Origin of the sequence: Pseudovibrio exalbescens (assembly GCF_028737195.1) — a bacterium.
Lineage (GTDB): Bacteria > Pseudomonadota > Alphaproteobacteria > Rhizobiales > Stappiaceae > Pseudovibrio > Pseudovibrio zosterae.
Window position 1 is genome coordinate 915,507 of record NZ_JAQZAJ010000001.1, and the last position, 188,543, is coordinate 1,104,049.

At 56.0% G+C, this 188,543-nt stretch carries 165 protein-coding genes, 1 tRNA gene and 2 pseudogenes (1 of these 168 only partly in view); 68 read left to right on the forward strand and 100 right to left on the reverse strand.

Features of this window, described 5'->3' with window-relative positions:
* The 31 genes and pseudogenes from PUV47_RS04290 to PUV47_RS04440 all read right to left on the reverse strand — a co-directional run.
* Positions 1-1,190: the 5' portion of a bifunctional alpha/beta hydrolase/OsmC family protein gene (locus PUV47_RS04290; protein WP_274217228.1), read on the reverse strand. Its footprint begins 55 nt before the window's first position; 1,190 of the gene's 1,245 nt are visible here — the first part of the coding sequence; the start codon lies at positions 1,188-1,190; its stop codon lies off the left edge, out of view.
* Positions 1,191-1,286: 96 nt separating this feature from the next.
* Complete coding sequence (locus PUV47_RS04295) at positions 1,287-1,757, reverse strand: cytochrome c-type biogenesis protein (protein WP_274217229.1); 471 nt, start codon at positions 1,755-1,757, stop codon at positions 1,287-1,289.
* Positions 1,758-1,772: 15 nt separating this feature from the next.
* Positions 1,773-3,767, reverse strand: a complete 1,995-nt coding sequence (locus PUV47_RS04300) for a heme lyase CcmF/NrfE family subunit (protein WP_274217230.1) — start codon at positions 3,765-3,767, stop codon at positions 1,773-1,775.
* Between the two features lie 60 nt (positions 3,768-3,827).
* The gene (ccmE, locus tag PUV47_RS04305; RefSeq protein ID WP_274217231.1) at positions 3,828-4,301 is read right to left on the reverse strand and encodes a cytochrome c maturation protein CcmE; all 474 of its coding nucleotides are present in this window, start codon (positions 4,299-4,301) and stop codon (positions 3,828-3,830) included.
* A gap of 94 nt (positions 4,302-4,395) precedes the next feature.
* A complete protein-coding gene (gene ccmI, locus PUV47_RS04310) occupies positions 4,396-5,562 on the reverse strand; it encodes a c-type cytochrome biogenesis protein CcmI (RefSeq protein WP_337994495.1) in 1,167 nt (388 codons plus the stop codon).
* A 139-nt stretch (positions 5,563-5,701) separates the two neighbouring features.
* A complete protein-coding gene (locus PUV47_RS04315) occupies positions 5,702-7,105 on the reverse strand; it encodes a hypothetical protein (protein ID WP_274217233.1) in 1,404 nt (467 codons plus the stop codon).
* Positions 7,106-7,202: 97 nt separating this feature from the next.
* On the reverse strand, positions 7,203-7,541 hold the full coding sequence (locus PUV47_RS04320; protein ID WP_274217235.1) for a hypothetical protein: 339 nt from the start codon (positions 7,539-7,541) through the stop codon (positions 7,203-7,205).
* Between the two features lie 271 nt (positions 7,542-7,812).
* Positions 7,813-9,207 carry an ATP-binding protein gene (locus PUV47_RS04325; protein ID WP_274217236.1) on the reverse strand — a complete coding sequence of 465 codons (1,395 nt, stop codon included), beginning with the start codon at positions 9,205-9,207 and terminating at the stop codon, positions 7,813-7,815.
* Positions 9,200-9,865, reverse strand: coding sequence for a response regulator transcription factor (locus PUV47_RS04330; protein ID WP_274217237.1), 666 nt, complete (start codon positions 9,863-9,865; stop codon positions 9,200-9,202). The genes PUV47_RS04325 and PUV47_RS04330 overlap by 8 nt, the downstream gene beginning before the upstream one ends.
* Before the next feature lie 26 nt (positions 9,866-9,891).
* On the reverse strand, positions 9,892-10,179 hold the full coding sequence (locus PUV47_RS04335) for a PepSY domain-containing protein (protein WP_274217238.1): 288 nt from the start codon (positions 10,177-10,179) through the stop codon (positions 9,892-9,894).
* A 62-nt stretch (positions 10,180-10,241) separates the two neighbouring features.
* Positions 10,242-14,147 (reverse strand): baseplate multidomain protein megatron, encoded by a 3,906-nt coding sequence (locus tag PUV47_RS04340; protein WP_274217239.1) that lies wholly within the window; start codon positions 14,145-14,147, stop codon positions 10,242-10,244.
* Entirely contained in the window at positions 14,135-14,614 is a 480-nt protein-coding gene (locus PUV47_RS04345) for an NlpC/P60 family protein (RefSeq protein WP_274217240.1), read from the reverse strand. Before PUV47_RS04345 ends, PUV47_RS04340 begins: the two co-directional genes overlap by 13 nt.
* Positions 14,611-15,498, reverse strand: coding sequence for a DUF2163 domain-containing protein (locus tag PUV47_RS04350; RefSeq protein ID WP_274217241.1), 888 nt, complete (start codon positions 15,496-15,498; stop codon positions 14,611-14,613). Before PUV47_RS04350 ends, PUV47_RS04345 begins: the two co-directional genes overlap by 4 nt.
* Positions 15,499-15,522: 24 nt before the next feature.
* Positions 15,523-16,179 carry a DUF2460 domain-containing protein gene (locus PUV47_RS04355; protein WP_274217242.1) on the reverse strand — a complete coding sequence of 219 codons (657 nt, stop codon included), beginning with the start codon at positions 16,177-16,179 and terminating at the stop codon, positions 15,523-15,525.
* A 210-nt stretch (positions 16,180-16,389) separates the two neighbouring features.
* Positions 16,390-16,962, reverse strand: coding sequence for a phage tail tape measure protein (locus PUV47_RS04360; protein ID WP_274217243.1), 573 nt, complete (start codon positions 16,960-16,962; stop codon positions 16,390-16,392).
* 1 nt (position 16,963) lies between these two features.
* Positions 16,964-17,131, reverse strand: a pseudogene (locus PUV47_RS04365) (phage tail assembly chaperone); the annotation flags it as partial.
* Positions 17,132-17,169: 38 nt separating this feature from the next.
* Entirely contained in the window at positions 17,170-17,514 is a 345-nt protein-coding gene (locus PUV47_RS04370; protein WP_274217244.1) for a gene transfer agent family protein, read from the reverse strand.
* Between the two features lie 10 nt (positions 17,515-17,524).
* Positions 17,525-17,941 carry a phage major tail protein, TP901-1 family gene (locus PUV47_RS04375; RefSeq protein ID WP_274217245.1) on the reverse strand — a complete coding sequence of 139 codons (417 nt, stop codon included), beginning with the start codon at positions 17,939-17,941 and terminating at the stop codon, positions 17,525-17,527.
* Between the two features lie 25 nt (positions 17,942-17,966).
* Positions 17,967-18,386, reverse strand: a complete 420-nt coding sequence (locus PUV47_RS04380) for a DUF3168 domain-containing protein (RefSeq protein WP_274217246.1) — start codon at positions 18,384-18,386, stop codon at positions 17,967-17,969.
* Positions 18,383-18,706: a head-tail adaptor protein gene (locus PUV47_RS04385; protein ID WP_274217247.1), complete on the reverse strand. Its 324-nt coding sequence runs from the start codon at positions 18,704-18,706 to the stop codon at positions 18,383-18,385. The genes PUV47_RS04380 and PUV47_RS04385 overlap by 4 nt, the downstream gene beginning before the upstream one ends.
* Positions 18,703-19,275 (reverse strand): head-tail connector protein, encoded by a 573-nt coding sequence (locus tag PUV47_RS04390; protein WP_274217248.1) that lies wholly within the window; start codon positions 19,273-19,275, stop codon positions 18,703-18,705. The genes PUV47_RS04385 and PUV47_RS04390 overlap by 4 nt, the downstream gene beginning before the upstream one ends.
* A 54-nt stretch (positions 19,276-19,329) precedes the next feature.
* A complete protein-coding gene (locus tag PUV47_RS04395) occupies positions 19,330-20,655 on the reverse strand; it encodes a phage major capsid protein (RefSeq protein WP_274217249.1) in 1,326 nt (441 codons plus the stop codon).
* A gap of 105 nt (positions 20,656-20,760) precedes the next feature.
* On the reverse strand, positions 20,761-21,168 hold the full coding sequence (locus tag PUV47_RS04400; RefSeq protein ID WP_274217250.1) for an HK97 family phage prohead protease: 408 nt from the start codon (positions 21,166-21,168) through the stop codon (positions 20,761-20,763).
* Between the two features lie 27 nt (positions 21,169-21,195).
* On the reverse strand, positions 21,196-21,498 hold the full coding sequence (locus PUV47_RS04405) for a hypothetical protein (RefSeq protein ID WP_274217251.1): 303 nt from the start codon (positions 21,496-21,498) through the stop codon (positions 21,196-21,198).
* Positions 21,499-21,581: 83 nt separating this feature from the next.
* Positions 21,582-21,773, reverse strand: coding sequence for a hypothetical protein (locus tag PUV47_RS04410; protein WP_274217252.1), 192 nt, complete (start codon positions 21,771-21,773; stop codon positions 21,582-21,584).
* On the reverse strand, positions 21,773-22,951 hold the full coding sequence (locus PUV47_RS04415) for a phage portal protein (RefSeq protein ID WP_274217253.1): 1,179 nt from the start codon (positions 22,949-22,951) through the stop codon (positions 21,773-21,775). Before PUV47_RS04415 ends, PUV47_RS04410 begins: the two co-directional genes overlap by 1 nt.
* Positions 22,952-23,112: 161 nt before the next feature.
* Positions 23,113-24,459: a DNA-packaging protein gene (locus PUV47_RS04420; protein ID WP_274217254.1), complete on the reverse strand. Its 1,347-nt coding sequence runs from the start codon at positions 24,457-24,459 to the stop codon at positions 23,113-23,115.
* Positions 24,395-24,919: a hypothetical protein gene (locus PUV47_RS04425; RefSeq protein ID WP_274217255.1), complete on the reverse strand. Its 525-nt coding sequence runs from the start codon at positions 24,917-24,919 to the stop codon at positions 24,395-24,397. Before PUV47_RS04425 ends, PUV47_RS04420 begins: the two co-directional genes overlap by 65 nt.
* A 755-nt stretch (positions 24,920-25,674) precedes the next feature.
* A complete protein-coding gene (locus PUV47_RS04430) occupies positions 25,675-25,914 on the reverse strand; it encodes a hypothetical protein (RefSeq protein ID WP_274217256.1) in 240 nt (79 codons plus the stop codon).
* A 188-nt stretch (positions 25,915-26,102) separates the two neighbouring features.
* Entirely contained in the window at positions 26,103-26,543 is a 441-nt protein-coding gene (locus tag PUV47_RS04435) for a DUF2867 domain-containing protein (RefSeq protein WP_274217257.1), read from the reverse strand.
* A 58-nt stretch (positions 26,544-26,601) separates the two neighbouring features.
* A complete protein-coding gene (locus tag PUV47_RS04440) occupies positions 26,602-27,096 on the reverse strand; it encodes a YcgN family cysteine cluster protein (RefSeq protein ID WP_274217258.1) in 495 nt (164 codons plus the stop codon).
* Between the two features lie 338 nt (positions 27,097-27,434).
* Here PUV47_RS04440 and PUV47_RS04445 point away from each other — a divergent pair, with 338 nt between their 5' ends.
* From PUV47_RS04445 to PUV47_RS04455, 3 genes are read left to right on the forward strand one after another with little or no spacing between them, the layout of a single operon-like run.
* Complete coding sequence (locus tag PUV47_RS04445) at positions 27,435-29,468, forward strand: transglycosylase domain-containing protein (protein WP_425313729.1); 2,034 nt, start codon at positions 27,435-27,437, stop codon at positions 29,466-29,468.
* Positions 29,465-30,166 carry a DUF1214 domain-containing protein gene (locus tag PUV47_RS04450; RefSeq protein ID WP_274217260.1) on the forward strand — a complete coding sequence of 234 codons (702 nt, stop codon included), beginning with the start codon at positions 29,465-29,467 and terminating at the stop codon, positions 30,164-30,166. Before PUV47_RS04445 ends, PUV47_RS04450 begins: the two co-directional genes overlap by 4 nt.
* Positions 30,163-30,753, forward strand: coding sequence for a DUF1254 domain-containing protein (locus PUV47_RS04455; protein WP_274217261.1), 591 nt, complete (start codon positions 30,163-30,165; stop codon positions 30,751-30,753). The genes PUV47_RS04450 and PUV47_RS04455 overlap by 4 nt, the downstream gene beginning before the upstream one ends.
* A 62-nt stretch (positions 30,754-30,815) precedes the next feature.
* On the opposite strand, the gene PUV47_RS04460 is transcribed toward PUV47_RS04455, so the two are convergent.
* The gene (locus PUV47_RS04460; protein ID WP_274217262.1) at positions 30,816-31,577 is read right to left on the reverse strand and encodes a hypothetical protein; all 762 of its coding nucleotides are present in this window, start codon (positions 31,575-31,577) and stop codon (positions 30,816-30,818) included.
* A gap of 545 nt (positions 31,578-32,122) precedes the next feature.
* Here PUV47_RS04460 and PUV47_RS04465 point away from each other — a divergent pair.
* Complete coding sequence (locus PUV47_RS04465; protein WP_274217263.1) at positions 32,123-33,196, forward strand: hypothetical protein; 1,074 nt, start codon at positions 32,123-32,125, stop codon at positions 33,194-33,196.
* A gap of 82 nt (positions 33,197-33,278) precedes the next feature.
* On the opposite strand, the gene PUV47_RS04470 is transcribed toward PUV47_RS04465, so the two are convergent.
* From PUV47_RS04470 to PUV47_RS04480, 3 genes are read right to left on the reverse strand one after another with little or no spacing between them, the layout of a single operon-like run.
* Positions 33,279-33,629 (reverse strand): DUF1491 family protein, encoded by a 351-nt coding sequence (locus PUV47_RS04470; protein ID WP_274217264.1) that lies wholly within the window; start codon positions 33,627-33,629, stop codon positions 33,279-33,281.
* A 33-nt stretch (positions 33,630-33,662) separates the two neighbouring features.
* Positions 33,663-34,418, reverse strand: a complete 756-nt coding sequence (locus PUV47_RS04475) for a peptidoglycan-binding domain-containing protein (RefSeq protein WP_274217265.1) — start codon at positions 34,416-34,418, stop codon at positions 33,663-33,665.
* Between the two features lie 16 nt (positions 34,419-34,434).
* Complete coding sequence (locus PUV47_RS04480) at positions 34,435-35,898, reverse strand: sensor histidine kinase (protein ID WP_274217266.1); 1,464 nt, start codon at positions 35,896-35,898, stop codon at positions 34,435-34,437.
* Positions 35,899-36,507: 609 nt separating this feature from the next.
* On the opposite strand from PUV47_RS04480, the gene PUV47_RS04485 reads away from it, so the two are divergent.
* Together PUV47_RS04485 and PUV47_RS04490 are read left to right on the forward strand one after the other, a co-directional pair.
* Positions 36,508-37,104 carry a DUF5330 domain-containing protein gene (locus tag PUV47_RS04485; protein ID WP_274217267.1) on the forward strand — a complete coding sequence of 199 codons (597 nt, stop codon included), beginning with the start codon at positions 36,508-36,510 and terminating at the stop codon, positions 37,102-37,104.
* Positions 37,105-37,257: 153 nt separating this feature from the next.
* Positions 37,258-37,689 (forward strand): SufE family protein, encoded by a 432-nt coding sequence (locus PUV47_RS04490; RefSeq protein WP_274217268.1) that lies wholly within the window; start codon positions 37,258-37,260, stop codon positions 37,687-37,689.
* Here the strand turns inward: PUV47_RS04490 and PUV47_RS04495 are convergent, their stop codons facing one another.
* The 11 genes from PUV47_RS04495 to PUV47_RS04545 all read right to left on the reverse strand — a co-directional run bounded on the left by PUV47_RS04495 (position 37,690) and on the right by PUV47_RS04545 (position 46,898).
* Entirely contained in the window at positions 37,690-38,415 is a 726-nt protein-coding gene (locus PUV47_RS04495; protein ID WP_274217269.1) for a DUF6456 domain-containing protein, read from the reverse strand.
* A 5-nt stretch (positions 38,416-38,420) separates the two neighbouring features.
* Positions 38,421-38,867: a helix-turn-helix domain-containing protein gene (locus PUV47_RS04500; protein WP_274217270.1), complete on the reverse strand. Its 447-nt coding sequence runs from the start codon at positions 38,865-38,867 to the stop codon at positions 38,421-38,423.
* 464 nt (positions 38,868-39,331) lie between these two features.
* A complete protein-coding gene (locus PUV47_RS04505; protein ID WP_274217271.1) occupies positions 39,332-39,748 on the reverse strand; it encodes a MucR family transcriptional regulator in 417 nt (138 codons plus the stop codon).
* 437 nt (positions 39,749-40,185) lie between these two features.
* Positions 40,186-40,539, reverse strand: a complete 354-nt coding sequence (gene mnhG, locus PUV47_RS04510) for a monovalent cation/H(+) antiporter subunit G (protein ID WP_274217272.1) — start codon at positions 40,537-40,539, stop codon at positions 40,186-40,188.
* A complete protein-coding gene (locus tag PUV47_RS04515) occupies positions 40,536-40,889 on the reverse strand; it encodes a cation:proton antiporter (RefSeq protein WP_274217274.1) in 354 nt (117 codons plus the stop codon). The genes mnhG and PUV47_RS04515 overlap by 4 nt, the downstream gene beginning before the upstream one ends.
* Positions 40,886-41,365, reverse strand: coding sequence for a Na+/H+ antiporter subunit E (locus tag PUV47_RS04520; RefSeq protein ID WP_274217275.1), 480 nt, complete (start codon positions 41,363-41,365; stop codon positions 40,886-40,888). Before PUV47_RS04520 ends, PUV47_RS04515 begins: the two co-directional genes overlap by 4 nt.
* Entirely contained in the window at positions 41,362-42,954 is a 1,593-nt protein-coding gene (locus tag PUV47_RS04525; protein ID WP_274217276.1) for a Na+/H+ antiporter subunit D, read from the reverse strand. Before PUV47_RS04525 ends, PUV47_RS04520 begins: the two co-directional genes overlap by 4 nt.
* A gap of 2 nt (positions 42,955-42,956) precedes the next feature.
* A complete protein-coding gene (locus PUV47_RS04530) occupies positions 42,957-43,334 on the reverse strand; it encodes a Na+/H+ antiporter subunit C (RefSeq protein ID WP_274217277.1) in 378 nt (125 codons plus the stop codon).
* Positions 43,334-43,753 (reverse strand): Na+/H+ antiporter subunit B, encoded by a 420-nt coding sequence (locus PUV47_RS04535; protein ID WP_274217278.1) that lies wholly within the window; start codon positions 43,751-43,753, stop codon positions 43,334-43,336. The genes PUV47_RS04530 and PUV47_RS04535 overlap by 1 nt, the downstream gene beginning before the upstream one ends.
* Positions 43,750-46,116, reverse strand: a complete 2,367-nt coding sequence (locus PUV47_RS04540; protein ID WP_274217279.1) for a putative monovalent cation/H+ antiporter subunit A — start codon at positions 46,114-46,116, stop codon at positions 43,750-43,752. The genes PUV47_RS04535 and PUV47_RS04540 overlap by 4 nt, the downstream gene beginning before the upstream one ends.
* A 410-nt stretch (positions 46,117-46,526) precedes the next feature.
* Positions 46,527-46,898 (reverse strand): hypothetical protein, encoded by a 372-nt coding sequence (locus tag PUV47_RS04545; protein WP_274217280.1) that lies wholly within the window; start codon positions 46,896-46,898, stop codon positions 46,527-46,529.
* Positions 46,899-47,006: 108 nt separating this feature from the next.
* Between PUV47_RS04545 and PUV47_RS04550 the strand changes: the two genes are divergently transcribed.
* The 3 genes from PUV47_RS04550 (at position 47,007) to PUV47_RS04560 (ending at position 50,345) form a co-directional block, all read left to right on the forward strand.
* Complete coding sequence (locus tag PUV47_RS04550) at positions 47,007-49,100, forward strand: S9 family peptidase (RefSeq protein ID WP_274217281.1); 2,094 nt, start codon at positions 47,007-47,009, stop codon at positions 49,098-49,100.
* A 413-nt stretch (positions 49,101-49,513) separates the two neighbouring features.
* Positions 49,514-49,924 (forward strand): hypothetical protein, encoded by a 411-nt coding sequence (locus PUV47_RS04555; protein WP_274217282.1) that lies wholly within the window; start codon positions 49,514-49,516, stop codon positions 49,922-49,924.
* Between the two features lie 55 nt (positions 49,925-49,979).
* On the forward strand, positions 49,980-50,345 hold the full coding sequence (locus PUV47_RS04560; protein ID WP_274217283.1) for a hypothetical protein: 366 nt from the start codon (positions 49,980-49,982) through the stop codon (positions 50,343-50,345).
* A 67-nt stretch (positions 50,346-50,412) separates the two neighbouring features.
* On the opposite strand, the gene PUV47_RS04565 is transcribed toward PUV47_RS04560, so the two are convergent.
* On the reverse strand, positions 50,413-51,009 hold the full coding sequence (locus PUV47_RS04565) for a superoxide dismutase (RefSeq protein WP_274217284.1): 597 nt from the start codon (positions 51,007-51,009) through the stop codon (positions 50,413-50,415).
* A gap of 290 nt (positions 51,010-51,299) precedes the next feature.
* On the opposite strand from PUV47_RS04565, the gene PUV47_RS04570 reads away from it, so the two are divergent.
* On the forward strand, positions 51,300-52,499 hold the full coding sequence (locus PUV47_RS04570) for a YbfB/YjiJ family MFS transporter (RefSeq protein ID WP_274217285.1): 1,200 nt from the start codon (positions 51,300-51,302) through the stop codon (positions 52,497-52,499).
* A gap of 54 nt (positions 52,500-52,553) precedes the next feature.
* Here PUV47_RS04570 and PUV47_RS04575 read toward each other — a convergent pair whose 3' ends face one another.
* The gene (locus PUV47_RS04575) at positions 52,554-53,426 is read right to left on the reverse strand and encodes a branched-chain amino acid aminotransferase (protein ID WP_274217286.1); all 873 of its coding nucleotides are present in this window, start codon (positions 53,424-53,426) and stop codon (positions 52,554-52,556) included.
* Positions 53,427-54,083: 657 nt separating this feature from the next.
* On the opposite strand from PUV47_RS04575, the gene PUV47_RS04580 reads away from it, so the two are divergent.
* Both PUV47_RS04580 and PUV47_RS04585 read left to right on the forward strand, forming a co-directional pair.
* Positions 54,084-54,746: a haloacid dehalogenase type II gene (locus PUV47_RS04580; protein WP_274217287.1), complete on the forward strand. Its 663-nt coding sequence runs from the start codon at positions 54,084-54,086 to the stop codon at positions 54,744-54,746.
* Positions 54,747-54,941: 195 nt separating this feature from the next.
* Positions 54,942-55,796, forward strand: coding sequence for a DMT family transporter (locus PUV47_RS04585; RefSeq protein WP_274217288.1), 855 nt, complete (start codon positions 54,942-54,944; stop codon positions 55,794-55,796).
* 37 nt (positions 55,797-55,833) lie between these two features.
* Here PUV47_RS04585 and PUV47_RS04590 read toward each other — a convergent pair whose 3' ends face one another.
* A complete protein-coding gene (locus tag PUV47_RS04590; protein WP_274217289.1) occupies positions 55,834-56,415 on the reverse strand; it encodes a TIGR00730 family Rossman fold protein in 582 nt (193 codons plus the stop codon).
* Positions 56,416-56,485: 70 nt separating this feature from the next.
* Positions 56,486-57,877 (reverse strand): dipeptidase, encoded by a 1,392-nt coding sequence (locus PUV47_RS04595; RefSeq protein WP_274217290.1) that lies wholly within the window; start codon positions 57,875-57,877, stop codon positions 56,486-56,488.
* A 359-nt stretch (positions 57,878-58,236) separates the two neighbouring features.
* Between PUV47_RS04595 and PUV47_RS04600 the strand changes: the two genes are divergently transcribed.
* Complete coding sequence (locus PUV47_RS04600; RefSeq protein WP_274217291.1) at positions 58,237-58,626, forward strand: DUF2780 domain-containing protein; 390 nt, start codon at positions 58,237-58,239, stop codon at positions 58,624-58,626.
* 508 nt (positions 58,627-59,134) lie between these two features.
* Here the strand turns inward: PUV47_RS04600 and PUV47_RS04605 are convergent.
* Positions 59,135-59,836, reverse strand: coding sequence for a helix-turn-helix transcriptional regulator (locus PUV47_RS04605; protein ID WP_274217293.1), 702 nt, complete (start codon positions 59,834-59,836; stop codon positions 59,135-59,137).
* Between the two features lie 631 nt (positions 59,837-60,467).
* Here PUV47_RS04605 and PUV47_RS04610 point away from each other — a divergent pair.
* Together PUV47_RS04610 and scpA are read left to right on the forward strand one after the other, a co-directional pair.
* On the forward strand, positions 60,468-62,468 hold the full coding sequence (locus PUV47_RS04610; protein WP_274217294.1) for a methylmalonyl-CoA mutase family protein: 2,001 nt from the start codon (positions 60,468-60,470) through the stop codon (positions 62,466-62,468).
* On the forward strand, positions 62,468-64,633 hold the full coding sequence (scpA, locus tag PUV47_RS04615; RefSeq protein ID WP_274217295.1) for a methylmalonyl-CoA mutase: 2,166 nt from the start codon (positions 62,468-62,470) through the stop codon (positions 64,631-64,633). The genes PUV47_RS04610 and scpA overlap by 1 nt, the downstream gene beginning before the upstream one ends.
* Before the next feature lie 1,486 nt (positions 64,634-66,119).
* On the opposite strand, the gene PUV47_RS04620 is transcribed toward scpA, so the two are convergent.
* Complete coding sequence (locus tag PUV47_RS04620) at positions 66,120-66,848, reverse strand: DUF1194 domain-containing protein (RefSeq protein WP_274217296.1); 729 nt, start codon at positions 66,846-66,848, stop codon at positions 66,120-66,122.
* 167 nt (positions 66,849-67,015) lie between these two features.
* Positions 67,016-67,927: a class A beta-lactamase gene (bla, locus tag PUV47_RS04625; protein WP_274217297.1), complete on the reverse strand. Its 912-nt coding sequence runs from the start codon at positions 67,925-67,927 to the stop codon at positions 67,016-67,018.
* Positions 67,928-68,487: 560 nt separating this feature from the next.
* Between bla and PUV47_RS04630 the strand changes: the two genes are divergently transcribed.
* Complete coding sequence (locus PUV47_RS04630; RefSeq protein WP_274217429.1) at positions 68,488-70,428, forward strand: bifunctional 2',3'-cyclic-nucleotide 2'-phosphodiesterase/3'-nucleotidase; 1,941 nt, start codon at positions 68,488-68,490, stop codon at positions 70,426-70,428.
* A gap of 82 nt (positions 70,429-70,510) precedes the next feature.
* On the opposite strand, the gene PUV47_RS04635 is transcribed toward PUV47_RS04630, so the two are convergent.
* Positions 70,511-70,726 (reverse strand): hypothetical protein, encoded by a 216-nt coding sequence (locus tag PUV47_RS04635; RefSeq protein ID WP_274217298.1) that lies wholly within the window; start codon positions 70,724-70,726, stop codon positions 70,511-70,513.
* Between the two features lie 87 nt (positions 70,727-70,813).
* On the opposite strand from PUV47_RS04635, the gene PUV47_RS04640 reads away from it, so the two are divergent.
* The 3 genes from PUV47_RS04640 (at position 70,814) to PUV47_RS04650 (ending at position 73,151) form a co-directional block, all read left to right on the forward strand.
* Positions 70,814-71,671, forward strand: coding sequence for a LysR family transcriptional regulator (locus PUV47_RS04640; protein ID WP_274217300.1), 858 nt, complete (start codon positions 70,814-70,816; stop codon positions 71,669-71,671).
* A 124-nt stretch (positions 71,672-71,795) separates the two neighbouring features.
* The gene (locus PUV47_RS04645; protein ID WP_274217301.1) at positions 71,796-72,662 is read left to right on the forward strand and encodes an AraC family transcriptional regulator; all 867 of its coding nucleotides are present in this window, start codon (positions 71,796-71,798) and stop codon (positions 72,660-72,662) included.
* 132 nt (positions 72,663-72,794) lie between these two features.
* Entirely contained in the window at positions 72,795-73,151 is a 357-nt protein-coding gene (locus PUV47_RS04650) for a DUF6665 family protein (protein WP_274217302.1), read from the forward strand.
* A 78-nt stretch (positions 73,152-73,229) separates the two neighbouring features.
* Here PUV47_RS04650 and PUV47_RS04655 read toward each other — a convergent pair whose 3' ends face one another.
* Complete coding sequence (locus tag PUV47_RS04655) at positions 73,230-74,006, reverse strand: phytanoyl-CoA dioxygenase family protein (protein ID WP_274217303.1); 777 nt, start codon at positions 74,004-74,006, stop codon at positions 73,230-73,232.
* 799 nt (positions 74,007-74,805) lie between these two features.
* Positions 74,806-75,978: a type III PLP-dependent enzyme gene (locus PUV47_RS04660; RefSeq protein ID WP_425313730.1), complete on the reverse strand. Its 1,173-nt coding sequence runs from the start codon at positions 75,976-75,978 to the stop codon at positions 74,806-74,808.
* Positions 75,979-76,290: 312 nt separating this feature from the next.
* Here PUV47_RS04660 and PUV47_RS04665 point away from each other — a divergent pair, with 312 nt between their 5' ends.
* From PUV47_RS04665 to PUV47_RS19880, 3 genes are all read left to right on the forward strand, one after another.
* Positions 76,291-76,611, forward strand: a complete 321-nt coding sequence (locus tag PUV47_RS04665; protein ID WP_274217305.1) for a heavy metal-binding domain-containing protein — start codon at positions 76,291-76,293, stop codon at positions 76,609-76,611.
* 104 nt (positions 76,612-76,715) lie between these two features.
* Positions 76,716-77,720, forward strand: coding sequence for a methylmalonyl Co-A mutase-associated GTPase MeaB (gene meaB / locus PUV47_RS04670; protein ID WP_274217306.1), 1,005 nt, complete (start codon positions 76,716-76,718; stop codon positions 77,718-77,720).
* 181 nt (positions 77,721-77,901) lie between these two features.
* Positions 77,902-77,970 carry a 4Fe-4S binding protein gene (locus tag PUV47_RS19880; protein ID WP_425313734.1) on the forward strand — a complete coding sequence of 23 codons (69 nt, stop codon included), beginning with the start codon at positions 77,902-77,904 and terminating at the stop codon, positions 77,968-77,970.
* Between the two features lie 541 nt (positions 77,971-78,511).
* Here PUV47_RS19880 and PUV47_RS04675 read toward each other — a convergent pair.
* A complete protein-coding gene (locus PUV47_RS04675; RefSeq protein ID WP_274217307.1) occupies positions 78,512-79,525 on the reverse strand; it encodes an EamA family transporter in 1,014 nt (337 codons plus the stop codon).
* 180 nt (positions 79,526-79,705) lie between these two features.
* Between PUV47_RS04675 and PUV47_RS04680 the strand changes: the two genes are divergently transcribed.
* Positions 79,706-81,127 carry a TIGR03808 family TAT-translocated repetitive protein gene (locus tag PUV47_RS04680; RefSeq protein WP_274217308.1) on the forward strand — a complete coding sequence of 474 codons (1,422 nt, stop codon included), beginning with the start codon at positions 79,706-79,708 and terminating at the stop codon, positions 81,125-81,127.
* On the opposite strand, the gene PUV47_RS04685 is transcribed toward PUV47_RS04680, so the two are convergent.
* Both PUV47_RS04685 and PUV47_RS04690 read right to left on the reverse strand, forming a co-directional pair.
* Positions 81,124-82,146 carry an asparaginase gene (locus PUV47_RS04685; RefSeq protein ID WP_274217309.1) on the reverse strand — a complete coding sequence of 341 codons (1,023 nt, stop codon included), beginning with the start codon at positions 82,144-82,146 and terminating at the stop codon, positions 81,124-81,126. The two genes, PUV47_RS04680 and PUV47_RS04685, sit on opposite strands and share 4 nt — an antisense overlap.
* A 66-nt stretch (positions 82,147-82,212) precedes the next feature.
* Positions 82,213-83,388 carry an aminotransferase gene (locus PUV47_RS04690; protein ID WP_274217310.1) on the reverse strand — a complete coding sequence of 392 codons (1,176 nt, stop codon included), beginning with the start codon at positions 83,386-83,388 and terminating at the stop codon, positions 82,213-82,215.
* A gap of 604 nt (positions 83,389-83,992) precedes the next feature.
* On the opposite strand from PUV47_RS04690, the gene PUV47_RS04695 reads away from it, so the two are divergent.
* Entirely contained in the window at positions 83,993-85,540 is a 1,548-nt protein-coding gene (locus PUV47_RS04695; protein WP_274217430.1) for a SulP family inorganic anion transporter, read from the forward strand.
* 135 nt (positions 85,541-85,675) lie between these two features.
* Here PUV47_RS04695 and PUV47_RS04700 read toward each other — a convergent pair whose 3' ends face one another.
* Positions 85,676-86,614 carry an EF-hand domain-containing protein gene (locus PUV47_RS04700; RefSeq protein WP_274217311.1) on the reverse strand — a complete coding sequence of 313 codons (939 nt, stop codon included), beginning with the start codon at positions 86,612-86,614 and terminating at the stop codon, positions 85,676-85,678.
* 269 nt (positions 86,615-86,883) lie between these two features.
* Here PUV47_RS04700 and PUV47_RS04705 point away from each other — a divergent pair, with 269 nt between their 5' ends.
* The 3 genes from PUV47_RS04705 to PUV47_RS04715 all read left to right on the forward strand — a co-directional run bounded on the left by PUV47_RS04705 (position 86,884) and on the right by PUV47_RS04715 (position 89,842).
* On the forward strand, positions 86,884-87,612 hold the full coding sequence (locus tag PUV47_RS04705) for a response regulator (protein ID WP_274217312.1): 729 nt from the start codon (positions 86,884-86,886) through the stop codon (positions 87,610-87,612).
* Positions 87,609-89,063, forward strand: a complete 1,455-nt coding sequence (locus PUV47_RS04710; RefSeq protein WP_274217313.1) for an ATP-binding protein — start codon at positions 87,609-87,611, stop codon at positions 89,061-89,063. The genes PUV47_RS04705 and PUV47_RS04710 overlap by 4 nt, the downstream gene beginning before the upstream one ends.
* A gap of 143 nt (positions 89,064-89,206) precedes the next feature.
* A complete protein-coding gene (locus PUV47_RS04715; protein WP_274217314.1) occupies positions 89,207-89,842 on the forward strand; it encodes a DUF1906 domain-containing protein in 636 nt (211 codons plus the stop codon).
* Between the two features lie 133 nt (positions 89,843-89,975).
* Here PUV47_RS04715 and PUV47_RS04720 read toward each other — a convergent pair whose 3' ends face one another.
* Entirely contained in the window at positions 89,976-92,156 is a 2,181-nt protein-coding gene (locus PUV47_RS04720; protein ID WP_274217315.1) for a malate synthase G, read from the reverse strand.
* A gap of 270 nt (positions 92,157-92,426) precedes the next feature.
* On the opposite strand from PUV47_RS04720, the gene PUV47_RS04725 reads away from it, so the two are divergent.
* Both PUV47_RS04725 and PUV47_RS04730 read left to right on the forward strand, forming a co-directional pair.
* Positions 92,427-93,341 (forward strand): DMT family transporter, encoded by a 915-nt coding sequence (locus PUV47_RS04725; RefSeq protein ID WP_274217316.1) that lies wholly within the window; start codon positions 92,427-92,429, stop codon positions 93,339-93,341.
* A gap of 55 nt (positions 93,342-93,396) precedes the next feature.
* Complete coding sequence (locus PUV47_RS04730; protein WP_274217318.1) at positions 93,397-94,497, forward strand: glycosyltransferase family 4 protein; 1,101 nt, start codon at positions 93,397-93,399, stop codon at positions 94,495-94,497.
* Here PUV47_RS04730 and PUV47_RS04735 read toward each other — a convergent pair.
* Together PUV47_RS04735 and PUV47_RS04740 are read right to left on the reverse strand one after the other, a co-directional pair.
* On the reverse strand, positions 94,418-95,959 hold the full coding sequence (locus PUV47_RS04735) for a SpoIIE family protein phosphatase (RefSeq protein ID WP_274217319.1): 1,542 nt from the start codon (positions 95,957-95,959) through the stop codon (positions 94,418-94,420). The genes PUV47_RS04730 and PUV47_RS04735 overlap by 80 nt on opposite strands.
* Before the next feature lie 12 nt (positions 95,960-95,971).
* On the reverse strand, positions 95,972-96,901 hold the full coding sequence (locus PUV47_RS04740) for a glycosyltransferase family 2 protein (RefSeq protein ID WP_274217321.1): 930 nt from the start codon (positions 96,899-96,901) through the stop codon (positions 95,972-95,974).
* Between the two features lie 163 nt (positions 96,902-97,064).
* Between PUV47_RS04740 and PUV47_RS04745 the strand changes: the two genes are divergently transcribed.
* From PUV47_RS04745 to PUV47_RS04780, 8 genes are all read left to right on the forward strand, one after another.
* Positions 97,065-98,249 (forward strand): glycosyltransferase family 4 protein, encoded by a 1,185-nt coding sequence (locus PUV47_RS04745; protein ID WP_274217322.1) that lies wholly within the window; start codon positions 97,065-97,067, stop codon positions 98,247-98,249.
* Positions 98,250-98,252: 3 nt separating this feature from the next.
* Positions 98,253-99,668, forward strand: a complete 1,416-nt coding sequence (locus PUV47_RS04750; protein ID WP_274217323.1) for a lipopolysaccharide biosynthesis protein — start codon at positions 98,253-98,255, stop codon at positions 99,666-99,668.
* Positions 99,669-99,671: 3 nt separating this feature from the next.
* The gene (locus tag PUV47_RS04755; protein WP_274217324.1) at positions 99,672-101,183 is read left to right on the forward strand and encodes an O-antigen ligase family protein; all 1,512 of its coding nucleotides are present in this window, start codon (positions 99,672-99,674) and stop codon (positions 101,181-101,183) included.
* Complete coding sequence (locus PUV47_RS04760) at positions 101,180-101,920, forward strand: acyltransferase (RefSeq protein WP_274217325.1); 741 nt, start codon at positions 101,180-101,182, stop codon at positions 101,918-101,920. Before PUV47_RS04755 ends, PUV47_RS04760 begins: the two co-directional genes overlap by 4 nt.
* Positions 101,910-103,043 (forward strand): glycosyltransferase, encoded by a 1,134-nt coding sequence (locus PUV47_RS04765; protein WP_274217326.1) that lies wholly within the window; start codon positions 101,910-101,912, stop codon positions 103,041-103,043. The genes PUV47_RS04760 and PUV47_RS04765 overlap by 11 nt, the downstream gene beginning before the upstream one ends.
* 13 nt (positions 103,044-103,056) lie before the next feature.
* Entirely contained in the window at positions 103,057-105,453 is a 2,397-nt protein-coding gene (locus PUV47_RS04770; RefSeq protein WP_274217327.1) for a hypothetical protein, read from the forward strand.
* A 38-nt stretch (positions 105,454-105,491) separates the two neighbouring features.
* The gene (locus PUV47_RS04775) at positions 105,492-106,355 is read left to right on the forward strand and encodes a hypothetical protein (RefSeq protein ID WP_274217329.1); all 864 of its coding nucleotides are present in this window, start codon (positions 105,492-105,494) and stop codon (positions 106,353-106,355) included.
* Between the two features lie 117 nt (positions 106,356-106,472).
* Complete coding sequence (locus tag PUV47_RS04780; RefSeq protein ID WP_274217330.1) at positions 106,473-107,987, forward strand: GumC family protein; 1,515 nt, start codon at positions 106,473-106,475, stop codon at positions 107,985-107,987.
* 35 nt (positions 107,988-108,022) lie between these two features.
* Here PUV47_RS04780 and PUV47_RS04785 read toward each other — a convergent pair whose 3' ends face one another.
* The 5 genes from PUV47_RS04785 to PUV47_RS04805 form a co-directional block, all read right to left on the reverse strand.
* Positions 108,023-109,630, reverse strand: a complete 1,608-nt coding sequence (locus PUV47_RS04785; RefSeq protein ID WP_274217331.1) for a sigma-54-dependent transcriptional regulator — start codon at positions 109,628-109,630, stop codon at positions 108,023-108,025.
* A 61-nt stretch (positions 109,631-109,691) separates the two neighbouring features.
* Complete coding sequence (locus PUV47_RS04790; protein WP_274217332.1) at positions 109,692-113,072, reverse strand: PAS-domain containing protein; 3,381 nt, start codon at positions 113,070-113,072, stop codon at positions 109,692-109,694.
* Positions 113,069-113,581, reverse strand: a complete 513-nt coding sequence (locus PUV47_RS04795) for a molybdopterin-dependent oxidoreductase (protein ID WP_274217333.1) — start codon at positions 113,579-113,581, stop codon at positions 113,069-113,071. Before PUV47_RS04795 ends, PUV47_RS04790 begins: the two co-directional genes overlap by 4 nt.
* 15 nt (positions 113,582-113,596) lie before the next feature.
* Complete coding sequence (locus PUV47_RS04800; RefSeq protein ID WP_274217334.1) at positions 113,597-115,411, reverse strand: sugar transferase; 1,815 nt, start codon at positions 115,409-115,411, stop codon at positions 113,597-113,599.
* Positions 115,408-116,484, reverse strand: a complete 1,077-nt coding sequence (locus PUV47_RS04805) for a glycosyltransferase (protein ID WP_274217335.1) — start codon at positions 116,482-116,484, stop codon at positions 115,408-115,410. The genes PUV47_RS04800 and PUV47_RS04805 overlap by 4 nt, the downstream gene beginning before the upstream one ends.
* A 267-nt stretch (positions 116,485-116,751) precedes the next feature.
* Here PUV47_RS04805 and PUV47_RS04810 point away from each other — a divergent pair, with 267 nt between their 5' ends.
* From PUV47_RS04810 to PUV47_RS04830, 5 genes are all read left to right on the forward strand, one after another.
* Complete coding sequence (locus PUV47_RS04810; RefSeq protein WP_274217336.1) at positions 116,752-117,039, forward strand: STAS domain-containing protein; 288 nt, start codon at positions 116,752-116,754, stop codon at positions 117,037-117,039.
* Positions 117,036-117,413, forward strand: coding sequence for a hypothetical protein (locus PUV47_RS04815; protein ID WP_274217337.1), 378 nt, complete (start codon positions 117,036-117,038; stop codon positions 117,411-117,413). The genes PUV47_RS04810 and PUV47_RS04815 overlap by 4 nt, the downstream gene beginning before the upstream one ends.
* A complete protein-coding gene (locus tag PUV47_RS04820; RefSeq protein WP_274217338.1) occupies positions 117,410-120,682 on the forward strand; it encodes a polysaccharide biosynthesis/export family protein in 3,273 nt (1,090 codons plus the stop codon). Before PUV47_RS04815 ends, PUV47_RS04820 begins: the two co-directional genes overlap by 4 nt.
* A gap of 23 nt (positions 120,683-120,705) precedes the next feature.
* Positions 120,706-121,407, forward strand: a complete 702-nt coding sequence (locus tag PUV47_RS04825) for a hypothetical protein (RefSeq protein ID WP_274217339.1) — start codon at positions 120,706-120,708, stop codon at positions 121,405-121,407.
* A 105-nt stretch (positions 121,408-121,512) separates the two neighbouring features.
* On the forward strand, positions 121,513-122,391 hold the full coding sequence (locus PUV47_RS04830) for a hypothetical protein (protein WP_274217340.1): 879 nt from the start codon (positions 121,513-121,515) through the stop codon (positions 122,389-122,391).
* A 10-nt stretch (positions 122,392-122,401) separates the two neighbouring features.
* On the opposite strand, the gene PUV47_RS04835 is transcribed toward PUV47_RS04830, so the two are convergent.
* Entirely contained in the window at positions 122,402-123,874 is a 1,473-nt protein-coding gene (locus tag PUV47_RS04835) for an ATP-binding protein (RefSeq protein WP_274217341.1), read from the reverse strand.
* Between the two features lie 431 nt (positions 123,875-124,305).
* Between PUV47_RS04835 and trhA the strand changes: the two genes are divergently transcribed.
* Both trhA and PUV47_RS04845 read left to right on the forward strand, forming a co-directional pair.
* Entirely contained in the window at positions 124,306-124,992 is a 687-nt protein-coding gene (gene trhA, locus PUV47_RS04840) for a PAQR family membrane homeostasis protein TrhA (RefSeq protein ID WP_274217342.1), read from the forward strand.
* A gap of 153 nt (positions 124,993-125,145) precedes the next feature.
* The gene (locus tag PUV47_RS04845; RefSeq protein ID WP_274217343.1) at positions 125,146-126,201 is read left to right on the forward strand and encodes a dipeptidase; all 1,056 of its coding nucleotides are present in this window, start codon (positions 125,146-125,148) and stop codon (positions 126,199-126,201) included.
* A gap of 77 nt (positions 126,202-126,278) precedes the next feature.
* Here PUV47_RS04845 and PUV47_RS04850 read toward each other — a convergent pair whose 3' ends face one another.
* The 4 genes from PUV47_RS04850 to PUV47_RS04865 form a co-directional block, all read right to left on the reverse strand.
* Positions 126,279-127,901 (reverse strand): ABC transporter ATP-binding protein, encoded by a 1,623-nt coding sequence (locus PUV47_RS04850; protein WP_274217344.1) that lies wholly within the window; start codon positions 127,899-127,901, stop codon positions 126,279-126,281.
* Positions 127,902-127,910: 9 nt separating this feature from the next.
* The gene (locus PUV47_RS04855; RefSeq protein ID WP_274217345.1) at positions 127,911-129,038 is read right to left on the reverse strand and encodes an ABC transporter permease subunit; all 1,128 of its coding nucleotides are present in this window, start codon (positions 129,036-129,038) and stop codon (positions 127,911-127,913) included.
* Positions 129,039-129,049: 11 nt separating this feature from the next.
* Positions 129,050-129,973 carry an oligopeptide ABC transporter permease OppB gene (gene oppB / locus PUV47_RS04860; RefSeq protein ID WP_274217346.1) on the reverse strand — a complete coding sequence of 308 codons (924 nt, stop codon included), beginning with the start codon at positions 129,971-129,973 and terminating at the stop codon, positions 129,050-129,052.
* Positions 129,974-130,077: 104 nt separating this feature from the next.
* Entirely contained in the window at positions 130,078-131,664 is a 1,587-nt protein-coding gene (locus tag PUV47_RS04865) for a peptide ABC transporter substrate-binding protein (RefSeq protein ID WP_274217347.1), read from the reverse strand.
* A 407-nt stretch (positions 131,665-132,071) separates the two neighbouring features.
* On the opposite strand from PUV47_RS04865, the gene PUV47_RS04870 reads away from it, so the two are divergent.
* Together PUV47_RS04870 and PUV47_RS04875 are read left to right on the forward strand one after the other, a co-directional pair.
* Entirely contained in the window at positions 132,072-133,877 is a 1,806-nt protein-coding gene (locus PUV47_RS04870; protein WP_274217348.1) for an ABC-F family ATP-binding cassette domain-containing protein, read from the forward strand.
* Between the two features lie 135 nt (positions 133,878-134,012).
* Positions 134,013-134,579 carry a hypothetical protein gene (locus tag PUV47_RS04875; protein ID WP_274217349.1) on the forward strand — a complete coding sequence of 189 codons (567 nt, stop codon included), beginning with the start codon at positions 134,013-134,015 and terminating at the stop codon, positions 134,577-134,579.
* Here the strand turns inward: PUV47_RS04875 and PUV47_RS04880 are convergent.
* The 5 genes from PUV47_RS04880 to PUV47_RS04900 all read right to left on the reverse strand — a co-directional run bounded on the left by PUV47_RS04880 (position 134,576) and on the right by PUV47_RS04900 (position 139,525).
* Positions 134,576-135,604, reverse strand: coding sequence for a helix-turn-helix domain-containing protein (locus tag PUV47_RS04880; RefSeq protein WP_274217350.1), 1,029 nt, complete (start codon positions 135,602-135,604; stop codon positions 134,576-134,578). The two genes, PUV47_RS04875 and PUV47_RS04880, sit on opposite strands and share 4 nt — an antisense overlap.
* Before the next feature lie 88 nt (positions 135,605-135,692).
* Positions 135,693-136,391, reverse strand: coding sequence for a pseudouridine synthase (locus PUV47_RS04885; protein ID WP_274217351.1), 699 nt, complete (start codon positions 136,389-136,391; stop codon positions 135,693-135,695).
* A complete protein-coding gene (locus PUV47_RS04890) occupies positions 136,388-137,419 on the reverse strand; it encodes a class I SAM-dependent methyltransferase (RefSeq protein WP_274217352.1) in 1,032 nt (343 codons plus the stop codon). Before PUV47_RS04890 ends, PUV47_RS04885 begins: the two co-directional genes overlap by 4 nt.
* A 60-nt stretch (positions 137,420-137,479) precedes the next feature.
* A complete protein-coding gene (locus PUV47_RS04895) occupies positions 137,480-139,099 on the reverse strand; it encodes a peptide chain release factor 3 (RefSeq protein WP_274217353.1) in 1,620 nt (539 codons plus the stop codon).
* Between the two features lie 246 nt (positions 139,100-139,345).
* Positions 139,346-139,525, reverse strand: a complete 180-nt coding sequence (locus PUV47_RS04900) for a hypothetical protein (RefSeq protein ID WP_274217354.1) — start codon at positions 139,523-139,525, stop codon at positions 139,346-139,348.
* Between the two features lie 76 nt (positions 139,526-139,601).
* On the opposite strand from PUV47_RS04900, the gene gcvA reads away from it, so the two are divergent.
* Positions 139,602-140,519, forward strand: a complete 918-nt coding sequence (gcvA, locus tag PUV47_RS04905; protein ID WP_274217355.1) for a transcriptional regulator GcvA — start codon at positions 139,602-139,604, stop codon at positions 140,517-140,519.
* 112 nt (positions 140,520-140,631) lie between these two features.
* Positions 140,632-140,808, forward strand: coding sequence for a hypothetical protein (locus PUV47_RS04910; protein ID WP_274217356.1), 177 nt, complete (start codon positions 140,632-140,634; stop codon positions 140,806-140,808).
* Here PUV47_RS04910 and PUV47_RS04915 read toward each other — a convergent pair.
* The 3 genes from PUV47_RS04915 to PUV47_RS04925 form a co-directional block, all read right to left on the reverse strand.
* Positions 140,773-141,465 (reverse strand): trypsin-like serine peptidase, encoded by a 693-nt coding sequence (locus PUV47_RS04915; protein WP_274217357.1) that lies wholly within the window; start codon positions 141,463-141,465, stop codon positions 140,773-140,775. The two genes, PUV47_RS04910 and PUV47_RS04915, sit on opposite strands and share 36 nt — an antisense overlap.
* Positions 141,466-141,646: 181 nt before the next feature.
* Complete coding sequence (locus PUV47_RS04920) at positions 141,647-142,075, reverse strand: nuclear transport factor 2 family protein (protein ID WP_274217358.1); 429 nt, start codon at positions 142,073-142,075, stop codon at positions 141,647-141,649.
* A gap of 119 nt (positions 142,076-142,194) precedes the next feature.
* Positions 142,195-143,058, reverse strand: a complete 864-nt coding sequence (locus PUV47_RS04925) for a transporter substrate-binding domain-containing protein (protein ID WP_337994496.1) — start codon at positions 143,056-143,058, stop codon at positions 142,195-142,197.
* 487 nt (positions 143,059-143,545) lie between these two features.
* Here PUV47_RS04925 and pcaQ point away from each other — a divergent pair, with 487 nt between their 5' ends.
* The 4 genes from pcaQ to PUV47_RS04945 all read left to right on the forward strand — a co-directional run bounded on the left by pcaQ (position 143,546) and on the right by PUV47_RS04945 (position 147,690).
* Entirely contained in the window at positions 143,546-144,493 is a 948-nt protein-coding gene (pcaQ, locus tag PUV47_RS04930) for a pca operon transcription factor PcaQ (protein ID WP_274217359.1), read from the forward strand.
* A gap of 275 nt (positions 144,494-144,768) precedes the next feature.
* Positions 144,769-145,812, forward strand: a complete 1,044-nt coding sequence (locus PUV47_RS04935) for a TRAP transporter substrate-binding protein (RefSeq protein WP_425313731.1) — start codon at positions 144,769-144,771, stop codon at positions 145,810-145,812.
* A gap of 2 nt (positions 145,813-145,814) precedes the next feature.
* Entirely contained in the window at positions 145,815-146,339 is a 525-nt protein-coding gene (locus PUV47_RS04940; protein ID WP_274217361.1) for a TRAP transporter small permease, read from the forward strand.
* Entirely contained in the window at positions 146,332-147,690 is a 1,359-nt protein-coding gene (locus PUV47_RS04945; protein WP_274217362.1) for a TRAP transporter large permease, read from the forward strand. The genes PUV47_RS04940 and PUV47_RS04945 overlap by 8 nt, the downstream gene beginning before the upstream one ends.
* A gap of 132 nt (positions 147,691-147,822) precedes the next feature.
* Here the strand turns inward: PUV47_RS04945 and PUV47_RS04950 are convergent, their stop codons facing one another.
* The 6 genes from PUV47_RS04950 to pcaD all read right to left on the reverse strand — a co-directional run bounded on the left by PUV47_RS04950 (position 147,823) and on the right by pcaD (position 152,097).
* The gene (locus PUV47_RS04950) at positions 147,823-148,296 is read right to left on the reverse strand and encodes a YbjN domain-containing protein (RefSeq protein ID WP_274217363.1); all 474 of its coding nucleotides are present in this window, start codon (positions 148,294-148,296) and stop codon (positions 147,823-147,825) included.
* Between the two features lie 153 nt (positions 148,297-148,449).
* Positions 148,450-149,502 carry a 3-carboxy-cis,cis-muconate cycloisomerase gene (locus PUV47_RS04955; protein ID WP_274217364.1) on the reverse strand — a complete coding sequence of 351 codons (1,053 nt, stop codon included), beginning with the start codon at positions 149,500-149,502 and terminating at the stop codon, positions 148,450-148,452.
* 48 nt (positions 149,503-149,550) lie between these two features.
* Positions 149,551-150,162, reverse strand: coding sequence for a protocatechuate 3,4-dioxygenase subunit alpha (pcaG, locus tag PUV47_RS04960; RefSeq protein WP_274217365.1), 612 nt, complete (start codon positions 150,160-150,162; stop codon positions 149,551-149,553).
* 1 nt (position 150,163) lies between these two features.
* Positions 150,164-150,895: a protocatechuate 3,4-dioxygenase subunit beta gene (gene pcaH / locus PUV47_RS04965; protein ID WP_274217366.1), complete on the reverse strand. Its 732-nt coding sequence runs from the start codon at positions 150,893-150,895 to the stop codon at positions 150,164-150,166.
* A complete protein-coding gene (pcaC, locus tag PUV47_RS04970; protein ID WP_274217367.1) occupies positions 150,892-151,290 on the reverse strand; it encodes a 4-carboxymuconolactone decarboxylase in 399 nt (132 codons plus the stop codon). Before pcaC ends, pcaH begins: the two co-directional genes overlap by 4 nt.
* A complete protein-coding gene (pcaD, locus tag PUV47_RS04975; protein WP_274217368.1) occupies positions 151,291-152,097 on the reverse strand; it encodes a 3-oxoadipate enol-lactonase in 807 nt (268 codons plus the stop codon).
* 270 nt (positions 152,098-152,367) lie between these two features.
* On the opposite strand from pcaD, the gene pobA reads away from it, so the two are divergent.
* A complete protein-coding gene (gene pobA, locus PUV47_RS04980; protein ID WP_274217369.1) occupies positions 152,368-153,552 on the forward strand; it encodes a 4-hydroxybenzoate 3-monooxygenase in 1,185 nt (394 codons plus the stop codon).
* 51 nt (positions 153,553-153,603) lie between these two features.
* Here pobA and PUV47_RS04985 read toward each other — a convergent pair whose 3' ends face one another.
* The gene (locus PUV47_RS04985; protein ID WP_274217370.1) at positions 153,604-154,107 is read right to left on the reverse strand and encodes an HPP family protein; all 504 of its coding nucleotides are present in this window, start codon (positions 154,105-154,107) and stop codon (positions 153,604-153,606) included.
* Between the two features lie 100 nt (positions 154,108-154,207).
* Between PUV47_RS04985 and PUV47_RS04990 the strand changes: the two genes are divergently transcribed.
* Positions 154,208-154,798: a TetR/AcrR family transcriptional regulator gene (locus PUV47_RS04990; RefSeq protein WP_274217371.1), complete on the forward strand. Its 591-nt coding sequence runs from the start codon at positions 154,208-154,210 to the stop codon at positions 154,796-154,798.
* Here PUV47_RS04990 and PUV47_RS04995 read toward each other — a convergent pair.
* The 4 genes from PUV47_RS04995 to PUV47_RS05010 all read right to left on the reverse strand — a co-directional run bounded on the left by PUV47_RS04995 (position 154,795) and on the right by PUV47_RS05010 (position 161,284).
* On the reverse strand, positions 154,795-156,426 hold the full coding sequence (locus PUV47_RS04995) for a GMC family oxidoreductase (protein ID WP_274217373.1): 1,632 nt from the start codon (positions 156,424-156,426) through the stop codon (positions 154,795-154,797). The two genes, PUV47_RS04990 and PUV47_RS04995, sit on opposite strands and share 4 nt — an antisense overlap.
* A 185-nt stretch (positions 156,427-156,611) precedes the next feature.
* A complete protein-coding gene (locus PUV47_RS05000) occupies positions 156,612-157,004 on the reverse strand; it encodes a transposase (RefSeq protein WP_274217374.1) in 393 nt (130 codons plus the stop codon).
* 178 nt (positions 157,005-157,182) lie between these two features.
* The gene (locus PUV47_RS05005) at positions 157,183-159,702 is read right to left on the reverse strand and encodes a YbcC family protein (protein WP_274217375.1); all 2,520 of its coding nucleotides are present in this window, start codon (positions 159,700-159,702) and stop codon (positions 157,183-157,185) included.
* 10 nt (positions 159,703-159,712) lie between these two features.
* A complete protein-coding gene (locus PUV47_RS05010) occupies positions 159,713-161,284 on the reverse strand; it encodes an NADH-quinone oxidoreductase subunit L (protein ID WP_274217376.1) in 1,572 nt (523 codons plus the stop codon).
* Positions 161,285-161,387: 103 nt separating this feature from the next.
* Here PUV47_RS05010 and PUV47_RS05015 point away from each other — a divergent pair, with 103 nt between their 5' ends.
* A complete protein-coding gene (locus tag PUV47_RS05015; protein WP_274217377.1) occupies positions 161,388-162,266 on the forward strand; it encodes a LysR family transcriptional regulator in 879 nt (292 codons plus the stop codon).
* A 3-nt stretch (positions 162,267-162,269) separates the two neighbouring features.
* On the opposite strand, the gene PUV47_RS05020 is transcribed toward PUV47_RS05015, so the two are convergent.
* On the reverse strand, positions 162,270-162,878 hold the full coding sequence (locus PUV47_RS05020) for a TetR/AcrR family transcriptional regulator (protein ID WP_274217378.1): 609 nt from the start codon (positions 162,876-162,878) through the stop codon (positions 162,270-162,272).
* Between the two features lie 165 nt (positions 162,879-163,043).
* On the opposite strand from PUV47_RS05020, the gene PUV47_RS05025 reads away from it, so the two are divergent.
* Entirely contained in the window at positions 163,044-163,505 is a 462-nt protein-coding gene (locus tag PUV47_RS05025; protein WP_274217379.1) for a (2Fe-2S)-binding protein, read from the forward strand.
* Positions 163,506-163,507: 2 nt separating this feature from the next.
* Positions 163,508-165,703 carry a xanthine dehydrogenase family protein molybdopterin-binding subunit gene (locus tag PUV47_RS05030; protein WP_274217380.1) on the forward strand — a complete coding sequence of 732 codons (2,196 nt, stop codon included), beginning with the start codon at positions 163,508-163,510 and terminating at the stop codon, positions 165,701-165,703.
* Between the two features lie 69 nt (positions 165,704-165,772).
* On the opposite strand, the gene PUV47_RS05035 is transcribed toward PUV47_RS05030, so the two are convergent.
* From PUV47_RS05035 to PUV47_RS05050, 4 genes are all read right to left on the reverse strand, one after another.
* Positions 165,773-166,663 (reverse strand): sugar kinase, encoded by an 891-nt coding sequence (locus PUV47_RS05035; protein ID WP_274217381.1) that lies wholly within the window; start codon positions 166,661-166,663, stop codon positions 165,773-165,775.
* 164 nt (positions 166,664-166,827) lie between these two features.
* A complete protein-coding gene (gene fbaA / locus PUV47_RS05040; protein ID WP_274217382.1) occupies positions 166,828-167,898 on the reverse strand; it encodes a class II fructose-bisphosphate aldolase in 1,071 nt (356 codons plus the stop codon).
* A gap of 457 nt (positions 167,899-168,355) precedes the next feature.
* Positions 168,356-169,588: an ROK family transcriptional regulator gene (locus tag PUV47_RS05045; protein WP_274217383.1), complete on the reverse strand. Its 1,233-nt coding sequence runs from the start codon at positions 169,586-169,588 to the stop codon at positions 168,356-168,358.
* Positions 169,589-169,797: 209 nt separating this feature from the next.
* Entirely contained in the window at positions 169,798-171,228 is a 1,431-nt protein-coding gene (locus tag PUV47_RS05050) for a glycoside hydrolase family 1 protein (protein WP_274217384.1), read from the reverse strand.
* A gap of 595 nt (positions 171,229-171,823) precedes the next feature.
* Between PUV47_RS05050 and PUV47_RS05055 the strand changes: the two genes are divergently transcribed.
* The 7 genes from PUV47_RS05055 to PUV47_RS05085 all read left to right on the forward strand — a co-directional run bounded on the left by PUV47_RS05055 (position 171,824) and on the right by PUV47_RS05085 (position 179,033).
* The gene (locus PUV47_RS05055) at positions 171,824-172,837 is read left to right on the forward strand and encodes a LacI family DNA-binding transcriptional regulator (protein WP_274217385.1); all 1,014 of its coding nucleotides are present in this window, start codon (positions 171,824-171,826) and stop codon (positions 172,835-172,837) included.
* 24 nt (positions 172,838-172,861) lie between these two features.
* Positions 172,862-174,097, forward strand: coding sequence for an extracellular solute-binding protein (locus tag PUV47_RS05060; RefSeq protein ID WP_274217386.1), 1,236 nt, complete (start codon positions 172,862-172,864; stop codon positions 174,095-174,097).
* A 79-nt stretch (positions 174,098-174,176) separates the two neighbouring features.
* The gene (locus tag PUV47_RS05065; protein WP_274217387.1) at positions 174,177-175,193 is read left to right on the forward strand and encodes a carbohydrate ABC transporter permease; all 1,017 of its coding nucleotides are present in this window, start codon (positions 174,177-174,179) and stop codon (positions 175,191-175,193) included.
* A 1-nt stretch (position 175,194) separates the two neighbouring features.
* Entirely contained in the window at positions 175,195-176,028 is an 834-nt protein-coding gene (locus PUV47_RS05070; RefSeq protein WP_274217388.1) for a carbohydrate ABC transporter permease, read from the forward strand.
* Positions 176,029-176,033: 5 nt separating this feature from the next.
* Positions 176,034-177,419 (forward strand): GH1 family beta-glucosidase, encoded by a 1,386-nt coding sequence (locus tag PUV47_RS05075; RefSeq protein ID WP_274217389.1) that lies wholly within the window; start codon positions 176,034-176,036, stop codon positions 177,417-177,419.
* A 2-nt stretch (positions 177,420-177,421) separates the two neighbouring features.
* A complete protein-coding gene (locus PUV47_RS05080; protein WP_274217390.1) occupies positions 177,422-178,480 on the forward strand; it encodes an ABC transporter ATP-binding protein in 1,059 nt (352 codons plus the stop codon).
* A 130-nt stretch (positions 178,481-178,610) separates the two neighbouring features.
* Positions 178,611-179,033, forward strand: coding sequence for a GNAT family N-acetyltransferase (locus PUV47_RS05085; protein ID WP_274217391.1), 423 nt, complete (start codon positions 178,611-178,613; stop codon positions 179,031-179,033).
* 485 nt (positions 179,034-179,518) lie between these two features.
* Here the strand turns inward: PUV47_RS05085 and PUV47_RS19885 are convergent.
* Together PUV47_RS19885 and PUV47_RS05095 are read right to left on the reverse strand one after the other, a co-directional pair.
* Positions 179,519-180,022 (reverse strand): annotated as a pseudogene (locus PUV47_RS19885) (SMP-30/gluconolactonase/LRE family protein); the annotation flags it as partial.
* Positions 180,023-180,237: 215 nt separating this feature from the next.
* Entirely contained in the window at positions 180,238-181,065 is an 828-nt protein-coding gene (locus tag PUV47_RS05095; protein WP_274217395.1) for a 3-keto-5-aminohexanoate cleavage protein, read from the reverse strand.
* A 534-nt stretch (positions 181,066-181,599) separates the two neighbouring features.
* On the opposite strand from PUV47_RS05095, the gene katG reads away from it, so the two are divergent.
* The 4 genes from katG to PUV47_RS05115 all read left to right on the forward strand — a co-directional run bounded on the left by katG (position 181,600) and on the right by PUV47_RS05115 (position 188,103).
* The gene (gene katG, locus PUV47_RS05100; protein ID WP_274217396.1) at positions 181,600-183,771 is read left to right on the forward strand and encodes a catalase/peroxidase HPI; all 2,172 of its coding nucleotides are present in this window, start codon (positions 181,600-181,602) and stop codon (positions 183,769-183,771) included.
* A 462-nt stretch (positions 183,772-184,233) separates the two neighbouring features.
* Positions 184,234-185,493, forward strand: coding sequence for an AAA family ATPase (locus PUV47_RS05105; RefSeq protein WP_274217397.1), 1,260 nt, complete (start codon positions 184,234-184,236; stop codon positions 185,491-185,493).
* Between the two features lie 88 nt (positions 185,494-185,581).
* On the forward strand, positions 185,582-186,472 hold the full coding sequence (locus PUV47_RS05110; RefSeq protein WP_274217398.1) for a hypothetical protein: 891 nt from the start codon (positions 185,582-185,584) through the stop codon (positions 186,470-186,472).
* Entirely contained in the window at positions 186,469-188,103 is a 1,635-nt protein-coding gene (locus PUV47_RS05115; protein WP_274217399.1) for a DUF262 domain-containing protein, read from the forward strand. The genes PUV47_RS05110 and PUV47_RS05115 overlap by 4 nt, the downstream gene beginning before the upstream one ends.
* 108 nt (positions 188,104-188,211) lie before the next feature.
* On the opposite strand, the gene PUV47_RS05120 is transcribed toward PUV47_RS05115, so the two are convergent.
* Positions 188,212-188,288: transfer RNA gene (locus PUV47_RS05120), tRNA-Met, on the reverse strand.
* Between the last annotated feature and the right edge of the window lie 255 nt (positions 188,289-188,543).

Genomic DNA, 188,543 nt, shown 5'->3' on the forward strand with positions numbered 1-188,543 from the left:
GTTCTGTGAACTGGGCATTTATCAGCGATTTCGAGCAGCTTTGTCTTTGTTTCTTCATCCAGCTCACCTTCCACATGAATGGTGCGCTCAAACCGGTCAATCTTGCCTGTTTTGCCTTCTGCGACCGCACCGCAGTCCCCGCAGTGGTCAGCAGGCAGCTTTTGATGAGCGACTTCAACGCGAACGCGACCCAGATCAATTTTCTTGAAACCGGCATAAATTCGAAGGGTCATGGACGTGCAGCTTGCCAACGCCACGCTGACAAAGTCATAGGGAGATGGGCCACTGTCCAACCCGCCAACGGATTCAGGTTCATCTGCAATCATGCGATGCGGCCCAACCTTCACCATGTTCTGGAACTTGCCGAGCCCCGTTTCCTCAACAACCGCATTCACGGGTGCATCCGTCACAACCTTTTCGGTCGTGTCATCAATGTAACGGCAGGCCCAACCCGCAATCACCCGTGCCGCATAATCGGCATCTTCTGACTTGGTGAGCAAGTGGTCTGCATTATCAAGAGAGACGAAACTTTTCGGATGTTTGGCCGCCACGAAGATCTCACTGGCGTTATCGATGCCGACCGTTTCATCCAGAGGCGAATGGAGCACAAGAACGGCCTTCTTCAGCTCGCCAATGCGGCCGCGCACATCTTGTTGTTCCAGATCGTCTACAAACTGTTTTTTGATCTTGAATGGTCGTCCGGCCAGATCGACAGTCGCCTCGCCGTGCTCTCGGATGGTATCGAGCGCCACGTGGAAGTTATGCAGCACATGATCTGCCGTTGAGGGCGCCCCAATGGTCGCAACCGCTGTAACCTCCGGGATTTCCTTTGCAACGGCAAGAACTGCCGCGCCGCCAAGGGAATGACCGACAAGAAGCTTTGGAGCTTCGAAGTTCTGGCGCATGTAGTCTGCAGCCAGAAGAAGATCCTGAAGATTGCTGGAGAAGTTGGATGAGGCAAAATCACCGCCACTGCCGCCAAGCCCGGTAAAGTCAAAGCGCAGGACTGCGATGCCGTCATTGGTGAGCGCTTGCGCGATCCGGCGCGCAGCAGAGATATCCTTTGAGCAAGTAAAGCAGTGCGCAAACAGGGCATAGGCGCGCACGGCACCCGCAGGCAAATCCAACCGAGCGGACAGCTCAGCGCCAGAGGATCCTTTAAAACTCAGCTTGATTGGCTTCACACCCATTGTTCTCTCCAGTTCTGATCCGAGCCTGCGGCTTAACAGTTAAGAGAGATACTCCAGATTGAAAGGGTGTAATCAACACGAAATCGCAGAAGCGGTTCACTCTTCCTTGAAAAGCGCTTCAAGCTCTTCCTTTTCCTTTTTGCTCAAGGGTGGCGGAACAATCTCTTTTTCCAGCAGCTTGCGCCGTTTGCGCAAGCTGAAAAAGATCACAGCACCGCCGACCAGAAGGATCAACGGGCCACCTGCCCACAAGAGCCATGTATGCGGGGCAAAGCGCGGCTTCATGAGTACAAACTCGCCGTAGCGGTCCACCAGATAGTTCAGAACTTCCTCGTCGCTATCGCCTTCTTGAAGGCGCTCTCGAACCAACAAACGCAAGTCTTTCGCAAGCTGTGCGTTTGAATCGTCGATGGACTGGTTCTGGCAGACCACACAACGGATCTCCGCGGAAAGGTCCCTCGCCCGCTGCTCCAATGCGGGGTCGTCCAGAACCTCATCCGGATTGACGGCCCAGCTTGGTGTTGCCAGTACCGCCAAAACAGCCAGAGTGCGCAGAAGTATCTTCATGGTCACTGGCTTCCTCTATTCGGCCGGGGTTGCTGCGACAGGGCGCTTGACCGCTTTGCGGGCTGGCTGGGGCGCGCCCACATGGAGCTTGCGGTCAATTAGCGCGATAAAGCCACCCAGCGACATCACCAGTGTCCCGATCCAGATCAAGGTAATCAGCGGCTTGTAGTAGACACGGGTTACGAGTGAGCCGTCATCCATGTTGTCGCCAATGGAAATGTAGACCTGTGAGAAGCCAGAGGTGTAGAGCGCGGCTTCTGTCATGGGCTGCCCACTGACATTGTAAACACGCTTTGAGGGCATCATGGTTGCTGCCACATTGCCATCCTGGCGGAGCGTGAATTGTGCCACGCGCTCCACAAAGTTCGGCCCCCGCTGATCCCATGTTCGATCATAGGTCATGGAGTAGCCCGAGACTTGCTGGGTCTGGCCGGTTTGCATGGTGAGTACGGTCTCGGTCTCAAAGGCCGAAACAGTCACGATGCCAAGCGCCGTCAAACCGATGCCCAAGTGGCCAAGCGACGTTGCATAGACGGTCTTGGGAAGGCCAACGAAACGGCTCCAAGCCTTCTTGAGGCCCACCTTGCGCGGTTTTACGCGGTCCACGATCTCCCAAACAGAACCAAAGATCACCCAGAACGACACACCGAAGCCAAGGGCAGCCAGAATGCCTGTGCCACCCATGAACCAAGCCAGAAGACAGGTCGCAACAAGTGTTACGAAGAACGCCCCGGTCAGGCGCTGGGTTACCCCCCACGCGTCCCCGCGCTTCCAAGCCAAAAGCTGACCAAATGGCATCATGAGCAACACCGGGATCATCAAAGGCCCGAAGGTCAGGTTGAAGAACGGAGGTCCAACAGAAATTTTCTCGCCTGTGAAGGCTTCAAGTGCTAGCGGGTAGAGCGTGCCGAAGAACACGGCAGCCGTTGCCGTTGTCAGGAACAGGTTGTTGAGCACCAACGCCCCTTCACGGCTTACCGGTGCGAACAAGCCACCCGTCTTCAGGAGCGGGGCACGCCATGCAAACAACGTCAAAGATCCACCGACGAACACCATCAGGATGCCAAGGATGAAGAGCCCGCGGGCGGGGTCTACGGCGAACGCGTGAACGGATGTGAGAACACCGGAGCGTACGAGGAAGGTGCCCAGAAGGGACAGCGAGAAGGTCAGCAGTGCCAGGAAAATGGTCCAGACCTTCAACGCATCACGCTTTTCCATGACGATGGCAGAGTGCAGCAGCGCCGTACCTGTGAGCCACGGCATGAAGGAGGCGTTCTCGACCGGGTCCCAGAACCACCAGCCGCCCCAGCCTAGCTCATAGTAGGCCCAGTAGGAGCCCATGGCGATGCCGAGGGTCAGAAAAATCCATGAGACGAGCACCCACGGGCGCACCCAACGGGCCCAAGCAGCATCGATACGGCCAATAAGCAGCGCAGCAATGGCGAAGGAAAAGACAATGGAAAAGCCCACATAGCCGACGTAAAGCAGCGGCGGGTGGATGGCGAGGCCAATGTCCTGCAACATTGGGTTGAGGTCGCGGCCTTCCATGGGGGCCGGAGCCACGCGCAAGAACGGGTTTGAGGTGAAAACCACGAAGATCAGGAAGGCAAAGCTGACCCAGCCTTGCGCCCCGAGTGTCGCTGCGCGCAGCTGTGTCGGCAGGTTTCGGCTGAATGCCGCCACCAGTGCACCAAACAGCACAAGGATCAGCACCCAGAGCAGGATCGAGCCTTCATGGTTGCCCCAAACCCCTGAGAACTTATAGATCAGCGGCTTGTCTGAGTGAGAGTTCTCGATCACGTTGAGCACCGAGAAATCCGAGGTCAGGTAAGCATGGGTAAGTGCTGCGAAGGAAATGAGAACCAAAACAAACTGGGCATTTGCCAGTGGCGGTGCCACTGCCATCATGCGCTGATCGTTCTTCAGTGCCCCCCAAACCGGAAACACACTTTGAACCACTGAGGCGATGAGCGCCAAGATCAGAGCAAAGTGCCCAATTTCAATAATCATCTCAATTCCTTGTCTTCACTCAGAACGGTCACGGCGGCCTTGTTGGGGCCAGAAAATGGCTTAGTAGGACTTGCTGCTGCCATAACTGGCTGCGCCTTGTTCCTCTTCCATCCAGTGTCCGCTATCTTCAAGGGCCTGCTTTACTTCTTTTGGAATGTAGTTCTCATCGTGCTTGGCAAGAACCTGATCGGCCTGAAACACGCCGTTCGGGTCAATGTACCCTTCAGCCACGATACCCTGCCCTTCGCGGAACAGATCCGGCAACAGGCCGGTATAGGACACGGCAACGGTCTCGACTTCATCTGTCACGATGAAAGACACTTGCGCGTTGTCGCCTTGCACGACGGAGCCGTCCTTGACGAGACCACCCAAGCGAATGCGCTCGCCTGCCGGGATCTGGTTCTCTGCAATATCAGAGGGGCTCTGGAAGAACACAATCTGATCGTTCAGCGCATAAAGCACCAACCCAGCCGCTGTGGCCAACACAACGCCCGCCAGACCAATCAGCGTTAACCGTCTTTGTTTTCTCGTCATCGCTCTCAATAAGTTAGGCTGCCTTTACACCCGCAGCCATGCCTCTCATGCCCGGTGCCCACACGGGGCCACACCAATCTATTTAGAACTATTCTTAGTTCAAGCCCAGTGTCTGAGCCAATGCGTCCAATTGCTCCAGCCCGCCCTGATCTGCTTTCAGGTCCTCACGTGCTGCCAGCAGCATTTCCTGAGCCTTGCCCTCTTCGCCAATAACGATGAGAGACCGCACCAGACGGCCCCACTCAGCGGCGGACCCTCCATCTTCAGTCAGGCGCAGTTCAAGCCCTTCTACCATGCCACGGATCATGGCCTGACGGTCTTCAGCGGTCATTTCCTGAGCTGCGGCGATTTCTTCCGCGCTCGGTCCGGAAAGTGCTTCAGCGCCTTCCTGAGGTGCTGGCGCGGTTGCCAGTGCGGATGACTGCGGCTCGTTGGTTTGGCCGCGCAACTCGTTCAGCTGCGCCTGTGCTACAGGCACCCACGGCTCGTTTTCATCCGCTTCTTCAAGCAACGCGGTCCAAGCGGCAATGGCCGCCTCGTTTTCCTGACGCTGGCCAAGCGCAAGCGCAAGGTAGAATTTCGGTTTGATCTGGTCTGGGGCGGCGGCGCTTGCACGCTGCATCATGGCTTCCGCTTCCGCGCTGATCTGGCCTTGCGCGGCAAAAATCATGTTTTCCGCCCGCGCCAATTCCAGTTCAGGATTAGGTCCAATGATGCGAATGGCCTCGCCATAAGCCGCCTGTGCCTTATCATAGGCGCCAATGCGGGAATAAACCGGTGCAAGTACAAGCCAGCCCTGCGCATCATCCGGGTTGGCGACCAGATGCTCTTCGGTTCGGGTAATCAACTGTTCCAGATTGGGTTCACGCTGGATCTGAGCAAGACGCTCCGCCAGCGGTTGGTCCGGCACGCCCGGAGCCCCCACGTAAAAGTAAAGTGCCAGTGCCGACAGCGGCAGAAAGACGATAATCGCAAGCCGCACCCAAATGGCACTTGCCGGGCTGATGCTTTTCTTTGCGCGCTGTTCTGCCTGTCGGCTTGCAGCAAGCAAGCGGCGGGAGATCTCAGTGCGCGCCGCTTCGGCCATCTCCGGAGAGATCGCACCAGTTCGCGCATCGTCTTCGACTTCAGTCAGCTGCTGCCGGAAAACCAGAACATCATTGTCTTCGCGTTCCGGCTTGTTGCGAGAACGAGAAACGGCGACAAGCACGGACAGTGAGACTGCCGCAGTCATAAGGGCTAGTACGATCCAAAACATCATAGCGGTGCAATAGACAGACTCGTGAGCGTTTAGGCAACATGCCCAACACTGCGACCAGCGGTCGCAGGCTCAATATGGTACCTTAAGCAGAAGCACGCAATCCTTGCCGCACAGGTATTTTTACAGATTTTTCATTAGGTTATGCAGCAGCCTTTTGGGCTGCACGGCGCCGCTTCATCATCAGGCTACCGTATTCATTTCCAAAACAATTTTCTCCAAGGGCGACCAGACAGTCGAACGCGCGCACCTCTTTGTGATCATCTTGCAAGTTCTGAGACTGAATCTGTGACAGCAGCTTGTTGCTTCGGCCTTCAAAGTATTGCTCGATCTTGCGGCTCAGCGGCAATGAAGCCTCTGATAAGCCAAGAGTTTGTGCATAACCCGGCATAAGATCGCCCACCTTTAGAACACGGATCGCGTTGCGCAGAGATTTGCGCTCCCCGCTCCCTTTGGCGCGCGCCTCATCAAGTGCGGCATCCATGCTCCCAATGGTGTTTTCTATGTCCTCACGCACCATCTTGGTGATGAATGCTCTTGTCTGCTCAAACACGCGGGACCAGTGCTTGCTTTTTTGGAAATCCGTCAGAAGCAAGATGTCTTCCAGAGACTTCAGTGCTTCTCGGAGGGCTTCCGGATAGCCCAACTCGCAGAACGGAGCTGCCTTCCAGTTCTCAACACCTTGTATCTGGCGGGCAAACTCGCAAAGGGCGTGGGAGACAAGCGGCTTGAAAGTGCTTTCCTCAACCACCCGAATATCTCGGGAGCTGCACATGTCCATGGCCAGCTCGATCAATGCGGCAGCCTGCTGCCCCCGTCGGTTGATCAAGAGGCTGGCCACATAATTGATGTCGCCGGGGTGTTTTTGCAAATACTCCCTCAGGTAACGGATGGCCTTCATGCTGAAAAGGTCGTTCTCGTCCTTTTCGAGCGGCGGCAACTCGTCCATCAGAACCCGCAGGCGCTCTGAAGCCTCAAAGATCTTGAGTGCGTCCTCCAGCTCCTCCAGATACCGCTCCCCGCCCAGTCGGCGCCGCAGCTTGCGGTGCTCGCTCATGGACGCATCGGCAGCCTTGATCTGTTCTTTTGCCGCTTTGACCACTTGCTTGCGCAGCTCAGCCGCCAACGACTGGAGGAATGCATCTTCCTCCATGTCCAGCTCGTCATGCCAACCTTTCATGGCGTGCCGACATTGCTCGATTTCGCTTTTCAGAAGCTCATCTTCCAGATAGCGCCAAAACCCATCCAGAAAGCCGCGCTCAATCAGACCTTGAGTCTTGACCGGCATGTGCTCATTGATGAAAAACGGCTGCAACGGAGAGAAGACGGCGCGCTGTAGGGGCGAAGACCTGTAGCCCATGCGACGTGCGGAGGATGTTTTTCGGATCAACCCTTGGGCCATAGGCAGAACAAGGGCGCTATTGGTCAGCTGCGTGCCCTTGGCTTCGGAGGCCTCGATTGAGCGCACAAGCATGCGAAGGGCCTTGGGCGACAGTCCCCCAAGAAACTCCGAGAGCTTTTCCGACTTCAATTGTGCATTAGGCATATACACTCATCCTGAAACTTGGATTGAGTATAATCTGATCGAATTACTTAAGGATTAAGAAAGGAAGATATCCCCGGGACGCACATGGCGCGCCCTCTTAATTCAACAGGGTCCAATTCTTACCCGTTTTACATGCAGCGCCATTAAACACCATCTTCTGCTGCTCGATGGTGATGGCGTGAGAGTAATCACGGCATTGGGTTTCATTCACGAAATAAATCGGACCTGAACGCACCGAACCCTCCGCTTCCGAACGACGGCTGGTCCATTCAACAAGACCGCCAATATCGTTAGAATTCAGAGCAGCTGTCTGCGCCCTCTCCGCCATCGTCAAATCGCGTGAAGCAAGCAAGCTCTGCAGCTCTTCAGAGATGATACCGTTGATGGCCTCTTGTCCTTGCGTTTCAGCAGACTGTGACGCCCAGAAACCGACCATGCTGGTTTCCCCAGCATCATCCGATCCCGTGGTGCCACAACTTGCAAGAGCAAGACACATTGAAAGGCACAGGCCGATCCGAACCATGGTGCGCAGCCGAAGGCTCCCCTGTTACGCTCTACCAACCCTGAAAACGGTTTGGTTTGTTTTTCCGTTCAAGTCCCGAATTCATATTGAGGGGCATATGCCTATAAGTGCAACTAGGACGCAACCCAACAAAATCACTAGACGAATTTATCTTTATCGCTCCAGATTAATCGCGCAAGCCCCCTCAGGATTTAAGGCCCGGCAGTGTAACGATCGCCTTAAGACCGCCCAATTTACTCTTCTCAAGCTCGAAGCTGCCGCCGTAAACGCCTACAAGATCAACAATAATCGATAATCCGAGTCCCGATCCAGGAACGCTTTCATCCAGTCGCTTGCCCCTTCGCAGTGCTTCCTTACGTTGAATCTCAGTCAATCCGGGCCCATTGTCCTCCACAGTTAGGCGGATCATGTCCCGTGTTGAGCCCTGCATTTCAACAAATTCACAGCGAACTGCGACTTTCCCGTCACACCATTTGCAGGCGTTGTCGATCAGATTCCCGGCAACTTCTTCCAGATCTGGTTGCTCCCCTCGGAATCTCAGCTCCTCAGGCAGGTGACTGTCGATCTCCAGATCCTTGTCCCGATAGATCTTCTCCATGGCCCGAGTGAGGCGTGAGAGCACCGGTGCCACTTCGCAGGACACACCAATCACCCGGCGTTGCGCAGCCATGCGCGCCCGCTCCAGATAGTGTGTCACCTGATCCTTCATAAGGTTGGCTTGCTCTTCCACCTTGTGAGCAAAGCGGCTGTCTTCGCTGCGCGCCTCATTCAAGATCACAGAGAGCGGTGTTTTAAGCCCATGAGCCAGATTACCCACGTGGGTTCTGGAGCGTTCCACGATCTCCTGATTGGACTTGATAAGCGCATTGAGTTCCTCTGCCAGCGGCTTGAGTTCCCGCGGCAGGTCTTCGTCGATGGCCTCTGCATCGCCGCGCCGCACTGCTGCCAGAGAGGCCTGCAGGTTCGTAACCGGCCACAAGCCATAGCGCACCTGAAGCACAATTGCAGCGACCAGTCCCAGCCCCAAAATGCCCAGAGTCGCAGCAGCAAGCTGCGCGAAAGATGTGGTGCGTTGATCCACTTCACTGGTGCTGCCTGCCACTGCGATCAGATAGCTTGACCCATCTGAAAACCCGATGGTGTCCCACTGCACCCTCAGCTGCTGCCCTGCGGGGCCCGTGGTGTAAAACTGCTTTTCAACCTGCTTTTCCGGCTCTTCGAACTCTAGCCTGTCACCAAACAGGGACACACTGTCGTAAATCACCACACTGGGGTCAGCGGCATCGCGAATGGTCCAATACCAGCCGCTCAGAGGCAGGTCGAACCGGGCTTCGCCCAGCGCGGCTGGTCGTTCTGGCTTGTCCGGCATGTTTCTGGCAATGGAACCAATGATGGACGTCATATGCACGTCCAGCCGATCATCCAAAGCTTCAATGCTCGACTTTTGAAAGAGCGCGACCAGCACACCGCCTGCAATGATGAGCGTGAAGAAAGACCACAGGGCCGCAACGAGAATAAGGCGTATGGACAGCGCCATACGCCTTTTCTTTTTCACCTCAGGGGCATGTGTCTCAGCCATTTTCATCCTGAATGCGATAGCCGAGCCCCCGGACAGTCTCGATGAAATCCGAGCCGAACTTCTTGCGCAGACGCCCCACAAACACCTCGATGGTGTTGGAGTCCCTGTCGAAATCCTGATCGTAGAGATGTTCCACAAGCTCCGTTCGCGATATCACCCGCCCCTTGTGCATCATCAGATAGGCGATGAGGCGCAGCTCGTGGGAGGTCAGCTTGACGGCAGAGCCGCCTTTGGTCACCCGCCCCGCTTTCACATCAAGAACAACATCGCCAATGGACACCTCGTTGGAGGCATGGCCTGCGGCGCGGCGTACCAGAGCGCGTACACGGGCCAGAACTTCTTCCATGTGGAATGGCTTTGCCACGTAATCGTCGGCGCCGGCATCAATGCCAGCCACCTTGTCACTCCAGCGGTCACGAGCGGTCAGGATGATCACCGGCATGGCTCTGCCATCCCGGCGCCAGCGTTCCAGAACACTCAGGCCATCCATTTGCGGCAGGCCAATGTCCAGCACCACCGCGTCATAGGGTTCGGTATCTCCGAGGAAATGGCCTTCTTCGCCATCGAACGCCTTGTCGACCACATAACCAGCATCTTCAAATGCTTCAGAAAGCTGACGGTTCAGGTCCTGATCGTCTTCAACCACGAGCAATCGCATGAAATAACTCCAGCCACGCCGGTGGCTTATCTTCCGGTTTTTGCATCAACGGTGATCTGCCGCACTTGCCCGTTCTGAAGAACGGAAAGCACGTAGACCAGACGCCCGCCTTGTTGGCACAGCTTGGCATCCACGATCTTGCCACTTATGCCGAGGGATCCCAGCGCGCGCGCCTGCCCGCTGTTGACCGCAGACCGCGCCTCACCCGCAGACAGGCACTGCGCAGCCACTGCTGAGGGCGCAAGTGGCACTGCCAGCATAACGCCCAGCGCGACCACCGCCAATTTGTGTTGTAAAAACCAGAGCTTCATCATGAGCCCTGTTTTAATGCAGGTTGGCTGAACATGAAATGAACACACCTTTCATGAAGGGCTGATTACGGCATAATTTCGACAGCTTTGCTGGTTGCTTTTCCACTTCCCACAGTATTTGAGAGCTGAGCAACTGTAATCACCAGCCACTCCCCCGCCGCAATCGAATCGTCTGCTTGCATGGCGGTTGTATAAGTCCATCGCGGCGCGGTCACCTCAACTTCTCGGCGAAGATCCCCGGATTGCGTCTCAACGCGCACCCGGTAGGCTTCTTGTACCTCGCCGACCGGCACTTGTGCCAAGGCCCAGTTGTCTCCGTTCAACCGCGTCCGGCGCACCCATGACACCTCGATATCACCAAGGCCGGATTGCTGGGCCTTCAAATGAACCGGTGAGAGCGGGCGCAATGCAATGCCTGTGCCTTCGTAGGATTTGTCCACTTTAAGGGCGCTGTTGAACGCTTCTCCCGCAGGCAGAATGCGATAGTAAAAAGCGCGTTGAAGGGCTTCCTCAGAAAATGGCAGGCGCTCCACCGCTTCATTGAGGAGCAAAAAACCTGAGCCTTCTGGAGCACCCAGCTGAGCAAGGTGCTCCGTGCCTTGCTGGCCGCGCAGCAGGCCCGTCAGCTGGTAGGTATTGACTGCGATGAGCTCCGCCTCTTGAAACTGAAGAAGCTCCCACTCCCCGTGTTGAACCTCGACCGCGCACAGGTTTGCCCCGCTCAGCACGTCCATTGGGTCTGCGGATTGCAGTGCCCCTGTCAGCTCGGTGACAATAAGGCGTGATTGGGTGTCCCACCGCCAAACCGGACCGGCAGGCAAAGGCGCAGAAAGCCGCCCCATGGTGGCCGGTGTGGCGACCTCGGTTATAAAGTCGTAGGAGGCCCCGGAGCTGCTGCGATAAACCTGCGCAGGCCCGGGCCACGGATCCCCGTGGACCGCGATCACCGGATGGCCATCATCTGCCCCGTCCCGGAAGCGGGGCAAATCGGCAATCACAACGGTTGGGGGCCCCACCCGCGCACCGTTAAACGCAGTTCTCTTTTCGAGACCGGGCACACCGTTGGAAGTCGCTTTCGGCTCTTGGCTTACCTGCCGCGCATCCACTTCCAGCGCGTCGCCCCAGGTAAGCCGCTCCACCCGGTATCTCACCTGATCATGCGCGCCATCAACCAGATCAGCGCCAAGGCGCACCACGTCACCGGGTGTCACATGGGCGTGACGAGGAGACAGAATGAAACGCGCGGTTTCCTTTTCCTGCCACAGGCTCTGCATCTGCTTTTCGCAGAGCATTTGCAAGGTCTCGGCCCCCGCCGAGATTTGAAGCGATTGGGTCAGCACACGTGCACCTGACGCTTCTCCATATCGGGTGGCGACAGAAACACGGGCATAGTCCTGATAGGGATCATAGCCACTGAGCCGAAGTTCTGCGGGCAAGTCGGCGCTGTTGGATCGTTGCAAGGTAAGAGGCGCTTCCCCTTCCCGCGTGACCACCAGGTCGCCAAGCCCCAGTGTCTCGGTGTCGGCCCCAGTCCCTGTCCCTGTCCCCGTCCCCGGCCCAGACCCGGACCATTTGCTGCGCAGCGCAAGCTGAACCCCCTCATCGGCCATCACCAGCCCCAGCACGCTCATCAACGGTTCAAGCACACTCCGGACAGAGGTAATGCCGGGCACAACCAGCCCGTCCAGTGTGGCGGCGGCCTCTTCCAGGCGCACTGCGTCCTCGGGTATCCCGAAGTCTTTCACCAGTTGCCGCAGCAGCCCTTTCGCAGAGACCCCGCCAAGGCGGCCATTCAGCCAGTGTCCGCGATACCAGTTGATGCCATCGGACCATTCGCCGGTGTATTTTGGAAAGGCCGGGAATGGGCGCGCATCCCATGTCCAAAGAAAGATCCCGTCAGGATCCACCATTGGTCCGCCATACACGGCGGATGTGGGGTTCTCTCCCATCTCCAAGTCGGGATGGCCTGCACTGAACGTGCTCAGCACCGCCTCAAGCGCCCGGCGCTGTACCAGATCATCACGGGCACCGCTGGAAAAGTGAGGCAGCGCGCTTTCCGAGGATTTCTCATCATAGAATACGTTGGGCTGGTTTGCGCTCAAGTCCACGGCCGGAAAGCCCAGCTCCGTCAGCCAAATTGGCTTGGATTGCGGCACCCACGGGGTTGGCGCGCTCAGCTCCACGCCATTTGCGCGCTCCACATGCGCCTCACTCCACCAGCTTTTCAGGTCCTTGGAGCGGTAGACCCACGGCTTGCCATAGGCACCGTCGGTGATGGTCGTTCTTTGCCTCGCAACGCGGTCCGCCGCGCTTTCATAGTACCAATCGTGGTACTCCCCGCTTGAAAGGCCCTCACGCAGCAGCGCCGGGTTATAGCGGGCTTCAGCACTCTCGCTCCCTCTCTGGTCAGTCAGGGGCACATACCAGTCGATCCCCACCACATCGATTTCTGCATGGGCCCAAAGCGGGTCCAGAGGAAAGCGCAGCTCTCCATTTCGTGGAACGAAGCTGCCATATTCCGACCAATCGGCAGCGTAGGATAGAGTGGTATCGTCCCCGAGTTTCGCCCGCACTTCGCCCGCCAACGCCATCAGCGCCTCGACAAACGGAAACACGCCTGAGCTGGAATAGATACGCGTCAGGTTCTTCAGCTCCGTTCCGATGAGAAATGCATCCACGCCGCCAGCAGAGACGGCAAGGTCGGCGTGATGATGGATGAACCGGCGGTAACCTGCCTCATCAACCGTGCCGACAAACCGGTCCACTTCCGTTCGGGCGGCTTCACTTCCCTGCGGCGTTCCGGCCATATCGGCGGCAAGCGAAGTGGTCAGCCGTCCGCGCCATGGGTGCGCCGCCTGTTCACTACCACCATATGGGTCGGGCAAGCCGTTTCCCTCAGGGATATCCATCAGGATAAACGGATAGAGCATCACCTTCAGGCCGCGCCTTTTCAGTTCTGCAATGGCCTCTCTTACCGAGGCATCCGAGGGTGTGCCGCCATAGGCCGGGCGGCCCTCCACATCAGAAACTACTGGCGCTGTTGCACGCGTATATCCAGCCACTTGCCAGTCTTGCGGCCACGTATTTCGGTTCTTGTAGGTCACTTTCGGTTCCAGCTGGCATTCCCCGCAGCGCAGGTCATTTCCAAACCAGCTCACCACCAGAGCTACCGTTTCAAGGTTCGGGCAAAGCGCCTGCAGTTCGTCCAGAGACGCAGCAAGATCGCTCCCTGCACTCTTGCAGTGACGGTTCAAGGTGCGTGTCGCCCCCGGCCCGGTTTCGCTCAGCACTTCCGTTGTGGCGTAGATGAACTCGTCGGCTCCGGGGATCAGCGTGATGCCGCGCACCATGGGCTCCAACGGCTCTACCGCCCGGATCACTTCAAAGGAGATCTGCGGCAAACGGTTGCCATAGGCTTCCAGCGGCAAGCGTTCAAAAACCACATAGGCCAGTCCGCGATAGGCGGGCGCGGTTCCCTGTTTGGCTTCGACCAGCGGATCCGGCAGCTGGTCGGACGTGCCCTTGTAAATGCGCATATTCACGCTTTGCCGGTCCAGCAACTTGCCATCCACCCAGATGCGACGGACATCCGCTATCGGCCCTTCACACAGACCAATGGCAAAATTGGCGAAGTAGCTGTGGGTCGTCACTGTGGTAGAACTGCCGCCGCCGCCCTTTCCGCCGCCGTGCTTTTCCCGCGATACCACTTCTTCAAATCGGGTTGCCCAGATGACCTCGCCCGACACCCGTGCGCGGCCATAGACCCTTGGAATGCTCTGGCCTTGCGAGGAGGTTTGCAAATGCACATCGCCAATCCGGCCGCGCTCCACTTCCCGGCTTTCGCCAAACACAGCGTTGTCGATCACCGCGCCGCCCAGCGCGCCAATGGCTTGCCCGATGAGAGCGCCAAAAGGACCAGCCACAGCGCCGCCAATAGCAGAGCCAACGCCGGAAAGGATCATGGTTGCCATTCGCCAACCTCTCCTTGGTGTTTTTGTGTTTCGGGAAAAGCAAACCGCGCTGCGATGCGGTTCTTCCATGTGGGCACCAGCGCACTTTCCACTGTGCCCACCGCTTCATAGGCGTGAATGAACCGGTCTGGTCCAGACATGATGCCAATGTGCTTGCAGGGGCATTCTGCCCGCCAGCGAAACAACAGGATATCGCCGTATTCCGGCTCGTTTCCGTAGCGTTCCACCAGGTAGTGGCGCGCTGCCGCAAGCAACGTGTCCCGGTCGCTCACCTCAGCCCATTCCGGCGCATAGAACGGCAGGCGCATGGGTTCGGCGCCATAAAAGATGCGATAGAGCCCGCGCAGCAGTCCCAGGCAATCACAGCCCACTCCTTTAAGTGAGCCGCGATGAATGTAGGGTGTGCCCAGCCACTCCCGTGCCTCGTTGGCAACCAGAACCGGCGGTACGATACGTTCAGTGATCACAGCGCCCCTCCGGTGTTTTCACCCGTGTCGCGCTTTGGTCCCCACAGCACGAAGTCATTGCCGGGCATGTGAGGAAAGCCGCGAAAGTTCAGCGTGTTCTGAAACTTCTTCTGGCAGGTCTCGAAGGTCTTGTCGCAGCCTGCCTTAAGGGTCAGGCTTTCGCCCTGTTTCAAGTAGGTTTCCACGGGCCGGGTCAGCACCAACAGGTCTTTAGAGCCCTGCTTTTCATGGCGCAGAACCGTAAAACTCACCCCACCACCGACCGTTTCCTTGGTCAGCGCGCCGCCAGCGGCCCAACCTTCCTCAAAATCTTCGGCCCCGGAGACAAGCACCTCCATGCCGTCTGTCACCTCAAGCACCGAAACGGACCGTTTGTAGCGCGCCTCATCAAGGTTCACCGTGCAGGCATCATCCCCAACCTGTGCCGCGCAGCGCTCGGAATAGACCCGCCCTTTGTCCTCGGCAAAAAGATCCAGCAGGGTGCGCAGTTCGGCGCGAAACAGCAGCCCATCGCGGGTCACTTCCCCAATCCGGGCTTTCATCAGGACCGCGTGCTGGTCCTCTGGCGCTTGCCAGTTCACCAGATACACCGTCACGGCGGCCCCGTCCCAAAGCCCTGCGGCAAGCTCTGCTTCATCCAGCGTGTCCGCTGAAAGCGCGCCTGTCACCTCCTGCGACCCCACGGCAAAGCCATCGGAAAGCTCCGTTGCACTTTCCAACAGACCAAGCCCGGGGTCATAAGTTTGCCCCCCAAACTGCAGCGGGCGGTCGTGACTGGTAAACCCCAGCCGCACACCATCCTTGCGCTCAAACAGCCAACTGGTGGCCAGTGTCCACTCATCCCCGGCAAGGTGCGCTTTCAGGGCCTCAGGTAGAACTCTCATGGTCGTTTCCTTGGAAGGGTCGGTTCATAGAAGCAGCTCAACAAGTGGAATGCTCGGTACCTGCCCGGCTTGAAAATGGGTCAAGCTCGCTTCCAGCTGGTCACTGTCAAAACGCACCGGCGTATCAAAAACAAAGCCTGCGGTGATTGTGCTGCCCCCTTGCGGGATGGCCTCCGCCGAAAAGGTGATCAGCCCCGTAGTGGCATCAAGGCTCACGGCGCTGCCCGGCGCGTCCCCGACCACAAGAGGCACCCCATCCACGGCCACGGCCAGTGTCTGCGCCACAGGCTTGGTGATCTTTCGGGAATAGGCCGCCGCCCCGCTGCCATAAGTCTTGGCCAATTGAAACGTCGCTGTCGCGCCATCTCCCTGTCCCAGCACAACATCAAGAGCCGAGGGCGACCCAGTGCTCATGGCCGTTGAATGGTCAAACGGGTCCTTGAACCTGAAACCATGAAGCCGCCCCCGAGCCTCTTCAAACAGCTCCAGCACGAGGAAAAGGTCACCAAGCGAGCGAATGCCGGTTCCTGCATCGTACCTGCGGCGAGAACCGGCCCAGTTCGAAGCCCGCACTTCGCCGCCATTCCCGAATGTCAGCACCCGTGTGCGTCGTTCTGGCCCGCCACTCGCCCCAAAGGAAATCCCAGGCGGAAAGGACTTTTCCAAAAATGTCATGGGCATTCAGCCTTTCTTTTGACCTGTCTCAAGGCAACCGCAGCGCAAATTGGGGAATGTCATCTCACCTGTTGGGATGGGATCGGAAGGCCGTGCGCTCTTGATATCAAAGAGAGTTGCGGCCGTTTTCATCCCCTCGGCAGAGCAGATTTTTCGGGCCCGTTGCCCCGAACCCAGATGCGTCGGTCCTTGAGTCCCTCCTCTTCAATGCCGACGTCATAGCCCGCGCTGTCCCCGTCCGACGGCGCGGGCAACAGCTGCTGCCACCTGGCCTTGCGAGCGCGTAAACCGTTCCACGTCCGGCGTTGAAATGTTGATGGTTACAGCGGAGCCTTGCGCACCGCCCGCTTCCACACCCAGTCGCCCGCCGGGGCCTCGCTTCAGCGGCAAGATCGCCTCTGGCCCTGCTTCGCCCATCACGCCAAGGCTTGCGCCGGTGCCGCTGCCGCCAATGGGAAAATAGGTGGGCGCTGACACCACACCGCCTTGCGCAAACGGCAGGACGGCACCCGAAGAACCGCCGGAAATGGCTCCGGAAACTGCGCCCGTTATCCCGGAAGCGATGGCCCCTTGAAGCGGTTGCAGCGCTGCTTGCAACGCGGAGCGAGAAAGCGAGAGCGCCGCCTCCGAGAGGATCGACCGTAAATCCTTGCCGGATACCACCGCAGCGGCGAGCCCGCCTGTCAACTCGCGCGAAAAGTCGGAGGCCAGACCTTTAAGCTCTGTGAAGGTGGTGCGCAGCTCTTCTGCATTTGCCACGCCCATATCATCGTCTTCAAACGCATCCATGTTAGCCCTCCCGATCTGGATACAGGTTCATCAAATGACGCAGCTCGTTCCCGCCAAGCGGCGCGTCCCGCCGCATAGCCCCCAGCGCAATCGCCAGTTCCCTTGGGGTTGCCTGCCAGAAATCGCGCGGACACCAGCCAAGGCGCGAGAAAGCCAAATGCATGGCCTCTTCCCACGGAAATGACCGAGCCTGTGGTGCCGCGCCTCCTACGGGGGGCTTTGGGAGCCCTCGCTTGTGGTGCCTTGATCTTTGAAGGTTACCGCCAGCAGGGCCTTCACGGCCCGCGCCATCCCCACCACTCCTTCAGGGCAGGTCATGGCTTGCAGCTGCGCGTTGCTCACTTCGTTGCCGCCCCCACGCAGGCCCGCTCCGATAATGCGTGTCAGGTCTTGGGTGCCCAGTTTGTGCTCGGCAAACCGTGTCACCAGCGCTTCCAGGCTTTCAGCGGCATAGGCATCTTCCAGTTCTGCCAGTGCGCCAAGGGTAAGCGCCATGGACCAACGCCTGCCATCAAGCTCAATGTCCACTTCACCGCGATGTCTGTTCGCCATGTCCCGACCCCTATGCGCTTGGAGAGAAGGTGAGTTGCCCAGCGGATTCCAGTGAAATCTCATAGGTAATCTCGCCGTTAAATTGCCCAGAATATTCAAGGCCTGAGATTTGAAAGGGGCCTTCCAGCACGCCGAAATCGGGCAGCACCACCTGCCATGTGGCAAAGGTGCCGGAGAAGAACACCTCGCGCACTGTGCTGTCGGCCGCCGCATCGCGAAAGACGCCTGCCCCCGAAAGGCTTGCACTTCGGGTGCCGCTTTGCGCCAGCAGCTCCCGCCACCTGCCAGCGCTGTCTGCATTGGTAATGTCCGCCGCAACCGCGTTGAGCGCGAACCGCCGCGAGCGCAGGCCAGCCACGGTTTCAAACGTGCCGGAGCCGGTCTGGTCCAGTTTCAACAGCATGTCCTTGCCAGCTTGTGCTGCCATGCTCACCTCCATTCCTGTTGCAAGTTCAGTTTTGCGGATCTTCAGGTTCCACTATGGCTCTGCCGGTCAACTCGGCGCGCCACGTTCGCCGATCGCGCAGAACCGAAATTGCCTCGCTGATCCCGAAGATCAAACAGCGCGCGCCGCTGTCCGTTGTCAGCGGGCCGGTGGTCAAAAGTGCTTTGATCCGGTCTGCAATCGAAGCCGCCTCAGTGCGGGTCAGCTCGCGCGAGTAGATGTTGATGGTAAACCGCAGCCGCTCTCCCTCTTGCGCGTGCCCTGTCAGGCTTTCGGTTTCGATGCGGGAGAGCGCCGCGTATGGCATGCGAATATGGGCTGGGGCCCCGTCCACGATCCGCCCGGCGCTGCCGCCCAGCAGGCTCACAAGTTGCGCATCGCTTCTCAGCGCGGTCACCACCGCCTCACGGAAACTGAGTTGGCTCATGGCGTTTCCTCCCGGCACATCAGCATGAGAAAACGCCCGCGCTGGTCCACGTTCACCACGGACAGAATGGTGAGGTCGAGCCCCACCCCCGAGAGCTTCCAGCCCGCTTCCACGCTCACGCCAGCGCGGATGGTGACACGAAATCGGTTCTGTTCCTCAAGCCTTCCCGCGCTTTCCCCCGCACTCTGCTGGGCCGCCTCCACCTTGGCCCAGACCTGTGCCTGAGCCAGATAGACCGCCTCATCATCACCATCACCTTTCAAGGTTGTGGTCGGCGCTGAGAGGGTCAGCGGCGTGTTGAGGGCACCAACCGCGCTCATATCTTCAACACCTTGTAGGGGGAAAGCGCGGCGGCAAACCCATGAGGGATCAGCCCCGTGAGCAAGCCATCTTCCACCATGTTGCGGCGTTCGTACCAGAACCCCATCAGCATCAGGATTGCCGTGCGCAGGCCCGCGGGCACATCCTCCGGCGCATCGCCATAGCCCGCTGTCACCTCCACTTCGATGCCGTTGAGTTCTCGAAGCGATGTGCCACATCCGGCACAGAGGCGAATCCGCGCCGGATTGCTGATGAGATCGGCCACATACTGCTCCGCAGTCAGCACGATTTGGGTGCCATCGGCATCATAAAGGTTCACCGCATCGACGCGGCTCACCGGAGCCATTGGCAGACGGATGATCCGATCCTTCGGTGGCTCATCCAGGTATAGACGCCACCCTTGGGTGATGAGAGCCCGCCCGCTGATGCGTTCCACCTCCTGCCTTGCGGCGGTAATCAGCCGGGTCAGCAGGCCATCTTCCAATGTGTGAGACAGGCGCAAATGGGCATGGGCGTCCTGCAGCCCCACCGGTTCTGATACCGGCGGCGCAACCAAAACCGCAGTCATGGCGGGCTCTCCTTTTGTGGGGTGCTCTGTGGCGAGAAACGGAAGGTCCGCCGGTTACGCGGCGAACTTCAGCAGCTTGATGGCGTCAAAGTCCTGCACGCCGCCGCCCACGCGCTTGGTGGTGTAAAACAGCACGTAGGGCTTGTTGGAGTAAGGATCGCGCAGGATGCGCACCCCAAGGCGATCGACCACCAGATAGCCGCGCGCGAAATCGCCAAAGGCAATGGGCGTGGTGCCGCTGCCGATGTCCGGCATGTCTTCCGCCTCTGTCACCGGAAAGCTCATGAGGCTTGCGGGCGCACCCGGTGTCACAGGTGGCTGCCACAGGTAGTTGCCCTGCCCGTCCTTCAGTTTGCGCAGGGCAGCCTGGGAGGAGCGGTTGAACACGAAGCGCCCGTTCTGGCGAAAGCCTGCTTTCAGCGCATAAACCAGGTCAATCAGTGCATCCCCGGGGCTGGAGGCGGCAAATGCGCCATTTGCGCCCGTGTTCAGCGTGCCGATGTTGCCCCAGGCCCAACTGTCTTCATCGACCTGCGTGTAGCTCAAGAACCCTTTTGGCTCATTCACCCCATCCCCGGAGATGAAGGCCGCGCCCTCTTTTTCCGCAAAAGCTGCTTCCACTTCCTGCGCAATCCACTCATCCACGTTGATGGCCGCATCATCAAGCAGCGTCTGCGTGGCCGCAGGCATGGCGTACAGCTCCATGGTGGGAAACGCCAGCTCAGCCAGATCCGGGCTCGCGGTCTGCGTGCGCGTTGCCGTTTCGCCGACCCAGCCACTGGCAAGGCCAGACCTGGAGAACGGCTTCTTGAAGGTGTTTGCGGTGATCTGCCGGTTGCCTGCAATGGCACGGATGGGCGAGACATTGGCCAGCCGCATGAGAATGGCAGCTTCCGTTTCTTCCGGCACCAGGTAGCCGCCATCTGCATCCGAGCCCACGGAGAGCGCTTTGACTTCCAATTGGCGCAGGTCATGTTCCTGCCCCTGACGGACGTAGCGCTCAAACGCCGCCTTGTGCTCGGTGGACGCAAAACCACCATCGGCGCTCTGGCGCTTGAGGCCCTCAGCTGCGGCCCCTGCCTTTTCCGGACGCCGGGCTTTGAGCGCAAGCTCGTTGACCCGCGCCATTTGCTTGTCCAGCGCCTCGTCCATTCGGCGCAGCTTGTCTTCTACAACCGTATCTGCCTGGGACTTTTTCTCCAGCTCCGCAAGGCGCTCATCATTGGCATGACGGTAATCTTCAAAAGCCCCCAGCAACTGGTCAAGGGCTTCGCTTGCCGTTGCTCCTGTTTGCCTCGGCGCGGCATCCGCCTTCACCACCGCTCCCTTGGGGTGAGCCAGATCCTTGGTTTCAAGTTGGGTTAATCGCTTGGTATTCATAGGATTATATTCCTCTATTTAAGCACTGGGAAATTGCAGAGCGGCACAACCTGTGGCCGATCCACGTCGCAATCATCTTGTGTGTCAGGAGTTGGGTTTAGCGCTTCACAGCACCGGTTGAAGCCGCGCTGATCGCAACAGCGGGAACGTCACCAGAGACACTTCCCAGAGATCCACCGCCAGCACCTCGCGGCAACCGGTGCGCGGATCACGACGGGCCTTTCGGGCCTTGAAACCGATGGAGAGACCGTTCAGCACACCGGCGCGGATCAACTCATTGGCTTCGCGCCCTTGCGCCACTCCATCGAGTACCTCACCAACCACGAACAAGCCCTCACCATCTTCGCGCATGTAGGTCCACTTTCCGATCGGCCGAGACGGGTCGTGCTGCCACAGCATTTTCACGTCCCCCGACGGGCGCATCACCAGTGAGCGCAAAAACGCACCTCGCTGAATGATGTCGCCGCCATCATCTGCTTCGGCAAACCGGCTGGCATACCCCTCAATCTGCATCAGCTCTCCTCCTTCTGATTGACAGGCTCACGCAGTCTGAGGGCCATTCGCTCTGGCACCCTTATCTCGCCTGCAGCAGATCTCGCGTCTCGTATCGCCGTCCTTTGCTCCGCATGCCGTGCGCAGCGCCGCCCCGTTGGGCAACACACCTTTTGCGCCCGGCATATCCGATGCCTGACCGGCCCCGCGCTTTAAAGACTTCCTGTAGCGCCGCCACGCAAGCTGCGCCTTCAGGCGCGGGGCCGCACACCCAAGTTGCTTGAGCGCCACCCCAACATCCTGCCACTTGCTGGAGGGCAACTCTCCGTAAAAAACCGCTAGTGTTCGCATTCAAACTCCCGAGCAAAACTCAAACATGAAGAAGTTATCTTCTGCACTCATTCTCAATCTTTGCAGATGACATGATTGGCCACTCACGACCACTCGTCGTCCCGCAACACCTTGTTCAGATGGGCCACTTCCTCCAGAAACGCGTCGAGCTTTCTTGCGCCGGAAACCAGTTCCTTCAACGCCCAAAGCAACAAGCTGGTGGAACTGCTTGCCCAAAGAAACAAGGTCAGGTGGGCCAGGTCGCCACGCTCACTCAACAGCTGCAAAATCTCCATCAGCGCTCCTCTTTCACCCCATACCCAACCGCCAGCCGCTTCTCGTCCTCCGTCAGAAAGTCCGCGCTGCTGACCCTGTCCCAAAGTGCGGACCGCTCCGCACTCAACGCATCCACCCCGTCCAGATCTGCCTCCAGTATAAAGGGCTGCTCATAGGCCGGGGATAACCACGCCGACAGCGCACCGTGCACCTTCTTTGCAAGGGGAATAACTGTCTGACGCCAAAACGCCCGGTTCGCTTCCTGATAGTTGGCATAGGTGTTGTCGCCCGGCAGTCCAAGCAGCAGAGGCGGCACCCCAAGGGCCAGAGCGATCTCACGCGCGGCCTGATTTTTGGCAGCAATGAAATCCATGTCCTTTGGCGAATGAGCCATGGGCTTCCAGTCGAGCCCGCCTTCCAGAAGCAGTGGCCGACCCGCATTCCTTGCCCCCTGATAATTGTCGGAGAGCTCGTCCTTGAGCCGGGTAAACTGTTCGTCTGTCAGATGCATGGCTTCGCCGCTGCTGCCATAGACCAACGCGCCAGACGGGCAGGCCGCATTGTCCAGCAGCCCCTTGCTCCAACTCGCCGCCGCGTTGTGAATGTCGAGCGGACCTTGCGCCGCTTCAAGCGCTGCAAAACCGTAGTAGTCATTGAGCGGATGAAATTGTTTCAGGTGTAATAATATTGCAACCTGCACACCCGAACCCTGAGTGATGCGGATGGTCTTGCCGCCCACAGTGTAGTCATAGGCCTCAACCCAGCCCTTAGGGCCGGGCACCACTTTCACCCGGTCAGGCCGGAGTGTATGCAGCTCGCGCAGGGAGCCTTCCAGCTCCACCGCCTCGATGTAGGCATTGCCAGACACCAGCAGGTGACCGAAGACCGTCTCCAAAAAACCGGAGGCATCTTCTCCCGGCGCGGGCTTGGCAAGAAGGTCCAGCACCGGGTGGGCATGGACTTCATGCGCGCCTTCCTTGACCACCAGCGGCAGGCTGGCCGCCGCCTCACTGATCATCCGTATGGCGCGATAGGCGATCGGGTTCTTCAGGTAACCTTCGCGCACCAGCGCGCCATAATCCCGCGGTGTCCATACAGGACGGCCCTGGGTCTGCATGGCGACGAACCGAGCTGCCCGCGATGCCTTCACCTCTTCAACTGGCGTGAAAATTCTATCAAGAACCTCTCGTAAGCCCATGTTTAAACTCCATTTTCAAACGCCACTTAAAGTGATGGTTAAAGTGGTTAAAGCGTTGATTCAAAACTTTAAGTTTCCGATTCAAGCACGGCGGATTCATGAGTCCGCTGAATCGGTTAGCCGGAATATTCCAGAAGCATTTGAGCGTGCTCCGGGCAACCTCATAGCGCGCGCATGCGCGGCTCCTTGCGGGCCGTCAACATCAGCTCGCTCAAAGCCCAGACCAGTGCATCCATTCGGTCAGGTGACTTGCCTGAGGAAAGCCCACTTGGCGCAAAGTCGGCCATCTCATCTTCCAGCTCTGGAAACAGTCCCACGTGGTAGACGCGGCCCTGCTCGTATAACAGCGCCACTGGTTCAGCCCGCCTGCGCTTTGATCTGGTCGCATGCACCAACTTAACCGGAATGGTTGGATCCACCCCCGCAAGCACCTCTCGGACCATCTCACCGCCCTGATTGGCTTCTGCAACGATGCAATCTGCACGCAACTCATGATAGAGATCGGTGGCCTGTTTTGCCCATCCGTTGGGACGCTGGCCGCGACTGGTCCGATCCCTCAGGATGTATGCTGTGCCCGCTGGATCTGTTCCCGCCGCCACGATCCCGCAGGCGTCTGATCGCTTGGTCGCGCTGGCCGGCGGATCAATGGCGACCACGATCCGCTCCATCTCAGGCCCCTCTTGCACACGCCCCAACTCAAACCATTTCCTGAGAAACAATCCGTCCTCACGGTCGGAAATCAGTTCTCCGTCAAGCTCTTGACGGCCAAGCCGGGTGCCGCCGTACTTGGCAATCATGGCCTCCAGAAAGCTGGGCGCCAGAAAGCCCGCATTGGCCATGGTACTCGCGCGCGTCACGACACTCTCTTTGTCACAGAGCAGTTTCCTCAGCAGCGGCACGACACGGGGTGTTGTGGTTATGAGCTGGCGCGGATGCTCACCAAGACGCAACCCAAACTGCAACATGTCATAGGTCTCTTGGGCGTAGCGCCACTTCGCCAGCTCATCACACCATGCTGCCGCAAACTGCGGACCGCGCAAGGCCTCGGGATCTTCGGAGGAGAAACACCGCGCCACCACCCCATTTGGCCATTCGAGGCGTCGCCGCGAGGCGCTCCAACTGGGGCGCTCGTGCCGTGGGTGCACCTGCATCACCCCCGAAATTCCTTCCACCATCACCTCGCGCACATCATGGTAGGTCTGCCCGACCAGTGCGATCTGCCCGCTCCCTCTTGTCAGGCCAGACTGCCCGGCCCACGGCTTTCCGGTAGCCAGCGCCCGTACCCACTCAGCCCCCGCCCGCGTCTTGCCCGCACCACGTCCGCCCATGATGAGCCAGGTCCGCCAATGCCCCTCGGGAGGCAGCTGATGGGGGTGCGCGAACGCATCCCATGCATGTTGCAGATACCTCAACTGTTGGCTGGACAAGCTGTCCAAGAAAATCTCAGCTTTGCCCTGCTTCACACAAGTGCGCAAGGCGCTTTGCAAGCTGGTCTCGCAAGTGGTCATCTGGCTCCTCCGCCTCCTGTGCATCAGGGCTGTGCGCATCCTGAAGACTGATCAATGTGTCCAGTGTTTTGGCAAGGCTCGTGAGCGTTCTGGAAAGGTGATCCGTCTCTGCCAGCGACACGCTTTCTTCTGCTGAAAGCTCCTTCAGCCGCGCTTCGATACGCCCCACCTGTTTTTCAAAGGCATTATAAAGACGGGCGATCAAACGCCCCCGCTCCTCCGGTTCAGCCTGCGCCAACTCTGCTGAAAGCTGTGCCTTGCGCAGCCACCCCTCCCGCCTGATGCGAGAGGTAATCGAGGATGCAGGCACCCCGGTCTCCCGTGAGATTTGAGCAATGGGCACCCCACTGGTTTCGACCCGGCGACGCACCCAGTCCCAGGTCTCTTTCGGGATCCGGCGTCCATGCACGCGGTCAATAGGGGGAGCCTTGCCAGATTGGTCAGACGTTTTTGTTGTCACCCGCACCTCCTGAACCCAGCTGCACACAGGCACAAAAAAACCGCTGTCCTGATTTCTCAGGTGCAGCGGTCATGCACATATCCGATCATTTTTTCGGAGCGCTACACGTCAGTGCCCGCTCACCTCTCTTGATGCCTTCCCTTTGCTCAGGCCAACTCAAAAGCACTAAGGGGGCGCTCAACCCCCTCGCCTGGCAGCATAGAAACACACCACCTGACAGCATCAAACCACGCCAACAGATCACCCCGAAGACGCGTCATTGCCTTCATGACAACCCCATCAGCATAGCCTTCTCAACTTGCCAACAAAGCCCTCAAACCACAACTCAAGGTGCAACTCACAGTTTTTCTAGTATGCCATAACACTATCAAACCAGCGTCATGCTGTCAAGAATTTATTCCTCATTTTTATAGATTATTTACGCTGGATAAGATATCCCCGTTTGCATAAATGGCAGGACGCCAAAGCCAGCGCCAAACTTCGCCATTGGCGGCGCAAGCCACCAGTTCGCGAAAATGACTTATCCCCCTCATCGGGCAGAACGGTCCATCCAAGCCTCAGGTAAATGAGTGGTGCTGAGGTACGATCCCGGTTCACGTGAGAAGAGGAAAGATCCGGGCACGGCGGCGCCTGCGCCTCGGGTTGCGCATCTGCGATATGTTGAGGGCCTCAGGAGGCCTCATCCAACGAAAAAGGGGAACAGCGGTCCCGCTGCTCCCCTTTTTGGTCGAAGTATCAGTTCGATGTCTTGGCTGTCAGCTGGCAGCAGCGCGGCGCTCAAGCACCTTGTAGATGATCAGGGCGATCACAATACCCGTCACGGAAAAGATGGCAGCAGCTGGGACCGCGCCAAACCGTTCAACAAGGAAGTTCACTGCATCAGCCACAGCCTTGCGACGGCTTCCGGTAGAAGCCACCATTTCACCCTGCAGAGCCAGATAGGCCAACACCTGGAACACGACCAAAACCACGCCGCCAGAAACAAACTTATTCATAAAAAGGCTCTTCATGACCTCTCCTTGGATCTCATGTTTTCTTGTTAAGCGAGAGATGCACCAACACATGCAACCTCCAGCTCGAAGTATGGCCGTGTAAATTATGCAAATGTCATGAGTCAAGAAGCCCCGCCGTTCCGGCACCCGTTTGTTTACGGATAAGCGGGAGAGCGCTTAGTGAGAATGGGTCAGGCGCGCGCAACCGAGCGGCGCACAATCAGAATATGGAACGGCATGATGGCGCGCAGGTAAAAGCGACCAAACAGGTTTTTGGTGCGCACCCAAGTGGCGGCGTAAGCCATACCATCCCGCACCATGATGGAGATGCGGAAGTCCAGATGCTTGTCATCGGTGCCGAGAATGATCTCGTTCTCACTGCGGCTTATTACTGGAAAAATGCCAATGGTTTCCGAAGCGGCAAAATGGGTGGAGATGCCAAAAGGCTTCACCAAGGCGTTCCGCAGACGCATCAGCTGGCTGACCCAAGCCGGAAATGTCATCATCCGCTGCGCCACCTCTTCTAGGGAACATGCGGTAGGCTTGGCGTAGCAGTCCATAAAATCCCCGGGCTTCTTGTGGCCATAGAGCAGACTGTCGCCGGGAAGCATCGCTGATTTTACTGCTGTCATTGTGTTTTACCCACCTTCAGGACCAACCGAAGCCTGCTACCGCACTGCGCCATCAGGCTTATTCCTCTTCAGATCCTTCTACCTGAGGATCTTCATTGGGCCAATACACCAAATGATCCTCATAGTCCTCCGGTTCCATGCCGTCTTCGGAGACGGTCTTTCCGCGAACCGAGATACCTGCGGCGTGGACTGTTTCCGGGTCCTTCGAGACCAGCGGATGCCACCAGTATAAATCATGGCCATCGCGCACCAGACGATAGGCGCAGGTAGGCGGCAACCACTTCAAATTGCGAACAGTTTCCGGATCGAGCTGCACACAATCCGGAACTGTTTCAAACCGGCGTTCATACTTTATGCACCGGCATGTGTGACCATCCAGAAGAGTACAGGCAACATTGGTCCAGTAGATGTCACCGGTGTCCCAGTCTTCCAGCTTGTTGAGGCAGCAGCGGCCGCACCCATCGCACAGGCTCTCCCATTCTTCAGGGGTCATCTGTTCAAGGGTTTTTGATCGCCAAAATGGCTCATCACTGCTAGAGTTGGGGGGTACCATCGTGATTTATCTCTATGCCTATATTCTAGTGTGCGTAGGAGCGGGATAAAGATACAGTGTAATGGGATCAACCCCGCTCGTCGTTTTAGTTTTGCGTATTTAGGCCAGAACGGATCAGGCTGTTGAAAGACGATCGTGATACCAGCGTAGAGCACAGCGCCACCCCGGACGCTGCTCATGGTGAAAATTCACAGCGGAACCCCCAGTCTCCGCGGAATGACGCTTCCTTTTTGCGAGGTCTGTCGCGACGTATGCTTGCGACCGACGCATGGCTTGACACGGCCCTCTGGCGCACCGGTGAGTTTTTAAGCTCAACCTGGCGCAGCTATTCCTCATTCATGAGGCGCTTCAGAGCGCGGGGTGCATACCGCGTACTGGCCGAAGTAGGTTCAGAAGGCACCACCTATCTTCTGGTAGGCCTTGTGGTCATGGTCGCTTTCGCCCAGCCGGCGTTCAAAGAGACTGAGGCCTCGGACTGGCGTACCACCGCAGACTTCTCTGTCACGTTTCTCGATCGGTATGGAAACGAGATTGGCAAGCGCGGCATCTTGCTCAACGACAAGATCCCACTGGAAGAGATTCCTGATCACCTCATCAAGGCGACCCTCGCCACCGAGGATAGACGCTTTTTCTCTCACTTCGGCATTGACGTGGTTGGCACCGCTCGTGCCATGGCCGAGAACGTTCGCGCCCGCCGCGTGGTGCAAGGTGGCTCCTCCATCACCCAGCAGCTCGCAAAAAACCTGTTTCTTTCAAACGAACGCACGCTTCAACGCAAAATCAAGGAAGCCTACCTGGCGTTATGGCTTGAGGCACGGCTGACCAAGCAGGAAATCTTGAAGCTGTACCTCGACCGCGCTTACATGGGCGGTGGCACATTCGGTGTCGCGGCGGCCTCTGAGTTCTATTTCGGTAAGGATGTCAGGGAGATATCCCTTGCTGAGTCTGCCATTCTGGCCGGCCTTTACAAGGCACCTTCCGCTTATGCCCCTCACAAGAACCTGCCAGCTGCCCGCGCCCGCGCCAATGAAGTTCTGACCAACATCGTTCAGGCAGGTTTCATGACCGAGGGGCAAGTTATTGCCGCACGTCGCAACCCAGCCGTTGCTGTTGACCGGAGCAAGGAAGATGCGCCAGACCATTATCTTGATTGGGCTTTTCAGGATGTAAAGAACCTTGCCGCGCAGTATCCGAAGCTGGGCGAAGACAGAATTGTTACCGTTCGCACCACCCTTGATCCCGGCTTTCAGAAGCAGGCAAAGACCTCGGTTGAAAGTACGTTGCGCCAGTATGGTGACCGCTATGGAGTTGAAGAAGCTGCCATGGCTGTTGTCACAACGACCGGTGCTGTCCGCGCAATGGTGGGGGGAAGAGATTACGACGCAAGCCAGTTTAATCGTGCGGCAGACGCCCTGCGCCAGCCCGGTTCAGCGTTCAAACCGTTCGTCTACATGACCGCTTTCATGAACGGTTATTCCCCTGAGAGCGTTGTGGCGGATGCCCCCATCAGCATTGGTGGCTGGAGCCCACGCAACTACAGCCGCGGCTATTCCGGACCTGTAACACTGAAAACGGCTTTGACCAGATCTATCAATACCATACCGGTACGTCTGGCGCAGGCTATCGGGCGCGACAAGATTGCCAATACCGCCTACATGATGGGCCTCCAGCATGAGCTGAAAATCACCCGCACCATGCCACTGGGCGTATCAGAAGTTACCGTCATGGACATGGCCAGCTCTTATGCCACCTTGGCGACCGGTGGCATCAAGGTGCAGCCTTATGCGGTAGAAGAGATTCGCAACTCAAGCGGGGAAATCATTTACAACCACGACAAGGATGCCCCTCGCCCACTGCGCGTTCTGCCGTTTGATAAGGTTGCCGAACTTAACGATGTGCTGGTCAATGTCGTGGAACGTGGCACGGGCCGCCGGGCGCGGATCGAGGGTGTGACAGCGGCAGGCAAGACGGGAACAACTCAGGCCTACCGGGATGCCTGGTTCGTTGGCTACACTGGCAATATGTCCGCCGCTGTGTGGTTCGGGAATGATGACTTTTCCTCTACCCGCCGTATGACAGGTGGCAGTTTGCCAGCCATGACCTGGGGCAACTTCATGCGATACGCCCATCAGGAAGTTACCCTCAAGCCCATGCCCGGCGTCGATGCGCCTGACTATCAGGCGACCAACCAGCTGCTTGCAGCCGAGGACGAGGAGATCGGCAAGGCACCAGAGGTTCTCAACGCTCAATCGCAACGGGTTTTGAAGGCAATTGGCGAACGGCTCGCGACACTGCATGAACCCTCCCGCCTGTCCGAACTCCAAGTCCAAGCTGCCCGCACCGTCGGTCAACAGAGCGTTCTGACCAGATGACGAAGATGCCAAAGATGCCCTCACTTGCGTTGCTCAAGCAGCCGCAAGAGCCTTTCTTTGATCCAGAGACCAGTTGGCAGAAGCCTTGGCCTCGCGTATCCCGCTTGCTGTACCGGACCTCCCTGTTCTCCTTTGGGCCGTTTGTCTTTTTTCTCCTTGTCACCATCGTGTTCGGGGTCGGCTCTGCATATATGGCATTGACCAAATCCTCGCCGTTTGAGGCCCTTCAAAGCGGCGTCTGGGTGGCTCACCCCAAGGCGGGCACGGATGCTGCGGACCCTTATAGTGCCGCCATTTTTGCACGCACCCTGCGCATCCCTCTTGGCAGCGGAGAGGGCCTTGCGTTCTATGCTGTGGTGGATGATCGCGGCAGGCTTCTCAACCCTTCCTGCACCTATACGATTGCAGGCAAAACTCCGCCTGCCCGTGTTTGGACGCTTACTGCGGTTAATCAGCAGCTGGAGTTGCTCGCAACCGATGCAGGCCGCAGCTACCTCAACAGCGAGAACCTGCTGCGCGACAAGGACGGCAGTTTTGAGATCACGGCCTCTCAAGACGCCCGGCCGGGCAACTGGCTGCCAACGGGAAGCGCGGGCGGCCTTGTGTTTGCGCTTCGGCTATACGATACGCCCCTCACCACAGGTGCGGGCATTGCAGGGCCGCAAATGCCTTCTATCCGACGGGGGGATTGCCAATGAGATTTCCCCATAGGCTCCGCCGTGAACTCATGAGCCCCAGATGGTATCTTTGGGGCCTTGCCGGGCTCCTTGTCGGGGGGATAATTCATATCCTCATCGTGCTGTCCGTCCCCACTCAAGTGCCGTTCAACATCTTCGACAAGGTGGCACGGTTCGGTCCTGACCGTCAGTTCCACATGCTTCCTCCCGTACTGCCGCGTACGGAACCTCTGGTGGATCTGGATCCAGCTATGCGTCATGCAATTTGCCGCTACCAGCTGGATGAAGGACCGATCCTGGTGCGGGCCGAAGTTTCCTCTCCGTTTTGGTCCGTCGCGTTGTTCAACCGCGAAGGCCAGACCATCTACAGCCTGAATGATCGTACCGCCGACAAAGGGGAAATCTCCATGCTGGTGATCACACAGCAGCAGCTTGCGATCTTGCGTGAGAACCCACCCGCAGATCTGGAAGAGATGATCATCATCGAGACGGAAGAGGTGGACGGGTTCGCTCTTCTGCGCGCATTTGTGCCAAGCGCAGCCTATGAGCCTCAGGTGCTTGATGGGTTGGAGCGGGCCGAGTGCACCTCCCGGATCAATCAGATTTGAGGATGCCGCTCAGGTCCAACCTTCTCAAAAGGATGGCCTTCGTTTCCGATAAAAGGGAATAATTATTTTTGCGGCGGTGGCGATTCCTGCCCCCAGCCCTGAAGCACGCGAGATCGCAGCGGCTCTTTGGACCGGCGGTCTTGAACCTCTTGCAAGCCGCAGCTGTTGAAGAGCAGCAGATATTCTTCGGTCAGGCGGTCATAGGCTTGATTGGCGTCCCACACCTTGTCTTGAGATGGGGTTTCCAGTTCCAAGGTGTTTTTCGCAATCCGATAGGCCTTCAGGCGAACGGTTGCCATGCCCAGCACCCAGCGCGTTACATCGTCATTCTCTTCAATTCGGGCGTAAACGCCTGCAATTTCGGCGGAAGTCGGCCCTGTACGGCGCTCCAGTGCTTGACGACGCTCGCGATCTGCCAGCGCTACACGGCGTGCCACTTCGCAGTAAGGGGCAATCAACGAACGGTCGCTGTTCATATCACTTATGATACGGGAATACCTTGTTTCGCTGGAGCGATACGTCTCCGAGCGCAGAACATCATAATATTTCTGCGGATCAATCCAGAGATACTTTTCAGGAAGGATACCGGTTCGGCGCAACTCAGTTGCTGTAATGCCGATCCAGTCCTGACTGCTGGGAGGCGCGATGAGCGCCCACGCGCGGTTGCGCATTTCTTCTTCGTCATCAGTCAGGTTGAAGATGGAGACATTCTGCTTGGTGGTGTAGCGAAGGGCTTGCCCAGCCTCGGGCAGGAGCGTGTCGTTCACGACCGATGGCGTGGCTCGGCCAAAGTCCCCGGTTGGACGTGTGCATGAGGCAACCATAACTCCGCAAAGCAGAACAGTGCTTACACACAAAACACTTCTTGGCATGAAATGCCGAAAGTTCATTCCAGTAGTTTGAGCCGTCAATGCTCGCTTTGAAACCATAGGTTCAGGCCTGCCCGCTCGGGGTACAGGCCCTCAAAGATCTTCATGATCCTGCTTATGAACCGCTGCACCCTCTGTAATTTGAGGGATGGTCCCGATTCTTGATCTCAAATCAAGCCCCCACCGTTCCTGACGCACACCAGTGAACAGGTGAATCTGTGCCGGCCCACTTGGTTTGGCTTTCGCCTGCCGTTCACAGTACCGACGGTTTTTCGCCCTTGCGGCGTAAAAGTCATACACAGTGCCCATGTGAGTTCCCTTCCCTACTCGCAAAACACGTGACGCTTCTCCAACGACATTTCTGTTTCAGGTCGATTAAAAGCTCATCAGAGTTAATCGCCTATAAATTATTTACCCCTACTTTTATCAGGGTGTTTTGTGCCGAGGCTATACGCGTTGCCTCTGATATTTTTGATACTGAGTACTGCGTAGATCAGATCATGAAAGCGAAAAGCTCTCGTCGCTCGACGGAAACTCTAAAGCCGCGAAACCTCTCTGGGGTCCTGCTTGATGCTACTGAGGCTTTTGTCTCCAGCCAGCGCAGTGATCCCTCCGAAAAGAGAATGTTCCGCGAGCTCGCCCGCGAATACCTGCCGTACGCGGATATTTCATCCCGGTATCAGGTCGCTCAACTACTGGCCAACTCTACCAAGGCGCCAGCAGAGCTTCTTGAATCTCTTGGCCGAGATGCAGACCCGGATGTCAGCGGACTGACGCTCCAACATGCCGATGGGCTATCAGAAGCGTATCTTCTTGCCGCTGTCGAGAACGGGCCACAGCACCGGCGCGATGCCATATCCAAACGGGTTGATCTACCAAAATCCGTTCTTGCTGCATTGCTATCACGAGAGGCTGACGCGACGCTGACCAGCTTCAAAGAACAGTCACCAAGCCTTTCAGCAAATACGCGCTGCACACATACTGCACAGCAGATACACACTTCCGGAATTAAGTCGTTTCTCTCTCTGCCCCCTGTACATCGCCTGTCCATCTTACAGAAATATGAAGCTCAGGCGCGAGAAGCAGAGATTTTCAACCCACACGGTGCCATTACCACTGGCAGATTGGCCAATTGCAATCAGCATGAGCTGGCCATGACTGTAATCACCGGCAAAGAGGGTGGTATTGAAGCGCTCCTGCGAGAGTACACCTCTCTGCCCTCTTCCGACATAACCGAGATGCTGGAGGACAAATCCGGCCATTGTCTCCTGATTGTTCTCAAGTCACTTGGGTTTGAGAAAAAGTACTGTGGCTGGATATTGCTGCACCATCTGGGCACAGAGCTGAAGCTGGAAACGCTTCGGGAGCTGCTTGCGCACTACAATGGGTTTTGCGAGCACGCTGCCCACCTGATCTTGGAAAGCTGGGCAAATGGTGCCGAACAAAAGTCCATTCGGCACTTTGCCATGTACATGGACACCCCAGGGGTACGCGAGCGGGCTCTCAATCGCTTGCGCAAAGCACGTCAACAGTCGGGTACGACCTCAGCACCGAAGATGAGTGCGCTAAACTAAGTTACTGACATTCCTGAGATAACAGGGAGGCCACGCGGCGGAAGAGTTCACCTTGCAAGGTGTCTCCCGCCGCGTGAGCTGATCAGATGCCCCCATCCTTGGCGATCTCAAGAAAATGGCGACCTTCTTTGTCTTCCACTTCAACCTGCCAGAAGTCATCATCCATGCGTGCTTCCTTTTCGAGGCGCGTGATGATCTCGAAACGGTCCACGCCGCTCAGGAGCTGTTCAAACTCTCGATCGAGCGGCTTTTCTTCGGCGAAAAAGCTCTGTGGTGCAGGGCCAAACAGATCGTAGGTGCCATCAAGGCGGTCAATGGAGACGAAGATCGCGCCAGCCTCCGTTGCACCGCGCTTCAAGATGCCAGCGAAGGCACCAGCAGCAAAGCACTTCCGGATGTAAGCAGTGACCCAGAACTCAGAGGTTACGCGCATGAGGATACCCAGGTCTGCTGACCGCCATCCAGACTAAAGGATCTGGATGCCACTGATCTTTTCCAACTCTCGGACAAGTGACTCGCGGAGCTGGCCCGTCACCTCAAGCCCACGGTCCTTTTCAAACTGCTTTACAGCTGCAGTGGTTTGGCCGCCCACAACACCATCAACCGTCAGCGGACCATAGCCCAGATCGGCAAGAACCTGCTGTACGGCCTGCACCTTGTTCGTGCTTGCGGAAATCTGATCGGCAGTCAATCTGCCAGATTGGGAAATGCCTGGCGCAGTGCGTGGCTTGGGAATGCTTGCGGTCTGCACACCCAACGGTCCGCTGTCCATCGTCAAGCGTGCAAGCAGCCGAGAATTAACAGTGCCGGTCTCTGGGAGGCCTCTTGCTCTTTCATAGGCAAGCACCGCGCGCTTGGTCGCAGGTCCCTCAAGGCCGTCTACAGTGCCGGGATAGACCTTCAAACGGCGCAGTTCCCGCTGTACATCCTTCACCAGAGCCAGTTGCTCCAGCACCTGCGGATCTACCGCGGTCGCAACCGAACTTTCAGAGAGAACAGCCCGGGTAGCAAAAAGGGGCGCAGGATGCTGCCCTTCCTGAAAGATGAGCGCATTTCCTACGATCAAACAACCGGTTATACCCATCAAGATCGCCGTGGTCGTGACAAACGACCGGCTCGCCGGTTGGCGCCCTACGTCCTGTTCCGTTCCCAAGGAGTATTCGTAGTGTGCGTCCAACTCCTCGTGATCATCATGGGTGCGTGCTGGCCTTCTACGCGCCATTTACTCAATACTCCACTCACGCGACACATTTCTCCGGCAATTCTACTGTCTCGTGGGAGGGATCACACTCCATAGCCTCATGGGTGACAGGAAGACGGACCACTACACAGGTACCCTGCCCCTTGCGACTATTGATTTGGAACTGCCCCCCTTGGCGCTCCGTCAACTGTTTGGCCAGCGCCAAGCCGAGTCCATTGCCTTTATTTGGAACGAGCCTAGCGGACTTAGCCTGAACAAATGGTTCACAGACGTGTGGAAGGTCTTCTTCGTCGATGCCAATACCCGTATCCGACACCTGAATACTAACCAGATCGGGCGAGCGTGTGGCAGAAACCGTTACGGCACCACCCTTTCTGGTAAATTTGACGGCATTTGAAAGCAAGTTTGTGAGAATCTGTTGAACAGCTGTGGGATCAGCCAACACAGCCCCAAGGTCAGCTGCGAGATCGAGGTTCAGATCGATTCCCCCCTCCTGCGCAGTCGGACGCAGCAGCGAGACACACTGATCGAGGCAAGCTTCCAGCTCGAACTCCGAGAGTTCAATGGCAAGCTCCCCTGCTTCCAAATGGGCCAGATCAAGTATGTGATCGGTGACAGTGGCCATGTGGCGACCTGTCGACCCGATCAGTTCCAGATACTCACGCTGAGTGTTCTCCGGAATGCGGTAGTTGTTGGCGTTCAATAGAAGCTCGGAGAAGCCCACAATGGCGTTGAGCGGCGTCTTGATTTCATGACAGGCGAGCGCCACTCCATTGTTGCGCAAGGCAAGCTGATCTTTGAGGGTGTCAATCTGCCTGTCGAGCTCCACCCGGTGGCGGTGCTCAAAGGTGACATCAACGAAATACGCTTTCTGGCTGGCATGGTAGGCTGCGGGCCAAACGCCTTCAGCGCGGCTGAACTCCACCAGATAGTAGCGCGTTTCGCCGTGATCACTTTCGGTTCTTACGCGCACTTGTTGAGGGGTGCCGGTTGCGCAGTTTTCTGTTTGCGCCTTCAAAAAGAGATGCCGGTCATCGGAATGCAGGCGCTGAAACAGACCACGTGCGGTGACCATTCCCCCGCCCCAATGAAGCACCCTTGAAAAGGCATTGGACGTGTACCGAATTTCACCCTCTGCAGAGAAAAGGCAGAATGCCTCTCTGGTTTTTTGCAGGTGAAGGTTCTCTGTCGCAGCCTGTGTTTCCAGCTCTGTGCGGAAATGGCGATGTGCCCACGCCATGCGCAGACCGATGAGAAGCCCTTGCGCAAAAACCAAGAGCTGCCACCCGCCCTGATCCAGGCTGGTCGCAGGTGCGCCGAGGAGTTTGGAGGCAACGACGCCGGAAAAGGCAATTGCAGACACACAACCAACAGCAACAGACCCGGTGCGATCGCGGCGCAGGACCGGCTCCATGAAGCCCGCAGCAGCGATCAGCGCAGCACTGAGAAGAGAGATACCCGCAACCCAAGCTCCTATAAGAATCGCTAGGGCCGATATCACGGCAACAGAAATCTGCGCTAGTCTCTCAGCTCCGCTCCGAGAGACGACAACCAATATACCCAGATGGCATAATAACCAGCCGACACAAATCCAAAGCGCAGGCGTTATCTGCGTTGCCATCAACACAAGTAATGGGAAAGAAGCAAGGGCCACGAAGCCAGCAGCAAGACATGACCCCACCCAAGCACGATGACGAACGAGGCGCCACTGACTGGTTAAGGCGCTTGGGTGCAAAAGACCATCTAAGCAACTGATAATCAACGAAGAACCCTGCGGTTTACTCAATACACTAACCTGCCGCAGATACACCACGACTCCCCCGGCCCTTAAGCCTTCATCAGTTAAACCGTTGCCCTTTAAGGAAGGCTAAAACCCCATTCGCAAAGCAAGACGTTCACATTAACGCTTGTTTATCCAACAGGCATAACTGGAGCTTGGCAGGCTTAAGTAAAAGTTTAGTCAATTTTGTTTAGGTTTTATCGTGGATTTAATTCAAATCCATCAGGCCTCCTAAACGCGATTTTGGGAGCCTATCGATAACAATTTGATCCAAAAGGCGTTGCGCGTATTAAGCGCATGTTTAAGCCTGTCACGTGCTCGGGTTTGGTTATGTTCTCATTGCTGCGAAAGGTGTTCTGGCTGTCGCTGCTGCTTCTGTTGCTTCCCATTGGCTTGGGCAGCAACGAAGATGCGCCGTCTATTGGCTTCGTACAGGCCATTAACGCTGCGCAAACCACGTTCAGTGACCTTTCCGGTTTTTGCGACCGCAACCCCGACACCTGCGAAACAGGCAGCTCCGTGGTCACCCTCGTAGGGCTCAAAGCAAAACAAGCCGCCCGCCTTGCCTATCAGTACCTGAATGAGGATGATGTTGAAGCGCTTGATGGCGCGCTTTCTGGTGACGAGAACACCATACTCTCCGAGAACGCACCGAGTTTGGACAGCGAGCTTGTGGTCAACACTCCTGATAGCGGTCAACCTGACACAGCACAGAGCGGCACACTAACCTCTGAAGACCTTGAGATACCTTGGAGGCTTGCCAAGGCAGCCGTTGAAGCAGGCGCACTTGACGAACTCAAGCAAAACGCTCAAGAGCGCGCTGGCGCGCTTTTGGCTGACCCCATCGACATCGAGGGCTCAGGCGTAACCACGACAGGTTCGGTTGAAACCGCCATCCCGCTTCCTCGATCAAAGCCAACCAATTAAACTTGCGAGGCCATTCATGAGCCTCCAACGGCGCCCGTGCGGTTGACACGACATTATTCATTGCTATCTGCGTGGATGAGGGCCTGTGTGGTTGCCCCGCATCAGGGAAGCTACTAGAAAGGCCACACAGTTTTGCAAATTGAGTGGATGGTCATGGCAAGTTCAATCGAAGAAATTCTGGATGGGTTCGAGTTCCTGGACGATTGGGAAGACCGCTACAGATACGTGATCGAGCTTGGCCGTGAACTTGAACCCCTCTCTGATGAAGAGCGCAACGAAGCCAATAAGGTGCAAGGGTGCGTGTCGCAGGTTTGGCTGGCAAAGAGCCTTGATACGGGAGCCGATGGCAAACCGCTTTTGAAGTACAAAGGCGATAGCGACGCGCACATCGTCCGAGGTCTCGTCGCCATCGTTCTTGCTCAATATTCAGGCCGCCCCGCTGAGTTCATCGCCAAAGATGACATTGATCAGGTGTTCGACAGGATTGGCCTTCAGGAGCATCTCACACCACAGCGCTCCAATGGGCTGCGGTCCATGGTTCAACGCATCAAGGAAGATGCAAGACTTGCGCTTTCTGCTGCTTGATCACAAGCATACCTCTGCCTTGTCCCCGTCCTGCCAGCTTCGTGAGGTTCGTTGAGCCTTGCTCGCGGTTGCAAGCTGGTAGTGGCGCGCCAAACTGGACAGCCCCAAACCAAGCACAATACGCGCAGTTCTCGCGGGCCATTGGCGTTCAAATTCAACCTGCCGAAGCCCCTTCATAAAGCAGCAGACATCAACTACGACACTTGAAAGCTCCGGCCCCATGGCCTCAATGGCAGCATGGGTACGGCGGCGCGCATTCAACGCTCCCTCTGTCATTTCCTTCTGCCCTCCCTTGGCTCCATCGATGTGCACAGTACGCCAGTTGCTTTTCAGCGATGAGGTCACCTGCCCAAATGCGTAATCTGCGCTGAACTTTTCTGCGGCAACCAACTGCACTTTGGAGATGAACGCCTTGCCATCCTTTGCCTTTCGGCTTGCGAGCCAAGCCAATGGGCTTTCATCAAGCGCGCTGTCCTTGCTGATGGCCATGCCGCTTTTGGCGGCTGTAACAGATGCTTCTAGCCCTCCCTCACAGAGCCCCCGCTTCAGAAAGCGCCGACCGTCCGGTGTGGTGAAAAGGCGTTGTTCCAATTGAACAACGAACTTCTCTGCCAGAGCTTTCTCAAGTGCCTTCGCGAAGCATTTCTGCGCCTCTCCATGGCACAACCCGTTTTTCCCTGAGGCCACTCGAAGAAGCCGAAGCAGATCATTGCGTAGGTTTGACATGGCCTTTACCCTAGCGCTCTCAAATTCTCGGGCTCTGCATACAAAACATCTCGAAGCGCGCACTGCCCTGCGACCGCCCGCTGAATGAAGCGTTCCAACTCGCAGATTTGGCGATCAAAGTTCACGTTGTCCCGCAGATCTTCCACCACACGGCAGGCATGAGCTGCGGTGGTACGGTCCCTTCCAAACACACCTCCCGCTTTCGCCAGAGTAAAACCGAGAGCAACATGAAGTAGATACATGGAGACTTGGCGCGCCAAGGCGACCCGTGCTACGCCCCGCGTCGCGCTTTGTATCGTGTCGGGCGGAAGCCCGAAAGCCAGCGCAACCCGCGCCGTGACAAGTCGCTCCATGGCCTCAATGGCATGATGTTCCTCTACCGCAATTGAAGAGATTGGAACCTGAGAATCTTTGGTGTTGTAGTTATGCTCCCGCGACTGCGTTTTGAACATGGTTACACCTCGCCTGCAAAAGGATGAAATACTTCATGTATTTTTCGATGATTTGCTGGTTCGGCAGGCAGGGGGATAAGTATCTGCGCCCGATATCTCTATAAGGAAGCGCCACTCATTACATGAGTAATTATTCCCCAGAACTCAAATGGACCTAGCATTAAGCAAGAACCACTCATCTAAACAGCCAGATCTTCTAGAATCAAAGTGGCATTCTTCAACCCTAAACAATCGGCAGAGAGGATAAGTATTTTTGATGGAAAATCTGCGCCTGAAGGTTCACCAGTTAATGCAGGACCTTGAGGGGGAGCGCCTTCGGGGCAACAACGGGCATTGGACATTCGATGCCAATCGGCTTGTTGCCGTTCAACTGGAACTGCGACGCAAATTGTTCCAGCATCTAATAAAAAACCGCCGCCCTCGCTGAGAGGACGGCGGTTTCGCGTTCCCAGATTGGAAACAGATTATTTGCCGCGCTTACGCTGCTGACCCAGGCCCATCTTCTTGGCCAGTTCAGAACGAGCTGCTGCATAGTGTGGTGCCACCATTGGGTAGTCAGATGGCAAGCCCCACTTTTCGCGGTATTCTTCCGGTGTCATGTCGTAGTGCGTACGCAGGTGACGCTTCAAAGACTTGAACTTCTTACCGTCTTCAAGGCAGATGATGTAGTCGTTCGTCACAGACTTTTTGATTGGCACTGCTGGCTTGAGCGGCTCTGGCTCTGGCTCAGTGACCGCACCGCTTGTCTTCTGCAGTGCAACGTACACATCGGTGATCAACACAGGCAGATCCGCGGATGCAACAGTGTTATTGCTGACATAGGCTGACACGATGTCTGCTGTCAGTTCAATCAAGTTATTGTCTGCTGGGATCTCGCTCATTTCTCACCCGTTATCTTCAGAAAATCGATTTTAATCTCTTTACACCGTCCGACTGTATTTAAGCAAATACGCATGCAAGGCATGCATACTTTCATGTACCTAGAAAATACAGATGATTCATATGGGCGTAAAACCTGTTGGCCATTTATAGAGATGGCGATACTCTTTCACAAGAAAAAAAAACGCCTCTTTTCTTTAAACCTAAGCTTTTTTTCTGGAAAGCCGTTCGGGCAACTTGTTGAACCGCACTAAACGTTGTGTTGTTGGGAAGTAATTATGGCAGCCTGCCATATTCCGCCCTCCGCTAAGGTCAGGTAGGCGTGCAGTATGGTGAGCCCTATAGGGGAAAACCGCAGATACATTACACGCCGCAACCTGAATCAACAGATGACGGCGTGTAATTCATAGCAGAACTCGCCTTGCGGCAAGCTTGATCCTTATCGGTGCAGATCAGTCTGTGGCTGGGCTGGTACCTTCGGATCAATCACTGTGTCCGTGGTTGGACGATAGCCCACCGAATAAGCCGCACGCGCAATAAGATGCGCTGCAACAGGTGCTGTCAAAATGAAGAAACAGAACCCTGCAAATGCACGGGCAAAGACGCCCAGATCCAGTGCATAGATACCAAGACCAATCAGCATCAAGCCAGAGCCCAATGTGCCCGCTTTGGAGGCGGCATGCATACGCTGGTAGACGTCTTTCAGGCGCAACAGGCCCATGCTCGCGGCAAACGCGAAAATGGCGCCCACCATCAGCAGCAGCCCCACAAGGATGTCGTGCAGTGCCATCATGATTTCTGGTCCTCCTTCACGCAGTAGACGCCGACTTCATCTTCAATGGCCCTGTCATGCACACGCCCTCTGTTGAGAACGAAGCGGGCAAAGGCCACAGTCGCCAGAAAGCCAACCAGACCAAGTGCCAAGGCAATATCGACGTAGAGCACATACTGAGAGCGCACGCCGATTGCTGCCATCAATCCAATGGCAACCGCCACGAGCAGGTCGAGACCCACAATACGGTCTGGCAAGCCTGGCCCCTTGATGATGCGGTACACGATTATGAGGAATGTGACCGACAACAATGCCAACGAGAAGTCTACGGAGAACGCCAGAAAACCGGCAGCGATTTGCTCGAAAGTCATCTGAAGCACTCCATGATCTGACGCTCAAAGCCCTCCTTGATGCCGCGGATCGTTTCTTCCGGATGCGGCACATCAAGACAGTGAATGAACAAGGTTTTGCGATCATCTGACACATCCATGGACAGTGTGCCGGGGGTCAACGTGATCATGTTGGCAAGCAACGTGATCTCGTGGTCCTTGGTCACTGTCAAAGGCAGCGCGATGATTCCAGGGCGCAACTTCATGTTCGGTGAAAGCACGATCACCAACACACGCCATGAAGAAGCTACAACTTCGTAAAGGAAGCTGAAGGCCAGCCCCACCACGCGCCCGGTCCGACCTGCGTACTGCTGGAATGGCACCTGCTCGCGGATCATGTAGAGCGCAACCGAGGAGAGGATGAAACCGAACACCAGGTTCAACGCATCGAAAGAGCCGGAAACCGCGCCCCAAGCGATGGTCATGATCAGGTTGATGAGGAACAGTTTGCTATTCATGGCCACACTCCGAATACAGACTGAACGTAGGCGGTGGGGTCAACCAGTGACGCTGCGCCTTGCGTAGAGATCGCCATGACACCTTCTGGAAACAGTCCCAGATAGATGACAAGACCTGTCAGGATGGCCATTGGCACGGTTACGGTCATCGGCAAGGAGACAGAAGCAACCGTCGCCGTACCATCAGACTGCGGCACCAAGGTCCCATCAACGGTACCTTCCGGGCCACCACGCCAGAACGCGTAGATCCAGTAACGCCCAATGGCGATGGTCAGCAGAATGCCTGAAATCAGGATTGATGCTGCCAGCAGGCTGCGTCCAGATTCAAGAGCACCTTCCACCAGCATGACCTTTGGCCACAAACCTGAGAAAGGCGGCAGACCAGCGACAGCCAACAGCAAGATCAAGGAGACCGCGGCCACCAGAGGACTCTTGTTGTAAAGCCCTCCCAACTCCCGCAGGGAGAATGAGCCCCCGATGCGGTTGATGACACCTGCCAGCAGATAAAGGGCTGTGATGCAAAAGAACGAATGCACCGCATAGAAGATCGCCCCGGCAACCGCCACTTGATTGGCAATCGCCAAACCTGCAATCATGCTGCCTACACCGGAAATCACAATGTAGCCGGTCATGCGGCGAATATCCGTCTGCGCCAGCGCCCCCAGTGCCCCTGCAATCATGGTTGCAATCGCAACAAGACTGATGATGTCACCCAACCACTCGCGCGGTTCAGGCATCAACATGAGCACCACGCGCAGGAGGGCGTAAACACCGACCTTTGTGAGCAAGCCGCCAAAGACCGCCGACACCACCATACGCGGGGTATGGTAGGACGCGGGCAGCCAGAAGTTTACCGGGAATGCAGCCGCCTTCATGGCAAATGCCAGGAAGTAGATGGCTGCGATGCCATAGATTGGCCCCTGCCCTTCAAGCTGACTGACCTTCACGATGATGTCGGCCATGTTCAGCGTCCCAACCAGACCGTAAAGCAGGCCCGTCGCCATCAGGAACAAGGTGGTGGCGACAAAGTTCAGGATCGCATATTTCACACCGCCGTCGATCTGAGCCTTGTCGTTGCCCAGAACAATCATGCCAACGGCAGAGATCAACAGCACCTCAAACCACACATAGAGGTTGAAGATGTCGCCGGTCAAAAATGCGCCGGTACAACCGCACAGCAAGAGGATCAGGAACGGATAGAAGCCATATCGGCGCTCTGATGCTTCAATGGAACCGGCCGCATAGATCGCAGCACACAAGGCCACGATGGAAGCAGACAATGCGAAGAACGCGCCCATGGCGTCAGCGGTAAACGCGATACCGAAGGGTGGCAACCAGCCCCCCATTACCATGGTGACCACGCCGTGATCCAGCACATGGGCCAACAGCCCAATGTTCGAAAGCACCACAAGCGAAATCACGCCGATTGCAATCCACGGCTGGATCGCTGTCTTTTTGCGCAGCATGATCGCCACAGCACCGCCTGCCATGGTCAGAAGCAGTGGCGTGACAAGCAGCCAGTCTGCACCCTGAACAGGCTGGGTTACCATGGCTGCTGCGATATCAACTGTATTAGATGAAACTGCCATGATTAGTACCCCAGCGGTGGCTTTTCGTCGCCTTTCGGCTCGGCCACACGCATTTCAAGAACATCATCGGTCCCCAATTCCTGATAGGCGCGATAGCCCAGTACCAGAAAGTAGGCGAGGAACGAGAATGAGATCACGATCGCTGTCAGAACGAGCGCCTGTGGCAGCGGGTTCGCCGTCTGCTCCAGAGGAAGATAGCTTCCTTCCGGAATGAACGGAGGCACGCTGCGGGTTATGCGCCCGCCCGTAAAGATCAACAGGTTCACGGAGTTACCCAGAATGGCGATGCCCATGAGGACACGCACCAGTTTCTTGGAGAGCATCAGGTAAATCGACGCACTCATCAGAAGGCCAACGAGACTGGCAATGACGAATTCCATCAGTCCACATCCCTTTCTTCCAATGAGAGCGCAATTGACGTGATCGCGCCAACAACAACCAGGTAAACACCGATGTCGAACACCAGCGGAGTACTCAGTTTCAGCTCGGAGCCAAGAAAGTCGAAGATCAACCACTGGCTTGTCATTGGGGGCTGACCAAAGAGATAGCTGGGCAGCACGGACAAGACAGCAATGAACAGACCAATCCCGGCCAGAGACATTGGGTGAACCACCATGGAGCGGCGGACAGCCGCCACCCCGCAGGCGATGCCGTAGATGGCGAACGCGGAAACCGCAATCAGACCACCGATGAAACCGCCGCCTGGCTCATTGTGCCCACGCAGCAGAACAAAGATGGAGAACACCATCATCAGTGCTGACAGATAAGGGGCAATAGTACGGAAGATTACCGTGTTCATTCTGCCACCTCCTTCATCACTTCCACCTCAGGTTTTGGCTGTGCCTTCTTGGCGCGCACGCGAATGAGCGCCAGCACGGCCAGACCTGCGACCATCACCACGGCGATTTCGCCGATGGTATCAAAGCCACGGAAGTCAACGAGGATAACATTCACAAGGTTTCGGCCATGGGCGATGCTGTAGCTGAACTGAGTAAAGAACTCAGGCAGTGTTGCATCGAATGGCAGGCTCACAACGCTCATCAGCAGCATCGCAAACCCAAGCCCCACGCTGCCGGCAATAACACCGTCGATGACGCGGTCTTCCTTTGAGCGTACGTCCTTTGGCTTCAGGTCCAGACGGGTCATCACAAGCGCGAGGATCACGACGGACAGGGTCTCAACCATGAACTGGGTCAAGGACAAGTCCGGCGCCCCAAACAGGGTGTAGATGACCGCCACAGAGAAGCCGGTGATACCGAGTGACACGATACCGGTCACGCGGTTCTTTGCTGTGATTACGGCGTAAAGACCAATCACGGCGAGGATCACAAACGCCCATTCATAGAACGTCAGGTTTTGAAAGCCTTCAAAGGTCGGCCAATTGCCGGTTGTCATCATGGGTACGAACAGCATCAGTGCAACGGCAATGAAGCAAGCCCGCATATAGGTAACCATGGAGCCGGTCTGAACAGTGCGAATGAACTTGTCAGAAGTGATGACAAGCCCGTCCATAAGCTGATCGAAGCCCCTGTCGGGTCCCCAACCGATGGCAGTCAGCGCTCTTCCTACCAGTTCGCGCAGGGTATCGATGCGCAAATAGGCGAAGATACCAAGAGCGATGGTCAGGACAGACATCAACAGAGCCATATTCAGGTGTTTCGGGATAAGATAGAGCTCTTTCCCATAGGTCCCCCCATCAACCGCCGATACCATCGGGTTGATGAAGAAGTAACCGGCGTGAGCTGCAAAAAGACCGAGCAACAAACCTGATACGGCAAGGGTAATTGGCCCGGCCCACAACAGAATTGGCCCTTCATGCGCATGCTTGGGTGTCTCCACTTTTTCACCCATGAATGGCTTGAGGGCAACCGCTGCGGCGAGCGCAAACATCAAGATGTTTCCGCAAAGGGCGGCCAATGAAATCAGGTAGCCTGAGCCAACAGTGCCATAGGCACCATCGTAAAGGATTTCCTTTGCGATAAAGCCGAGGAACGGCGGTAGACCTGCCATCGACAGCGCTGCCAGAACCGCGGCAGCAAACGTGATTGGCATGGCATTGCGCAACCCGCCCAGCTTTGTGATGTCGCGCGTCCCGGCCTCATGGTCAATTGTGCCAGCCATCATGAACAGCGAGCCCTTGAACAGGGAGTGCGCCACCAGATAGAGCACGGCCCCCTTGATGGCGACGGTATTGGAAGCACCGGTCAACATCACCAAAAGGCCCAGAGAAGCCACGGTGGTGTAAGCCAACATGAGTTTGAGGTCGGTCTGACGAATGCCGATGATGACGCCTGCCAGAAGGGTCAGGCCGCCGAAAATCGGCAGAACGGTTGTCCAAAGCGCGGTATCACCCAAGACCGGGTTCAAACGCATCAACAGATAAACGCCAGCCTTCACCATGGTTGCTGAGTGAAGGTAAGCGGATACTGGGGTTGGGGCTTCCATGGCGTTCGGCAGCCAGAAATGGAAGGGAAACTGCGCCGACTTGGTGAAAGCGCCCAAACAAACCAGAATAAAGATGGCCCCGTACAGGCCGCTGTCTCGCAGCACGTCGCCGGAGGCCAGGATTTCGCTCATCTCCATTGAGCCGCCGGCCATCCCGATCAACAGGAAACCGGCCAACAAGGCCATGCCGCCGCTGCCGGTGACAACAAGCGCCTGAACCGCAGAACGACGGGATGCAGTGCGCAGGTTATCGAACCCGATCAGCAGGAACGAGGTGATGGAAGTCAGCTCCCAGAAGATGAACAGGGTGATCAGGTTGTCTGCCAGTACAACACCGAGCATCGAGCCCATAAACAGGAAGAGGAAGGAAAAGAAACGCCCTTGCTGCGGATGTCCTTTCAGGTATCCGCCTGCATAGAGCACAACAAAGGCTCCGATGCCGGAAATCAAAAGCGCGAAAAGAGTTGATAGCCCATCAAGATAGATGGAGAAGGTGACGCCGTAGGTGGGCACCCACTCAAGTCCAAGCGTATGCGTCTGCCCAGCCGCAACACTAGAAACAAGCGAGAGAAAGTGCACGAAGATCAGCGCTGGAACCGCGGCCAATACCCAAGCAGCGTTGTGTTTCAACTTCTGCGTCAGCATTGGTGCGAGCACTGCAGCAACAAAGGGCGCGAGCATCGCCCAAAATGTCGCCTCAACACCAGAAAATGGCATTTAGCACTCCGTTAAAAGGCTAGTCATATGGTTCATTTTGGTCAGCCGAATCGATACCAAAGCATACAATTCAACATCCGAAGACATGACATAATGTGCCCATCGCAAAACGGCAAGTCGATTACGTTGGGTATATTCGATATGTCGCTATGCAAATACACTTATTTGGCTTAGTTCTCCGCCGATAGACATACATCTCTATTTTGTCGCACCCCATTTCTACATAGAGTATTGTGCCTGCGACAATTCTGAGCACCTTACATCCGCTGCGAATACAAAAATGCACTTCATTTTTTCAAGAGCAGAGCCCGAAAAGTCTCGATAAGCGATTTTGCTATACTGCTTACCAGAATGATCTCGTGGTCAATCTTGCTGATTTTTGTCGTTTTATGACAACTTCTCGCCTTTGATTACTCAAAGGGACCAAGCCCCAGTTCCACAAATTCTGCCTCGGCACGCAAGAAAAGGAAATATCGACAGGTTTCGAGCACTTTCTGCCAATTTTCTACGGAGTGAAGCGCATTTTCGTCCAATGTTGATCGACGCTTCACCTTCAGCCGGATGCAGCGCCCCTTGAATCGCGGAAAATCTACATGAAACGCGAGCCCCTGTTGCGCCGTCGCTATGCCTTCGGCATCACTTGCTCTGAAACGGACCGACGCCAGCACATGGACGGACCCGACAGATTGCCACACCAATTTATCGCCAAAACCTAGAATTGGGCCACCAATAAACCACAACTCCTGTGACTTGTCGCGGATGAGAAACGGGCATGGCGACATGTCCAGTTTTAGGCGCTAGTGTGCTGGCAAATCGACTCGGGCCACCTATCTCAAGGCCTTGAAGCTCCGATACAGAACCAATTTTGTGCTTAAGGACACCCCTTCCAAATGAACACACCGCGTCCTGAGAAAAAAGAATTTGTCTCTACCCACCACGGCATTACCAAAACCGAGTCCTATCATTGGCTTCGTGCTGAGAACTGGCAGGAGGTCATGCACGATCCTTCTGTTCTGGATGCTGAGATCCGCAGCTACCTTGAAGCGGAAAACGCCTACACACAGCATATGATGGCGGATACGGAGGCTCTTCAGGAAACGCTCTTTGAGGAAATGAAGGGGCGCATCAAGCAGGATGACAGCTCTGTCCCCTCGCCTGACGGTCCTTTTGCCTATGCACTGAAGTATGTGCAGGGCGGCCAGCATCCAATCTTCTACCGCGTTGCTCGAGAAGGCCAGCAAGCCCAGGAGGAGATCCTTCTTGATGGCGACAAGGAAGCGGAAGGCCAAGCCTACTTCAAGATTGCAGGCGCGTCTCACTGTGATGATCACAGCAAGCTGGCATGGGCCTATGATGACAAAGGCTCTGAGTACTTCACGCTGAAGATCCGCGACTTGGCCTCTGGCACTGATCTGGATGAGATTATCTCCAACACGGCAGGTGGCGGCGTGTGGTCCGCCGACAGCAAGTTCGTCTTCTATGTGGAGATGGATGCCAACCACCGCCCCTCCAAGCTGTTCCGCCACCAAGTGGGAACGCCCCAGTCTGAGGACACCCTTGTCTATGAGGAGAAGGATGCCGGTTTCTTCATGAGCGTGGGCCGCACACAGTCTGGGCGGTTTATCACCATCGACATTCATGATCACGAAACCGCCGAGGTCTGGCTTATTCCCGCAGATGATCCGAGCGCGGCGCCAAAACTGGTTGCGCCCCGTGAAACGGGCATCGAGTACAGCGTTGAAGACCACGGCGACAAGCTGATCATTCTTACCAATGCAGGGGATGCAGAAGACTTCAAGATCGTCACAACAGATCTGGAGACGCAGCTGGCCAATCCGGGCCAATCCACATGGACTGACCTTGTTGCCCATGAGGCCGGTCGCCTCATCCTCTCCTTCAACGTTCTGAAGGAGCACATGATCCGTCTGGAACGTTTTGAAGGCCTGCCGCGTATCATGGTCCACCGGCTCGAAGATGGCGAGGAACACAGCATTTCCTTTGACGAGGAAGCCTACAGCCTTGGCTTTTCCGCAGGCTATGAGTTCGACACCACACTGATCCGCTTCACCTACTCGTCCATGACCACCCCATCCCGCGTGTTTGACTATGACGTTGCCTCTCGGGAGCGGGTCATGCGCAAGGAGCAGGAAGTACCGTCCGGCCACACCCCTTCTGACTATGTGACCCGTCGTCTGCAAGCCGTTGCCCCGGATGGCGTCAAAGTGCCAGTAACCGTGCTTTACCGCGCCGATACGCCTCTCGATGGGAGTGCCCCGTGCCTGCTTTATGGCTACGGCTCCTATGGCATTTCCATTCCTGCGAGCTTCAACACCAATGCGCTGTCCCTGGTGGATCGCGGATTTGTTTATGCCATCGCTCACATTCGTGGGGGCAAGGACAAGGGTTTTGGCTGGTACAAGGCTGGACGCCGTGAGTTCAAGAAGAACACCTTCACGGACTTCATCGCTGCAAGCAGCCATCTGGTTCAGGAGAACTTTACCGCGCACGATCGGATCGTGGCTCAGGGCGGTTCTGCTGGCGGGATGCTCATGGGGGCGGTTGCCAACATGGCACCACAGAACTTCAAGGGCATCATTGCCGAGGTACCCTTTGTTGATGTTCTGGCCACCATGCTGGACGACACCCTGCCCCTGACCCCGCCAGAATGGCCGGAGTGGGGCAACCCGATCACCGATGAGACGGCGTACAACTACATCGCTTCTTACTCGCCAATCGACAACGTGGAAGCCAAGGCCTATCCGGCGATCTTTGCTCTTGGCGGGCTCACCGACCCCCGAGTCACCTATTGGGAACCTGCCAAATGGGTTGCCACGCTGCGTGAGAAGAAGACGGATGACAACCTGCTCATGCTGCGCACCAACATGGATGCGGGCCATGGTGGAGCATCCGGGCGTTTTGATCGCTTGAAGGAAGTGGCGCTGGTCTATTCCTTTGCGCTCAAGACAACGGGCAAAATCGCCTAAGCCTCGTCCAAAGCAGAGATGCCAACAAAAAGGGTCGCGCAAGCGGCCCTTTTTTCATGACAGCTGGCCAAACTTGCCTTTTCCCACCTCACCACCCTCAGATGCGTGACGTAGCGTTATGTAAAACTGCGAGGCGTCTGACTAGCATCATGAAAAACACGTGATATCGGCAGCATTCGCCCGCTAAGGCACCGGCTGCGCTCAAGTTACACTCCGGCTGATTACGGTGAACTTTTAACAGCGAATCTAAGTATTCAGGCAAGGAAATTTCACGAAAACACAATTATACCAAAACGCCATACATACGTTTCAAACAATACAACAGATAATCTGTAAACCTATACAGGTAAGAGAATTATAATTATTTTGTAAGATGTTAAACCACAAAGAAGAGCCCGCTAAGGGAGATAAAAATGACAAAGTCCCCCATCCTACTTGCTGCGCTTGCAGCATTTTGTTTTGCACCAAGCGTTCAGGCTTCTGACCTTTATCGCAACCCGGCAAGCCCCCATGTGGCTTATTTCTTCAAACCAGCCGAGTATCCCTTCAACTTCCTATTGCCGAATGACATGCAATCTCGCCCGCGCGTTTATGGCACCGAGTTCGACTGCCGCATTCGTGTACAGCAAGATGGCCCGGAAAACGTCTACCAAGCGTTTGTAACGGGGCGGTTCACCGACCATCCAAGCCGCTTCATTTCCAGTGTGGCCTGTTTTCAGACAGCGCAGAAATGTGATGCCTATCTGAACTTCATGCGAGGTTACCTGCAACTGGTCAACAGCGCGGCCTGCCAGCGCGGCTACTACCAAGGCCTGTTTAACTAACCACTCCCAACAGACGACAGCAGCGTGGCCCCCTACCCTAGCTGCGAGGACAAAAATGATAAAGAAAATCAGTATCGCAGCTTCCGCTGTCGTTCTGGTGCTTGGCGGGTGCGCCAGCCCGCCAAGCACCAACTATCTTGAAGCGCGTCTTGTCCCCACGACCGGGCGCACCATTCCCGTTGTGGAAAGCACGCAGTACGATTGCAGCATCGCCAGCAGGAGCACGCCGCCTTCCCAGCTGTTCCAGGCCAACGTGGGGGGCCGGGTCTTGAGCGACAACCGTCCTTACAACGTGACCACAACAGCCTGTTTCACAACGCAGTCTGAATGTGAGGCCTACCTCTACATGATGAACGGCCTGTTGGAACAAGTGATCACGTCCAGATGCACGCTCGGCGTTCAGAAACAATTGTTCAGCTGAGCCCAAACGCAAAAAGAGCGGCCCAACGGACCGCTCTTCTTCAAACCTTCATGGCTCTGATCAGGGCTTAAACAGCCTTGTTGAAGAGCTCTTCGACGTATTCCCAGTTTACCAGGTTGTCTACGAAAGCTTCGAGGTACTTCGGACGCGCATTGCGGTAGTCGATGTAGTAGGAGTGCTCCCAAACATCACAACCGAGAATTGGCGTTGCACCGTGAACCAGTGGGTTTTCGCCGTTTGGTGTTTTCATGACAACCAGCTTGCCGTCTTTCACTGCGAGCCATGCCCAACCGGAACCGAACTGGGTTACACCAGCGTTGATGAAGTCGGCGCGGAACTTGTCGAAGCCACCGAGGTCTTCGTCGATCTTCTTTGCCAGCGCGCCTGGCAGAGCGCCGCCGCCGTTTGGCTTCATCCACTTCCAGAAGTGAAGGTGGTTGTAGTGCTGACCAGCATTGTTGAAGAGGCCTGCATTGGTGCCGTAGCTTTCCTTGACGATCTCTTCCAGAGACTTGCCTTCCAGGCCAGAACCTTCGAGCAGCTTGTTGCCGTTGGTTACATAAGCCAGGTGGTGCTTGTCGTGGTGATACTCGAGAGTTTCAGCAGACATGTATGGGCCAAGAGCGTCGTATGCATATGGCAGATCTTCAAGTGCGAAAGACATGCGTTTGCCTCCAATTGAGCGTTGGTTGAAAATTCCTGCTGCTCATTCCGGGGGAGCCGAACTGGCAACTCGGAGGGAAACATAGTGTCCTTTCAGGGCAACAGCAACGGTTTCTACGTATAATTTGCAAATATTTTTGTTATTTTTTTCTACGGGTTCCACCTAACGTAGCGGGGACAAGCGGTTTCAAACTGGATATCAATCAAACTGATTAGAGTTAAGGCATTCGATTTGGGGCTTTTGGGAGACGCCGACCCCAGAACCACGCGCTAAGTACCTTTGAGGATTATATGTTTCACAACCGCACGCCCTTTCAGCTCGCCCTAGGGGGATGCCTTGCCCTTGCAACTGTCATGGGAATCGGCCGGTTTGTTTACACCCCTATTCTGCCATGGATGCTGCTGGAAGGCCGTATCACCGAGGTCAGCGCAGGGCTTATCGCTTCCTCCAACTTCATCGGCTACCTCTTGGGCGCCATTCTTGCCTCACGCTCTCCCTTGCCGGGCGGCGCTTACCGTGTCTTTACCGTTGGCTTGTTTTTGACGGCGTTTACCACGCTCATCATGGCGGTTGATGGCTCGACTTCCTATTACAGCCTCGTTCGCTTTCTTTCAGGCCTGATCAGCGCCTACGTGTTCGTTCTGGCGTCTACTCTCATCATCCCTCGCCTGCATCAATTGGGCCGCGTGAACCTAACACCCGTTATTTTTGCAGGTGTTGGCTTGGGGATCTCTCTTTCCTCGCTGTTCATTGAACTGGCAGATGGCTGGGTACAAAGCTCGCTCACCTTGTGGCTCATCAGCGGCATCATCAGCTTCGTCCTGATTGGCGGTGTGCTCTGGCTGTTTCCTGCCCGAGAAGCCCCGGTGGTGCGGACAAATGGCGCAGCTGCCAGCCGTGAGCCCGCTTTGCCCCGCGTCGCCTATCGTCTTATCATCGCCTACGGCTTTTTCGGCTTTGGTTACGTGATCACAGCGACATTCCTTGGCGCACTGGCTGCCACCACACCGGGCCTTGAGAACTTCGCAACACGTGGCTGGTTGCTGGTGGGACTTGCCATCATGCCCTCCGTATTTCTCTGGAACAGTGTCGCCCTTCGGATTGGCTATGGCCGTGCCATCGCCGTGGCGTGCCTTCTTGAGGCGGTTGGGGTCGCGCTCAGTGTCCTGATGCCAAACCTGATTGGCTTGTCTTTAGCGGCGATTCTGCTTGGCGGAACCTTTGTCGGCATCACTGCAATCGGACTGGTGGAGGCGCGCAGACTGGCCCCGGACAGCCCGCGCTCCATCATTGGCTTGATGACTGCTGCGTTTGGCCTTGGCCAGGTGATTGGCCCCACCTTTTCAGGCTACCTTTTCGAATGGACCGGAAGCTTTACTGAAGCCTCGTTGGTCGCAGCGGCCACCTTGATCATTGCGGCTCTTCTGACGATCAAGCCATTTAATACAGAGGCACTGCCAGCGCCATCTGAGCGCCGTGAGCACGCATAGAAAAGGCCAGAAAACCGGCCTTTGTCGTCGTGTCTCAAAAGGGCTCACTCGCGCCTAGTAAGTGTGCGGTGATTTTGCAGCATACTCGAAGTACAGTTCCCGAGCGCGCTCAGCAATTGGCGTCGCCTTGAACTCCTTGTCATCAAGGCGATTTACTGGAACAACCTTGGAATAGTTGCCAGTCGAGAAGATCTCATCAGCCTCCTGGAAATCCTTGAAGCTCAACGTACGCTCGTGAACCTCGTAGCCAGCTTCTCTCAGAAGCTGGATGGTGCGCTGGCGTGTGATGCCATTAAGGAACGTGCCGTTCCAGAATGGGGTATGGACATCGCCGTCCTTGACGAGGAACACGTTTGCCGACGTCAGCTCCGCCACATTGCCAAGAGTGTCCAGCATGATGGCATTGTCAAAGCCCCGGTTCTTGGCTTCAACAGAGGCGCGAGCGTTGTTTGGGTAAAGACAACCGGCCTTGGCATTCACCGGCATGGTCTCCATGGTAGGACGACGGAACGGCGACAGGGTCAGGCTGATTGACTTGTCTTTCGGCGGCATGGGCGCTTCGAACAAGCACAGGCAGAAGCGCGTTGAGTCCGCCGCTCCATCAATAACGGTTGGGCCATCGGCTTCGGCCCAGTACATTGGCTTTACGTAGACCGCCTCGTGGCGCTCGAACTTCTTCATGCCTTCGATTGAGAGTTCAACGATCTCTTCCCACCGCTTGGTCGCAGACAAACCAAGGGCACCGGCAGAGTTGTTGACACGCTGCGCGTGCAGGTCGAGATCCGGCATCACACCATCAAACCCGCGGGCGCCGTCAAACACGCTGGATGCAAGCCATGCTGCGTGGGTACGCGGCCCCATCAGCGGCGGATTACCCTCCAACCATTCGCCATCAACCCAAGTCCATGTCTTCGACCATTCGGCCATTTTTATCTCTCCATTTTTTCAGCGCACGTTGCCAGAGCGCTCGTCCCACCTGTTTTTGTTTAGGAGGGATCGAAACTAGAAAATTGATTGAGGTCAACTGTTTCTAGCCTAAACAACAAAACACGCATAAGATATCCGCCCGCCCAGATAGTTTCATGATATGTTCTCACGATAGCTGGCGAAAAAGGAAATATTTAAGCGTGCTATCTCGCAAATGCAGCATCACATGTTGCAACCGGGACGATTCTCGACAGGTCGTTTCCTTTCTCCTTTGTTTTAAAGGAAACATGCTGTGTTTCCGGTTCATGCGTCCTCCACGCGGAAAAGCAACAGAAATTTCAACAATCCCGATACACCGGTGCGAACAGCCGGTGCGCATCGGGCTCGGTTTCCTGTTTGGCATGGTTTTGCTGGCAGCACGTTCGTAAGGGCTTGTTTCTGATATGGTTTTGACCGAGCGCACCGTTTGCGCATGTTCACCTTCAAAGCTCAAACTAGCTTCAGGATGTGTGGCGCACACATTTTTATGCTTATCCCTTGCGGAAGATACATCACACTAACAAAAGACCTAGTAAATTGAATAGCTTGACCGACTTGACGAATAAGCGAGATCGCGGTTTCCTAGAGAGAAAATGCAGCGAACCCCGAGAGTTTATCATGAGCCATTCAGCCTATATCTTTGATGCATACGGCACGCTTTTCGATGTGCATGCGGCGGTTCGCAAATATGCTGCGGCCGTTGGACCTGACAGCTCTCGCCTGTCCGCCGTGTGGCGTGAAAAGCAGCTGGAATACTCATGGACCCGCTCCTTGATGGGCCAGTACGCGGATTTCTGGGAGCTCACCAAGGAAGCGCTGGATACGGCTTATCAAATCGTTCCGGGATGCGATCCGAGCGTAAAGAAAGATCTGCTGGATGCGTACTGGCACATGGACACCTACCCGGAAGTGCCGGAGGTTTTGAAATCCCTGAAGGAACAAGGGGCGCGCCTTGCGATCCTTTCCAACGGCTCCCCTGCGATGCTCGAGGCGGCTGTGAATGCAGCTGGCATGACCTACGTTTTCGACGAGGTGTTCTCTGTCGATACGCTGCGCAAGTTCAAGCCAGACCCTGATGTCTACGACATGGTGACCACGCATTTCCGGCTTTACCCGCAGGCTTGCTCCTTCCAGTCGTCAAACCGCTGGGATATTGCAGGTGCCTCAAAGTTTGGCATGCGAACCGTCTGGATCAACCGATTTAACGTTCCTGATGAGTATCAGGATCTGTCCCCGGCAGCTGTACTCACCTCACTAGATGGCTTGATCGCGCTGGGTTAACTTCGCCTTTGAACGCTTGCGAACCGGCCACACCTGATGTGCACGCCACACACCTGTGACGGTTTTAGGGCATGCTTCAGGTGTATCCACCGGAAAGATCAGGGCTTCGGTTGAACGGCATTTGTTGCTTCTGGTAGCACTGTCGTCATGATACCGGAGCCCTCGCTTCCCCATGCTCAAAGATCGGAAACTGGCGTGCTTGCAGTGCTTGCGAGCGCGGTGGGTTATGGCAGCATTCCCTATTTTGCGCTTGCCGGATACGCAGGAAACCTGACGCCGGAAATCGCCGTTGTGGCACGCTACGGGTTTCCCGCGTTGCTTCTTGGATGGCTGCTGCCTCGTGCACTGAAAACGGGAACAGGCGGCAAGCAATTCCTGCTGACCGGGGCACTTATGGGGCTTGGCGCGTGGTCCTTCTTCAAAGCCCTGTCGCTATTGCCCGTTACGCTGGCGGTACTGCTGTTCTTCTCCTATCCGCTGTTCTCGCTGGTTGCCCGCAAGCTCTTCGACAAGAAGCACATCGGAAAGTCCGGCGCCATGAGTGCTGCCCTTGTGCTCTTGGGAATTGGCCTCGTTTGGTCTGGAACTTCCGCAACGCAGCCGCTCAGTTTGCAAGGACTTGCCTACGGTTTTCTTGGACCCGCGTCCTACGCCCTCGTGCTCCACAAGATGAACCAAGGCGCGGACTACCTAGCGCCACTTCAGGTCGCAGCCTGCCTGTTCACGGGCACTATGCTGGTGGTGCTGCCTCTGTTGCTTTTGTCATCTGCTACTCAAGTGATGCCGGAGGGGCTCAACGGTTGGGGCGCGCTTTTGGGCCTTATGCTGCTTACAGGCATTATTCCGCAGATGCTTATGGCCTATGGTGCGCCGATCGCTGGACGAGTGATGAGTGCGAGTGCTGGCGGCCTTGAATGCGTTACCGCATTGATCTTGGGCAGCCTTGCGGCTGCGCGCTGGCCCTCTCTGCTCGAATGGGGCGCAATGGCAGCCATTGTGGCTGCGCTTCTATTGGTCAGTCGCCTCGACAAGAGTTACCTCGACCACTGACCAAAATCACTTTTTTAACTGCTAAACCAGACTGGCATCAGGTTTCTGCGCGAGTAATCCACTTGGGCACGCGAGGTGGCTGATAGGCATCAAAGGCGTCCAGCATCGCCGCTGCCGTGTCCTTTACGAGCACCATTTCGCGCATGTCGGGCTTCAAGAACTCTTCCTCGACCATCAAATCAAGAAAGGCGAGCAAGCGCCCATAAAAGCCATTCACATTCAGAAGGCCGCATGGCTTTTTATGGTAGCCAAGTTGAGCCCAAGTCCAGACCTCAAACATCTCTTCCATTGTGCCAGCACCGCCAGGCAGGCACACAAAGCCATCGGACAGGTCTGACATCATGGCCTTGCGGTCATGCATGGACCCTACAATGTGCAATTCACTCAGGCCCGGATGCGCCAGTTCTTTCGCTGATAGCGCTTCTGGCAAAACGCCCACAACCTTGCCGCCTGCTTCCAAGGCTCCATCGGCAACCATGCCCATGAGGCCTACCTTGGCACCGCCGTAAACCAGCGTCTGTCCGCGCTCGGCGATTCTACGCCCAAGCTGGGTCGCTGCCACCTTGTATTCCTCACGCTTTCCCGGGCTTGAGCCGCAGAACACACAAATCGATTTCATAGTCGCTCCCATTTCACTTGATTGGAGCCGGGTATTCGCACCCGGTCTCCAACCTGCAAATCATCTTTGCTCAGTCCTTGGAAAGCGCATCCAGAACGCGCGCCCAGCTGCGAATACCCTTGTGGAAGCTGTTGAACTCATACTTCTCGTTGGGTGAATGGATCTGATCGTCGTCAAGACCGAAGCCGATCAGAAGAGAATCCATTTCAAGAACGTTCTTGAACAGCCCCACAATTGGAATGGAGCCGCCCGAGCAAATCAGCGCTGCTGGCTTGTCCCACTCCTCTGTCAGCGCCTGACGGCCCTTGTCCAGTGCAGGTGCATCAAACGCCATGCGCAAGGCAGGGTCGCCGCCGTGCGGGTGCAGCTCCAGTTCAAAGTCTTCCGGGGTCTTGGACTTGAGGTAGGAACGGAACGCCTCCCGGATCTTCAGGGGGTCTTGATCGCCCACGAGACGGAAGGAAATCTTGGCGTAGGCCTCGGATGGGATGACTGTCTTGAAGCCTTGGCCATTGTAGCCACCCCACAAGCCGTTGACTTCGCAGGTCGGTCGGGTCCAGATCTGCTCTAGAACGGTGCGATCTTGCTCTCCGCCCGGATTTTTCAGCCCGACGCCGCCCAGAAACTCCTGTTCGGAGAAACCAAGGTTGCCCCACGTTGTCATGACGTCTTCCGGCATTTCGATTACGCCGTCATAGAAGTTTGGCAGCGTGATGCGTCCGGTTTCATCGCGAAGACCGGCAACCATGTCGGACAGGACGTGAAGCGGGTTACGCGCCGCACCACCATACATTCCGGAGTGCAGATCCTTGTCTGGACCACGCAGCGTGATTTCTTCTCCTACGAGGCCGCGCAGCATCACCGTGATCGCAGGGGTCTCGCGGTCCCACATGTTGGTGTCGCAGACCAGCGCCAGATCAACAGAGAGCTCGTCCTTGTTGGCATCTAGAAACGGTTTCAAAGAGGGAGAGCCACTTTCCTCTTCCCCTTCCAGCATCACGGTGACCGAAATCGGCAGATCACCAGTCTCAGCAATCCAGGCGCGCGCTGCTTCCACGAAGGTCATCAACTGGCCCTTGTCGTCGTTTGCACCGCGGGCAACAATGATCTTGGAGCCATCATCACGCGTCACTATCCGTGGCTCGAACGGATCGTTGTCCCAAAGCTCAATTGGATCAACGGGTTGCACGTCGTAATGGCCGTAGAACAAAACGTGCGGACCGGGTTTATCATCGGCCACGCGGTGACCCACCACCATTGGGTGACCCGTTGTGTCGCGCACTTGAGAAGGAATACCAATGGCGGTCAGTTCATCCGCCAGCCACTGTGCTGCAGAACGACAGTCCTGCTTGTACTCAGGGTCAGTGGAAATGCTCTTGATCCGCAGCAGATCAAAAAGCCGCTCCACGCTGGCGTCGATATCCTGATCAATGCGGTTCAGGACCTGATTCACAGCGCTCATTTTGGCCATCCTTTTTGAATTTCATCGCACTTGAAGACATCTGATCCGACACCGATGCGGGGACCATCGGCGAAAAACGGTCAGATAAGCGTTTCTGGCCTAACACAACTCACCGTCAAATTCTCTGATTTTGTGAATGAAACAACGCTTATGCAGAGCTTGAACCGCAATTTGAAACATTAGCTTTTGAAAATCAGGCGCTTACTACCTTTGGGCGGATTGACTACCAATTATGATGCCTTGCTAATTAGCGCAGAGAAACTTAATCTTAAGGTAGTCATCCTGAACGGGAAATCCCGCACTCGCTTCTTTCCGATCCACACGATCGGTTTGGTCAGGGGGCGGATAGGGAGAGAGATATGCACGTACTTATTGATCGGATTGTCCAGAAGACGGAACTGGACGAAGAACAAGCCAAAACCGCTGTGGGTGTCATCCTGAACTTCGTGTCCAAAAATGCGGGTCAGGAAGATATGAATGCGCTTTTGGAAGCATTTCCGGCCGCACAGTCCTTCCTGAATGCAGAAGAGACCAAAGAGAACTCCGGCCTGTTGGGCGGGCTGGCCAATCGCATGTCTTCTTCCGTGGGGATGTTGGCTGCGCTGAATGAGCTTACAGGCGCAGGCCTGAGCATGTCGCAGATCCACACAGTGGCTCGGGAGACCGTAAAGCTTGCAAAAGAGCGCATTGGCGACGAGCGCGTTGATCAGATCATTGCGAAGGTACCAGGACTGAAGCAGATCGCTTAAGGGCACCTGCCCCGCCTCGCGGACCTTTCCCGCCCCATGAATGAAAGCCCGGTCGCAGCTTGAGAGCGACGGGCTTTTTTTCTGCCTATTTTCTGCCTATTTTCTGCCTGTAGAGTATCCGCCCAAGAGCGATTTTTTCCTGCAGCCTCAACGCGCGGTTGTCTTTTGCAAAAAGGCGGAATTTTCGACGCCTCACACTACGGGTGCCTCTGCACTTTCAATCCAGCACCACTGCTGCTTGACTGCCAGCCAGCCTGCTGGCCCGCCAGTGCCAAAAAGGCTACCGCCCTCCCGGACGCGTGCGTGTGTTTTCGGCAAGAACGCCCACTACAATGCCGGGATCATGTCCGCAGCCAATGCCGCAAACAAGGCATGCTTTGGCGACAGAGGAACGGTTTAGCGCAGCCAAACACATGCACTCCCGATCGACTTATTCACTCCAGAAAGGAGGATAAGTCAGCGCTCAATAAATCACCTGACCTATGAGACAAAAAACTGTCCCCGAGCCTCAAATCTGAATTTGGCCGTAGCGCAGCGCTTCAACCACGGTGTGAGTCTTGTTGGAGGCATTGAGTTTGGCACTGGCGTTTTGAAGATGGGCGTGCACGGTGCGCTGAGAAATCTGCAAAAGATCGGCAATCTCGTGGGCGGTCTTGCCGAGCGCAGTCAACTCCAGAACCCGACGCTCCCGCGTGGACAAATCACCCGGCCGCTGGTCTGAAATGACCCCCAACTCAAACAGCCGTCGGAAGGCTGCAGAAGATACGATCTCGAGAGACGCAAGGTCATAGGCCTCCGTGGACAAGTTGCGCCCTGCCCCCATGACCATGGCCTGGAAGGGACGTAAGGCATCGACCGGAACCACCATAACACGCGCCCCTTCGCCAATGGCGCCAAAGAGTTCCGAGTTAGCCATCTCAGAACTGGCGACCGAGCGAATGGCGGGACGACTCCCGGACAGACCGAGCATAAGTGCCGGATCGTTGGCAGCCAGCGCCGTGCGCTCAATGCCTCCGTTGCGCTCGTCCGGCCAACGGAAGCGGTGGACCAAACTGTCGATGGTCCGGTTGGGCATGGGAAGACCGGTGATGAGAATGTGGGAGGCACCCAAACGACGCAGATAGGACTCCACAATATCGAGAACTGGTTTGGCGGCTCGCGCCTCTGCGATCGCCCGTACCTTTGCCTCGATGTCCAAAGTATCGTTCATGTTGTCCACCTTCCCAAAGCCTGCACGTAATTCATCAATTCAAAACTGTTGTTCTGGTTCGCAGGTTGCAGCGCAGGCACTCTTGAGCCCTTGTTATCCCCCTGTCCCGAACCTGTTCATGCGCTTCAGCCCGCATCCCTTTTAAGTCTCTGAGGAGCAAGCCTCCGCTCTGTTTGACGTCCCACTTCCAAGAAAGTGAACAAGAACCGCTCTCGGACCTCCCAACGCCATACCGACATTTCAGTGGCGTATTCAAGGAGTTAGACTGACAAGCCCCTCGACGCTTCCTTTTAATCACTTGGGTTCAGGTCCCTCGATGGCCTAAAGGTGTTATCTGCACACCGGCGTATCCACCCAAAGACTTAGAACGGCTTCCACAGCCTTCAACCCACCTGAACCGCTTGGTTGTTAACCTCTTGATAAGCATAATTAACAGCGCAACTTGAAGCAGGGTCAACTAGGATAAGTTTAGGACAATTAAGCCTAGTGTTATTATTGCCCATAAACGCTTGGGGACTGCGAAACCTAGGGAGAGCTTCCAGTAGAAAGGGCTGTGATATACGGATCAATCAAAGGCATAGCTTGCGCCCGATAGCCGTTCATTCGTATAAAACCGGGGGAAGGACGAATAATGACAGCGCAACATATTGATATTCCAGAAGAGTTTCTGAAGAGCACGCGTGCCGACTGGGAGGATGCGGCAACCAGGGCCCTGAAGGGTGCGGCTCTTGAAAAATTGCGGAGTGTTGGTGGGGATGGACTTATCACCCTTCCGATATACGGGGGATCTCAAACAGCTGCTCCACTTCATCTGAGGGAGGACGCGCTGCCATGGACGCTCGTGCAGCGCGTGGATATCCCGGATATTTCGCAGGCAAATGCCCAGCTCCTTGAGGACCTTGAGGGCGGTGCAAGTGGGATAGACCTGGTTTTTCCGGCCAGCTGCCGCGCCAGATCCGGGGGGATAGACCTTCGCACGCTTGATGATGCCAAGCGCCTTCTTGACGGTGTGCTTAGCAATCTTATCACCCTGAGATTGAGTTGTGGTCATGAGGCGACCGCGCGCTCACTGGCTGTCATTGAAGCTTGTCTCGATCAAGGCGTAGATCCCAACCAGCTTAAAGTGGAGGGTGTTGCCGACATAATCGGGTTTTATGCCCGTCGTGGCTGGCTAGGCAATCCGCCTGAAGTGCCTGAAGGCCGCCTTGTCGACATGGTGAGTTATGCCACAGAGCGGGGGGTACAAAGTGCCCTGGTGCGGGCGGATGGGCGCACCTTTCATGATGCTGGTGCCAATGCCACACAAGAGCTCGCGATTGCCCTTTCATGCACTCTCTACTATTTCCGCGTGCTGGAACGGGGCGGCGTGCCAACGGACCGCCTTCCTGCCCTGATCAATGTGACCTTGAGCGCCGACTCCGACCAATTTCTAACGATCATCAAAGCCCGCGCCATGCGAAAGCTGTGGGCGGCCCTGCTGGCGGCCTCCGGCTATGACCAGCTGCCGCTCAAGCTGCACATGGAAAGCTCATGGCGGATGATGACGAAATCCGACCCTTGGGTGAACATGCTGCGTGGCACGGTCGCTGCCTTTGCGGCTGGTGTGGGCGGCGCGGATAGTGTTTGTGTTCTCCCCTTCACTTCGGCCCTCGGTCTTCCCAACTCGTTTGCCCGCCGCATTGCACGCAACACACAACTTATCCTCGCTGAGGAGAGCAACCTTTATCGCGTAGTGGATCCGGGTGCTGGCAGCGGCATGATTGAAGAACGCACCGATGCGCTGGTGGCCGCAAGCTGGGATTACTTCCAGAAGCTGGAGGGACTTGGCGGCATCTACAACGCGCTCACAAGTGGGCAACTGGCTGAAGACATTCAGAAAAGCCGCAGTGAGCAGGAGCTGCGACTTGCAACAGGCAAGGCCCCTCTGACGGGGACAAGTTCTTTCCCCAACCTGCATGAAGCAGCCATTGAAACGCTGAATGTTGCGAGCCAGGACCTTTCGGAAAGCACAAACCACATTGAGTTGCCTGGACCGACTGTAGATGGCGCGCTGAGCAAGGCCGTTGTGGCCGCACTACGGGGACAAGCCTCACTAGCGGATGTGATTGCGGCGCGTACGCGCGTTGGCGGCGACACCTGCCCGCCCCTTGAGCCAAAACGACTTGCTGAGCCTTTTGAAGAACTTAGAGCCGCTGCAGAAGCGTTCAAAGCCAAGAACGGACACCTTCCAAAGGTGTTTCTTGCCACTTTAGGAACTGTTGCACAACATACGGCGCGGGCGACGTTTGCGGCCAACCTTTATGCCGCTGGCGGCTTTGAGTGCACGCCTATGAAAGATTTTGAACAAATCGAGGATATTGCGAAAGATTTTGCGTCGAGCGACGCAACAATTGCCTGCCTCTGTTCCTCTGACGAGATTTATGCCGAGCAGGCGGCTGATGCCTGCTCATTGCTGAAAAAATTTGGGGCTCGCCGGATCACGCTCGCTGGCCGACTGCCAGACCTTGAAGACAAGTTGCGGGCGGCCGGGCTTGACGCCTTCATTTACACGGGCAGCAACATACTGGAGGAACTGCGGGCCTGCGTTGATGCCATGAACATGCCCGCTGCCAGTTCAAAGGAGGCGATGTGATGAGCCGGTTTCCTGACTTTTCCAAGATCGCCTTTGAAGACGCCAGCCCTTCCGCCCCCAAGGGGATGGCCGAAAGCTGGTTGACGCCGGAAGGGATTTCGGTGAAGCCGAGTTATTCCCCTTCCGACCTTGAAGGCATGGCACACCTTGAGACATGGCCGGGACTTGCCCCGTTCATGCGCGGCCCCTACCCGACCATGTATGTGCAGCAGCCGTGGACCGTTCGCCAGTACGCCGGTTTTTCGACAGCCGAGGCCTCCAACGCGTTCTATCGGCGCAATCTAGCCGCGGGGCAGAAAGGCCTTTCCGTGGCGTTCGACCTTGCCACCCACCGGGGCTATGACAGTGACCACCCAAGGGTGGCCGGTGATGTGGGCATGGCCGGGGTGGCCATCGATTCCATTTATGACATGCGCACGTTGTTTGACCGCATTCCGCTGGACCAGATGAGCGTTTCCATGACCATGAACGGGGCGGTTTTGCCTGTCATGGCGCTTTACATTGTGGCCGCAGAAGAACAGGGCGTTTCCTCGGAAAAGCTGTCCGGCACCATTCAGAATGACATTCTGAAAGAGTTCATGGTGCGCAACACCTACATCTACCCACCTGCGCCCTCCATGCGGATCATTTCCGACATCTTCGCCTACACCGCGCAGAACATGCCGAAGTTCAACTCCATCTCCATCTCCGGCTATCACATGCAGGAGGCTGGCGCGACGGCGGATCTGGAGCTGGCTTTCACCATTGCTGATGGCATCGAGTACGCCCGCGCAGGCGTGGCAGCGGGCATGGACATTGACCGGTTTGCACCGCGCCTGTCGTTCTTTTGGGCGATTGGCATGAACTTCTTCATGGAAGTGGCCAAGATGCGTGCAGCACGCTTGATATGGGCTAAGCTGATGCACGAAAACTTCCAGCCGCAAAATGCCAAGAGCCTTTCCTTGCGCACCCATTCGCAGACCTCGGGCTGGTCGCTTACGGCGCAAGACGTTTACAACAACGTCATTCGCACCTGCGTGGAGGCCATGGCAGCCACCCAAGGCCACACCCAGTCGCTGCACACCAACGCGCTGGATGAAGCCCTTGCCCTGCCAACCGATTTCTCGGCGCGCATTGCCCGCAATACGCAGCTGTTCTTGCAGCAGGAAAGCGGCACCACCCGGACGATCGACCCATGGGGCGGCTCTTACTATGTTGAGAGCCTGACCAACGATCTGGCAGCCAAGGCCTTGGAACACATTGCCGAAATTGAATCCTTGGGCGGCATGGCCAAGGCCATCGAAAAAGGCATCCCAAAACTGCGGATTGAAGAAGCAGCCGCCAAGACGCAGGCCCGGATCGACAGCGGCCATCAAAGTGTGATTGGCGTCAACAAGTTCCGCCCCGACCGGGAGGAGCCGCTTGAAGTCTTGCAGGTGGATAATGCGGAGGTGCGCGCGCGGCAGATTGAGAAGCTGGAACGGCTGCGGGCAGAACGCATTGAGGCCGACACGCAGGCCGCCCTCGGCGATCTTGAAAACGCGGCACGAGAGGGTACCGGCAACCTGTTGGACCTGTGTGTGAGAGCAGCCCGCGCCAAGGCCTCCGTGGGCGAAATTTCCATGGCGATGGAAAAGGCCTTCGGTCGCCACCGGGCGGAGATCAAGTCCATCGCCGGGGTCTATAAACGAGAGGTTGGCACCATGTCTGACGCCGTTGCCCGCGTGGAGAAACTGGTTGAGGCCTTTGAGGAAAACGACGGCCGACGCCCGCGTATTTTGGTGGCCAAGATGGGTCAGGACGGGCATGACCGAGGCCAGAAGGTGATTGCCTCCGCCTTTGCCGATCTTGGTTTTGACGTGGACATTGGCCCGCTGTTTGCCACACCAGAGGAAGCAGCGCGTCAGGCCGTGGAGAACGACGTGCACATTGTGGGCGTGTCGTCTTTGGCAGCCGGCCACCTCACCCTTGTTCCCGCCCTGCGCAAAGCGCTGGCCGAGGAAGGACGTGAGGACATCATGATTGTGGTGGGCGGTGTCGTGCCGCCGCAAGACTATGATGCACTTTATGACTTCGGCGCCTCGGCAATATTCCCACCGGGCACTGTCATTTCTGAAGCGGCAGAAGGGCTCATTCACGAGCTGAACAAGCGCCTTGGCTACGAACCCAGTGAAGCAGCGGAATAGCGGCTGAGGCTGTGCCCGCAGAGCTGGAGTTGGTGGCGTCCTTCCGGCTGGATCCCGCATCAAGTGCGGGATGACGGCGGGGGTGTGGGAGATGCCGGGGTGACGGTGGCGGGGTTGCGGTAAGGGGTGACGGCGGGGGCGTGGGCGCTACTCGGAAAAAACAGAAGCATGGCGCCAGTGCAGCACCTATTCCCGCGAAGGTTGGGAGGCCCGTCGGCGTTTCCTCCCCCTCCTGCGTCATGCCGGACAAGGCGAGCGGGAGCGAGCCGCTGATCCGGTATCCAGAGCCAAGTGCACCGGAGTTGGTGGCGTCCTTCCGGCTGGATCCCGCATCAAGTGCGGGATGACGGCGGGTGTGTGGGCGATGCCGGGGTGACGGTGGCGGGGTTGCGGTAAGCGATGACGGCGGGGGTGTGAGCGCGACGGGTGATAGTGCTATGAGGCAATGCGGCCAGCCATCAAGAGAACTGGTTCCATACAGACAGCAAACATCTGGGAGGTTGGCGTGTAGCCTTGTCGCGGGCAGCGTGATGCTGTCGCCCCCCCCTCCTGCGTCATGCCGGACAAGGGGAGCGAGAGCGAGCCGCTGATCCGGTATCCAGAGCCGAGTGCACCGGAGTTGGTGGCGTCCTTCCGCTGGATCCCGCATCAAGTGCGGGATGACGGCCGGGGTGTGGGAGATGCCGGGGTGACGGTAGTGGTGTCGCGGTAAGTGGTGACGGTGTGGGTGTGAGCGCGACGGGACAGCCGTGACGGTTTGGGCGACTTGGGAGAACGAGCGACGCTCGGAAGACACTTCGGCAAGGCCCAATCGTAGGCGGAGCCCCGAATGACAAGCTTCTTCCCGCGAAGGTTGGGAGGCCCGTTGGCGTTTCCTCCCCCCACCTGCGTCATGCCGGACAAGGGGAGCGGGAGCGAGCCGCTGATCCGGTATCCAGAGCCAAGTGCACCGGAGTTGGTGGCAACCTGCCGGCTGGATCCCGCATCAAGTGCGGGATGACGGCGGGGGTGTGGGAGATGCCGGGGTGACGGTGGCGGGGTTGCGGTAAGCGGTGACGGTGTGGGTGTGAGCGCGACGGGTGATAGTGGTATGAGGCAATGCGGCCAGCCATGAAGTGATCTGGTTCCATACAGACAAAAACATCTGGGAGGTTGTCGTGTAGCCTTGTCGCGGGCAGCGTGATGCTGACGGGCCTCCCCCCCTCCTGCGTCATGCCGGACAAGGCGAGCGGGAGCGAGCCGCTGATCCGGTATCCAGAACAAAGTGCACCGGAGTTGGTGGCGTCCTTCCGACTGGATCCCGCATCAAGTGCGGGATGACGGCGGGGGTGTGGGAGATGCCGGGATGACACTATCAGTGCGTCGGGGTTGCGGTAAGCGGTGACGGCGGGGGTGTAAGCGCGACGAGACACCCGCGACAGTTTGACCGACGGCGGGGTGGCGCCATCAGTGTGAGGCGGGCGATGTGCTGGTGATGCCAGAAATGTCAATCCAGCCGGACGACTTTGGTTTCCGGTTCAATGCCTGCGATTTCGAGAATGAGCTTGCGGCGGACAGCATCTGAGAAGGTTTCCATGGTGTCAGCCGTCACGACAAAAGAGCCCGGCCCGCCGATGATCCGCTCGGCAAAGGCTTTTTCCAGATCATAATTGGAGGGGCGGCCCGAGCAGTGGCGACACAAGATGGCAAGGCCATTGATCGTGATGCCTGCGTTGACGACCGTTTCGCGCGCACTGCTGATCGGCGGGCCGCTGAAGTTTGTTGCGCTGTCCGCAGAAAGATCAATGACCCGGCGCAGCCCCGTGTAGCTGTTGCTTTCAATACGGGCCATGCCAAAAAGCAGAGCTTCGCCAATAGCATTGCGGCCATAGGCCCGGCGAGGAGGTTCGAGGAGGCTAGCAGCAAACGCTGCTGCAGTGTCAGCGCCATCGATCACCATCCAGTCCACCACGATGTCTTGGGAGCCGGTGGCGCCCCACTCGATGTAGGTCACGGCAATCTTGCCGTAGATGTTGTCGGTGATGGCCGAAACCACGGCTGGGTCGGTGATGGCTTCCGCATAGCCCTGCCGCTGAAAACGGATTTCCGCGTTGTCGATGGAGCCGGTCGCATCCGCCAGAAGCACCAGCTCCAAATCCAGCTCCTCTGAGGAGGCGCTGGCCACAAACACGGGAAAGCACAGAAGGAGCACACACAATCGCAAGTGTTTGAACATCGCCGACAACCTCTCCTAACGTCACCTGCACTAAAACGTAGGGTGTTGCGAAAAGGCTGGCTACGTGGAACCTGTGCGATCACAGGAACGTGAACGCGAGGCGAAAGGTCTCCCCCGGACGCGTTTCGGGGGAGACTGTGCCAATTGAGCCTGAGCTCTCATGGGCCTCAGTTGGCCTGTTGCTGGACCCTTTTGAAAATCGCCGTGCCCATTTTGGCAATGGCATCATTGCGCTGTTCCATGGAAAGGTCCGTGCCGGTGATGTAGAGCGCGACAACGATTGGATCGCGTTTTTCAGGCCAGATCATTGCGATAACGGACCGAGACCCGTAACCGCCTGCCCCTGAGCGATCAGCGATTTGCCAGCGTTCCGGCAGGTTGTCTCGAAGCAAGGCGCTGCTGACCTGATTGGCGAGCATCCAGTCAAGCAGCTGCGCCCGTGAAGCGGGCTCAAGCACGTCGCCCATCAATAGCTTTTGCAAGGATGTCGCGGCCGCCCGTGGGGACGTGGTGTCGCGCGGGTCGCCGGGCGTTGCCTCATTCATTCGGGTTTCATAGCGATCAAGGCGGGTGACCTCATCGCCAATGGAACGCAGGAAGGCCGTGAGCGCTCTTGGGCCCCCTGTAGCCTCCAGCACCATGTTGGCGGCCGTGTTGTCGCTGACCGTGAGCATGGCGTGGCAGAGCTGGCCAAGGGACATGGGCTCCTTGTCGGCAAAGGTTTCGGTGATGGGGGAATAGGTGACCAGATCTGCCTTTTCGATCTTGATGGTGCGCAGGAGATTTTCCTCACCGGCATCCACCTTCGCAAGCAACCCGGCGCAGGCGAAGCTCTTGAATGTGCTGTTCAAGGGAAAGCGTTCATCGGCGCGGTAAGACCACACGTCTCCTGAGCCCGTGTCCAGAACAAAGGCCCCGACGCGGTTGCCCAGCTCCGCTTCAACTGCTGCAAAATTCCTGACCAGCGGGTCGTCCGCCGACGGCTCCATCTTGGCACCTGTGGCACTGGCGGAAAAGCCAGAGAGCACGAGCAGGCACACACCTGCCAGCAAGCCTAGGGGCTTCTTTCGAGCGATCACGTTATGGCCCTCACATACTTGGTTGGAAAAGCCTTGCTGCTTTTCCTGGATCGTTGATTTGGCTCCCACCGAGAAGCAAACACGTTTGAAACGACAGGCGAGACCACCAATGGGACGCACCGGCGCCCATCACAGACCAGAGCGTGACTGCGGGGCGCACAACCATTCAACGCAAATGAAACTCAACCGGGAGGGATGAACTGCCCGCAACGTGGGCAGGAGCAATGGGTGACCTGATTTGCAGGCGAAAACCGGGCAGCAATCGGCATTTTTCAGGGTTATTTGACGACGCTTGGTGACTTCACCCTACCACAACCAAAAGATGCAAAAGCTTGAGGAAAGTGATGCGGCAGGGTTTTACAACCTCTCGGTGAAGTATCATTATGCTGCAACATTGTTCTGGGATGCTTTGCGCGTCTTTCAAAAGAACGATGGGGCTTCATCCTGCCCGTCTGCCATGAGGACTGGCGGGCGCAGACTGGGGCCTTGCTCTCCTTTCCCGAACCTATCATTTGGGGGTACCAAACGTGACCGGATTTCGTCTTTCCCGCCGCAGCTTCATGGGAGGCCTTGCGGCCACCGGCGCGGCCAGCATGCTTCATCCTTATTCTGTACTGGCCAAGGAAAACACGGCGCATTTGCGCCTGATGGAGACGACCGACCTCCACGTTCATGTGATGCCCTACGACTATTACTCGGACAGGCCGATTGATACGGCAGGCTTGGCCCGGACGGCATCCATCATCAACCGCATCCGCTCTGAGGCCACCAACACCATGCTGGTGGACAATGGTGATTTCTTGCAGGGCAACCCCATGGGCGACTTCATTGCCTATGAGCGCGGCATGCGTGAAGGTGACCTGCATCCGGTCATCAAGGGCATGAACGTTCTTGGTTTTGATGCCGGTACGCTTGGCAACCACGAGTTCAACTATGGCCTTGAGTTCATGAGCAAAGTGCTGGCGGGGTCCAACTTCCCGTTTGTTTGCGCCAACGTTGCCAAGGGCACTCTGGCCAGCAACGGACGCGGCGATGACCTGTTCCTGAAGCCTTACGTGATCGTTGAGAAGATGATCAAGGATGGCAGCGGCGCTGAACACCCAATCAAGGTTGGGTTTATTGGTTTTGTACCGCCCCAGATCATGAACTGGGACGCCCGCCATCTGGTGGGCAATGTGAGCGCCCGTGACATTGTGGATGCCGCCAAAGCATGGGTGCCACAGATGAAGGAAGAAGGCTGCGACATCATCGTTGCGCTGTCTCACTCCGGCATCAGCGGCGAAAGCCAGAGCGAAGGCATGGAAAATGCGTCGCTCTATCTGGCAGGTGTGGATGGCATTGATGCCATGTTCACCGGGCACCAGCATCTGGTGTTCCCTGGCCCTGCATTTGAAGGCATTCCGGGCGTAGACGCGGAAAAAGGCACCGTCATGGGCAAGCCAACCGCCATGGGCGGCTTTTGGGGCTCAAACCTTGGCGTGATCGACCTGATGGTGGAGCGGGATGGCAACAACGGTTGGCGCATTGCCAACTACACCGTTGAAACGCCAGCGATCTACAAGAAGGAGGGGCGCAAGAACATTCCACTGGAAGAGAGCGACCCACGGCTGATTGAAGCAGTTGCCGAAGACCATGAGGCGACACTTGCCTACATCCGCCGCCCGGTGGGCAAGACCTCGGCACCGCTTCATTCCTACTTCGCGCTGGTCGCAGATGACCCATCCGTGCAGATCGTGTCTCAGGCGCAGACCTGGTACATCAAGGAGATGCTGAAGAGTTCCGAGTTTGCTGGTCTGCCTGTGCTATCGGCGGCGGCACCGTTCAAGGCCGGTGGCCGCGGCGGCGCTGAGTACTACACGGATGTGCCTGCAGGCGACATCGCCATCAAGAACGTGGCGGACCTCTACCTTTATCCAAACACCGTGCGTGCGGTGAAGATCAAGGGCAAGGACGTGAAGGAATGGCTGGAGCGCTCAGCCGGCATCTTCCAGCAGATTGAACCGGGCAAGGCAGATCAGCCGCTGATTGATCCGACCTTCCCGAGCTACAACTTCGATGTGATTGATGGGGTGACCTATCAGATCGACCTGACCCAGCCTTCCAAGTATGGCCCGAAGGGAGAGCTGATAAACCCGGACGCCAGCCGCATCGTTGACCTGCAATTTGACGGTAAGCCACTGGACATGGAGCAGGACTTCATTGTGGCCACCAACAACTACCGCGCCGGTGGCGGCGGCAACTTCCCGGGTATTACCGATGAGGTTGTGGTGTTTGTTGGCCCGGACACCAACCGCGATGTCATCGTGCGCTATATCGTGGAACAGGGCACCATCAACCCGTCTGCCGATGCCAACTGGACCTTCAAGCCAGCCCCGAACACAACCGTGCTGTTTGAAACTGGTCCGGCAGGCCAGAAATTCATGGCGGATGTGAAAGGTGTGGCCATTGAGGCCGCAGGAGATGGGGCGGACGGCTTCGCGAAATACCGCATCACGCTCTGATGCCGACCTGACAGACTGAGGAAAGGCTGGAGGCTCCTCCAGCCTTTTTTTTGCAGGGCGCCCGGTTCTGCCCTGCCTGCACCTAACGTGTCGACCAAAGCCGGATTACAAGCAACGCTTTTCTAATGAGCAACATCTGGCGCACAGAGAAAGCCAGCGCAGCGAGCGCCCTCGGCAAGCGCCGGACGGACGGCGGCACCTCAAGAAACTCGGCATTCTGGTAGAACTCTTCATCCCGTTTTTCTGGAGTTTTCTGACCTATTTCACGGTTTACTGGGGGCAGAGGCACAATTAACATGGAACTTCCTCAGGTTTTCTAACGCCCTCAAGTTATTGATCTTACTCATGTCCTCACAGTAGCTACCTTTGAAAGGCGCTTTCAGAAATGAAACCCGGCATTTATTCGGAGATACGCGCGTTTCTGGCGCTCAGCGAATTCGGCACGCAGGCCGAAGCCGCCCGACAGCTAGGTGTCAGCTCTGCAACGTTTGGGCGGAGCCTTTTGAAACTTGAAAAGGATCTGAACCAACGCCTGTTCCACCGAGGCAAGTCAGGCTTGAGCCTTTCTCTTGAAGGGCAAGAGCTGCTCGCTCGCTTGAGACCTCTGGCCACTGAAATGGCCGAGTTGGAGAGCTGGTTGCGCCAAGGAACACGGAAACCTCAAGTGAAACTTTCCGCAGGCACATGGACCTCGCTGTTCTTGGCCAACGGGTTCAGAACACTATGCAGGAGCGATGACCCGTTTGATCTGGTGTTCGTGCCAACGGAGGCTCGGCTTGGCATCGAACACCGCCAGGTGGATATCGGCATTCGCGGTGCCCGGCCTGAGGAGGGCAACCTTGCTGCCAAGCGCCTTGGACAGATTGGCTTTGCCCCTTACGCTGCCAAAAATGTGACAGACGCTGATAGCATGGGGTGGTTGTGTTTGCATCCTGACTATGCATCGACCCGCTCCTCCCGCCATGTGATGGCCAATCATAGCGAAGCTATCGCGGCCTATGTGACAGCACCCCGTCTGATGCTGGACTTCGCGTTGCAAGGAGTTGGCAAAGCCGTGCTGCCTTGCTTCATTGGGGACGCGCAAGAGCAGCTGCAGCGAACCGGCGATGAGATTGAAGAGCTGCGAGAACACCAATGGCTCGTAATGCATGGGGATGGACGTTTTGAAACGCACGTGAGACAGGTGGCGGATCGGGTTGCTGATTTTTACGCTGCAAGGCAGGGTGTGCTTTTGGGGGCATAACTCTTACCCCCACCTGCAACCGTGTATCAGGGCAAGGTCCGCAAGATTTGTTCGTCTGACCTGTGCTTTAAACAAAGGTGCAAGGGCGAAACCTAGAGAGTGAAAAACGTTGCACGCCGAAAAGATGAGCCAAAGCCGAGATGAAACACGGGCTGGATATGAAGCGCGGATGCTGCGTGTGGTGCAGTACATTCATGCCAATCTGAACGGAGACCTGTCTCTGGACCGGCTGGCTGATGTGGCCTGCATGTCGCGGTTTCATTGGCACCGTGTTTACCACTCCATGACTGGCGAAACCCTTGCCAACGCAATCCGGCGGATCAGGCTGCACCGGGCGGCGGGGTATTTACTGCGGTCTGACAAGACCATTGAGGACATCGCTGGCCACTGCGGCTACCCCAGTGTGCAAAGCTTCAACCGGACATTCAAAGCAGGAATGAGCGTAACACCTGGCGCATTCCGAAAGGATGGCGCGGAGCTGCCAACGCTTGGCCTCACCAAGAACGGAGTATTCGCCATGTATGAAATCACGATCAAAGACGAACCAGCCCGCCATATCGCTGCCGTGCCGCACAAGGGAAGCTATCAAAAGGTGGGCGAGGCTTTCGAAAAGCTTTCTGCCATCTTCACCAGCCGCAACCTGTGGCCAAAATCCGGGGAAGCGGTGGGTGTTTACTACGATGACCCAAGTTCGGTTGCAGAAGCTGAGCTGCGTTCCCACGCCGGGATGGTCGTTTCTGCTGATGTGGATGTATCGGAAGGTCTGGAGCCTGTAGACCTGCCAGCCGGACCCCATGCGGTGCTGCGCTACGTGGGCCCTTATGCTGGCCTCGACACCCCTTACACCTATCTTTTCGGTGAATGGTTGCCAAAGTCTGGCCGGGAAGTGCGTAACAGCCCAAGCTTTGAGGTCTATCTCAACTCACCGCAGGACACACCGGCCAATGAACTGATTACCGACATCTACCTTCCACTGGAACCTGCGAAGTAATCAGCGAATTCCCTAAAGAACCTGGGGAGCGCCCTCGCCTTGAGAAACGGGCTGGGCGCTCCTTGCTCTTTTCTGTTGGCTGCAACCGCGCCATATTGGGGGCAAGTTGATGCCAGCCGGAGCAGTCTCCCCATGTTCGTGCGTCCCCCTCAAGCCTTTCGAAACAAAGCCGAGAGCGACCCCATCTCCGAGGCGCTGCACCAAGAGGTGATGGAAGAGAAGGTTGGCACCCTGTCGCGGCTCAACAAAAAGCTGGAAGCGGCAGTGGACAGGCTCACCCGGCTGGAGATTGAGGAACTTCCGGAAGAAGACCGGCAGCGCCTTGTTCACGAAGCCGGTGAAGCGCTATGGCATGTTGTGATCCAGCGCGAACTGGTTGGGCTCACAGGCTTGAAGGCCTTTCTCGACCACATGGGTGTGCCAAAGGAAGTGCGCTTGAAAACAGGTCCAATGCCTGCGCACCTGAAACGGCCAAACAACAAGCCCTAAAAGGCAAGACAAGCGCGGCAGCACCCCACCGCGCTGGCCCAGCCTGTTCGAGCGGCGTTTCAACGGCCAGGTCTTCAATCAGCCAACATCAAGGAGCCACTTTTGCGCGGGGGTAAGGCGGCTTAGCGTATGCGCCGTGATCCATTTCTGCTGCTCTTGCTGTGCGGTGTCCTGGCGGTCGATATAGAGCCCATGAAGAACGCGGCGGCGGGCGCCGGTCTTGTTCGTGGTGCCGCCATGCCAGGTGTGGGCGTTGAAAATCATCACACTGCCAGCCGGACATTCGAAAACCACCTCATCTGGATGAGGGGCCTCCACATCTGCCAGCACATCCTCGGGCAATTCGGGACGCAGATGCGTGCCCGGCAGAATGCGCGGTGCGCCGTTCTCACTGGACAAATCATCGATTGCCCAGATTGAGTTCACCAGATGCACCTTTGGGAAGTCCGGGCGCGGTTTCTTCCAGTCAGCATGGAGCGGCTGGTGGCCACCGCCGAGCAGAGCCTCACGGGCGTTGAGGCTGGAGATCTTGAACTCGCCGGCAAAGATGTGATGGCACGCAGCAAGAACAAGCGGGTGGGCCCAAACCTTCTCCCAGACCGTGCCCTTGTTGACCAGATTGGCGATGCGCGTGGCCCCATCTTCCTGATGATGCTCTATGGCAAGGTTTTCCCCTTCTCGGGCCACCAGGCTGTCGAAGGTGCGGCGCATGTCTTCCAGCCAATCAGCATCCACCACGTTTTCGATGATGGTGAAGCCTTTCTGGTCCAGATCCTCCCGCATTTTGCCCGAAACTGGCAGGGTTGCTCCCAAAGCATCCAGATGGCGCGCAGCGCTGTTGCTCAGCTCTTCCATTCATTTCCTCCAAAATGAGTGCAGCAAATCTCATCGACGAGATGGCTCTAGCCTATGGGCTGTTTTCGGTCTGCGAAGGAGGAAAGATGTTCGATTTGCTGGATTTTTGTTAGAATATCTAAGGGCGTGCCAACGCCCTCCGACCCGGCCATGGCACCTGGCTCTGGATACCGGATCAGCGGCTCGCTCCCGCTCCCCTTGTCCGGTATGACGCAGGAGTGGGACAGAGGTGCTGCAGGCCCATTGCGGACGCTGAGGATGACGCGCAGTGCTGGTGCTACGCTTCTGTTTGGCGTTGGCCGATGTGTCTTTCAGCATTACCTTATACCACTACCGTCATCCCGCACCACTCCGCCGCCGTCACCCCGGCATCGCCTTCCCCCTCGCCGTCATCCCGCACTTGATGCGGGATCCAGCCGGGTTCTTCGGTCAGTGCTCAGAACTTTAGGTTCTGTGTTCGCAATTGCTCACGCTCGTTGTGCTGGATACCGGATCAGCGGCTCGCTCCCGCTCCCCTTGTCCGGTATGACGCAGGAGTGGGACAGTGGACAAAAGAGAGACGCCGCATCACCTTCCCCCTCGCCGTCATCCCGCACTTGATGCGGGATCCAGTCGGGCTCTTCGGTCAGTGCTCGGAACTTTATGTTCTGCGTTCGCAATTGCTCACGCTCATTGTGCTGGATACCGGATCAGCGGCTCGCTCCCGCTCCCCTTGTCCGGTATGACACTAGTGGGGCAATGCATAAAAGAGAGAAGCCGCCCGAGGGCGGCTTCCGCATTCCAAGTGGCAAAGCCTTGATCAGATAACCACGACATCCAGCGGCGGGAAGCCGTTGAAACCCACAGAGGCGTAGGTGGAGGTGTAAGCCCCGCAGGAGCGGATCATCACCCTATCGCCCGCACACAGGCTCTCCGGCAGAGCCACATGCTGCTTTTCGTAAAGCACGTCTGCGCTGTCGCAAGACGGCCCGGCAACAACGCAGGGCCCATGATCGGCCTCGTCCTTATCGGTGACAAACCGATAGCGAATGCTCTCGTCCATGGTTTCAGCAAGCCCGGAGAACTTGCCAATGTCGAGATAGACCCAGCGGTGCGGATCCTTCTCAGACTTTTTGGAGACCAAGAGCACCTCACAGGCGATCATGCCCGCTTCGGCAACAAGCCCCCGGCCCGGCTCCGCAATGATATGAGGCACACCAGGAAAGCGAGCGTGCACCAGCTCCATGACCATGGCCGAATAAACCGAGGGGTGCGGCACATCCTTGTCATAGGACGCGGGAAATCCGCCGCCGATGTTTAGGAGTGACAACTGAAAGCCTGCTTGGTGCACGGCTTGCCACACTTGTTGCACCTGATCGAGGGTATCCACCCACATGGCGGGTTCGCGGGTCTGCGAACCGACGTGGAAAGAAAGACCGACGGGGTTGAGCCCAAGCTGCCTGGCCAGTTCGAACAGGCTGATCGCCTTGTCTGGCGCACAACCAAACTTGCGCGAAAGCGGCCAGTCTGCGCCGGTTGCGTCGACCACGATGCGGATGAAGACATTGGCACCGGGCGCGTTTTTACCAAGCTTGTGCAGCTCTTCTTCTGCATCAGCAGCGAACAGGCGAATGCCGTGCTCATAGGCCCAGGCAATGTCCGAAGCGCGTTTGATTGTGTTGCCGAAGGAAATTCGGTCTGGCGTTGCCCCTAATGACAGGCAGAGCGCGATTTCGCTTCTGGAAGCGGCATCAAAGTTTGCCCCTTCCTGCAGAAGAACCCGCAGAACGGCAGGTTCCGGGTTGGCCTTGACCGCATAGTGGATTGCAACGTCGCCCAAGCCCCGCTTCAACGCGCGAAACTGATGTGCAATTGCAACCGAATCCACCACCAGGGTTGGTCGGTCAAAGCTGTTGGAACGAATGTAGGATTCAAGGCGTGCGGGCGCAGCAATAGCGTCACGCCCGATATGTTCGGAAACGTATGCGTTCAAGTGCATCTCCAATAGACCCGGCCATATATGACCGCTCACTTCCAAGGGAGACGTTACCGTCGCTACGTAAACACGTTGGGTGGAAAGAACCACCCCAAGGCCAGAGGCGCGTGCGTTGGCGTCTATTTCGCCGGTTGTTTTACGCGTAAGTGTGTATGACGCAAGTGAAATATTCCACCAACAAAACCTAGCGGTACTTTTTCCAGAAGAAATCCAGGTTGCAGAAGAAATCCGTGCGCAACTGCGATCGCCGTTAAAAAGCGGTCGCACCTCTCCTATACTTGGCGAAGCATTAGAACAGGGAGAAACCGCATGCTGACCACAACCACCAATACGCTGCAGAATCACGAAATTGATCAGTACTATGGAATGGTTCATGGAGAAGCCATCTTGGGTGCCAACGTGTTCAAGGATTTGTTCGCAGGCATTCGCGATATCGTGGGTGGCCGTTCCGGTGCCTACGAGGAAGAGCTTTTGAAAGCCCGCAAGATCGCCATCAACGAGATGTGCGAGGAAGCGCGCCAGATGGGTGCCAATGCGGTGATCGGCATCGACATTGACTACGAAACCGTGGGCAGCAACGGCTCCATGCTGATGGTGACGGCCACAGGGACCGCGGTGCGCTACCGCTAAAACGCGGGCCTAGACTTTTGTGCATCCAGGGACGGGTTGCGTTTTTCCTCCCGTTCCTGAAGGTTAGGGATCTGCGATTCCAGAGGAAAAAGCGCCCTGACACCATGACTGACACCGGAAAGACACCGCGCGATAATGTGGAGCAGCTGGCCGAAAAGCTGATTGGCGGACAGCGAGCGGCTCTTGCGCGGGCCATTACTCTGGTGGAATCAAAGAACCCCGCTCATCGCCGGCAGGCCGAAACGCTGCTATCCAAGGTGATGGACCGCACCGGCGGGGCTTTTCGCCTTGGCATTACTGGGGTTCCGGGCGTTGGAAAGTCCACCACGATCGACAGCTTTGCCTCCAATCTGACGGCGGCGGGCCACAAGGTGGCGGTGCTGGCGGTAGACCCGACCTCCACCCGGACAGGTGGCTCGATCCTTGGCGACAAGACCCGCATGGCCCGGCTTGCGGTGGACCAAAACGCCTATATCCGGCCCTCTCCTTCTGCTGGCACGCTGGGCGGCGTTGCGGCCAAGACGCGTGAGTCCATGCTTCTGTGCGAAGCTGCCGGGTTTGATGTGATCCTTGTGGAGACCGTAGGCATCGGCCAGTCGGAAACCACCGTGGCACAGATGGTGGACTTCTTTCTTGTGTTGATGCTGCCCGGTGCGGGGGACGAGCTGCAGGGCATCAAGAAAGGTGTTCTGGAAATTGCCGATATGATCGCCGTGAACAAGGCCGATGGCGACGGCGCGGTGCGGGCTCGCGCGGCGGCCTCGGAATACCGGGCGGCGCTGAACATTCTGGCTCCGCGCTCCAAGACTTGGTCACCGCCCGTGATGACCATTTCCGGCCTTGCCAACGAACGCCTTGATGAGATGTGGGCGCAGATCCTGACTTACCGCGACCGGATGACGGCAACTGGAGAGTTTCAGCAAAAACGCGCCACCCAGCAAGTGGCGTGGATGTGGAGCCTTTTGCAGGAGCGGCTGATGGAAGCCCTGCGCACCAATGGGGATGTGAAGGCCTTGCTGCCGGACGTGGAAACGGCGGTGCGCGATGGCCGGATGCCTGCGACCCTTGCAGCCCGGCAACTGGCCGAGGCGTTCGGGATCAAGCTCTGACGCAAGACAAGCGCCGGTAACACCCTCTGCCGTGCCGAAGACATCCCGACCCCGTTGAATCAAGATGCTGTAGCCAGTGCCAACGGCACCCGAGATCTTGGCTGACATTCAGCTGGATCCCGGCTCGGAGGCCGGGATGACGGCGGGGTGTGAGGCGTAGGCTGAGGGATGACCGCAGAGGGTGGGATGCAGGCTGTGCGTTGACCGATGCCCTCACCTCGCGCTTACAGCGTCATCCCGGACCAGTTGAGCGAAGATGCTGTAGCCAGTGCCAACAGCACCCGAGCTCGTGGCTGACATTCAGCTGGATCCCGGCTCGGAGGCCGGGATGACGGTGGGGTGTGAGGCGTAGGCTGTGGGGTGGCGCTGTGGGATGACGGCAGAGTGTGGGGTGTAGGCAGTGGGATGACGGCAGCGTGTGGGGGGTGACCGATGCACTCACCTCGCGCTTACGACGTCATCCCGGACCAGTTGAGCGAAAAGCGAAACGCCGATCCGGGATCCAGCGAAAGGAGAGCGAGCCCGCACGCTAGAAACCATCCTGCAGTGCTGCGAGTTTAGTTGGCCAGAACGCTGGGCGTGTGGCTGACATTCAGCTGGATCCCGGCTCGGAGGCCGGGATGACGGCGGGGTGTAGAGTGGAGGCTGAGCGCTGCGGAAAGACAGTGTTGTACCCGTTGGCCTAGCTGGGCCTCGGCTGGATCCCGGCTCGGAGGCCGGGATGACGGCAGAGTGTGGGGTGGAGGATGTGGGATGGCAGAGGTGGTGCAGGCACAAGCGCTATGGAGTGACTATTGTGGCGGTTGGTGGGTGCCGCCAGGGGATTGTGGTGAGGTTTGGCGGGCGATGCGGGTGGAGGTGTGCCGACGGGAAAACAGAACGGCCAAGGAACCTGCGGTCATGATAACGCCGCCCAGAACGGTTTGCCCCGAAAACACAAAGATATCGATGAGCCCCAACTGGTAGAACAGGAACTCAAGGCCAAGGGACATGAACGGCAGGGCCGCAATGCCCGCCAGATAGTTTTCGGTGCCTACACGATAGACTGCGCGCAAGGAAAGGAACTGGGAGGTTCCGCGCAACAGCGCACCGACCAGAATGGCGGCGATCCAGAGCGTTGGATCCAGCAGCAAGGACGGCGTACCGATCCACTCTGGTGCAGCGGGCAGCGCCTCTGAAAGAGTTGGCAGCGCGGACCCAAGGAGCGACAGAGCAATGGCTCCGCCAAGCATGCAGATGGACGCAGCAAACAGCATGACGCCGGTCAGTCCGGCGCGCTGACGCATGTCTTCTGTCTGGTTCATGGGGTGAAGTTCGGAGATCAGGGTTGCAAGGACCACACAAATCTCGGAAAGCACCATGTAAACCAGCGCAGGATTGGAAAACCCGCCTTCCAGCCCGGTGACCACGACCCAAAGACCGGCAAGAACAATGAGCTGACCCGGCAACTCGCGCAGGGTCGGCTGCCGGAACCCGCAGGCAAACAACACAGCCATGGAAAGAGGCACCACGATGATGCCGACAAAGCTGGCATTTGCGGCCGTGGTGTGAACGAGAGCTGCCGTAAAAAAAGCGGCTGTCAAAACACGCAGGACGCCAAAGCCCCAGGTGAAAGGGTCTTTCAGCGCTGACAGCCCGATCTGCCGCCACCCACCAAGAACCATGAGAATGAGACCGCCCGCCATCATTTGCAGGAATGTGAAAAGCCATGGATCAAGACCGGTTTCGACAAGAATGGCGCGGGAGACGACCAGCAGAATGGACCAGCTGAACAGAGCCAGCAGGATGGGAGAGACGGCAGCCATTGGGGAAGTTCCTCTTTTGTTCGTAAGGTGAGTACCGGATGCCAGCGGTGCTGTCCACCTCAAAAAAGGAATGCGCGCTTGGCAGATTGTCGAACACAGCCGCGTGTGACCTGATTTGGCACAAAAATTCCGGCACGAGTTTTGTTTGTAGCAACCCAATTGAACTTTGGGGCGTTGCACATGTCATTCTTGAACAAGACCACTGCGGTAAAAGGCGTTTCCAGACGCGGATTTCTGCGGCTAGGCGCGACTGGCGCGGTGGGCCTTGCGGCGTCAACTGCCCTGGCCCTGCCCTCCGGCAGTTTCCAAGTGGCGGACCTGCGCGGAACGCTGAATGCCTCGACACACGGTGTAAAGCCGCACCCTTCAAGCGATCAGAGCGATGCCTTGCAAAGTGCCATCAACAAGGCGGCAAAGGACGGCAAGGTGCTGTTTTTGCCTGCGGGCCGCTATGTTGTGCGCCAACTGAACCTGCCCAGCAACACGGCGATTTGCGGCGTGCCAGGGCAAACCCAGCTGGTCTATCAAGGAACGGGCACGTTGCTTGCCGCCCATGGTGCCACCCGTGTTTCCCTTGAGGACCTTGTGCTGGATGGGGGCAAACGTCCCATTTCAGAACAGTATCGCGGCCTTGTTGACCTGACACGGGTGGATGAGCTGAGACTGCGCGGCCTGACGCTGTTGGGCAGCTCACGCTCGGCGATTTCCGCCATCAGCAGCAACGGCGAGATTTCCGGATGCTCCATTTCCGGAGCTGCCCATGCGGGTATCTGGTCCATGGAAGCCAACGGCCTGTCCATTCTGGACAACGTGATCCATGACTGCGGCAATGGCGGTATTCTGGTGCACCGCTGGACCAAGGGACCGGACGGCACGCATGTGCGCGGAAACCGGATCGACCGGATTGCAGCCCGTGACGGCGGCACCGGGCAAAACGGCAATGGCATCAACATCTTCCGGGCGGACAACGTGATCGTGGCTGACAACAGCGTGAGTGATTGCGCCTTCAGCGCCATACGCGGGAACTCGGCTTCCAACTTGCACATACGCGGCAACACCTGCCTGCGCTCGGGCGAAGTGGCTGTATTCTCCGAGTTTGCGTTTGATGGGGCGATCATCACAAACAACATCATTGATGGAGCGGCACTGGGCATTTCCATCACCAATCTCGATCACGGCGGGCGCACCTGTGTATGCACGGGCAACATCATCCGAAATCTGGTGAACAAGGCACCCTACGAACCGGAAGGGCTGGATTTCGGCATTGGCATTCAAGCTGAAGCAGACACCACCGTGACCGGTAACGTGATTGAAAATGCAGAGACAATCGGCATCGTGGTGGGCTGGGGGCCCTACATGCGCAATGTTATTGCCTCGCAGAACATCATCCGCGAAACGCCCATGGGCATCGCCGTGAGTGTGGCACCGGGCGCGGGCGGCGCGGTGTTGACGCAAAACGTCTTTGATGGGGTTACCGAGGGCGGCATTGTGGCCCATGAGTGGACCAAACCGGTGAGCGGAGACCTGGCCCATGAAGGCGCGGAAGAATGGCCGCGCCTCCTGATCCGGGACAATCAGCTGATTGTAGGGCAGCGCGCCTAACCGCCGCGCAGCACGGCCTTGAAGTCTTCCACCGGGCGGACATCGCCGACGTGGATGTCGCGGCGGTTCTTCAGTGGCTGGCGCAGATAAGGCTCAAGTGCCTTTTCTTCGGCCTTGCTGGTGTCCAGCAGGCTTTCGATGACAGAAGCCATGATAACTTCCGCACCGCGTGTGGCACCATCGTCGCATTTCAGGGAGACGCCGTAACCCAGCTCTGGCAGAGCGGCACAGAAAACACCTTCCGCACCGGTCTTGACGAAAACGCGCCCCTGGAAGGCGTCCATCACATCGGTACAGAAGCGGTTCTTGCCAGCAACCATGTAAGGTTCGTTGACGCAGGCCTCATAAAGCGTTTCGGCGGCCTTTGCGCGCACAGGATCCATGCCCTCACCCGTTGCGAACTTGGCAAAGGCCATGGCCGTTTTGTCCAGATTAAGGGCATAGGTTGGAATGGAGCAGCCATCGGTGCCACAAACATCAGCCCCGATGATCTGACCGGTCAGGTTCTCCAGAACGGCGCGAATTTCCTGCTGCACCGGATGATCATAGTCGATGTAGTTTTCGGTGGAGAGCATGAGCGTGCGCGCCAACGCCAGGAAGCCTGCGTGCTTGCCCGAACAGTTGTTATGAAGGGCGCATGGCTCTTCGTCCTCAAGAATGAGGCGGGCTGCATCTTCCATGTGCTTTGGCCACTGAGGCCCGCACAGCAGCGCGTCTTCTGTCAGACCAGCCTTCATCAGCATGACGCGGGCCGTGTTGGCGTGAACATGCTCCCCGTTGTGAGAAGCGCAGGCCAGCGCCAGTTCCGCATCATCATAGTCCAGCGCTTCGGCAGCGCCGGATTCGACCAGCGGCAGAGCTTGAAGCGCCTTGATGGCGGAACGCGGGAAGACGGCCTGTGCGACATCTCCCACACCAAACACCAGCTTGCCGCTCGCATCCACCACAGCAAGCGACCCGCGATGGCGGCTCTCAACCAGCCCGCCGCGTGTAACCTCGACCAATACAGGATTGTCCATAGACCTTCTCACATTCAGTGTTGGTGCTTTGGCGCAAGGTGCAGACCCTTCGCCCGAAACAGGAATTCAACCGCTGAGCCCCAAGCCCTTAAGCCACGCTGCCAGACGGTCTGTTGCCTCCTTCAATACACTGTCCTTTTTGCAAAAACAAAAGCGGATGCAGTTGGTGGGGGCGTCAGACACATAAAATGCAGATAAAGGAACAGCAGCAACGCCCGCCTCTTCCACCATGCGCAGACAGATTTCTTCATCGGTCCCATTCAGGCCAAGAGGTGTGACATCCACGGTGACGAAATAGGTGCCGTCGCACGGCAGAACGGCAAAGCCCAGTTGCGCCAGCTCATTGGAAAGGAAATCTCGCTTGACGCGCAGATCACCTGCAAGGCCGTGATAGTAGCTGTCTTCCTTGGCAAGACCCAGCGCAACGGCCTTTTGAAGGTTGGGCGGCGTGGTGAAGGTGACAAACTGATGCGCCTTGGCAATGGGCTCCAGCAAGTTAGGGCTTGCAGTGATGTAACCGACCTTCCAGCCTGTGAGCGAGAAGGTCTTGCCCGCTGACCCGATGCGCACGCAGCGCTCGCGCATGCCATCGAACATCATCAGGGGCAGATGCCGGTGCCCCTCAAAGGTCAGATGCTCGTAGACCTCATCACAAATGGCGTAGCAGTCGTTTGTACGACAGAGACGGGCGATGTCGCCAAGCTCGGCTTCAGTAAACACCTTGGCACAAGGGTTCATGGGATTGTTGATGAGGACCGCTTTGGTGTTTTCGGTAAAGGCGGCCTCCAGTGCCTTCACATTCAGCTTCCAGTCTGGCGGAGTGACCCGCACCCGAACAGGCACGCCTCCGGCCCGCTGCACCAAAGGCAAATAACAATCATAAAGCGGCTCGATGAGAATGACTTCATCGCCCGGTTCAATGAGCGCGAAAATGGCGTCCGCCAGCGCTTCAGTTGCCCCAGAGGTGACCATGACCTCGCGCTGCCAGTCGACCTCAAGCCCATAAAACCGCTTGTTGGCCGCAGCAACGGCCTGACGCAACTCCGGCACACCCAGCATGGGTGGATACTGGTTGGGCCCAGCCATGAGGGCGTCGGCCGCGCTTTGGCGAATGTCCTGCGGGCCATCCACATCCGGGAACCCCTGGCCAAGATTGATGGCCGCATGCTCCAAGGCAAGGCGGGACATCCGCTCGAAGATGGTCGTCTTGACGCCTGTAAATACCGGATTGGTCGGCTTCATTTGCCCTCCCCCTGCCAAGTCTTGTTGCGCCTTTGAAGCTAGCGATTTCGCAGCGGTCTGCAAAGGCATATTTAAGGACAAGCACTTAGTCGTTTTGGGCACGTGTGATCAAGTGGCTTTTGGAAAAACTGAAGGGGCTGGTTCAAACCGCCTTTAGGGCAGCGGCGCAATGGTGGGCCGCCGTGAAAGAGGACCACCAAGCCTGACTGTGCAAAGCCCTTGGCGTCCACAAGAGCAAGGCAGGCATGCAAATGGATGATGGCCTTTTGCAGGGAGTTCCCGTATAACGCAGCCCATATTGAAGAGTTCTGCGTCAATACTCAGGGCTACATGGTTTCCTTGGTCAAAGGTCCAGTGTCCCAGCCGTTTTCATGAGATCCATTTTTCATGGAAGCTTCACAGTACGCAGTTAAAGCATTGCACAACAGATCAGCTGATCGCAGATGCTGCTTAAGGCTCACACTCAACCGCACCTTTCATCCGTTTTTGATGCTGGGAAGGTGCCGTAGGAATTGCCTGACTTATTCCTACCCAACACGACTACTTGTAATGGAGGTGCTGTTTGCACTCGTCCTCTGAAGTTCTTGCGTCTGCCAAAAATGGCATGTCCGTGAACCTAATCAAAACTGAAGTTCTTGCCGGTCTTACTGTCGCCCTCGCGTTGGTGCCAGAGGCCGTTGCTTTCGCCTTTGTTGCCCAAGTTCATCCGCTGGTGGGGTTGTACGCGGCCTTCATCGTGGGCATCATTACCGCCGTTTTCGGCGGCCGTCCGGGCATGATTTCCGGTGCGACCGGCGCTCTGGCCGTTGTGATGGTCTCCCTCGTGTCGCAGCACGGTGTTGAATACCTGTTCGCCGCTGTGGTCTTGATGGGTATCTTGCAGATCATCTTTGGCATCATGCGCTGGGGCAAGTTCATCCGCATGGTCCCGCATCCGGTGATGCTGGGCTTTGTGAATGGCCTTGCCATTGTGATTTTCATCGCACAGTTCTCCCAGTTCAAGGTGGAAGCCCCAACTGGCGGCGACCCTGTCTGGATGGAAGGGCTGCAGCTTTACATGATGCTGGGGCTGATTGGCCTGACCATGTTCGTGATCTGGGTAACGCCCAAGATCACCAGCGCGGTCCCTGCCCCGCTGGCTGGTATTCTGGTGGTTTCCGCTATTGTGATCGGTGCCGGGCTGGACGTTCGTACTGTGGGCGACATGTCGTCCATCGCGGGCGGTCTGCCGCAGTTCCACATCCCGATGGTGCCGCTGACCCTTGAGACACTGGAAATCATCTTCCCCTATGCCCTCATTCTGGCGGCAATTGGCCTGATTGAAAGCCTTTTGACCCTAAACCTCGTTTCTGAAATGACGAACACCAAGGGTGGTGCGTCCAAGGAATGTCTGGCTCAGGGCGCAGCAAACGTGGTGACCGGCTTCTTTGGCGGCATGGGTGGCTGTGCAATGATCGGCCAGTCCATGATCAACGTGAAATCGGGTGCCCGCACCCGCATCGCAGGCATCATGGCCGCGTTGTTCCTGCTGGCGTTCATCCTGTTTGCCTCTCCGCTGATTGAGCAGATTCCGCTGGCTGCGCTGGTTGGTGTGATGTTCATGGTAGTTGTTGGTACGTTTGCGTGGAACACGTTCAAGATCCTCAACAAGATCCCACGCACCGACGCGGTGGTGATTGCCATTGTAACCGGTGTGACCGTTGCAGAAGATCTTGCGGTGGCAGTTGTTGTGGGCGTGATCATTTCCGCACTGGCTTATGCATGGAACGCCTCCAAGCGCATCAATGCGCGCGTATCCATGAACGAGAAAGGCCAGAAGGAGTACGTTCTTGAAGGGCCGCTGTTCTTCGGTTCAGCCGCTGGCTTTCAGGAGATCTTTACCCCAGAGCAGGATCCGGATGACGTGATCGTGGACTTCATCAACTCGCGCGTTGTGGACCATTCCGGTTTGCAGGCCATCGACAGTATGGCGGCACGTTACATCCAACTGGGCAAGACGCTGCACCTGCGCCACCTGTCACCAGACTGCAAGCGCCTTCTGAGCAAGGCGGGCGACATGGTGGAACTCTCCGTGATGGAAGATCCACGGTACGGTGTGGCTGTTGACTACGACCACAAGTTTGATGAGGAGCCCACGCCGCAAAAGGCGTGACGGCATCACACATTCTCATGAGGACAAGGGCGGCTTCTGGTGGAGAAGCCGCCCTTTTTCTTGGCTGGTGCGCGCCACTTCTGAGGGTATCAGGGGGATGGAGCTTCAGCGAAACGCACCATACCAATGAATGAACTAGCCGTTGTCAGGACCTGCACCGTTGCGCGGCCCGCTGCCATCGCGTGGACCATCTCCGCGGCGACCATCACGATCACCCCATCCGCCACGCTTGTGCTGCTTCATGGCTTCGCGCAGATCGGTTTTGGTGAAGGAACCATCGCCGTCCTGATCGAACCGGTCGAACATGAACTGGGCGTGGGTCGTGAACTCTTCCAGTGTAACCGTCAGGCTGCCATCGGCATCCATGCGCTGGAAGGAGCGCACCATCATTGGCTCTGACCACTCGGCCCAGATCGCCTTGAAGCCATCGAGATCCACATTGCCATCTGCAAACACGGTATCAGCATAGGCGCTCAGTTCAGCGGCGGAGAGTTTCTTGTCGCCATTCGTATCAATTGAGGCAAACTTGGCGCCCTTCATGAAACCACCGGGGCCATCCTGACCATGCCGACGCCCTTGGCGTGGGCCATCTCCATCTCGCGGACCATCGCCGCGCATTTCCTTGCCGCCTCTGCGGCCTTCACCACGTTCACCGTCCCACTTGGCCATGCGCTGTTGCATGCGCTCCATGCGGCTGGACATGCGCTCGGCTGTGTTGAGGAACTCTTCCTTGGTGATCTGACCATCACCATTGCCATCGAAACGCTGGAACATGCGCACCTGGGGTTGCTGGGCGCGGTTTGCAAAAGCAACCTTCCACTCTTCCAAGGTGATATCGCCTGAACCGGTTGTGTCGGCAGTGGTGAATTCTTCCTGAAGGGCCGCGTTCACTTCGTCCTTGGTGATGGTGTCATCGCCGTTTGCATCAAAGCGGTCGAACATCTGCATTGGACCAGATCCACGCTTGCCAAAGCCTGGGCCATCGCCACCTGGGAATGCATAAGCGGAGGACAGTGCAGTAGAGGCGACACACAATGCCAGAGTAGCGACAGCAAAAGACTTTACAGGTTTCATGGTGTTTCTCCTTTGAGGCCATGTGAAGCAGCGGGGGCGTCTGCTTCGATGACCTCAACCTAGGCTGCAATTGTCGCAGAAAAACACCGGGATTGAGGGGGAAGTGTACCAAGCTGTGATAAGCCCCGGGGTTCGATACAGTTTGTTACAGGTTTTCTCCGAGGCTCGTGTAAATTGAGTGTTATGAGAGGGTTGCAGCGCTGAATGCCAGACCCGCCCCCAAGGATCGTGCTGTACGTACACAAAGAGGAATTGGCCGAGAACGCATCATGTCGAACCCAAGCTCACACATCTTGATCGTTGATGACCACCGCGACATTCGCGAGAGTCTGGCGCGCTACCTGACAAAGAACGGATTTCGCACCAGCACGGCGGAAAACGCGGCGCAGGCACGGCAGGTTCTTAAAGCGGCTTCGATTGATCTTGTTGTGCTGGACGTGATGATGCCCGGTGAAGACGGTCTGTCGCTCTGCCGCCATCTGGTGGAAACCAATCAGGCCCCTGTCATTCTCCTGACCGCCATGGCCGAGGACACAGACCGTGTGGTGGGCCTTGAGATTGGCGCTGATGACTATGTAACCAAGCCATTCAACCCGCGTGAGCTGTTGGCACGCATTCGCGCTGTGCTGCGGCGGATGTCCAACGTACCCAAGACCCGCGACCCGATTGAAACGGAAAAGCTACGGTTTGAAGGCTGGGAGCTGGATGTGAACCGGCGCGAGCTGACCGGGCCTGATGGCGTCATGGTGCCGCTCTCCACGGGCGAATACCAACTGCTGATTGCTTTTTTGAAGCGGCCCAAGATGGTGCTTTCCCGCGACCAGCTTCTGGACCTCACCAGCGGACGCACACCAGCGGTGTTTGACCGCTCCATCGACAATCAGGTCTCGCGCCTGCGCCGCAAGATCGAGGAAGACCCCAAGAACCCCGTTCTGATCAAGACTGTTTGGGGCGGCGGCTATACCTTTACTGCCGAGGTGACGGAGCCCGCTGAATGAGTTTGTTGAAGCGGCTTTATCCGCGGCGCATGGCGACCCAGCTGATCCTTTTGCTGTTGGTGGCCCTTTTGATCTCCCAGTCGGTGAGCTTTTACCTGTTCACCGATGAACGGCGCATGGCGATTATCGGCATGGCAAGAGACAACGCGCTGTGGCGCACCGCCAGCATCGTGCGCCTGATTGAGGATACACCGCGCACGGTGCATCCCGGCGTTTTGCGGGCCATCTCGAACAACAACACGCACTATGATCTGGGCCTTGCACCGCTGGTGACCGCCACAGGCGACAACCGGCTGGAACAAGCGCTGACGGGCTTTTTGAAACGCCGCCTGAAGGACGACCGAGATGTGCGCGTTTTCATCAACTATCGGGAAAGTGCCGAGGATGAACCGCCACTGTTCAAGGAACGTGAGACGCGAGACGAGACACGGCGCGGGCCGGACAGGCGCAGACCCGAGGGGAACTGGAACCCACACCACGCACCGGACCGCATGCTGCGCCGGTTCGACGGGATTGAAGGCGCAACGCTCTACGCTTCCATTCGCCTGAACAATGGGGACTGGCTGAACTTCCAGAGCAACTTCAACCTGCCACCGCGCCCGCTGGTGCCGGTGCTGTTGCCGATCCTGATCATGGCGCTTTTTATCGTGGTGATCGTGTGGGCCTTTGTGTACCGGCTGACACGGCCGCTCCGGGCGCTTTCAGATTCAGCAGAACAGCTGGGCCGAGGTGCGGATGTTGATCCATTGCCGGAAAAGGGACCGCTTGAGGTGCGGCAGGTAACCCGCGCCTTCAACGAGATGCAGGACCGGCTGACCCGGTTCGTCAAGGACCGCACGCGGATGTTGGCTGCAATCAGCCATGATCTGCGCACACCCATTACCTCCTTGCGCATTCGCGCCGAGTTCGTTGAAGACGCGGAGGACAGGGAGCGGATGATTGAAACGCTTGACGAGATGCAAGCCATGACCGAGGCCACCCTCGCCTTCGCCCGCGATGAGGCCAAGGCGGAAGAAACCAAGCAGATGGACCTGAGCGGCCTGTTGGAAAGCATCTCCAATGACTATGAGGATATGGGCAAGGATGTGCAGTCGAAGGCAGATGAGCGCATTGTCATCACCTGCAGGCCCATTTCCCTGAAGCGCGCGTTCCGCAACATCATCGACAATGCGGTGCGCTATGGCACACATGCCCATGTGCATGTGTCGCGCGCACACGATCAGGCGGTTATCGAAGTGCGCGACGAAGGGCCCGGCATTCCAGAGCACAAGCTGAATGAGGTGTTTGAACCGTTTGTGCGCGTTGAAGAATCCCGCAGCGAAGAAACCGGCGGCATTGGTCTAGGCCTTGCGATCTGCCGGAGCATCATCCACGCTCACGGCGGCACCATCACGCTGAAAAACCGTGAGGATCGCAGCGGCTTGATCGTCACCGTTCGCTTGCCGCTCTAAGCAGACAATCAAACTCAACTCGACCTTATCTAGAGCCTTAATCATGGCGTTAAGGCTCTGACAGGGCTGATTTTGTCTGCCCTCTCACAGCACTCACTTCAACACGTCGGTAGGTCACGCAACACCATACAAGGAGAGTTACGGTGACCAATCGCTATGCAATCGACACAACAGACGACCTGAGCAACTCCGTTGCCCAGTTGAAAGCCAACGACATCGTTGCCGTTGGCCGCTATCTATCCCTCAGCGACTGGAAACGGATACAACGCAATGAAGCAGTTGCGTTGACCCAGAACGGCATCCAGATCTTTACGGTTTATCAGGATGCGCAGAACGCACCGGGCGACTTCAGCGCTGCCTATGGGACCCAAAACGGCACAACAGCGCTACAACAGGCACAAGCCATTGGGCAACCTGCGGGCAGCGCCATCTATTTTGCGGTCGACTATGATGCAAGCCAAAACGACTACGACACCCGTATCAAACCCTACTTTGAAGCAGTCAGAACCGCATTGGCGGGGCGATACAAACCCGGCGTTTATGGCAGTGGCTTGATCTGCCAGAATCTGCTCAATGACAGGCTCGTTGACTATTGCTGGCTGAGCGAGTCCAGTGGATATCGAGATCATCAAACCTTCCTCGACAGTGGCAACTGGAACCTGTCTCAGGAACCAGCCACCAACGCCTATGACAAGGACCTGATAAACCCGCAAAAGCCAGATTTTGGCGGCTTCCGTCATCTGGACACGCCATCACAACAAAATCAGGCAGCGGAATAGCCAAAGGATTGGCTTGCGCTTTCTCGCGTGTGAGGTCCCGTGCCAAAGGACCGGCGCCGCACCGCCACGCAGTAAAAAGGCGCGGGAGATACCCGCGCCTCAACTCAGACGGTCCTTGGCCTCGTGAAAGCCGCTAGTGCAAAGCTGCCTTTGCCTTCACTTCCAGACGGCGGGCGTGGAGAACCGGTTCAGTGTAGCCGCTCGGCTGTTCACGCCCCTTCAGGACAAGATCACACGCTGCCTTGAAAGCGATGGACGCCTCAAAGTCTGGTGCCATTGGCTTGTAAAGCGGATCGCCTGCATTCTGCTCGTCCACCACCTTGGCCATGCGCTTCATGGTTTCCATGACCTGCTCTTCGGTGCACACACCGTGGTGCAGCCAGTTGGCCATGTGCTGAGAGGAAATTCGCAGTGTCGCGCGGTCTTCCATGAGGCCGATGTGGTTGATGTCCGGCACCTTGGAACAGCCGACGCCCTGATCAACCCAACGCACCACATAGCCGAGGATGCCCTGCGCGTTGTTATCCAGCTCCTGCTGGATTTCCTCCGCATTCCAGTTTGGCGAGACGGCAACAGGGATCGTGAGGATATCATCAAGCTTGGCCGCAGCGCGGTTGCGCAACTGCTCCTGAACACTGGCCACGGAAACCTTGTGGTAGTGCAGCGCGTGTAACGTGGCTGCGGTTGGCGACGGCACCCACGCGGTGTTCGCACCAGACTTTGGATGACCGATCTTCTGCTCCAGCATGGCCTGCATCAGATCCGGCATGGCCCACATGCCCTTGCCGATCTGCGCGTGACCTTCCAGACCGCAATGCAGCCCTACATCCACATTGTTGTTTTCGTAGGCGGCAATCCAGGTGGACTGCTTCATGTCGCCTTTGCGGATCATTGGACCGGCCTCCATGGAGGTGTGGATCTCATCCCCCGTGCGGTCCAGAAAGCCCGTATTGATGAAACATACACGGCTCTTTGCAGCGCGGATGCACTCCTTGAGGTTCACCGTGGTGCGGCGTTCCTCATCCATGATGCCCATCTTGATGGTGTCACGGTCGAAACCGAGAATGTCTTCAACGCGCTCGAACAACGTGTTGGCGAACGCCACTTCCTCGGGGCCATGCATCTTCGGCTTAACGATGTAGACGGAGTTGGCGCGGGCATTGGCGTGACGACCTTCAACCGCCCGGCCCTTGCCGATATCGTGGATCGCAATCATGGAGGTGACCAGCGCATCCATGATGCCCTCTGGAATCTCATTGCCTTGCTTGTCCAGCACCGCCGGGTTTGTCATGAGGTGCCCCACGTTGCGAACCAACATGAGGGAACGGCCAGACAACACCAACTTGTCGCCCTGCGCGTCGGTGTATTCCCGGTCTGGGTTCAAGGCGCGGGTGAAGGTCTTGCCGCCCTTGGAGATTTCTTCCTTCAGGTCGCCCTTCATCAGGCCGAGCCAGTTGCGATAAGCCAGAACCTTGTCCTGTGCATCAACGGCGGCCGCTGAATCCTCGCAGTCCATGATGGTGGAGAGCGCAGATTCCAGAACCACATCGGCGATGCCTGCCGGATCTGAGGCCCCGATTGGCGATGACTTGTCGATGACCAGCTCAAGGTGGATGCCGTTCTTCTGCAACAGCACTTTTTGCGGCGCATCCGCCTCGCCCACGAAGCCGACGAACTGGAGCGGATCTTCCAGACCGGCGATGTCTTCATCCTTCAAGGTCAACGCCAAAGAGGAAGCGACAACAGAGACATCGACCACATCCGCCCAGCTGCCATTGTCGAGTGGCACCGCTTCATCCAGATGCTTCTTGGCAAAAGCAACGACCTGAGCGCCGCGCTCGGGATCATAGCCGCCAGCCTCCGGGGCTGAGCCCATGGCATCGGTTCCGTAGAGCGCATCATAAAGAGAGCCCCACCGCGCATTGGCGGCATTCAAGGCATAGCGGGCATTGAGGATCGGCACCACAAGCTGCGGCCCTGCAAGGCGAGCGATTTCCGGGTCCACATTGGGCGTATCGACTTCAAAGTCCCAACTGCTGGGCACCAGATAGCCGATTTCTTCCAGAAACGCCTTGTAAGCACCGCCATCGACCGGACCGGGATTGGCCTTGTGCCAGGCATCGATCTTGGCTTGCAGCTCGTCGCGTTTTTCCAAAAGCGCCTTGTTCTGCGGGCCAAGGTCGGCCACAAGCTCGCTCAGGCCAATCCAGAAACTGTCTGAATCCACACCGGTTCCCGGAAGGGCTTCATTCTCAATGAAATCGTAGAGTTCTGTTGCAACCTGAAGGCCGGCAACTGTGGTGCGGTCCGTCATGGTCCCCCTCAATACAGCTTTGTCACTAATATTTTTCACGTAGACCCCACCTTACAATTTTCGGAGTCCTGTTCAATCAGTCGCTCCAATAAGAACCTTTTCCAAAACGGAAACAATAGGCCGAATTTATCAGTTTCGCAGATAAACCCGCGCGATTGAGAAAAAATCGTTTGCCTTATGGGGTGGTTGCGACCAGTGTTCGCGCAAAATAACAGGTATTACTACTTGGACCAGTCGGTCTACCAGAGGCTCACAGGAATTTCGCGGCTCATGCCAGTATCGTCCGTTTACAATCGTCCGCTGTTACTTTTGTTTCTCACAACCATTTTCTGGGGCGGAAACACCATTGCTGGCAAACTTGCCGTTGGAAATGTCTCCCCTTTTGTGGTCGTGTTCATCCGCTGGCTGATCGTGAGCCTGATCATGTTGAGCCTTTACTGGCGTGAGGTGGTGCGGCACTGGCACATCATGCGCCCGCAAATGCTGATGGTGGCGGCGATGTCCGCCTTTGGTTTTACCGGGTTCAATGCGCTGTTTTATCTGGCGGCTCATGAAACAACAGCGCTCAACATCGGGATCATTCAGGGATCGCTGCCCATGATGGTGGCGATTGGTGCGTTTCTGGTTTACCGCAGCCGCCTGACGATGGCGCAGGTGGGCGGCATCCTGATTACCATGACGGGTGTGATTGCCGTTGCCAGCCACGGCAGTGTGGCGCGCCTTCTGGAGTTTCAGATCAATCCCGGCGACGCCTTGATGCTGATTGCCTGCCTTTTTTACTCCGGCTACACACTGGCTCTGCGCAATCGCCCAAAGGTGCCTGCGCTGCCGTTCTTTGCCGTTACGTCCACAGTTGCGGCGGTCGTTTCGGTGCCGCTGCTCCTGTGGGAGGGGATGGCGGGCGATGCACTCTGGCCGAACTTCAACGGTTGGCTGATCTGCCTTTATATTGCGATCTTCCCAAGCTTCATCGCTCAGGTGTTTTTCATGCGCGGCGTTGAGCTGATAGGCCCCGGACGGGCTGGGATCTTCGTGAATCTGGTGCCGATTTTCGGGGCCATTTTTGCAATCGTGATATTGGGTGAACCCTTCGAGTTTTATCACGCGCTCGCACTGGTGCTGGTGCTTGGCGGGATTTTCATCTCTGAACGTTCCAGTCAAAAAGCAGAGGCTGCCGCCCCTTAGGGGGCAATCTGGCACCATGGTTGCTTGTTTTGCTTGAAATAGCAAAGAGGCAGACATGGCCGAGATCTGGCAGCTGGTCGATTCAAGTGGCATCGGCGGCATCGAAAAACATATGGTGGTGCTGACGCAAGCTTTGCGGGCGCAAGGGTATTCGGCGCGGATTGTGCTGCTAACGCCCCATGAGGACAACGCGTGGATCGCGCAAATTGAAGCAGCAGGTGTGCCCTATACGGTGCTGCCCGGAGGTATGGGCGGTTTGATGCAGGCCTTGCGCACGCAGCGGCCTGCCCTGCTTCATACCCACGGCTACAAGGCGGGCATTTTGGGCCGGGTTTCAGCTCGGCTTCTTGGCATTTCGGTTGTTTCCACCTTTCATGCGGGCGAGACCGGCCCGTTCCCCGTTTCGCTTTATCAGCGGCTCGACGGCTGGAGCAGTTTTCTCTGCAAACGGATCAGCGTAAGCAAGAAAATCGCGGGGAGCCTGCCGTTTTCGTCCACGGTCATCGACAATTTCATCAACCTGCCAGAGAGTGAACTCACCCGGCCCTACTCCCGCAGCGTTGCCTTTGTCGGACGCCTTTCCCATGAAAAGGGCCCGGACCTTTTTTGCGAGTTTGCTGCCACGCAAAATACGCCGGGCGTGAGCTGGCACCTTTATGGGGATGGCCCCATGCGGCCGGAGCTGGAAGCAAAATATGGGCACCTTGTTGGCTTCCACGGCATGGTCAGCGACTTGACCCCTGTTTGGCCTCAGCTTGGCTTGCTGATGATATCGTCGCGGGCAGAAGGATTGCCCCTGGTGGCGTTGGAAGCCATGGCCCACGGCATCCCTGTGCTTGGCGCGCGCGTGGGCGCGCTGCCTGAACTGATTGAAAATGGCGTGAATGGCTGGTTGTTTGATGCTGAGGATTTGCAGAAAGCCGCTGCGCAGTTTCAACAATGGGCAGAGGCCCCGGAGGCCGAGCTGGAGCGCCTGCGCCAAAACAGCCGTAGAACCATTGAGGAACGCTATTCTCCCGAGGGCAAGATGCCGGAGATTTTACAGGTCTATGAGGATGCCGGATTTTGTCTGGCGGCTAAGGCTCGGGAGGTGTCTCCCGGCATATCGAGACGAGGGTCCAGTCATCTTCCAGTTCAGGACCAAGCGCCTCGCTGATGCACCGCCTCAAGCTCTCTATGGGCGTTGGGCTCGCTGTTCCATCTGAAACGGTTTTCTGAAGTGCCGCTTCAAGCCATTCGGGCAGTTGATCTCCGCTGGCCAGCCCCGCAGGGTCGAGCCCATCAGTCATGAGAAAGAGACGCTCCCCGGGCTTCAGGAGATGCTCAACGCCCTCATACTCCTGATCTGCGGTAAGGCCAATCAATGGCCCTGAGATGGGAATTGGGTGCACACCTTCAGAGCTGGCAATGACCGGCTCCACGTGCCCGGCAGATGCCATGCGGATCAGGCCATCGGGATAGCAATCAACCACTGCAAATGTGCAGAGCAGGCCAGAAAGGCCGATGTCTTCGTTCAGAATCCGGTTGACCTGCGTGATCAAGGCACCGCAACCGATCTGTGGATGCAAGGCATTGATCGTGCGCAGGATCGAGAGGAAGGCTACACTGCTGGCCTGCGCCACAATGCCATGCCCAACCATATCAACCAGAATGATCCGCTGGCTGCCTTCCCTTTCATGAATGATGAGAGCGTCTCCCGAGCCGGTGTCGGTACTGGCCGTAAGCCGCTCCACCTTGAAGCCCTTGAGGCGATGAACGATCTGGTGCTCTGCACGCAAATCGCGGGCTATGGCTTCGAAATGGCGCATCAATGCAGCCTGTTGGCGCAAAGTACGGCGAAAGGCGTGCCTTACCAATCGGTTGAGCTGAACAGGTGATACAGGCTTGGTAATGACGCCCTCCACCCCGTGGTCCTCAAGCCGCATCTTGAGGTCTGGATCTCGGTCACCGGTGATGACAAGAACCGGCGCTGGCAAGCGTTTGCTGTCCCGTTCCAAAAGGGAGATGATGCTCTCACCTGTTCCATCATCAAGGTGATAATCGGTGAGGATAAGATCGACAGGTGTTTCCGAGGCCTTTCGAAACGCCTCATCCAGAGACGTTGCGACAACGCTCTTGAAATTTGAGCCCAAGAAGGCGGCATAGGATTGAGCCAGCGTGGGATCATCATCCACGACCAGAACGGTAGGACGACGGTCCATAAGGTTGCGGCTGATGGTCAGAAGATTGGGTGTGCGGCGTTCCACATCGCCCACCTGATAGGCGATGCCCTCCACCATATCCTTGATGAGCGCAAGTCCCCGGCCGCTCTCCATGGCCCATGGGTCTTCGCAGAGTGATGGGCTTGGACCGCTGGCAACCATGTCCGGATAAGGCGTTCCATCGTCTGCGATTGTCATGACCAGCGTTGCGCCCTGAAGGTCGATGGAAGCTTCGATTTGAACGGGCGGCTGGGCCGGATGCTTGACCAGGTTTGCGCCCCATTCTGACCAGACCAGTTGCAGGTCCTCTGAAACAGCATTTGGAATGGCCAGCGCCGACAAACGCTGCCGCAGGCGCTTGCGCAAGTTGGACACGCCGTCCAATGTGGCTGGGCTATGGGCCTTGAACAGGTTCATTGAAGCCTCCCCTCAAGCGCTTTTGGAAACAAGCAAAGCCTTGGCGTCCGACAAAACGGCATGTAGCGTGCGCTTGTCCGGGTTCAGCATGGCGGCTTTGATATGGGTTCTCAAGGCAGCTGACGGGTTGCCTTCTTCCAGCTCCTTTTCAGCTGTGGCCACTAAAATGTTGGCGCGAGCCTTTTTCAAGGCCGCCTGCACGGCGGGGGATGCGTTGTCTTCGTAGCGTGCGATGATTGTGTTCATGGCATCAATGCGTGCCTGCCGTTTTTGGGTCTCGCTTCCGGGACGCATCAGGTAGTCCATGGTCACCGTTCCACTGATGCCTACGGCGCCCTTTTCCGCCAGCTTCAACCAAAGGTCCCAATCTTCAGCGGATGGTAACGCTGTTGCAAATCCATTTGCGTATCGCAAAGCTTCTGTTTTTGCGACGACTGAAGAGGTGCCGACGATGTTGGTCGACAGCAGCGCAGCCAGAGGGTCCTGAAGCAGTTGATAGTGTTCTTCAGGGCGCGCATTCAAATGGCCCTGCCAGAATTCGAAGCAGGTACCAAGGTCCTCCCCAGCCATGCCCACGTGGCGATAATCAGTGAAACTGAACAGTGCATTGGGCTGTTCAAAGTGCCAGCGCATCTGCTCTGCGAGCTTGCCGGGATACCAGATGTCGTCTGCATCCAAAAAGGCAACGTGGCTGTACCGGGCCTTGGAGATGGCAAGATTCCGCGCACTTGCAGGGCCTTTCGCTGGCCCTTGAAGGGCGACGAGCTCATCGCAGTCTACGGCAAGCCGGGAGAGCCACTCGCCTGTGCCATCTGTTGAACCGTCGTCGACCACGATCAATTCAAGGGGCTGAAATGCCTGCTCGATAACACTGCGGATGGCTTCCTTCAGATACGGCAGACAATCTCTTGTCGGGATCACAACCGAACACCCCGGCTCCATGGCACACTCCTGATTTTTTATCGAGCTCGAAAGCGATGGGTTGGCATCGAGCTTGCTGCTTCAAGGCAAGCTTTGCAGGTTCTGAGCCAATTCTAATCCCCGACATTACAGGGAGTTCGAGGCCAAGACCGCGCGAGATAACAACAAAAAAGGACGCGCCCTCGTGAAAACCATTGGATATGTGCTGGCTGATTTTCCGGTTTTTTCCGAGACATTTGTTGGAAACGAAATCAGGGCCATGCAGGAACAGGGGCACCGGGTTGTGCCCATCGTGCTGCGCCGTACCGATGGCCCAGCGCAATCCGCCGACCTGAAACTGAAAGAGATTGCCCACTACCTGCCGGAGCACAGTGATTTTTCAGCGCTGAAAGCGCTGCCGTCCTTGTCCAGCTCCTTCCTTTCCGCGTTGCAATTCTGCCGCCAACAAACCGGCTTGCCGGTCTACTCGCTGCTGGGCAATGCTATGAAGATTGCAAGTATTGCCAGACAGGAAGGGATTGAGCACTTTCATGCGCATTTCGCCGGACCAGCTGCAGCCCATGCCATCGTCGCCGCGCGGTTGATGCGGGTAAGCTGCTCGTTCGTATGCCATGGACACGACGTCTACTCAGAAGCAATTGATCTGCCAGAGAAGCTTGAAGCTGCGGACTTTGTGGTCGCTGTTTGCAACGACATGGCAGAAGACCTGCACACCTTGTGCCCGGAAGCGGAAATCTCCATCGTCCCTTGTGGGATAGATCCGACCCGTTTCCGCCCCCGCCTGAACGGCGGCGACAATGGCCGACTGCTTTTCATCGGGCGATTGGTGGAGCAGAAAGGCATCGATGACCTTTTTACCGCGCTCCATGAAATGGGCGATGCCATGCCCCCCGTCGACATTGTGGGAGACGGCCCTTTGAAGCAAAGGCTCCAAGCGCAGGCGATCAAGTTTGAGCTGGAGAAGAAAGGGCTCGCGTTTTTGGGGCCCAAACCTGCGGAGTGGCTGACGGAAAACGGACCTCACTACAAAGCTCTGGTCGCGCCCTTCAAGGTCGCTCCGGACAAATCCCGCGATTCCGGACCCCTTGTTGCCAAGGAAGCCATGGCCATGGCGCTTCCGGTGATCACCACTGACTTCATGGGCATGAAAGAGACGATTACTCCCGAGTGCGGCTACAAAGTGCCCCCCGGCAATCCCCAGGCATTGCAGGCAGCGCTGGAAGCGTTTCTCGCGCTTTCTCCAGAAAACCAAGAGGAAATGGGGGCGGCGGGGCGGCGCCGGGTTTGTGAGACCTTCACATTGCAAAACCAAGCCAGAGCGCTTTCCAACCTCGTGGAAGCGGCCATACCGCACCGAAAGGCCGCCTGACGCATGAACCTGAAGAGCTTGCTCCATGCCTGGCCCTATGTGGCCAGCATTGTTCTGACCAAGGGCCTTGCGGTTATTACCATTCCCGTGCTGACCCGATACATGGCAGCGGAGGATGTGGGCTATCTGGATGTAGCCGCGTCCTTGCTGGAGTTCATTGGTCTGGTGTTTGCCATGGGGCTGGCGGACACGCTGTTTCGGTTCTCCGGCACCCAGCGCACGGAAGCTGAACGCAACCGAGAAGCTGCTGTGATTACCGGCAGCGCGTTGGTGCTGGCACTGTTCTTTGGCGTTCTGGTGCAGCTGTTCATGCCGCTGGTGATTGGCGCATGGGATCTGCCCATCAACGAATGGGCGCTGCGCTTGAGCATTTTGGGCGCCACTCTTGGCGGGCTCATCGAGCTGCCGCTGGCGTGGCTGCGGCTTGGTAACAAGCCCAAGCTCTTCCTGATTTTCACGGCCTCTCGCGGTGTGTTGCAAGCGCTGACCATGGTGGTCTTGCTGATGAACGGGTATGGCATTGACGCCATCCTGATCGCAAACGGCAGCATTGACGTTGTACTGGCGATGAGCTTGCTCGCGCTCCAAGTTTCGCGCACCGGCATTGGTTTCTCCCGCCAAGGTTTTGAGCGCACGGTGAAGTTCGGCTTGCCCTTGGTTGGAGGCGCGCTGGCCATGTTCGCGCTTGGCTCCTGCGACCGCTGGTTCCTCGTGACGGCCATTTCGCCGGAAACACTGGCTCACTATTCAATTGCCGTTAAACTGTCGCTGGCCGCGCCGCTTCTGCTACAGCCCTTTGGCTTGTGGTGGTATGCAAAACGCATTGCGGTTCTGGAAGAAAGCAACGGTCTTGCCCACTCCGCTGACGTGGTGCTGCTTGGCTACTGGGTGCTTGTGGTTGGGGCGCTGGGGACCGCCCTTGCAGCGCCGATTTTCATTGCGTGGCTGTTGCCCGCCTCATACCTGCCTGCCATTGCTTATGTGCCGTGGCTTGTACTGTGCTTTTCGCTGAATGAGCTCTGCTCTTTGCTCAATGTTGGAACGTACCGCGCCCAGCATGGCTTTTATGTGCTCGGGGTGAATGCTGTTGGCGGGGCTGCAGCCGTTCTCGGCTATTGGCTGCTTGCGCCGTCCCATGGTGTTGCCGGTGCGATTTTTGCAACGCTGGTGGGCCATGGCCTGCGGCTTCTGCTGTTTCTAGGGTTGTTTCACCGGAAGGCCCCAATCCCCTATCGTCTGCCTCAGATGGCCGTGTTTACGGGGCTTGCCGTCCTCGCGGTGGCGGGCCAGCCGCTCAGCGTTTCTTTGCTCTGGCAGTTTGCCTATGCCATCGCGGCGGGTCTGATCATGCTGGCGGCAGGGTATGGCGTCATGTCCCGTCTGAAATCCCGTGGTGCATTGGCGCCGGTGGAGGCCTGAGCCATGACGGACCTGAGCCAACTGTCCACCAAGAACAAAGCCCACCACCATGTGCTTATTGCGGCTCTTGCCTCTTTAGGGGTGGGGCTGGCTATTCTCAATCCGCTGCACCCCCTGCTGATTGTCGTTGTGGCAATCCTGCCCATCGGGGCGGTGATTGCCTTCAAGAACCTGTTCTATCTTTGCCTTGGGTTCGTGGTGTTCTCGTTCTTCCGCATCCACGAAGTGTTTCCGTTTCTGATGCCGTTTCGCATTCCCATCCTGTTGGCGCTGCCAACTCTCGGGGTGCTGTGCTGGCAGCTTTTTTGCGCCAAGTCGCTGAAACCATTCTGGAACAGAGATCTGACCGCGTTTGCCGTGTTCTTTGGCCTTGTCACGCTGGGTCTGGCGCTGGCCATGAACCGATCACTGGCGTTTTCCTATTACACCGCCACCTACATCAAGATCGGCATCATGGTGCTGGCGATTGCGTGGATCGTTCGAAAGCCTGAGGATTTTGCCACCGCTTGCCGGGTCTTTGTGATTGCAGGCATAGCGGTGGCGCTGGTGACAATCTCGCGCAAACTGCAGGGCATCGGCCTGGTGGAAGGGAGCCGTGTGACAATTGGCCGAGACTACGGTTCTGTCTTGGGTGACCCCAACGACCTGTCGCTGGTGCTGCTGTTCCCTTTGAGCTTTGCAACAGCGCTTGCCATCATTCGCCCCACAAAGCTGGACCGTCTTTTGGGCATTGTCGCCACCCTCTGCATTTGCTGGGCTATCGTTGCAACGCAAAGCCGTGGCGGGTTGCTTGGCATCGTTTCCGTGCTTGGCATCGGGGGAACCCGTGTGATCAAGAACAAGTTCGTTCTTGCGGGCATCGGTGCCGTTGGGCTGGCGGCCCTTATGGTGATGGCAGGCATTGCCGACCGGCAATCGGGCGGCGCTGCAGAGAGCGGCATTGATGAAAGTGCCATGGGCCGCATTTACGCATGGCAAGCGGCGGTGAACATGGCTCTGGCGCGCCCCTTGAATGGGGTTGGGCTAGATAACTTTGTTGCCAACTACTTCTACTTCACGCCGCACTGGACCGGCATGGCAAAGGCCGTGCACTCCACTTGGCTGGGCGTTTTGGGTGAAACGGGGTTTCCGGGTCTCATCGCGTTCGTAACCATGGTGGTGCTGATGGTGCTGACCAACCGGGAGTCGAGCCGAATTCTGGATGCTCACAACGCCCCGGCCAGCACACGCGCCACGGCGCTGGCACTCATTGGTGGGATTACCGGCTTTTGCATTTCCGGCACCTTCCTGACCCAAGGCTTTACCTGGCCGATCTACATCCTTCTGTCGCTCACCGTGGCCTTGTCCCGCTATGCCAAGGAGCTTGAACCCCCGGCAATTCAAGGAGCGTCGCCGGACGCGTCGCAAGTGGAAGATTCACCCTTTGCTCATAGGCTGAGAGCACGCAGCCCAAGATCCCGACCTCGCGTCAAAGTGCTGGAGGGAACCAACGATAACAACAGGATGGGGCGATGACAGCAGTGAACAAACTCAAAGGGTGGATCAAGCGTCAGGACACCCCAACCACCAAGTGGCTTTACAAGACCTTGAAGCAGGTACGCAGTGCGTCATTTCCGGTGATCCCTGGTTTTCACGGCGCGCTCTACACCATCAGCCGCGGGATCAAAGGGGTTTTCTTGAACCTTGTGCGCGTGTGTTGGACCACGCCCCTCTTTCAAAGCCAGCTCGAAAGACCTTGCAAACAGCTCTACATCTTTGGTGGCATGCCGTTGGTGATCGGCCCGCTGAAGATGGCGTTTGGTGATGATGTGCGCCTTTCCGGCCAAACCACCTTCACTGGCCGGTCCGACGCTGAAAGCACGCCGGAACTCAAGGTGGGCAGCCACATAGATATCGGCTGGCAGTGCACTTTCGCGGTGGGAACGCGCATTGAACTTCAAGACAATGTGCGCCTTTCAGAACGGTGCTTCCTTGCTGGATATCCCGGCCACCCCTTGGATCCTGCGGACCGCGCTGCAGGCCTTCCTGCGACCCCTGATCAGGTGGGTGACATCATTGTGGAAGAAGGTGCCTGGCTGTGCTTTGGCACCATCGTGCTGGCCGGGGTACGCATCGGCGCGGGCTCCGTGGTCGCAGCAGGAAGCGTGGTGACCAAAGACATTCCTCCGGGCGTCTTGGCCGCAGGGTCCCCAGCCCGTGTGATCCGTCCGATCCACGCTGATGTGGAGGTGGCAAAATCCCATGCCCTCTGATCTCGTGGTCTTTGGTGAGGACTGGGGCCGACACCCTTCCTCCACCCAGCATCTGATTTCGCGCCTTTCTGACGACTGGCAGGTGGTGTGGGTGAACTCCATTGGCCTGCGCCGTCCGCGCCTCAGCTTTCGAGACCTGAAACGGGTGACCGAGAAGCTGGGCAGCATTCTTTCTCGGCCCAAAAGGATGAACGGAACAGCCACCGCTTTGGTGCCTGCAAACATTCATGTTCACGCGCCAACAGCCATACCTTGGCCAGGCAGCAGGTTGGCTGCATGTGCCAACCGGCGTTTGCTTGCCCGTCAGGTCACCAGTTGGATGCGAGAAGACGGAGTGAAACGACCGATCCTCTGGACTTCCTTGCCGACCGCCGTTGTAGCTCTTGGCGAGTTTGAAGAACGGGCCGTGGTTTACTATTGCGGTGATGATTTCTCGTCGCTCGCAGGTGTCGACCATAAACCCGTCGCGGCCATGGAGCGACAGCTTGTCAAAAAGGCTGACCTGATTGTTGCCGCAAGCCAGCACCTGGCGGACCGGTTTCCTGCTGAAAAGACGCTCTATCTGCCACACGGGGTGGACTATGATCTGTTCGCAAAACCGGCTGACAGGCCCAGTGACCTGCCGCAGACCGGCCCGATTGCGGGGTTTTATGGCTCCATTGCCGACTGGGTGGACGTTGCCATGCTGTGCGAGGCCGCGATCCAATGTCCTGACTGGCATTTCGTCCTGATTGGGGCCGTTGAGACAGACATCTCCTTGCTGGAAAAACACGGCAACATCCACTTCTTGGGGCGTCGCCCCCATGACCTGCTGCCGGGCTATGTCCAACATTTTGATGCAGCGCTGTTACCCTTCAAAGACACCGAGCAGATCCGCAACTGCAATCCGCTGAAGCTGAGAGAATACCTTGCGGCGGGCACGCCAATCATCACCACGCGGTTTCCGGCGATGGAGCCTTATGCCCCTCTCCTGACAGTCCTTGAGACCGGCGAACCGCTGGCCCATGCCCTGAACTTTGCCTTGAACGACAAACAGCGCAACAGCGTGCGCCGCGAGGTGGTTCGTCCGGAATCCTGGTCGAGCCGGGCGGCGCAGCTGGAAGCGGCTTTGAAGAGCTTATAGGCGAGAGGTAGTCATGCGATCAGCACTTGGGCATTTTCTGTTGCTTGCCACCATTGGGTTGGCCGCGCTCTTGAGTGTATCTCTGCCCGCACAGGAGCTGACCCGAGGAAATCTACCGCTTGAAACGCCGCTGCCTTCGGACACCTTGAGCGGCAATGAACAATTGATTGTGCGAGGGCGGCTTGAGGGCGCACGTGAAGCGATGCTGATCGTCCGCATTGATGACAACGCCTCAACCGGATATGCCAGCCGATACAATCTGGAACAAACATTATTGCCCGGACCTTTTGAACTCAGCATTCCTCTACGCGGGATCAAGGCCACCGGCGGGCGTTTGATGGACCTTGCCCAGCTCACTGATGTCTTTGTGTTTTCACCCGACAGTTCCACCATTTTCAGCGAGGTGGAAGTCTCCATTTTCACACCCGCCCCTCTCCCGGAAGGGTCGGCTGGTTATAGCTTTGGCGAGACCGATGCGCCGGTTTTTCCGGGCTTTCAACGGGTTACACCGGAAAGCTCGATAATTGAGTCAGGCCGTCCCACAGCGGTGCGCAGGACAGGCTCCGATCCGCTGATTACCAACGGGATCAATGGAATGGAGCGTGTCGTTCTGCCGTGGCGTGAAGGAGATGAGGTTGATGTGCATTTATGGACTGAAGACATTGGTGAATGGGAACATTTGCCTCATCCGCTGGAACGGCGCATCAACATCAACGACCACACCGTGTTTTACAAAAGCCACAGCATCGAAGACTGGGTGCGTGAGCGCTATCTGGAAGGCAAACGGCGCGAGGTTCTGGGACAAGGTGATGCATGGACGGACCTGGCGCGCTACCGTGGAGGGTATCTGAAGGCGACCACCACCGCCACAAGCGAAGGCGTGCGCATTGACCTTGCTGGCGACAGCGCCGATGCGACCTACCTCTCCGCCGTTTTGCTCACACCCAAGGGGGATGACAGAGCGCTCAACATTGTGCTGGAAGAACGCGCCCGAATTGCGCGCGCGGCTTGGCCCGTGGTGCCATTGGGCCCCCGAGAGCCCGCAGATGCGGTTTTTAATCTGACCCAAGCAGTGAAGCCAATGGTGGCCGTGCCCTTGCGCATCGCCGCCGGAACAGGAGCGCGCCTGAGTGTAGACCTTGTGAGCGATGAGCGAAAAGACCTGCTTAGCGCTTCCCTGACGGGCGGCCCCCCGGAAGCAGCGCTGTTTCTTTGGGCGGCCCTTCGGACACTGGACAGGCCAGCAGCGAACGCCAGCTCCTTGAGCGTTCAGGAAACACGCCTTCTGTCTGACGTGAGCGGCCTCACAGTTGCTCCAGAACGTCCCCGGCGTGTGGAAATTTGGGTTTCAGTGCCGCCCGACACGCCAAAGGGGACCTATCCCATGCAACTGGCGGTGACGAGCAGCTTTGGCAATGTGAGCCTTCCCATCAACCTTGAAGTTCTCGAGAGTACATTGCCGCCCTCAAGAGCCCCTGCCGGGTTTTACATGGATGAGGCACCACATCTAACCTGGGCCTGGCAGGACGGTGAGAAGCGCGTGGCTCAGCTGCAATGCGACATTGCTTTCGTCAATAAGCTGGGCCTCAGCCCGCTGGCACCAGGGCTGATTACACCCACACCAGATGAGGAACAGGCCTTTTTCCAAGAACTGTCCGCAGCAAAGCCTTTCGCGCCCGCTGTGATGGCCTATACGCCCGCAAAGCGCCTGATTGAACAGGTTGGCATTGAAGCTGCCGCAGTGCAGCTTCAACGGATCACCCAAGAGGCAGAGGAGCGAGGGCTTTCCCCGATCTACTGGAGCGTGGCGGATGAACCTTCAAACCCGGACATGCAAGCCTATGACCTGCCGCATCTGGTTGACGTGTTCCGGGAAGTCGCCCCTGATGTAAAATTGGCGGCGCAACTGAACTCGGAAGAAGACCGTGCGTTGGCCCGGCTGTTCGACCTCGTCCTGATCAACGACGGCTATGGCCTGCAGCCCATGGATATCCGCTCCCTCCAGCGGGAGGGGCTCAAGGTCTGGCTTTACAACACGAGACAGCCTCGGATGACGGCCGCTCTGGGTGTTCTGGTGACCGGGGCAGAGGCCTATGTTCAGTGGCACAGCCGCATGCCAACGGCGGACCCGTTCGACCCAACCGACGGCCGCGAGGGCGATGTGATGATGCTGTTGCCGAGTGCAGAGGTGTGCCCGAGTCAGCCCGATATCCATTCTGGCCTTCTGGACATGGCCGAGGGTGTGGTTGACCAGCGCTGGCTGCTGCACTTTGGGCAACAAGAAGACGAAGAAGCGCAAGACCTTAAGTGGAAACTATGGAAAAACATCGAAACACTCTGGTGGGATCGAAACAAATCGCCAAATACTTATGAAGAAGAAATTAAAAAAATAATTGATACACAAAAATAAAACATAATATTAAACGCGGTTTATTGAGGCAAAAATCAATGATCAGGACAAAAGTCCTTATCGTTATACTCTGCTTGATGTTCGCTTCTTGCGTTCAAACGGATGATCTTGAGCTTTTGCCGGACTACCTCCAAGCACAGGGAAAGGCAGCCAGCGCACGTGCAGCTGGTGAAGGTGACGATGCGCTTTCCCAGACCAGCCGTGACGCTGAGAGACCGGACCCCAGTTCGGCGGACAGCGTGAGGGAACGCATGCTGGCAGAAGCGCGGGCGGGCATTGCAGTACCGTCACCGCAACAGCGGGAGGACGCAAACAGGCTCACCGCAGATGGGACCACGGCTCCGTACACGGGACAGCCTTCTGCAGAAGAGCTGTTTAGAGATTTCATGGCGCGCCGGCCTGTGCAAGCAGTTCCGAGCTATGCAGGAGACGCTAACGACATAACCGGCAGCATCCGACCTCCTGAAACACCTCAAGCTTCCCGCGCTGACGTCTTTGGGCGGAGCGCTGCCACAGACCCAGCGCTCATCAACGCCCGCATGCAGTTGCTTGCTGCAGCACGAGCCGCATTGAGCGCGGAAGATCCCGCTTCTCAAAGCGCACCCTCTCCCAAACTACGTCCGGGCGACACGCTTGTGTTTCAAGGCCTTGATGAGGTGACGCCGCTTTCGGAACAGGCGCGTAGTGATCTGGAACGGTTCTCTTATCTGGCGGCTGAGAACAATTGGTCCTTGATGCTGACCGTTGGCTTGCCTGACCACGGCGAGGCTTTTGAACGCCTTCGCAAGGCTCGGGCGGTGAGCAAGCGTATCATTGCCAGCTTGCCGGACACAATTGAGGTTCGTGAGCGCGTGTCACCGGACCTTGAAGCAGGCGAAGCGCTGCTTGAGATCACCCCATGAGGTAACAGGACTGCCTCGGAAAAATGCTCATAAAAATTGAGCAATATCTGCGACAAACTATTGAGAAAACAAAAAGAAAGCAGCAGACGCAAGCGCCCATCCTCACGTAGAGTATTCATGATGATAAATGGCAAAGGCAGATCAATCCGAGACTTTTTCCTGCTTGTGCTCGAAGCGGCATGGCGTCGGCGGTACATGATCTGCATTCCCATGCTTATCCTGCCTGCAATGGCATTTTTCGTCTCCGACTATGCACCGAAGCGCTACGCAGCGACGATGACTGTGCTTGTTCAGGAACCGGCCCGGCTGAACCCATTTCTGGAAGACCTTGCAATTGGCCCCAACCTGAAAGAGCGCATGCCCGCACTTGACGCGCTGCTGCACAGTGAACATGTGCTCGGACGTGTTCTGGAAGACGTAGGGGACATTACCCCCAGCACACCTCAGCGAGAGCGGGAGTTGATGGTCCGCTCCCTTTCTACTTCGATCAATGCGCAACTGGTGGGCAACGACCTCGTGCAGCTCACCATCACGTCCACCAATCCCAATGGACTGGCGGCAAAGCTGGAGGCTGTGGGAGAGCGCTTTCTTGAACGGCTGCTCTCACCAGAAAGGTCGGCCGTCGACAAGAGTGGTACCTTCCTGGCTGAACAGCTGGCAAAACAAGAAACCTTGCTGCGTGCAAAGGAAGACGAGCTGGCTGAATTCAAAACGCTGAACGCCGACAAGCTGCCTTCCGTTTACACAGCCAACGTCCAGCGCTTGGTGACCTTACGCTCCGAGCTTGACAGCAAAAGCGTTCAGCTGGCCTCCGCGGAAGCAGAGCTAAACCACCTGAAGAAACGACTTGCCAGTACGAACCCGGCTATGGGGCGACTGGAAGAGCGCATTGTTGCCCAGACCAGCCTGCTGGCCAACCTGAGGACACGCTACACCGAGAACCACTCAGACGTGCGGGCAGCACAAGAAACGCTGCGCCAGCTCACAGAGGAGCGCAAACTGCTTTTTGATGCCGCTTCCGACCTAACAGATGCGGACCTTGACCGGCTATGGAACATGGCCGCGGGACAAGAGCTGAACGCGGACCAGAAAACGGTGCCTCTGCTTGTTTCGCAGATGCAAGCATTGCAAACGGCGGAGAGCAAGCGCGAGGCGCTGTCCAAAGACGTGGCGCTTCTGAAGAATAACATAGCCGAAATGGAAGCAAGTGTTGCCGAGTTTGGGCCAATTGAAAAACAAATGAACCGGCTTGAACGTGACATCGATCTGGCTCAGGAAACCTACAGCGAACTTTCCCGTCGCTATGAAATGGCTGAGGTGACGGGTGCGCTCGGCAAGTTTGAAGCCCCGGAGCGGGTGAAGATTGTTGATGCGGCTGAAGACCCCCAAGCCCCGATCACACCCGGTAAGGTGGTTTATGTAGCTGGCGGTATTTTCGCCGCGATCATGCTGGGGGTTGGCCTTGCTGTTGTGTTTGAAGTGCTGGACCCCACCTTGAGACGGCAAGATGAGTTTCTTGCAGCGACCAACAATCTACCCATCATCGTGCGTATGCCCCGAATGGTAGACCCCGCCACCAAACCGCGACAGACCCGCAAGGGAAAGCGCAAACCGGATCAGGAAGCCGCCTAGCGCAAACAACAGGCTGATGTGTCCGCAAGCCGCACTCAGGATTTTGCCCCAGAAGAAGACTGGGCGTCGTCCTGCGCATTTTGAGCCACCTGATCTTCAAGTTCCCATGCCTGCAGACGGCGGTAGATCGTGGAGGGGCTCACCTCCAACGCCGCAGCAGCCCTTGGAATGCTGCCATTGCAACGGTCGATGGCGTCTTCAATGGTCAGGCGAATGACTGTCTCCAGAGGCAAGATGCGTGAGGCATCACGGGACTCACTTTGGAAAGGCAAAGTCAGCGGGCTTTGTTGAGCAACCTCACCTTGCTGTCTCAACGGCGCATGAGCAGCACCGGCCTCATGACCGTAGGAAGGGGGGCTTACTCCGCTGTTCTCATCCCCATTGGCATGGAGACTTGGATGGGCTGGCGACTCAGCCACCCGATGCCCTGCGCTTGGTTGGGATTTTGGCAGGGACCGCACAGAGCCTTCTGCAATGTCGGGCGGCAGCATGTATCGCTCGAGCACATCACCGTCATTGAGCACAACAGCGCTTCGCAACACATTTTGCAACTGCCTGATGTTACCGGGCCAGGAAAAGGCCATGAGCGCCTGTTCGGCTTCCGGGCTGAAGCGGGTGAACCGCTTGCCGTCTTCCTGCGCATAGGCGCCCAGAAAGTGACGCGCCATGAGGAGAATATCCATGCCGCGGTTCCTGAGGGGCGGCAGGTCAATGGGAACGACATGAAGGCGGTAGTAAAGATCTTCCCGAAACCGACCAGCGGCAACCTCGGCCACCGGATCACGGTTGGTCGCGCAGACAATTCGCACATCCGCATCACGCAGGCGATCTTCCCCAACCCTTTGCACCTGCTTTTCCTGCAGGAAACGCAGCAGCTTGGACTGCAAGGACAGATCCATTTCACAGACCTCATCCAGAAACAAGGTGCCCTTGTCCGCTGACAAAGCGGCTCCCTTGCGATCGGAAGTCGCGCCGGTGAAAGCCCCCTTGATGTGACCAAAGATCTCGCTTTCCAAAAGGTCCTTTGGTATCGCCGCACAGTTTATGGTGACCATTGGGCCTGTGCTGCGCTTGGAAAGCTGATGCACCGCCTCAGCGCACAGCTCCTTACCGGTTCCGCTTTCTCCGCGGATGAAAACGGAGGCATTTGTGGGCGCAACAGCACGAAGCATGCGGTAAACCGCCTGCATGGACTCGGATTTTCCGATGATGTTGGACAGGCCCTGTTCCTGATCTGGCCCCTCCACCTTGCTACCCAGTTCGCTCAGCTCCCGCCGTTCCAGCGCATTGCGAATGGTGGTCCGCAGGCGATCCGCAGAAAACGGCTTCATGATGAAGTCGAACGCCCCTTCGCGCATGGCTTCAACAGCCAGATTTACCGAAGCCTGTCCGGTAATCACAACGACTTCCGAAGTCAGACCCTCGGCGCGAATGGCCTTGAGAACGTCTATGCCGTGCATGTCTGGCAGATTGACGTCGAGAACTATGACGTCCGGGACCGCAGCCTGTATCTCTTCCATCGCCTGCTGCCCGGTTTCAACACCGCGCACCCGAGCCTCCTCCTGCTTCAGGTAGGCCTTGTACGTTTGCAGCAAAGCATAGGTATCCTCGACAATGAGGATGTCCGCGGGTTGGTTTGACATCTAATCCTGCACAACAAGGTTGCATCTGGCAAAAATGCGCCAGCAAGTTCAGATGCCGACGTTAAGAAGAGGACGCAACCTCCGTCAATTCGAATTTAACGTAGGGTAATTTCTTGAGTTCTGAAACTGCAGTTCCTGCTGACTGTATAAATTCACTAGCCAATTCTAAAAGAACTTCCTGATCCGGTTCATTTTCTACTTCGGATGCAATTTTTGCTGCCTCCAATGCGCCGAATTGGGACATGAGCCCTGAAAATCTATGGGCGGTCTTTCGTAGCTGCTCAATATCGCCAGTCTCAATGCACATGTTGAACTGGTCAAAAAGTTCTTCCGAGTTGGTAAAGAATGTACTCAGCAGGCTGGCAAAAACATCCTCACCGACAGCCTCGACGATATCATTCAAGGTCTGCTGATCAATGGTCGATGATTTCTTGCCGCTATTGGCCTCGCCAGTCCGGGTCTTCGAGGATTCGTAGCTTTTTTCTTCTTGCTTTTGGGCATGTACCATTAGAATTCCTTCCCCGGCGGGGGCCGCCAGATCGTCATCTTCAAGCAGAGCCTCCAGACGGCTGAGTTCCTTTTTCCAGCCATCGTCGGGCAGCGCAAAAATATCCGGTTGGACTTCCTCGTTTTCTGCGGTCGGCGGCAGAATGTTGGCGGGCAGCTCTGCCTTCTCGACATACTTTTCACTGTCTTGGTCTTCCCGCTTGGCAACGCTTTGACGCACCACTGCCAATACGCTGTCCAGCTCCTCCCAGCTTATGGGCTTGGTGAGGTAACCTGTCAGACCAGCTGCAAAAGCAGCTTCCTTGTCTGCTGCCATCGCCTGTGCTGACAGTGCATAGATTGGCGTTGCAGACATCGGCAGACCCATCTCCCGGATTTTCCGGGTCGCGGTCATGCCATCCATGTTGGGCATCTGCATGTCCATCAAAATAAGGTCAAAATCACGGCGTCCGACCGCCTCCAGCGCCTCTACTCCGTCCTGCGCGGTGGTTACAATGTGCCCGCGTTTTTCCAATGCGGTTTTGATGACCAGCTGACTTGCGGGCGTATCTTCGGCGACCAATATCTTGAGGCGCACGGGCTCGGCAGGTTGTTCAAGGTCAAGCGTGCCCTGAATGCCCTTCCACTCAGGGTCATTTTCCGCCGCCTCACCTTCCATGGCTTCCAGCTCGATTTCGAACCAGAACTGGGAGCCGAAACCGACAGTGCTCTCGAAGCCGATCTCACCTTTCATCAGGTTGACAAGTCGCTTGCAGATGACGAGCCCAAGTCCGGCACCGGGCTCTGTCAGATCTCTATCCTGCCGCTTGCGCTCAAATGGCAAGAACAGCTGCTTTTGAACATCCAATGCAATCCCGGAACCGGTATCGTGGACCGTAAACCGCAAACGGCGCTTGCCTTCATGGATGCCAATGCCTTCAACAGCTAGGGTCACATGCCCTTGTTTGGTAAACTTGGCTGCGTTGCTCATGAAGTGGGTGAGCACCTGACCAATTCTCCCGGCATCTCCCTTGTAGATGCGCGGCAGATCAGCTGGCAGATTCAGGTCAACTTCCACATCCTTGTCGCCAACCGCATCTTCAGCAAGGCGCAAGCTCTTGTTCACGAGGCGCTGTAAATCGAACGGGCGATAGTTGAGCTTGATTTTGCCAGAGTCCAGATCGGAGAAGTCGATCGTGTCTGATATGAGACCCAACAGACGCTGACCAGACTGCTGTATTTCGGCGGTAAATCTGCGTTGATCAGATTTCAAGTCGCTGTCCGAAAGCAGGGAAGCGAACCCCATGATGGCGTTGAGGGGCGTGCGGATCTCATGGGAGATCATGGAGAGGAACTCGGATTTGGCACGGCTGGCCGTTTGGGCTTTCTCCGCCAGATCCTTAAGCTGTACGGCTTGCTTTTCCAAACGTTCATTGGCGCTTTGGATTTCCAGCGCGCGGCTCTTAGCCTCCGTAATGTCCGTGAAGACAGAAACCATCCCGCCAGTGCTTGTGCGTTGCGTTGAGAGTTGCATCCAGCGGCCATTGGCCGTGGGCTCCTGATGGCGGTAGTGAACCTGATCGGATGCCAAAGCGCTGCGGCGTTTTTTCATGCGCTCACTGATGAAAGCCTCCAAATCGTCGGGCTTTGGATATACGCGTGCTTCAACGGCAAGGCGGATCGTTTCTTCATAGGTCATGCCGCGGCGAATACGCTCGGCCTTGTCTCCGAACAGCTCGCGGAAGCGACGATTGCACAAGATAAGCCTGTCCGTCCGGTCGAACAGGACAAGGCACTCGTCCAGACTGTTCACCGCATCATCCAATATGCTGCGGGCGTGCTCGGCTTCCTTGGCCATTCTGGAGAGCTGATCTGCCTGTTGGCTCACGTGTTCTCGGGCGTGTTCCAGTTCGGCTTCCCGGCGTTTCATCTCTGTGATATCGGTGCGGATGCTAACGATCCCGCCATCTTCGGTGTGCTTGTCTGAAATCCGCACCCAGCGCCCATCGCTCAGCTTCATTTCATAGGTAGCGACCGGCTTGCGCCGCGACTGCTGACGATGCTCCAGCCACTGGGCCAAGCCCTGGCCTTGCAGGTCAAACTCGTTGTTTTCCGCACCGTATTTCAGGACATCCATGTAGGGGACACCTGCGCGCAACGCAGCTGCGGAGATCTTGTAGATATGGGTGAACTTCTGGTTCCAGAGCACAACACGGTCTTGTGCATCACATAACAGGAAGCCCTCGTTGATGTTCTCAACAGCATCGGAAAGGCGTTGACGGGCGGAGCTGGCCTTCTCCTGCGCCTCAAGGGTTTTCCGAAGAAGCTTGTTGGTGTGCATCTCATAGTACACCAAGAAGCCCATGAGGCCCATGAGCGAGGCGATAGCCAATCCGCTGAACCAGACGAGTTTTTGCAGCATTTCGCTCATCTCGTTCTTGACGCGCAGACGCTGCTCGATATCCCAGCGAAGGCTTGCCAGCGTCACGTCCCGCAAGTTCTGAGGATAGGGGTTGAAGCGCTCTCTGATCTGCAGATAGGTGGCCAGATCGTCGGCCTGCAATTGCCGTACTGCGCCTTCAACGTCTATCAGTGTTTTTTCAAGACTTCCAACGACGCCCTGAAGACCCATTATTGACGTGATCTCCTGCTTCAGACGCCCGGTCTTGTAAAGCTCCATGCGGCTCCAAAGCAGGTCGAAGCGCAGCAGCATGTCGGCCTGACTTATGCTGTCATTGCCCAACATGAAACCATCAAGGGCGTTCAAAAAACGAGCCAAATCCAGCTCGGTCTGAGCTGCGGTCCAGACGGCATTTTCCGTGACGGTGCGCGTGAGTTTCTGCTCCACTTGCTCATACTTGAAGGCCGTGTAGCCGGTTAGCCCTACCAGGCCGCAGAAGAGCAGAAACAAACTGATTACGACGATGCGCCCGCGCGCGGAAAAATGCTTCATCATTTGACGTGGAGCTCCCTAACCTGCCAGATCCACTTGTGGTCCTCGGAGACTAAAGGGTGCTGATCTTTGGGGTAAACGACCCAGAGCGGGCCCTTGTCGCGAACGCTTAACGGCTTGCCGTTCATTTCCGCTGCGAGAATAACCGGATACTCTTTGAGTTCGGAAACATCCAACTCAACCCGGTAATCGTTGAGCGCCACTGCTTCCACCTTGGTGCCATTGGCCCCAACGCGTTCCAGGATATCGCTGATGCGCGTGCCATCGAACCGCTGTCTGCCGTCCGTCCAGGTGGTGTGGGTCAGAACGGTTTGAGAGCCGAGGGACGCCAGTGCGTCACGGTCGAACTTGGCAACCGCCCCATCGGTTGTCTTGTCAATGTCGCCGCTCACCACAAGGATGACCGGACCGTTGGGCGCGCTCAGCTCTTCCGCGTCGCTGGAGAGCGCGAACAATGAGAGTGCGCAGGCAGCCACAGCACCAAAAACAATGTTCTTTTGCAGAGGAAGCATCGGCGGTTTCTCCTTTTACTGACCGCGACCCGTCACCATCACAACGAATGTTCGCAGGATGATGGAGAGGTCTGTCTTGAACCATTCCCAAGGGGTAACAAGCTGCATGGCGTAGGCGTGATCGTGCATGACCTTGGAGCGCACATCTTCAACATCCTCATCGTAGCCCTGCTCGACTTGAGCAAGGCCCGTAATGCCGGGGCGCAAACCATAGGTACGCTCGATGTAAAACGGGATTTGATCCTCAAGCCGTTCAAAGAACACAGGACGTTCCGGACGCGGGCCCACAACGGACATTTCACCTCTCAGCACATTGAGGCACTGGGGCAGCTCGTCCAACCGAGACTTGCGCAGGAAACGGCCGATCCGTGTGACGCGAGGATCTCCTTTTGTTGCCCACTGCGCGCCGTGCTTTTCGGCGTCTGTGCGCATACTGCGGAACTTGGTCAGCAAGAACAGGTTGGTGCGGTCTGGCAGGCGCTCGCCAACACGGTACTGGCGATAGAAGATCGGGCCCGGGGAATCCAACTTGATGATTATCGCCAGAGGAACAAACAGGATCGCCATCACAACAAACGCTGCCACAGCGAGGGTGACGTCCATCACCCGTTTTCCCATTCTGGCAAGTGGATGAATGAAGTCAGGCACGCCAGTGTTGTCCGCCGCGCGGCGCCAAGGTTTGCGGGCTCCAAAAACATACTGACAGCAGCCGAGAAACGCCGCCACCTGACCGCCCAGCGCATAACCAACAGCAGAAAAGGGGCGCAGCAGTTTGGGAAGATCGCCGTCTGTTACCGCCTCATAGATATTGACCGCCATCGCGACAAGAACGCCCGCCATTACCAGCTGAGCCAGCAGCGCGCCTTGCAGCGCAAGCACGGCACAGGAGAGCAGGAACGCAACCATCAGGATCGGCGTGAAGGCCCGCAGCCCCTTGCCTGACAGATAGATAAAAGCCAAGGCCGGTTTCTTGAGATCAGCAAGGCGCCAAAGCCAAATGGCCTGCTGCAGGTTTCCCGCGCCAATGCGCAGCCGGCGGCGCAAATCGGTCTCGCGGCTGGCGGCCTCTGTTTCTGTGGCAACTAGCGATAGATCGTAGATGGCGCGATAGCCATCCTCGACGATCTGCATGGGGATGAGCACATCGTCGTTGATCGTGGATGGAGGAATGGCCCGCCAGGCGGAGCGGCGGATGGCATAAAATGCACCGTGAGCGCCGAAAGGAGCGGCCACGGAGGCCTCCGCCTCCTTCAACCAGCGTTGATAGGACCAGTAGGCATGTTCTCCGCTATCTTCGGTCTCCAGTTCATAGGTGGCGCAAACCACGCCGACATCGGGATCTGCAAACTCGTCCGCGACGCGCCAGAGCGCATCCGGTTCAACAACTGCAGAAACATCCGTCAGGACAATGATGTCAGCCGTGCTTTCAGAAATGGCCTGATTGAGAACGGCGACTTTGCCGCGGTTGTAGTGCCATTCGCTGAGTGAGAGCGCAGCGGTTGAGAGGCCCTCGTCCTGAAGCTCTTTCAAGGTTCTCTTGGCAATGGGATATGTCTCATCGGTGCAGCCATCAAAAATGATCGAAACCTTGAGCTGGCCTGCTGGATAGTCCAGTTGAGCGCAGTTGCGCAGTTTTGCCGCAATGCCCGGCGCCTCGTTGTAAGCCGGGATGATCACCTCGATGCTTGGCGGCTGAGTGCGATCTACCTTCTGAAACTTTGGCTGGCGTGGTTCTGAACGTGACGCCATTTGCCGAAGAACAGCCGGATAAACCAGACCGTGATAGGCCATCAAAGCGCCGGAACCGAGGGCAACGAGTTCTGCGGTCAAAGCGGTACCCCTTGAGCTAGAGAGTCGTAAGCACTCAGCGTGTCGCGCCAATCAAAACGGCGGCGCACGAATTTTACAGGTGCATCGGTTTGTGGCGCTTCTGACTGGATCAGGAGCGCTGTGGCGAGCGCACTTTCATCTTCCGGCGGCACAACCTGACTGGCCTCTGGACATACTGCATCCGGCAGGGCTCCTACTCGGGTCGCGACGACAGGAACGTTTGCGGCCTGAGCCTCAATAACTGTGAGCGGCAGCCCTTCCTCTCGGGATGGCACCGCCAACACATCAAAAGCGGGCATCAAGGCATTCACTTCCGCCACATTGCCAAGGAAAGTCACGCGGTGATTGATCCCCAGCGCAGCGGCTTGCGCTTCAAGCGCTTCGCGCTCGGTGCCATCACCAGCAAGGGCCAGATGGAAGCTCTCGGGAAGATGGCTGATGGCATCAAGAAGCACATCAAACCCCTTGACCCTTTCAAGACGTCCGACGCCTCCAATGAGACGCGACCGCTCTGGCAAACCGAACTTTTCTCTGGCCGCACGTTTGTCCCCGGGACAGAAAACAGTCATGTCCACCCCATTTGGGATGACGTAGACCTTCTTCTTACCCGTGAGACGCTCTACTTCTTTCGCGACCGGGAGGCTGACAGCGGTAACGATGGGCCGAAGCAGCTGGAAAGCTGCCTTGGTCAAGAACAGTTGGCGGCCATCGCGTAGGTGCCAGGCATCATGCTCGACCTGCATGATGTGGGGCACGCGCACCAGACGGGCGGCCAGGCCCCCGTAAAGTAACGGACCGATATGATGTGTGAAAACTGCCGCCGGTTTGTCCCGCTTCAAGGCTCGGCGAAGTTTCCCGACAACCGACAAATCCCAACCGTTGTTCTTGTCGAAGTAAACAGGCTCAACACCGTAGCGCTGCGCAAGTGCAAGGCCCGCAGTGCCCGCTTCTGGCGCTCCTTCCAAGACGTAAACACGGGTGTGCGCAGGATTGGCTGCACATAAACGCATCACCAGCAGCTCGATGCCGCCGGGGGCAAGTTTTTGAATGATATGGATCGCTCTTATTGTCATTCGTTGGGATCCTGAGATGCGCTAGGACGCGGTTCCCCAACTACTTCGCAACGCTCGTGCCAATCGAAACCCCCTCGAAAATGTGCGGGATTTGCGCCGCGCTATAGATCTTCGCTATTTGCAAAGAATGCCTCTAAAAATTGCCAGTGTCATAGCTAACGCCCCGAATTCCTGCGGTTTTCCCGGGCATGGGAATTGCTAGATGATTGGCGTAGTGCCCCGCGTACACGGGACCATGGTCGGCAAATAACAACAAGGATCTGAATAATGGCCGAAGTGATTTCCATGCCTAAAGATATGGATGCAGCCGAAATTGACCGCATGCGCGATACGCTCGACAGCCTCGCCAACAAGAAAACAGATGTGACACTGGATCTGGCCGAGACGACCTTCATCGATTCCTCTGGAATCGGTGCGATTGTGTTTCTTTTCAAGCGGCTCAGCATGGCTGGCTGTGAGTTGAAACTTGTCCACGTTTCAGGTCAGCCTCTCAGGCTGTTGAAACACTTGAAACTGACCAACAGGATTACTGTGGAGGGTGATGCAGCCGCATGAACCGGACTCGGGTGTCATGGCCCATGGCGCTGCGATGGGCTGCGCTTATTCTCTTAGTCTCCATGACACCCGGTTGCACCTGGTGGCCCGATTCCGGCTCCGGTGGCGCTGCCGAACGCTTTACAACAGACCAGCGCTCTATCCGCTCCTATGAGATCATCTTAACTGATCTGGAGCGCCGTGGCGCCGACCGCTGGGCGGCTGTGGACATGAAGCGTGCTCGGGCGCAACTGGTCAAAGCCAAGCAAGCTGCGGCTGGCGGCCTTGCCTATGATGCGGAAGAAGATCTTGCACTCCTGTGGTTCCAGCTTCAGATCATTGAAAAGAAACTGAACCGGCTTGAACAAGCTGGCCACACGGCGGTGCGGTCATGAAAGTGCTTGTCCGCTGCGTCTCGGTCTTGCTTGTTCTGCTCTTTGCTTCAACGTTGAAGGCGCAAGACTTGCCAGACAATGCACCTTTGCAAGTTGGAGATCAGATAACAATCTTTCTTCCCGGCGAAGCCGGTTTTGATGAGCCGTTCACCATCCAGAACAACGGCACAATCAATCTGCCGGAAGTGGGAGAAGTGAGCATCACAGGCATGACCCTGCCTGAAGCACTGGAGGCCATACGTGGCACTCTCTCCCGTGCATATCGTCAGCTCGATCAGCTTTCCGTCTCACTGTTCAAACGCAATTTGATCGTCACCGTTCTTGGATACGTGTCCTCGCCCGGAGAATATGTTCTTGACGAAGATGCCAACGTGCAGATTGCGTTGGCAGCCGCTGGCGGCCTTCGTCAGGGGGCGCAGCTTGACAGCATCCAGCTGCGCCGGGGGAGCAACATCGAGCGGTTTGACTACAAGCGCTATCTGGACACGGGCGATCTGCGCTTGATCCCCCCTTTGCAAACGCAGGATGTGATTTTTGTCCCGGCCTCCCCGTTGATTGGCAATGTGCAGATCGACTTTGATGGCCGCTGGCTTGCGGAAGCCGGAGACGCCGCAGATGAACAAACCTCCATCAAGGTGATGGGGGAAGTGAACAACCCGGCCAACTTCGCCCACAGGGACGGAGCGACCATTATTGACTACTTGATGCGGGCGGGCGGCGTGACCCGCTTTGCCAGTGTCGAGCAGATCCGGGTGATCAACGGTGACACCCCTGTGCTCTTCAACATGCAGCGCTATCTGGATACGGGAAACAGCACCTTTCTCGTCGACATCGCGCCCGGAGCGACCATCTATGTGCCACTGCAAAAGGACGAAATCCGCGCGGGGCAAAGCACGATCTACGTGATGGGAGAAGTGGCCAAACCCGGTGCCTACGAGGGCCGGGATGACGCGACTTTCATCGACATTCTGGCCAATGCCGGTGGTCCGACACGGTTTGCGGACACACGCAACATTCGCTTGATCCGGTCTGACGGCACGGTGGAGATGGTGGACCTTGTGGCATTTACTGAGCGCGGCGGTGTTGATTTGCCTGACGTTGCACCGGGAGATGCGCTGTTTGTTCCCGAGAAGACCGAGGTGGAGGACACTTCCTGGCTGAAGACCCCTCCAGAGCGTGCCATTGAAATCATCGGAGCCGTGAACAGTCCCGGCCGGTACGAATGGGCCAATGAAATGAGCCTGTTCGACCTTGTTGCACAAGCAGGTGGCCCCACCGCCGATGCGGACATCGCCAATATCCAAGTGGTCTCCAAGGACGGCGACTGGGCCAACTCCCAACGCTTTGACATGGAGGCGTTTCTAGAGCGCGGTGGCAGCTTTTCTGAAGTGCCGCGCCTTGATGCAGGCTCCATCATTCTGGTGCCGGACCGACGGACTGGCGAGCAGGAACTGAAAGGCCTCATGGTTCGGGTGATGGGCTATGTGAACACGCCCGGCGAAGTTGACCTTCCCCTTGGTGCCAACATTCAACAGGCCATAACCGCAGCTGGCGGGCTGCGCCAAGGGGCCCAACTTGACAAGATGCAGCTGCGCCGAGCCAACGACCTTCTGATCGTATTCAACTACAAAGAATACCTTGATACCGGCCGCCCTGATGCACTTCCGGACCTTGAAGAAGGGGACGAGGTTTTTGTGCCCTCCAGCCCGCTTACAGGCAATGTGGAGGTAGAGTTTGATGGCCGGACGCTCTCAGAACGAGGGGATGGCGGCGACATCAATACTGCGATCAAAGTGTTTGGTGAGGTCAACACACCCGGCAGCTTCTCGTTTGATGAGGAAGCCACAGTGGTAGACTACCTGATGCGAGCGGGCGGCATTAGCGGCTCCGCCAACATTCAGGATATACGGGTCCTCAGCGGCGGCGAGCCGGTGTTGTTTGATCTTCAACGCTATCTGGACACCGGCAATCTGGATGCCGTGCCAGCGCTGGCACCGGGGGCAACGGTGTTTGTGCCACCGATGGCTGAAAACACGCTCTCCGGAGACAGCTACGTTTATGTGATGGGCGAAGTTGCAGCGCCCGGTGCCTTCACCTATCGCCCGCGCACCTCGTTCATTGACCTTCTGGCCAACTCTGGTGGCCCGACCCGGTTTTCGGACACACGTCAGATCCGCCTCATTCGCGCTGATGGCAGTGTTGAAATGATAGACCTTCAACGGTTTACAGAAGGCGACACGACAGTGCTGCCAGAAATCCGCGCAGGCGACGCGATTTTCGTGCCGGAAAAGGCTGAAACTCAGGAAATATCGTGGCTGAAGGTGCCGCCCGAACGGGCAATCGAAGTGATCGGTGCGGTCTACAAACCGGGTAGGTTTGAATGGTCCCCCGAGATGACGCTTTTTGACATCATCGCGCAGGCAGGCGGACCAAACGCGCAGGCGGACCTTTCCGACTTGCAGATTGTCTATCGCCGTGACGGGAGAGCTCAAACTGTTCGGTTTGACGCCGACCGCTTCTTGAAGTTTGGCGGCAGCCTGTCTCAGGTGCCACAGCTTGAAGCCAGTTCCATTGTCGTCGTGCCCGAGCTGCCGCAGGACCCAACTGACAACAAATCTCAATGGGTGCGGCAGGCACCTGAAGATTCAATCTACATCATGGGTGCGGTGGGTGCGCCGGGCCGCTACGCTTTCAACGACCAGATGCACTTCCTCGACATCTTGAACGCAGCGGATGGCCCCCGCGTTTCGGCTGATTTGCGCAATGTGCGCGTAACACATCGCAGTGAACCCGGCGCGGTGGTCAGCAAGGTCAATCTCGCGCTCTATCTGGAAACAGGGGATGACAGCATTTTGCCCCACGTGCGCAATGGGGACCTGATTTATGTGCCAGATCAAGACCGGCAGTGGCTGGAAATCCCGAAGGAGACCACTGTGCGGGTATTGGGCGCTGTCGGATCGCCGGGGCGCTATGAGTACACCAGTGACATGACCATACTGGACTTGCTGGCAGAAGCAGGGGGACCACAAACCGACGCTCTGGTCGAGAAGATCTTGATCGTGAATCTGTCTTGCTGCCGAGATCAAGCCCGCCTGTTCAACCTTCTGGATTTTGCGAAAACAGGCAACATGAAGCAGCTGCCGGTGGTGCGGCCCGGTGATACCATCTTCGTACCGGACGTTTCCCGGAGCAACTGGCGGCAGGTCTTTGACAAGTTTCAGGATATCGTCTCTGCACTCAGTGTGTTTGCGCTGTTTAGCGGCCTCTAGCGACAGGCAGGAGGACAGCTCCCATGGATATGTTTGACCCTTCAACCCTTGAGATCGAGCGGATCTACGCCTCCAGCTTGGGGCTTGGTTTACGGACCATCGGAGTTACAGCTACGACTTGGGACAGCGGGACCACAAGCCTTGCCAAGTCCCTCGCCTCACGTTCTGCCCTTGCAGAACAAAAAACACTTTACGTGGATCTCACAACACCCGTTCGAGCGGAAGGCGATCCAAGTGAGGGGGAGTGGCAGCCGCATCTTTCCGGCCCCGGTCAGGCCATTCAAACCGGCGGGGATGAACCCTATGACCGGCTGATCCTGCACGCTGACTTGAAGGATGCAATGGCAGTGCGAGACCGCGACCGGCTCAAGATTGCCTTTAACAGCGACCTGATCCGATACCGCGCCATTGTGGTGGACCTGCCCCCTATCCCCCGCTCCAATCCGGCAGCGCTTCCATCCAACATCGGCGCGGCCTCCTGCGAGGGGATCGTGCTGATCGGCCTCGTTGGGGCTGTTACAGAGGAAACCCTGAGCCAAAGCTACGAAGCCATCCGTGCCACCGGAACCCAATTGCTAGGCATGGTACTGAACGACCGCGATGCGCCGACTTTAGGTCAAGAAATGGCGCGCGAGGCCCTGAGGTTCCGCCGTGTCTTCCCATGGCTTGCCAATGGGCTTGCAAGCAAGGCCTTGAAGTCGAAGCTTTTGAACTCCCGTCCATAACCCGCCCGCGTCTCTTGCGAACCCACGGCGACACCAGATAGACTGGTGCGCATCACAGCCAGCCTTCGCCAGCTATTAACACGCGCCAGACGACCGGGATCCCTGATGCGAGGGTATGCAGACGCTTCGAAACACCAAAAAGACGATGAGCGGTTCAACCCAGAAGCCGCCAGCCTTCCCTATCGGTTTACTGAGCTGGTGGAGCGCTCTGCGCCGGGTGCCCGACCGCTTCTTGAGAAGCGGCTGATTGTTCCCTACAGCGGCATAGCCGCAATGGCAGAGCTTCGCGACTACGACAGCCTTGAGCGCAACTGTTCTGCATGGATCCAGCCACTTCTTCAACATTTTATGGAGGAGCGCGGGGCTACAACGGTAAAGATTGCAGCCTCTCAAGCGCTCAAAAGCTTGGCGCAAAGCCTGCTCAACCGCATGGTCGTGAACTACCTCTTGACCGGCCGTGCTCCACGCGTTGGCGAACTGCGCTTCCTTCCAAGAGGCAAAGCGCCGTGGATAGAGCTGTTTCTGGATCCTCGTATTATGCCTGAGGAAGTGGACTTTGACCCGGACAAAGGACCATCAGAACTGTTTCAGCTCTCCATCACGATCGAGAACATCGTGAACGTCCTCCACGCAGCGCTTGGACGTCGCAAGACGCCGAAGCCCGTGTTCTTCTCAAGTGTTGCACTCGCCATCTTAAGCCCCCTCATGGTCGCCCGCCGCCATGGCGCGCATCCGCAAGAGGTTGCCTCCCTGATGCGGCGATTGCTGCCCGCACTTGGAAAAGACATCAACTCAGGCGTTGTGTGGCGACAACGGGTACTCGATGGGCGAACTGAGTACGCCCCTCGGCGCAAGGCCTGTTGTCTCAAGTATGCGCTACCAGACAAGCCCCATTTGTGCTCCACCTGTTCGCGCAGACCAGAGACACTGTTCTTTGAGAAGGTTCCAGTGCTCGGCGGCCATGACACCGCCGACGGTCGCTAGCCGGTCTCTATCAAGAGGCCAGTTTTGTCGCGGTTTGGCGGCCCAAGTCCGGCAGAGTGACAATGCGATTACCGCGGAGGTCGCTTGCGCAAATGATGAAACCGCGCTCTTCCATATGGGTCAGAAGCCAGCGGGCTCGCCCCGGAGACCTGGTGCCATAGGCCTTGGCGATTTCCAGATCTGCCGGGCATGGTTGCTCGGCAAGCGCGGCTTTCGCCAACAGCAAATAGACGCCGCGCATTTCTTCAGGCAACTGCGAGGCGACAATCTCCACCTGCCCCCAGTCGCCCTCTGCAACTTCCTTCTTATCCACGCCAGCGCGCGCCACAGAGAGCAGACGACGGAACCTTGGCAGGTCTGGGCACTTGATCCGCTCAATTCGGCAACGCACTTGAAAGTCCTGATAGAGCTGCGATACCGGCTGGAACGCTGCATCGGGATCTTCCAACATGCTGGCCAGAATTTCTTCCAGTTGAGCGTTCTTTTCCTCAAGGTTGAAGAGGTCTTCCGGGTCGGTTTCCGGCTCAGCCTGTGCTGCCTGAATTTGCGCGGCGGCAGTGCGCGAGAGCTGCTGCATCACATCCTTTGCAGAAGGAGCAGCAATGCGGTTCGAATGCAGGACCGGGTCATTTTCAGAAGCCGTAAAAATAAGTTCGGCGGCATTGTCGGTCTGCTGTTCCGGCAGCGGCATGAGCTTGGTGGAACCATTTCGGCCCGAAGTGACCACCTCGCCAATTTTAGCCCGTTCCGGACGGCGAGAAATTGCCGGCCCCAAGGCGATAAAGTGACCACGGTCCAGGTTTCGGAATTGCTCTGCCTGACGGCGCTCCATACCGAGCAGGTCTGAAGCGCGCTGCATGTCGATATCAAGGAAGGTACGGCCCATGAAGAAATTTGTTGCTTCCGCAGCAACATTCTTCGCCAGCTTTGCCAAGCGCTGGGTCGCAATTACCCCGGCAAGGCCGCGTTTACGGCCACGGCACATGAGGTTGGTCATTGCCGTCAGAGACAGGCGGCGCGCTTCTTCGCCGTAATCCCCGGCGCCGCTTGGTGCAAACAGCTGCGCTTCATCCACGACCACCAGGACCGGGTACCAATAGTTGCGGTCGATATCAAACAAGCCATTCAGAAACGCAGCCGCCGCTTTCAACTGCTTGTCCGGTTCCAGCTCTTCCATATTCAGGATGACAGAAATGCGGTGTTGGCGCACACGGGCAGCGATCATGGTCAGTTCCCGCTCGCTCATGGTGGCGTCAATAACCACGTGGCCGAAGTGGTCCGCCAGCATCACGAAGTCACCTTCCGGGTCGATGACGACCTGCTGAACCCACGGCGCACTCTGCTCCATCAACCGTCGCAGCAGATGTGACTTTCCTGAGCCAGAGTTACCCTGAACCAGAAGGCGCGTCGCCAGTAATTCTTCCAGATCGATTGTTGAAGAAGTGCCGTTTGGCTTAGTCCCCATTTCGATCGTAACTGTCATGTACCTTCTCTTTCAGCAGCGCGTTGGAACCGGCAATGATAGCGTGCCGTCTCCGGCCAAACAGGATTTCCTGAGCGGCGCGGCACAGCAAGAGCCGTCCGTACCATTGCGTTGCCACGGGAGCTCAACTTCAAAACCTTGGAATCTGCGCTTGGGTGCGCTCGCAGCCTTTATGCCAGCAAACGGCACGATTCGAGGAGGGGAGATTAATCCACCTGTTGATGACAGCTCAAACCTGCCCACATACCCACAGGAGATGGTGCCATGCCTCATTGTTCACCGGTGAGATACCATCATTGGATAAACTTCCGCTAGGTGACGCTTTCGTCATGAAATCAACATGAGAGCTGCGCAATATCAAAACTCGACGTTTGACCTATTCATGAAAATGGCAGTTGCCCCTGCCACTTGTTTTTGGCCTAAATGAACGTATGACCAGATCAGATCTTATACCGGTTGCTCCCCGACATACTCCGAGAACAGAGACCAGAGGCGAACTCATTGCCGATGGTATCATTCATGTGTTGGGCATTGCACTAGGAGCCGCAGCAACAACGGCATTCATCATTTTGCTCTGGTCCTATGAAGACCCGGCGCGAAAGATCAGCATCTTCATTTATGCTGGTTGCCTCATGACCATGTTGATCTGCTCGGCTACCTACAACATTTTGGCCAAGGACAATCGTATCGGCATTCTCAGACGCTTGGATCACTCGGCGATTTTCCTCATGATTGCCGGCACTTACACGCCGCTCTGCCTGATGGTTCTGGGAGGCTGGACAGGCACCATTCTGCTCGCCGTGGTTTGGTCGGGTGCTGTTGCGGGCGCCACCATCAAGATCTTTCACATGCACCGATTTGAGCGGCTCACCGTTCCGATCTATCTCGCGCTCGGATGGGCGGCAATTTTCGCTATTGTCCCGCTGTATCAGCAAGCTTCAACTGCAGGGTTCGTGTTTCTGGTCGTCGGCGGCGGCCTATATACTGTCGGCACGTTATTCTACGTCTGGAAGACCCTGCCCTATCAGAACGCCATCTGGCATGGTTTCGTTCTTAGCGCCGCCATATGCCATTTTGTATCAATCCTGATTGATACGGTCGTGCCGGTTCTGGCCTAGGCAACTTGCAATAAGTTCACCGGCTTATTGAAATTCTCTCACCCAAAGACAGCATTGCGCCTTTGGCAGGGCTTCCGCTACAACTGAGTGCTCCAACCAAAAACTGGGAGCAGACCCAATCTCTCCCATTTCGCTTCCGGAGCCACTCCCCGCATGACTGCTTCAACACCAAAGATCTTTGACGGCCATAACGATACGCTTTTGAAACTCGTCATGCATCGCGGTACCAAGAAAGAGCGCAGCTTTTTTGAGCGCGTGGACTACGATCATATTGATCTGCCGCGCGCAAAAGAAGGCAACCTGTGTGGCGGCTTCTTCGCCCTGTGGGTACCTTCGCAGCGCGACCTCAAAGCCGATATGGGCACAGCCCACGATGATCCCTCAAACTTCTCCAGTGTGCCGCAAGAGAGCGCTCTGGCCTATACCGGCCAACTGATTTCGCAGGCCGTCCAAATCGAACGCGCAGCCAAAGGAGAGGTCATCCTATGCCGCTCCACCCGCGAAATCCGTGAGACTGCCGCGCAAGACAAGTTTGCAATCCTGCTTCACATGGAAGGTGCGGAAGCAATTGATCCGGATTTTGCGGCGCTGGATATGCTCTATGAGGCCGGGCTGCGGTCCATAGGACCGGTTTGGAGCCGTCAGAACATCTTTGCAGACGGTGTCCCAATGCGTTTCAACTCTTCGCCTGATACGGGCTCTGGCCTCACTGAAAAGGGACGGGAGCTGGTCAGGCGCTGCAATCACATGGGCGTGATGCTGGACATGTCTCACATTACCGAAAAAGGGTTTTGGGACGTGGCTGCCTTAAGCACAAAGCCGCTTGTCGCCACCCATTCCAACGTCCACGCCATCTGCCCACATGCCCGCAACTTGACGGATAAGCAACTCGCAGCGATTGCCGAGAGCAAGGGCGTAGTCGGGATAAACTTCGCCGTTAGTTTCCTGCGCGAAGATGGCAGCTGGAGTGCAGACACACCGCTGGACCTTGTTGTGCGACACGCCGCCTATCTTGTTGAGAAGCTAGGTGAAGATGGGGTCGCGCTCGGCTCCGACTTTGATGGCTGCCGCGTGCCGAAAGATCTGAAAGATGCCAGTGGCCTGCCCTGCCTCATTGAAGCCTTGCGAACGGCAGGTTTTGGGGAAGAACTCATCGAGAAGATCGCGCACAAGAACTGGTGGAGTGTGTTGGAGCGGACCGGCATTTAGGCGCAGACCAAGCAGCGTTCTCACCAAACGAAAAACCCGGCACAAGGCCGGGTTTTTATTCACTATTGCATCAGATCTCAAGCAACAACAGGCTCGTCATGCTTGAGAACGGCAGCCTCGACCAGTTCCTTGGTATAGGCCTCCTGCGGATTGCTGAAGATCTCAGCGGCAGAGCCCTGCTCCACAACAACACCCTTCTTCATCACCATGACGGTGTCCGACATGGCACGCACAACAGCCAAATCGTGAGAAATGAAGAGGTATGTCAGGTTGTGTTCGTCCTGGAACTTGCGGAGCAGTTCGACAACCTGCTTCTGGATTGTGCGGTCCAGCGCGGAGGTTGGCTCATCCAGCACCACAAGTTTTGGCTTCAACACCATGGTACGCGCGATGGCGATACGCTGACGCTGTCCACCCGAGAACTCGTGCGGATAGCGGTTGCGCATGCTTGGGTCCATGGACACTTCTTCCAGGGCCTGACAGGCGTAGCGGTCACGCTCAGCAGCGGAAAGGTGCGGTTCATGAACCAACAAGCCTTCCGTGATGATCTGGCCTACCGTCAGACGCGGGCTCAATGAACCAAACGGATCCTGGAAGATAAGCTGCATTTCCTTGCGCAGCGGACGCATTGCACGCCGCGTTGCCCCGGAAATGTCCTTGCCCATATAGACCACGCGGCCCTTTGAAGGCAGCAACTGCAGCACGGCACGACCAAGCGTGGATTTGCCTGAACCGGACTCGCCCACGATGCCTAGGGTCTGACCTTCACGCACCTTCAAAGAGATGTCGTTTACGGCCCGTAGAACGTGTTTTGGCATCAAGAAACCGTTTTCGGTCTCAAACTCCACACGAACGTCGGTCGCATCCAGCACCAAAGGCTTTGTGTCCGGCACAAGATCTTTGCGCCCTGTTGGCTCAGCATCCAACAACATGCGCGTATACTCATGCTGTGGGTTGCCAAAGATCTCTTTGGTGTTGCCTTCTTCAACCACTTCACCCCGGCGCATCACGTAAACGCGGTCAGAGATCCGTTCCACGATGCCCAGATCGTGGGTGATGAAGACGACAGCCATGCCGAGACGCTTCTGCAGATCGGCCATCAGGTCAAGGATTTGAGCCTGAGTGGTCACATCCAGTGCGGTGGTTGGTTCGTCCGCAATGAGAATGTCTGGGTCGTTTGCCAGTGCCATTGCGATCATCACGCGTTGGCGCTGCCCACCGGACATTTCATAGGGATAAGCCTTCACCTTACGTGCAGGCTCAGGAATGCCAACCAGCTCGAGAAGCTCGACGGCTCGCTTGCGAGCGCTCGCCCATGTATATTCACCGTGCTCGACCATTGGCTCGCACAACTGACGCTCAATGGTGTAGAGCGGGTCAAGCGATGTCATTGGCTCCTGGAAGATCATTGTGATCTTCGCGCCACGGATCTTGTTGAGCTTGCGAGAAGACAACCCAAGAATGTTGTTGCCTTCATACTTCACGCTGCCTGAGGTCCGGCCATTTGACGCGAGCAGGCCCATGGCCGCCATCATCGTCTGGCTTTTACCAGAGCCGGACTCGCCCACGATCGCAACGGTCTCGCCCTTGTCGACGTGGATGTTGATGCCTTTAACGGCATTAACGGTGCCGGTGTTGGTCTCGAAATCGACTTTGAGGTTCTCGATTTCAAGAACAGTGTTTTCGTTTACTGTACTCATCCAGCCCTCTTATCGATCTTTCGGATCCAACGCATCGCGCAGACCATCACCGATGAAGTTCAGCGCAAACAGCGTGGAAGTGAGGAACAGGGATGGGAAGATCAGCATCCAAGGCGCACCCTGAAGATTACGCGCACCTTCTGAGATCAAAACACCCCAGCTGGTCATTGGCTCCTGAACGCCCAGTCCCAAGAAGGACAGGAAGCTTTCCAGAAGGATTACCTTTGGTACCAGAAGTGTCATGTAGACAACAACAGGGCCAAGGGTGTTCGGGATGATGTGACGCTTCAAGATACCGCCACTCTCAACGCCCATTGCTTCCGCAGCCTGAACGTATTCCTGACGTTTGATGGAAAGCGTCTGACCGCGCACAATACGCGCCATATCCAGCCATTCCACCGCACCCACGGCTATAAACATCAAGACGAAATTTCGCCCAAAGAACACCACGAGCATGATCACGAAGAAGATGAACGGCAGTGAGTAGAGGATATCTACCACGCGCATCATGATCAGATCGACCTTGCCGCCGAAGTAACCGGAAACGGTACCGTAGATCACACCAATGGAAATCGCGACCAAGGTTGCGAGCAAACCAATTGTCAGAGATACACGGCCAGCAATCAGAGTCCGGGTGAGCATGTCACGACCGTTCGCATCCGTACCGAAGTAGAAATGCATGTACTGAACGTCAGCAGTTACAGTAGCGCTCTTGCGATCCTCAGAGTAGTTGATGATCTGAGTATTTTCGAAGATGTCAGAACGATCGAAGCGACGGGTATTGCGCTCATCAATTTCACGACGAGAAGTGACTTCGGCTTCCACCTTGCCATCAACAACCTGATAGCTCTCTACATTCAGTCGTGCGCGCTTGGCGACAGACATGAATGCAGGTTCAATCTGGTCCTGTCGCGGGTAGGCTTCCAGGCTGGCTGGCACCTTGACGTAGTCACGGTAAACCGCGTCGTACTCGTGCGGAGCCAACATAGGACCAATGATGGACAAGATCGTGATGAAGATCAGAACAACGATCGAAGTTACCGCAGCGCGGTTGGCCTTCAATCGGTCCTTCGCATCGTCCCAAAGGGAACGCCCTAGCTCTGGCGTTTCTTTATTATTAGTAGAGGTAACACTCATTTGCGGGAACCTCAGTCGAAGCGAACGCGCGGATCAAGCACTGCATAGAGCAGATCCACGATCAAGTTGAAGAGGATAACGAAACAAGCCACAACAACTACGGTACCCATGACGAGGGTGTAGTCGCGGTTCAAAGCGCCTTGTACGAAATAGCGGCCGATGCCCGGGATACCGAAAATGGTCTCGATCACAACGGAACCAGTCAGGAGCGCTGCAGCTGCAGGGCCGAGATAGGTTACCACCGGCAGGATCGCGCCGCGGAGTGCGTGGACCACGACAATGGTGTATCCAGACAAGCCATAGGCACGGGCAGTGCGTACGTGGTTTGAACGCAGGGCTTCAATCATTGAGCCGCGTGTCAGACGTGCAACAATCGCGATCTGTGGCAGCGCCAATGTCACCACCGGCAGGATCTTGTTCACGAAGGCTCCACCGCCCCAACCGCCGACCGGCAGCCAGCCCCAGTAGACGCCGAGAACCAGCGTCAGGCAGGGCGCGACCACGAAGTTCGGAATGGTCACACCGAACGTCGCAGCAGTCATGACGGAGTAGTCAACGCCTTTGTTCTGCCGAAGGGCAGCAATGACGCCGAAAAAACCACCAATTACAAGAGCAAGGGTGAGCGCACCAAGACCCAACTGCATAGAAATAGGCAGGCTTTGCGCAAAAAGTTCATTGATAGAAAAATCTCGGAAGAAGAAGCTCGGCCCGAAATCGCCGGACAATACACTCTTCAAATAGATGAGGTACTGCTCCCAGAGAGACTTATCCAAATTGTAAATCTTGTTCAGATTTTCCATTACCTTAGCTTCGAGCGGACGCTCCAGATCGAAGGGACCACCTGGCGCGATGCGCATGAGGAAGAAGGAAATGGTAATAATCAGAAACAAGGTCGGTATTGCGCTGAGCAGACGGCCCAGAACATAACGCAGCATGGCCCTGTATCTCCAATTGTTTATAGTTTTGTTCAGTGCCTGATAACAAAGGAACCGGCCACAGTGGGTGCCACCATGGCCGGTCCTACTGAACTTACTTTACGTTATTCAGCAATAGAGATGAAGCGGCTTGGGTGGATGTCCAGCAGGTTATCCTCGAAGCCACTTACGCTGTCCGCTACGATGTTCTTGGAACCGTAGAACATGAGCGGGATGAATGGCAGGTCACGCATGAAGAGCGTTTCTGCCTGCTTCAGAACTTCAGCGCGCTTTTCAAGATCCAGAGTCACTGCTGCCTCATCCATGAGAGCATCGAATTCTGGGTTTTCGTAGCGAGCGTAGTTGAAGCCAACGTTGTCACTCTCAACCATGAACAGGAAGTTCTGTGGGTCAGAGTAGTCACCAATCCAGCCAGCACGTGCCACATCGAAGTCACCACGGTCACGCAGGTGCGCATAGTGGGTCTTGGTGTCAGTGTTGAGCAGGGTTACTTCAACACCGAGAGGCTTCCACATGTCAGCAATCGCAACTGCTGTGTTCTTGTGGTTTTCAGAGGTGTTGTAGCGGATTTCGATCTCGAGTGGGTTAGCTTCGCTATAGCCCTTCTCTTCTAGGATCTTCATTGCCAGTTCTTCACGGTCCAAGAGGTCCATGTCGGCCCACTCAGCCAGTGCTGGCTCACCGTAGTTTGCAATTCCTGGAGGAACGAAGGAGTACGCAGCAACCATGGTGTCGCCCCAGATTTCCTCTGCGAGGAACTCACGGTCGATTGCCATGGAAAGAGCCTGACGTACTTCAGGGTCTTTGGTTGCTTCAGACTCATGGTTCACAGCGTAGTAGTATGTGCCGAGGTATGGCGCTACGTGGAACTGGTCACCAAAGGTTTCCTTGATGAAGTCGATCTGCTCGAGCGGAACGTCGTTGTTGGTGTGCAGTTCGCCAGCCTGGAAGCGACGCAGAGCAGCGCCACGATCTTCGGTTGGGTAGAACTTGACCTTGTCGACCTTCACGTTATCAGCGTCGTGGAAGTGTTCGTTCTTCACAACGGTGATGGAGTCGTTTGGTGTGAAGTCTGCAAGAACAAAGGCACCATTGGTTACAATGTTTTCTGGCTTCACAAAGTCACTGCCGAACTTCTCGACGGTTGCAGGGTGGACTGGAAGACCAGTCTGGTGACCCAGCAGATCAATGAAGTAAGGCGTCGCTGCTTGCAGCTTGATTTCGAGTGTCGCGTCGTCGAGCGCCTTAACACCCAGCTCTTCAGGAGCCAGCTCGCCGGTGTTTACCTTCTCTGCATTGAAGATTGGGTAAAGGACGTTCGCGTACTTCGCGCCAGTCTCTGGGGTCATGATGCGACGCAGAGAGTATTCAAAGTCGCCTGCAACAACTGGATCGCCGTTGGACCACTTTGCGTCTGGGCGCATTTTGAAAGTGTAGACCAGACCATCTTCGGAAACAGTCCAGCTTTCAGCTGCGCCCGGGATGATTTCGCCTTCTGCAGAATATGCTACGAGGCCTTCGTACATATCGCGCAGAATGTGTGCTTCATAGGTGGTGGAGGTTTTGTGCTGGTCCAGAGTTTCTGGATCAGCTGAATTGCCGCGGTGATAGACAACTTCAGCGGCTGCTGTCAGCGACGTGGCTGCAACCAACGCTGCTGCGAGAGCTGTCATGCGCATGGACTTGATCATTAAGATCTCCCCTCTCCTTAATTCTAACTATTTGCCCCTTTGTTACCCGGGCAGCGGCGCCAAGATTCCACTGTTGGCCCGCCTTGGCAAGAGACAACAAGGGCTTTTATTTAGATTTGGAACGCCTTCGATTGAAAACATTTCAAAATTCGACACCTAAAAGGCGTCTTTGTTTCCCTTTTCCACACGCGCAAGGGAGGAATAACCCCTACACCCCATGTAGATCGCAGAAAAGTTCTTCAGATTCCAGCACCGCGAATCCGAGCGACGAGCCCACTAATTTACCGGTGTTTTTCCGCGATATTGTATCCTCAATCGCTTTCTTTGGCCCGGCAATGTGATAGATGAAGCCTGCGAAACCTATATACACTGTCCATGCAAAATACATAAAGCCGGGGTTTTAACATATGGCGCCTCCTCTCCTGCATATCCGCGACATCCACCTGACCTTCGGGTCAACGCCTCTGCTGACGGGTGCAGAGTTGCAGGTGGGCGAAGGTGACCGGATCTGTCTGGTTGGGCGCAATGGCTCCGGCAAGTCCACTCTCCTGAAGATCGCAGCCGGCTTAGTAGAACCAGACAAGGGCGAAACCTTTTTGCAGCCCGGCACAACAGTGCGCTATCTTCCTCAAGAACCTGATCTAACAGGCTTTTCAACCAGTCTTGAGTATGCGGAGGCTGGCCTTGCACCAGGTGATGATCACTACCGCGCACAGTACCTTTTAGAGGTTTTGGGTTTGACCGGCCGGGAAGACCCAGCCACACTTTCGGGTGGAGAGGCCAAGCGAGCAGCAATTGCCCGAGCCTTGGCACCAGAGCCTGATATCCTGCTTCTGGATGAGCCTACCAACCACCTTGATCTCCCAGTAATCGAGTGGTTGGAAACTGAATTGCGGCAGATGAAGTCCGCAATCGTACTTATCTCACACGACCGACGTTTTCTGGAAAACCTGTCGCGAGCGACAGTCTGGATAGATCGCGGGCTCTCCAGACGCCAGGAAGAAGGCTTCTCCAAGTTTGAAGAGTGGCGTGACAAGGTTTTTGAAGAAGAAGAACGGGATCAACAGCGCCTCGACCTGAAGATCAAGCAGGAAGAGCACTGGATGACTTATGGCGTGACCGCACGTCGCAAACGGAACATGCGCCGCGTTCGTGAGCTGGCCGATCTTCGTCAAAAGAAGCGCGACTACAAAGGTCCGCAAAGCGGCGTCAAGATGGCGGCGACGGAAGGGGAAGTCTCGGGCAAGCTGGTTTCTGAAGCGAAGTCGATCAACAAGGCTTTCGAGGCCCGCCCTATTGTAAAAGACTTTTCAACACGCATTCAAAGAGGGGATCGTGTTGGCTTTGTCGGCCCAAACGGGGCGGGAAAAACAACTCTCTTGAAAATGCTGGTGGGCGATCTGGAGCCGGACAGTGGTAGCGTCCGTCTTGGCGCAAACCTTCAGATGATTACGCTGGACCAAAAGCGGGAAAAGCTTGACCCAAATGACACGCTGGCCAGCGCCATGACCGGTGGGCGTGGGGATACCGTCATCATTGGCGACACTTCCAAACATGTCATGAGTTACATGAAGGACTTCTTGTTCAAACCGGAACAAGCGCGTACGCCGGTGCGCGTGCTTTCGGGCGGGGAGCGCGGTCGCCTGTTGCTGGCCCGCGCCCTGGCGATGCCGTCCAATGTGATGGTACTCGATGAGCCAACAAACGATCTGGATCTGGAAACGCTTGACCTCCTGCAAGAGCTGATCGCCGACTATCAGGGAACCGTTTTTCTTGTCAGCCACGATCGCGACTTCCTCGATCGCATCTGCACCTCCGTCATCACCATGGAAGGGGATGGCAAGTGGCAAGAGTATGCTGGCGGCTACTCGGACATGATCGCCCAACGGGGAGCGGGCGTTGACGCCAAGAAGGTGCAGAAGTCTGAAAAACCCAAGAAGGACAAGGCGGAAAAGCCGAAGGAAGAGAAGGCAAACAGCAAGAAGAGTTCCCTCACCTTCACCCAGCAACACCGTCTAAAAGCCCTTCCAGACGAAATTGACTCGCTGCAGCAGAAGATTGCCAAGCTTCAAAAGGAGCTTGAAGACCCCAACCTTTTCACTGGAAACCCTGAGCGCTTCCACAAAGTGACCGAGGCCGTCGGCAAGGCCCACGAACAGCTGGAAACCTTGGAAGAGGAATGGCTTGAGCTGGAAATGCTTGCGGAAGAGTAGAGCGCAAGCGCCCCAAACTATCCTTCCTTTTTCGTGATTGAGGACCTTGGATGGTCCTCATTTCGGTTTGAGGTCGATGCAATTGGGCATTTGCGTGCTTTCTGTTCCCATCACATTTGATGAAAGGAACTCCCAATGCCAAAACTTCGCTACATCATCCTCGGCACAACTACCTTGATCATTGGCGGGCTGGTCACGCTAAGCCTGACCGGCACCTCCGCCATCTCCGAGGAGATTGACGCCAGCCAAGCCTCATCCCTAGCCCTTGTGGGTGACAGCATCGCCGTGGCGATTACCACCAAGGACGATGACCACAAGAGCGTTGAGGTTCACACCAACGATTACAAATGGTGCGACCTGAGCGCGAAACTCTCCTCAGAAGGGGATCGGGTTGTGGTGCGAATGGAACGGTCGGCCTGGTCTCGCTTCGGATGGTGTGACCCGGAAGCGGAAATCGCCATTCCATCCGCATTTAATCTGGACGTGGAGCTGGATGCCATTGCCGCTAACCTGACCGGCTCCTATGAAGCTGTCCGGATCAAAGCCGACAGGGGTGTTTTGCGCTTCAATGGGACCGCCAGTACCTTTGATTTGGTTGCAGATGCTGCAGTGGTTTACCTGAATTTCCTCAGCCACATGGCGCTAGGTTCGGTAAACATTGACGTGGACAAGATTGTCTCCAGCATCAGCTACCCGGACTAAGCATCAACTTTGCGGGAATGGGCTCGATAAGCTGAAGGGCTCATTCCTGTTACGCGCTGAAATTCCTTGTTAAAGTTCGATTTGGTGGTGAAACCGACATCGAACATGATCTGGGTTATCGTTGCCTTGGTTTCTTGAAGCAGCTTGCAGGCTTCACGCACACGATACCCATTTACGAATTGCGGTACATTTTGCTGCTCCAAGGCATTGACCGCCTCTGAGATCTGCCTACTTGGAAGGCGGGATGCCTTGCTCAGCATTTCGAGGGAAAGGTTCTCTTTCCTGTAGAGCCTTTCACTCTCCATAAGCGCCTTCAACCGCTCAAGAGCTGAAACCAGCTCAGGGTCAGTGCGTGGCAAAGCAGCACTGCTTGAAGCATCGCTCGCATGCACGGATCGGGTGGTTACATATAGATACAGCGCAACGAGAGAGCAGAGCATCGTGAGCGTTGCAGCGGTTACGAGTGTAGGCGCGTTCCGCCCTCCTGAAACCGCAAAATCTATGGCCACTGCCGTGTCCACAAACGCTGACACAACAAACAAAACACCTGCGCTCAAAAACGCCAGTTTGGCTGGCATAACCATATGAAATGGCTGATTTTCTGCCCAACTAAGATCACCGTGCCTGGCTTCCTGAACCAACGATACACCGAAGCTTAGATAAGTGAGCGCGATGATGATGTCTGGCCCGACACCCCACCCCACCAGATAGGTGGCATACATTGCGAGTGCGAGCGCAACAATCAACGCCGAAACCCCGGCCAGCAGACGCACGCTCACCGGCTTCATGAGATCTTGCAGTGAGGCCCATGTGAGTGGAGGAAGAGTAATGGCAACGAGAGCCAGTGTCAGTGGAGGCAAAGCGCTGATGCCCCAATTGATACCCGCCAGAACTGACTGGGCGCAATAGAACAGGAGCGTTACCAGAAACAGCGAACTGAAGTGGCGCCCCCCTGCCCCCCAGAGACGCAACAGCACGAGCCCAAGAAAAATCGCCGTCAGAAAAGGAAGTGGAATGCTTGGCAAAGTATGGCCTCCGGATCCCGCAAAAAGTAACCGTCCCCCAACAAGAGGCAAGCGCTATCAGCGGTTGATGCACAGGCTCCTGACAAGCTTACCCGATCACCAGCGCCTTTTCATCTTCCGACAACACCTTCCACTCACCGGGTTTGAGGTCGCCAAGCGTAAGATTGCCAATTCGAGAACGGTGCAGGTCGGTGACATGATTGCCCGTTGCGGCAAACATGCGGCGAACCTGATGGTAGCGGCCTTCGTGAAGCACAAGGGTTGCCGTGTGTTCACCAGTAATTGTCAACTCGGCTTGCTTAAGTGGCTTGTCCTCCCCCTCAAGCATCATGGTGCCACTGGCGAAAAGAGTCGCTTCGGTGCCGGATAAAGGACGGTCGAGCGTAACCTCATAGAACTTGGGCGTTTCAGTTTTGGGTGAGATCACCTTGTGCAGATATTGGCCATCATCAGTGAGCAGAAGAAGGCCAGAGGTTTCCTTGTCGAGACGACCGATGGTGGAGATCGCAGGCTTTCTAAGTTTGAAGCGATCTGGAAACAGGTCATAGACCAGTTTGCCCGGGTCCTTCTTCGAACAGGTTACACCCAAAGGTTTATTGAGGAGCAAGACTGATCCTTGGGCAGGATCAAGCGGCTCATCGTCAAACAGGATCTCTTCGTGAGGCAGCTGGCTGTCCGCCTTGATCGGGGCGCCTTGCATATCTGTCACCCAGCCATTGCGGATAGCCTGCTGCATTTCCTTGCGCGAGCCATAGCCAAGATTTGCCAGCACCTTGACCAGTCTCATCGGCGTGCCTTTTTGGCTTGGATAACCTTATACCCCTGCTCATCCGCGATGATCTCGAAGCTCTCAAAATAGCGGTCAAGCGTGCTTTCATAAGGCAGATGGCGGTTTGCCACCATGTAAAGTGATCCGCCCGGCTTCAACCCCTTAGAGGCAGCGACGATAAACGCTTGCCCAAGGTCTGTACGGTCTGCCTTACCAGTGTGGAACGGTGGGTTCATCACCACAAAATCGTAGGAATGTTTCAATCCTCTGGTAACGTCAGCCCAGTGAAACTCAACCGGGATTTTCGGCTCGAGACGGCCGATATTGCCAGCTGCAAGATCAAGCGCGCGCTTTTCAGCCTCGTAAAGATCAAGTGCGGCCACACTTGAACATCGCTGCAAGATTTCGGTCGAGAGATAGCCATAGCCCGCGCCAAGATCTGCCACACGCCCCTTCAGACCTTCAGGGAGCTTGGAGACAAGCAGCTTTGAGGCCGGATCAATGTGATCCCAAGAGAAAATGCCCGGACGGCTGGTGAACCTTCCATCTTCAATCTCCCGCGGCATGTCGAGCTGAAGCCAATCATTGAGAAGACCGCCATCAAGCGTATCCCGGGAAACGGCGGCCCAGAACACACGGCACTTGTGCTTGGAAAGCTTGCCATCCAGTCCTGCCAGTTTATTAAGATCCGCTTCGCAGGACTTGGCACCTTCGGTGTTTGACACGCACGCAACAACAAAGCCACCATCACGAGTCGTGTTGACCGCATGGGCCAAAAGGGCGCGAGCCTCCTGTTTCTGCCGGGGTGGGAGCACGAGAGTTATCTCAGCTGCGTCAACTGGCGCTTCCACCAGCTCCAGCCCAGCGCGGGACAGAATGTCGGCATCTGGCGCGAAGGACTGTTGGCACACCAGCGCGCTTCCAAACACCTCCTTCAGTTTTGGCGAAAACCTTGCCCTGAGAAACAGCACCTTGCCGCCCTCAGGCACATCCAAGCTGTCGTATTCAAAGGGTAGAAGAAGCGTTTCAAGTGCAGGATCAAGCATAGACGTCAAGCTCTTAAGAAGGGAGAGCGAAAAGGCCAGCACGGTGCTGGCCTTGTTGCATTAGTCGGCGGTGTAAACGATCTCACGCGTTTCTCGGAACCGGATATCTGGGTTCTTCTCACCCACATAGGTCACTTCCCACGCGTTCTTGAAAAGATAAACAGGCTTGTCATCGCGGTCGAGTGCCACGTGCGCACGGTTGGTTTCAAGGAACTTGTCGAGCTTCTGGCGGTCATCGGCCTCTGCCCAACGCGCGGTATTGTACATGACCGGCTCGAAGCCGATTTCCGTTTGGTATTCCTGCTTCAAGCGATCCACCACAACGTCGAGCTGAAGCACACCAACCACACCTACAATCCAGTTGGTGCCGATAGAAGGCTTGAAGATCTGCACAAGGCCTTCTTCTGCAAGGTCTTCAAGGCCGCGTCGCATTTGCTTAACGCGCATGGTGTCAGTCAGGCGAACACGGCGCAGGATCTCAGGCGCGAATGCGGGTAGCCCTGTGACGTGGATCTCCTCGCCCTCAGACAACGTGTCACCTACACGCAACTGGCCGTGGTTTGGCACCCCGATCACATCGCCCGGGAATGCGGTTTCTGCAATCTCTCGTTCTTCCGCGAAAAAGAAGATTGGCGCTGAAACCGTAATCGGCTTGCCAGCACGGACGTGTTTGAGCTTCATGCCGCGCTTGAACGTTCCAGAACAAAGACGCACAAACGCAATACGGTCCCGGTGCTTGGGGTCCATATTGGCCTGCACCTTGAAGACGAAGCCTGTTACCTTGCCTTCTTCCGGTGTGATGGTACGGCCACCCGTTGCTGGCTGAGCGTGCGGCGGCGGCGCATAGTCTGCAATGAAGTCCAGCACCTGGTCGATGCCGTAGTCACGAAGAGCTGAGCCAAAGAACACCGGTGTCAGGTGGCCCTCAAGGAAGGAATCCTTGTCAAACTCTGAGTAGCCTGCACCGCCAAGTTCCACATTCTCTTCAAGATCATCGCGAATGTTGTCAAACAACTCGCCAATCAGTTCAGGGTCTTCAAGACCTTCCACCGGTTTGATGGTGTCCAGTGGGCCACCACGGCCTTCCGTTGAGGTGAAATAGCGGTTGCCGATGTGATCGTAGACACCGAAAAAGTCCGAGCCCATGCCCACGGGCCAGCTCATTGGCGTCACATCAAGGGCCAGTGCCTCTTGAATCTCGTCGAGAATTTCGAGCGGATGGCGGCCTTCGCGGTCAATCTTGTTGACGAAAGTGATGATGGGAATGTCGCGCAGGCGGCAAACCTCAAACAACTTACGGGTCTGACTCTCAATACCCTTCGCGGCGTCGATTACCATGATGGCCGCATCAACAGCTGTAAGCGTGCGGTAGGTATCCTCCGAGAAGTCTTCATGGCCCGGCGTATCGAGAAGATTGAAGATGATGTCGTTTCGCTCGAACGTCATCACAGAACTTGAAACCGAGATGCCACGTTCCTGTTCGATCTTCATCCAGTCAGACCGAGCACGGCGACGTTCACCACGAGCACGAACTTGACCGGCAGCACGAATGGCACCGCCACCAAGCAGCAGCTTTTCCGTAAGCGTTGTCTTACCCGCATCCGGGTGAGAGATGATTGCGAAGGTGCGGCGCTTCTCGTATGGCAGCAGATTTTTCGCGCCAGCAGGTGCTACGCTCATATGGCCTCCTTAAGCAGGCTACAGTCCTGCTGGATATCAAGGCAGGTCTCGGCCGCCCAAGGCGGCGCGCGCCATCCGCGCGTCAAACCTGCAGAAACTTTTGTTGAAGGCCTCTTACAGAATGTGGCTTGTTCACGCCAGCCCTTGTCTGGATTTTTTCATTATCTTTGCACCGGCATACCCAACAGCCATAGGCACCTGATGACTGATCGCTGCGCACCAATTGTTTATGTATTGGCGGGCCCCTCAGCCCACCAGAGAAAAGAACTGACGCCGCATCCATGACAGAGCGCCCAACGCCGCCTGCGAGCGGGCCTGTCGCCCCTTCATGACAAGGGTGCCAATATGCTGACTATAAGTCGCTCTCTGCGATGTTTCGTGTGTGTTCAGACCTGTTTGCATCGTGATGTTCCTTCTGTTCGACATCACTACAAATATTTCCTAGACGCACCTTCGACAAACGCTTAATTTTGACGCTTCGGATCAAATTTTTTGAGGCGATATGGTCGACCGGCTTCCTCCACTAAACAGCTTCAAGGTTTTCGAATGTGTCGCCAGGCACATGAGCTTTTCAAAAGCTGCCGCAGAAATGAACCTCACCGCTTCAGCCATTAGCTACCAAGTGAAAACACTCGAAGAGCAGCTGGGGGTTCAACTGTTTGAGCGGTTCAACCGGGCGATTGATCTGACACCTGCGGGCCGCCAGCTCCTGCCCGGTGTGGAAGCTGGACTGGAGCAGTTTCGTGAGGCGGTTGCCCGGATTACGGGAAAGGGGCAGGACTCCATTCTCGTGGTCTCAACCGGCCCTGCCATCGCCGCCAAGATTTTAGCACCGCGAATTTACCGCTTCATGGACGCCTACCCGGAAATCGAGTTGCGCCTTTCAGCTAGCCTTGCGCTGGTCGATTTCAATCGGGATGAAGTAGACCTTGGCATGCGCTTCGGCCCCGGGCCCTATCCAAAGCTGCATTCGGAAGCCTTGGCGCGAGAGATCGTTTTCCCGCTATGTGCCAAACGGTTGGCTGAGCGCCTGCAACATCCCAGAGATCTAGAACAAGCGCCGCTTCTGCATGATCTTGCGATGGAGAACATTGCCGGGACCCCACGTTGGCCGGACTGGCTTGCGGCGGCGGGTCTGCCCAAAGCCGACTGGTGGAGGCGTGGCACACAGTTCAGCCATGCAGATCACGCACAAAACGCGGCTCTGGAGGGTGCGGGTGTCCTGCTCGGCAGGAGCATCCTTGCCGCGGGAGACATGCGCCTCGGCTTGCTGCATCGCCCGTTCGAACTCTCCTTGGAGATCCCTGCACAATACTGGCTGGTAGGGCTGGAACCGACCTATCAAAAGGACAAAGCACGAAAGTTCCGCGATTGGCTTCATGCCGAAATGGCAGAACTAGCAGCTGAACGAAACGGATAATCCTCTGCACGAAAGCCTGAAGACAAGTTTCAGACAGGTCTGTTCTGGCACATGCCACTGTGATACGTCGGAAGCCTTCTTCCTTTACTTCAATCAGAAACGGATCGATTTGATGAGACTTTCCGCTCCAAGCTTTATCGTGTTCATTCTGGCGCTTGCTCTTGGCGTAATGGCTCTGCTCAGTGCCGTTGGCGGCATCTACATTCCGGTGATCACCGGTAATACCTTTTGGGCGATGACCGGTGGCTGGGGCCTATTGGTTCTCGGCAGTATCTTCAAGGGCGTTTAATCCGGCCCTAGAATTACAGCTGTTTTCCCGCTCAAGACTAGGCCATGAACTGATCGGAACCGCGATGGAGTACTTGTCCTCCGTCGCGCCGATCACAACGGCAGCCACACGCGCCTTCCCCTCCACTTCAATCAAAGCCGGACCGCCAGAGCCGCCATAGTTGGTGTTGCAGTTGGTTAGCCAAACACCTTCCTGCTCAGCGACAATTTCGCAGCCGCTGTGCGCCGATGGCAGGTAGGGTCGGTCACGGTAGTAGCCAACACTGGTGAAATCAGGCCCGGACCCCTCCAAACCACCAGTCTCAGAAAGATCGACCGTCTGCACAACGGGGACATCAAGCGGCTTTGTCAGGTAGATGAAAGCAATGTCCTGCAATGTTTCGGCGAGCATTGGCTTTCGTGCGAAACGATAACCTTCGGGCATGGCTACGCAACGCGCTACCGCGTGTGCCAAGTGCTTGTCGCGGCGCACACCAGCTACAAAATGGATTTTGTTGGCAGGAAAAGGCTTGGTGGTGATGCGATTGAAAACGCAGTGGGCTGCAGTGAGCACCACATCAGGAGCGACCAAAGTTCCCGTACACATAGACGTGGAACGAAACCCCGCGACGTTGATACGCCCAATGGAACTCCATGGCGCATCCCACGAATCTATCATTTCTCGCTGATCTTCGCCTCGGATACCTGGGAATGGATCTGGTCCAATCCCCTGAGCAAGGCTGGAGAGCGGCTGAAGAACAAGACAGAAAAAGTATAGAACTGCTGCGCCCAAAGGCCTTTGCATCTCAACCGCCATAAGCTGCATCTCCCAAACTGAACAACAAAACCCTTGATCGGCGTCAGCTTGCAAGGGTACGGTCCCCTTCATCGAAGCGCTTTTGGAAGCGCAAGAAATCGATAGACCACTGCCCTCCCGTGTAAACCAACGATATGTCGAAGATGCCATAGAGTTTGAAGAACTTGTCGGCGTCCGCTCTGGGGCCAAAGTATGTGCGGGCGGAGTACAGCCGAGCACAGGCTTTTTGCTCCTGAGATTCAACAATGATGTTGCTGATGTAGTGAAGGCTCCCAGCAAACTGGCCCAAGAACGCCTTTAGATGGTCAACAGCTTCGGTCGGCGCCAGATCTTGAGCTCCCCCCTTGCACCAGTATGGATCATCCAGATGAACGGGATCGGTCAGAACTGCTTCCGCCATTTTCCAGTTCCGATCATCCAGGTGCTGAAAAAACGCGTTTATGCGATTGGCTATGGTGTGGGCAGTGTCCATTGTTCGCTCAGATCGGTGACTGTCGAAGGTGAGAGCCACTATACATGGCTCCTTGGCGATCCAAACATCTTAAATCTTGTAGCTTTGTCGTCCATTCGGTTTGAAGGGAGCAAACACAGCTAGCGGCGCTTGAGGTTCCACTTTTTCGCCAACTCTTTGAAGTAACCGCGCTCTTCTTTGAAGCGGATCCATGAGTTCACATAGTTGATCCAGACCTGATCGTTGCGAGGCAGCATCATTCCCACAGGCGTTGGAGCGCGGGGCGCTTCCACCGGCACGATCATCAACTCTCTATGTGCTTCGATCAGTTGCAAGGCTTCCACGTCCGATGTGATGTGGGCATCAGCGCGGCCAGCCAAAACTTCCTCGTAGTCGCGGCGCGGTGTCACCACAATCCAATGTCGCGCGAGAGGAAAAAACTCTTTAATCAGCTGTTCTTGACTGGTCCCCAATGTGGCAGCAATCGTAACGCCCGGTTGGTTTAGATCGGCCCAAGTGTTGAACCTGCCATCGTTGGCTCGCAGTGTCAGCGGAACGGTTGCAAGCGAAAAGTAGCTCTCTGAAAAGGCAACTCTGGCTGCTCTAGCCGGAGTGAGGCTAGCGGACGTGGTAATATCATAGTGCCCAGCTTGTAGACCCTTGGTCAGATTACCCCAATCCATTCGGACATACTCAATGGAAACACCGAGATCCTTGGCAAGTTCGTTCGTCAAGTCAATGTCATAGCCGATGTAGCCGCCATTTTCTGGATCGCGCACCGACATGGGCAGCCAATCCCCGGTGGTTCCCACACGCAACACGCCGTATTGGAGGATACGATCTAAAACAGTGTTTTGCCCCCAAGAGGAGAATGGTTGCAAAACAAACAAAGCGAAAAAACCAAGGAGCACAGCCTGCCGAAACTTAAATACCATTTGAGAGACCACGTGTTTCAAGTCTGCAAGATCCTTCGGTTTGCTGCTAAATGGCACGACAACGCGCATAGCCAAGCTTCCCGGAACATAAATTACCTTAACGTAATCATTCTAATATGAATATTGCAAAGATGCAGATTTTCTGAAACTCATGCTTTTCCTCCCAAGCCACGCCATTTCAAATTATGCAACATTCAATATACGAGAAATGTTCATCTAAACTCCTCTGCTTTCAAACAAAACTAGACACTCTCGAAGTGAAGTTTACCTACTCACACCCGAAAGAAGCAAAAAAAATCCCAGTATATGGGATTCCTTATTCTCTGAAAAATTAAGGAGAGATGACAGCTTCAAGAATAGGCACGGAACTTTACTAGAAAAAATTAAGGCAGCTCCATTCTTTTTCAATTCGGCTCCTGAAATAACACCTAAACCGCTACTAACCACAGATAGAACGCCACGGTTACCTATCGTTTTCACAATTACGTATTGACCCTTAGATTTGCAGGTGCTTATAACAAGCTCCCGTTGTTTCATTGACCATAGTTGCACAGGAATGAACAATCTTCGCCGATTAAAACTGCGCCATCTGGAGGCATTCGTTGAAGTTGCACGATTGAGTAGCGTCAGCCGAGCTGCGGAGGTCTTGAACCTCACCCAACCAGCCGTGACACGCACAATCCGCGAACTTGAGGAGATTTGCGGCCGCCCACTGATCGAGAAAGACGGGCGCGGCATAAAGATCTCACAGTTTGGCGAAATGTTCCTCAAGCACGCAGGTACAAGCCTTTCCGCGGCACGAAACGGCATAAACGCTCTGGCCCAGTTTAGCGTGGCCGACGGACCAATGATCCGGCTGGGTGCCCTACCAACAGTCTCTGCTGCTATCGTTCCGCAAGCTGTCGCGAGATATCTTCAGTCCGGCATGCGCAATCGATTGCACATAGTAACGGGTGAAAACAAGGTTCTCCTCGATCAGCTCCGGAACGGTGAACTAGACATGGTTATGGGCCGGCTACCTGCGCCCGAAAACATGCAGAACCTGACATTTGATCCGCTTTACAGAGAACGCGTGGTTTTTGCGGTGGACGCCAACCATCCTCTTGCGAAAACCCTGCAGTTATCCATTGAGCAGTTCAACGATTATCCTGTCTTGCTGCCTTCAGCCGCCTCGATAATCCGGCCGTTTGTTGATCGCCTTTTCATCGAGCAAGGCATCCCTGAACCCATTCATGCAATCGAGACAGTGTCGGATTCCTTTGGCCGAGCTTTTACCCGGGACCATCAGGCAATCTGGATTATCTCACGAGGGGTTATCGCCGCCGAAATTGCGTCTGGGCAGTTCGTTGAACTGCCGATTGACACCTCATCAACACGAGGAGCGGTCGGCCTCGTCACCCGATCCGATCAGCAACAGGGTCCCGCTTCCCTATTCTTTTCCGAAATACTGAAAGACATCAGCTCAGAGGGCTTTGCACAGCCAACAGAACTCGCTGAGGCTTGACCTCGCCCCCGCTCATCCATATCCAATCCGGCATGATACGAGCCGAAAAACAAATTTTACGCACCAAACGCGACATGGAATAGATAGAGAGATCTACGTAGTTCATCGGGGAGCGATGGGTTATATTTTGCCGAGAACTGAGCCGTGCAGGTCCGTCTCTGGTTTTTGTAGCTGCATGCACATATTCGGAGTCACGCATTCAACCAGAGGTTAGGTTTACCTGATATGGCACCTGACTACTGTAGCGTCGTAGTTTCCGATTTTGGGAGGATACCATGAAGACACTGGGTGCATTATCAATGTTGGCGGCCTCCGCGCTTCCTGCAATTTTTTCTGTCGGCGCAGCGAACGCAGCAGACTATACATTCAAGCTGCATCACTTCCTAAGCAACAAAGCCCCGGCGCATGCGCAGATGCTTGAACCTTGGGCGCGGGCTGTAGAGGAGAAGTCAGGGGGTAAAGTTTCCATTGAAATATTCCCCTCCATGACACTCGGCGGGCGCCCTCCTGAACTTGTCTCTCAAGCGCGCGACGGCGTGGTTGATCTTGTCTGGACGTTGAACGGCTACACACCGGGTCTCTTCCCTCGCACAGAGGTGATGGAGCTCCCACTCGTCTACGTCAACGACCCCAAGGCGGCCAATCTGGCGCTCAATGATCTTTTTGAGAGCGACCTAAAACAAGAGTACAAAGGCCTAGAGGTGATGTTCCTGCACGTGCACGCAGGTAACGGCATTCAAATGCGGGACAAGGAAGTTCACAGTCCGGAAGATCTAGCGGGCACAGCCCTTCGCACGCCGTCTCGCACTGGCGCATGGGTCATTGAGGCACTTGGCGCGTCGCCCGCTGCCATGCCAGTGCCTGACCTGCCACAGGCATTGCAAAAGGGCGTTATTGACGGCGCGTTCATTCCTTGGGAAATCATCCCTCCGCTCAAGATTCAGGAGCAGACTCAATACCAGATCGAAGGCGCTGCCAACGCACGCTTTGGCACTGCTGTCTTTCAGGTTTCCATGAACAAGGCTCGATGGGACAGCCTGCCCAACGATGTACAGCAGGCCTTTCGTGAGGCTTCCAACGAAGAATGGCTGGCACAGGTTGGGGAGATCTGGCGCAACGCAGATGACTTCGGCATTAGTCTCGCAGAACAGGCCGGAAACACTCATATCATCCTGACTGAAGAGGAAACCGCGGTATTTAATGAGGCCCTGGCGCCCGTCGTCGATCGCTGGGTGGCGGAGGTCAGCTCAAAAGGTATTGACGGCCCGGCCTTGGTTGAGAAAGCCCGCGCAGCCATCGCAAAACACAGCGGCCAATAAGAATGACTGCCACTCGGCCTCCACACCGGACTGCCAGCCTGAAACGGCTGGCAGAACTGAGCATAACTGGCTGGGCAATGGTTGGCGGCGTCCTGTTGCTGCTGGTGGTCGCCGTCAATATGATCTCCGTGATCGGGGGCATTTTTGGCCATCCATTTCCTGGGGACTTTGAACTTACGGAAATGGGCGTTGCCATTGCTGCATTTTCATTCCTTCCTTACTGCCAGTTGAAAGATGCCAATGTGACAGCAGATGTTTTTACAGCCCGTGCATCCATTCGCATCAAGGCCGTGCTCTCCCTTGTTGCCTCACTTATTGCACTCGGGTTTGCCCTGCTTCTTTTATGGCGCATGTATCTGGGTATGGAGGATCAGCGGCTTTACGAGTACACCACAACAATCCTTCAAATCCCACATTGGCTCGCCTTTGTTCCGATCCTCATCTCTTTGGCTTTGCTGTCTATTGCGGCAGTGATTTCGCTCTTGAACGCCACCACAACTGCTTTGACGCGGTACCCGTATGGCTGAATCTCTCACCCTCGGCATTGGTGGTTTGTTGGTTCTCATTCTGCTGATTGGCATTCGGATTCCCATTGCCTATGCCATGATCATCGTCGGGGGCATTGGCATTTCCCTTATCAACGGCCCTCAACTTCTGCTCAGCCAGCTCAAGACACTCGCCTACGGCCAGTTCTCCATCTACGATCTGTCGGTCGTGCCACTGTTCGTTTTAATGGGTGCATTGGCCGCCAAGACAGGCTTGAGCCAAGCGCTGTTTCGCGCAGCGAATGCCTGGCTTGGCTGGCTGCGAGGCGGAACAGCCATGGCGGCGATCGCCTCCTGTGCAGGCTTCGGTGCGATCTGCGGCTCATCACTTGCAACGGCCTCCACAATGGGCAAGGTCGCTCTACCTGAACTGCGGCGCTACAACTATTCTGGCGCCTTGGCCACTGGCACACTGGCGGCCGGCGGCGTTCTTGGAATTCTCATACCCCCCTCCGTGGTACTCATCATCTACTCCATCATCGTGGAAGCAAACATCGTCACGATGTTCGTGGCAGCCTTTATTCCCGGTGCACTGGCCGTCATTCTGTTCCTGCTCACCATTGCGCTTTATGTACTGATCAACCCCACGGCTGGACCAAAGGGTGGTGCGGGCAGCAGGGAAGAATTCGTTGCAGCAACGGTAGGAATGATACCTGTGCTGATTGTGTTCGGACTGGTGATCGGCGGCATTTATATTGGTCTTTACAACCCCACTCCAGCCGCGGCCGTTGGCGTCTTTCTCGTGCTGTGCTTTGGCCTCATCCAGCGTAAGATCAACTTCCGAGTGATGGGGGAAGCGCTTCGGGAGACGGCCAGCACCTCTGGAATGATCTACTTGATCCTGCTCGGTGCGGAACTCTTGAAGATCTTCATGTCGCGCAGCGGCTTGCCACAAGAGGCGGCGGCATGGGTTGCAGCGAGCGGGTTGGAGCCAATGACCGTTCTCGTTCTGCTCCTCATTGCCCTGATCCTGCTCGGTTGCTTGATGGATAGCCTTTCCATGATGCTTCTGGTGATACCCTTCTTTTGGCCAGTCCTGTCGGAGATGAATGGCGGCATCTATCAAATGGCCGAGGGCTCGGGCTATGGCATGAGCACTGAAGACTTGAAGGTCTGGTTTGGCATTCTGGCACTCATTGTTGTGGAACTGGGGCTGATCACACCACCAGTCGGTATGAATGTGTTCGTCATATCGGCGCTTGCCCGCGACATTCCCATGATTGAAACATTCAAGGGCGTCCTGCCATTCTTCATGGCGGAGATCATACGGGTCATAATTTTGCTGAGTTTTCCGGCACTGGTCCTGTGGTTGCCGCATGTACTTAGCGGCTAACCCAGTATGCCCAACAAAAAACCTCGCAAGCTAAACTGCGAGGTTTTTCAGTTTCAGTTCTGAAAACAGAGAATTTCGATGCCACTGCGTCTTTGACACATCTAAGCAGCAAACCGCATCTTCCGACTTGGCTCAGGCCTCGGTTTCCTCAATGTGATTGATGAACTGGCCAACAGCCACGCGCCACCAATCAACAGCGTCTTCGAAATTTTCTTCTGTAAGGCCACCCTTTGTGGTGACAAAGTACTCAAGGTAAGGATCGCGTTCATCGTCGATATAGGCCTTACCGACAATACGCTCTTCATTCCATGTATTGATGCTGTCCATATCAATACCGTTTTCCAGATCCCATACTGCGCTGAACTGGATGCCATTACAGTCCTTGCCCTCAGTGCAGCCATAGAAATAGATGCTGTAACGCACACCTGAAACAGAGCTGCGGATCATCGGGTCCCCTTGGTGATCTTTCTCAAGCTTGGCCTGATAGCCAAGGTCACGCATGGCATCAGCCATACCGATCGGATCATTGGCGTTAATGTCCTTCGCCGAAGCCATATGGGTGTATGCCATGGCAGCAGCGAAGACTAGAGCAGCGGTTTTCTTCATATCCTCAACCTGTAGTTTTTTGTGCCCAAAATCTCTAGCATTTGAAAAAATCGCAAGTCCAGTGAGCAGCCGAACCCGTGCAACTACTCTACAGAAAAAAGCCACGCATCTGGAGCTGCGCAGCATTGTACCCGATCTTTCGAACAGATTTATTCACTCTGCACCAATTGCCTCTACCTCAAGTAACAGCTTCTCACCAACGGCTAGACTCTTAGCTGCAACACACAACATTTGAGGTAGAATCATCCACTCCAGCATCCAGGCACTACCAGACCGTTCCTGTTCATGCAGAAGGCTGTGATGGACACCAGCAATTTGCGTCGCATTGAATCTGGCCAAAGCGATGAGAAGCTCCGCCTTCACCGGATTTTTTTTATGCGCCATCGCGGAAGAACCGCCTCCCCCACCTAGCCTTATCTCCTCAACGCCCTGCTGAGCCATGAGAGAAACGTCCTGACCTATTTTGCCAAGCTGGGCTGTCAGGTGCGACACCAACTCGGCAAGGCGGGAAAACGACACTCTGTCGGTGTGCCACGCAGATCCGGGGTCCGCCAGTGACAGCTCTTTCGCCAAGGCTTTGGCGAACACATCCTCTTTCCCATCAAAACCATTCCGCGTGCCGACAGGGCCACCGAACTGCAAAGCGAATGCGTTTTCGCGATGAGACTGAAGGTCCGCTTTCAACCGCTGCAAGGGCCGTTGCCAGTTTGAAAGCCGGTCATGAACCGTTATAGGCACGGCGGCTTGCATCCGAGTGCGCGCCATCAAGGACGCAGCCCCAAACTGCTGATCTAGGACGTCTAGTGCTTTGGCCACATTGGCAATGCGGCCCTCGAGAATGGTGAGGGCCTCGCGAAAACTCAACACCAACGCTGTGTCCAACACATCCTGACTGGTGAGGCCACTATGGAGAAACTCGGCAGCTTCCCCTGCTACATGGCGGCGCAGTTGGCTTACGAACTCCGGAACGATCACTCCATCACGAAGTTGTCCAGCTGCGATTTTTTCCAGTTGGGGGCGGAAGCTGGCGGCTTTTTCAACGATGGCGTCCGCGTGGATCCGATCAATCATGCCGCTGGATGCCATGGCTTTGGCCGCTGCCACCTCATAAGCAAGCGCGTGGTTTAAGATCGTTCGAGCGCTAAAAAGGCTGGCAACAGCTTCCTCCTGAAACAAGGAAGCGGCAAAGAAGTCATTTGCCATCATGTCTTCATTCCATCAAAGCATCGGCCTGCGCGCATTGCACCATCCCATCTATATGTCAAAGAACACCGTTTCATTGTCTCCTTGAAGGTAGATATCGAGGGCGTAACCACCATCAATTTTCCCGGCAATCAAGGTCTGGATCCGGTGCTTGTGCTCAATGCGCTGCAGAACCGGATCGACTGCATTGGCCTCATCTTCATCAGCGAAGTAGAGCCGGGTATTGAGTCCGAGATTGATGCCACGGGCGACGATCCACAAACTGATGTGAGGTGCTTGCATGCGCCCATCTGGAAAGGGAACCTGACCCGGCTTGATGGTTTCAAACTGGAAAACACCCGTTTCCATGTCCACCGGTTGGCGTCCCCAACCCGTGAAGCGCGGATCTGCGTCCCCTCTTGGTTCTTCAGGGCTATTGTAAAGACCATCGGCGTCGGCCTGCCAGATTTCGACCATGGCGTCTTTGATCGTCGCGCCGGCCCCATCAAAGATACGCCCGGACACGACAATTCTCTCGCCCTTGGCACCTTCCGCAACCATGGAGCTGCCCAAGTCCCGCGCATAGATACCGTCATTGCCGATAAAGTTGGGGGTGCAGCCAATATGCAAGTAAGGGCCCGCAGTTTGGGATGGGGTTTCCTTAAGATACTCAAACTTGACCACCTCAGTTGCCCTCCATGCGATTTTCAAAAAGGGTCGATCTGCGCCCTCGAAGCACCACATCAAAACGATAGGCCCGCGCGTTCATGGGAATGGTGTTGTTCATGTCCAGCTTGGCGGTGAGCATGTCGATTGCATCGGGATCGCCGATTGTATTGACGATCGGGCATAGTGCGATGTGCGGATCGCCCTCAAAATACATCTGCGAAATCAGCCGCTGCGCGAAACCACTGCCAAACAGGGAGAAATGGATGTGAGCGGGACGCCAGTCGTTCACTCCATTTGGCCAGGGGTAAGGACCAGGCTTGATGGTGCGGAAGGCATAGTAGCCCTCCTCATCGGTCAATACCCGGCCACACCCGCCGAAGTTTGGATCAAGCGGGGCAAGGTACCCGTCTTTCTTGTGCCGATAGCGCCCACCCGCATTGGCCTGCCAAACTTCGATCAGCACGTTGGGGACTGGGCGTGCGTTCTCAGCCAACACCCGACCGTGAACGATAATACGTTCACCCAGCGCACTTTCTCCCGGCCTTGCGCAGTTCAGGATCAAGTCAGCATCCAGCTCACCCAAGGCGCTGTGGCCGAATACGGGACCTGTGGTCTCACTCAGTGTGCTACCAAGGGACACAAGAGGCTTTTGCGGCGACCGCAGCACGCTGGTCTTGTACTCAGGTGTGTAGGCCTTTGGATGCCAACTCCTGTCACGCGGATAAAATGCGCCAAGCGCTTTTGTCATGATCCAGTCCCCTCTCCATCTGCCTCATCAAAGATGTTCTTGGCGATCTTTATTGCGCTGTTTGCAGCCGGAACCCCGGCATAGATGGCCACGTGAAGCAAGGCCTCCCGAACATCTTCACGGCTTGCCCCGGTATTCACTGTGGCCCGGATGTGCATGGCAAGCTCCTCTTCGTGCCCCAACGCAGCAAGAAGCGCAATTGTAACAATGGAGCGGTCCCTAGGCTGCCAGTCACTTCTGGACCAAACAGAACCCCATGCCGCCTCGGTGATCAGGTCCTGAAACGGTTCATCAAAAGAACTCTTGCTCCTCTCGGCTTGATCTACGTGCGCAGTGCCCAATACCCGCCGACGCGTTTCCATGCCTTGGCGGTGTCTTTCCGACTTGTTTTTCATCTAGCTTTGTCCTTGCACATGCACCTTGGCAACGAACTGCGCCAGTAACTGCGCAATCGCGTCAGGCTGTTCCACGCAAGGCAGGTGCCCGGCGTATTCGATCATTTCGAAGGAAGAGCCGGAGATTTTCTCCTGCATGTCCATCACCACTTCTGGGGGTGTTGAACCATCTTCATCACCACACAGACACAGGGTTGGCACGGTGATTGACTGGAGCACCTCGGTAAGGTCAGCATCTCTGATGGCCTCGCATGTGCCCAAGTACCCATCGAGAGCCGTGCGCACCAACATACTGCGGTAACCCGAAACCTGTTCTTGGCAGGAACTGCGAAATCCGCTGGAAAACCATCGCTCCAAAACAGGCTCCGCGAGCGCGGCAATGCCATCCTTGCGGATCAGATCAATACGGTCCTGCCACATCTGAGCAGTACCGATTTTGGCGGCCGTATCGCATAGGACCAAGCCCGCAACGAGGTCCGGTCGCTTGCGCCAAATCTCCAGTGCGATCAAGCCGCCGACCGACAAGCCGCAGAGCACCACCCCATCGAAGCCAGTTTTGGTCAGAAGTCCAATAAGATCATCGGCATGACGGCCAATGGAGTAGGCATCCGTGCCTTCCTCTGAGAGGCCATGGCCGCGCTTGTCATAGCGCAGTGTGGACCAACCATCTCCAAGCCGTGCGCAGACACCCGTCCAAATCCGAAAGTCACTGCCCAATGAGTTGATAAACACAAGAGGCGGTGGCCCCTTTTCAACTCTTTGAATGGCACAGTGCAACACAACACCATTTGTTTCGATGAACTCCATGGCATCCTCCTCATGAGGGAGATTTACATGCAGCTTTGCATATGAAAAATGATATTCGAGGGCATTATCATAACCGTAAAGCTATGAATTTCAGTGAGCTGATTGCCTGATCGTTGGCTCCATGCCTAGGCTCAGGCATAGCACTTTCGTGATTAAACAGCGCCGATTTTTCATTATTCATTTTGAAATGACTATGCAATTTTCGATCAAAGCGAAGTCTATGAGTGCGATCAGGTTGGGAGACTTGCCGCACTTTGGGGAGGTTCAGGAATGGGTGCGAAACACTTCACCACACAGGTGGCCATTATTGGTGGAGGACCTGCTGGTCTTCTTCTTTCGCACATCCTTCAAAAGCACGGCATCGAGAGCATCGTTCTGGAGCGACAAACCAAAGACTATGTTCTGGCTCGCATTCGTGCCGGTTTTTTGGAGCACGGCACCGTCCAAATGCTGAGGGACTATGACCTTGGCGAGCGCATGGATCGGGAAGGCCTTCCCAAAAACGGCGGTGCCATTGCCTGTCAAGGCAAGCCCGGTGTCTACATCGATACGGTGAAATGGACCGGCAAGCAGATGATGGCCTATGGCCAAACGGCTATTACCGAAGATCTCTATGCCGCAAGAGAACGCGATGGCGGCCATGTAATCAACGAGGCCGGACAAGTGGCACTCCATGACTTGAAGTCTGACAGGCCTCGAGTGACGTTTTCCAAGGACGGCGAGAACTATGAGATTGCGTGTAGTTTTATTGCCGGATGTGATGGTTTTCACGGTGTCAGCCGGCAATCGATCCCCTCGGATGTTCTTAAGGTTTTTGAGCGCGCCTATCCGTTCGGCTGGCTTGGCATCATGGCTGAGGTGCCGCCATTGAAAGAGCTGGTCTACGCCTATCACGAGGACGGCTTTGCCCTAGCCTCTCAGCGCAATCCGATGCTGAGCCGCTATTATGTGCAATGTGATATCAATGACGCGATTGAAGACTGGACGGACGACCGATTTTGGGAAGCCTTGCTGCGCCGAATGCCAGATGACATTGCTGGAAAGATCACCACGGGCCCTTCCATTGAAAAATCAATCGCGCCGCTTCGCAGCTTTGTTGCCGAACCCATGCAATACGGAGCGCTATTTCTTGCAGGTGATGCCGCTCATATCGTGCCCCCGACAGGTGCAAAGGGACTGAACTTGGCCTTTTCCGACGTCCATTACCTGTCACGCGGCTTGATAGAACACCTCAAACATAACAGGTCTCACCATTTGGAGCGCTACTCCGCGGACGCTTTACGGCGTGTTTGGAGCGCAGAGAACTTCTCATGGCGCATGACCAAGATGCTGCACGCCTTCCCAAATGAAGATCCGTTTACGCGCCGCATCCAGGCCAACACATACGACCTGCTGCTACAACACCCACCTATGCAACAGGCACTTGCCTATGAGTATGTTGGCCTGCCGTTCTAGGCAAAAACGAGAAGCCGACCAAACTGCCCCGCATTGCCGCGGGGCCTTTTTTTATGCCCAGTAGACCGGCCAGTTTTTTCCCTTGCCCAGATTGTTCAGAACAAGGGCAATCAAGACCAAGGTGAGCGCCCCGATGAGTACAGGCGTGACCAAAAACCACCAGTCTGTCACTCCTCCTAGAATGACAACAAGGGGGTTTGCACCTGCAGGTGGATGCACTGCGCGAAACACCTGCATCAAGGCAATTGCAAGCCCAACGCCCAGCGCCATCTGAAATAGCCCTGCCCCAAAAATGTTCAGAACCAACAGTCCAACTGATGCCGCAATGAGATGGCCGAGCACGACGTTCCTAGGCTGCGCCAAAGGCGCGGCTGGCGCTGCAAACAACAACACACAAGTTGCTCCAAATGGCGCCATGAGCAGCGGAAGGTTCGAAACCTCGGCCAAGTAGGCAACCACGCCAATGCCAGCGAAACCTCCAATCAGGCCATTCAGAATTTGCGGGATGGCAGGCCTTGCAGGGGATTTGGCGGAACCCTTTATCTTCTCAAACATACGCGACTCCTATATATGTACAGACCGGTCTGTACATATATTGTCCAGTTGGAATTTGCAAGCAGGCGATGTATGCCAAGAGCAACTTGAGGGGAGTTTCATGAGCAAGAAAGACGACATTCTGGAAGCCGCAATGCGACTGTTCAACGAACACGGATACACGGCCGTGGGCGTCGACCTGATCCGCGATGAGGCCAAGGTCTCCAAAATGACGCTCTACAAATACTTCAAGAACAAGGACAAGTTGGTTGAAGCGGTATTGGAGCTACGCCACCAGCGTTTCAGCAGTTCTCTTGTTAGCGCGCTTGATGGCCTTGCCACACCCGAGCAACGGCTTCAGGAACTGTTCGACTGGCACTTGAGGTGGTTCCTGTCGCGGAACTTCTTCGGCTGCATGTTCATCAAAGCCTTGGGGGAGTTTCAAGGCAACGATGAGTTGCAGAACGTTTCGCAGAACCACAAGCGTTGGCTTGCAGAACTTCTTGAGCAGATCCTAAAAGACATGGGCATGTCAGAAGCAAAAGCAAAAGGAGTTTTCCTGCAAGTGGTGCTGGACGGCATGATTGTGAACGCAAACCTTTTCCGTTCCTACAACCAGCTGAATGAGACTTGGCGTATCACTTGCCAAAGTCTGGGCCTACCTTACACACCCTTAAAAAAGCCAGAGGACACTGCCGCGCTGTCCTTTTAGGAGCCTCGCCGTTGATCATCCCCGAGGATCATTTCTGCAGCCTTCTCGGCAATCATAGTGACCGGTGCATGCGTGTTGCCTGAGGTGATTGTGGGCATGATTGAGGCGTCTACAACGCGGAGCCCTTCAAAGCCATGGAGCTCGAGGGTGTCTGACACCACAGACATCGGATCATGGCCCATCTTCGCTGTTCCCACGGGATGGAAAATGGTCGTTCCCACATCCCCGGCAGCTTCAACAAGCTCCTCATCACTTTGATAGGTCAAACCCGGCTTGATCTCTTGAGGGGCAAAACGGGCCATGCGCTGCGTCGCCATAAGACGACGCGCGTGTCTTATCGAGGCAATCGCCACCTCCTGATCCTCCTGAGCTGTCAGATAATTCGGCCGTATCTCCGGCTTCTCTTTAAAGTCATTGGAGGTTATCGCTACCCGCCCTCGGCTTTCTGGACGCAGATTGCATACAGATACGGTTATCGCCGGGAAGTCATGGAGCCGGTCGCCAAACTTCTCCAAGGACAAGGGCTGAACGTGATACTCAATGTTCGGCGTTTCATAGCGCTCGTGGGAGCGCGTGAAGATGCCAAGTTGACTGGGTGCCATGGACATCGGGCCTGAGCGCTTCAAGGCGTATTCCAGCGCGATCTTGGCCTTGCCCCAGATCCCCTTCTGCATTTCATTGAGTGTTAGCGCGCCTTTGATCTTGAAGATTGTGCGCAGCTGCAAATGATCTTGCAAGTTCGCCCCAACGCCGGGCGCATTCCTGCGCACCTCAATGCCATGTTGCTTCAGCAGCTCAACAGGGCCTATGCCAGAGAGCTGAAGGATTTGCGGAGAACCTATGGCACCTGCCGCCAGAATGGTCTCCTTGTGGGCTCGCACCAAACGGGGCTTACCTTGATGATGAAAGACAAGGCCCGTGGCGCGCGCTCCATCAAATGTGATCCGCTCCACCTGCGCGCCCGTCAAGATCTGAAGGTTATCGCGTTTTTTGACGGGTTCCAGAAAGGCACGGGCCGCACTCCACCGGACACCGCCGCGTTGGTTTACTTCAAAATAGGCAGCACCTTCATTGGTACCCGCGTTTACATCGTCTGCCTTGGGTATGCCCAGCTCCTCAGCCGCATCGCGTACCGCATCCAGAATGTCCCAATGGAGACGCTGTTTTTCAACTCTAAGTTCCCCACCTTGCCCGTGGTAATGCCCATTTCTAAACGCGTGGTCCTCGTGCTTTTTGAAGTAAGGCAGCACCTCATCCCAGCCCCATCCTCGGTTTCCCAGTTGACGCCAAAGATCATAATCTGCTGCCTGCCCGCGCATGTAAATCATGCCATTGATAGAGGAGCATCCGCCCAACACCTTGCCGCGGGGATAAATGAGCTGACGCCCGTTCAAGCCTTTCTCAGAAACGGTTTTGAACTGCCAATCCGTGCGCGGATTGTCGATGCAGTACAGATAGCCGACGGGAATATGGATCCAATGGTAGTTGTCTCGCCCCCCGGCCTCCAACAGGAGCACCCGGTTTTTTGGGTTGGCGCTAAGGCGATTGGCGAGAACACACCCGGCAGACCCTGCGCCTACCACGACGTAGTCTACCTCAGCAAAGTGCTGCGGTGAAAGCGCGCCCATTTCCCCTCCCATATGCTCTTGGAGTTGACACGCCGCAGGCCTCCCACCCGCACGCATCGCCAACTCAGCTTCCGCTTTTCATTGTCAGCAATTCAGCAGGTTTGATGAGGCCTGTCGAGAACAATAGAACTGTTCTTAGCCCAAAGACTAGAGGGATAGGCTATTGAAATCGCGAGGGAAAGACTTCAGCGCCTTGAGGCTAATCCGCGACGGCGGCGGGCAACCTGCTGGGCGGAGTATATCTTGGCCTTCAGGGTCTCCCGCTCGCTTTGCAGCACATCGCAGGGAATGGCAACGGCGTGCGCATCGATTGGACAGTTTCCTTCACAGCACGCCAGCGTGTCGTCGAGGGCCACTTCAAGATCCTGCCAGAGCCCGGCTTCGCTCCACCGTTTGAACTGTCGATGGATGGAGCTCCAGTTGCCGAAATGGTCTGGCAGGTCGCGCCACTTGCGCTCATTTTGCGCGACCCAGAACACGCCATCCAGCACCAGTCGATGGTTTTGAGGCGGACGGCCGCGCCGAGCTTGTCGCTCAGAGACAAACGATTTGAAGAACGTCCATTCAGCATCGTTCATTTTGCAGGTCGCGTTCATGCCCATACCGATAACGTATTGCAGCCTTCAAAGGGTGACGAGCATCAATAAAGCACCCATTCGGTGTATGGCGTCAACAAACCAAGTATTTGCACGCAAATGGAAGAGGCCGCACCCGGAGGTACGGCCTTTTTCTTCTTGGCTCAGCCTTTGCCCTGAGTTACGCGGCTTGGGAAACGACCTGATGGTCAGCGTCTTCCCAGTTCAGGTTTCCAGTATAGCGCGCGGTCACCTGGCCATTTTCGCCCAACGCGAACAGGTGCAGCCAACCATTGTCCACCAGATTGCGAACCATCTCGTGACGTTCGATGATGGCGTTCATGGCTTCGATTGGTGCCTCAATGGCAACGTTAAGGCGCAGCGGCTCATGGATAAGCTTTTCCCCATCATGGATCGACTGCATTGGAAGACCCGGACGCAAGTCACCGCCATTACCTTCAAGCACACCGATGGTTCCGACCACGTTGTGCAACACCTTGTTGCCGCTGCCGAACACCTTGTTGTCCACGGTTGACCCATAGTACTGCAGGCTGATCCAACTCGTGACAATCATCGGTGCTGTCATGATGAGTTCCAGAACCTTGAAGCCCTCGTCCTGCTGCCATTCATAGCTGTGCAGGAAGGAACGCCCGCCGAAATCAAGGCCTGCAGTGCGCTCGCGTGGCGCCACGACGAAGGCCGCGCATCCTGCAAGGCCCCACTCAGGGCGAACTTGAGCCCAATCGGTGGAACGCGCCAAGATCTGCCCATCCACCGGCTTGCCCTCTTCCAGGTTGAGCTGTGCAGCACGTTCAGCACGTGCCAGCTTTGCAGCGTCGGCGAGTTGCTCCTTGAGCTTTACAAACTCAGCGATATGCGTCGCTGGAATGCTCTCTTCTCCGTAGACCTGAACTTCATCGGTTGTGGTGTCATGAAGGGCACCCAGAAAGATCGTATCCTCAGGCACTTCGATGCCACGAGCCTTTAACCCTTCGCGAACCTTCCTGTCGTTGAGAATTGCGGCTGCGACACGGGCATTGGCCTCTCCGGTGTGGCCACCACACGCGCCACAATCGAGGCCGGAGGCATGTGGGTTGTTCACCGTGGTTGAGCCATGTCCGGCCAGCAGTACAATCCGAGCAAAGTTCTTGGTCAATGACATTGCGGTGAGCACGGCTTGCGCCATGTCCACCCGTGTTGTCTCTGTGAAACCCGTGATCCGGCCATCCAACTCGCCAGAAGTGACATCCGGGGTGAGCCGGTCCTGCACGTCCTTATCAAACCCATCCACCAATGGATGCGGCACCGGGCGAGACAAACCGAGTGCATCGGTCGCCAACTTGCCAATGTAGGTCAAACCGAGGGTCTCCACGAAGGCAAATGAAGACACCGCAGCCAGCTTGAACGACTTGAACGCCTTGCCCGCCTTGCGTCGGAACATGCGCAGATCAAGGATAGACTTTTCCTCAACAGCATCCGCACCGCCTACGCTTTCGCAGACGATGAACTGCGGTTTGAGCAGGACCGGACACTGTGCCCCACCATGGCGCTGACCGAGTGGCACATACTCGATGGGGAAGCCGAAGAAGCCCGCAAAGCCAATGGTCTCCACGTCTTGAGAGGCGGTTTCAAGGGCACGGCGGAACACTTCTGAGCGCACATCAATACAGAAGGCGGCCTGAACGTTCATGCGCTTTGGCGCGGCTTTCTTGGACTCTACCGCAAACTTGGTTACGAAATCCCGCTGCCATGCCTTGTCATAGGCGGACTGAAACACGCAAGCGATGCTGACAGCCTGCTGTTCCCTTGGATTTTCGTAGGACTTCACTGCCGCCTTCCAAGCGCTGTCAAAGCCAGCCTTGTCAGCACATAGTTCCCAGATTGCCAGTTCCCACGCCAAGCGGATGGCGAGGAAATCGGTCAGCGTCGCATCAGTACCGCCATTCAACTCTGCCTGCCAAACCTTCTGGCGCGCATAGGACGACCAGCCACCAACTGTCATCAAGAGGCGATGGAAGTAGAGGTCTACGGATGCTTTGGTGAGACCGAAACGTTCTGCGGCAAGCGCAATCAGGCCCTCCGCATTTTTAGGCATTGCCTTCACAGCCTTGCGGAAGCCCTTCAGGCCAGCCACATCGGCAGTCCGATCAACTGATGCCGTCTCATGCCATCCTTCATAGAAGCCCTTCTCACGGGTCACCGTAACCCAAGAAGCCTGACCCTCGTCGAAATATTCCGCAGCATAGCGCGCAATGCTTTCCAGCATCAGCTCAGACCAATCCATGCCGTCGATATCGCCAGCGATGTCGGTCAGGGTGGGCAACACTGTGAGGTTCTGTGCCTTTTCAGAGCGCGCAAGTGCCAAGAAAAGTTCTGGATCTCGCGGCAAACCGTCAATCTGCGCTTCGTCCAGCGCCGCGGCAAGATCGCCATGGCTAATGCGCCCCCTGTCGAGTGCATCCATGTAGAAGGCCCGTGGCATGGTCATGCGCGCACCGGCCACTTGCGCCATGGTTTGGGCGGCCTCATCAAAGCGCTGATCAGACAGACCCAGAAACGGGTTCACAGCCACGAAGGTTTTCAAAGACCACAGAGGGGCGATTTTACCAGCTGCCGCCGTTGCGGCTTTGAGCGCGTCTTCAGCTACCAAAGGAGCTTGAGAACTGAGCGCAGCGCTGTCGAGGTTGAATGGTGCGTTCATGACAAACTCCTTAGTTCGAAGAGCCAGCAGGCCGGTTCAAGGCGCCGACGAAACGGTCAAAGTAAGCATTGGCGTAAAAGCCGTTTGCCGCATGTATCCGTGCCGCGCGCCAGAAGGCCGACTTGGCGTTGGACGGTTCAATGATCTGCAGGAAGGTCACTACGGCGAACGAACCGACCGCGAGCGCCATGATCGCCATCTCGAGCACGCCAGCTTGTACCGGCGCTGGGAGCATGTGTCCGAGGGCGACGCTTGCCAATGCGTGCAGACCGAAGTAGGCGACCGAAATGACGCTTCCTGCGATGAACGTACGGCCGAGGACATATTTGCTGGTGCGGCCACTAGACGCCTGTGCGAACAGGAAGGTCAGGCCCATGACCAGAATGCTGCCGACAGCGAACACCTGAAGATCGGTAGAGGTGGAGAGGCCAAACAACATGCCAACACCTACGTAGAGCCCCAGCGCCATGGCAAGGCCGAGCGTCACCAGCCCAACCTTTGGCTTGGCTGTGTCTGGTACCCAAGATGCACGCGCGATTTCCACCACACTGCCGGAGGATAGAAAGGCGTGTGCCTTGTAAAGGGAGTGGGTGACGATGTGCAGGACCGCGAGTGAAAACAGACCCAAGCCACACTGCAACAGCATGAAGCCCATCTGAGACACGGTGGACCAAGCCAATGACACCTTCACGCTTGTCTGCGTCAACATCACGATGGCACCGAAGAGTGCAGTAAAGCCACCGACAAGCGCGAGAATGTGCAGCGCGCCGGATGACAGCATCATCACATCCGCTAGACGCACGATCAGGAAGCCCCCTGCGTTGATGATACCTGCGTGAAGCAGTGCGGAAACCGGGGTTGGCGTCTCCATCACCTCTGTCAGCCAGCCATGTGTCGGGAACTGAGCCGATTTGGTGATCGCCGCAATGACGAGCAGAAAAGTTGCGATGGTGACCGCCAACGGAGCTTCGCTCATCGAACCGGCGGCCTCGAGGATCGTCGCAATGTCCGAAGTGCCGAAGGCGTACATGAGCAGCGTCACCGCTACCAGCAGCCCCAAATCTCCAAAGCGGGCAACAATGAACTTCTTCTTGGCCGCAAGGCGCGCTTTCGCCCGTTCCTTGTAGAACACCAAAAGACGATCGAATGCCAAGCTGGTGATGACCCAAGAGACAATCAGCTGGACCAGATTACCGGAAAGCACGAGGAGCAGCACACAGGCCACAGTCAGGGAAAGCTGCGCCATGAAGCGGCCCTGCTGAGCGTCCCCGTCCATGTAGTTGCGGCTGTATTGCACCACGATGGCCCCAACAAAGGTGACCAGCACCATCATGATGGCACTCAAGGCATCCAGTCGGATCGACAGTCCAAATTCGGCGGCACCGATGAGCGGCGACGTGCCGCCGCCGGTCAGCGGAACCGTGAGTGCGGATGCGACTGCAATGACAAGTGCGAAGACGGTAGCAATACGCGTGACTTGAAGCGCCTTACGAGGCCTGATCCCGCTGTCGGTCCGAGCCACCAGAGCTGCGCCGACCAGCGCAAGCGGTGCTGCCAAGGGCACTAGGGAAATAATCGACATTGATGAGGAACTCCGAAATTTTCTTGATTTTGGAGATACCAACGATTGTTCGATCTTAAAAATTCATTATATGTCTTTTATCGTTCTGTTTTGGAGAATGAAGATGGCCGCGCTTAATTATAATCACCTACGTTATTTTTGGGCTGTGGCTCACGAAGGCAACCTGACACGCACTGCAGAAAGGTTGAATATCTCCCAATCTGCGCTCTCAACGCAGATCCAGAAACTGGAGACGCAACTTGGCCACCAGTTGTTCGAGCGCCGTGGAAAACAATTGCTCCTCACGGAGGCTGGCCGGATCACTTTGGACCATGCAGACACGATTTTCGCGGCTGGCGACGAGCTTTTGGGCACTTTGAGGGAAACAGGCACTGCCCGTCAGATTCTGCGCGTAGGGGCCCTCGCAACTCTCTCGCGGAACTTCCAAGTTGGGTTTCTAAGGCCCTTGCTCGCCCGCGAAGATGTTGAAGTGATCTCCAGTTCCGGCAGCTTTGCTGATCTCTTGAAAGGCCTGGAAGCCCTGCACCTTGATGTTGCTTTGGTAAACCAAGCACCGGCTCACGATTCCGCCACACCTTGGATCATCCACCAAATCGCTCAGCAACATGTCAGTCTCGTCGGCACCCCTGAACGGGTGTTGGGCAAGGTCTCCGTGGCTGGATTGCTTAGAGATCACCCGGTCATTTTGCCACCGCTTGCCAGCTCGATGCGCGCTGGCTTTGATGCTCTGGCGGACCGTTTGGGCGTTCGTCCGAAGGTCGCAGCTGAAGTTGACGACATGGCGATGATCCGCCTCTTGGCCCGCGAGGACGTTGGCATCGCTGTCGTGCCGCCCATCGTGGTTAAGGATGAGCTTGAGACGGGACGCCTCATCGAGGCAACACAACTACCAGATATCGTCGAGACTTTTTATGCGGTGACGATCTCGCGCCGTTTCCCAAATCCGTTATTGAGACCACTTCTGGATTCACCGCAGGTCTGAATGTCAGGCGCTTGGCTTATAGCGGGCCAACATCATGGCAACTGCGGAATCGACCGTGTTTCGCATTGCGTCTTCGGTGACCAGCTCCCCGCCATAGATCGCAGGCCAGAACCCTGTCGCCTTGAGCAAACCGATGAACTCTCGGGTCGCTGCCAGTGTGTCAGCGATGTCGAGGACACTGTCTTCTTTGGCGTCACGCATGAACTTTTCAATCACATCCGTCTTGTCCAGACGGCACTGAACCTCGTGGCTCATTTTTGTGTCGCGCATGATTTCGCCAAGAACCATGCGTGTGGTCCTCATGAAATCATCGGACATGAACAACGTCGCCTCGGCCCAGGCCAGATCCCGCAGTTGCTGCTCGATTGGTTTTTCGCTGGTATAGGCAACATCCAGCGCCTCACCTAACCGGTTTGCCAGCTCTTCGACAATGGCATGGAACAGGTTCTCTTTGCTCGTGAAATGCTTGTAGACAGTGCGCTTTGAAACGCCAGCGCGCTGCGAGATGCGATCCATACTCGCACTCTCAAATCCGCGCTCCTGAAACTCCCCTCGAGCAGCGATGATGATCTCTGCACGCTTGGTAAGCGTAGGAGTATCCGCATCAGTCATCTAAAAGCCCCTTTCCTCCTGATTGTTTATCCGTGCAACCAACCAATGTAAACTTGATCGTTTACAGATCCGGAAAAACGTGTAGTGTAAACTGACCGGTTTACACCCAATACCAATAATCCGGCCAACATCCCCAGTTTCCGAGCCAAACAGGAGAAGCATCTTATGGCGCTCACTGTGAAAATTAACGGCACGACCCGTGAAGTCGACGCTGAGCCAGGAACCCCGCTGCTATGGGTCATTCGCGACGAACTCCAGCTGACAGGAACAAAGTTTGGCTGCGGCATTGCCGCCTGCGGTGCCTGTACCGTTCACATGAATGGCGAACCGGTTCGCTCCTGTCAGACCTACATTGACGATGTTGAGGACGCAGAGATCACAACCATTGAAGGCGTCAGCGGAACTGTGGCCAAGGCTGTCCAAACTGCGTGGGCAGAGCTTGACGTCGTCCAATGCGGTTATTGCCAGTCTGGGCAGATCATGCAGGCGGTCGGACTTCTCAGCGAGAATTCGAAGCCATCGCCGGACGAGATCGACAGCTACATGGCGGGCAACGCTTGTCGCTGCGCCACCTATCAACGTATCCGCGCAGCCATCGGCCGCGCCTCAGAACTTCTGGAGGCTTGATCATGCCCATTCAGACCTCCCGCCGCAGTTTTCTGAAAGGGGCCGCCGCGACGGCAGCTACCGCAACGGCGGCCCTAATTGTCGGGTTTGCGCCAAACGGGGCGCTGGCGGCCACAGGCGAAGGCAACCTGACGCCTTTCGTCAAGATCACTCCGGAAGGCAAGATCATTGCCATCATAAAACACTTTGAAATGGGGCAAGGCACGACGACCGGCCTCACTTCCCTGATTGCCGAGGAACTTAACTCTGAGCTGAAGGATGTGGACTTCGAATTCGCCCCGGCTGACAATTCCCGATACGCCAATACCCTGTTCGGCGCGCAGGGCACAGGCGGCTCCACCGCAATGGCCAACTCCTATCTGCAATACCGCAAGGCTGGCGCAGCAGCCCGCGAAATGCTCATTATGGCCGCAGCAAAGGCGTGGGGCGTTTCTGCTGCCGAGCTCAAGCTTGAAAACGGTGTCATTTCCGGCGCTGGTAAAACTGGAAGCATCGCAGAGTTTGTGGGGGCCGCATCGGCCCTCTCTCCACCGGAGGATCCGACACTCAAATCAGCTGCTGACTTCAAGATCATCGGCAACCCTGCCCGAGGGCGAAAGGACACCCCCGCGAAGATCAACGGCACAGCGATCTTTGGGATGGACATCCAACTTCCCGGTCAGATCTACGTCGCCATCATTCGCAGTCCGCGACTTGGCGGCAAGCTGACGTCGTTTGATGCAAGCGGGGCGGAAGGCATGACCGGCTTCATCGAAGCCAAGGCTCTGCCCAACGGCAAGGGTGTTGCAGTCTTCGCAAAGAACACTTGGACTGCATTCCAGGCACGCGATGCGGTGGCTGCGGACTGGGACTTTTCTGCTGCTGAAACCCGAAGTTCCGAAGAGATCAAACAGGATCTCCTCACCAAGGTAAACTCTGAGAGTGAGTTCAGCGCCACCCCGGATGCTGATCTGCAAGACACCCTTTCTGCTCTTGAAGGGGCCGCACAGGTAGTGGAGAGCGAGTTCTACTTCCCTAACCTGGCACACGCGGCCATGGAGCCCATCAGCTGCACGATCGAGCCCACTTCCGATGGTGGTGTGGTCGTACATGACGGCTGTCAGTTCCCTGCCCTTACCCACCCGACGGTGGCGTCGGTCTTGGGGCTGGATCTTTCCAAGGTGCAGATCAACACCTTGCTCGCAGGGGGCTCCTTTGGACGCCGCGCAAACGCCGATTCCGACTATCACGTTGAAGCTGCGATGGCCTTTGCACTGACGGACCGCAGCAAGCCGGTGAAACTCGTGTGGTCCCGCGAGGATGACATGCGCGCCGGCTATTACCGGCCTGCCTTTGCGCACAAGGTACGGGTTGGCCTTGACGAGGCTGGCAAGATCATCGCCTGGGATCACCGTGTTGCTGGCCAGTCCATCATGAAAGGCACCGCATTTGAGCAGTTTGCAGTTCATGATGGCGTCGATCATGCCTCCGTTGAAGGAGCTGCAGACACGAACTACGCCATTCCGGGCTTCCATCTTGGCCTTACCGATCTCGAACCCTCTGTCACCGTTCTCTGGTGGCGCGCAGTGGGCCACACCCACACTGCCTATGTGATGGAAAGCATGATGGATATGGTCGCCAAGGCAGCTGGCAGAGATCCGATAGACTACCGGTTAGAGCTGCTTTCTTCAGGCACACCTGATCAAAAGCGACTGGCAGGTGTCCTTCAGCTCGCTGCTGAAAAGACTGGCTGGGGGCAAGAGCTTGCCTCAAACCGGGCACAGGGTGTCGCCGTTCACAAATCCTTTGGCACATATGTGGCCGAGGTGGTTGAGATCTCACGGGATGACGACGAGGTCGTACGGATTGAAAACGTAACCTGCGTTGTTGACTGCGGCACGCCCGTGAATCCGGATGTCATCAAGGCGCAAATGGAGGGCGGCATCGGCTACGGCCTTGGCGCGGTCATGCGCAACGAGATCACCCTCGAAAACGGTGAAGTGATGCAATACAACTTCCCCGAGTATGAACCGCTGCGGATCTATGACATTGCAAAGATCAATGTGCATGTCGTCCCGTCCACTGAACCACCTACAGGCGTCGGGGAGCCGGGGCTTCCTCCTGCGGGCCCAGCACTTGCAAACGCCATCGCAGCGATCGGACCACGGGTGACCATGTTGCCGATGACTAAGAGCGGCGTTGAGTTCTACTGGGCTTAACAGGCGCCCAAAAAGCAAAAAGCCCGCCGATTTTGCGGGCTTTTTTTTTTCTTTTGAGAATTCAGAAGCTTATGCTTCTTGGAATTCCTGATTAACGTCTTCGATGTCTGCGGTGGTTGGCAGAGACGCTTCATTACCCAGATGCTGAATGGCGTGCGCAGCTGCTGCACGTGCCAGCTTGAAGTGGTCTTCCCACTTGCCTTCCGGGTTTGCCAGGTAGGCGTAAACATAGGCACCGTGGAAAGTGTCGCCTGCACCGTTGGTGTCAACTACACGCTCTTTTGGCACCTTCAAAGATGGAAGGTGGCGAATTGGGCTGTTGTTTTCGTACCAGTGCATGCCACGCTCACCGAGGGTGACCGCGCCGACCTTAACACCACGGGTGCGCAGGTATTCCAGTGTGTCTTCAACGGACTTGCCGAGCTGCTCACAGAACAGTTCAGACACGACAGCAACGTCAATGTAGCCCAGCAGCTCTTCGGTGTTCTCGCGTACAGCGCCGCCGTCAAGCGACGTCATGATTCCGTACTTGCGGCACTGCTTAGCATAGTGCAGCGCAGCTTCTGGAATGTGGCCATCAACATGCAACGCACGGCAGCCAGCCAGATTCAGGTTCGGATACGGGTGCAGGAAGTCGTTGTCGCGACAACGAACGATCGCACGCTTGCCGTCCTTCGGCATGATGAAGGACAAGGAGCTTTCCGCAACTTTACAGCTGTGGATCGGGATTTGATACTTGGCGGCCATGTCGCGGAACATGCGAGCCAGCCAGTCGTCAGCCATGGAACAGAGCAGGTCTGGTGCAATACCGAGCTTCGCGCAGACGAATGCTGCGGTCACGGCGTTCCCTCCAAAGGCAACTGCGTAGTCGTTTGCAATTGTCTTCTCATCACCGGTCGGCATTGAGTCAGCGATAAAGGTGACGTCAATGTAGGACTGACCAATAAACAGTGCTTTCATAGTGGTCTCCAAATGGTCCGCGTTTCCAGGAGGCAGGCCTGGAGCGTACTTTAAGGGCGTCGTGGCTGCAACGCATGCGTTGCCCAGCGCACAACCTCGCCCGAGCTTTCTTTGAAAGAAAGAGAAAAGTGACCCGAAAACGGGTCACTTTGTATTTTTACGTATTACTGCGCCAGCGTCTTGCCGGTGCTGCCAAGGTCCTTAAAGGCCTCGGTCATGCGCTCAACAATACCCTCTTCACCAGCGCGGAGAACCTTGCGTGGGTCGTAGAGTTTCTTGTATGGCGTGCCGTCTTCCGGATCGATCTGATACTTGAACGCACGTGCGTTCTTCTCGACGTAAGCACCTACAGGTTCGGAGAATGCAAACTGGGTGTCCGTGTCGATGTTCATCTTGAAGACACCGTAGCCGAGGCTTTCAGTGATCTTCGCCTTTTCAGAACCAGAACCACCGTGGAATACCAGCGGCAGCGGGTTGCTTTCCAGAGAGTGGGTTTCCTGCACCAGCTTTTGGCTTTCGCGCAGGATCTCTGGGCGCAGCTTCACGTTACCTGGCTTGTAAACGCCATGTACGTTACCGAAGGATGCCGCAACGGAGAAATGACCCAGTGGAGACAAGCGGTCATATGCTTCCAGAACGTCTTCTGGTTGGGTGTAGAGCTTTGGATTGTCTGCACCGATATCTTCATCGGAACCAACACCATCTTCCTCGCCACCCGTACAGCCGAGTTCGATTTCCAGGCTCATTTCAAGTGGAGCCATGCGCTTCAGCAGGCGCTCACTTTCAGCAAGGTTCTCTTCAAGGCTCTCTTCGGAAAGGTCGAGCATGTGAGAGGAGAAAAGCGGCTTGCCGTTTGCCTTGTAGTAGGCTTCACCTTCGTCAACCAGCGCTTCCAGCCATGGCAGGAACTTGCGGTTGGCATGGTCGGTGTGAAGCACGACACAAACGCCATAATGCTTGGCAAGCAGATGAACGTGCTGCGCAGCAGACACAGCGCCAAGAACGCGTGCCTTGAACCCATCTTCCAGACCTGCGCCTGCGAAGAACTGAGCACCACCGTTGGAAAGCTGAATGATAACGTCGGATTTGTTCTTGGCGGCCGCTTCCAGAACTGCGTTCAAGGAGTTGGTGCCAACAATGTTAACGGCCGGAAGGGCGTAACCACCTTCACGGCATGCTTCGATCAAAGTTTTGTAGTCTTCGCCGTATACGACGCCAGGCTGCAACTTTCCCATTCAAGTCCTCCTGTGGACCGGATATCCACGTAGTGGGTGATTCAGAGCTTTGATGGGTGTAATTTAAACCGATTTAAATGGCTATATCCCGACGGATTTCCACGTACTTCACGCGGCGCATTGTCGCACGGGTGAAAAGTGCAGGAAATGGCAGTTTTCCGCCCATCTCAGCTCTTCGGCAAAAGGTGGGGACATTCATTCCCACACCGTTCTCCAATGTTTCAGGAACGAACGCGTACGAGACTGCGCATCAGAGCGAACTTGGGTTCTTTCACTCGATGCGCACTGCACACATTCAGTGGCTCACTTCAATCATCCGCACCTGTCAGCGGTATCACAGAACCAACCGGCTTGGACATTACACCCTTTACGTATACGCGGCGAGCACAAACATGGCGCGTCATACAGGCGCGGGTGCGCGGCTCAAGCGTCAATGGGGTAACAAGCCTCTTCAATGCTAGAGGGAAGCATTCATGCACTCGCTCAGTGCGAAGGCAGCAGCACCTTTTGCCCACATGAGATCGCCCCAGCGATGTACCACAATTTCCGGCCTTGGCCCCTCAACGTACACGATGTTTCGTTGCACCTCCTGCGTGAACTCATCAGAAGAAAGATAATCGAGACGCATCTGCTCCCCAGCAACGATAATGAGCTTGGGATCAAAGACATTGATGATGTTTGCCAGCCCTAAGGCAAGCAATTTGCCCGCACGCCAGAAGATCGACTTAGCCTCTTGATTGCCCTCTTGAGCCATCCGATAGAGCTGATCCAGTCGGCTCTCAAGTGAGTTGCTTGGCAGATCCGGCATTGCGATGTTGGCCTCACGAAGCAACGCATAGTCCGCAACATAGGCCTCCAGACAACCGCGTTGGCCGCAGCGACACAGAGCGCCGTCAGGAATGATCTTGGTATGGCCCAGTTCAGCTCCGCATCCGCGGGCTCCTCGATACACCTTCCCGTCGATCACGATGCCCATGCCAACACCGTGCTCGGTGGTTACCACGATGAAATCATCAAATGTGCGGCCATACCCGAACCAAAGCTCAGCAAGCGCCACGAGGTTTGCATCATTGTCTATGAAGACCGGAACCGGCAAATGGTCCGCCAATCGTTCCAACAGCGGAACATTGCGCTGTGTCAACATCGGGCTCCAATATACGTAGCCCTCTTCCTTGTTGACGATGCCGGGAACGCCGATGCCAACTCCTGACAGGTCCTCTATCTTCAAGCCTTGAGGCTCAAGAAGATCCTTCAAGAGCTCCCGCACGGACGCTGCCAGAACATCCGCCTCCACAGTGGCCGGGTTGAAGGTACGGGCCAGACTGCCAAGAGTGTTGCCTGCCAGGTCAACGACCACTGAAGACATCACGCCTTTTGAGAGCTTGATCCCCGCGACGATGCACGAAGAAGAGCTGAGCTTTAGCTCTACTCTTGGTCGTCCTCGCTTAACGTCCCCAGTGGGGGCTGCACGATCGACCTCTTCGATGAGCCCCTCCTCCATCATCTCAGCGGTAATGGTGGTAACTGTCGCGGGGCTAAGCCCTGTCTCTTTGGACAAGTCAATACGGGCCAGTTGGCCTGACTTCCTCAACTGCGAGAAAATCAGGACACGGCCCTGCCTTCTTTGTTCAATCAGTGAGGATTTTGATTTCTGCACAACCGATCTTCGCTTGTCTTGCCGGGAGATCATTGACCTCTCTCACGCGCATGCGTGGAGAGCCTCTATATTTTGCCCTTCAAATTTAACATGATAAATTTTTCAGGGCTAGAAAGAATTTTCACTAATCCATTTCTGGTTGCTACACAAGTAAATGCGCGCAAAAAAGCAGAGGTGATTTCTCTCCTCTGCTTCCCAAAACACGTCTCTTGTTGATCCCGTCGCTGACTGGAACGTTTTGGTCAGGTCTTCAGACTTGCCCCGTTCGTCGCGATGACTTGCTTATACCAATGAAAGCTCTTCTTCCGCTTGCGCTCCAACGTACCGGTGCCATCGTCATGACGGTCGACGTAGATGTAACCATAGCGCTTGCTCATCTGAGCTGTTGAGTTTGCCACCAGGTCGATCGGCCCCCAACTTGTGAAGCCCATCAGCTCGACCCCATCCAGTGTAGCTTCGCGGGCTTGAACCAGATGATCGTTCAGATAGGAGATGCGGTAATCGTCAAAGATTTCGCCATTTTCCGTTACTTCATCCCGCGCACCCAGACCATTTTCGACGACGAACAATGGCTTTTGGTAGCGATCATAAAGAAAGCTCAAGAGAATACGCAGTCCCTTCGGATCGATCAGCCATCCCCACTGACTTTTCTCCAAATAGGGGTTTGGCACGCTATCGACGATGTTGCCGACTTCCTTTTGCTTTGGGTCGGCACTGGCGCAACCGGAGGCGTAGTAGCTGAAAGAGATGAAGTCGACGCTGGCATCTGCAAGCTCCGCCAGATCTCCCTCCTCCATCTGGATCTCAATGCCGTTGTCCCGGAAGTAACGCAGCATGTAGCCCGGATAGCGGCCACGGGTCTGCACATCCCCAAAGAACAGCCACTTGTTGTTCTCGTTCATGGCGGCAATTACATCATCCGGATTGCAGGTGTAAGGATAGTTGATCGCCCCCAGAAGCATGTTGCCGATCCGCGCGTTTGGTACAATTTCGTGGCACTGACGCACGGCGCGGGCACTGGCCACAAGCTGGTGGTGAATGGCCTGATAGATCTCTGCTTCAGTTGCGTCTTCAGGCAAGCCGACACCGGTAAACGGCGCGTGCAAGGACATATTGATCTCATTGAAGGTCAGCCACAGCTTGACCTTGTCCTTGTAGGCATCAAAGACGGTTCGGGCGTATCTCTCAAAGAAACCGATCAGGCGCCGATCAGCCCACCCGCCATAAGTCTCGGTCAACGCATACGGCATCTCATAGTGCGACAAGGTAACGAATGGAGTGATGTCGTGCTTGGCAAGTTCATCGAAAATCTTGTGATAATACGCGAGCCCCGCCTCGTTAGGCGTGTCCTCGTCTCCCTTTGGGAAGATGCGCGTCCAAGCGATGGAAAGGCGAAGGCAATTGAAGCCCATTTCCTTGAACAGAGCAATGTCTTCTGGATAGCGGTTGTAGAAATCAATCGCCAAATCCTTGATGCCCGGTGTGCGCTCCTCCCGTGATTGATGAGGGCTCAAGATACCCTTGGGCAACATGTCGGAGGTTGATAGCCCCTTCCCATCCTTATCAAAAGAACCCTCAACCTGATTGGCGGCAATTGCGCCGCCCCATAGAAAATTATCCGGGAATGTGGCCATCGGTGTACCTGCAGTGACTAGATGTGTTTCGCTCACCATAGCGTAATCATTCCATATGAACATGGCATGAGATGCCCCCTCCGGCGTTCTCCACGCTCCTCTTGCATCACCAAGTCTGCCTCGACCTGTTGTGCGTGTGCCTCAACCTGGAGCGGTCTTAGCTAGCTGTATCGCAGGTGCCTGTTCCAACCTGCGTTTACTAGAACGAACTGGGAGCTGGTTTCAGTACGCTGGTGGGCACTGAGGTTGAAGGGCTCGCAGCAACAACGGCAAACGGCACTAACGAGAAGTTTGAGGCACGTGACACCGCCTCCGATGGTCTGTGACGGCACCGCCAGCAATGAGCCTTTTGGTAAATGTTGGTCACAAGCGAGCCGCGCACGCCTTTTTCTGCGCGAGCATCGCCCACGAGGTCTGCGGAACGCCCGCTCCCCAAACTTTGAACATTTCCAATAAGTAAGCCAGAAAGCGGCACCTTCAGCTGATACTTCACAAATAAGCAGAAGGACTGACCCTGATATTTTTGCCTTGATGTAAGCGCTTACAAATGACAACCTTCTTGCATGTAAGCGCTTACAAGTCGATTCGACTGGGAGAATTGAAAGATAGAAGCGCTGCATTTGGGAGAATGCTCGTGGCAACAATCGCACAGGTCGCAGTCAAGGCTGGCGTGTCAACCGCAACCGTTTCACGCGCCTTAAACAAACCAGAAATGGTTGACGCAAAGACGAAGGCGAAAGTGCAAGAGGCTGTGCAGTCACTGGGCTATCGCCCCAACCAGGTTGCGCAAGGTCTGGCCAGCCGCTCTTCCCGCACCATCGGCGTTGTGGTGAACCAATTCGGGTCCGCCTACTATGGCACCATGATTGATGGTGCGGAGCGCGCGCTTCGCAAGATTGGCTACAAGCTCATTGCTGAATCATCCGGAGAAGCCGCAGAAGGTGAACGCAGCGCATGGCAGTCCCTGTTCGACCGCCAATGCGAAGCCGTAATCGTCCATTCTGATGCGCTTGCTGAGGAAGAACTGACCGGTTTCATGGAAAAACACCCCATGTCCGTACTCATGAACCGGCACCTTCCAGACTACGAAGACCGCTGCGTTTATCTCGACAACATTCGCGGCGGGGCCTTGGCAGCAGCACACTTGGTGGCCAAGGGTCACCGGAAAATCGCGACGATTACCGGCCCCTTTTCCTACCACGAGGCACGGGACCGCCTTAAGGGCTTCGAGCAGCAATTGGCCGAGGCTGGCATTCCGCTGGATCCAGACCTGACCGCTGAAGGTAACTTTAAAGACGACATGGCTTTTGAACGCATGATGGCGCTTTTGAATGGTCCCAAAGAGTTCACTGCACTGTTCTGCCAATCCGATGAAATGGCCGCGGGTGCCATTGAAGCGTGCCGCCAAAAAGGCCTTCGCATTCCCGATGACATTTCCATTATCGGCTTCGATGATGTTGATCTTGCACGGCACCTTTCCCCCAAGCTGACAACGGTGCGCCAACCCCTGAGGGAAATTGGCGCCGCTGCAGGTTTGCTTGCACATGCTGTTGCCAGAAAAAGCCCTGACATTGAGGGCATTTGCAGAAGTTTTGAGGCGGAAGTGATCGAACGTGCTTCCGTGCTGGATCTGAACACAGGTTCTTAAAACGTTCAAATGGTGGAGGAAACAATGAAGAAGTATCTACTTGCTGGCCTTGCAACAGCTGCCCTGATGGGCGCATCCGCGCAAGCTGGCGACTTGCGTTTTGATGGTTTTCCGGATTTTGACAGTCATCTGGAAGTTCTGATCCCTCAGTTTCAAGAGAGCCATCCAGACATAAACATTACCTATCAAATGAACCAGCACGCGGACCATCACCGCAGGCTCACAACCAACCTTGCCACCGGATCGGGAGCCGGTGACGTGGTCGTGGTGGACGTGAGTTTCGTTGGCTCCTTTATCAACGCAGGCGGCTTTGAAAACCTTTCAGCACCTGAGTATGGCGCTGACCTCATGCAGGAAAATTTCGTCAGCTATGCTTGGGATCAGGGCAAGGGAACAGACGGCAACCAGTATGCCATTCCAGTCGATATTGGCCCCGGTGTCATGTACTACCGCCGCGACATTGCAGAGTCAGTTGGCTCCTCCATTGAAGACGTCATCAAGAGCTGGGACAGCTACATCGAATATGGCCGTAAGCTGAAAGAGAAAGATGTATATCTGATCGCTGACGCAGCAGAGGTTGCGCAGCTCATCATCTACACCACGGTCAAGGAAGGTGAAGGCTTCTATTTTGACGAAGATGGCAAGCCGCTGGTGACCTCTGACCGCTTCGTCCACGCCTTCACCGTCGCCAAGCAGATCCGTGAAGAAGGTCTCGACGCTCAGGTCCGCGCATGGACCAATGAATGGTACGATGGCTTCAAGAACGGCACGGTCGCCACTCAGCTTTCCGGTGCGTGGCTTCTCGGTCACCTGCAAAACTGGATGGCACCTGAGACAGCTGGCCTGTGGGGCGTCTCCAACCTTCCTGATGGCATTTACGGTTCCTGGGGCGGCTCCTTCCTTGCCATACCAAAGCAAGCCAAGAACAAGAAGGATGCCTGGGAGTTCATCAAGTACCTCACCAGCACTCCTGAAGCACAGCTTGCAGGCCTGAAGAACATTGGCTCCTTCCCAGTGCTCACTGAAACCTACAGCGACGCTTCTTTTGATGAACCGCTTGAGTTTCTTGCTGGCCAGAAAGCCCGCAAACTGTTCGCTGAAGTTGCCCAAAAGGTGCCAGCGGTTGCACCGCGCCAAGGCGACCTGATCGCTGACGACATCGTTCTGCGTGCGGCACTTCTTGAAGTGCTGAATGACGGCAAGGACATTGAAGCTGCTCTGCGTGACGCTGAGCGCCTGATCAAACGCCGCGTGAAATAGGCCCGAACAAGGCAGGCTCTGACCAACACTCTCTTGAGAGCCTGCCGCCTTTTTCCCTCTTCACTGAGTTAGGCGAGACATGACACTTACAACAACGCCCAATGAAGAACGGGGCACTCAGATGCGTGCTCCGGCCAGACGGCGCAGTACCCTGCGTATCTGGAAGAAGCGGTTGATGCCGTGGTTGTTTATCAGCCCGTTCATTATCCTCTTCATGGTCTTCACCCTGTTCCCACTGCTGTTTTCCATCTACCTCTCGTTTCAGGAGTGGAACCCAGTTGCTGGCCTTTCCTCCATGGAGTACGTGGGTCTTTACAACTACCAGCTCGCCCTCACTGATCCGTGGCTTTGGAAGTCCCTTTACAACACGGTCTGGCTGGCTGTTGTGAGCGGCATACCCCAGCACCTGCTGGCCATTCCGGTGGCATACATGCTGGTCTCCGCTGTACGTGGCAGGCTCCGCCACCTCTATACCGCCACCATGTTCATTCCATTCATTACCTCAACGGTGGCCGTGGCACTGATCTTCTTCAGCATCTATTCCACCAATGCTGGCATTTTGAACCAGTGGCTTCTAGCACTGTCCAACCTGCCCGTCCTGTCCTGGTTCTTTTCATGGGTGCAGGATGCCATGCCAATCCGCTGGCTGACCTCGTCAGACTTGCTCAAGCCATCCATCGCAATGGTGGTGATCTGGAAGTACACCGGCTTCAACATCGTGGTGTATTCCGCTGGCTTCCTGACGGTTTCTCGGGATCTTTATGATGCCGCGAAAGTGGATGGATGCAGCCGTTGGCAGCAGTTCTGGCATGTCGCTCTGCCTATGATCCGCCCGTTCATTTTCTTCGCGGTAACACTCACCATCATCGGCAACCTGCAGCTCTTCGAAGAACCTTACGTTCTTACACAAGGTGAGAGCGGCGGCGTGGCGCAGTCCGGTTTGACCGCCTCCTACTACCTCTATCTGGTGGGCTGGCAGTGGTTGGAAATGGGCGCGGCAGCAGCAATTTCCTGGATCTTGTTCCTGTTCATCGCGATCGCAACCGGTGTTCACTTCTACTTCAATGGCCGCAAGGGTCTCGGGGAGGACCGCTGATATGAAAGCACTTATGAAACGTCTTCCCAAGATCAGCATGCACGCCTTCCTGATCGTCAGCGTGCTTATCACGATCTTTCCATTTGTCTGGGTGGCCATGATGGGCACCCACTCCCGCAGTGAGATCTTCTCCTCACCGCCACCGTTCTACTTCGGCAGCCGGCTTCTGGAGAACTATGAAAAGCTTCTCGATATCATGCCGTTCTGGCTGGTTTTGGGGAACTCTCTGATGGTCTCCATCATTGGTACAGCGGTCACTGTCCTGTTCTGTTCCATGTGTGCCTATGGCTTTTTTGCCTACGAGTTTCGGGGCAAGAACGTGGTGTTCGGCGTCATGGTTGCATCCATGATGGTGCCGCCGGTGCTCACCTTGATCCCGTTCTTTCTTACAGTGAAGTTCCTCGGGCTGCTGGACACCCACGCTGCGATCTGGTTGCCGCTAGCAGCCAATGCCATGGGCATCTTCTTGATCCGGCAGTACATGGTAACCTCCATATCCCGGGACCTGCTGGATGCCGCCAAGGTGGATGGCGCCTCAGACTTTCGCACCTATTGGACGGTCGTTCTTCCTCTGATCAAGCCCGCACTGGCAACGCTGGGCATCGTGACGTTCATCGCGCTTTGGAACAACTTCCTTCTGCCACTGATCGTCATCTCTTCGCCGGACAAGTACGTCCTGACCCTTGCACTGCGGTCCTTGCAGTCTGTCGCCAACACCCCGTGGGGTGCGGTCATGCTGGGCACTTTCCTCTCTATGATCCCGCTTCTGGTCGCCTTCCTGTTCTTCTCAAAGCAGATGATGGCAGGTTTGACCGCCGGTGCAGTTAAAGGCTAAAACCCATGAACAATATCAAACACTTGGCACAACGTTTCCCTCGCGACTTCAAGTTCGGCGTCGCAACAGCGGCCTATCAGATCGAAGGCGCGGCCCAAGAAGACGGACGCAAGCCCAGCATCTGGGATGCCTTCAGCAAGATGCCGGGCCGTGTCTACCAACAACACTCTGGCGATGTGGCCTGTGACCACTATCACCGCTGGGAGAGTGACCTTGATCTCATCAAGTCCCTTGGTGTTGATGCCTACAGGTTCTCCATTGCCTGGCCGCGCATCTTGCCGGACGGACGGGGTAAAGTGAACGAAAAGGGCCTCGACTTCTATGACCGTCTGATTGACGGCATGAAGGAGCGCGGTCTGGGGGTCTTCCCTACGCTTTACCATTGGGACTTGCCAATCGAACTGGCTGGATACGGGGGCTGGACGGCCCGCAACACTGCAGAGGCTTTTGCAGAGTACACAGAGGTGGTGGTGAACCGTCTTGGTGACCGCATGGATGCACTGGCAACCATGAACGAACCGTGGTGCATTTGCTACTTGAGCCACCTGCTTGGCATCCACGCCCCGGGCGAGAAAAGCATCGATGCAGCGATGGCCGCCATTCATGTCATGAACCTTGCCCACGGCATGGGTGTTCAGGCAGCGCGCTCGGTCCGCTCTGATCTGCCCATGGGCATTGTTCTGAACCTGATGTCAGTTTATCCCGGCAGCTCCGAGCCTGCCGATCTAGCCGCAGCGGAGCGCTCCTTCCTGTTCAACAACGGTGTCTTCCTCTCCCCTATTTTCAAGGGCGAATACGACACTGAAATACTGGCGGAGTTCGGCGAGAAACTGCCAATTCAAGATGGTGATCTGGAGATCATCAATCAGCCCCTCGATTGGTGGGGCATGAACTACTACAATCCAAGCAAGGTAAAGGACGACCCGGCACCGGACGCAGCTTATCCGCGTGCGCTACCCGTTCCTGTTACCGACAGCGATGTGCGTACCGACATTGGCTGGGAAATCCATGAAGCGGGCCTTTCCTTCGTTATGAAGCAGGTCTACGACCGCTATGACCTGCCGCCGGTCTACATCACCGAGAATGGCGCTTGCTTCAACGACGAGCCTGTCGATGGCGTTGTTGATGACAAAAAACGCATTGACTATCTCGACCGTCATCTGCGCGTGTGCGCCGAGATTACGGAGATGGGCTTGCCGTTGAAGGGCTATTTCCTCTGGAGCCTCATGGACAACTTCGAATGGGCAGAGGGCTATCGCATGCGCTTTGGCATCGTCCATGTGAACTACGAGACACAGGAGCGTACGCTCAAGAACAGCGCTCATTGGTATCGTTCCCTTATTGAAACCCACCACTCCCCCGAACGGGCTGAGAAGCTTGAGGGGATTTGATCATGGCAGGTGTTGAACTTTTGAACCTGAGCAAATCCTTTGGCTCAGTCGAGGTCTTGAAGAGCCTCAATCTGACCATTCAGGATGGTGAGTTCGTTGCCCTTGTTGGTCCGTCTGGGTGCGGCAAGTCCACTTTGCTGCGCATTATCGCCGGTTTGGAGGAAGAAACAGCAGGCGAGGTTTACATTGGCGGTGAGTACGTCAACGACCTCTCTCCCAAAGAGCGGAACATCGCCATGGTGTTCCAGTCCTACGCGCTCTATCCGCATATGAGCGTTGAGGAAAACATGGGCTTTAATCTCCGTATCTCCGGGATCAGCAAGCCAGATATCAAGGCCCGTGTTCAAGAAACCGCCGAGATACTTGATCTGGTGCATCTGCTTGACCGCAAGCCCTCGCAGCTTTCTGGCGGTCAGCGCCAACGCGTCGCCATGGGCCGCGCGCTGGTGCGTAATCCTGACGTTTTCCTGTTTGACGAGCCCCTCTCAAATCTGGATGCCAAACTGCGCGTTCAGATGCGTGAGGAAATCAAGCGGCTACATCAGCGTGTTCGCACCACAAAGATCTATGTCACACACGACCAGATCGAAGCCATGACCCTTGCAGATCGTGTTGTTATTCTGAACCAGGGGATCATTCAGCAGGTTGGCACACCACGCGAGCTCTACCAAAATCCGGCAAACGCGTTCGTGGCTGGTTTCATTGGCTCTCCAGCCATGAACTTCTTGCCCGCGACCCTTACAAGCGACGGCACGTCCTCCCGTATTGAGCTGGAAGACGGCAGCATCTTGGTCGCAGACAAGCGTGCAAATCAGCCTTCAGACGGAAAAATCCTTCTGGGGATGCGACCTGAGCACCTTCATTTGAGTGCAGAAAAGGACGAACATAGCCTGAAAGGCCGTGTGGATCTGATTGAGCCGACAGGCGCCCAAAACCACCTGCGCGTCACGCTTGCTGGCAAGTCTACAACGGTGGTGGACAACTCCCTGACCGAAGTGGAACTCGGAGAGTTCGTCAATCTGAAGATCGACCCCGACAACCTTCATCTGTTCAGCCAGTAGACAACCTCTTGATCAATCGAAAGGCCCGTGCTCTCTGGATCACGGGCCTTTTTATTAGAAGCCAGAACACCTGATGCATCAATGGAAGGCCGTGCATTTGAGTTGAAGACCATTTTCCTTGGAGCTTTTTATGACCGAACTGCGAATAATCAACGACGTGCAGGACAGCCATTTTGAAGGCATTGTAGGGCCGCTGAGCACCTTCACAGAGGGAAAGGGATTCTCATATGCACCGGAGACAATCACCATCGGTGCATTCGCAGGCGAAAAACAGGTCGGCGGCTTGCAAGGAGCAATCCTGTGGGACTGGTTCTACATCAAGCTGCTAAGCCTCTCAGAGGAAACACGAGGACACGGAACCGGTCGGCGTATCCTGGAAAAGGCAGAGGCAATTGCACGAGAAAGAGGTTGCGTTGGAGTCTGGCTCGACACCTACACATTCCAATCACCAGAGTTCTACCGGGCGTTGGGCTACCAGTCCTTCGGCGAGCTTCCAGATCACCCGAGAGGCCACTCGAGGATCTTTTTCCGCAAGATGTTTTCAGAGGGATGAAAGCGAAGGCCTGCCTTAGGGAAAGGCAGGCCTCGGTTTTACTTTGTGATTTTGATGAGGCCAGGATTGGCATTACCTGTCATGGCTGAGACCAGACCAAAGTTGGTCACCAGATACCCTGTATCGGTCGCAGCGATTGATGCAGGAAAGTCCAGCATGTTGTCTCGCGAGATTGAAGAGACCTCGCCCTCATAAGAGATGAAGCTCATTTGATTGGTGCGATTAACAGCGGCAGTAATGCCCTCTGGCCCGGCGATGATACCATCAATGCCTTCCAACAGATCGCAGTTGGTTTCGTTTACTGGAGCTACATGGCTGGGCTTTCCATCTTCAATGGCGACACGCAGCACCTGTGCCCGGTCGGTTACCGCCACATAGAGCGCGCCATCCGGACCAAAATCCAGTCCGTTGGCCCCAATGCCATACCCAACTTCGTCCGGCGCACAGACTTCCGGGTCGCCCTTAAGAAGCGGGTGTTCCAACCACTTCGTTGTAGATCCATCTTCTGACACGGCCCAAATCACACCGGCAATGGAATCTGTAACCAGCGCAGTACCATCATTTTGCCAGGTGAAGTCATTCGGGAATCCCATCCCCTCAGCCGAGGCGTGCAAGGTTGCTTCGCCGCCTTCTGCGCCAACGCGGTAGATACCTGTGGTGACGCCTTCGGCAAATGAGGCCAGCCCTGCCCAAAGAGACCCGTCCTGGGCAAAGGTCAGACCAGTCAAAAAGCCCGCCCCTTCCGGCAAGGATGGATAGGTCGCGAACTCGGTCAGTTCGCCTTCAGCCAGACGCAACACGCTCTGCTTGGTCGCAAGGCCGAGGAAGGCATCTGTGCCGCGCAAGGCCAGCCCCTCTGGAAGCTCATTCGCAGCAGGGTCCAATTTGGTGACGAACTCGGTCTCTGCGGCTTGCGCAGAGAAGGCGCTCAGTGCGAACAGTGATACAGCGGTCAGTGTGGTGCCCAGTTTCATTGCATTCTTCCTCATTGCATTAGAGCGGTTTCAGCCGCGCTCTGTCGTTTGGAGATGTTTGTTGCAATGAACCTAGCCGGGCGAATTAATCAGATAAATCGTGAATTGACGGAATGATATTCTGCTTTTTCCGATGAATTAAACCGGAAAGATACCGGTGAGTTTATCTCACCGGCACCGCAACTTAACGAAACAACAATTAGTCAGCCTCGCCGTGCTTGATAACCGCCTCAAGCAGCAAGACCAAGAAGCTCGCGGGCCTGTTGTGGTGTTGCTACCGGGCGCTCATAGCGTTCACAGATTTCAACTGCGCGTTTGACTAGCGCTGCATTGGACTTGGCCAATGTGTCCTTGTCGATGCGCACATTGTCTTCCAGCCCCGTGCGGGCATGTCCGCCAGCGGCAATCGACCACTCATTGAGGACAATCTGGTTGGGTCCAATACCGGCCGCACACCACTGTGCAGTTGGCATCAGCCGCTCAACGGTCTTCACATAAAAGTCGAAGACCTCCTTGTCGGCTGGCATGGCGTTTTTCACGCCCATCACGAACTGTATATATATGTCGCCCGGAATCCGGCCATCCTTGTTCATGATCGCAGCTTGATGAATGTGGCTGAGATCAAACGCTTCGATCTCCGGCTTCACGCCATAGGTGCGCATTTCTGAGGCCAGCCAATCCACCAGCTCCGGTGGGTTCTCATAGACGCGGGTTGGGAAGTTGTTTGAGCCGACGGAGAGTGATGCCATGTCCGGCCGAAGTGGTAACATGCCCCCACGCTCCCGGCCTGCACCAGAACGACCGCCCGTGGAGAACTGAATGATCATACCCGGACAATGTTTCTCAAGCCCCTCCTTGAGGCGTGCAAACTTTTCCGGGTCAGAGCTCGGCGTTTCGTCGTCATTGCGCACATGGGCGTGACAGATGGCAGCTCCAGCCTCGAATGCCTGCTGCGTGCTCTCGATCTGCTCACTCACCGTAATTGGCAGTGCTGGATTGTTGGCCTTTCGCGGCACGGATCCGGTAATAGCAACGCAAATGATACAAGGTTTCGACATGCAACACCTTTTTAACGGGGCGCCTAACACCGCATTCGTGCAAGGCCAAATTCAGTTTCGACTTCCAGTCGCACAGACCTTCCCAAGCTGCTGTGCAGCCTCTGCTTAAACTTGATTCCTAACGATCCGAGCTAAGCCTGTTCCATGCAGGAAGTTGGTTTCTTAATCCTGTTGCCATCATGCCTATTGCCGTAAAGGGTCGTCAATTCTTCGAAAGCACTTTCTGGTTGCCTTCGTACTCCAACGCCACAACCTTAAGTCACCGCTGGGCCTCGACATGGCAAACAGAGAGAGGCGGAAGGCCACGACGGGATCTGGCAACGCGTTCAACCCCGATATCGGGTCCAAATGCTTCGTAGTTTCAGGGGCATGTCAGCAATAAGGTTTGCTTATCTACTCCATCAGAAAATGCAAATTCTTTTTATTCGGCAACGGTGCTAGGTTAAAAAACGTAGGGGCACCTATGTCGTTTGGCATCTGGCCGCAACGAACACATGCCCTTTCAGAGATCGCACAAACGATATTGAGGGAGCCATGAATACCAACCCAAAAATTTCCGCAGGCAAATGCCCTGTCATGCATGGTGGCAACACGGCGAGTGAAAAGTCCGTTATGGACTGGTGGCCCAACGCGCTGAAACTCGGGATCTTGCACCAGCATGATACCAAGACCAATCCCATGGGCGAGGACTTTGACTACCGTGAGGAGGTCAAGACCCTCGACTACGAAGCGGTGATGGACGACCTCAAGGCCTTGATGACCGACAGCCAGGACTGGTGGCCAGCTGACTGGGGGCACTATGGCGGCCTGATGATCCGCATGGCATGGCACTCCGCAGGCTCCTATCGCTCCTCCGATGGTCGCGGCGGTGGCAATACCGGCAACCAGCGCTTTGCGCCGTTGAACTCATGGCCGGACAACGTCAATCTGGACAAGGCACGCCGTCTGTTGTGGCCAATCAAGAAAAAGTACGGCAACAAGCTGAGCTGGGCGGATCTGATGATCCTGGCGGGCAACATGGCCTATGAATCCATGGGCCTGAAGACCTTCGGGTTCGGTTTTGGCCGCGCCGATATCTGGCACCCGGAAGAAGACGTTTATTGGGGTTCCGAAAAAGAATGGCTGGGCCGAGATCGCTATGACAGCGATGCGGACCCGCAGTCGTTGGAAAACCCGCTTGCTGCGGTACAGATGGGCCTCATCTATGTGAATCCCGAAGGGGTTGGCGGCCAGCCAGACCCATTGAAGACAGCGCTTGAAATCCGCGAGACCTTCGCGCGCATGGGCATGAACGACGAAGAAACCGTCGCGCTGACGGCCGGTGGTCATACGGTAGGCAAGGCACATGGCAACGGCGATGCCAGCAAGTTGGGCCCAGAGCCAGAAGCGGCCGATGTCTTCGATCAGGGTTTGGGCTGGACCAACACCGGCAGCCGTGGGATTGGCCGCGATACCGTTTCGAGCGGTATTGAAGGTGCATGGACCACACATCCGACCAAGTGGGACAACGGCTATTTCTATCTGCTGTTCACTTACGATTGGGAGCTGACGAAGAGCCCGGCAGGAGCGTGGATCTGGCATCCGATCAACATCAAGGAGGAAGACAAGCCGGTCGACGTGGAAGACCCTTCCATCCGCTTGAGCCCAATGATGACTGATGCAGACATGGCGATGATCAAGGACCCGATCTATCGCGAGATCTCCAAGAAGTTCTATGAGAACCCGGATCTGTTGTCTGAGACCTTTGCCCGTGCCTGGTTCAAGCTCACCCACCGCGATATGGGCCCCAAGGCGCGCTACATTGGTCCTTATGTTCCCAAAGGAGACCTGATCTGGCAGGACCCGATTCCAGCAGGAAACACCTCTTATGACGTGGCAGCTGTGAAGCAGAAGATCGCCGCAAGCGGCCTGTCGTTGCAGGATATGGTGTGCACCGCCTGGGACAGTGCCCGCACCTACCGTGGCTCTGACATGCGCGGCGGAGCCAATGGTGCCCGTTTACGCCTTGCGCCCCAAAAGGATTGGGAGGGCAACGAGCCAGATCGGCTGGACCGTGTTCTTTCCGTCTTGGAAGGCATTGCCGTCGACACCGGTGCCAGCGTCGCTGACGTGATCGTTCTGGCAGGCAATGTCGGTGTCGAACAAGCGGCCAAGGCGGCTGGCTTTGACGTTGAAGTTCCGTTCCATCCCGGACGCGGCGACGCCACACAGGAACAGACCGATGTTGAGAGCTTTGCTGTTCTGGAACCCATCCATGATGGCTATCGCAACTGGCTGAAAAAAGACTATGCCGTAAGCGCCGAAGAGCTTTTGCTCGATCGCACCCAGCTCATGGGCCTGACAGCAAAAGAAATGACGGCCCTTGTGGGCGGCATGCGTGTCATGGGAACCAACCACGCAGGCACCAAGCATGGGGTGTTTACCGACAAGGTTGGCGCGCTGACAACGGACTTTTTCGTCAACTTGACCGACATGGCCAACGCATGGGTTCCAGTTGACGGCACCACCTATGAGATCCGTGACCGGAAGAGCGGCGCGGCCAAGTGGACGGCAAGCCGAGTGGATCTGGTGTTCGGCTCCAACTCCATCCTGCGCTCCTATGCCGAGGTCTACGCGCAAGATGACAACAAAGAGAAGTTCGTGAAGGACTTTGTCGCCGCCTGGACCAAGGTCATGAATGCGGACCGTTTTGACCTCTTGAACTAACTCAAAACACACTCAACACGAGACCGGCCTGCCCTACATCAGGGCAGGCTTTTTTGCTGGTAGTGTCAAGATGTCCGGGCCGCATATGGAAAGCGAACCGATACGATTTTACGCCACCACAACCCAAAAACAGCTCGGCTGAGCAATTAAATAGGCTGAATTCTGAGCAACAACTATCATAAAAGCAAAAGACACGATTACATCAATGATTACAGAGAGGTACACAGCGTGGACCCCAAAAATGCATCTATAGGTGCATGGGGTGTGAAACGTTGAGGGACAAATACATTTACGCTTTAATTCGCACTTTCCCACTACCACAACTCATGCGTTAAGCTATATTGGATAGCATGTCAGATGAGCTCAAATCATTTAAGAATTTGGAGTTTCATCTGCGTACGCAGCTAGTCGGGATGCTGATACGTTTTGCAAGTAGCCGTTAGCACATCGAGAGAATAGCGCATGGAACAACTAGTAAAATTCAGCCTTGAGAAGTACAAGGCATATTTTAAAAAGGCAGAATTCACTATTCGGCCTCTCACCTTATTCTACGGTTACAACAGTTCAGGGAAGAGTGCTGCAATTAGGTTCCTACAACTTTTGGCAGACACGACCGATAACGGTACAGTTGGTCCATTTAACCTAAGATCAGAAGCATTACGAGGTGCGACATTTTCAAGTTTAATTTCAAAACACTCTTCTTCTCCAAATGTTCGCATTGGGCTTGGGTTCCGATCCTGTGATTTTCAGTTTACGATTAGAAATATGCCTGAATTACAGGTTCAAATTGTCGAACAGCTAAGTGTTCAACTGAGCAATGGGGCTAAAGCCAGTTTCGAGTGGGAGGATTGGAACAATGACGCACTCCAGCCGACCTCCTTCTACACCTTCTCTGCGAATAGCGAAAAAAAGAGAGTGGAAATTCGCTTTGAGGGGTTAACCCCTGTCGAGTACCCCGACAAAGCAGAGCAATATCTTTCCCTATTGCCTTCGGCAATGAGAAACTTTGCAAAGCAGTTTTACAGCCTATCGCCAAACTGCGTGTTGCCCGAAAGATACGAGCTAGATAAAGGCCTAACACGAAAAATCTCTCGCAACAGCGACGGCTTGACCTCATTGCTCCAAGCCGCTTCACAAGATGTAATCGAAGACATCTCCAGCTGGTATCAAAAAGCAACAGGATATGGCTTCCGCCGACAGAAAATCACCATTGGAGACCAAAGTGGATATCGCTTTACCCTCCACCCGTATAACAACGATAAATTGGATATTGACATTGTTGATACTGGGGAGGGGATGGGACAGGTGCTCCCCGTAGTGAGTCTACTGAAATTAGCAAAAGCAGGTTTTCTCGGAACGGCTCCGACCTTCGCATTTGAACATCCTGAACTCCATATTCACCCAGACGCGCATTCGCACTTAGCCAATCTGTTTTGTGAGACGGTAACCTCGAACCCTAAACCTAGAATACTCGTCGAGACCCATTCTGAGAACTTACTATTGGGCGTCCAAATCGCAATTGCACAAGGCAAAATGGATCCCGCTGACGTAGCGCTTCATTGGATTCGGGGAGGCGAAAATGGAGCTCAACCTGAGCTGATTGAATTCGATAAGCTAGCCAGACCGATCGAAGACAATTGGCCGATTGATATTTTTAGGAAGAACACCGAGTTGGCTCGAAAACTCTTTGAGGAAAGAAAGGGCAATCCAATTGCGTTTTGATTTATATGATAGCTGCTTTTCACAGAAAAAAAATACTGCATATCTCATTGTAATATCTAACATTGTTCTAAGGGGGCGCCATAGAATTGTGCTTCTGGACCAAGAAGGGCCAAATTACATAACTTGGTTTAAGAGACAATCCAGCGAAATAAAGGAAGAATGGCAAACATCCCTTGATCATAGTATAGAATCCGAAGCTCTTGAGCCAGCCAAGTTTCCAATCGCGGTCCGCGATGACTCGCCAGAGAACACCCAAACCTCGCCCCCTACTGTTCATTTGGAGACAGCGGTTAGACTTGCCAATAATCCCTATAGAATATTCTTAGAAAACGATGGTTCTGATCGCGACTTTGTATTCACCTATTCGAATCAACAACAACTAAAAAAGCTTCGGACACTTGAAAAAGAGGGTTTATTGCGATTTGAAAACTGCGGCGGGATTACTGAATTACCCAGGAAAATTCAACAATATGTAGCCAAACACCCTTTGAATTCCATCAATGCCTCTGCCGTATTCGATTGCGATGCCTCTGCTCCAAACCAACCTTCACCGCAATCTAATGCTGCTACCGCAGCATGCACGGAAGCAGGTGTAGAGAAATTCAGACTTAACCGGAGGGCAATCGAAAACTATCTGCATCCAAGTTGGCTCAATACTTGGGTCAATGAAAACAGAACTAGAAAGGCACGTAAACTAGGGCTCTACAAAGCGTTTTGCGGATTATCTCGTGATCAAAAGGCTCACTTTCACATGAAGGACGGCTTATCAAAAGATAAGGAAGCAATAGCTCAAAATACATTAACCCTTTACAATAATGTTTCCCAAGAGAACCGAAGAAAATTGAACTCAGGTTTTGGCGCGCGAATTGCTGAACTTTATGCCAAAGATTGGATTCAAGAAAAAGATCATTTTACCCATGGTGATACGTGGACTGAAGTAAACGGCATCGTCACAAGGATATTGGCACTCTCCAGATGAGCAAACCTAATTACCATAGCGACCCTCACATTTCATATCTGAGCCAACTCCTCGAAGAAGTCAAAAAGGGGATGATTCAAGTTCCCCGGTTTCAGCGGCCTCTAGTGTGGACTTGGGAACAGCGGCTCGAACTTTTTCGAAGCATCAGGGATGGAATACCAATGGGCGCAATTATGGTGTGGCGCACAGATGACCTACGACTCGAATGTTATGAGAACTTAGGGCCACATCGTCTTGCCTCACCCTCATCAGCTGGTCAGTACCTGTTAGATGGAGTTCAGCGTCTCTCAACGCTCCTAGGCGCTTTGTCAGTAGTAGATGACAATACGGACAACGAGTTTGACGACGGATTCGACGACCTTCCACCTTCAGAAGATTTTAGGGTTTTTTTCGATTTTTCAAAGGATGACTTCGTCAAAGCTGATGAGTTAGAGAACACACAACTTCGGAATGCTTTACCAATGCACCTAGTATTTGACAGCGTGGGTATGTTGCGTTTCCAGAGGAATGTTTCAGGTTCGGATGATGAAGTAAACAACATAATTCATCGATCTGAAGATTTAATAAAGGCATTTCGGGAATATAAAGTTCCAGTAATTCCCATCGTTACCAATGATATTGAAATGGCGACGCGAACATTCCAGCGTATCAATAGTCAAGGTAAACCGATGAGTGAAGCTCATATGATTCATGCACTTAGCTGGAATTCTGGTTTCAACTTAAATGCTCGAATTAAAGAAGCGAAAATCGAACATTTATCTGATATTACATGGTCAAATATTGATGATGATATTATCTTAAAGGCTTGCAAGCTCGCCATGGGCTTCGGTATTTACACAAAAAATGCTGATGAAATAGGAAACTCCTTTAAGACAAACCCTAGTATTGTACATGATGTCGTTGGCGGACTCCGCCTTGCTGCCGAATTTCTAAAAGAGCATTGCAAAATTCCTAGCCCGACTTGGCTTCCATATTCGCTTCAATTGGTAATTCTTACGGAAATATTCCGGGAAAGAGTGAATATATCTGATGTTTCGAAAACAAAGCTAACGTCGTGGTTTTGGACAACAACATATGGTGAATACTTCGCAGGAATGTCTGGCGATCGCTTCCAACGTACACTTGATGACCTAACCAATGGAATTGATCATGACCAGTGGCACCTAACAGAGTTTAAACCTTATGAAATTCGCCGGCAACCAGCTAGCTATGACTTCCGATCAGTACGTGCCAAGGCCCACGGCCTCAGACTCGCAGAAAGAGTAAATCAAACTACCAAAACGCCAAGAGGTACCGAACTTATCACAGAGTACGGTAGAGATTGCATTGCCCAGCTCCTGCCAAGGATCGATTCTCCAAAGAAAATGTACTCCAGTTACGCAAACAGGTTCCTTATCAACCCGACTAAACTTTCGACATTCAAAGAGAGATTTCTGACAGGGGATCTAGAGGCACGTCACCAAGACGCTTTCTTTCTAACCCCCGAAATGATGAATGATCTAGTTTTTGGGCTACATCAATCATTCGTTTCAAGACGTTCTGAAATGTTTAGAATCGATGAAATTGATTTCTGTCGCCCACATCTAGAGCTATTTCACATAAATGTCGACAAAGTATCTAGCCCCCAATAACACCGTGCTAGCATTATTTTGCTTACACCCTGCATACCGGCTTTTTTGGGCAAACCTGGCCCTAGAACGAAAAAACCCGCCAACTCTATGAGTTAGCGGGTTAATCTTTGGTTGCGGGGGTAGGATTTGAACCTACGACCTTCAGGTTATGAGCCTGACGAGCTACCGGGCTGCTCCACCCCGCGTTAAACTTGTGTTTTGGGCTTTTGTTTTGCCCAGCCGGGCGTTGGCGTTGCCCGGTCTTTTCAGTTTGCCCGTCCTCAGGCCAGTGGCCTTGCGGGCGATGCGGGGCTGTTCCACCCCGCGATAAACTTGTGTTTTGGGCTTTTGTCGTGCCCAGCCGGGCGTTGGCGTTGCCCGGTCTTTTCAGTTTGCCCGTCCTCAGGCCAGTGGCCTTGCGGGCGATGCGGGGCTGCTCCACCCCGCGATAAACTCTTAGC

Bases quoted from the DNA above. Each gene is read 5' to 3' on its own strand.
- PUV47_RS04595 (WP_274217290.1), bottom strand. From the start codon at position 57,877: ATGAGCGCTGTGAATCAGGTCCTGAACCGCATTGATCAGGATATCGAC.
- PUV47_RS04390 (WP_274217248.1), bottom strand. From the start codon at position 19,275: ATGACTGCGGTTTTGGTTGCGCCGCCGGTATCAGAACCGGTGGGGCTG.
- PUV47_RS04315 (WP_274217233.1), bottom strand. From the start codon at position 7,105: ATGCCTAATGCACAATTGAAGTCGGAAAAGCTCTCGGAGTTTCTTGGG.
- scpA (WP_274217295.1), top strand. From the start codon at position 62,468: ATGAGCCGGTTTCCTGACTTTTCCAAGATCGCCTTTGAAGACGCCAGC.
- PUV47_RS04805 (WP_274217335.1), bottom strand. From the start codon at position 116,484: ATGACAATAAGAGCGATCCATATCATTCAAAAACTTGCCCCCGGCGGC.
- PUV47_RS04820 (WP_274217338.1), top strand. From the start codon at position 117,410: ATGAAAGTGCTTGTCCGCTGCGTCTCGGTCTTGCTTGTTCTGCTCTTT.
- PUV47_RS04760 (WP_274217325.1), top strand. From the start codon at position 101,180: ATGACAGCAGTGAACAAACTCAAAGGGTGGATCAAGCGTCAGGACACC.
- PUV47_RS04810 (WP_274217336.1), top strand. From the start codon at position 116,752: ATGGCCGAAGTGATTTCCATGCCTAAAGATATGGATGCAGCCGAAATT.
- PUV47_RS04470 (WP_274217264.1), bottom strand. From the start codon at position 33,629: ATGCGCGTAACCTCTGAGTTCTGGGTCACTGCTTACATCCGGAAGTGC.
- PUV47_RS04795 (WP_274217333.1), bottom strand. From the start codon at position 113,581: ATGCTTCCTCTGCAAAAGAACATTGTTTTTGGTGCTGTGGCTGCCTGC.
- fbaA (WP_274217382.1), bottom strand. From the start codon at position 167,898: ATGGGAAAGTTGCAGCCTGGCGTCGTATACGGCGAAGACTACAAAACT.
- PUV47_RS05065 (WP_274217387.1), top strand. From the start codon at position 174,177: ATGACACTTACAACAACGCCCAATGAAGAACGGGGCACTCAGATGCGT.
- PUV47_RS04580 (WP_274217287.1), top strand. From the start codon at position 54,084: ATGAGCCATTCAGCCTATATCTTTGATGCATACGGCACGCTTTTCGAT.
- PUV47_RS04540 (WP_274217279.1), bottom strand. From the start codon at position 46,116: ATGCCATTTTCTGGTGTTGAGGCGACATTTTGGGCGATGCTCGCGCCC.
- PUV47_RS04915 (WP_274217357.1), bottom strand. From the start codon at position 141,465: ATGATAGATTCGTGGGATGCGCCATGGAGTTCCATTGGGCGTATCAAC.
- katG (WP_274217396.1), top strand. From the start codon at position 181,600: ATGAATACCAACCCAAAAATTTCCGCAGGCAAATGCCCTGTCATGCAT.
- PUV47_RS04890 (WP_274217352.1), bottom strand. From the start codon at position 137,419: ATGCTTGATCCTGCACTTGAAACGCTTCTTCTACCCTTTGAATACGAC.
- PUV47_RS05080 (WP_274217390.1), top strand. From the start codon at position 177,422: ATGGCAGGTGTTGAACTTTTGAACCTGAGCAAATCCTTTGGCTCAGTC.
- PUV47_RS04530 (WP_274217277.1), bottom strand. From the start codon at position 43,334: ATGGAATTCGTCATTGCCAGTCTCGTTGGCCTTCTGATGAGTGCGTCG.
- PUV47_RS04655 (WP_274217303.1), bottom strand. From the start codon at position 74,006: ATGGAAGAGCTGAGCAACAGCGCTGCGCGCCATCTGGATGCTTTGGGA.
- PUV47_RS04565 (WP_274217284.1), bottom strand. From the start codon at position 51,009: ATGTCTTTCGCACTTGAAGATCTGCCATATGCATACGACGCTCTTGGC.
- PUV47_RS04515 (WP_274217274.1), bottom strand. From the start codon at position 40,889: ATGACTTTCGAGCAAATCGCTGCCGGTTTTCTGGCGTTCTCCGTAGAC.
- PUV47_RS04855 (WP_274217345.1), bottom strand. From the start codon at position 129,038: ATGAGTGTTACCTCTACTAATAATAAAGAAACGCCAGAGCTAGGGCGT.
- PUV47_RS04640 (WP_274217300.1), top strand. From the start codon at position 70,814: ATGAAACCCGGCATTTATTCGGAGATACGCGCGTTTCTGGCGCTCAGC.
- PUV47_RS04300 (WP_274217230.1), bottom strand. From the start codon at position 3,767: ATGATTATTGAAATTGGGCACTTTGCTCTGATCTTGGCGCTCATCGCC.
- PUV47_RS05005 (WP_274217375.1), bottom strand. From the start codon at position 159,702: ATGAACGCACCATTCAACCTCGACAGCGCTGCGCTCAGTTCTCAAGCT.
- PUV47_RS05045 (WP_274217383.1), bottom strand. From the start codon at position 169,588: ATGATCTCCCGGCAAGACAAGCGAAGATCGGTTGTGCAGAAATCAAAA.
- PUV47_RS04740 (WP_274217321.1), bottom strand. From the start codon at position 96,901: ATGGAGCCGGGGTGTTCGGTTGTGATCCCGACAAGAGATTGTCTGCCG.
- gcvA (WP_274217355.1), top strand. From the start codon at position 139,602: ATGGTCGACCGGCTTCCTCCACTAAACAGCTTCAAGGTTTTCGAATGT.
- PUV47_RS04790 (WP_274217332.1), bottom strand. From the start codon at position 113,072: ATGATGAAGCATTTTTCCGCGCGCGGGCGCATCGTCGTAATCAGTTTG.
- PUV47_RS04320 (WP_274217235.1), bottom strand. From the start codon at position 7,541: ATGGTCGGTTTCTGGGCGTCACAGTCTGCTGAAACGCAAGGACAAGAG.
- PUV47_RS04295 (WP_274217229.1), bottom strand. From the start codon at position 1,757: ATGAAGATACTTCTGCGCACTCTGGCTGTTTTGGCGGTACTGGCAACA.
- PUV47_RS04645 (WP_274217301.1), top strand. From the start codon at position 71,796: ATGAGCCAAAGCCGAGATGAAACACGGGCTGGATATGAAGCGCGGATG.
- PUV47_RS04785 (WP_274217331.1), bottom strand. From the start codon at position 109,630: ATGTCAAACCAACCCGCGGACATCCTCATTGTCGAGGATACCTATGCT.
- PUV47_RS04985 (WP_274217370.1), bottom strand. From the start codon at position 154,107: ATGTTTGAGAAGATAAAGGGTTCCGCCAAATCCCCTGCAAGGCCTGCC.
- PUV47_RS04560 (WP_274217283.1), top strand. From the start codon at position 49,980: ATGATAAAGAAAATCAGTATCGCAGCTTCCGCTGTCGTTCTGGTGCTT.
- PUV47_RS04380 (WP_274217246.1), bottom strand. From the start codon at position 18,386: ATGAGCCAACTCAGTTTCCGTGAGGCGGTGGTGACCGCGCTGAGAAGC.
- pcaQ (WP_274217359.1), top strand. From the start codon at position 143,546: ATGAACAATCTTCGCCGATTAAAACTGCGCCATCTGGAGGCATTCGTT.
- mnhG (WP_274217272.1), bottom strand. From the start codon at position 40,539: ATGATGGCACTGCACGACATCCTTGTGGGGCTGCTGCTGATGGTGGGC.
- PUV47_RS04815 (WP_274217337.1), top strand. From the start codon at position 117,036: ATGAACCGGACTCGGGTGTCATGGCCCATGGCGCTGCGATGGGCTGCG.
- PUV47_RS04450 (WP_274217260.1), top strand. From the start codon at position 29,465: ATGACGAAGATGCCAAAGATGCCCTCACTTGCGTTGCTCAAGCAGCCG.
- PUV47_RS04445 (WP_425313729.1), top strand. From the start codon at position 27,435: ATGAGGCGCTTCAGAGCGCGGGGTGCATACCGCGTACTGGCCGAAGTA.
- PUV47_RS04875 (WP_274217349.1), top strand. From the start codon at position 134,013: ATGCCAAAACTTCGCTACATCATCCTCGGCACAACTACCTTGATCATT.
- PUV47_RS05020 (WP_274217378.1), bottom strand. From the start codon at position 162,878: ATGACTGATGCGGATACTCCTACGCTTACCAAGCGTGCAGAGATCATC.
- PUV47_RS04865 (WP_274217347.1), bottom strand. From the start codon at position 131,664: ATGATCAAGTCCATGCGCATGACAGCTCTCGCAGCAGCGTTGGTTGCA.
- PUV47_RS04475 (WP_274217265.1), bottom strand. From the start codon at position 34,418: ATGGCGCGTAGAAGGCCAGCACGCACCCATGATGATCACGAGGAGTTG.
- PUV47_RS04405 (WP_274217251.1), bottom strand. From the start codon at position 21,498: ATGCGAACACTAGCGGTTTTTTACGGAGAGTTGCCCTCCAGCAAGTGG.
- PUV47_RS04750 (WP_274217323.1), top strand. From the start codon at position 98,253: ATGAACCTGAAGAGCTTGCTCCATGCCTGGCCCTATGTGGCCAGCATT.
- PUV47_RS04935 (WP_425313731.1), top strand. From the start codon at position 144,769: ATGAAGACACTGGGTGCATTATCAATGTTGGCGGCCTCCGCGCTTCCT.
- PUV47_RS04575 (WP_274217286.1), bottom strand. From the start codon at position 53,426: ATGGCCGAATGGTCGAAGACATGGACTTGGGTTGATGGCGAATGGTTG.
- PUV47_RS04765 (WP_274217326.1), top strand. From the start codon at position 101,910: ATGCCCTCTGATCTCGTGGTCTTTGGTGAGGACTGGGGCCGACACCCT.
- PUV47_RS05030 (WP_274217380.1), top strand. From the start codon at position 163,508: ATGCCCATTCAGACCTCCCGCCGCAGTTTTCTGAAAGGGGCCGCCGCG.
- PUV47_RS04945 (WP_274217362.1), top strand. From the start codon at position 146,332: ATGGCTGAATCTCTCACCCTCGGCATTGGTGGTTTGTTGGTTCTCATT.
- PUV47_RS04695 (WP_274217430.1), top strand. From the start codon at position 83,993: ATGTCCGTGAACCTAATCAAAACTGAAGTTCTTGCCGGTCTTACTGTC.
- PUV47_RS04520 (WP_274217275.1), bottom strand. From the start codon at position 41,365: ATGAATAGCAAACTGTTCCTCATCAACCTGATCATGACCATCGCTTGG.
- PUV47_RS04770 (WP_274217327.1), top strand. From the start codon at position 103,057: ATGCGATCAGCACTTGGGCATTTTCTGTTGCTTGCCACCATTGGGTTG.
- PUV47_RS04850 (WP_274217344.1), bottom strand. From the start codon at position 127,901: ATGAGTACAGTAAACGAAAACACTGTTCTTGAAATCGAGAACCTCAAA.
- PUV47_RS04720 (WP_274217315.1), bottom strand. From the start codon at position 92,156: ATGACGGACCGCACCACAGTTGCCGGCCTTCAGGTTGCAACAGAACTC.
- PUV47_RS04350 (WP_274217241.1), bottom strand. From the start codon at position 15,498: ATGAGAGTTCTACCTGAGGCCCTGAAAGCGCACCTTGCCGGGGATGAG.
- PUV47_RS04335 (WP_274217238.1), bottom strand. From the start codon at position 10,179: ATGATGAAGCTCTGGTTTTTACAACACAAATTGGCGGTGGTCGCGCTG.
- PUV47_RS05015 (WP_274217377.1), top strand. From the start codon at position 161,388: ATGGCCGCGCTTAATTATAATCACCTACGTTATTTTTGGGCTGTGGCT.
- PUV47_RS04690 (WP_274217310.1), bottom strand. From the start codon at position 83,388: ATGAAGCCGACCAATCCGGTATTTACAGGCGTCAAGACGACCATCTTC.
- PUV47_RS04420 (WP_274217254.1), bottom strand. From the start codon at position 24,459: ATGACCACTTGCGAGACCAGCTTGCAAAGCGCCTTGCGCACTTGTGTG.
- pcaD (WP_274217368.1), bottom strand. From the start codon at position 152,097: ATGGAGTTCATCGAAACAAATGGTGTTGTGTTGCACTGTGCCATTCAA.
- PUV47_RS04730 (WP_274217318.1), top strand. From the start codon at position 93,397: ATGGCCGAGATCTGGCAGCTGGTCGATTCAAGTGGCATCGGCGGCATC.
- PUV47_RS04610 (WP_274217294.1), top strand. From the start codon at position 60,468: ATGACAGCGCAACATATTGATATTCCAGAAGAGTTTCTGAAGAGCACG.
- PUV47_RS04535 (WP_274217278.1), bottom strand. From the start codon at position 43,753: ATGAACACGGTAATCTTCCGTACTATTGCCCCTTATCTGTCAGCACTG.
- PUV47_RS04490 (WP_274217268.1), top strand. From the start codon at position 37,258: ATGGCAAGTTCAATCGAAGAAATTCTGGATGGGTTCGAGTTCCTGGAC.
- PUV47_RS04870 (WP_274217348.1), top strand. From the start codon at position 132,072: ATGGCGCCTCCTCTCCTGCATATCCGCGACATCCACCTGACCTTCGGG.
- PUV47_RS04555 (WP_274217282.1), top strand. From the start codon at position 49,514: ATGACAAAGTCCCCCATCCTACTTGCTGCGCTTGCAGCATTTTGTTTT.
- PUV47_RS04600 (WP_274217291.1), top strand. From the start codon at position 58,237: ATGCACGTACTTATTGATCGGATTGTCCAGAAGACGGAACTGGACGAA.
- PUV47_RS04675 (WP_274217307.1), bottom strand. From the start codon at position 79,525: ATGGCTGCCGTCTCTCCCATCCTGCTGGCTCTGTTCAGCTGGTCCATT.
- PUV47_RS04710 (WP_274217313.1), top strand. From the start codon at position 87,609: ATGAGTTTGTTGAAGCGGCTTTATCCGCGGCGCATGGCGACCCAGCTG.
- PUV47_RS04340 (WP_274217239.1), bottom strand. From the start codon at position 14,147: ATGGCAACCATGATCCTTTCCGGCGTTGGCTCTGCTATTGGCGGCGCT.
- PUV47_RS04325 (WP_274217236.1), bottom strand. From the start codon at position 9,207: ATGGCTGAGACACATGCCCCTGAGGTGAAAAAGAAAAGGCGTATGGCG.
- PUV47_RS04725 (WP_274217316.1), top strand. From the start codon at position 92,427: ATGCCAGTATCGTCCGTTTACAATCGTCCGCTGTTACTTTTGTTTCTC.
- PUV47_RS04955 (WP_274217364.1), bottom strand. From the start codon at position 149,502: ATGATGGCAAATGACTTCTTTGCCGCTTCCTTGTTTCAGGAGGAAGCT.
- PUV47_RS04650 (WP_274217302.1), top strand. From the start codon at position 72,795: ATGTTCGTGCGTCCCCCTCAAGCCTTTCGAAACAAAGCCGAGAGCGAC.
- oppB (WP_274217346.1), bottom strand. From the start codon at position 129,973: ATGCTGCGTTATGTTCTGGGCCGTCTGCTCAGCGCAATACCGACCTTG.
- PUV47_RS04685 (WP_274217309.1), bottom strand. From the start codon at position 82,146: ATGGACAATCCTGTATTGGTCGAGGTTACACGCGGCGGGCTGGTTGAG.
- PUV47_RS04400 (WP_274217250.1), bottom strand. From the start codon at position 21,168: ATGCAGATTGAGGGGTATGCCAGCCGGTTTGCCGAAGCAGATGATGGC.
- PUV47_RS04620 (WP_274217296.1), bottom strand. From the start codon at position 66,848: ATGTTCAAACACTTGCGATTGTGTGTGCTCCTTCTGTGCTTTCCCGTG.
- PUV47_RS04440 (WP_274217258.1), bottom strand. From the start codon at position 27,096: ATGGTACCCCCCAACTCTAGCAGTGATGAGCCATTTTGGCGATCAAAA.
- pobA (WP_274217369.1), top strand. From the start codon at position 152,368: ATGGGTGCGAAACACTTCACCACACAGGTGGCCATTATTGGTGGAGGA.
- PUV47_RS04605 (WP_274217293.1), bottom strand. From the start codon at position 59,836: ATGAACGATACTTTGGACATCGAGGCAAAGGTACGGGCGATCGCAGAG.
- PUV47_RS04460 (WP_274217262.1), bottom strand. From the start codon at position 31,577: ATGGTTGCCTCATGCACACGTCCAACCGGGGACTTTGGCCGAGCCACG.
- PUV47_RS04435 (WP_274217257.1), bottom strand. From the start codon at position 26,543: ATGACAGCAGTAAAATCAGCGATGCTTCCCGGCGACAGTCTGCTCTAT.
- PUV47_RS04410 (WP_274217252.1), bottom strand. From the start codon at position 21,773: ATGGAGATTTTGCAGCTGTTGAGTGAGCGTGGCGACCTGGCCCACCTG.
- PUV47_RS04900 (WP_274217354.1), bottom strand. From the start codon at position 139,525: ATGTCGAACAGAAGGAACATCACGATGCAAACAGGTCTGAACACACAC.
- PUV47_RS04500 (WP_274217270.1), bottom strand. From the start codon at position 38,867: ATGTTCAAAACGCAGTCGCGGGAGCATAACTACAACACCAAAGATTCT.
- PUV47_RS05060 (WP_274217386.1), top strand. From the start codon at position 172,862: ATGAAGAAGTATCTACTTGCTGGCCTTGCAACAGCTGCCCTGATGGGC.
- PUV47_RS04700 (WP_274217311.1), bottom strand. From the start codon at position 86,614: ATGAAACCTGTAAAGTCTTTTGCTGTCGCTACTCTGGCATTGTGTGTC.
- PUV47_RS04550 (WP_274217281.1), top strand. From the start codon at position 47,007: ATGAACACACCGCGTCCTGAGAAAAAAGAATTTGTCTCTACCCACCAC.
- ccmE (WP_274217231.1), bottom strand. From the start codon at position 4,301: ATGACGAGAAAACAAAGACGGTTAACGCTGATTGGTCTGGCGGGCGTT.
- PUV47_RS05070 (WP_274217388.1), top strand. From the start codon at position 175,195: ATGAAAGCACTTATGAAACGTCTTCCCAAGATCAGCATGCACGCCTTC.
- PUV47_RS05000 (WP_274217374.1), bottom strand. From the start codon at position 157,004: ATGAACGATGCTGAATGGACGTTCTTCAAATCGTTTGTCTCTGAGCGA.
- PUV47_RS04330 (WP_274217237.1), bottom strand. From the start codon at position 9,865: ATGCGATTGCTCGTGGTTGAAGACGATCAGGACCTGAACCGTCAGCTT.
- PUV47_RS04920 (WP_274217358.1), bottom strand. From the start codon at position 142,075: ATGGACACTGCCCACACCATAGCCAATCGCATAAACGCGTTTTTTCAG.
- PUV47_RS04925 (WP_337994496.1), bottom strand. From the start codon at position 143,058: ATGCGCGTTGTCGTGCCATTTAGCAGCAAACCGAAGGATCTTGCAGAC.
- PUV47_RS04635 (WP_274217298.1), bottom strand. From the start codon at position 70,726: ATGTTAATTGTGCCTCTGCCCCCAGTAAACCGTGAAATAGGTCAGAAA.
- PUV47_RS04360 (WP_274217243.1), bottom strand. From the start codon at position 16,962: ATGGATGCGTTTGAAGACGATGATATGGGCGTGGCAAATGCAGAAGAG.
- PUV47_RS04525 (WP_274217276.1), bottom strand. From the start codon at position 42,954: ATGGCAGTTTCATCTAATACAGTTGATATCGCAGCAGCCATGGTAACC.
- PUV47_RS04830 (WP_274217340.1), top strand. From the start codon at position 121,513: ATGCGAGGGTATGCAGACGCTTCGAAACACCAAAAAGACGATGAGCGG.
- PUV47_RS04835 (WP_274217341.1), bottom strand. From the start codon at position 123,874: ATGACAGTTACGATCGAAATGGGGACTAAGCCAAACGGCACTTCTTCA.
- PUV47_RS04895 (WP_274217353.1), bottom strand. From the start codon at position 139,099: ATGAGCGTAGCACCTGCTGGCGCGAAAAATCTGCTGCCATACGAGAAG.
- PUV47_RS04665 (WP_274217305.1), top strand. From the start codon at position 76,291: ATGCTGACCACAACCACCAATACGCTGCAGAATCACGAAATTGATCAG.
- PUV47_RS04630 (WP_274217429.1), top strand. From the start codon at position 68,488: ATGGGAGGCCTTGCGGCCACCGGCGCGGCCAGCATGCTTCATCCTTAT.
- PUV47_RS05010 (WP_274217376.1), bottom strand. From the start codon at position 161,284: ATGTCGATTATTTCCCTAGTGCCCTTGGCAGCACCGCTTGCGCTGGTC.
- PUV47_RS04465 (WP_274217263.1), top strand. From the start codon at position 32,123: ATGAAAGCGAAAAGCTCTCGTCGCTCGACGGAAACTCTAAAGCCGCGA.
- PUV47_RS04355 (WP_274217242.1), bottom strand. From the start codon at position 16,179: ATGCCCATGACATTTTTGGAAAAGTCCTTTCCGCCTGGGATTTCCTTT.
- PUV47_RS05035 (WP_274217381.1), bottom strand. From the start codon at position 166,663: ATGAAAGCACTGTTTATTGGTCAGTCCTACATTGACGTCACCTTTATC.
- PUV47_RS04430 (WP_274217256.1), bottom strand. From the start codon at position 25,914: ATGAATAAGTTTGTTTCTGGCGGCGTGGTTTTGGTCGTGTTCCAGGTG.
- PUV47_RS04485 (WP_274217267.1), top strand. From the start codon at position 36,508: ATGTTCTCATTGCTGCGAAAGGTGTTCTGGCTGTCGCTGCTGCTTCTG.
- PUV47_RS04775 (WP_274217329.1), top strand. From the start codon at position 105,492: ATGATCAGGACAAAAGTCCTTATCGTTATACTCTGCTTGATGTTCGCT.
- PUV47_RS04705 (WP_274217312.1), top strand. From the start codon at position 86,884: ATGTCGAACCCAAGCTCACACATCTTGATCGTTGATGACCACCGCGAC.
- PUV47_RS05050 (WP_274217384.1), bottom strand. From the start codon at position 171,228: ATGGTGAGCGAAACACATCTAGTCACTGCAGGTACACCGATGGCCACA.
- PUV47_RS04825 (WP_274217339.1), top strand. From the start codon at position 120,706: ATGGATATGTTTGACCCTTCAACCCTTGAGATCGAGCGGATCTACGCC.
- PUV47_RS04780 (WP_274217330.1), top strand. From the start codon at position 106,473: ATGATGATAAATGGCAAAGGCAGATCAATCCGAGACTTTTTCCTGCTT.
- pcaH (WP_274217366.1), bottom strand. From the start codon at position 150,895: ATGACAAAAGCGCTTGGCGCATTTTATCCGCGTGACAGGAGTTGGCAT.
- PUV47_RS04385 (WP_274217247.1), bottom strand. From the start codon at position 18,706: ATGAGCGCGGTTGGTGCCCTCAACACGCCGCTGACCCTCTCAGCGCCG.
- PUV47_RS04415 (WP_274217253.1), bottom strand. From the start codon at position 22,951: ATGGGCTTACGAGAGGTTCTTGATAGAATTTTCACGCCAGTTGAAGAG.
- PUV47_RS05085 (WP_274217391.1), top strand. From the start codon at position 178,611: ATGACCGAACTGCGAATAATCAACGACGTGCAGGACAGCCATTTTGAA.
- PUV47_RS04455 (WP_274217261.1), top strand. From the start codon at position 30,163: ATGAGATTTCCCCATAGGCTCCGCCGTGAACTCATGAGCCCCAGATGG.
- PUV47_RS04680 (WP_274217308.1), top strand. From the start codon at position 79,706: ATGTCATTCTTGAACAAGACCACTGCGGTAAAAGGCGTTTCCAGACGC.
- PUV47_RS04395 (WP_274217249.1), bottom strand. From the start codon at position 20,655: ATGAATACCAAGCGATTAACCCAACTTGAAACCAAGGATCTGGCTCAC.
- meaB (WP_274217306.1), top strand. From the start codon at position 76,716: ATGACTGACACCGGAAAGACACCGCGCGATAATGTGGAGCAGCTGGCC.
- PUV47_RS05105 (WP_274217397.1), top strand. From the start codon at position 184,234: ATGGAACAACTAGTAAAATTCAGCCTTGAGAAGTACAAGGCATATTTT.
- PUV47_RS05115 (WP_274217399.1), top strand. From the start codon at position 186,469: ATGAGCAAACCTAATTACCATAGCGACCCTCACATTTCATATCTGAGC.
- trhA (WP_274217342.1), top strand. From the start codon at position 124,306: ATGACCAGATCAGATCTTATACCGGTTGCTCCCCGACATACTCCGAGA.
- PUV47_RS05075 (WP_274217389.1), top strand. From the start codon at position 176,034: ATGAACAATATCAAACACTTGGCACAACGTTTCCCTCGCGACTTCAAG.
- PUV47_RS04940 (WP_274217361.1), top strand. From the start codon at position 145,815: ATGACTGCCACTCGGCCTCCACACCGGACTGCCAGCCTGAAACGGCTG.
- PUV47_RS04990 (WP_274217371.1), top strand. From the start codon at position 154,208: ATGAGCAAGAAAGACGACATTCTGGAAGCCGCAATGCGACTGTTCAAC.
- PUV47_RS04885 (WP_274217351.1), bottom strand. From the start codon at position 136,391: ATGAGACTGGTCAAGGTGCTGGCAAATCTTGGCTATGGCTCGCGCAAG.
- pcaC (WP_274217367.1), bottom strand. From the start codon at position 151,290: ATGAAAAACAAGTCGGAAAGACACCGCCAAGGCATGGAAACGCGTCGG.
- PUV47_RS05095 (WP_274217395.1), bottom strand. From the start codon at position 181,065: ATGTCGAAACCTTGTATCATTTGCGTTGCTATTACCGGATCCGTGCCG.
- PUV47_RS04370 (WP_274217244.1), bottom strand. From the start codon at position 17,514: ATGGCGAACAGACATCGCGGTGAAGTGGACATTGAGCTTGATGGCAGG.
- PUV47_RS04995 (WP_274217373.1), bottom strand. From the start codon at position 156,426: ATGGGCGCGCTTTCACCGCAGCACTTTGCTGAGGTAGACTACGTCGTG.
- PUV47_RS04545 (WP_274217280.1), bottom strand. From the start codon at position 46,898: ATGTCGCCATGCCCGTTTCTCATCCGCGACAAGTCACAGGAGTTGTGG.
- PUV47_RS04910 (WP_274217356.1), top strand. From the start codon at position 140,632: ATGAGACTTTCCGCTCCAAGCTTTATCGTGTTCATTCTGGCGCTTGCT.
- ccmI (WP_337994495.1), bottom strand. From the start codon at position 5,562: ATGATGTTTTGGATCGTACTAGCCCTTATGACTGCGGCAGTCTCACTG.
- PUV47_RS04950 (WP_274217363.1), bottom strand. From the start codon at position 148,296: ATGAAGAAAACCGCTGCTCTAGTCTTCGCTGCTGCCATGGCATACACC.
- PUV47_RS04570 (WP_274217285.1), top strand. From the start codon at position 51,300: ATGTTTCACAACCGCACGCCCTTTCAGCTCGCCCTAGGGGGATGCCTT.
- PUV47_RS04590 (WP_274217289.1), bottom strand. From the start codon at position 56,415: ATGAAATCGATTTGTGTGTTCTGCGGCTCAAGCCCGGGAAAGCGTGAG.
- PUV47_RS04845 (WP_274217343.1), top strand. From the start codon at position 125,146: ATGACTGCTTCAACACCAAAGATCTTTGACGGCCATAACGATACGCTT.
- PUV47_RS04505 (WP_274217271.1), bottom strand. From the start codon at position 39,748: ATGAGCGAGATCCCAGCAGACAATAACTTGATTGAACTGACAGCAGAC.
- PUV47_RS05025 (WP_274217379.1), top strand. From the start codon at position 163,044: ATGGCGCTCACTGTGAAAATTAACGGCACGACCCGTGAAGTCGACGCT.
- PUV47_RS04495 (WP_274217269.1), bottom strand. From the start codon at position 38,415: ATGTCAAACCTACGCAATGATCTGCTTCGGCTTCTTCGAGTGGCCTCA.
- PUV47_RS04375 (WP_274217245.1), bottom strand. From the start codon at position 17,941: ATGGCAGCACAAGCTGGCAAGGACATGCTGTTGAAACTGGACCAGACC.
- PUV47_RS04755 (WP_274217324.1), top strand. From the start codon at position 99,672: ATGACGGACCTGAGCCAACTGTCCACCAAGAACAAAGCCCACCACCAT.
- PUV47_RS04735 (WP_274217319.1), bottom strand. From the start codon at position 95,959: ATGAACCTGTTCAAGGCCCATAGCCCAGCCACATTGGACGGCGTGTCC.